Raw genomic sequence first — 227,238 nt, 5'->3', positions numbered from 1 at the left:
CGAACATCTCGAACAGGACGTTGAGGTTGGGGAACCAGGCCGACTCGGGCAGCGCGGGCGTCGTGGTGGTGAGCACGCCCTTGGCGCGCTCCCCCGTGAAGGGACCGCGGACGAGGAAGGCGGCCAGGTTGATCGCGATGTAGTTCAGCATGATCGTGGAGATGACCTCGTTCACCCCCCTCGTCACCTTCATCACGGCGGGGATCAGCGCGTAGAAGCCGCCCACGACCATCGCCACCACGATGATCACCGGGATCTGGATCCAGGCGGGCGCCACGAACGTGGAGCCGACGTACGCGGCGCAGATGGCCGCGATGCGATATTGGCCCTCGACGCCGATGTTGAAGAGGTTCATGCGGAAGCCGACGGCCACGGCCAGGCCCGCGATGTACAGCGGCACGGCCCGGTTGAGCATGGTCGTGATGCCGTTGACCACCGCCCGCTCGGTCTCGCCGAAGTCGAAGAAGGCGGCGAACGCGGCCTCGGGGCTGGCCCCCGCCGCGATGATCGCGACGCTGGAGATCAGGATCGCCAGGATGATGGCGGCGACGGCGCCGGCGACGGTCAGTAGCGCCCGGTAGAGCCCGGCGGGCATCACGTCTCCTCAGTGCTGGTGATGGCGCCGGTCATATAGCCGCCCAACCGCTCGGGTGTGACGTCGGACGGGTCGAGGCGGGCGACGAGCCGCCCGCCGTAGATCACCCGCAGCGTGTCGGACAGGCCGATGAGCTCGTCGAGGTCGGCCGAGATCAGGAGTACGGCCAGGCCCGCCGCCCTGGCGTTACGCAGGTGGTCCCAGATCGCGGCCTGCGCGCCCACGTCGACGCCGCGGGTGGGATGGGCGGCGATGAGGAACTTCGGCTCGCCGCTCATCTCCCGCCCGACGATCAGCTTCTGCTGGTTGCCGCCCGACAGGGCCAGCGCCAGCGTGTCGACACTCGGTGTGCGGACGTCGTAGTCCTTGACGATGCGTTCGGTGTCGGCCCTGGAGGAGCGCCGGTTGACCCAGATGCCCTTGCGCGCGGGCGGCCTGGTCTGGTGGCCGAGCACCCGGTTCTCCCAGAGCGAGGCCTCCAGCAGCAGACCCTGGCGGTGGCGATCCTCGGGGATGTAGCCGATGCCCGACTCGCGGCGTTTGAGGGTGGACCACGTGCTGATGTCGGCGCCGTCGAGCGAGATGTCGCCGTGCACGGGCCGCATGCCCATGATGGCCTCGATCAGCTCGGACTGGCCGTTGCCCTCGACCCCGGCGATGCCCAGGATCTCGCCCTTGTGGATCTCGAACGACACGTCGTCGAGGAGCAGCCGGCGGCCCTCCGCGCGGAGTTTCTCCACGTACAGGGGAATCGAGGTGCCCTTGGGCACCGGGCGGAAGCCGTCGGCCTCCATGGTCAGGCCGGACACCGTCAGCGCCGGCTCGTCGGTCACCGTGGACTCGCGCGTCTCGGGCGTGGGCAGCTCGCTACCGACCATGAGCTCGGCCAGCTGCCGCGCGGTGACCTCGCCGGGGTCGACGCTGGCGACCGTGGTGCCGCGCCGGATCACGGTGATCGCGTCGGCGATGCTGAGCACCTCGTCGAGCTTGTGGGAGATGAAGATGACCGTCAGCCCCTCGGCCTTGAGCTCGCGCAGGTTGTCGAAGAGCTCGTCGACCTCCTGGGGTACGAGCACCGCGGTCGGCTCGTCGAGGATCAGGATGCGCGCGCCACGGTAGAGGACCTTGAGGATCTCCACTCGCTGCCGGTCACCGACGCCGAGGTCTTCCACCAGCCGGTCGGGGTCCACCCGCAGGCCATGACCGGCGGCCAGCTCGCTGATGCGCGCGCGGGCCCCGGCGGAGTCGAGCCGGCCGCCCTTCTTCGGCTCGGCGCCGAGGACGATGTTCTCCAGCACGGTGAAGTTGTCGGCCAGCATGAAGTGCTGGTGGACCATGCCGATGCCCGCGTTGATGGCGTCGCTCGGCGTGCGGAAGGCCACTTCCACACCGTTCACCTTGATCGTGCCCTCGTCCGGCTTCTGCATGCCGTACAGGATCTTCATCAGGGTGGACTTGCCCGCGCCGTTCTCCCCCACGATCGCGTGCACCGTGCCGGGTTCGACGGTGATGCGGATGTCATGGTTGGCGACGACGCCGGGGAAGCGTTTGGTGATGCCCTCCAGCTCGACGGCGGGTTGCACCGCGGCGAGGGTGTCGGCGTTCACAGATCGCTCACCGCTCCTCAATCGCTCCGCTCACTGGTGTCTCCAAGAGCGGATAGGCCGAAGGCCCGGGGTCGGTCTGGACTCCGGGCCCTCGGTCAACGTTCCTACCTCAATTACGGCTTGGACGGAACCGTGATTTTGCCGTCGATGATGTCCTGCTTGGCGGCGTCCAGCTTGTCCTTGATGTCGTCGATCTCGCCACCGGTGGTGGCCAGGCCCACGCCGTCGACCTTGAGGTCGTAGATGGTGTTGCTGCCACCCTTGGCGCCACCCTGGAACGCCTTGACGAACTCGAACACGCCGACGTCCACGCGCTTGAGCATCGAGGTCATGATGACCGACTGCAGGTTGGCCTCCTTGACCGTCTGGCGCTGGTCGGAGTCGACGCCGATGGCCTTCTTCTTGGCCGCGGCCGCCGCCTGGAACACGCCCAGGCCGGAGTCGCCGGCGGCGTGGTAGACGATCTCCGCGCCGTCCTGGTACATCTTCTCGGCCGCGACCTTGCCCTTGTCGGGGGCCTTGAAGCCGCTGAAGTCACCGTCGGGGCTGAGGTACTTGACGTCGATCTTGGCGTCCTTCTTGACCGACTTCACACCGGCCTCGAAGCCCGCCTGGAACTTCTTGATCAGGTCGTTCTCGACACCGCCGACGAAGCCGACGTGGCCGCTCTTGGCCTTGGTCGCCGCGGCGACGCCCGCCAGGTAGGAGCCCTGCTCCTCGGCGAACAGCAGGCCGGTGACGTTGGCCGCGTTCGAGGCGGAGTCGACGACCGCGAACTGGATCTCCGGGTATTCCTCGGCCGTCTTCTTGATGTCGTCGCCGTAGGCGAAGCCGACGCCGATGATCGGGTTGTAGCCCGCGTCGGCCAGCTGGCGGAGCAGCTCGCCGCGGTTGGAGCCGTCGGCCGCGGGGCTCAGCTCCTTGATGTCGGCCTTGAGCTCCGTCTTGGCCTTCTCCAGGCCCGCGTAGGCGGCGTCATTGAAGGACTTGTCGCCACGGCCGCCGACGTCGAAAGCGAGGCCGACCTTGAGCGCGCCGGCCTTCGGCGCCTCACTGCTGGCTCCGGAGGTCGGCGCCGCGCTGGACGTGGCGTCGCTTCCCGTGCCGCCGCTGCCGCCACAGGCCGCGGCCGCCATCAGCATGGCACCCGCTATCGAACCGGCCGCCATCCTGCCGAATCGCTTGCTGAGCAAGGCGACTCCTTTCCATTTCCCCGCCGTCAAACTTCGTCGCAGGCGCGAAGAAATGTACGGCAACCCTGCACGGAAGATAGTTGGTTGACCAGGGCGGACAAAACCGGCACACAGGGTCGCAACCGCTCCGTTATCGACATCACTCGTGTCCGTGACCTGAATCTGCGGATGCGGTCCGAGGACCGGCTCGGGAAGCTTTACCCAACTTTGGACACCGGGGGGCCCTTGCCGTCAGGTCGATCATGGCAGAGATTCCTGATCAACGGTGGATTTTCATCCTGGAGCCCTACATGCATCCTTGGAAGGCCATGATCATGCCCATGGCCGCGATCCTCATCGCGGCCATGGGCGCGGCGCCCGCCACAGCGGATACACCGACCGCCCCGGCTGCGGCCCCGGCGATCAAGATCGAGAACGCTATTAAGATCGAGAACAACGCCACCCAGCCCGTCTTCTCCCGCGCCGACGCCGTCAAGCAGACGGTGTACGTCGAGGTCGCGGGGACCGACAGCGACAGCGACGGCCTGCCGGACCGCGTCGCCGTGGACATCCTGCGCCCGAAGGAGACCGACGAGGGGCTGAAGGTCCCGGTCATCATGGAGGCCAGCCCCTACTACGCGGGCGGCAACGACGTGCCGAACCACGTGGTGGACGTGGACGAGAACGGCAACCCGCTGCCGACCCTGCGCTCGTACGCGAACAAGCTGGCGGCCGAGCCGTTCGACGGCTACTACGACAACTACTTCCTGCCCCGCGGCTACGCGATCGCGCTGGTGGAGAACCTGGGCAGCGGCCGCGCCACCGGCTGCCCCACCACCGGAGACCGCAACGAGACGGCCGGCCCGAAGGCCGCGATCGACTGGCTGAACGGCCGCGCGAAAGGGTTCACCCCGGAGGGCGCGCCCGTCTCGGCCACCTGGTCGACCGGGAACGTGGGCATGATCGGCGTCTCCTACAACGGCACGCTGCCCAACGCGGTCGCCTCGACGGGCGTCAAGGGGCTGAAGACGATTGTGCCCATCGCCGCGATCTCCTCCTGGTACGACTACTACCGGGCCAACGGCGGCGTGCTGGCGGCGGGCGGCTTCCAGGGCGAGGACGCGGACGTGCTGGCCAAGTACGTGCTCACCCGCGCCGACGGGCAGAAGGTCTGCGGGCCCGTCATGGACTACCTGACGGCGACGCAGGACCGGGTGAGCGGCGACTACAGCCGCTTCTGGAACGCCCGCAACTACCTCAACGACGTCGACAAGGTGAAGGCCAGCGTCTTCGTCGTGCACGGCCTCAACGACTGGAACGTCAAGACCAAACAGTTCGCCCAGTGGTGGTACGCCCTGTCCAAGCGCCACGTGCCGCGCAAGATCTGGCTGCACCAGGGCACCCACATGAACCCCTTCAACCTGCGCACCGTCGAATGGCTGCGGCAGTTGCACGGGTGGTTCGACTACTGGCTGTACGGCATCGACAGCGGCATCATGCGTGAGCCGCAGGCGGACGTCGAAATCGCCCCCGGCGAGTGGGGCACTCACGCATCGTGGCCACTTCCGGCCACCAAGCCAGTGGCCCTGCACCTCGGCTCCGGCTCGAAGCTGAACGTCTTCCCGCAGTACACGGCCCGCGAGTCCTTCGTCGACCAGAAGACCCGCACCGCCGAACAGTTGGTGGAGGCGGCCCCGGCCGCGGATCCCAACCGCCTGGCCTACCTGACGCCGGAACTGCCGGCCGCCGTCCGGATCTCCGGCACCCCGACGATCTCGCTCCGAGCCGCCCGCGACAGCGGCTCCTCGCCGTATTTGACGGCCCTGCTGGTCGACTACGGCACGGGCACCAGAGCGGACGGAACCCTGGTCACGACAGGCGAAACCCTCTGCTACGGCCAAGGCGTCCCGGGCGACACGGGCTGCACGACGCTGCGCAGGCTGGGCACGGCAACAACGCCCTACAAGATCGTCTCAAGAGGCTGGCTGGACATCAGGAACCGCCACGACCCGGCACGAACAGAGACCGTCAAACCGTCCCAGGAGTACACCTTCACCTGGGACTTCCAGCCAAAGGACTACCGGTTCGACCAGGGCCACAAGATCGGCCTGATCATCACGTCAACGGACAGGGACTACACGCTCCGCTACCCGGAGGGCTCGAAATTCACTGTCAACCCGGCCAAGTCATCCTTGATCCTGCCGGTGGTCCGGCCATAGGGCGGCCGGGGCCAAGAATGCGCACGTCACGGCGCTCAACCCCGTAAACCGGAGGAGCGTTCCCCTGGACAGAGGCCAGCCCCGCCCAGAAGGGTGGGGCTGGCCCATGCTTGCCGTAAAGGAAAATCAAGCACGTACGGTGGGGCGGGCCCGTGCCGACCGTAAGACTCAGGCGAGAACGGAATCGACGACGGGTTCCCAGAGCGCGGTCAGGGCGGTCGCGGCCATGAGGCGGACGCCCATGCCGATCGACGCCTCGTCGATGTCGAAGGTCCCCTGGTGGATGTCGTACGTCACGCCGCCCGGCGAGCGCGTGCCCAGCCGGGCCAGCGCTCCCGGGATCGACTCGAGGTACCAGGCGAAGTCCTCGCCGCCGAGCGACTGCTGCGTGGGCACCACCGCGCCCGGCCCCAGCGCCCGCTCGACCGCCTCGGCCAGCATGTCGACGCTCATCTCGTCGTTGACCACGGGCGGCACACCGCGCGTGTATTCCATCGTCGCGTCGATCCCGTAAGCGCCGGCGACCGACTCCAGCAGCGACTTGATCAGGTCGGGGGCCGCGTGCCAGGCGTTCTCGTCGAGGCAGCGCACGGTCCCCTCGGCCACGCCGTCGTCGGGGATCGCGTTGGCCGCGGAACCGGCCTGGACCTTGCCCCAGACCAGGCTGAGCGAGGAGCGCGGGTCCACCCGGCGCGAGAGCGCGGCGGGCAGCTCGGTGAGGATCTTGGCGAGGGCGAAGACCAGGTCGGCGGTGAGGTGCGGGCGGGCCGTGTGGCCGCCCGGACCCGACACCTTGATGGCCAGCTTGTCGCAGGCGGAGGTGATCGGGCCGGGCTTGAGCCCGACGTGGCCGAGGTCGACGCGCGGGTCGCAGTGGAGGCCGAAAATGCGCTCCACGCCGCTGATGCCGCCGTGCGCCATGACCTCGAGCGCGCCGCCGGGCAGTTCCTCGGCGGGCTGGAAGATCAGGCGGACCCGGCCGGGCAGCAGGCCCGCGGCGGCCTGCTGGGCGAGGAAGATCGAGGTGCCGAGCAGGATCGTGGTGTGCACGTCGTGGCCGCACGCGTGGCAGGCGCCCGGGACGGTCGAGCGGTAGGGCACGTCTTTCTCGTCGTGCAGCGGCAGCGCGTCGATGTCGGCGCGCAGCGCGACCGTGGGGCCGTCTCCGCTGCCCACGTCGCAGATCAGGCCGGTGCCGCGTGGCAGCACCGACGGCACCAGACCGGCGGCGGTGAGCCGCTCGGCGATGCGCTGAGTCGTGCGATATTCAGCGAAGGCCAGCTCAGGATGCATGTGCAAGTCGCGGCGGAAAGCCACCAACTCCTGATCGGTCTCCGTCAGGAACGCGTCGAGTTCCCCCCGAAGCTCACGTCCCCGCATGAGTCACCGTCCCGTCCAATTGCCATGTGATCGTCAACTGCCCGAAGTCACACGGCTTATAGCGCCGTAAATCGTCCTTTGGCCTCGCTGCGGCCGACTGTCCGGTCAGAGCAGCCGTCCGGCGAAAATGCCGCACCCACAGGTTTCGGTGCCAGAGATCGTCAGCACGGGGTTGTGATCCCCTCCTGAGGACAACCCACTGCGGAAACACGGCGGTCGGCCATGAACCCGAAGGCGATGTTCCAACTTTATCTCTTGCGTGTGGCTTCGCGCCGACAGAAACCCCGAAAGCCGGGCGGCTGCATGCCCGTAACCGCAGGTCGTTACCCTGAGTGAGCGCGCAGATGGCCCGGAAAATAGTCACAAGGGATCATTAGATGGTGACCCGTGGACACGACTTCCAAACGTGGTCTGCGCTTTCGAATCCTGTCACCTCCCGTCATGGTCATGACACTCCGACGATGGATGCTTTCGCGTAAAATGCGTGTTTCACTCGCAATATGATCACTAAAATCCCGTTCGGGGAGAAGTATGCCGGGTTGAGCATCTTCGAGCCGAGCGAGGGGACCCTGGTGGTCGTACCCTCGCTCTCTCTTCCGCAGGACGAGCTGCGCCGCATCACCGGAGCCAGATGTTACGAGGAGCGCCTGCTCTTCCTCCTCCTCACGCTCCGCGAGCCCGGCGTCAAAGTGATCTACCTCTCCTCCGCGCCCATCGATCCGGACATCATCGCCTACTATTTCGGCTTCCTGCCTGATCCGGATGACGCCGCCAAACGGCTGCGGCTGATCACACTCGACGACCCGCACTCGCAGCCGCTGACCAGGACCCTGCTCTCGCGACCCGAGATGGTCGAGCAGGTACGTGCGGCGATCGACGGCGACGCGTGGATGGTGCCGTTCGTGCTGAGCGAGCTGGAGGAGGAGTTCGCCGCGCTGCTGGGCATTCCCGTGTACGGCCCGGCCACGTCGCTCGCCTATTACGGCTCCAAGAGCGGCTCCCGCGAGATCGGCCAGGAGGCCGGCGTGCCGATGGCCCGCGGGTTCGGAGATCTGCACTCCCTGGCCGAGATCGAGGACGCGATCGAGGCGCTGCCGGGCCAGCGGGTGATGGTCAAGCTGAACGACGGCTACTCGGGGCTCGGCAACGCCATCGTGCCCAAAGGCGATCTGCCGGGGACGAGCTTCTCCGCGTACGGCGAGACCTGGAAGAGCTTCACCGCGAAGATCCGCGAACGCGGCGCGGTCGTGGAGGAGTTCATCGAACACCGCCCGCTGCACTATCCCAGCGCGCTGGCCCGCATCACGCCCGGCGGCCGGTACAGCGTCGTGGCCACCCACGACCAGGTGCTCGGCGGCGCCAACCAGGACGTCTACCAGGGCTGTACGTTCCCCGCGGCGCCGGAGTACCGGGCCGAGGTGGGCGCGTCGGCCGAGCGGATCGCCCGCGTCATGGCGGAGCGGGGCGTGGTGGGACTGTTCGGCATGGACTTCTTCGCGCTGGAGACCGACGCCGGATACGCGGCGCTGCTGTGCGAGGTCAACCTGCGGATCGGCGGCACCACACACCCCTTCGGCGCCGCGGTGCTGACCACCGGCGCCTCCTACGATCCGGGGACCGGGCTGCTCATGGCCGGTGACCAGCCCAAGTACTACACCGCGACCGACAACTGCGCGGCCGGCTGCCTGCGCGGCCGCTCCCCCGGCCAGGTCGTGCGGATGGTCGAGGCGCTCGGTCTCGGCTTCGATCACACCCGTCGTACGGGAAACGTCTTCCACCTGCTCGGGGCGCTCCCCGAACACGGCAAGCTCGGCTTCACCACGATCGGCGACTCCCGCGAGGAGGCCGACGAGCTGCACCGGCTCACTCGCCGCGCGCTTTGCGGAGCCCCTTCCAGCCGATGACGGCCAATACGATCGCGAGTATGAGGTTGACCGCGATCAGGATGCCGTGCACCACGTAGAAGCTCGTGGGATGGCCGTCTGCCAGGTTAAACCCGAGGTTGATCCACTCGAACACCATGAACACGCCGAGCACGATGAGGAATCCGGCGATCTTTCGCGACATGACCACTTCTCTAGTATCAGGTGCCGATCATCAGGGGATGTGTCGGCACATGTGCAATGACACGAAGCTACGCTGAGACCGCCATGCTGATGAAACCGGTGCCCGTCTCGGCACTCCTCACGGCACTCCTCGCGACGGTCGCGCTCACGGGGACCGCCCAGGCCACGCCGACTCCTACCCCGACTACCCCGACGCCGAAGCCCGTCGGCGGGGATCTGCTGGGCAGTCACGGTTTGGTGAGGCCCGCCGGCATCAAGGCACCGCCGAAGTCCAAGGCCACCTCGTACGTCATCGCCGACCTGGAGACCGGCGACGTGCTCGCGGCCAAGGACCCGCACGGGCGCTACCTGCCGGCCAGCACGCTCAAGACGCTCACCGCGCTCACGCTCATCCCCAAGCTGGACAAGAACCTCAAGGTCAAGCCCAGCCGGAACGCGGTCGACCAGGAGGGCACCGCCGTCGGCCTGACGACCAAGCCGCTCTACAAGGTCGACGACCTGTTCAAGGCGTTGCTGATGTCGTCGGGCAACGACGCGGCGATGGCCCTGGCCGAGACGAACGGCAGCCTGCCCAAGACCATGCGTGACATGAACGCCGAGGCCAAGCGCCTGCAGGCGAACGACACGGTGGCCAAGACGCCCAGCGGGCTGGACAAGCCGGGACAGAGCAGCTCGGCGTACGACCTGGCACTCATCGCACGGGCCGGCCTCGGCAACCCCGACTTCCGGCGATATATCAGTACAAAGGTTGCCAAGTTTCCGGCGCCCAAGAACTACTACGAGATCAGCAACCACAACAAGCTGCTGTGGCGCTACCAGGGCATGATCGGCGTCAAGAACGGCTGGACGTCCAAGGCCCAGGCCAGCTTCGTCGGCGCCGCGACACGTGGCGGCCACACGATCATCGTGACCATCATGCGGCACGAGGGGTACTTCTGGGAGGAGGTGGCGAGCCTGCTCGACTGGGGCTTCGCCGCCCGGGGCAAGGTCACGGCGGTCGGCCGGCTTGTCGACCCGCTGCCGGCCGAACTGCCCGCGCAGCAGGTGACCACCTCACCGGTCGTCACCGCGCCACCGGTGACGGCGCCGCTGCTCGACTCGGCCGCGTCGAAGCAGACCGACACCAGCCGTACGGTGGGTTCGATCGTGATCGGGGGCGGGCTGCTGTTCGGCCTGACCTGGCTGGGCTACGGCATCCGCCGACGGCGCAGCTCACGACGCTGAGGCCGGGGGACCCCATTCGAGGGGGTCAGGTGACCTCGTTCGAGGGGATGGGCGAGGTCGACGGCATAGGCGTGTTCGACGGCATGGGCGTGTTCGACGGGATGGGCGAGGGTGCGGGCGGCGGGCAGAGCCCGGCCGTGGCGGTCCAGGCGGCGACGTACAGGACGAACCTGGCGGAGAAGTTGATCCAGACCAGCAGCCCCACCATGACGGCGAACGCGCCGTAGATCGGGTTGCTCAGCGTCTGCCCCAGCAGCAGCGACGCGACCTGCTTGAGCAGCCCGAATCCGATGGCGCCGAGCAGCGCCCCCCTGGCCAGCACCCGGAAGGGCTGGGTGGCGCGGCCCACCCAGCCCAGCAGGATCAGGAACAGCACCCAGTCGGCGGCCACGCTGGCCAGCAGTCCCACCAGCCAGAGCGTGCCGGTGGTCACCGGCGCGCTGCCCAGCCCGAGAGTCTCCGCCATCCCGGTCGTCGCCTGCGTGGCGGCCCCGCCGACCAGCACCGACACGATCATGGTCACGCCGAGCAGGATCAGGGAGATCAGGTCGCGCAGCTTGGCGACGAAGAAGTTCGGCGGCGGGGCCGTGGTCATCGACATCTCCCACAGCGCCCCGCGCAGCGCGTCCACGGCGCCCAGCCCCGCGTAGAGCAGACCGGCCAAGCCGATGATCCCGGCGGTCGCCCTGGCCTGGGCGATGGCCTGGAGGTCGATCTGGTCGGCGAGTCCCGGCAGCTGGTCCTTGATCGCCGACTCGAGCGTGCTGATGGCGTTCTGGTCGTACGACAGGACGTAGCCGAACAGCGCGTACGCGAGCGCGACCAGCGGGAAGAACGACAGGAACGCGAAGTAGGTCACCGCACCGGCCAGCCGGTCGCCGAACCGCAGCTGGTAGCGCTGCACGGTCCTCATCAGGTGGTCGATCCAGAGGCGGCGCACCCGCCAGGACTCGATGACACGGCCACTCCGGGCCTTGGCCGACTCGACGCGTGCCATCATCTTCGCCAACACCGCCGCGCGCCCGCCTTCCGAGGTGCCCCGCCGTCGCCATGCACCTGCCCTGGCTACCGCTCTTCTACCACGGAGCCCGGCACTCAGGAGTTACGCGCTTGTGACGACGGCGCGGGCGGACTCCGCGAGCCTGGCGAGCACCTCCGTGACGTCGTGGTGCAGCAGCCTGCCGCCCCGCTTGACCACCCGTCCGCCGACCAGGACGGTGTCGACGGCGCTGGTGTCGGCGTTGAGCACCACCGCCCCGATCGGGTCGTGCGCGGCCGCCATGCCCAGCGTGCCGGTACGCAGCAGTACGAGGTCGGCCTGCTTGCCGACCCGCAGCGAGCCGACGGTGTCACCGAGCCCGACCACCTCGGCGCCTTCGATGGTGGCCATCCGCAGCGCGTCACGGGCGCGGAACCCCATCCCTTGCCCGTCCGGGCGGCCCCGCTCCAGCGTGAACGCGGTCCGCATCAGGCTGAACATGTCACCAGGCGCACACGTCACGCTGTCGATGCTGAGCGAGGTAGGGATCCCGGCGGCCCGCGCCCGCCCACTGATCGGGTAGCCGATGCCGAGGGTCATCTCGTCGATCGGCGACACGGACACGCCGCCGCCGCTGTCGGCGATGAGCTTGAGCTGGTCGTCGCTGTAGTGGTTGGCGTGCACGTACGTCGTGCGCGGCGCCAGCAGCCCGTTGGCCTTCAGGAACGCGAGCCCCTTGGTGGAGCTCTCCCTGCCGTGGCCGCCGAGATGCGCGGTGACGGGCAGGTCGAGCTCGCGGGCCAGCCGCCACTCGGCCAGCGCGTCGTCCTCACTGACGATCTCCGGCCCGAGCGCGGCGATCGCCATGGTCACCAGACCCGCCGTGCCGAAGTGCTCGTCATGGACCCGGTGCCCCTCCTTGTGCAGGTTCTCCCGCGGCCCGCCGTGGCAGTAGCCGAAGATCGCCCTGATGCCCGACTCGCGCAGCGCCCGTACGGCCGAGTCGGTGTGCTCGGGCGTGAACTGCACGTGCGACCAGTCGAGCAGCGTGGTGATCCCGGCGTCCAGGCACTCCAGCGCGCCGGCCAGGTTGCCCGCGTAGACGTCCTCGGGCCTATAGCCGGGAGCCAGCTCGCCCAGGATGCGCTGCAGATATCCGCCGAACGTGATGTCCGGCGCGATCGCCCTGATCCCGGCCTGCCAGGTGTGCCGGTGGCTGTCGACGAACCCCGGCAGCACGATCATCCCGGTCGCGTCGACGACCTCCGCCCCCGGCGCCTCGGGCAGGTCCGGCCCCACCTCGGCGATCCGGCCGCCCTCGACCCGTACGTCCACCCGCCCGAGCACGACAGGCTCCGGCTCGGTGTCGACGACGATCCCGTTCTTGATCAAAGTAATTGCCATGCCGAAAAGCTTAGTAAGAAGCTTTTCAGAAAGCAATATGTCGCCAAGTATCCTCGACCCATGAAGCACGATGACGTCGACGCGATGGTCCCCCGCTGGCAGAACTCCGGCCTGTCGTCATCGCTCATCGCCGACCTCGAACTGAGCAAGCGCATGTCCCGCCTCAACATGCTCTTCGAGACGGCGATCAAGGCCGAACTGGCGGACCTGGGCCTGACCTATGCCGAGTTCGACGTCCTCGCCGCCCTGGCCCGCACCGGCCCCCCGCACCAGCTCAAGCCCAGCGAGCTGTCCAAGGGCCTCTACCTCACCTCGGGCGGCACGAGCAACGTCCTGCAGCGCCTCACGGCATCGGGCTACGTGGAGCGGGCGGCGAACGAGGGCGACGCGCGCAGCCGCTGGGTTCAGCTCACCCCCGAGGGCCTGCGCCTGGCCAACACCGCCCTGGAGGTCTCGGGGAAGGCCCACGAAGAGGTGATGGCGGGCGTCCCGGAGGAAACGGTACGGAAGGCGGCGGACGCCCTCCGGGAGGTCCTCCTGGCCGTGGGCCGCCGCCGCTTCCGCTGATCACCCGCGTCCGCGTACCTGGCGCACGCCTGGGAGCTCCCGCCCGCACCCGGGATCGCCGGCCCACGCCTGGGATCGCCGATCCCAGCCTCAGCGGTGCTCTGCCGATCTCGGGCGCCCTCCGTGAGCCTGAGGCCATGACGTACTCGACGGAACGGAAGATCGTCCTCATCACCGGAGCCAACAAGGGCATCGGCTACGCGACCGCGCGGCAACTCGGCCGGCAGGGGCACGTGGTGCTCCTCGGCGCCCGCGACGAGGAGAGAGGACGGAAGGCCGAGGCGAACCTGGCCGGCGAAGGGCTGGACGTCCGGTACGTCCGGCTGGACGTCACCGACCTCGCCACGGTCGAGGCCGCCGCGGCGTACATCGACACGGAGTTCGGCCGCCTCGACATCCTCATCAACAACGCCGCGATCAGCCGCGACCGCCCTTACCGGCCGAGCGAACTGCCGGTGGCGGAGCTGCGCGAGGTCTACGAGACCAACGTGTTCGGGGTCGTCGCGGTGACCAACGCGATGCTCCCGCTGCTGCGCAGGTCGGCGGCCGGGCACATCGCCAACGTGTCGAGCGGGCTGGGCACGATCGCGTTCCTGACCGACCCCGACTCACCGTTCAGAGACTATGGCCGCCTGCTCGGCTACAACTCCTCCAAGGCGGCTCTGAACGCGATCACCCTGATCTACGCGAACGAGCTGCGCGACACTCCGATCAAGGTCAACGCGGTCTCACCGGGCTTCTGCGCCACCGACCTCAACGGCCACCGCGGCGTCCTGACCGCGGACGAGGGCGGCACCCACATCGCCCGCCAGGCCACCACCATGCCCACGACCGGCGCCTTCCTCAGCGAAGATGGCGGCGTCGTCCCCTGGTGATCCCTGTCTTGACTAGTGATCGCCGGCAGGCGCCCGCGCCGGAGAACACGTCGTCCAAAGAGCGGAGACCGGGAGGCAGGAGAGCCCGTCACCGAAGCTCAACGACTCAGGCCCGCAGTAGAGAACGAACCCCGCCAGCATGCGATCACCCAAGCGACGCTTGAGGAGCCGCAGTCCGCGAAAGTCGTCGCCGCGAACGGTCTCCGCCGCCTTGACCTCGATGGCGACGATCTTGCCCGCGTTGTTCTCGAGCACCCCGTCCACCTCGTACTGGTCTCGGTCTCGGTAGTGATAGAGGCGAGCCGATGTCCCGGCCCAGGTCAGCTGCTTGGTTATCTCACTCAGCACGAAGTTCTCGAGGAGTCCGCCATGAGTGGCGTCGGCGACGCTTCCGCTGGTGAGGTATCCAGCCATGCCGGAGTCGACGAAGATCACCTTAGGCGTGGCAACGGCTCTCGTGGTCGCGTTCGACGACCAACCCGGCACGAGGCGGACCACGAAGATGGTCTCCAGAATCTCCACATAGCTGCGAACGGTCGGGCTCGACAGACCCAGCTCGCTCGCGAGCCGACTCATATTGAGCAGCCCTCCGGTCTGAGCCGCCAGCAAGGCGACCAACCGCCGCATGTCGGACGCACGCTCGATTTCGGCGACCTGTTTCACGTCCCGGGCGATCAGGTCCGCGAGATAGCCGTCGAAAAACCGCTCACGTCGCCGAGGGGTCGTCCGCTTGACCGCCTCTGGGTACCCGCCGCGAGCGGCCAGCGCGAGATAGTCCTTCCGGCGTAGACCGATCGATTCGGCGCGTAGATCTCCGCCCATCGCGAATGCCGCGTCGATGAAGCCGTCCTCGTGGCCGTCGATCTCCCCCTGTGAGAGCGGCCAGAGCTCGATGGTCTCCGACCTGCCGGGCAGCGAGTCGGGGAGGCTGCGCAGGGCGAGGAGGCGCGCGGATCCGGTGAGCAGGAATCGTCCAGGGCGCGGGTCACGATCCACCACGTGCTTGATGGCAAGCCAGAGATCGGGAACCCGCTGCACCTCATCTATGAGCATCAACCCGTCATGGCGCACGAAACGGACCGGATCCTTGTTCGCCGCCAGACGGGTGACAGGGTCGTCCAGGAAGCGGGCGACGCTGCCGGGGACATGGCGCAGCACCCGCTCGGCAAGGGTGCTCTTACCGACCTGGCGAGCACCATTGACGACGACGACACGGGTGTCCTCAAGTGCGTCATACACCAGAGAAGCCGCACGCCGGGGCAGGTAGTCGACCGCTTCCCTCATGCGGGCACTGTAGCCCAGCCTTTAGATCTGCCGAAGGTCTGCCTTTAAATCTGCCGACTCTTTCCCTTTAGATCTGCCGAAGCCACACCCTGGCTCCGGGGTATGTCAGAGGCGCGGCAGGAAGCCGACCCGGTCGCGGACCTCGGCCATGGTCTGGCGGGCCACCGCGCCGGCTCGTTCGGCGCCGATGGCCAGCAGCCGGTCCAGCTCTGCCTCGTCGGCCAGCAGCTTCTCCGTGCGCTCCCGGATGGGCGTGAACGTCTCCACGACGGCCTCCGCCACGTCCTTCTTGAACGTCCCGTAGCCCTGCCCCTCGTAACGCGCGACCAGGTCGGGGATCGGCGTGGCCGTGAGCGCGGACAGGATGCGGAGCAGGTTGGAGATCCCGGGCTTGCCGTCCTCGTCGAACAGGACCTCCGAGCCGGTGTCCGTGACCGCGCGCATGACCTTCTTGCGCAGCGGCCCCGGCTGCTCCAGGACGTCGAGGATGCCGGCCGGGCTGGAGGAGGACTTGGACATCTTGGCCGTCGGGTCCTGGAGGTCGGTGATCTTCTCGACCTCCTTGAGGATGTACGGCTCAGGGAGGGTGAAGGTGTCGCCGAAGCGGTGGTTGAAGCGCTGGCCGAGGTCGCGGGTGAGCTCCAGGTGCTGCTTCTGGTCGGCGCCGACCGGCACGCTGTTGGCCTGGTAAAGCAGGATGTCGGCGGCCTGGAGCACCGGGTAGGTGAAGAGCCCGACGCTGGCCGCGTTCTCCCCGAACTTGGCTGACTTGTCCTTGAACTGCGTCATCCTGGCCGCCTCGCCCATGCCCGTCAGGCAGATGAGGATCCAGGCCAGCTCGCTGTGCTCGCGCACGTGCGACTGGACGAACACGGTCGAGCGCTCGGGATCGAGCCCGGCGGCGAACAGCTGCGCGGCGGCCACGCGGGTGCGGCGGCGCAGCGCGGCGGGCTCGGTCGGCACCGTGATCGCGTGGAGGTCGACGACGCAGTAGAAGGCGTCATGAGTCTCCTGCAGCGTCACCCATTGGCGGACCGCACCCAGGTAGTTGCCCAGGTGGAAGGAGTCAGCGGTGGGCTGGATGCCGGAGAGGACACGAGGTCTGGCCATAGCAGCCAATTGTGTCAGGAATCCAGCTCGGGCGGCGACTCGACCGCCGGACGGCGCTTCACCCTCACCCTGGCGATACGGCGTCCGTCGAGCTCGATGACAGTCAGCTCGAACCCGGGCACCTCCACCATCTCCCCGACGGCGGCCACGTGGCCGAGCATGGACATCACGAACCCGCCCAGCGTCTCGTACGGCCCGTCGGCCAGCCGGATGCCGGTCTGGGCGGCGAAGTCGTTGAGATTCGTCAGGCCGTCGATCTCCATCTCACCCGCCGGGAGGACCACGGTGTCGCCTTCGACGTCGTACTCGTCCCTGATGTCGCCGATGAGCTCTTCGACCAGGTCCTCCAGGGTGACGATGCCGGCCGTCCCGCCGTACTCGTCGACCACGATGGCCAGGTGGTGGCCCTCGTCGCGCATCTCCGAGAGCGTGGTCAGCAGGCGTTTGGAGGCCGGTACGAACTTGACCGGCCGGATCGGCACCAACTCGCTGATCGGCTCGATCCGCCCGGTGAGCACCGGGTCGAGCAGGTCCCTGACGTGCACGAACCCGATGACCTCGTCGTACGACTCGCGGTAGACGGGGAAGCGCGAGTGCGGCAGCCCCGAGGCCAGCACCGCCGCCTCCGCCAGTGTGGTGTCGGCCTCCATGAACTCCACCTCGGTACGGGGCAGCATGACCTCGCGGAGCTGGCGCTTGCCGGCGGCGAACACCTCCGCGATCAGCTTGCGCTCGTCGGCGGTCAGGTCGGTGTGCCCGACGACCATGTCGCGCAGTTCCTCGGTGGTGACCTCCTCCCGGTCGGCCTGCGGGTTGCCGCCGAGCAGCTTGACCACGCCGTCGGTCGACTTCGACAGCGCCCAGATGATCGGGCGTGACAGCATGGCGACGCGATCGAGGAAGGGCGCCACGACCAGCGAGAGCCCTTCGGCCCGCTGCAGGGCCAGGCGTTTGGGCGCCAGCTCGCCGAGCACGAGAGAGACGTACGAGATGGCCAGCGTCACCAGCACCAGCGCGAGTACGGGAGCGACGGCGTGGGGCACGTTCCAGCGTTCGAGCACGGGCACGAACTGCATGCCGAGCCGGTCGGCGCCGAACGCGGCCGACAGCATGGTGGCGACGGTCACCCCGATCTGCACGGCGGACAGGAAGCGGTTGGGGTCCTGGGCGAGCTTGGCGACCCGCTCGCCGCGGCGCCCCTTCTGAGCGAGCTTGCGCACCTGGCTCTCCCGCAGGGAGACCATCGCCATCTCGGCGGCGGCGAAGAAGCCGCCGACGAGGATGAACAGAAGGACCAGCGCGATATTGGCCGCGAGGGTGTCAAACATGGTGGTTGGCAGCGTACTCGGCACGTTTCCCGCGTATGCTGAACACCCAGCCCGACAAAATTAAACATATAACCACAGGAGCAAACATGAGATTGCTGGTCACCGGGGGCGCCGGATACGTGGGCAGCGTCGTCGCGGCGCAGCTCGTCGAGGCGGGGCACGAGGTGACCGTGCTCGACGACCTGTCGACCGGCCACGAGGACGCCGTGCCCGAGGGGGCGCGGTTCGTCCACGGGTCCATCACCGAGGCCCACGACGCGCTGGCGGGCGTGGAGGCGGTGCTGCACTTCGCGGCCAAGTCACTGGTCGGCGAGTCGGTCGAGAAGCCCGGCCTCTACTGGTCGCACAACCTCGGCGGCACGCTGGCGCTGCTCGACGCGATGCGAGTGCGGGGCGTGCGCGGGATCGTGTTCTCCTCGACCGCGGCCACGTACGGCGAGCCCGAGCGCTCCCCCATCCTGGAGAGCGACCCGACACGGCCCACCAATCCGTACGGCGCCTCGAAGCTGGCCGTCGACACCGCCCTGACCGCCTACGCGGGGCTGCACGGGCTCGGGGCGGTGAGCCTGCGCTACTTCAACGTGGCCGGCGCGTACGGCCGCTTCCGCGAGCGGCACACCATTGAGACCCATCTCATCCCGAACATCCTCAAGGTGGCCACCGGCGAGCGTGAGTCGGTCAGCGTGTTCGGCACCGACTACCCGACCGCCGACGGCACGTGCGTGCGCGACTACGTCCATGTGGCCGATCTGGCGGTCGCCCACCTGCTGGCCCTGGAGGCGCTCACTCCCGGGGAGCACAAGATCTTCAACCTGGGCAGCGGCGCCGGCTTCTCCGTCCAGGAGGTGATCTCGGTCTGCCGCGAGGTCACCGGCCACGACATCCCCGCCGTTCTCGGGTCGCGCCGGGCGGGCGACCCGGCCGTGCTGGTCGCCTCGTCCGAGAAGATCCGGCGCGAGCTGGGCTGGAAGGCCGAGCGCCCCTCCCTGCGGGACATCGTCTCTGACGCTTGGGGAGCGCTTTCCGGGAAATAGGTATAGGAAGTCCCGATATGTGCTGTGATATCGAAATGTGAGGAGCTTTTCACCAAGGGTCACGAAGATAGTCTTCGGCGTCCTCGTCGTGCTGGGTAGCCTCGCGGCGGCGGCGGGGGTGTTGTTCGCCACCTCCCCGCCGAATCCTCCCGCGGAAATCACCATGTGCCCGTAGGCGAACAAAAGGGAAATAGGCCGCAAATCGTACATATAACCAAAAAGACGCGCACCCAGAAACGGACGCGCGCCTTGTCGGGGACGAATCAGATCAGGCCGAGCGAGGCCACCGCGTCGCGCTCCTCGGTCAGCTCGCGGACGCTGGCGTCGATGCGCTCGCGGGAGAAGGTGTCGATCTCCAGACCCTGGATGATCTCGAACCGGCCCCCCGCCGCCCGCACCGGGAACGACGAGATGAGGCCCTCGGGCACGCCGTAGGACCCGTCAGAGACGACGGCGGCCGAGGTCCAGTCGGTGCCGTTGACCCAGTCGTAGACGTGGTCGATCGCGGCGTTGGCCGCGGAGGCGGCGGACGAGGCGCCACGGGCCTCGATGATGGCGGCGCCGCGCTTGGCCACCGTCGGGATGAAGGTGTCGCGCAGCCACTCCGACTCCACCTGCTCGGCCGCGATCTTGCCGCCGACCTCGGCGTGGTAGAGGTCCGGGTATTGGGTGGCGGAGTGGTTGCCCCAGATGGTCATGTTCTTGATCTCGGTGACCGGGACCTGAAGCTTCGCGGCGAGCTGGGACAGCGCGCGGTTGTGGTCGAGGCGGGTCATCGCGGTGAAGCGGTCGGCCGGTACGTCCGGCGCGTTCTGCTGGGCGATGAGCGCGTTGGTGTTGGCCGGGTTGCCGACGACCAGGACCTTGATGTCGTCGGCCGCGTGGTCGTTGATCGCCTTGCCCTGCGGGCCGAAGATGCCGCCGTTGGCGCCGAGCAGGTCACCGCGCTCCATCCCGGCCTTGCGCGGCATGGCGCCGACGAGCAGGGCGACGTTGGCGCCCGCGAACGCGACGTTCGGGTCGTCGGTGATCTCGATGCCGGACAGCAGCGGGAAGGCGCAGTCGTCGAGCTCCATGGCGGTGCCCTCGGCTGCCTTCACCGCCTGCGGGATCTCCAGCAGACTGAGCTTGACCGGGACGTTCGGGCCGAGCAGCTGCCCCGACGCGATGCGGAACAGCAGTGCGTAGCCGATCTGACCGGCGGCTCCGGTGACGGTCACCTTGACGGGCGTGGCCATGGCCTTCCCCTAACTCGCAGGATGAATCATTGACTTTCGGATGCTACCCGTTCGTCATCCGCAGGAGACCATCGAGGGTGTTTCCTGCTCGGGAGTGAAGTCCACGTTGGCGAAATGCCGAGCCAGCAGGCTCTTGACGACGCCCTTGCGGTAGAGCGAGGCGATGATCCCGTTGGCCGCCTTGCAGGTCTTCGCGTCTCCGTGCTTGATCCCGATGGCGTAGCGCTCGTCGTTGAGCTTGGCGCCGAGGATCTTGAAGCGCTGGTTCTCGCGGCTGGCGAAGCCGGCCAGGATGAGGTCCTCGCCCGGCACCGCGTCGACCTCGCCGCTCTTGAGTAGGTCCATGCACCGCGCGTAGTCGGTCGCCGTGACGAGCTCCACCTTCACGCGGGCCTGGACATTGCGGACGGACGGACTGTCGGGGGCGCAGATCTTCTTGCCCTCCAGGTCGTCGATCGACTCGATCGAGTCACCGTCGCGGACCAGGAGGTCGTGGTGGGCCACATAGTACGGGCCGGCGAACTCGACGCCGCTCTTGTCGATGGAGTAGGTGGCGATCACCAGGTCCACGGTGCCGCCCTCCAGCGCCTTCTCCCTCTCGAACTTGGGAATCTTGACGAACTGGGTCTGCTTGGCGCCGAGCTGCTCCGCGACGAGCTTGGCCAGCTCGATGTCGAAGCCCTCGAAGCCGCCGCCACGTTCCAGGGAGACGCCGGGCAGGTCGCCCTTCACGCCGATCACGATCTTCTTCGTCTGCGCCACCTTGTCGGCCACCGAGGCGAAGGAGTCCGGCGGGGCGGGATGGGGCGAGGGCTCCTCGCCGAGCGCGAGCTGAAACCAGTTGTTCTGCACGGCCACGATCGAGGCGGCGGCGATCAGCAGGATCGCCACAGTCAGCGCGACCCACCCCGCGCGGCGGCCGCGCGGGGCGGGCGGGCCGGGGTCCGGGGTGGCCACGGTCGGCCGCTCGTCCAGGATTCGGGGCGGTGGCGGCGTGGAGCCGGTCGCCCACGGGATCGGCTCGCCGCCGGTCACGGAGGACTGCTCCGGCGGATGCATGAGCTGCGCCTTGGACGGCGAGCCCGTGCCGAGCGTCCCGGACGACACCCTGATGAACGGGGTGGTGTCGTCGCTGGCAACCTGCACGCCCCGGGTCAGCACGGCCGTGGAGGCCCCGACCGTCTCGGGCTGGCCGAGCAGCCGCAGCAAAATCTGGTCGGCCGAGGGCCGCTCGTCGGGCGACTTCGACAGCGCCGACCGCACCACGCCGCGCAGCGGCTCGGGCAGCATGGACACGTCGACCTCGTGGTTGAGGATCCGGTTGAGCACCACCGCGATCGAGTTGCCCTCGAACACGGTCTCCCCGGTGGCCGCGAACGCGATCGTTGCCCCCCAGGCGAACACATCGGTATAAGGCCCGACATCGTCCCCGGCGATCTGCTCGGGGGCCATGTAGGCGGGCGTACCGATGGCCCGGCTGGTGATGGTGCCGCTCGAGTCGATGATCCTGGCGATGCCGAAGTCGACCACGCGCGGCCCGTCGGCGGCGATCAGCACGTTGTCGGGCTTGAAGTCGCGGTGCACGATCGAGGCGTGGTGGATCGCGGTCAGCGCGGTCGCCGTCCCGATCGCCAGCCGGTCGAGCGCCGTCCCCCGCAGTGGGCCGTCGTCTTCGACGATGTCCCTGAGGGCGCGCCCGTCGATGTACTCGCTGGCGATGTACGGCGTGTCGCCGTCGAGATCGGCCTCGATCACCCGGGCTGTGCAGAACGACGCCACCCGCTGCGCGGCCTTCAGCTCCCTGGCGAACCGCGACCTGGCGATCGTGTCCCCGCTGAACTTGACATGCAGCAGCTTGATCGCAGCCTGCTCACCCTCATCGGTGACGCCCAGGTAGACGATGCCCTGGCCGCCTTCCCCAACCCGGCCGACCAGCCGGAACGACCCCAGCTGGCCGGGGTCGCCGGCGACCAGCGGCGAGATCTGCGGCATTCATCTTCCCCACGTTCAAACAAAGCCCAACGACGCAAACTTTACGACGCTCAGTAAGCTCTCAGGGAACCGTTAACCGTTCGTGACGTCACGGTTTGTCGCCAGGAGCAGTATGGCCACCCGCCATCACCAGGGTGAGGAGAAACGCCGAATTACCCCAGAATAGGGCGAAACTACGAGAAGCACCGAGGAGGCTCGGGATTATGGCCCGTGCGTACGACATCGTGCTGTTCGGCGCGAGCGGCTTCACCGGCGCGCTCACCGCGGCCTACCTCGCCAAAACGGCCGGCCCCGAGGTGCGCTGGGCACTGGCCGGCCGCGACCGGGCCAAGCTGGAACGACTCGGCCTCGACGTCCCGATCCTGATCGCCGATGCCACCGACCCCGCCTCGCTGGCCGCGATCGCCCACGCGACCCGCGTCGTCGTCACGACCGTCGGCCCCTACCTCCGGTACGGCGAGCCGCTCGTGGCCGCCTGCGCCGAGGCGGGCACTCATTATCTGGACCTGACCGGCGAGGCCGAATTCGTGGACCGGATGTACGTCCGCCACCACCGGCGGGCCACCACGACGGGCGCCAAGCTGGTGCACGCCTGCGGCTTCGACTCCATCCCCTACGACCTGGGCGTACTCTTCACGGTCGACCAGCTGCCGGAGCACGTGCCGCTCAAGGTCAGCGGGTTCCTCAGGAGCGAGATGCGAGCGTCGGGGGGCACGCTGGCCTCCGGGATGACGATCGTCTCCCGCCCGCTGCAACTCCTGGAGGCGGCAGCCCGGCGACGCGCGGCCGAGCCGCTGCCGCCCGGTCGCCGCGTCAGCTCACTGCCCGGCGGCCTGCGCTATGTCGGCGGTTGGGCGCTGCCGATGCCGAGCCTGGACCCGCTGATCGTCGGCCGTTCGGCCCGCCTGCTCGACCGCTACGGCCCCGACTTCACCTACCGCCAGTACTACGCCGTCAAGACCCTGCCCGCCGCCCTCGCGGTGGCGGCGGGAGCGGGCACGATGGCGGCGCTCGCGCAGATCCCCCCGGTACGCGACTGGATGGCGAGCCGCGTCAAGCCCGGCGACGGGCCCACCCCCGAACAGCGGGCCCGCAACTGGTTCAAGGTCACCCTCCTCGGCGAGGGCGGCGGCCGGCGGGTCGTCACCGAGGTCGCGGGCGGCGACCCCGGTTACGACGAGACGGCCAAGATGCTCGGCGAGGCGGCACTCTGCCTGGCCTTCGACGACGTGCCCGAGATCGCCGGCCAGGTCACCACCGCCGCCGCGATGGGCCGCCCGCTGATCGAGCGCCTGTGCCGGGCCGGCATCAATTTCAGTACGCGAGAGCCCGCGAGGTGAAGGACGTCCGCAGGAACGGGTTCTTGAACTTCGGGAAGGCCACGGTCAACGGGTCACCGTCTGAGGTGTAACGCATGTCCGGGTTGTTCTTCAGCCAGTCGAGCCAGGCCACGGAGCAGAACTGCTTGCAGTCGCCCTTCTTGTCCATCGCCCTGATGCGCGGGATGCCCAGCGGGTCGAAGGACTTGCTGAACGGCGCGGGCGCGGGCGTGTAACCGGCCAGGAAGACACCCTTGTGGTCATAGGTGACGTCGCCGAGCTTGCCGTGCATGGCCCACTTCTTGTTGTGCGGCTGGTTGCCGTACGGCAGGGCGATGGTCACCGGCTTGACGAAGGCCAGGGAGCTGATCATCGTCTGGACGGTCGCGATCTGCTCCTCGACCTCCTTCTGCGACCGGCCCCGCAGGTTGATGTGGTCGCGGGTGTGGTTGCCGAGGTCGAACCCGTTGTCCTTGAGCCAGAGCAGCATCTGAGCCTGCTCGTCGCGCACGGTCTTGCCGAACATGTCGCGCGTGATGTACATCGTGGCCACCGGCCGGAAGCCGGGATTCTTCGCCGCCACGTCACGCAGGATGCCGATGGCGGTGTCGGGCGCCAGGTTGCCCATCTCGTCCAGCGTGAGCTGTGAGGGCGAGGAGTCGTCGAAGGTCAGCACGACCGCGTGCTTGCCCGCCGGGATGTCGATCTTGCCGGTGACGTACTCGGCGGCGGTGATCGGTACGTACCCGTCCTTGACCAGCCGCTCGAGATCTCCCCTGAACTGCTCGGGAGTCCGGTCGTCGGTGGTCGCCGGATTCTTGATCACCCGGTGGAACATCAGCACCGGGATCTGTCCCAGCTCGTTGGCCTTCACCTTGGCGGCCAGCGCCAGCTGCGCGGCCTTGGCCTGCTTCAGTTTGGCCGCCGTGTTGGCCGCGTTGTTCACCGGCTTGGCGACCGGCTCCGAGCCACAGCCGCACACGACCGCCGTGACCGCGATCAGTCCCACCCCACTCAAAAGACGCAATCGCATCCGAACCCCCTGGGCCACCTATGACTCTTACCAGGGACTCTTACCCATCTGATCAACTCCGTCACGCTCTGTGAGGGCCAAGAGATGTTCTAGAGAAACGGAAGGGCCGCCCGAAGGCGGCCCTGCATCGACCGGGTCGGTGGAGGTGGGGTCACCGGGCCAAAAGGGACATGATCATTCCCTTGAGCTCGTCGTTCGCCAAGATCAGCGAGGTAAGGACGAGCACGAATCCGAACACCCCGAGCGTGATGACGTCCGTCCTCTTGCTGCGTACGGCGAGCCCGCCGTACCCGGCGAAACGGAGCGCGGCGGCCACCATGACGGCGGCGCCCAACGCGAACCCGCCCCACCGCGGGTCCACGAGGAAAATCAGCGCAACGCCGACGACCGCACCCGCCAGAACCAGCGGGTACGGCCCCCAACTCTCTCCAGAACGACTCAACGTGCCTGCTTACGGCCGCATTCGCATTCGCTGCGGACCTCCGTCGGCATCGTGCCTCGCTCTCTCCAGCCCAAGCTCATCGCTCCTCTATCGGCTTCCATTTCTGGTCACGCTCACCGATGTACTCACTGTCGGGGCGGATCAGTCTGTTGTCGGCATGCTGCTCGATCACGTGCGCCGTCCATCCGGCCATGCGGCTGATCGAGAAGACCGGTGTGAACAGGTCCGTCGGAATGCCCAGATAGTGATAGACCGATGCCGCGTAGAAGTCGACATTGGGATAGAGGCCCTTCATCTCGAAGACGACCTCCTCCATCTCCTTGGACATCCGATAATAGGTGTCGTCGCCGGTGGATTCGGCGAGTTCCTGCGACATCCTGCGCAGGTGCGTGGCCCGCGGGTCCTCGGTCTTGTAGACGCGGTGGCCGAAGCCCATGATCTTCTCGCCGGCGGCCAGCTTCTCCCGTACGGCCTGCGCCACCCCGGTGGGCGAGATCGATTCGAGGGTCTTCATGACCTGCTCGTTAGCGCCGCCGTGCAGGGGGCCCTTGAGCGTCCCGATGGCGGCGACGATGGCCGAGTGCATGTCCGACAGGGTCGCGGCGCAGACGCGGGCGGCGAACGTCGAGGCGTTCATGGTGTGGTCGGCGTGCAGCACCAGACAGGTGTCGAAGAGCTCGACCTCGCGCTGGGCCGGAACGCGTCCGGTCACCTGCAGGAGGAAGTTCGCCGCGATGCTCATCGCCGGGTCGGGCTCCGGGACCTCGGCGCCGTTGCGGGCGGCGTGGTAGCGGGCGACCAGCAGGGGCTGCTGCGCGGTCAGGCGCGCGGCCTTGCGCAGGTTCGCTTCGGGGGCGATGGAGTCCTTGTCCGGATCGTCCGCCGCGGAGAGGGAGACCAGGGAGCGCAGGGCCTCCATCGGTTTCTGCTTCTCGGCGATCTCCGGGATGTTCGCGGAGACGAGCGCGCCGAGCTCGCGGCCCCGCACCAGCTCATCGCCGTACCTGTCCAACTCGTCCCGGTTGGGAAGCTTGCCGCACTGCAGCAGGTGAGCGGTCTCTTCGAACGTCGCGCGGCCGGCCAGATCGTGGATGTCGTATCCGCGATAGAAGAGACGACCGGCCTTCCCGTCAATGTCGCTGAGCGCTGTGGACGCGGCTACGACATCGGCCAGGCCTTTCGTGGGCTTGTCCGCCATGAGTGTTTCCTCCGCATATCTCCGCCCGAAGTCTACCCGTGAGCAGGCAAAACCGTCCGCGAAGGTCCAGACCAATTTCACGCTGGATTCTCCTTATGGCAAAGGCGATTCCGCATCCCCTCGTTTGGGTAAGCCGGAGCTGTAGTAATAGTTACGGCGGGCTACCTGGGGAGGAACTGCCGTGGAGGGGCCGTTCATACGCATCGAGGACACCGGCGAGGTGGTCCCGTTGCGCCCCGAGATCACGACGGTGGGGAGGGGCCGGGGCGCGGACATCCGGCTGACCGACCCGAGTGTGTCTCGACTCCATGCCGAGTTCGTCAGGCGAGGACCCTACCTGTACGTCGTTGATCTGGGCCTGTCCCGCAACGGCACACGGGTGAACGGCAGGCCGATCGCCCGGAGGGTGCTGGACGACGGCGACGTCGTCTCCTTCGGCGCGGCGCGCGGTCGCATCGGCGGAGTCCCCCGTGAGGACTTCACCCCCGAGGTCGAACTGCGCAGGGCCGCTGCGCCCGAGCTGACCAGGCGCGAGGTCGATGTGCTGACCTCGCTCTGCAGGCCGGCGCTGTCGGATGAGGCGTTCGTCGCCCCGGCGACCGCACGTGAGATCGCCGACGACCTGGTCGTGACCGAAGCCGCGGTCAAGCAACACCTGCTGCGGCTGTACCAGAAGTTCCGGATTCCCGAGGGCACCAACCGGCGCACACGGCTGGCCAACGAGGTCGTCGCGCTGGGCCTGGTGCGCCCGACTCCTGTGGTGCCACCACAGCGGTCGGGGACGTCGGCCGAGCAACAGCAACCGACGGCGGCCGGACGCAGGGCTTCATAGGTGCAGACCCCGCTACCTGTGGTGGGCCGCTGAGCGCGGCCCACTAGAGGAAACGGATCGCGACCGGCGCCACGGCGAGGGGTTCCGGCAGCGCGAGCGGACCGGAGCCCGGCGTCACCGTGCCCAGAACGCGCGCCCCTGAGGCGCCCGTGCAACTGGGCACGGTCGACGGCAGACCGTGCGCGGTGAGCCAGCCGAACAACGAGAAGGCGATCGCCTCCTTCGCGTCGGCGGGCACGCCGAGCTCGTCGCTGGTCACGAGCCGCGTGTCCGGCACGCGTGCGCGCAGCATGCCCATGAGTGTGGGATTGCGCACACCGCCGCCGGAGACGATCACGGTGTCGAGCCCGTGCCGCCGGATCTCGGCCGCCACGGTCTCCGCGGTGAGTGCGGTCAGCGTGGCGACGAGGTCGGCCTGCGGAAGGTCCGCCTTGACGTACCCAGGTGTGAAGAGCTCTTTACCGGTGGATTTCGGCGGTTCCTTCGCGTAGTACGGCTCGGCGAGCAGCTCCGCCAGCAGCGCCGCGTCGACCGTCCCGGCCGCGCCGAGCACCCCGTCCTTGTCGTACGGGGGCGCGGCGGCGTCGATGAGCGCGCACGCGGGCCCGGTGTCGTAGGCGACGGCCGGCTCCCGCACGGTCAGGTTGGCGATCCCGCCCAGGTTCAACGCCCCGGTACGCCCCGGCAGCCCGGCCATGAGCAGCAGATCGAGGTAGGAGACGAGCGGCGCCCCCTGCCCGCCGGCGGCCACGTCGCGCACCCGCACGTCCGAGACCACGGGCAGCCCGGTGCGCTCGGCGATCCAGGCCGGCTGGCCCAGCTGCAGGGTGCCGAGCACCCGGCCGCCCTCCACCCAGTGGAAGAGCGTCTGCCCGTGGGAGCAGATCAGGTCGGCCGCCGGCCCTTCGGCCGCCGCCTCGGCGAACGCCTGGCCGATGAGCGTGTCCAGGGCGCACACCTCGCCCAGGTCGATCTTGCTGGGCGGCAACGCGGCCACGATACGGGCTCGCAGGCCGGGCTCGTACGGCCGCTCGCCGGTGTGGACCAGCGTGCCGGTCAGCACACCGCCATCCAGCGACCAGTCCACGACCGCACTGTCTATCCCGTCATGGGACGTGCCCGAGATAAGACCGAGAACCCGCATCGCACTCCGTTCGCCTGCTTCCCCCGAAGGGACTCCAACCACGACGGACCGTCATCTTCCGCTTCCCCGGAAGGGGTCTCCCCCCAAAGGACGCCAGCCACCACGGACCGCCTGCTTCTCCTCCCCCGAAGGGGGGTATCCCACCCAAGGGACACCCGCCACCACGGACCGTCACAAAGATCGAGTCGGTCGTGTTGACAACCCTCCGAGGAATCACCGCACTCAGAGCACCCGGAACCCGTTGCTCGGCTTGCTGGTCCGGTTGGCCCGGTCGACGGCGACCACGTAGTAGTGATCCCCGCGCTTGCCCTCCGGGTCCACCCAGTGCACCTGCCGGTCACCCGGCAGCACCGCGACCAGGTTGCGGGCGTCGGCGAACGCACCAGACGCGGCCTTGCCGGGGAACCGGAAGATGGCGAACTGGAAGGGCTCGTGCCGATCCGTCGCGACCGCGCGTACCTCCACCCCGCCGTGCTTCCGCAGCGCGTACGCCAGCACCGGCCGGTGCGGCGCCTCGCCACTCGCCAGCCTGGTCAGCACCGGGGCCAGGGCGGGCCGGGTGTAGTGGTCGTTCACGGCCGTGCTGATCGAGCCGATCCGGTCGGCCCGCAGGTCGTTGGCGTTGTACCAGATGTCACCGCTGACCGGTGGATTGTCCCGGTTGAGCGTGAGGTGCTTGGACAGCTCGGCCGGGTTCTGCCATTCGGGCGCGGTCTGGGCGGGGTCGCCCGCCTTGTAGGCGGCCTGGCCGATCCAGAGCAGCGTGCCGGTGCCGTTCGCCACGTCGGACCACCACGGGACGAGCTTGGCGTAGTCGGCCGGCGGCTGGCCGATGTACCAGTAGAGCTGGGGTGCGATGTAGTCGAGCCAGCCCTTCTTCACCCAGCCCCTGGTGTCGGCGTGCAGGCTGTCGTACGACTGACCGCCGCTGGTCTCGGAGCCGAGGGGGTCGCTGGCCTTGTTGCGCCAGATGCCCGACGGGCTGATGCCCCAGGCGATCTCCGGCTTGACCGCGCGCACGCGCTGCTGCATCTCCGAGACCATGAGGTCGACGTTGTTGCGCCGCCAGGTGGCCAGGTCCGGGAAGCCGGCTCCGTACTGGGCGAAGGCGGCGCTGTCGTCGAAGGCCGTGGTGTTCGTCGGGTAGAAGTAGTCGTCGAAGTGCAGGCCGTCGATGTCGTACCGGGTGACCGCGTCCATGATCGCGTCCTGGCAGAACTTCCGCACCTCGGGCATGCCGGGGTTGTAGTAGAGCTTGCCGCCGAACGGCAGGATCCAGTCGGGGTGCTTGCGTCCCGGGTGGTCGGGGTGCAGCTTGGCCGGGTCGGCCTGCATCGAGACCCGGTACGGGTTGAACCAGGCGTGGAAGGCCAGTCCCCGCTTGTGCGTCTCCTCCACGATGAAGCCCAGCGGGTCGTAGCCGGGGTCCTGCCCCTGGGTGCCGGTCAGCCATTGCGACCACGGTTCGAACGGCGACGGCCAGAACGCGTCGGCGGTCGGCCTGATCTGCACGAAGACGGAGTTCAGCTTGCGCTGCACGGCCAGGTCCAGCCAGGCGAGGTATTCGGCCTTCTGCTGTTCGACGGTCAGCCCGGTCTTGGAGGGCCAGTTGATGTTGACCACGGAGGCGATCCACATGCCGCGCATCTGACGCAACGGCGGGACGTAGTCTGCGGCGAAGGCGGGAAGCGGTACGACGGAGGCGGCAGCGGCGAGGGCGAGGCCCTTCAGTAACGTCCTTCGGCTGGGCATGGGGGGTTTGGCCTCTCGGAAGTGGTTGTGTCGAGGGCGACGATGACAGAAAATTACCTTCAATTCAACAATCGTGAAGGAAAATGCCGCATGTCCCCTGACCTGTACCGACTAGCGATGACAGTGCTCCAGCCAGGCTATGAAGGCACGTCGGCTCCCGACTGGTTGCGCAGGGCGCTCGGCGAAGGACTCGGCGGCCTGGTGCTGTTCGCCCGCAACAACCCCGGGCAGCAGCTCGTCCAGCGGTTTCGCGCCGAGAACCCGGGCGCCGTCGTCGCGATCGACGAGGAGGGCGGAGCGGTCACCCGTCTGGAGGTCGCCTCCGGCAGTTCCTTCCCGGGCAACCGGGCGCTCGGCGTGGTGGACGACGTGGCCCTGACGGAGCGCGTGGGCCGCCAGATCGGCCGGATGCTCGCCGAAGCGGACATCACGCTCAACTACGCGCCTTCCGCCGACGTCAACGCCAACCCCGCCAACCCGGTGATCGGCGTCCGCTCGTTCGGCCCGACCGCCGACCTGGTCTCCCGCCACACCGTGGCCTACGTCAACGGGGTACAGGGCGCCGGGGTCGCCGCCTGCGCCAAGCACTTCCCCGGCCACGGTGACACGGTCACGGACTCGCACCTGGCGCTGCCGACCGTACACGCCTCGCGCGACTTGATCGATGAGCGTGACCTGCCGCCGTTCAGAGCGGCAATCGCGGCCGGGGTGCGCTCGGTCATGTCGGGTCACCTCCTCGTCCCCGCCCTCGACCCGTCGTTGCCCGCGACGCTCAGCCGTACCGTGATGACCGAGCTCCTCAGGGGCGAGCTCGGCTTCGACGGGATGCTGGTCACCGACGCGATCGAGATGCGGGCGGTGGCCGCGATGTTCGAGCCCGGGGAGATCGCGGTCCGCGCGCTCGGCGCTGGCGTCGACGCCATCTGCGTGGGCCTGTCGACCGAGCGGAGCCTGCACGACATCCGCGACGCCATTGTGGCGGCCGTCCGCGCTGGTGTGCTCCCCGAGGAGCGCCTGGCCGAGGCCGCCGCCCGGGTCCTCGCGCTGTCCGACTGGTACGCCGGGCAGTCGGCGCTGCGTGACAAGGCCCGCGCCGACGTCGACGAGGGCGTGGGCCTGGAGGCCGCCAGGGCCGCGCTGACCGTGACGGGGACGGCCACCTTGACCCGGCCGCCGCTGGTCGTGGAGGTCAACACGCGCTTCAACAAGGCGGTGGACCCCTCGACGCCGACCGGCATCACGGCGGCGCTCAGCACGCTGCTGCCGGGGACCACGCGGATCCAGATGGAGCCGGAGGGTGAGCTGCCGCCGTTCGACGACCGGCCGGTCGTTCTCGTGGTGCACGACGCTGCCCGTTATCCGTGGGTACGGGAGACGGTGGCGCGGGCCGTACAGGTGCGGCCGGAGGTGATCGTCGTGGACACCGGCATCCCCGGTACGCCCGACGGGGCCGCGCACCTGGTCACGCACGGCATCTCGCGCGTCTCGGCGCAGGCGGCGGCCGAATGGCTGACCCGGTGACCGGGCGCCTCCGTCTATCGACGGGCTGGCTGTTGGCGTCCTGGCTGCTGACTGGCTTGCTGCTGACGGCGTCGCTGTTGACGGCGTGGCTGCTGACCACGTGGGCGGACTGGCTATCGACGGGCTGGGCGGGCGGATGAACGAGCCGGCCAACCCCGTGGCCGCCGTCCGTGCGGTGCTGCCGTCCCTGACGCCGGCCGCGCAGGCCATCGCGCACATCATCCTCGCCGACCCCGGCGTGGTCGTCCGGAGCACGATCACCGAGTTCAGCGGGGTGTCCGGGACGAGCGAGGCGACGATCGTACGCACTGCCAGGGCGCTCGGCTTCGCCGGCTACTCGCAGATGCGCTTCGCCCTGGCCGCCGCTGTCGCGAAGGAGCCCGAGCGGCTGGTGCCCGGCGACCTCGGCCCCGACGACCCGCTCACCGACGTCATCGCCAAGGTGGCGCGGGCCGAGTCGGAGGCGCTGGCCGACACGGCCGCCCAACTCGACCCCGAGCCGCTCGGGGAGGTCGTCACGGCCATCGCGAGGGCCCGGCGGGTGGACGTGTACGGCGTGGCGGCCTCCGGGCTCGTGGCGGCCGACATGTCCCAGAAGCTGCTGCGGATCGGGCTGTCCAGCCACCCGTTCAGCGACGCCCACCTGGCGCTGACCAGCGCGGCCCTGCTGCGGGCGGGCGACGTGGTGGTGGCGATCAGCTGCGGCGGCGAGACGCCGGACGTACTGGACCCGGCCCGCACTGCTGCGGAGGCGGGGGCGCTGGTGGTCGCGATCACCAACAATCCGCGGTCGTCGCTGGCCGGGCTGGCCGACTACACGCTGGTGTCGGCGGGTCGGGAGACCGCGTTCCGGCCTGGGGCGCTGGCCAGCCGGATCAGCCAGCTCCTGATCGTCGACTGCATCTTCGTCGGGTTGGCGCAGCGCACGTACGACACGGCCGACGCCGCGATCCGCGCCACGAAGGAGGCTACGGACCGGTATCGGCGCCGGTAGTGCGGTTATCACCCAGGGTCCGTCACACGACTGTCTCGATCTTTGTGACGGTCCGTGGTGGCTGGGGTCCCTTGCGAGAGAGACCCCTTCCGGGGAGGCGAAGCAGGCGGTCTGTCGTGACTAGGGTCCCAGAGAGACGCTCCCTCCGGGGAGCGGAAGATGACGGTCAGTCGTGGCTGATGTCCCAGGGAGAACCACCCCGCAGGGGAGACGAGGATGACGGTCTACCTGGGATAACGGGTGATCGTGCTATCGTCGTCACCCACGGTGATCATGGGCGGCGAGCGGCTCGGCCAGGCACTGTGACAACACGCGGTGGGCGGACTCAGGCGGGCACGGTGAGCGCGGTGAGCACGGTTCGAGAGGCCACGTTCGAGGTGCTGCGGCGGTTCGGGCTGACCACGATCTTCTGCAATCCGGGCTCGACCGAGGTCGCGCTGCTGACCGGGCTGCCCGACGACCTGCGGTTCGTGCTGGCCCTGCATGAGGGGTCGGTGGTCGGCATGGCCACCGGGTGGGCGATCGGGCACGGGGCGCCGGCGCTGGCCGTGCTGCACACCGCGGCGGGTCTGGGCAACGCGGTCGGCGCGATCGCCACCGCGCGGGCCAATCGGGTGCCGCTGGTGATCCTGGTCGGGCAGCAGGATCGTCGTCATTTGGCGTTGGAGCCGTTCCTGACCGGGCGGTTGGAGGGGCTGGCCGGGGACTATCCGGTGTGGGTCGACCAACCGGTGCGGGCGCAGGATGTGCCGGGTGCCGTGGCGCGGGCCTACCACGAGGCGGTCACGTTCCGAGGGCCCGCGCTGGTGGTGGTGCCGTTGGACGACTGGGCGGCGCCGTTCCAGGACGAGACGATCGCGGCGCCGACGCGGCTACTGCGGCCGGCCGCCGTGTCGGACGAGTCGCTCGCACCCCTGGCCGCGCTGCTGTCCGAGGCCCGCTCTCCGGCGATCGTCGCGGGCGCCGGCGTGCGCACTGGCGCGGACATGGGCGTGGTCGCCTCCGGACCGTCTCGTGAGGGCGTGGTCGCCTCCGGGCCGTCCGGTGAGGGCGTGGGCGTGGTCGCCTCCGGGCCGTCCGGCGAGAGCGTTGCCCTCGCGGGCTCAGGTGTTCGGGAGGCAGGGTGGGCGGCGGTGGTGGCGCTTGCTGAGCGGCTGGGGTGTCCGGTCTGGCAGGAGTCGTTCGGGGCGATGGCGGGGTTCCCGCAGGACCATCCGCAGTACGCCGGGGTGCTGCCCGCCGATCGTGCCCGGCTGCGCGCGGCGCTGGCGGCGCACGACGTGGTGCTCGCCGTGGGTGCCCCGGTCTTCCGTCAGTACCCGTTCGACACCGGTCCGCTGGTCGAGCCCGGTACCACTGTCGCGCTGGTCACCGACGACCCGGCCGAGGCGCACCGCAGTCCGGCCGACCTGGCCTATCTCGCCGCGCCGGCCGCCGTCTGTGAGCGGCTGGCCGTACTCGTGCCCGCCAGGCCCGCTCCGCTGCGGCCCGCGCCCGATGGACCCGGGTTGCCCCCGGAAGGGGAGGTTCTGCGAGCCGCGCACGTCCTGCACCAGCTCGCCAGGCGGCTGCCCGCCGATGCGGTGCTCGTGGAGGAGACACCGTCGTCGCGTCCGGACCTGCACCGGCTGGTCCCGGCCCGTAACCCGCTGGGCTTCGTGTCGGCCGCCATGGGCGGGCTGGGGTTCGGCGTGCCTGCGGCGGTCGGTCTGCGCATGTCGCTGCCCGACCGGCCGGTGGTCGCGGTGGTGGGCGACGGCTCGGCGCTGTACGGGGTGCACGCGCTGTGGAGCGCGGCCCACTACCGGGTGGGCGCGCTGTTCGTGGTCCTCGCCAACGGCCGGTACGCGATCATGGACCGGCTGGCCGACAAGGCGGGCGGCAAGGCGCCGTGGCCCGCGTTCACCGAGGTCAGCATGGGCGGGATGGCCCGGTCGCTGGGCTGCGCGGCCAGGCGGGTGGACACGGCGGAGGAGCTCGCGGCGGTGCTCGACGAGGTGATGCCCACGCTTGTGGACCGCGAGGAGCCCCTGCTGCTTGAGGTGACCGTCGCCGTGGACCCCGACTTCCAGCCGTAAGAAGCTTCCAGCCGTAAGAAGAATGCCCGGCCTGCGACCCGATCAGGCGAGTTCGCCCGCCCTGCGGTCCAATCAGGCGTCCTCGCCCGGCCTGCCGACGAGGTCAGGCGCGTTCGGCGGCCTCGACCACGTTGGAGAGCAGGAGGGCGCGGGTCATCGGGCCGACGCCGCCGGGGTTGGGGGTCAGGAAGCCCGCCACCTCCGCCACCTCGGCCGCAACATCACCGGCGATCTTGCCGTCCACCCGCGAGACGCCCACGTCGAGCACGGCCGCGCCCGGCTTGACCATGGCCGGGGTGATGAGGCCGGGCACCCCGGCGGCGGCCACCACGATGTCGGCGTGGCGGACGTGCGCGGCCAGGTCGCGGGTGCCGGTGTGGCAGAGGGTGACCGTGGCGTTCTCGCTGCGCCGGGTCAGCAGCAGGCCGAGCGAGCGGCCCACCGTGATGCCGCGTCCGACCACGGCCACCTCGGCGCCCTTGATCGGCACGCCGTACTCCTGGAGGAGCAGCACGATGCCGTGCGGCGTGCAGGGCAGCGGCGCGTCGACCATGTGGACCAGGCGGCCCAGGTTGACCGGGTGCAGGCCGTCGGCGTCCTTGGCCGGGTCCATGCGCTCCAGCAGCGCCATCGTGTCGAGGTGGCGGGGCAGCGGGAGCTGGACGATGTAGCCGGTGCACTCCGGCGAGGCGTTGAGCTCGTCAATGGCCGCCTCGACTTCGGCCTGGGTGGCGTCGGCCGGGAGGTCCACGCGGATGGAGGCGATGCCGACCTCGGCACAGTCGCGGTGCTTGCCCGCCACATAGATCTGGCTGCCGGGGTCGTCGCCGACCAGCACGGTGCCGAGACCGGGGGTGATGCCACGCTCTCTGAGCGCGGTCACCCGCGTCGTGAGGTCGGCCTTGATCCTGGCCGCGGTCGCCTTGCCGTCGAGTTTCACTGCGCTCATGTCTCGCCATCCTTCCATCAACTGCCATCAGCTGAAGCCGGGGGTTTGCTCTCACGGTCCCGTCTGGCTGAAGGGAGGCCGGTAGCGTGTGGCTGGTTGATGACAGCCCAGCCCGCAGCGCCGCGTGCGGCGATGTTGCGGGCCGCGATGGGGTCGGCGTGCCCAGCGAGGCCACACCTTTGGCAGACGAACCGGCCCCGCGCCGGACGATTCGCCCTGCTGATATGCCCGCATTCCGGACACGCCTGCGAGGTGTAGGCGGGGTCGACCAGCACGAAGGCGATCCCGGCGCGGGCGGCCTTGTAGCGGGTGAACGCGGCCTGCTGGGCGAACGCCCAACCGTGCAGGGTGCGGCAGTGCCTCGATGACCTTGAGATCTTCCGGCCGGCCCGTGCAGGGCACGGCGACACGGCCGGTGGGGGTCCACAGCGACACAGTCCCGGCGTCACGATTCCAGCTCATCAGCCGGGCGTCGTAGGGGTGGCGCCGTGCGGGCGAAAGAGGTGGGCGCGTTTCTGCCAGGTGGTCGGCCTGGGCCGAGGTGGGCGTGAGCCGCAGTTGCACGACTGTGGGCAGGCCGTTGCGTTTGGTGGCGGAGCGGCGGATCGCCATCGAGCACCTCCTGTCACAGTGCCCTCCCCCACCGCACACATTACCGAACGTGACCGAGCCTTCCCATACTGTTTTCGAAGGGAGGGTGGCGCTTCCTCCCGGCCCCGAAGGAACGGGTCTCCGTCGCCACCATTCAGATGAGTTCGCAGAGGCGGTGATGACATCGTTGTCATGGATCTTAGAACAGCATAAAGTGACGAAGCCGCCCATATCTCCTTAAAGGAGTCGTCTTGCCTGCTCACTTGCTGTCCGCAGAGTCGACCGACCTGTTCGTCGGCACGGCGAAGCGTCCGTACCAGGTGCTCAAGGTCACGCTGGAGCCGGATGGGCAGGAGACCCCGCTCGACGTTCGCGGACCCGGGGTGTCCTGCGCGGCGCCGGTGAGCGTGCCGGCAGGGGTGGGCCCGGTCACCGTCGAGGTGCCGCTGGAGGTCAGCGTGCCGTACGGGAGCGTGGTGCCCTGCATCGTCACCTTCGGCGACGCGGCGCTCGACGTCGAGGTCACGGCCGAGGAGCCGGGCTGGACGATGTACATGGTGTCGCACTTCCACTACGACCCCGTCTGGTGGAACACGCAGGCCGCCTACACCAGCCCCTGGGAGCTGCTCTCGGTCGACTCCACGACCCGGCCGCTGTGGGAGCACAACGCGTTCGCGCTGGTCGAGGCACATATCGAGCTGGCTTTGCGCGATCCCGAGTACCGGTTCGTGCTGGCCGAGGTCGACTATCTCAAGCCGTTCTTCGACACCCATCCCGAGCGCCGGGCCGACCTGCGCGCGCTGCTCGACGAGGGCCGGGTGGAGCTCCTCGGCGGGACGTACAACGAGCCGAACACGAACCTGACCGGCGCCGAGAGCACCATCCGCAACATCGTGTACGGCATCGGCTACCAGCGCGACATCCTCGGCGGCGACCCACGTACGGCCTGGCAGCTCGACGTGTTCGGGCACGACCCGCAGTTCCCCGGCTACCTGGCGGCGGCCGGGCTGACCGGCAGCGCGTGGGCCCGGGGGCCGTTCCACCAGTGGGGCCCCATCAGCAAGAACTTCAGGGAGGCCAAGAACGACGCCTCCCTGATGCAGTTCCCGAGCGAGTTCGAGTGGATCTCGCCGTCGGGAGAGGGCGTGCTGACGCACTACATGCCCGCTCACTATTCGGCGGGCTGGTGGATGGACTCCTCGCCGTCGCTGGAGGAGGCGACGCGGGCGACGTACGAGCTCTACCGCTCGCTGAAGCCCGTGGCCGCGACCCGGAACATCCTGCTGCCCGTCGGCACCGACTACACCCCGCCGAACAAGTGGGTGACCGACATCCACCGGACCTGGGCGGCCCGATACGTCTGGCCCCGGTTCGTCTGCGGCACGCCACGGGACTTCCTCGACGCGGTGCGTGGGGAAATATCGGCATTCAGCCCGCAGACCCGGGATATGAACCCCATCTATACCGGCAAAGACGTCTCGTACATCGACACCAAGCAGGCCCAGCGCGCGGCCGAGGTGGCGGCGCTCGACGCCGAGCGGCTGTCGGCGTTCGCGTCGCTGCTGGGTCTGGGCGGCTATCCGCACACCGCGCTGGACAAGGTGTGGCGGCAGCTGGCGTACGGGGCGCACCACGACGGGATCACCGGCTCCGAGTCGGACCAGGTCTACATCGACCTGCTGACGGGCTGGCGCGAGGCGCACGACCTGGCCGCCGACGCCCGCGATCGCGCGCTGGACGCGCTGCTCGGCCAGATCTCGCTCGACGGCCGCAGCGTCGTGGTCACCAACACACTGCCGTTCGCGCGTGACGGACTGGTGCGGGTACGCCTCGCGCCGGGTGAGCGGGTAGAAGGCGAGATCCCGGCGATCGAGGAGGACGGCACGCTGGTCTTCCTGGCCAAGGACGTGCCGTCGATGGGCTGGCGGACGTACCGGATCGTCGAGGGGCCGGCCGACACCTGGCAGCCGCTGCCCGGGACCGCCATCTCGAACGACCGGTGGCGCGTCGCCGCCGATCCGGCGCGCGGCGGCGGTCTGGAGTCGGTGTTCGACCGCGCCTCGGGCCGCGAGCTGCTGTCGGGGCTCGGGAACGAGCTGCGGCTGTACGACGAATACCCGACACACCCCGACATGGGCGAAGGGCCGTGGCACCTGCTGCCGACCGGTCACGCCACCGGCTCCGGCGAGGCCGCCGCAGTGGCCGTACACGCCTCGCAGAGTCCCCTCGGACAGCGCCTGACCATCACCGGCCAGGTGGGCGAGGTGTCCTATGAGCAGATCGTCACGCTCTGGACCGGCTCGGACCGGGTCGAGTTCACCACCCGCGTGCTCGACTACACCGGCGCCGACCGGCTGCTCCGGGTCCGCTTCCCGGCGCAGGTGGCGGGCGCGCTGCCGGTATCCGACGTGGCGGGCGCCGTGGTGGGGCGCGGGTTCGCGCAGCCCGAGGTCGACACCGCCGAGCACCCGTGGACGCTCGACAACCCGGCCAACACCTGGTTCGGGCTGTCCGCCACGGCCAAGGTGGACCTGGGCGAGGCGGGCGCGCGAGCGCTGGGGGTCGCCGAGGTGGTGGTGCCCACTCTGGAGGACGCGCCCGGGGCCCGTTCGCTGGTGGTGGCCCTGGCCCGCGCGGGCGTGACCGCCACGACCTCGTCCGCCTCCGGCTCCCGGTACGGCTGGCTGGACGTCGACTCGAACCTGCCGGACGTACGCATCATCCTGGGCGGCCCGGACGCCAACCCGCTGGCCGCCGAGCTCCTCGACCGCAGCGACCCGGCCTTCCTCGACGCGCTCAAGTCGGGGGCGCCGCTGGTCTGGGTACCCGCCGAACGGCCGCTGGCCGAGGTGTGGCAGCCCAGCGCCGACCTGCGTGACGTACGCGCGCTGCCCGCGCTCATCGTCGCCGGGCCGGTGGAGGCGCTGGTCGCGGATCTGGCGGATGCCGTGATCTCCGCCGTTTGCCCGGTGGGCGAGGAGGTGCTGGAGTCTCGTACGGTCGCGCTGCTCACGTACGGGTTGCCGGGGTTCGCGGTGGATTCCGCGGGGGCGTTGCATCTGTCGCTCATGCGGTCCTGTACCGGGTGGCCTTCGGGGGTCTGGCTGGATCCGCCTCGGCGTACCGGGCCTGATGGGGCCGGGTTCCAGGTGCAGCACTGGACGCACGAGTTCTCGTACGCGCTGGCCGGCGGGGACGGCGACTGGCGGGCGTTGCGGCTGCCGGCGGCGGGACAGGAGTTCATCACGCCGATGCTGGCGCGGGAGGTCGCACCGGCCGCCGACGGCACGTTGCCGCAGGTGCACTCGCTCCTGCGGGTGGAGCCCGCCCGGGACGTCCTGCTCGGCACCATCAAGGCCACCGGCAACCCGCACGCCCACGGCCTGTCCCCCGCCGACGGCCTGTCGTCCTCCGACGGCGTCACGATTCGGCTTGTGGAGTCGACCGGGCTCGGTTCGCGGGCCGTGATCGAGTCGCCGGTTCTGGACCTCGACGGGCTCATCCGCGCCGACCTGCTGGAACGGCCCGGCGATCCGGTGACCACGCTCGACCTGGCCGGGGCCGAGGTCGCCACCTATCTCGCCCCCGCCCCGCCGCGGCCCCCACGCCCCGATCTGGGTGCCACGGCCGAACAGGCCCAGCCCGTCTACAGCCGCTACTGGCTGCACAACAAGGGGCCCGCGCCACTCGGCTATCTCCCGGTGTCGATCGCCGTCACGCCCGGTCTCGTCACACCCGCCGCGGCCTCACAGGGAGCGGCCTCGCAGAGCGCGGTCGAGGTGTCGGTCGTGGTGTCGTCCCACCTCGTCGACGCGCCGCACGAGGGCGTGGTGGACATCCGCGTCCCGGACGGCTGGACCGCCACGCCCGCCCAGCGCGCCTTCCGCCTCGAACCCGGCGGCCACCTCCGCTTCCCCGTCACCGTCACACCCGCCCCCGGCCAGGGCCTGTACTTCGTCTCGGCCCGCACCTCGGTGGGCGGCCAGCTGGTGGAGGACGTCGCCACGGTCGCGCTGAGCGAGGTGCCGGAGCTACCCGTCGAGGGCGCCGTCCCGAACATGCGCGAGGCGTTCAACGGGACCCAGGCCACCGAGGGCCGCGCGACCGGCCTGTCCGTCACCGCCCTCACGGAGTCGCTCTCCCTCCGCCCCGGCGACCGCACGTCTCTGGTCGTACGGCTGGCGAACACCACCTCCGACGAGATCCGCGGCGAGTCCCAGCTCGCGGCCCCCTGGGGCTCGTGGGAGCTCCTGCCCTCGGTCATCCAGGGCTTCACCGTGGCACCGGGCGAGACTGTCGACGTGTCGTTTCCTGTGGAGGTGCCGTACGACATGGCGGCCGGGCACTTCTGGGCACTCGCCAAGGTCATGTGGTACGGCCGCTGCCAGTACGCCCCCGCCGTCCGCTTGGAGGTCTCCCGATGAACCACGCTCTCACCGATACGGCGGGCGGTCCCGTACGGGAGCGGCCCGCCGCGACCGGGGCGGGCACCGCGCCTGGCATCGGCGCGGTGATCGGCTGGGTCGGCGGGCGGCCGATCTCTCGCGAGCCGCTGGACCGGCGGGTCCGTGAGCTGCGCGACAGCCCGCTCAGCGCCGCGCTGCCGCTGCCGGGCAGCTCCGAGGACCGGCAGCTGGCCAGGTGGCTGACGCAGGTGATCCTCACCGAGGCGCTGTGCGAGGACGAGGCCACGGCCCGCGGGCTGTCGCCGGTGGAGGTCGGGCGGCTCGACCCGCTGGCCGCTGTCGAGCTGGGGTCGATCAACGCCTCCGCGTACAACGGGAGCCCGTGGGTCCGCGCGCTGTTCGAGCACCTGACGGCCACGGCCGAGGTGCCGCCGGAGTGGCGGTCGCCGACGACGGCACAGGAGGCGGCGCCAGGTACAGCACAGGGGGTGGCGCCCGCGACGGCGCAGGGAGTGGCCTGGCATGTCGTACGCCATCGGGTGTTCGCCGACCGCGCCGAGGCGGCCGCCGCCACGGTCGACGACCTGGAACCGCTGGGACCGGTGACGCTGAGCTCCCTGCCCGCGGCAATCGCCGACGCCATCCCGCGCCGGCCGTACGGGATGCTCGTCGGTCCGGTCGAGGACGCCCTGGGCTGGCACGTAGCGGTGGCCCAACCAGCGCCCACCCCAGCCCCCTCCGCCGGTGCGGTCTCGCAGCGGGAGGCGGCGCGGCGGCGGATGTTCGCGCGGTGGCTCGACGAGTCGCGGGCCGCCAAGGTCGAACTCGTGCCCGGACTGGAACATCCTGGCGACCCCCGCCAGCCCGACAACCACCACAAACACTGATGGCCCGCGTACTCGCCATCGACATCGGGGGAACCAAGCTCGCCGCCGCGCTGGTGGACGAGACGGGTTCCATGCTGCGTTCCGCGACCCGGCCCACGCCGCGTACGGACGTCATGGTCGCTCTGGCGGCGCTGATCGAGGAGGTGACCGGGGACGGTCCGGCGCCGGAGGCGGTCGGGATCGGCTGCGCCGGGCCGCTGGATCTGGCCGCCGGGACCGTCAGCCCCGTCAACATGCCCAGCTGGCGCGGCTTCCCGCTGCGTGACGAGGTCCGCGCGCTGACCGGCCTGCCGACCATGCTGGCCGGTGACGCGCAGTGCATGGCGCTCGGGGAGCACTGGCTGGGGGCGGGGCGCGGGAGTGCTTCGCTGCTCGGGATCGTGGTGTCGACCGGGATCGGTGGCGGACTGGTGATCGACGGCGTCCCGCTCCTGGGTCCCAACGGCAATGCCGGACATGTCGGTCACATGACCATCGACCCGTACGGCGAGCGCTGCGAGTGCGGCGGGCGCGGCTGCGTCGAGCACTACTCCAGCGGCCCGAACCTGGCCCGCTGGGCACTGGCCAACGGCTGGACCCCGGGCCGCCCTGACGGGCTGGACGGCCCGGCCGACGCACGGAACGGCACGGCCGGCGTTGGGAACGGTGCGGCCGACGCGCTAGACGGCACGGCCAGCGCGCAGAATGGCACGGCCAGTGCGCAGAACGGCGCGGCCGACGCGCGGGCGCTGGCGCGGGACGCGGCGGGCGGGGATCCCGTGGCGGTGGCGGCGTTCGAACGGGGCGCCAGGGCACTCGCCGGCATGATCGCCTCGACCGCGGCGGCGGTCGAGCTCACCAAGGTGGTCATCGGCGGCGGCGTCTCAGCGGCGGGACCGGTCCTGTTCGACCCGTTGACGCGGGCGCTGGACGACGTGGCCGGGCTGGCGTTCGTCAGGGCGGTGAAGGTTGAGCCGACCACCCTGGGAGTACGGGCCGGACTCGCCGGAGCCGCGAAGCTCGCCTGGAGCCAGTCCCGTACAGCCGCCTGAGATGTTCAAGTACGGCCGCCTGAGACGCTCAGGCGGCCGGGCGGGCTACTCGCGCTCGGCGGTCTGGGCCGAGCGCCGCTCGATGATGCGGCGGGTGAACGGGATGACCTCCACGACGCGCGCCCCGAGGTAGGCACCGAGGAAGGCGAGCACCACCAACATGACCGGGCTGGTGGCGATCCCGTTCATGGTCACGAAGGCATACAGAACCGAGTCGAGCGGCGCCATAAGGAGTACTCCCGGGAACGGACGAGCGGCAAGGCCCACAGCGTAACCGGACATTACTTATGCTTGTGCGCAAAAGGGCGGGTTCATACCGCCCTTTGCCCAGGAGCGTCAGTGGAAGAAGTGGCGCGTCCCCGTGAAGTAGAGCGCCACGCCCGCCTTCTCCGCCGCCTCGATGACCAGTTGGTCGCGGACGGATCCGCCGGGCTCCACGACGGCCTTGACGCCCGCCTCGATCAGCACCTCCAGCCCATCGGGGAACGGGAAGAACGCGTCCGAGGCCGCCACCGACCCCTTGGCCCGCGCGTCGGCGCGACTCACCGCCAGGCGGCACGAGTCGACCCGGTTGACCTGCCCCATCCCAACGCCCACGGTCGCCCCGCCGGACGCCAGCAGGATGGCGTTGGACTTGACCGAGCGGCAGGCCCGCCACGCGAACGCCAGGTCGGCCAGCATCTCCTCGGAGACCGGCTCGCCCGCCTTGAGCTGCCAGTGCTCCGGCGCGTCGCCGGACGCGTCGACCCGGTCGCTCTGCTGGACGAGCAGGCCACCGTCGATCCGGCGGAACTCGGCGGGGTTGGCCGGGCCCGAGGGACAGATCAGCAGGCGGACGTTCTTCTTCTGCGTCAGTACGGCCAGCGCCTCGGGCTCGTAGGACGGCGCCACGACGACCTCGGTGAACACCTCGGCGATCTGCCGGGCCAGCTCGGCCGTGACGGCCCCGTTGACCGCGATGACGCCCCCGTACGCCGAGACCGGGTCACAGGCGTGCGCCTTGCGGTGCGCGTCGGCGACGTCGGAGCCGATGGCGATGCCACACGGGTTCTGGTGCTTGATGATCGCGACGCAGGGCTCGACGAAGTCCCAGGCCGCCCGCCAGGCCGCGTCGGCGTCGAGGTAGTTGTTGTAGGACATCTCCTTGCCGTGCACCTGCTCGGCGTTGGCCAGGCCGTCGAGGCCACCGCTGTAGAGGGCGGCGGACTGGTGCGGGTTCTCGCCGTAGCGCAGGGTCGACTTGCGCTTCCAGGTGGCGCCCATGAACGAGGGCCAGCCGTCGTCGACCCGGTAGGCGTTGGCGAACCAGGAGGCCACGGCCACGTCATAGGAGGCCGTGTGGGCGTAGGCGATGCCCGCCAGCCGCCGGCGTTCGGTCAGCGTGAAGCCGCCCTCGCCGAGCGCGGCCACCACGTCGCCGTAGAAGCGCGGGTCGACCACGACGGCGCAGGTGCTGTGGTTCTTGGCGGCGCCGCGGATCATCGCGGGCCCGCCGATGTCGATCTGCTCGACGCACTCCTCGTCGGACGCACCGGAGGCGACCGTCTGCTCGAACGGGTAGAGGTTGACCACCACCAGCTGGAACGGGTCGATCTCCAGCTCGTCGAGCTGGGCCACGTGGTGCGGCTTGGTGAGGTCGGCCAGCAGCCCGGCGTGTACGCGCGGGTGGAGCGTCTTGACCCGGCCGTCGAGGCACTCGGGGAACCCGGTCAGCTGCTCGACCTTGGTGACGGGGATGCCGTAGGAGGCGATGGCGGCGGCGGTGCCGCCCGTTGACACGATCTCCACCCCCGCGCCGTCCAGAGCCCTGGCCAGCTCCTCCAGCCCGGACTTGTCGTACACCGCGATCAGCGCGCGCCGGATGGCGATGCGAGTCACTTCGATTCCCCTTCTGATTGGTTACCGATGCGGACGGTCCGTCCGCTGACCGTCCAGCCCTCACGGACCATCCGGCCGACGATCTCGACGAGCAGGCGGCGCTCGACGGTCTTGATGCGCTCGTGCAGGACCGCCTCGTCGTCGTCCGGCAGTACGCTCACGGCCTCCTGGGCGACGATCGGCCCGCTGTCGACGCCGGCGTCGGCCAGCATGACCGTGCAGCCCGTCACCTTGACCCCGTGGGCGAGCGCGTCACGCACCCCGTGCGCACCCGGGAAGGAGGGCAGCAGCGCGGGATGGGTGTTGAGCACCGGGAACGCGTCGAGCGTCGGGGCGCCGATGATCTTCATGAAGCCCGCCGACACCACCAGGTCGGGCTCGTAGGAAGCGATCCGGTCGGCGAGCGCGATATTCCACTCCGACCGCTTCTCGTAATCACCCAGTTTTTCGACGAAAGTAGGGACGTCAGCCCGCGACGCCCGAGCCAGTCCCTCGATGCCGTCTCTGTCCGCACCGACAGCCACCACGCGGGCGCCGTAGGACGGGTCGGCCGAAGCGTCCAGCAAGGCCTGTAGGTTTGTTCCAGAGCCGGAGACGAGGACGACGAGCCGCCCAGCCTTTGACACGCGCACTCCAATGAGAAAACCGGGGTGGGGTTGCAAGCGTATCCGCTCTTCGTCCGGCGACGCAGAGGAGGTCAGGTGTCGACACCGGTGCAGGCACCGGCGGGTCAGCATCCCGCGGATTCCGCGGGGCGCCGAGCCATCTGGTTGGCCATCGCGGCGCTGGCCATGACGTTCATGCTGCCGCTGGCGGGGCTGGTCATGGCGGTGTTCGCGCTGATGGCGGGCATTCGCGCGCTGCCCCAGCTGAGGAAGGCGCACAAGCCGCCGGGCATCGCCGTGGGCGGCATCGCCATCTCCTCGGTGGCCCTCACGTTGTCGGCCCTGGCCACCGCGATGCAGCTCTATCTGATGGACGAATACTCCGCCTACCAGAACTGCATGAAGGGCGCGGGCACCGTCTCGTCGCAGGGTGAGTGCTTCACCCAGTTCAGGGACGCGGCCCAGAAGAAGCTCCCACCGGACGTACTGGAACTCCTGGGCGCGGTGCAGCCCTAGCCCGGCCCCATCACAGTGATTCCAGGCCGCGCATCGCGATGTTCACGGCCCGTCCGGTTGACGCCAAATACTCCTGCTCCGCCTCGCCGTACATCTCCAGGCTGGCCATCCCGGCCGCCTGCACCGCACCCATGAACGCGCCGGTCACCGCCGCGGCGCTGATGGGGTCCAGCCTGTCGGGGAATGCCGTCAGCAACGCGGCGGCGATCCGGCGCTGCGCGTCGAACATCATGTGAAGGGCCTTCGCCTGTACGGCGGGCACCGTCGCGAGCAGCCTCTGGTAGAGATCCTTCAGCTCGGGGTCCCCGGTCCACGGCCCCTGGGTGAGGTAGTGGGCGATGGCTTGGTCGTAGGTCCTGCGCAGCACTTGCTGCAGCGTGTCGTCCGGGGCGCGGTCGGCGATCACCTCCAGCGCCAGCCCGTAGAACCGCTCGACGTCGGCGAACAGCACGTCCTCCTTGCTCGGGAAGTAGTTGAAGAACGTCTTGGTGGCCACGTCCGCCGCGGCGGCGATCTGTGCGCCGGTGGTCTGTTCGTAGCCCTGCTCGGTGAACAACCGGATTGCCGTACGGATGAGCAGGTGCCTGGTCTGTCGCTTCTTGCGTTCGCGCAGCGTCTCCTCCATAGCTGCAATCTTACACTAGAAGAAATTTACATGATTGTATTTTTGCGCTAAGTGGTGGTATCCAGGGTTCATGAGCCGAAGAGCGTTACTCCCTCGCCTGGCGCCCGCCATCGGGCTGTTCTTCCTGGCGCCACTGACCGCCGAGTACCTGATGGGCAACGCGCCGATCACCCACATCCAAAACCTGCTGGGCCTGGCCCCCCTGTACGGCGGCGGCGCCCTCCTCATCCGTGAGTTCGCCCGCCGTACCGGACGCGGCTGGCCCGCCATGATGACCCTCGCGCTGGCCTACGGCATGATCGAGGAGGCCTTCGTCACCCAGACGCTGTGGGACTCGAACTGGGTGGTCGGCGCACACACCCTCGAATACGGCTTCATCCCCGAGCTCGGCCTGGCCGGACCATGGACGCTGTTCATGGTCGGCGTGCACACGGTCTTCAGCATCAGCGCCCCGATCGCGGTCGCGGAGACCCTCGCCGGCTCGCGACGCACGACGCCATGGCTGGGCAAGATCGGCCTCACCGTCGCAGGCGTGCTGTATGCGGTCGTCGCCCTGGGCAGCGGCGTCGCCCAGGCCGTCTTCGGCCGCCATGCCTCCGCGCTCCAGCTCATCGGCGCCGGAGTCGTCATCGCCGCGATCATCGTCGTCGGCATCCGCCTCCCCAGGCGCACCACCGACGTCACCCTGCTGCCCGGTCGCGCCCCCAGCCCGTGGGTCGCCGGTGCTCTCGCCATGGTCGCCGGAGCGGTCTTCGTGCTGCTGTACGCGGTCGATCCCAACGGCTTTACGCCCTGGCTGGCGGAGGCGATTCCCCTCCCGGCGTGGCTCAGCGTGGTCAGCTATCTGACCCTGTTCGTCACCGTTGCCACCGTGGTGGTCCGCTGGTCACACCGCGCCGGCTGGTCGCAGGCCCACCGGCTGGCGCTCGCCGGCGGCGCCATGCTGACCTACGCCTGGCACTCCTTCCCCCAGAGGAACATCACCCCGACGGTCCCGCCCACCCAACCGACCAGCCTGGCGGAAGACCTGGCCGGCAACGCCATCCTCACCGCAGGCGCGGTGGCCCTGCTGATAGTCGCGGCCCTGCGGCTCCGTCGACCGGCGGACACCAGCACAGAACAGGCCCTTAGTCGCGATCCCAGGCGTAGGGATCGACGTAGATGACATGGCCGCCACGATCGTCCGACTCATCGACGATGTCCGTACGCGGTGGCCGGTCCCGCTCCGGCAGGATCGGCAGGGCCTGGGCCAGCGTCTCCGCCGCGGCCGAGGCGTGCTCGTCCTGCCAGTCGTCGCGAATGACCGGAATGGCCTGGGTGTCGGCCTCGGTGGCATCCATCCAGTGGCCGGGCAGAGGCCGGGCGTCGGCCTCCGCCAGGCCGACCTTGCTCGCCGCCCGGGCGATCGCGGCGCCCGCCTTGCGTACCGGCACGGCGGCCTTGTCGAGCGGGGCGCGAGCCCGCCGGTTGAGCAGGAGGACGTTGGCCACGCCCGCGGAGATACCCGCGGCGACCCCCACCTCCAGGCCCACCGACAGCGCCACCTCCCACGGCGACGGCCCGACCGTGGCCAGCCGCCCGCCGCCGATGGGGCCGCCGGACAGCGCGGCGAGCAGCGCGGCGACCAGCCCGGTGGTGATCCCGGTGAAGAACCCCCACAGCGGTGCGGCCTCGTACGACGGCGACGGCGCCATCCTGGCCACCACGATCCCGGCCACGGTCCCGGCGGCGAACGGCAGCGCGATCACCGCCATCGTCCAGCCGGGCACGGGACCGCTCTCGGGCAGCGCGCCGAGCAGCGGCAGGCTCGGCACCGTGCCCAGTTGCACGCCCGTGGGCGCGACCAGGGTGTCGGCGCCGACGGCGAAGCCCGGCCCGGCGATGTAGGAGGCGGCCCAGATGACGGTGTTGAGCAGGTAGAGGGCCTGGACCAGCAGCAGCAGCACGCCGCCCACGAAGCCGGGTGAGAGCACGTTGGACAGCTCGCGTACCTGGCCGAAGTTCACGATCAGGGCGGTCAGCACGAGGGCGAGCCCGGCGACGAGCAGCACCGCCGTGGCGACGGCCGTGCCGACGGTCAGGGCGCGCACCCGCTCGGGCAGCAGGCGCAGCATCGCCCGCCACGGGCCGATCGTCCGCGCCGTGGCCAGCGCCCCCGCGCAGAACGCCAGCGCGAAATGGCTGACCAGCGCCTCGCCGATGAACGGCTGGGTGATGTCGTTGCGGGCGACGAGCGCGATGAGCCCGGCGAGCAGGGCGTAGGGGGCGGCCAGGGAGACTCCGGCCTGCGCGACCAGGACGAGCTGGGCCCGGCGGCGCGCGCTGGCCTGCTCGCGCGGGCTGTTCTTGGGCAGCCGTGCGGGCAGCCGCAGCCGCAGGTCGGCGTCGCGCGCCATCCACCGCCCGGCGCGGTAGAGCAGGACGGCGGGCAGGATCGTCAGGCCGAGCGGGAGCAGCCCCACCTTGCCACCGGGGATCGCGAACCCGGCGTGGTGGGCGGCCAGCCACACCTGCGCCGCCGTACGGAACACGCCCGGCAGCCCCGCGCCCAGCGCGCCGCGCGGCGCGGCGATCCACCCGACCAGGGTCAGCGTGGTGAGTACGGCCAGGCCGACGCCCAGCGTGATGGCGGCGGCGAGCATCCCGGACACGGGCAGCGGCCGGCGCGTCTCGTCGTCATCACTCGAGACGCCGGGCAGCCGACCTAGTACCGATTCGAGGAGCGCCGTCACAAGTAGTTATTTTCTCAAGCTTTACCAACCAACGCTTGGTTGACGCGCCGCGCGCGGGGCTTTCCCTCTCCCATTTTTCGCCCTCTTTGGGGGGTCTCCGCGGTTTCACAGGGGACGCCACCCATCGGCTCGGCACAAAAAAGACGCCCCGCCACGAAACGGGCGGGGCGGTCTTCAGCCGGAAATCAGCGCGACTGCATGATCTCACGCATGAGGCGCGCGGTCTCGGACGGAGTCTTGCCGACACGGACGCCCACCTTTTCGAGGGCCTCCTTCTTCGCCTGCGCGGTGCCGGCGGAGCCGGAGACGATGGCGCCGGCGTGGCCCATCGTCTTGCCCTCCGGGGCGGTGAAGCCCGCGACGTAGGCCACCACGGGCTTGGTGACGTGCTGCTCGATGTAGGCCGCGGCCCGCTCCTCGGCGTCGCCGCCGATCTCACCGATCATCACGATCGCGTCGGTGCCCGGGTCGTCCTGGAAGGCCTGGAGCGCGTCGATGTGCGTCGTGCCGATGACCGGGTCACCGCCGATGCCCACCGCGGTCGAGAAGCCGAAGTCGCGCAGCTCGTACATGAGCTGGTACGTCAGCGTGCCCGACTTGGACACCAGGCCGATGCGACCGGCCGTGGTGATGTCGGCGGGGATGATGCCGGCGTTGGAGGCGCCGGGCGAGGCGATGCCGGGGCAGTTGGGACCGATGATGCGGGTCTTGTTGCCCTTGGCGATCGCGTACGCCCAGAACTCGGTCGAGTCGTGGACCGGCACGCCCTCGGTGATCACCACGCAGAGCGGGATCTCCGCGTCGATGGCCTCCTTGACGGCGTCCTTGGTGAAGGCCGGGGGCACGAAGGCGACCGACACGTCGGCGCCCGTCTGCTCCATGGCCTCCTTCACCGTGCCGAACACCGGCAGGCCCTCGTGCGTCGTGCCCGCCTTGCGGGCGTTGACGCCACCGACCACGCGGGCGCCGGAGGCGAGCATGCGGCGGGTGTGCTTGGTGCCCTCACCGCCGGTCATGCCCTGAACGATGATCTTGCTGTTCTCGGTCAGCCAGATAGCCATGTCACGCACCTACCGCAGCGAGCTCGGCGGCCCGCTTGGCCGCGTCGTCCATCGTGTCGACCAGCTCGACGCGCGGGAGCGCGGCGTCGGCCAGGATCTGCCGCCCGAGCAGGGCGTTGTTGCCGTCAAGCCGGACCACCAGCGGGTGGGTCACCGCTTCGCCGCGGCTCTCCAGCAGCTTGAAGGCCGAGATGATGCCGTTGGCCACCGCGTCGCAGGAGGTGATGCCGCCGAAGACGTTCACGAAGATCGACTTCACGCTCGGGTCGGAGAGGATGATCTCCAGGCCCGCGGCCATGACCTCGGCAGAGGCGCCGCCGCCGATGTCGAGGAAGTTGGCGGGCGACGGCTTGCCGGGGAACGCCTCGCCGGCGTAGGCGACCACGTCGAGGGTCGACATGACCAGGCCCGCGCCGTTGCCGATGATGCCCACGTCACCGTCGAGCTTGACGTAGTTGAGGTCCTTCTCCTTGGCCCTGGCCTCGAGGGGGTCCTCGGCGTTCTTGTCGGCGTACGCCTCGTGCTCCGGCTGGCGGAACGCGGCGTTGTCGTCGAGCGTGACCTTGCCGTCGAGCGCCTTCACCTGGCCGTCAGCCGACAGGATCATCGGGTTGACCTCGACCAGCGTGGCGTCCTCGTCGACGAACGCGCACCAGAGCTTCTCGATGAGCTCGGCGGCGCCGTCGAGCGCCTTCTCGGGCAGCCCGCCCGCGGCCGCGATCTCCCGCGCCCTGGCGCGGTCGATGCCGTCCAGCGCGGAGACCGGGATCTTGGCCACCTTGTCGGGCGAGGTGTGCGCGACCTCTTCGATCTCCATGCCGCCCGCGGCGGAGCAGATCGCGAGGAAGGTACGGTTCGCGCGGTCGAGCAGGAAGGAGAAGTAGTACTCCTCCGCGATCGCGCTGGCCTCCTCCACGAGCACCTTGTGGACCGTGTGGCCCTTGATGTCCATGCCCAGAATGGCGGTGGCCTTGTCAACGGCGTCGGCGGCGTCATCGGCCACCTTCACGCCACCGGCCTTGCCACGGCCTCCGGTCTTCACCTGGGCCTTGACGACGACGCGGCCGGTCAGCTGCTCAGCCGCCGCCCGTACCTCCTCCACGGTGTGAGCGACAATGCCGCGTGGCACCGGGATGCCGTAGTCAGCGAAGAGCTCCTTCGCCTGATGTTCGAACAGGTCCACGAGGGTCCGTCCTTGCTTATCCGACTGATGTTCGACGCTTGTCCGACTGAATGTTCGACGGCCCGGGCCACCCCGTGCGTGCGTGCCGGGCGTTTCCGCCAGTGAAGCCTAGCCCCAAGCTTGACCTGACCAGGTCATCGGGTCTCAGTTATCCCGTTATGTGACAGTGATCTCACTTCAGCACGATATTTCGGGACATCTGAAGAAGGGCACCCACATCTATGAGGCGATGGATCGCCGGCGCGGTGGCAGTTTCCGCGCTGGCCGTGGCCGCTCCCGCGTACGCGCAGGCCAAACCGGCGGACCCGGTGGCGGCGCTGAAGAAGCAGTTCGTCGCGGGGCAGGGAGTCAAGTTCGCCGAGCGGACCAGCATCAAGGTCGGCGATGAGTCCTACACCCAGGCCGACAGGCAGGGCGTGATCGGTTTCGACGCCAAGGGCATCGCGGGCGCCGAGAACACCCGTACTCCGATCCTCACGCCGGAGGAACGGGCGCGGCTGAAGAAACTGGCGGCGAAGGACGCCTCCATCGCCGACTCCGTCGAGCTGCTCACCGAGCGGATCTACCTCGTCAGCGTGGGCAAGCGCATGTACGTCAACGGCGGTCTGTACAGCACGCTGGTACCCGAGAACAAGAGCTGGGTCGGCATGAACGGCAGCCCGTCCTCGGCCGCTTATGGCGACCAGCTCATCAACGTCTTCGAACCGGCGACGCTCAAATACCTGTTGGCCACGAAGAAGACGGTAAGCGGCGCCCAGTATCGCGGCTCGGTCACTTTCGCCGAGCTGTACAAGCTGTCGCCGACGTTCCGCGAGCAGATCATGGTGAAGCCGACCGGCAAGCCCGCCAAATCCGTGATCTCCTGGCGCCTGACGCTCGACGGGCAGAAACTGGTGAAGCGGCTGGCCATCTCGTGGTCCATGAAGGTCACCAAGAAGATCACCCTCAACGCCACGACCGAAAGCCGATACACCGAGTGGGGCACCGCGGTGAACGTGACCGCGCCTCCTGCCGACCAGGTCGAGGACATCAAGGACTTGGCGAAGAAGGCCCCCGAACCGCCGGCCGCCATCGACAGGAACTACGTCAGCGTTCCGCCTGACGACGATGGAAACACCCCATAGTCAGAAATTTCCACAAAGGGGCCCCGACGGTGTCGGGGCCCTTCTGCACGAAAAATCCACATATTTTCCTCTCTGCAGACAATCGGTTGAGATATCGTCGTGATCTTCGTTTGGCAGGATCCTTCCGCTTCCGTAAATCAAGAGACGAGGGCATTGATATGAAGCGCATCATCACAGGGCTGGCTTTAGCGTCGGCCGCCACACTTCTGGCAGCCGGGCCGGCACAGGCGGCACCGGCCGCCAAGGACCCGGTCGCCGCGGTGAAGAAGCAGTTCGTCGCCGGCAAGGGTGTGAAGTTCAGCGAGCGCACCACCGCCATCCAGGGCCGGATGCGGGGCATCATCACCCGTCGGTCGGGGGCGTACCAGTTCAGCAAGACGGGCGTCGCCGCGTCGGACATCACCGGCAAGTTCAATCTCAAGATGATGGGATCGGGCGACGACGAGGACAAGACCCTCAAGGCCCTGTCCAGGCCCGAGCGGACGATCACGGTCGGCAAGACGTCGTACCTGTCCGGCGGGCTCTGGGTGGACCTGCTGCCCGCGGACAAGACCTGGGTCAGGATGCGCAACGTGCCGTTCTCCGGCCTGAGCGGCGTCTACGGCCAGCCGCTCAACCTCACCGAGTCGGCCACGCTCAAGACCCTGTTCAAGAGCGCCAAGCCGGCCAAGGGCGGCTACGTGGGCAAGATCACCGTGGGTGAGCTGCGCAGGATCTCCCCGTCCTTCCGCGGCAACCTCATGCTCGGCGCCGCCAGCAAGAAGACGGCGAAGATCGCTCTGTCCTGGAAGCTCACCGTCGACGCCAAGGGCCTGCCTTCCCGGCTGGTCACGACGATGCCGCTGGCCGCGCTCTCCTCGAACGTGGACGACGAGTCGGCCCTCAGCGTCGAGACCCTGTACAGCGGCTGGGGCAACGCGGTGAAGATCACCGCGCCGCCGGCCGACCAGGTGACGGACGAGCTCAAGGACGGCACGGACAGCACGGACGAGATTCCGTCGCTGACGGTTCCGCTCAGCAGCATCGCGAAGTAACCACCGAACCGCTGTACGGCTTCACCACGAGAGAACCGAGCTCACGCTCGGCTCTCTCGTAGGAGCCGGGCTCGCGCTCGGCTCCACCGTAGGACAGACCGGCTCGCCCTCAGCTCCACCGTGAGACAGCCGGGCTCACGCCTCTCCTGTCTCTCCCGTCGCCAGGCGGGAGAGGCGGGGTGGACAAGCCCCGGATGGCCACGCCAGGTCGGCGTACCGCGACTCTCGCAACTCCTGGTCGCTTCTCTCTCAGCAGCGCGCGGGGCCGGTGATGAGCAGGGCACTCATTCGGCGAGGCGCGAGTCCCGTACGGCGGCCCATTCGAGCGAGTGCCTGATCCCTTCCTCGATCGAGTAGCGCGGCCGCCACCCCAGCAGCCGGTGCGCGAGGTCGCTGCGCGTGTAGGCGCCCGCCACGTCGCCGGGCCGCCGCTCGGTCTCGACCACCTCGACCGGTCGCGTCACCACCCGGTTGAACGCGTCGACCAGCTCACGCACGGTCGTCCCTGAGCCGGTGCCCAGATTGATGACCGATTCCGCCTCGGACAGGTCGTCGAAGCGCTGCAACGCGGCCACGTGCGCCGCCGCCAGATCCCAGACGTGGACGTAGTCGCGGATCCCGGAGCCGTCACGTGTGGAGTAGTCGGTGCCGGTGATCTCGAACGGCACGCCTTCCTCGTACGCGCCGATCATCTTGCCCAGCGCGTGGCTCGGCCGCCGCAGCTGCAACCCGGTGCGCATCGCGGGATCCGCCCCGATCGGATTGAAATAGCGCAGGGACAGCACGTTGATCGGCCGGGTCGCCGCGATATCGGCGAACATCGCCTCGCAGACCGCCTTCGTCCGCGCGTAGGGGCTCTGCGGGTCGAGCGGCGACCGCTCGTCGACCGTATGATCGTCCCCCGTGCGGTAAATCGACGCCGAGGAGCTGAAAATCATCCGCTCGCACCCGTTGCGCAGCAGGTGATCCACGAACTCCAGGCTCTTGGTGACATTCGCCCGGTAGTAGCCGACCGGATCGGCCACCGAATCCGGCACCACGATCAGCGCGGCGCAATGAACGACCGCCTCGATGTCGGGCTGCTCGGCGAATATCTTGTCGACCAGCGCCCCGTCGGCGATATCGCCCTCGTAGAAAGTCCGGCCCTCGGCGAACTCCCGCCGCCCCGTGACCAGGTTGTCGAGAATCACCGGCGTGATCCCCGCGTCCAGGCACGCCGACGCGATCGTGCTCCCGATGAACCCCGCCCCACCCGAAATCAGTACCCGCATCCCGGCACCCTATTGGGTCCTCCGCCGAGCCCGGCGTCATTCGCGCCGACTCGGGTGATCGTGGCTTTACGCGCGGCTAATGAGGTGCGGTCGTGATCATTTGTCGGCAAGATGGCGCCTCATGAAACTCATGATCACCGCACTCGCGGCCGGCGTCGCCGTACTCGTCTCGTCCGCCCCCGCTCAAGCGGCGCCGAAGAACCCCGTCGCGGCGTTAAAAGCGCAGCTCGTGGCCGGGCACGGGGTCCGCTTCACCGACACCAGCGCGTTCGTCGGCGCCGTCAACAAGGATCCGCTGGTCCGGCGCACCGGCAGCATTCAGTTCGGCAAGAAGGGGATCACCGGCTGGGACATCACCGGGAAGTTCTCCAGTCCGTTGTACGACGGGCACAACACCACGCCCGAGCGGACCATCGCGATCGGTGACGTCGCGTGGGTGTCGGGCGGCACCCTGAGCGAGGACATGCCGAAGGGCAAGACCTGGTTCAAGACGTACAGCAAAATGAACCTCAGCACCATGAGCAGCTGGTTCGGCCAGGTGGTGAGTCCGGCTGAGCCCGCGACGCTCGCCGCCCTGGTCAAGAACGGCAAGCTCAGCGGGTCCACCTACCGCGGCCAGATCACCTTCAGCAAGCTCTTCAAGATCTCCCCCTGGTTCAGCAGCTCGATCCCCATGCGCTCCGACACCGAGGCCACTGTCACGTACGCCCTCAAGGTCGACGCCAAGGGGCTCCCCAGCCGGTTGACTACCACGTGGCAGGCCACGGACTTCCTGGACATCTCCTGGTGGGAGGACAAGGCGGTCACGACCGAGACCCGCTACACCGGCTGGGGCACCAAGGTCTCGATCAAGTCGCCGCCCGCGAACAAGATCGCCATCAAGCTCAACGACTGAGTCAGGCGCGCCGAGGCCGTAAACCAGGACCCCGAGAGGCGTTACGTGATCGTTATCGCCAGGCGTCCACGTATGGCGTCTTTTGGTTGTCTCACTTATGAGACGCCTGATGCGTAGACATAGTCCTGGAGTAACCCTTGAATCCCCTCCCCCGGATGCTGGCTCTGGCCGCCCTGATCACCACGGTGGCGGCCTGTAGCACGGAAGGAACGCCTGCCCCGGTGGCTCAGGTCGCCGCCGCCACCCCGGTTCACGCGGCCGGCGCCGCCGTGCCACGGAAGGCCGTACCGAAGAGCCCGGTACAGAAGGTCGCGGCGAAGAAGGCCAAGCTGGAGATCGCCGACATCACTCCCGAAGGTGAAGCCAAGGAGAAGGTCGGCGTCGGCTTCCCCATCATCGTGACGTTCGACCGCAAGGTGACCGACAGGGCGGCGGCCGAGACCGTCCTGCAGGTGCAGGCGGACCGGCCGGTCGACGGCGCCTGGCGCTGGGTGACCGACCGCAAGGTCGTCTACCGCACCAAGACGTACTGGCGGCCGCACCAGAAGGTTCAGCTCAACGCCCGCCTGAGCCAGATTCCCGGCAACGAGGCCGCCAAGGATGTCAGCCGCCGCTTCGCCGTCGGCTACTCCAACATCTCGGTGGTCAACACCCGTAGCCACGTGATGAAGGTCAGGCGCGACGGCAAGCTGGTCAAGTCGATCCCGATCAGCGCGGGCCGCGGCGGCATGGTCAAGAACGGCGTGGACGTCTACCTGACCACCAGCGGCACCCACCTCACGATGAACAAGAAGCCGCTGGAGACCATGACCTCGGCGTGGATGGGCGTCACCGACCCCAAGGACCCTCAGTACTACAAGGAGGAGATCCCGTGGGCGGTACGCATCTCCGACAGCGGCGAGTACGTGCACCAGAGCGCGGGCTACTACCAGTATCTGGGCCGGTCCAACCAGAGCCACGGCTGCGTCCGTGCCACTCCGGCGGGCGCCAAGTGGTTCTACGGCATCGCCCAGCGCGGTGACGTCGTCAAGATCACCGGCACCAAGCGCAAGCTCGACTGGCGCAACGGGTGGAGCTTCTGGCAGCTCAACTGGACCGAGTGGAAGAAGGGCAGCGCCCTCCCGAAGGACGCCCAGCAGAAGAGCTGAGCACCCCACGGGCCGGAGCTTCCCGGCGGGTCGGAGCCTTCCAGCAAGTCTTCCGGCAGGTGGAAGGCTTCCGACAGGTGAGCGCGGCCGGTCAGATCCTGATGCGGCCGGTCAGACCTTTTGGGGTCAGAGCTTTTCCAGCGGAGCGTAGGCGAGGAGCAGCGTCTTCTCGCCCCCGCTCCCGAAGTCGATCTTGACCTTGGTCTTCTCCGCCACCCCGTCCACGGACACGACGGTGCCCAGCCCGAACGCGTCGTGCGTCACCCGATCGCCCGGTGCCAGCGTGGGCACCGTGCGGGCGCCCTTCTTCGGCGTCGCCGCCTGCGCGGGCTCGCGCCGGGTCGCCGCGCTCCAGGCCGACTTCTCCGGCGGGGTACGCCAGTCGAGCAGCTGCACCGGCACCTCGTTGACGAACCGCGAGGCCGGGTTGAACGACGGCGAGCCCCATGAGCTGCGTACGGCGGCCCGCGTGATGTAGAGGCGCTTCTGGGCCCTGGTGATCCCCACGTAGGCCAGCCGGCGCTCCTCCTCCAGCTCCTTCGGCTCGCCCAGCGAGCGGATGTGCGGGAAGACGCCGTCCTCCATCGCCGTCAGGAAGACGACCGGGAACTCCAGCCCCTTGGCGGTGTGCAGGGTCATCAGCGTGACCACGCCCTGCCCGCCGTCGGCTTCAGGGATCTGGTCGGCATCGGCCACCAACGACACCTGCTCCAGGAACTCCACCAGCGTGCCCTCGGGATTGGCCTCCTCGAACTCCGAGGCCACCGAGATGAGCTCGTTGAGGTTTTCCAGCCGGGACTCGTCCTGCGGATCCTCCGAAGCCTCCAGCTCGGCGCGGTAACCGGTGGCGACCAGGACCTCCTCCGCGAGCGCCGACGGCGGCATGCCCTCGGCCTTGCCGATCATCCCCTCGATCATCGCGACGAACTCGCGCACCGCGTTGAGCGAGCGCGTCGCCATGCCATACGCCTCGTCGGCCCTGCGCAGCGCGTCCCAGAAGGAGATGCGCTCGCGCGAGGAGAGCGCCTCGAGCATCGCCTCGGCCCGGTCGCCGATGCCGCGCTTGGGCACGTTGAGGATGCGCCGCATGGACACCACGTCGGCGGGGTTGGCCAGCACGCGCAGGTAGGCCAGCAGGTCCTTGACCTCCTTGCGCTCGTAGAAGCGCACGCCCCCGACCACCTTGTAGGGCAGGCCGGTGCGGATGAAGATCTCCTCGAACACCCGGGAGGCCGCGTTGGTGCGGTAGAAGACCGCGACGTCGCCGGCCTTGACGCCCTCCTCGTCGCTGAGCCGATCGACCTCCTGGGCCACGAACATGGCCTCGTCGTGCTCGTTGTCCGCCACGTAACCGACGATCTTGGGACCGTCGCCCTGGTCGGACCAGAGGTTCTTGGGCTTGCGCGACTCGTTGCGGGCGATGACGGCGTTGGCGGCGGCCAGGATGTTCTGGGTGGAGCGGTAGTTCTGCTCCAGCAGGATCGTGCGCGCGTCGGGGTAGTCGCGCTCGAACTCCAGGATGTTGCGGATCGTCGCGCCGCGGAAGGCGTAGATCGACTGGTCGGCGTCGCCGACCACGCACAGCTCCGACTGGTCGGCACCAGAACGGACCAGCTCGCCGTCGGCCGTGCGTAGGTCGGGGCGGCCCACCAGCTCCCTGATCAGGATGTATTGGGCGTGGTTGGTGTCCTGGTATTCGTCGACGAGCACGTGCCTGAACCGCATCCGGTAGTGCTCGGCCACCTCCGGGAAGAGCTGGAACAGCGTCACCGTGTTCATGATGATGTCGTCGAAGTCCATCGCGCCGGCCTCGGTGAGCTTGCGCTGGTAGCTCTTGTAGGCCTCGGCGAGCACCTTCTCCAGGTGGGAGCCCGCCTTGTCGAGCGCGGTCTCGTAGTCGACCAGCTCGTTCTTGAAGTTGCTCACCTGGGCCGAGAACGACCGCGGCGGGTAGCGCTTGGGGTCGAGGTCCATCTCCCTGCACACCATCGCCATCAGCCGCTGCGAGTCGGCCTGGTCGTAGATGGAGAAACTGGAGGGGAACCCGAGCCGCTTGGCCTCGCGGCGCAGGATGCGCATGCAGGCGCTGTGGAACGTCATCACCCACATCGCCTTCGACCTGGGCCCGACGAGCCGGTCGATGCGCTCCTTCATCTCGCGCGCGGCCTTGTTGGTGAAGGTGATGGCCAGGATCTCGCCCGGATGCACCTGCCGCTCACCGAGCAGGTAGGCGATGCGATGGGTGAGCACCCGCGTCTTTCCTGATCCCGCCCCCGCCACGATCAGCAGCGGACCGCCGTGATGGATCACGGCCTCCCGCTGTTGCGGGTTGAGGCCATCGAGCAAGGGGTGGTCAACAGAGACTTGGGTCGGCACGCACCCAGGTTAAGACTCTCCACCGACAAACGGCGCCTCGACGCCTGGAATCCCACCCCCAAAAACCGACAATCCACTCCGAACCCCTGGAACCACGAACCCACCCATCAGCCCCCGCCCTCCGAAACCCCCTTCCCACCGGCCGCCTGGAACCCCGGCCCCAAACCCGTGGCGACGGATCCAGCAGCCTGGAATGTCGGCCGTGAACCGCTGGTTGTCGTCAAAGAACGATCCGAAAGGGAGAAGATGCTCGCCGACAACGAGATCAACCGGGTACTCGTCGTGACCGCCCACCCCGACGACGCCGACTTCGGCGCCGCGGGCACGGTCGCCCTCTTCGGTGATCGGGGGGTCGAGGTCACCTACCTGCTGGTCACGGACGGCGACGCGGGCGGCAACGAACGTACGCTCGACAACACCGGCATGGCCGAACTGCGCAGAGCCGAGCAGACGGCCGCCGCCAAGGCGGTGGGCGTCACGGACGTCCGCTTCCTCGGCCACGCGGACGGCACGGTGGTGCCGTCGCTGGCGCTGCGCAAGGACATCGCCAGGGTCATCCGCCAGGTACGTCCCGACCTGGTGATCACCCATCACCCCGACCGCAACTACCAGTTCATCGCCCCGAGCCACCCCGACCACCGCGCGGTGGGCGGCTCCACCCTCGACGCCGTCTACCCCGACGCCCGCAACCCGTACGCCTTCCCCGAGCTGGTCAAGGACGAGGGCCTGGACGCCTGGACGGTCCGCGAGGTCTGGCTCATGGGCGGCTCCACCCCCAACCATTGGACGGATATCACGGAGGCGATCGACCGCAAGCTGGCGGCGCTGCAGTCGCACGTCAGCCAGGTGGGACACGTCGAGGGCTTCGCCGACTTCGTGAAGAGCCGCTTCGCCGCATGGGCCGAACAGGCCGGCTTCGGCGAAGGCCACTACGCGGAGGCCTTCCAAACCGTCACAACCGCCTGACCCACCCTCTGGAGCGTCCCTCTGAGGCAGGTCGGGGTCTTCTCATTTGGTGGGCGCGGGGTGCTTTCCGGCGATTCGGGCGAAGAGGTAGCCGAGGGAGTTGGTCGCCAGGTGCAGCATGGTCGGGGCCGTCAAGCCGCCTTGGCGGCGTAGTTCGCAGAACAGGACGCCCGCGGCGGCCGTCGACACCACACTGCCCGCCACCACGCGGGCCGTGTCCAGACGGCCAGGGGTCTCACCGGCCGCCAGGGCGCCGAGTGCCGGGTTGGCGCGGGACATGTCGATGGCCGGGAGGATGTGCCACAGCCCGAACAGGGCTGATGACGCCGCCGTCGCCGCGACGGTCCCGTGGGTACGGCGAAGCGTGCCGTACAGGGCGCCGCGGAACCCCATCTCCTCCAGCAGGACCGTGCCCAGAGGGACCTGAACCAGCGCCTCCTCCAGGACACGTGCGCGCGACAGCGACAGGGCGCGGTCGTCCTGGAACAGCGGCCGGGTGCGTGGCATCGCGACCCCGGCCGTGTAGACGGCGGCGACACCCGCCGCCAGAGCGCCGCCGATCGCCGCGCCCCTTGGCCCGTGCTCGAACCCGAGCTCCTGCCATGACACCCCGGACCGTCGCGCCATCGCCACCAGGGCGGCCGTCGCGGCGACGGAGGTCAGGGGGGCGAGGCGGGGCGCCACCCGGTTGTTGAGGACGTTGGCCGCGGCCAGCACGGCGATCGAGCGAAGCAGCACTCCCGCAGACTACGTCGCCCTCGTCCACCACGGACTGGCCGCACCGCTCGACGCTAACTGGCGGCTGGGCTGCGCCAGCCGGAGGGGAAGCGGGAGCGTCGGCGCTCCTCCGGGGTCAGGCCGCCCCAGATGCCGTCCGATTCCCCTGCCGTCAGCGCGTAGGAGCGGCACTCGGTCAGGACCTGGCAGGTGGCGCAGACCGCCTTGGCGCGCGCCTCCTGGGTGGCGGAGGGCGCGAGCGGGAAGAACAGCTCAGGATCACTGGATCTGCAGGCACCCCCGCGCAGCCAGCCGATCTCTCCCAATGGCATGGGGCAACGGTATGCCGACCTCATGATCGGCCGCATCATCCTTTGGGTTGACACGCGAGTACATCCCCAGCAGGCCCTCGCCCCACCCGCCACGAACCCGACAAAAGATCAGCAGGCGCCCACTCCGCCGTTGAGGCCGTTGGCGAAGGACTGCTGGCGTTGCTGGGCCGTGCCGTGGGCACTGGGGTTGAGCCAGTCGTCCGTGGGGTCGCCCGCCGCCTCCAGGTTCAGGATCAGCTCGTTCTCGTCCCCCGGCTCCGCCCGCAGCGCGCCCGAGCTGACGAGCGACGACAGCGTGCCGCCCGCGTAGCAGTCGGCCTGCAGCTCCGCCTGTACGTTCAGGTCGAAGCCGGACCGCAGCTGGGCCTGCACCGAATGCCCGAACTCGTGGGGGATGATCAGGTAGACCGAGCCGTCCCCCATCTCGCTCCAGAGCGACTCCATCCAGTCCTGGTCATAGGCAATGAAATGCCCGTCAGGGCAGTAGAAGGCATTGTTCGGGACGGCGGGCTGGCCGCCGCAGTTGGGCCCAGATTTCCCGGAATAGGGTACGAAGTCGGTAATAGGGCGGTAAGTACGGCCGAGGGCGCTGAACTGCTGCTTCCAGAACGCCTCCGTCAGCTCGCGCGCCGTCCGTACGTCACCCTCGAACGTGTCGGCCCCTGACGCGTCCATGGAAGCGGGCCGGGACAGCCCGCACGCGGCCAGGAGTAACACCAGGACGAGGGCCAGGGCTCTTCTCAAAGGCGTCACACGTCCCAAGTGTGCACCGGCTCGTTGCCGTGCATCCGCTCTATGTACTCAAGCGTCATCGCCCGCAGCGCCTCGTGCCGGTCGCCGCCGTGCGCCTGTACCCGCTCCACCTGCCAGGTCGCTCCGGTACGACCCGACAGACACCGGCCCTCGATGACCCCGAGCAGCCGGTCGGCCACGCGCCGGTCCACGCCCCACTTGTCGAGCCCCTCGTGGGCCAGCGGGAGCAGGCGGCGCAGGATCAGCTCGCCCGCGGGCACCTCTCCCAGCCCCGGCCAGTAGAGACGCGCGTCCAGGCCGTGCCGGGCCGCGCTGTTCAGGTTGTCCTCGGCGGCGGCGAACGACATCTGGCTCCAGATCGGCCGCTCGGCATGCGGGAGTACGGCCATCAGCCCGTAGTAGAAGGCCGCGTTGGCCACGATGTCGACCACGGACGGCCCGGCGGGCAGCACCCGGTTCTCCACCCGTAGGTGCGGGGCGCCGCCGGCGACCGCGTACACCGGCCGGTTCCACCGGTAGATCGTGCCGTTGTGCAGGGTCATCTCGTGCAGTTCCGGGATGCGGCCCTGCTCCAGCACGGCTCGCGGGTCCTCCTCCTCGCAGAGCGGCAGCAGCGCCGGGTAGTACGAGACGTTCTCCTCGAACAGGTCGAACACGCTGGTGATCCACCGCTCGCCGAACCAGACGCGCGGCCGTACGCCCTGAGCCTTCAGCTCGGCGGGACGGGTGTCCGTGGCCTGCTCGAACAGCGTGATCCTGGTCTCGCGGTGCAACTCCTTGCCGAACAGGTACGGCGAGTTGGCGGCGACGGCCACCTGCGCCCCGGCTATGGCCTGGGCGGCGTTCCAGTGCGCGGCGAACTGCTCCGGGCTGACCTGCAGGTGGAGCTGCACGCTGGTGCAGGCGGCCTCGGGCGCGACGCTGTCGGCGTGGGTGTCGAGGCGTTCTATGGCCTCGATCGACAGGTGCAGGTCCTCACCACGGGCGGCGAAGATCTGCTCGTTGAGCAGCCGGTAGCGCGGGTTGGCCGACAGCGTGCCCTCCCCGATGTCCTGCTCGCGCAGCGTGGGCAGGATGCCGATCAGGACCAGGTGGCCGCCCTCGGACTGGGCGCGCTCCTCGGCGTGGTTGAGCCGGGCCCTGACGTCGTTCTCCAGCCTGAGCAACCCGTCGGCGCCCAGTTCCTGAGGCTCGATGTTGATCTCGATGTTGAACTGGCCCAGCTCGGTGGCCCAGTCGGGCTGCGCGATCGCGGCGAGCACCTCGGCGTTGCGCATGGCCGCCTCGCCCGCGGCGTCCACGATGTTGAGCTCGATCTCCAGCCCGGCGAGGGGCCGGTCGACCTCGAAGCGAGCCTCGCGGAGCATCTGGGCGAAGACGTCCAGGCATCGTCGCACTTTTTCCCGATATTTCCGACGATCGTCCCGACTGAACACGACGACCGGCACGTCCCTGCCCATTCTGGAAATGTCGCATGCCAGAGCCAACTAAGCCAGCATGTCCGCCCGCCAAAACCGACACACGCCGCCTTTGGCCCAGAAAACCGCTAGATCAGATGCTCGCCCAAAAGCTAGACCAGACGTCGGGCCGTGGCCCAGCGGGACAGTTCGTGCCGGTTCGACAGCTGGAGCTTGCGCAGCACCGACGACACGTGCGTCTCGACCGTCTTGACCGAGATGAACAGTTCCTTGGCGATCTCCTTGTAGGCATAGCCGCGGGCGATCAGCCGCAGCACCTCGCGCTCGCGCTGTGTCAGCGAGTCGAGCTCGGGGTCGATCGACGGCGCCTCCGACGAGGCGAACGCGTCGAGCACGAACCCGGCCAGCCGCGGCGAGAAGACCGCGTCGCCGTCGGCCACCCGGCGGATGGCGTCGGTCAGCTCGGTGCCGCTGATGTTCTTGGTCACGTAGCCGCGGGCGCCGCCGCGGATCACGCCGATCACGTCCTCGGCCGCGTCGGACACCGACAGCGCCAGGAAGCGTACCTGCGACCCGGCGCCGAGCACCCTGCGCAGGACCTCCTGCCCGCCGCCGCCGGGCATGTGCACGTCGAGCAGGACCACGTCGGGAGCGAGCTCGGCGATCGCCTTGACCGCGGTCTCGACGTCCTCGGCCTCCCCGACGACCTGGATCGAGTCGCCCAGCTCGGCCCGTACGCCGGAACGGAACAGCCGGTGATCGTCGACGATCAGCACCCTGGTCATTGCCTCTCCACCTTCATCGTCAACATCACTTCCGTGCCCTCACCGGGCTCGGTGCGCACCCTGGCGGCGCCGCCGTGACGCTCCATTCTCCCGATGATGGACTCCCTGATCCCCATTCTGTCGAGAGGCACCGCGTTGAGGTCGAATCCCTTGCCACGATCCTTCACGAAAATCGTGACTTCTTCGCCCTCTACCTCGGCATAGACGGAAATGGAGGGACTGCCGGAGTACTTGGCGGCGTTGACCATCGACTGCCTCGACGCCTTCAGCATGGCGCCGAGCTTGCCGGCCGAGTCGAGCTCGATGTCGCCCACGCAGACCACCTCGATCGGTACGCCGTGCGCGTCCTCCTCTTCCGCGGCGATCCTGCGTACGGCCGCGGCGAGCGTCGCGTCGGCGTCCTGGGCGGGCTGGTAGAGCCAGTTGCGCAGGTCGCGCTCCTGTGCGCGGGCCAGCCTGGTGACCTCGCGGGGGTCGTGCGCGACGCGCTGGATCAGCGTGAGCGTGTGCAGGACCGAGTCGTGCACCATCGCCGCGACCTCGGCCCGCTCCTCCGACCGGATGCGCTCGCGCCGCTCCAGCTGGAGTTCCTTCCACAGGCCCGCGAGCCAGGGCGCGGCGATGACCGCCAGCCCGCCGACCACCACCACGGTGAACAGCAGGCCGGGCTTGGCCTTGGACAGCTCCCCCTGAGCGGCCAGGAAGCCCGCCGCGCCGATGACGACGAGCGCGATGCCGAGCAGCGTGCGGACCCGGTTCTTCCTGATGCTGTTCGTCGCCCCGCTCACCCAGTTGCGGCGGCGTTCGGGATCGGCCTGCTGCCACAGGATGAGCGCGCCGATGCCGCCCACGGCGAACGGCAGGATGGCGATGCCCCCCTTGGAGGCGCCGGTCAGCCAGCCGAACGCGAACAGCGCCACGCCGATCGCGCTGAACGCCGCGAGCTGGCTCCAGTCGCGCTGCGGCGGCTGCCCTTCGTACGGCACGCGAGGCGTGATCATCCAGAGCACCGCGTACGCCACCCCGCCGACCCCGCCGACCACGCTGAGCAGTACGAACATCAGCCTGATCACCACGGGATCGAGCTTCAGCTGAGCCGCGAGCCCTTGTGCCACGCCACCGAGCAGCCGGCCCTCCATGGGGCGCATCATCCGGCGGTAGGGCGCGTCGCCACCGGCTTGGGCAAGAGTCTTCTGGTCAGCCATAACATCGCCATCGTCACATGAAGGCCGCGTTAGGGACATCAGGGAACAACCCCCGGGTCGGGTCAGGGGTCTCCCGGATGCAGACGGCGGGCCGGTGGGGCCACGATAGTGGCATGACAGAAGCACCACCGAAGGAACCGGCCGCTCCGCCGACCGCGCTGCGACGCAGCAGCGAGGGGCGCTTCCTCATGGGAGTCTGCGCCGGGCTCGGACGCTACACGGGGATCGACCCGGTGGTGTTCCGCGTGGCCTTCGCGGTGCTGCTCTTCGGCTCCGGGATGGGGCTGTTCCTGTACATCGCGGCGTTCCTGCTGATGAAGGAGCCGAACGGACGGCCCGGATACATCGAGCAGTGGACCGGGCGCGACTTCGACGCCGCCACCGTGATGGCGCTGCTGACGGCGGTGCTCGCCGCCGGGCTCGGCCTCAACCTGGCCACGGTCTGGCTCGACTCGGGCACGCTGGTGGTCGGCATGCTGCTGGCCATCGGGCTGCTCGCGGCGCACACCAACGGCGTGGACCTGCTCGGCCTGGTCCGGTCGATGCCCGAGCGGCTCACCCGCCGCGCCCAGCCGGGCGAGCCCGAGCCGTACCTGAACGACTTCACATATTCGCCCATCTCCGGCCAAACCGCGCCTACGACTGGCTACGCGCGGCCCCGCCCGGCCGCCGCGCCGTACACACGCGAACCGGTGACGGAGACGGACCGGGCGGCAGAGACGCCGACGGAGAAGGTGGCCGCGTCGCCCGCCGGATCGGAGCCGCCGACCGCCCCGACGCGCGTCAACCCCGTCCCCGCCGACGTGCCGATCGACGATCGAGCCGCCGACGAGCCGACGCGAGCGCCGATCGACAGGCCGGCCGATGAGCCGGCCGCCGTTCGCGCCGAGCCGTACGAGAGGGCAGAGCCGTACGGGAGCGCGGAGCCGCACCGGAGGCCCGCCCCCGAGACGCCGCCTCAGCCGCCTCGGCCGCCCCAGCCGCCCGCGCCGCCGCGCTTCCGTGCCGAGCCGATGACCGCCCTCAGCTACGGCGAGCCGTTCGCGCCGAACGGCCCCTTCCAGCCGCTCGACCCGCGCAAACGAGCCGGCGGCTACTCGCCGTACGACCCCGCCCTGTACGGCAGGCCGACGCCCCCGCCCCGCCAGAAGCAGAAGCGGCCCAGATCGTTCATCGGCGCCATGACCATGTTGCTGGCAATCATCATTGGAGGGATCGTCGTGGCGGTCCAAGCCAGGTCCGCCTCGGGGGTCAGTCCCACCCTGGTCGGCGGCGCCGTACTCGTCACCATCGGCGCCGGGCTGCTCATCGCCGCCTGGTGGGGCCGAGGCGCGGGCCTGGTCGCGGCCGGCACCATGGTCGCCCTGCTGATCGGTCTCGGTCTGATGGTCGGCGACCTGCCGCGGAATGTCGGCGACTTCGTCTGGCGGCCGACCACCGTGGCGGAGACGAACCGGATCTACGACGTGGGCGTCGGGGACGGCCGGCTCGACCTGTCCGAGCTCAAGCTCACGCCGGGGGCGAGCCTGACGGTCAACGCCAAGGTCTCGATCGGCGAGCTGATGGTGATCGTGCCACCGACGGCGCGGGTCGAGGTGCACGCCACCAACAAGGTCGGCGACATCAAGGTGGACCAGTCGCTCAGAGGCGGCGTAGACGTCAAGTTCGACAAGGTGCTGGAGCCCGACACGCGCCCGAAGGGCGCCGTCCCGACGATCGTGCTGAACCTGCGGGGCGGCATCGGCGACATGGAGGTGCGGCGTGGCGCGTGAGGTCGACAAGCCGCGCCGCGTGCACCGGACGGACTGGATGGCACTGCTGAGCGGCATGCTTTTCGTGGTGCTGGGCATCCTGATCCTGACCCATAAGATCACGGACCCCCTGGTCCTGGTGTCTTTGGTCATCATCGGGCTGGGCTTCGCGGGGTTCGTCGCCGTAATCGCTCGGGTGATCCGCGGCAAGTAACCCTTGACCGGGAAAAACACCGGCGTACGTTGGCCTTGTCCGCCTTTCCCGCGCTCCTCTGGGAGGACGTATGCCTCGGACAGCCATCACCGTCGACGGAGTCAAGTACGAGGAGGAAGTCGAGCCGCGGCTCCTTCTCGTCCACCTGCTACGAGATCGTCTGGGCAAGACCGGCACCCCGGTCGGCTGCGATACCAGCAACTGCGGCGCCTGCACCGTCATGCTCGACGGCAAGAGTGTGAAGAGCTGCTCGGTGCTCGCCGTGCAGGCCGACGGCTGCGACGTCGTCACCATCGAGGGCTTGGGCGCCAACGGGTCGATGCACCCGATGCAGCAGGCCTTCCACGAGGAACACGCCCTGCAGTGCGGCTACTGCACCCCGGGCATGATCATGGCCGCGATCGACCTGCTCAGGGACAATCCGGACCCGTCGGAGGACGCCATCAGGGAAGGCCTGGAAGGCAACCTCTGCCGGTGCACCGGCTACTGCAACATCGTCCGCGCGGTACGCCGGGGCGCGCAGGAGATGGGCCAGGCGGTGAAGACACCATGACCGAGGTCGGCAAGGCGAGGAAGCGCAAGGAGGACAGGCGGCTGCTGACCGGGCGTACCCAGTGGACCGACAACCTGCGGCAGCCGGGGATGCTGCATGTCATGTTCCTGCGCAGCCCGATGGCGCACGCGCGGATCACCGGGGTCGACGTCTCGGCGGCACGCGAACTGCCGGGTGTCGTGGCAGCGTTCAGCGGCCAGGACTTCGCCGCCGAGCAGGGCAGCCTGCCGTGCGCCTGGCCGGTGAGCGAGGACATCGTGATCCCCGACCACCCGCCGATGGCCGTGTCGGAGGTGCGTTACGTGGGCGAGGCCGTCGCCTGCGTGGTCGCCACCGACCACTACCTGGCCGCGGACGCGCTGGAGGCGATCGAGGTCGACTACGAGCCGCTGCCGCCCGTACTCGACATGAACGAGGCGCTCACCCCTGACAGCCCCAAGGTGCACGAGGCGGGCAACCAGGCGTTCACCGCGAAGATCACCTCGGGTGACATCGAGGCGGCCTTCAGGGACGCGCCGGTGGTCATCGACCGGACCTATATCCAGCAGCGGCTGATCCCGAGCGCGATGGAGCCGCGGGCGGTGCTCGCGACCACCGACGGCGACTCCTTCACGCTCTGGTCGGCCACGCAGATCCCGCACGTCCTGCGCGTCATGCTGGCCGTGGTGACCGGCATCCCGGAGCACAAGATCCGGGTGATCGCGCCCGACGTGGGCGGCGGGTTCGGCTCCAAGCTCCAGGTCACCGCCGAAGAGGTGCTGTGCCTGCTGCTCACCAAGCGGCTGGGCAAGCCGGTCAAGTGGACGGAGTCCCGCTCCGAGGGCAACCTGACCGTGCACCACGGCCGCGACCAGATCCAGCACCTCAGGCTGGCGGCCGAGGCCGACGGGCGGATCCGCGGGCTGCAGGTGGAGCTGCTGGCCGACATGGGCGCCTACCTGATGCTGGTCACGCCCGGCGTGCCGCTGCTCGGCGCGTCGATGTTCAACGCCATCTACAAGATGGACGCCTACGAGTTCGGCTGTACGGGCGTCTTCACCACGAAGATGCCGACCGACGCCTATCGGGGGGCGGGCCGGCCCGAGGCGACGTACGGCATCGAGCGGATCATGGACGAGCTGGCCGCCGAGCTGCGCCTGGACCCGCTGGAGGTACGGCGGCGCAACTGGATCAAGCACGAGGAGTTCCCGTACACCACCATCTCCGGACTGACCTACGACTCGGGCAACTACGAGGCGGCGACGGACAAGGCGATGGCGCTGTTCGGCTACGACAAGCTGCGCGCCGAACAGGCCGACCGGCGCGACCGGGGCGACCCGGTCCAGCTCGGGATCGGGGTGAGCACGTTCACCGAGATGTGCGGGCTGGCCCCGTCCCGGATGCTCGGCGCGGCCAACTACGGCGCGGGCGGCTGGGAGCACGGCTCGGTACGCATGCTGCCGACCGGCAAGGTCGAGGTCATCACCGGCACCTCCCCGCACGGCCAGGGACATGTGACGGCGTGGAGCCAGATCGCGGCCGACGCGCTCGGCGTGCCGTTCGAGGACATCACGGTGCTCCACGGGGACACGGCGATCGCGCACAAGGGCATGGACACCTACGGCTCGCGCTCGCTGACCGTCGGCGGCATCGCCGTGCTCAAGGCGTGTGACAAGGTCAAGGACAAGGCCAGGAAGCTCGCCTCGCACCTGCTCGAGTGCTCGCCCGACGACCTGGAGTTCGCCGAGGGCGTGTTCAAGGTGAAGGGCACCGACTCCCAGAAGACCATCCAAGAGCTGGCCTACGCCGCGTTCACCGCCCACGACCTGCCCAAGGGCGTCGAGGCCCGGCTCGACTCCGACGCCACCTTCGACCCGGAGAACTACTCCTTCCCGCACGGCACCCACCTGTGCGCGGTGGATGTGGACACCGAGACCGGCATGGCGAAGATCCGCTCGTACGTGGCGGTCGACGACGTGGGCACGGTGGTCAACCCGATGATCGTCGAGGGCCAGATCCACGGCGGCATCGCGCAGGGCGTCGCGCAGGCGCTGTACGAGGAGGCCGTCTACGACTCGGAGGGCAATCTGCTCACCACCACGATGGCCGACTACCTGCTGCCGACGGCGATGGACCTGCCGGACTTCGTCACCGACCGGACCGAGACCCCGGCCACCAGCAATCCGCTGGGTGCCAAGGGCGTCGGCGAGGCCGGCACGATCGCCTCGACCCCGGCGGTCGTCAACGCCATCGTCGACGCGCTGCGACCACGCGGCATCCACGACATCCAGATGCCATGTACACCCGAGCGGATCTGGAGGGCGCTGCGATGATCCCGGCCCAGTTCGACTACGTCCGCGTCGGCTCGCTCGGCGAGGCCGTCCAGGAGCTCTCCGCCGACGAGGACGCCAAGGTCCTCGCCGGTGGCCAGTCGCTCCTCCCGCTGCTCCGGCTCCGGCTGGCCTACCCGTCGAAGCTGGTCGACGTGGGCCGCCTGCCCGAGCTGACGGGCGTGCACGACCGTGGCGACCACGTCTTCATCGGCGCGATGGCCACGCACGACGAGGTGATGCGCTCCGGCGTGGTCAACGCCGACTGCCCGCTCGTGGCGCAGGCCACCGCGACGGTCGCCGATCCCGCCGTACGCCACCGCGGCACGTTCGGCGGCTCTCTGGCGCACTGCGACCCGGCGGGTGACCTGCCCGCGGTGGTCCTGGCGCTGGAGGGCGTCTTCGTGGCCAGGTCGCCCGAGGGCGAGCGGGAGATCCCCGCCGCCGAGTTCTTCGTCGACTACCTGGAGTCGGCGCTGCGGCCGGGAGAGGTCCTGGTCGGGGTGCGGCTGCCGAAGCTCGGCGCCGGCTGGGGCTATCACTACGAGAAGTTCCACCGGACCGCGCAGTCGTGGGCCATCGTCGGGGTGGCCGCGGCGGTCAAGCGTTCCAACGGAGCGATCGAGGAGGCGCGGATCGGCCTGACCAACATGGGCCCGACGCCCGTACGAGCCCACGCGGTCGAGACCGCCCTGCGGGGCAGGCAGCTGAGCGATGACCTACGGCAGGCGTGCGAGGAGGCGGCGGCCGACACCTCTCCGCCCTCCGACCTGCATGCCCAGCCCGACTATCGCCGGCACCTGGCCAGGGTGCTGACCCATCGCGCGATTCTGCACGCCGCCGGGTCTCCCTGATCGGTTCGAGGGGGCGCCCTTTCGGGGCGCCCCTTCTCAGTCGTAATGTCGCAATCAGCGGAGAGGAGCGGATCCATGGCGATGCGGTTCGAGCATGAGTTCAGCGTTCCGGTGCCGGTCGAGCAGGCGTGGGCCGTACTGCTGGACGTCGAACGGGTCGCGCCATGCCTGCCGGGGGCCTCGCTCGACCTCTTCGAGGGCGACGAGTTCACCGGCCGGATGAAGGTCAAGGTCGGCCCGATCACCGTGACCTACCGTGGCGTGGCCCGGTTCGAGAACGTGGACAAGGACGCCCATACGCTCACCATCGAGGCGTCGGGCAAGGAAGCGCGCGGCGCGGGGACGGCCTCGGCGACCGTCAAGGCCACGCTGACGCCGGACGACGGGTCCACCACGGTCCGGGTGGAGACGTCGTTCAACGTGACCGGCCGGCCCGCCCAGTTCGGGCGCGGGGTCATGGCCGAGGTCGGCGCGAAGCTCATCGACAAGTTCGCCGCCAACCTCGCGCAGTTGCTGACCGAGCCGGCTCACGAGACGCAGTTGGTGACCGAGCCCGCCCACGAGGCGCCCGCCGTGCCCGTAGCGGTACCCGCGGAGCCCCTGGAGGGTGAGCCGCGGCTGAGCGTGGTGCCCGGTCCTGAGGAGGACGTCCGGCCCGCCGGGACGCTGCGTACGTCGCGCACGCCCGACGAGGAGGCGCTCGACCTCCTGGAGATCGCCGGGACGCCGCTGCTGAAGCGCTTGGCGCCCGTCGCCGGGGCGATCGCGGGGCTGCTGTTCATCGGCTGGCTGATCAGACGTCTCATGCGCTGATATCGGCCGGCTGATCAGTCGCGCTGATATCAGCAAAGACACCATCAAGTCCGGACACTTCGCCCGAAGCCGGGGCAGTTCATCCCCACATGTCTTATTTCGGGGGACATTCGGGGGAGATGAGCATGCCGGACTGCACTGTTGTCGTGATCACCTACAACGACGCGGCCCGCCTGTCCAGGGCCGTGCGATCCGTACTCGGCCAGTCGCTACACGACCTCGAAGTGATCATCGCCGACGACGCGAGCACCGACGACACCCCCCGGGTGGCGAGCGAGCTGGCGCGGTCCGATCCCCGCGTCCGCTACCTGCGCCGGCAGGTCAACAGCGGAGGCTGCGGCGCGCCGCGCAACGACGGTCTCGACGCGACGACCGCGCCGTACGTGATGTTCCTCGACAGCGACGACGAGCTGCCCAGGCACGCCTGCAAGAGCCTGCTCGGCGAGATCGAGCGGACCGGCGCCGACTTCGTGGCCGGGCAGATCTCCCGGCTGCACGAGCGGAACGGCCGGCTGACGCCCTACTACCCGTCGCTGTTCGCCAGGCGGCGGGTCGTGGCGGGCATCGGCGCGGAGCCCGAGCTGTTCCTCGACTGCTTCAGCACCAACAAGCTCTACGACGTGCGCTTCCTGCGCGAGAACGGGCTGCGCTTCCCGGAGGACATCCACTACGAGGACCACGTCTTCGCGGCCGGCCTGTACGCCGTGTCGCGCCGCTTCGCGGTCGTGCCCTGGGTGGTCTACCACTGGCACCGCGCGTCCGACGACCGCTCCATCTCGCTCAACATCAAGGAGATGGACAACGTACGGCATCGCGTGGCGGCGGCCCGGATGAGCGACGACGTGCTGCGCGCCCACGACGCCGCCGACCTGGTGCCCGACCGGCAGTACCGCTTCCTCAGGCAGGACCTGCGCGTCTACCTCAACCCGCTGCCCAGGCGCGGCCGGGTGTGGGCCAAGGAGTTCGCCGCCGTCGTGCGGCCGTACCTGGAGGAGATCCCGCTTGAGGTGTTCGAGCAGATCGAGCCGATGGTCCGGGTCTGCTGTCATCTCATCCTCGACGACCGGGTCGACGACCTGCTGGTGGCCGCCCGGTCACTGCCCGACCCGTGCGCCGCCCCACGGGCCGCCGTACGCCATGAGGGGCGGACGTACTGGGGCACGGCGGTCACGCCCGGCATGGACATCACCCGGCTGCGCATGGCCGAGCTGCCCTATACCGCGGCCCGGCTGCGGCACGAGGTGACCGAGATCGCCGGGGACGGCGAGCGGATCCGGATGAGCGTGCACACCTACGACCCTTTCGGGGTGCTGCCGGTCGACTGGACGGCCTTCCTCCAGCTCGGCGGCCAACGCGTCCCCATCGATCCGGTCCCGTCCGGTGACGGCGGCTACGTGAGTGAGATCACCTTCACGCCCACGGCCTCATGCGAGCCGCGCATCGGGTTCACCAGGAACTGCGACGGCCGCACCACGACGGACCGGCTGATGGCCCCGCCCGACATGGAGCCGATCGCGCTGCAGCTGGCGCGTACGGTCACGGCCGAGGGCAACGCCGCCTACCTGCGCGTACGCGTCCCATCGGTCAGGTCACGGCTCCACCGGATCAAGCGCCGGTTGCTGCGGCGGTTCAGCACACCGGCGATGAAGCTGCGCTTCTACAAGACGGTGATCCGCCTGCTCCCGCCCCGCCCTGACCTGGCCCTGTTCGAGGCCGACGTCGGCAAGGGCTACACCGGCAGCCCGCGCGCCATCTACGAGGAACTGCGGCGGCGCGGCCTGCCGATCCGCGTCTTCTGGTCGGTGGCCAGGTGCCGGGCGAACTTCCCCGCCGACGCCCGGCTCGTCCGCCGCGGCGGCTGGCGGTACGTATGGCTGCTGGCCCGCGCGGGCATCTGGGTCGACAGCCACGGCTTCCCGCTCAACTACCCGAAACCACCCGGTACCCGCTATCTCCAGACCTGGCATGGCCAGGGCATCAAGTCGGTCGGCTTCGACGCGCCCGACCTGCGCGCCGACTTCGACCGCCCGCGCACCGAGTGGCGCGCCGCCGTCGCCCGCTGGGACGCGCTCGTCTCGCCGAGCGCCGAGTTCTCGCGGGTCTTCCTGCCCTCCAACGGCTACACGGGCCAGGTCCTCAGGTACGGCACGCCGCGCTGCGACGCGCTGGTGCGCCAGGAGAGCAGGCACGACGTCCTGCAACGGCTGGAGATACCGCCCGGCAGGAAGATCCTGCTGTACGCGCCCACCTATCGCGACGGGGCCAAGAACAGCGGCCGATCGGTCCGGGCAGACCTGGAGCTGATGGCCGAGGAACTGGCCGGCGAGTGGGTGCTGATCCTGCGGACGCACCCGGTGGAACGCTTCAGGACCCCGCAGCACGTCAGGCACTTCGTCCGGCCCGCCGGGTCGTACCCGGAGATCAACGACCTGATGCTGGCCTCGCACGCGCTGCTCACGGACTACTCGTCGGTGATGTGCGACTACGCGCTGACCGGCAAGCCCATGGTGTTCCTGATCGACGACTGGGACGAGTACCGGCTGACCGAGCGGGGCGTCTACCACGACCTGCCGGCGATAGCCCCCGGGCCGTGCGTCACGACGACCGAGGAGGTGGTCGAGGCGCTACGGGAGCTGCCCGCCGTACACGCGGCCCATGCCGAGCGGTACGCGGCCTTCCGCGAGCTGTGGTGCGCCGACGAGCGTGGGGACGCCGCCGCGCGCGTCGTGGACGCCTTCTTCGGGCATCGGGCGGCGTCGTGACCGTGGTGTTCGCCTGCATGGACGCCGACACGCTGGGGGGCATCCAGCAGGTGACGCACACCCTGGCGCAGGGGCTGGCCGAACGCGGCTACGACGTGCACGTGGTCGGCCTGCACCAGGCGGCGGCGCCGTTCCGCTACGTCGAGGAGCCCACCTACAGGCGCCACGTGATCAGCCCAGAACCCCTGGGACCGCAGAGCCCGCGGGCACGCAGGCGGGCCGACGAGCGGCTGGCCGCCCTGTTCGGCCCGATGCGGACGGGTTTCGCGGTGCTGACCTCGCCGGGGGTGGTGACGCGGCTGACGTCCGTCCTGCCCGGCTCGCTCCATCGGGTCGGGCAGTATCACGGCTCGTACGAGCACGCCCGCGGCTGCTGGCACCTCGGCTCGATCAGACAGCACTACCCCAAGCTCGACCAGGCGGTCTTCCTCAGTGAGGACGACGCCTGGCGCTTCTCCGAGGACGCGCTGCTGCCCAACACCTGGGCCCTGCCCAACCCGCTGGCGCGCTGGCCGGAGGAGGTGTCCGGGCTGGAGACGCCCCGGGTGCTGGGGGTGGGGCGGATGGAGGGGGTCAAGCGGTTCGACCGGCTCATCAGCGCGTTCGCCAGGGCCGGCGCGCCGGCGCCGTGGGAGCTGCACCTGATCGGCGACGGCAGCGAGCTGGAGCGGCTGCGCGCGCACGCCGTGCGTGAGGGGGTCGGGGAGCGGGTGGTGTTCAGGGGCCGCGTCCCCGCCGCCCGAATGACGGGCGAATACCTGGAGGCGGCGATCGTGGGGCTGACCAGCGAGCACGAGGGGCTGCCCATCGTGCTGCTGGAGTCGGCGGCGCATGGGGTGCCCGCGGTGGCGTTCGACGTGTCGGGCGGGGTGCGGTCGGCGGCGCCGGTGCTCGTCCCGGCCGGGGACGTCGGCGCGTTCGGCGCGGCGCTGGCCCGGCTGATGGGCTCGGCGTGGGAGCGGCGGCGCCTGGGCGCCGCCGCTCGGGCACGGGCCGCCGCCTTCCGGCTCGACCACGTGCTGGACCGCTGGGAATCCCTGTTCGTCCACCTGACCAGGTGACGGCCAGGTTTATCACCGCGCTCTGTTACCGCGCGCGCTGTTGTTACCGCGCGCGCTGGGCCAGCTCGGGCGACTCGTTACGCGGCTGCGGAATCCCGGCGAGCAGCTGCTGCTTCGAGGTGAGCAGCGCGGCGACCGGGCTCGGCTCGCGCAGCCGGTTGATGCGGTCGCGCACCATCTTGCGCATCCGGTTGGCGCGCCGCTTCTGCATCGTCTTGTGGCAGGTGACCAGGTGCTCTTTGGACGCTGCCGGCGCGCCGGACAGCTCGTAGCCATTGGCCTCCAGCCGGTCGCCGAGCACCTGCTCGCACAGCGAGATCTCCCAGTCCTCCAGCCGCTTGGCCCAGCTGCCCACCCTGGCGCGGGTGACCTCGCCGTGCGTGTTGCTGTGCCAGACCTTGTGCGCGGGGACCGCCACGGTGGCCGCCTCGCGCGGAGAGACCGTGCTCGGGTCGAAGTCCTCGTCGAGGAAGTGACAGAGCTTCTTCATCTCGGTCGCCGGGTCGTCGGTCAGGTCCTCGTACCGCAGCTCGTAGTAGGTGTCCTCGGGCAGCATCCGCCGCAGCCTGTTGCCCGCGTCGATGGCCTCGGCCCAGGTGGAGATCGCGTGGAAGGAGTCCAGCGTGTACCAGGGCATCTCCTTCAGTGACGAGACGCAGTCGCGGCCGTCCCTGATCAGGTGGATGAACTGGGCGTCGGGGAAGAGCCTGAGCAGGATGTCGACCTGCTTGACGTAGCTCGGCCGCTTGTCTCCCCAGCGGGCCTTGTCGAAGCGGTCGGCGTACATGCGGAAGGTGGTGCCGAGCACCGAGCCGAGCGTCCCGGGCCCGTCCACGACCTGCTGGACGAAGTCCTCCCTGTCGATCTTGAGCTCGCGGAACTTGGTGCTGCGGTCGCCCGCGATCCACTCCGCGAGCGCGCGGCGGCGCTCCTCGACGCGCAGGTCGCCGAACGAGCGGCGCCGGTGGTAGACGGGCACCAGGAACCTGGTCTCCGGCGGCACCGCGATCCGCGGGTGCGAGTGGAGCATGAGCTGCAGCATCGTGGTGCCGGAGCGCGGACAGCCGACGACGAAAATGGGCCGGTCTGACATGAAAACCCCCGAAAACTTAGACGAGAACGTGCTCTCGGCTCCTCGTGGAGGGCACGCTGTGCTTGCGCGTGAAGAGCCACATCCGGTGGACGAGCCAGACCTCGTTGACCAGCAACGAGACGCTGGCGACCGCGGAAACCGGGATCAGCGCCACGGTGCCCACGAGCGGCGCGACCACGAACACCGCGGCGTGGAACTCGATGCCGCTGATCAGGTGGGCACGGATACGGCGGCGGACCATCGCCTTGTTGATCCGCCGCATGAGGCGACGTGACCGGCTCATCGGCGGCCTCTGGCGCGGGATCCGCACCTCGGGCTCGTCCTCTTCCTCCGCCCGGGCCTCCCCGTCGGCCTCCCGCTCCGCCTTGACCGTCTCGCGGACCCGCTTCATCTGCGGCGCGTTGACGTACCTGAACAGGTCGACCACCGCCACCGCCGCGCCCATGACGATGTAGCGGACGTCGCCGGTGATCGCGTACTGGCCGTAAGCGAGGCCGGTGGCGCAGCACACCACCCTGATCCGGTCGCCGACGTAGTCGAGCCACAGGCCGAAGGGCGTCCCCGAGCCCTTGAGCCGCGCTATCTTGCCGTCAAGGCAGTCCACCATGAAGCTCAGATAGAACATGGCCGCCCCCGCGGCCAGCAGGTCCATCGCGAGACATACGGCGGACGCCATGCCGAGGACCAGCGAGACCACCGTGAGCTGGTTGGGCGTCAACCGCGTGTGGTTGGCCACCAGCAGAGCGGCCCGGCAGGCGACCGGGTCCACGAAGTACACGGTCCACCAGGAGTCTCTCCGCTTGCGTGTCGCGTAGACGTCATCCAGCGAATAGGTCCTCATGGCTTCCAAGCATGGCGACGCACCGCCGTGATCCAATTACTCTCTGGAACTACTGGGCGATGTCCATGCCGGTTCTTGACCATCCTGGCACCGACAGCCGCCAGACCTTCTGCGCCTCGGCATCGCGAAAGCACGTCTTGAGCACCAGGCCGCACAGTTCCACGCGGGCGTGCAGCCGCCAGCTCGGGCCGCCCTCTTCGAGCCGTGCCGGGTCGATCTCCACCGAGACGCCCTGCCCGCCCGTACGCCGTACCTCCAGCGGGACCCGGCGCTCGCCGTCGGTCAGCCACATGCCGATCCGGTTCGGCTCCCGCGCCACCCGGTGGAGGACCACCTCGCCGCTTACCTCGAAGCGGCTCCCCGTCCAGCCGCACTCATGGACCGTGGCCAGCAGCTTGACCTCGTCACTCGCCTCGAAGACGGCGTCGGGGATCTGGAGGGTCCGGTCGCGGAAGTAGGGGTAGTCGCCGTACCAGCCGATCTCGTGCGGCACGATGGGGGTGCCGTCGACCGAGTCGCGCCTGAACCTGCGCACCACCCGCAGCTCCTCGACCAGGCCGCGGCTCAGCAGGTGGAGTTCGAGCCGGCGCAGCGACGCCACCTCGCCGAGAGCGACGGGGCTCAGCCCGGCCAGCCACTCCTGCGAGAGTTCGAGCAGCGGCCCGACCTCGTCGTCCTCGGCGTACTCCAGCGCCTGGAACAGGAACAGGAGGTCCTTCTCCAGCACCACGCCGTCGAAGGCGTCGGCCAGCTCGGGCTCCTGCTCGCTGAGGAAGGCCCGGACCGCGCGGATGGCGGCCAGCCGTTCGGCCAGGTTCGGCAGCTCCATCCGCCGCTGGGTGATCGAGCTCTCCCCCTCCTCGCGCTTACGCCAGTGGTAGACGATGTCGGGGAGCACGTCGACGCCCTTCGCCAGTACGTGCGCCCGCATGCTGAGCGGCACATCCTCATAGATCCCCGCCGGGAACTCCAGCTCGTGCGCGCGCCAGAAGTCCTGCCGGTAGACCTTGTTCCAGACCGTGCGGTCCCTGATCAGGGACCGGCGCTCCCGGATGTGCGCGCCCCGCGCGGGGCGCCTGAACGCCTTCTCGTGCATGGACGACACGGCCAGCTCGCCCTCCCTCAGGCGCAGCACCCCGCCGCACGCGAAGTCCGAGCCGCTCTCCCGCAACGACTCGACCAGCAGCTCGTACGCCTTGGGCGGCACGACGTCGTCGCTGTCCGCGAAGGCCAGATAGGTGCCGCGGGCCCGCCGGATCCCCGCGTTGCGCGCCGGACCTGGGCCCTGGTTCGGCTGGTCGAACAGGACGAAGCGCGGATCACGGGCCACGAACTCACGGGCCACCCGCGCGCTTCCGTCCAACGAGCCGTCGTCCACGAGGATGACCTCGATGTCCTCCAGCGTCTGAGCCGCCAGAGATTCCAGACATTCGCCGATATACGGCTCCACGTTGTAGATCGGGACGACGACGCTGAGCATGGGCGTCATACCGAGAAGCTCCCTTGGGGTCGGGGTAGTAGGGGTCGAGGGCAGCATGCCCTGGCCATCACTCCGGCACGACGTTCGATGCCGCACTCTGATCAGCTCTTTGCCGGATGGATCCGCTACGTTGTGCAATGGATCGAGCGCGCTGAGTAGGGGGAAGCCGTGCTGAGACCCGTACACGACCATGAGCTGCCCGCCATCCGCCGATGGCGCAACCACCCGAGGGTGCGGGCGGCGAGCTTCACCACCCACGTCATCGCCGAGGAGGAGCACGCCCGGTGGTGGGCCGGGGTGAAGGACGATCCGGCCAGGCGGGTGCTGATCTACGTTCACGACGGGACCGCGGCGGGGGTGGTGACGTTCTCCGAGCTCGACCCCGCCGCGCGGAGCGGCGAGTGGGGGTTCTACCTCGATCTGGCCGGGCTGGAGCCGTCGGGCGCGCTGCTGCCGGCCTGGATCGGGCTGGAGCGGGCCGCCATCGACCACGCTTTCGGGCCGCTGGGGCTGACCACGCTGCGTGGCGAGGTGCTCGCCCGCAACGAGGCGGCCAGGGGGCTGCACCGGCGCTTCGGGTTCGCCGAGGTCGCCGTCCACCGGCGCGACATCGACGGCGTCCGCCGCGACGTCGTCACCGTGCAACTCATCAGGAAGGACGACTCTTTGAGGAAGGACCACGCATGATCTCCATCGCCGGGCGGGCGATCGGGGCGGGACAGCCCCCCTTCGTCATCGCCGAGATGTCGGGCAACCACAACGGCCGCCTGGAGCAGGCTCTGGCCATCGTCGACGCGGTGGCCGACAGCGGCGCGCACGCCCTGAAGCTGCAGACCTACCGCCCCGACACGATCACCGTCGACGCCGACGGCCCCGCCTTCCGCCTGGGTGACGACCATGAGCTGTGGGGTGGCGAGCGGCTCTACCGGCTCTTCGAGCGGGCGCACACGCCGTGGGAGTGGCACGAGCCGATCTTCGCCAGGGCTCGCGGGCGGGGGCTCATCCCGTTCTCCTCGCCCTTCGACCCCACGGCCATCGATCTGCTGGAGAATCTCGGCGCCCCGGCCTACAAGATCGCCTCTTCGGAGATCGTGGACCTCCCCCTGATCAGGCTCGCCGCCGCCACGGGCAAGCCGCTGATCATCTCCACCGGCATGGCGTCGATCGGCGAGATCCACGCCGCCGCGGAGGCCGCCCGCGAGGCGGGCTGCACCCAGCTCGCCATGCTGGCCTGTACCGCCTCCTACCCCGCCGCGCCCGCCGAGAGCAACCTGCGCTCGCTGCCGCTGCTCGCCGGGCTCACCGGCGCGGTCGTCGGCATCTCCGACCACACGCCCGGCATCGGCGCCGCGCTCGCGGCCGTCGCGCTCGGGGCGTGCCTGATCGAGAAGCACGTCACGGTGGACCGGGGTGACGGGGGTGTCGACTCGGCGTTCTCGCTGGAGCCCGCCGAGCTCGCGGCGCTCGTGGTGGAGAGCGAGCGGGCCTGGCAGTCGCTGGGCAGCGCGGTCATCGGGCCGCGGGCCTCCGAGCGCGAGGGGCTGCGGTTCCGGCGGTCGCTGTATGTCGTACGGGATGTGCGGGCGGGCGAGCCGGTGACAGAGCAGAACGTCCGCTCCATCCGGCCGGCCGGGGGGCTGCCGCCGGCGGCGGCGGCGCAGGTGATGGGCCGCCGCTTCGCCAGGGACGCCACGCTCGGCACCCCGCTGACCTGGGACCTGGTCTGACGCGCCCTGGTTTCACCGGTTTTGACGGGCGCCCGGTTCACTGGTCCGACGGGCGCCCGGTTCACTGGTCCGACGGGGGCTCGGTTCAGAGGAGGGCGAGGAGCGCGTCGGCGACGCGTTCCCTGCCGCGGCCGTCGATCAGCCCGGCACCGCGCCTGCCGTACTCCTCGCGGGCCGCCGGGTCGGCGAGCAGGCGGGCCAGGACGCCAACGGCCGCCGCGTCCGGGGCCGGTCCCAGCCCCGCCGCGAGTCCGCCGCCGACCAGCGCCTCGTAGCCGATCAGCTGGTTGTCGGCCACCCAGCTCAGCGCGGTGGGCACACCCAGGTGCAGCAGCTCCCAGACGGCCGAGCCCGCCGCGGTGATCACCAGGTTGGCCTCGGCCATCAGGCCGGGCAGCCGGTCCGTCGGCGGGATGACCGTGACGGGCCCGTCCACCTCGAACGACACCGGGCTGACCACGGTCGCCCGGAATGGCAGCCCGGTGGCACGCAGCGCCCCGGCCCAGGCCGGCGCCACACCGGCGCTGTCGGTGCCGCCGAAGAAGCACAGCACCAGCGGCCCCTCCGGCCGGGCCGGGCGGCGGCGGGCGGTCCCCCGCATCAGCAGGACGCTGTCCCGCAGCAGCACATAACGAGCCCCCGCCAGCCGCCCACCCCACGGCCCATCCGCAGCCTGCCCCGAGTGTCGGAAGGGGCGCAGCTCGGCGCCGAGGTTCTGGTCGAGGTAGAGGTCCGCCTCCTGGCCCAGCGGGTCGCCGTCGACGATCGCCAGCACGGCCGTGCCCGCCGCCCGCAGCGCCGCGCCCGTACCGGGAGCCAGCACGTACGAGTCCAGCACCACCGCGTCCAGCCCGAGCACCCGCACCAGCTCGGCCAGCGCGCGCGGCTCCGAAGGCGCCGGGCACAGCGGGAACGCGCGCTGCCGCAACTGCGACTCCGCCCACGCCGACCCCGCCACGTCCCCGAGGAACAGCACCTCGGCCCCCCGCCCGCACAGTTCCTCGGCCAGCGCCACGCAGCGCATCAGGTGACCGACCCCGCTCGCCACGCCCGCGTCGCAGCGGAACCCCACCCGGTGCGTCACGCCTCCTGCAACGCCTTCTGCGCCACGTGCGCGTTGAGCTCGCACACCTCGGGCCGCTCCCGCAGCCAGCCGACCAGCGACCGTACCGGCACGCACCGATCGCCCAGCTCCGCGACGACCCGTGAGATGAGCCGCCAGTCGTCCTCGGTGTCGAGCGTGACCCGCAGGTCGGCCGCCGACGGCGCGTAGGCGAGGCCGAGCAGCCGCGACTCCCCCGGATGCGTGTAGAGGTAGGAGGTGACATGCGTGCGGTGATGCGCGGTGGCCTCCAGGTCGGCCCGTTTCAGCGCGGCCAGCCCCGCGATCTCCACGTCGAGCCCGCGCGGCAGTGTGCGCGCCAGGCTCGTGCTCAGATAGTCGAGGCCGGGCACCGCGCGGAAGACCAGCGCGGCCTCGCGGATCACCACCGGATCGAGCAGCGGGCAGTCCGCCGTGAATCGCATGACGGCGTCGCCCGGGCGACCCCGCAGCACCTGCGTGAACCGGGTGAGCACGTCGTCGACCGGCCCCCGGTGCCAGAACACACCGAGCCGGCGGCACTCCGCCACCACCACGTCGTCGACCGCCTCCGTGGTGGTCGCCACCACCAGATCGTCGACCGCGGCCGCCTCGCGTACCGCACGGACCACCCAGCCCAGCACGGAGCGGCCCCCGAGATCGCGCAAGACCTTGCCCGGCAGGCGCGTCGAGCCCATGCGCGCCTGGATGATTCCGACAATTCGCACGGAAGCCCCATTCCCCTCTGTGACCGTGTGTCATCGAACGATCGCGCTATGCTACCGGGCAGCTCGGATGACTACGGCGGGGGGCCGCGTGAGCATTCTCAGTGGATCGTCAATTCTGATCACCGGAGGCACGGGGTCCTTCGGCAAGGCTTTCGTCCGGCACGCGCTGGACCACCTCGACGTGCGCCGCATGGTGGTCTTCTCGCGCGACGAGCTCAAGCAGTACGAGGCACGTCACCTGTTCGACGACGACCAGCGGCTGCGCTGGTTCATCGGCGACGTGCGCGACAGGGATCGCCTGGCCAGGGCCATGCACGGCATCGACTACGTCGTGCACGCGGCGGCGCTGAAGCAGGTCGACACGGCCGAGTACAACCCGTTCGAATACGTGAGGACCAACGTCTCCGGCTCCCAGAACGTGGTGGAGGCCGCCATCGACTGCGGCGTGCGCAAGGTCGTCGCGCTCTCCACCGACAAGGCGTCCAGCCCGATCAACCTGTACGGCGCCTCGAAGCTGGTCGCCGACAAGCTGTTCGTCTCGGCCAACCACTACGCCGCCAGCCACGTCACCCGCTTCGCCGTGGTCCGCTACGGCAACGTGGTGGGCAGCAGGGGCTCGGTGGTGCCGTTCTTCCTGCGGCTGGCCCAGGAGGGCGGCAGCGTGCCGATCACCGACAAGCGGATGACCCGGTTCTGGATCACGCTCGACCAGGCCGTCCGATTCGTGGTCGACTCCTTCGACCTGATGCAGGGCGGCGAGCTGTACGTGCCGCGCATCCCCAGCATGCGCCTGCCCGACCTGGCCCAAGCACTGGCGCCCCGGAGCCCGGTCTACGAGATCGGCATCCGGCCCGGCGAGAAGCTGCACGAGGAGATGATCGGCCCCGACGACGGCCGCAGGACCCTGCGCCTGAGCGACCGCTATGTGGTGCAGCCGACGATCGCCAGCTGGGGCTACGTGCCCCCGCAGGGCGGCGAGCTGCTGCCGGACGGTTTCGCCTACCGCTCCGACACCAACGACCGCTGGCTGTCGGTCGAGGACCTGCGCGCCATGGTGACGGTGGGCGTCTGATGCTTCCCTACGGACGGCAGTCGATCGCCGACACCGATGTCCAGGCCGTGACCGAGGTGCTGCTCGGCGAGTGGCTGACGACCGGGCCCATGGTCGGCTCGTTCGAGGCCGAGCTGGCCCGGTGGACCGGCGGCGTGCCGTGCCTGGCGGTCACGTCGGGCACGGCGGCCCTGCACGTCGCGTACGCGGCGGCCGGGGTCGGGCCGGGAGACGAGGTGATCACGTCGCCGCTGACGTTCGTGGCGACGGCCGCCACCGCCGCCATGCGCGGCGCCCGGGTGGTCTTCGCCGACGTGCAGCCCGACACGGGCAACCTCGATCCCGCCTCGGTCGAGTCACTGGCGGGCGACGCCACCAAGGCGATCACCGCGGTCGACTACGCCGGCCACCCCGCCGACTACGACGAACTCCGCGCGATAGCCGACCGGACCGGAGCCGTGCTGATCGGCGACGCCGCCCACTCCCTCGGCTCGCGTTACAAGGACCGGCCGGTCGGGGAGCAGGCCGACCTCACCACGTTCTCCTTCTTCCCGACCAAGACCGTGACCACCGCCGAGGGCGGCGCCGTCGCCGTACGCGACCATGACCGCTATGTCCGCGCCGCCCGTTTCCGTAACCACGGCCTGGTCCGCGACCCGGCCGAGCAGCGCGATCCCGGCCACGGCGGCTGGCACCAGGAGGTCCACGACTTCGGCCTCAACTACCGGCTACCGGACGTGCTCTGCGCGCTCGGCCTCAGCCAGCTGCGGCGACTCGAAGGCTTCCGCGCGCGGCGGATCGAGCTGGTCGCCCGCTACAACGCGCTGCTCGGCGACCTGCCGGGCCTGACGCTGCCCGCGCGGCGCCCGTACACCACGCCGTGCTGGCACCTCTACCCGGTCAGGGTCCGCGACGGCCGCAGGCGGGAGGTCTACGAACGCATGCGGGCCGAGGGCATCGGGGTGCAGGTCAACTACATCCCGGCCTACTGGCATCCGGTCTTCGAGGACCTCGGCTACCGGCGCGGGATCTGCCCCGAAGCCGAGTCCTACTACGCCGAGCAGCTCTCACTGCCGCTCTTCCCCGACCTCACCGACCAGCAGCAGGACGAGGTCGTCGACCGGCTGCGGGCCATCCTGGACTGACGGCCGTCTCATCGTTCGGCGAGCATGAGGCAGCCGTCGTCGCCCCGGTCCACCAGGAAGCGCCGCTCGGCGACCGTCACGATCGGCCGCGCCCGAGTACGTACCAGCGGCCGGATCTCCCGGCCCTGGTCGATGACGAAGTCCCAGCGCGACTCACGACCGACGACCTCGTCGATGTCCACCAGCGACACCCGGGCCCGGAAGCTCTGCCCGGCCAGCGTGACGGGGAAGTACATCTCCTCGCCGTCGCTCCTGCGCACCAGCCGCAGCACCGGATCGCCGTCGCCCGGGTCGCTGAGCTCGCCGGAGAAGACCAGGTCGTCGCCGTCCACCCGGCACTCACCGATCAGCGCCTCGGCCCGGCGCAGCCGCAATCCCCAGGCCCCGCCACCGCCGCGTACCGGCACCAGCCACACGCCCGCCCTGCGCTTCGGCGCGGGCACCAGCGGCGGCAGCCAGCGCGATCCGACGACCTTCGCCTCCAGCTTCAGCCGGGGGCCGCGCAGCCGTACCCGCAGATCCCAGTGCCCAAGCCGGGCGAGCTGCGCGCGGCTCAGCGTCGCCGGGTCGAACGCGAAGGCGAAGGAGAACCCGTGCTCGGCCACCGCAGCGCCCTCCTCCTGCTCGACGCTCGCCCAGGTCGGTGAGACGCGCTGGTCGGACTGCGCGACGATCTCGCCGGTCCTGCGCTCCTGCAGCCACACCTGCACACTCGTACGGCGCAGGTCCGAGACGTCGAACCGGCCGATGCTCACCCGGCCCATACCGCCGAGCTCGCCGTCGCGCCACTCCAGCTCGACCAGCCGGGCCGACAGCTTGAGCTCGGCCGACACCTCCGACAGGTGCCTGGGCATGGCCGGGTGCCGGCCGTACCAGCGCTTGCGCAGCAGGCCCGGGGGGCTGACCCGCGGAAGCAGGCGGCCCGCGCGGTCCTGCTCGAAGACGCGCGCCAGCTCGTCCAGGCGACGTCCGTGGAGCAGGTGCACCTGGAGCCGCTGCGCGAACGGGATGCTCTGCCACGCCTCCGGCGCGACGCCGTCGAGATAGCGGACGACCAGGTCGACGAGGCCGGGATCGGCCGCGGCGCCCATCATGGCCATCGCCTCCACCGCGACGCTCATGTCGATCTCGAGCGTGTCGCGGTCGAAGTCCGGCTTGAGCGCGGGCGCGCCGGTGGTGAGCAGCGCGGCCGTCTCCAGCACCGACAGCAGGCGGTCCCGCAGGTTGGCCGGCTCCAGGCGGCGCTGGGTGATCGAGGTGCCCTCCTCGTCGCGCTGCCGCCAGTGGTAGACGATGCCCTTGATCACGTCGACCGACGAGGCGCCCACGTGCGCGGCCATGGCGACCGGCTGGTCCTCGTACATGCGCTCGGGGAAGGCCAGGCCGAGTGCGTTCCAGAAGTCGAGCCGGTAGACCTTGTTCCACAGCATGCGGTCGCGGATCAGCAGCGGGTGGCGGGTGATGTGCGTGCGCTTGCGCGACTCGGCGAACGCCTGCTTGTGCGCCCACGAGGGTACGAGCAGGTTGCGGTGCAGCCGCATGACGTTGCCGCAGGCCAGATCGGAACCGGTGGCCTCCAGGGAGGCGACCAGCCGCTGGAACGCGCGGGGCGGCACCTTGTCGTCACCGTCGACGAAGGCCAGGTAGCGGCCCGTGGCCCGGCGGACGCCGATGTTGCGGGCCCGCCCCACCCCCTGGTTGGCCTGCCGGATGAGGCTGATCCGCGGGTCGGCCGCCATCCGGGCCTCGACCACGGCGGCACCGCCGTCGGTGCTGCCGTCGTCCACGCAGATCATCTCAAGGTCCTGGAGCTTCTGCGCGGCCAGCGAATCCAGGCAGGGACCGATGTACTTCTCAACGTTGTAGAACGGGACGATCACCGAAAGAACCGGCACGGGAACTCCTCTTCGTCAGCCGGACAGCAGGCGCAGGACCCGGCGGGCGACCCTGCGCGGGCGGGCCAGGCGGCGCGAGAGCCGGTAACCGAGCGTCCTGCGGTAGGCGGCCGACTTCCGCTGGCTCTTTCTCAGCCGCCCCCTGGCCCGCAGCAGCTCGCGCTCGCGGTAGGTGAGCTTGGTCTCCAGGCGGGACACCCTGGCCAGCGCGGCGGTCAGCTGGTCCGCCAACCGGTCCCGCGCGCCGAGCAGGTCCCGGTACGTCGGAGCGGCGTCGCTCAGCTCGGCCGGCTGCCCCAGCTCGGCGTCGAGCTTGCGGGCCAGGTCGAGATCCGCCTGGTCGCACGGCCGGTTCGCCATGCCGCAGAGCGTCAGCGTCAGCTGCTCGGCCTGCCGCGGCCACGGCCACGGGTGGTGGTGACCGGCGGCCAGCAGGCGTACCGCGAACCGCCACAACACCCGGCACAACACCACGCGGTCGGCGGGCCGGTCAGGCGGCGCGGGCAGGGCATGGATGGCGGCGAACCGCTCGCCGTCCCAGACCAGGTTGTCGGCCGCGGCGTCGCCGCCCATCTCGACCCAGTCGCCCAGCACGGTGAGCAGGTCGCGGACGGCCCGTACGTCCTCGCGGGCGCACGCCTCGATCAGGACCTCCTCCACGACGCGGCCCGCCGGGATGGCCCGCTCCACGCCGTCGGGCAGCCGACGGGTGGCGCCCCAGATGACCTCGTGTACGGCGTGACCCTCCTCGAACAGGCCGAGCGGCAGGTCCGCGCGCGCTGTGGGCGGGCCCTCGAACTGGCCGATTGGCGGGTTGGGCGCGTCCGAGGGTTTGGTCGCCATGGCCACCCATACCGGGGCGAGCTGCTCGCCGAGACCGTGGCTGAACACCAGCCGGGTCAGCCGCAGCGGGTCGGCCACCAGCATCCTGTCGCCGCCACGGGCGCTCAACGGCACCGTGAGCGCGTCGGGCAGATCGCAGCCGAGCAGTTCGCGGGCGAGCAGCGCGCGGGGCGCCGCGCGGCCCGGATAGGCGGCGTAACACCTCTCGGGGGTCAGTCCGGCCGCCACCAACGCCTCGTCGAGGGCGCCGGGCCCGTCGGGGTAGCCCTGGTCGAACCCGTGCGGCTCCCAGTGCTCGTCGCCGCCGTCCCGGTCGGCTGGCCTGGCCTCGACGAACCGGTCGATACCCAGGTCGTTGCTCACGCTCAGGACGAACCGCCCGCCCGGCGCGACGAGGGCGGCGAGCGCGCCCACCGACTCGCGCCAGGGCGGCGCGACCTCCTCGGCCGAGTGCGTACGCCGCAGCCCGTCGAGCGCCAGGACCAGGTCGTACGGCTCGGTCTCGGGCAGCGCCGACAGACGGCCGCAGTGCACGGCCAGATCGGGGTGGCGCTCGGCGAGGGCACAGGCGTCGGGGTAGGAGCGCAGCAGCACGGCCACCGACGCGGCCCGCGCCACCACCTCGTCCACCAAGCCGCGTGGATGCGGCCCGACCAGCAGCACTCTGGCCCTCGCGCCCTCGGCGGCTTCTTTGGCCTCGCGGCCCTCCCGGCCCTGGCCGCCCTCGCTGTCCTGGCGGCCCTCGCCGGTCTCGATGGGGAGCAGGCGTCTGACCAGTTCCAGGGCCACGCCCCGCCAGTCCGTGACGCCGGACGTATGGGATGAGTCCGACCACAGCAGCATCTCGCCGCCGATCAGCCGGACGTTCTCGGGTGCCTCGTTCATGCGCATCGCGCCCGCTTCCAGCCGAACATTCGCCGTAGCTCCTCCGGTGTCGCCTGATACTCGAATCCCAGCTCCTGCCGGGCCGCCTCCCTGGCCGCCTCTGGGTCGACGCGCACGCCGTGCAGCTCGGGCCAGAGCCGCATGCGGCGGGCGGTGCCGCCGTACTCGGGCCGCTCGTCCTCCAGCTGCATCGGGTCTCCGTAGACGGCGACGTCGCAGCCCACGGAGGCGCCATAGAACAGCGCGCTACCGAGCCGGTTGGACGCCACCCGACGATGCCGCCGCAGCTCGGCCAGCTGGCCGGACAGGAAGTCGCGTCCTCTGCCGTCCCACCGCGAACCGCGCTCACCATGGCAGATGACGCGGAAACCCGCCGACCGATAAGCCCGCCGAATGTCCGGATTGGCGAATTCCAACCAGTAAAGACAGATTGTCACCGGCCCCGTCTCCACTTCGGATATTTCGGCGGCCAGCCGGGCATGGTCACCGCTGACCGAATGCTTTTCCCAGCCGTGGAAGGGATACCAGATCGTACCCTTCCTTTCGGGGACCGCGGCCTTTCCCGGCTCCATATCTAGAAGGTAGATCCACGGCGCGCCGATGACATAGTGACCACGGCGGCCCATCGACCAGCCCCGCCGTCTGAGCACGTCGGACCAGACAAAACGGGGGTAGCCGGGGCTGCACCAGTGGTCGTTGGGCGGGAATCCGTGGAGATAGTTCCAGCCGTGCTGCAGGAAACCCTGTATTCGCCGGGGAGTGTCTTCCGCCATTTCACAGTATCGGCCGAGTATGCGGGAGTGCCCGTACCAGTGATTGGATTCGTCCATCATTCCCCCTGTAGCGGTTGACGCGCCCCATGCGACATTCTCAGCCCGGCACAGCGGGCACTCGCCGTTATACGGTTCTATTACTCACGACGGGTGCTTGGTTTCTGTTGACGGACGATCACGGCTACACTACGTGGTTGTCCGAAGACAGAAAGTGAGCAGAGATGAGCCAGCTCGACCGCCTGCGCGGCGTCTTCCGCGCCTCGCTGAGCCTGCCGGCCGACCGGGACGTCGACGGGCTCGAATACCGGGCGATCCCGCAGTGGGACTCACTGGCCCACATGGCCCTCGTCGCCGCGATGGAGGACGAGTTCGGCATCATGATCGACACGGACGAGATGATCGACATGAGCTCGTTCGCCAAGGCCGCCGAGCTGCTGGAGAAGCACGGTGCCGACGCCGTCACCTGACCTCCGGGTCGCGCTCGTCACCGGCTCCACGCTGGGCATCGGCCGGGCCGTCGCCGCGCGGCTGGCCCGTACCGGTCACGAGGTCGTCCTCCACGGGCGCGACCGGGAGCGCTCCGCCAAGGCGGCGGCCGAGGTGGCCGCCGAGACCGGGGGCCGCACCGACACGGTCCACGGCGACGTGGCCGACCCCGCCGCGGTGTCCGCCATGATGCGGGAGATCCACCGGCGGCACGGGCGGCTCGACGCCCTGGTGATCAACGCGGGCGGGCACGCGGCGAGCCTGCTCGGCATGATGCACAGCGACGTGGTGAGCCGGCTCTTCCACGTCAACGCGCTGGGCGCCACCCACACCCTGCAGGCCGCGGTCAAGCTGCTGCGCAGGGGCACCGACCCGGCCGTGGTCCTGGTCTCCTCGGTCATGGGCCGCAAGGGGGCGCCGGGCCAGGCCGTCTACTCCGCCACCAAGGCCGCCATGCTCGGCCTCACCCTGGCCGCCGCCAAGGAGCTCGGGCCCCAGGGCATCCGGGTCAACGCGGTGGCACCCGGCTACATCCAGACCGACATGCTCTCCACGCTCGACGATCGGGCCCGCGCCGACACCGTCGCCGCGACCCCGCTCGGCCGCCTGGGCACCGCCGGCGACGTGGCCGCCGCGGCCGCCTTCCTGCTCTCCGCCGACGCCTGCTTCATCACCGGCCAGGTCATCGGGGTGGACGGCGGGCTGGTGCTGTAAGTCTCCGACACGATGGACGGGCGGTCTGCCATGAACGCTTCTCTACACTCCGGACACTCCGGCGCACCCCAACCCGCCGACGGTCCCTCACCGCACAACGGCGAGGAGCCGACTCCTCGGGAGGGCCTTCCGCACCCGGACGCACGGATAGTCGTCGCGGGAGAGCCGGGGGTGCTCACCGGTGACGACCTGGCGGCTCGGATCGCGAGCACCACGCAGGCGCTGGCCGCGCTGCCGCCCGGCCCGGTGTTCTGCGGCATGCGTAACGACCTGCCGTCCGTGCTGCGCTACCTCGCGGCGTTCCAGGCGGGAAGGCCCATCGCGCTGCTGGACCCCGACCTGCCGCCGGGCGCGCTGGCCGAGCTGGCCGCCAGGTTCAAGCCCGCCGCCCTGCTCGGCTTCACGCGGGCCGCCGACGGCCTGCGGCGTGCCCGGGGCGGCACCCCCGAGCCCCATCCGGACCTGGCCGTCCTGCTCGCCACCTCGGGTTCGACCGGCAACCCCAAGCTCGTGCGGCTGTCGCGGTCGGCCGTGTCGGCCAACGCCCACGCCATCGCCAGGGCCCTGGCCATCGGGCCCGGCGAGATCGCGCCGACCAGTCTCCCGCTCTACTACAGCTACGGCCTGTCGGTGCTCAACAGCCATCTCGCCGCGGGCGCCACCGTGGTGCTGACCGACGCGGGCCTGCTCGAACGGTCCTTCTGGACCATGCTCGACGAACACCGCTGCACCTCACTGGCCGCGGTTCCCTACCAGTACGAGATGCTGCGCAAGCTCCGCTTCGACCCGGTCGAGCACCCCGCGCTCACCACCATGACCCAGGCGGGCGGGCGGCTGCGGCCCGACCTGGTCACCGAGTTCGCCGCCAAGGCCCAGCGCTTCCTCGTCATGTACGGCCAGACGGAGGCGACCGCCCGCATCTCCGTACTCCCCCACGACCGCCTGGCCGCCAAGCCCGGCTCCGTGGGCCCGGCCGTCCCCGGCGGTCGCCTGACCATCGACGACGACCAGGTCGTCTACCAAGGCCCCAACGTGATGATGGGCTACGCCGACACGGCCGACGACCTGGCCAGGGGCGACGACCTGGGCGGTGTGCTGCGCACCGGCGACCTCGGCCACCTCGACGACGAGGGCTTCCTCTACATCACCGGCCGGATGAAGCGCATCGCCAAGGTCTTCGGCGTACGCGTCAATCTCGACGACATCGAACGCCTGCTCCGCGACCGAGGCCCTGTCGCGGCCACGAGCGGCGACGACCGCGTCACGGTCTGGGCCGAGGGACTCGACGCCGACGGATGCACCACGCTCGCCCGGCGGCTGGGGTCCGAGCTGCGGCTCCACTGGAGCGGGTTCGACGTACGCGGCGTGGACCGGCTGCCGCTGCTCGGCACCGGGAAGATCGACTATCCCGCTCTGGAGGCCCGCACATGAGCGTCTTCACCTTGTCCCAGGACGCGAAGGAGGCCGCGCTGCTGCCCGAGCTGGTCGCGCTGACCGAGCGGCATCGGCGGGCGTGCCTGCCGTACCGGCGGATTCTCGACGCGATCGGGGCGGTGGGGCCCTACGAGCGGGTGGCGGATCTGCCGTGGCTGCCGGTGCGGCTGTTCAAGACGCACGAGTTGCGCAGTGTGCCGGAGAGCGCGGTGTTCAGGGTGCTCACCTCCAGCGGTACGACCGGGCAGCGGCCCAGCCGCGTCTACCTCGACCGCGAGGCGGCGGCCGCGCAGCCGCGCATGCTGGCGGCGACACTCCGGGCGGTGCTGGGTGAGCGGCGGCTGCCGATGCTGATCGTCGACAGCCGGTCGGCGATACGCCCTGCCACGCTGAGCGCTCGCGGGGCGGGCGTGCTCGGCATGATGCACTTCGGCAGGGACCACACCTTCGTGCTCGACGAGGGTGGCGAGCCGGATGCCGAAGCGGTCAAGGGCTTTCTCGCGCGGCACGGTGGTGCGCCCTACCTGATCTTCGGGTTCACGTTCATGGCGTGGTCGCACCTGCGTGAGCTGGGGCTCGACCTCTCGCAAGGCGTACTGATCCACTCCGGGGGCTGGAAACGGCTGGCGGAGCAGGCCGTCGACAATGCCACGTTCCGCCGGCGACTGGGCGAGGAGTGCGGGCTGCGGCGCATCCACGACTTCTACGGGATGGTCGAGCAGATCGGCACCGTGTTCCTGGAGGGAACGGACGGAGACGGGCTCTACTGCCCCGATTTCGCCGATGTCGTGATCCGCGATCCGGAAACGTGGCAGGAGGCGCCGCCCGGCGTGCCGGGGCTGATCGAAGTGGTCAGCACACTGCCCACGTCCTATCCGGGGCATGTGCTGCTGACGGAGGACCTCGGCGTGGTGCACGGGGTGGACGACGGGGTGTGGCCGGGCAAGCGGTTCTCGGTGCTCGGGCGGCTGCCCAGGGCGGAGGCGCGCGGCTGCAGCGACACTTCGGCGCGGTCGGCGGCGTGATGAGACCGGGGGTCGGGGTCAGGTTCCCGGATTGCCGGGATATGTCGGTCGAAACGCTGATCGAGCAGGTGTCCGGGGGTGAGCCGCTCGCGGTGGGTGATGAGCGGATTCGTGGGTTCCTCACCGCGTTCGGCAGGCGCCTGCTGAGCCCGGAGCTGGCGCGACGTCATCCGGAGTTGGCCTCACTGGGCTTCTTCCTGCGGCCCAGCGAGCTGACGCGGATTCTCGACGGGCCCCGGGGCGATCACCTGCGGGCGCCGCGCGGCCTGGTGTTCCACGTCCCGCCCGCGAACGTCGACACCGTCTTCGTCTACTCCTGGGCGCTGTCGGCGCTGATGGGCAACCGCAACGTGGTACGCCTGTCGCCGCGCGCGGGCGCCGTGGCCGAGACGATCACACGGACGCTGCGGGAGTCGCTGGCCGACGCCGATCCGGTGGTGGCCGCCACGCAGCGCATCGTCACGTACGACCGATCCGACGCCATCACCGCGGCCCTGTCAGCGGCGTGCGACCTGCGGGTCATCTGGGGCGGCGACGTCGCGGTCGGCGAGATCCGCCGCCATCCACTCGCCCCGCACGCGCGTGACCTGACCTTTCCCGATCGGACGTCGTTCGCGGTGCTCCGGGCGGCGGCCTGGCTGACGGCGTCGGCCGCCACGCGGGGGGCGGTCGCCGAGGGGTTCGCCAACGACGCCTACTGGTTCGACCAGGCGGCCTGCTCGTCCCCGCGCACCGTCTACTGGGTCGGCTCGGCCGCCGACTGCGACGCGGCGCGCGAGGAGTTCACCGCCTGGCTCGCGCGGGCCGTGGCCAAGCGGGGGTGGTCCGTGGACGCCGCGATGGCGGTCGAGAAGCGGGTCGCCACGTACGGGCTGGCCGCCGACGGCGACGCCCATGCCATCGACTTCCATGGCAACGCGCTGGCCAGCGTCACCCTGGCCGCTCCCGAGGCGGCGCCACGACGGTGGCTGGGCGCCGGGACGTTCGCGCACGCCCGGCTCGATGGGCTTGGCGAGCTGGCTCGGCTGGTGGAGCGCCGGGATCAGACCATGACGCACTTCGGGTTCGTCCCGGCCGAGCTGGAGTTGCTGGCGGGGGCGCTGGGCGGGCGGGGGGTCGATCGGATGGTGCCGGTGGGGAGTGCGCTGAGCTTTCACCGGGTTTGGGATGGAGTGGACCTGACCGCCGAGTTCACCCGTCTGGTGACTGTCATCACATGACGATCGGGGCGGACAAGAGCGTGATGACCGCATGACGAACACGGCCGCAACCAGCGTGGCGATCACGGCGGACCAGAGCGCGGCGATCGCATGACGCTCACGGCGGCAAAGAGCACGGCGGCCTCGCCGGTGGCCGGGCGGCGGGGGTGGACCGGCTGGGTGCCAGTGGGGCTGGTCGGCCTGGTGGCCGTGGCGGCGCTCGTCTGGCGCGGGGTTTCCGTCCGCGACATTGTGGCTTTCGGGGGCTATATCGGTGTCGGCGTGCTGGTTCCCGGGACGCTGTTGTGGCGGGCATTGGCACGGGGTCGCGGGTCGCTCGCCGAGGAGTTGGCGGCGGGCCTGGCGCTGGGCTACGCGGTCGAGGTGCTGGCCTACATCCCGGCGCGGGCGGTCGGGCTGCCGCTGCTGGTGCTCGTCTGGCCCGTTACGGTGATCGCCGCTTTTGTCGCCGTACCCCGGCTACGACGGCACTGGCGGTCGGGGCCGGAACCGGAACCAAGGACGGGAACGGGAACAGAGACGGGGACAGGACCAGCGACCGGAGCAGGGACGAGACCAGAGGCGAGACCGGAGGCCGGAGCAGGGACGAGACCAGAGGCCGGAGCGGGGGCGGCGGATCGCGAGTGGATTCCCCTGTGGTGCGCGTGGGTCCTGGCCGCGGTCGTCTGCTATCTCGTTGTCTGGAGCACCCTGTCGTTCTACGGGGGCCATGGCCTGACCTGGCCCGGCAACGCGACTCCCTACGTCGACATGCCCTACCACCTCGCCCTGCTCGGCGAGCTCAAACACCACATGCCCCCGACGGTCCCGACGGTCCTGGGTGAGCCGCTGTCCTACCACTGGTACGTCTATGTCGAGATGGCCGCCACCAGCTGGGTCACCGGGATCGAACCGCAGACCCTCCTCTACCGGCTGTCGATGCTGCCGATGATGGTGGCCATGGTCGTGCTGGTGGCGGTGCTCGCCAAGCGGGTGACCGGGCGGTGGTGGGCGGGCGTGGCGGCGGTCTTCGTGACGTACTTCGCCTTCAGCCCGGAGCTGTACCGGGGAGCGAGCAATCTGTTCACGTCGCGGTCGATGTTCACGGTGTGGACGAGTCCGACGCAGACGTTCGGGGCGTTGCTCTGCGTCCCTGTGGTGCTGGTGCTCGTCGGGTACCTGCGCCGGGAGCGGACCGGGTGGGGCGGGTGGGTGCTGGTCGGGGTGCTGTCGGCGGCGCTGACCGGGGCGAAGGCGACGTTCCTCCCGCTGTTGCTGGGTGGGCTGGTGCTCGTCCTGGTCGTCAGACGGTGGTCGCGGCCCGCGCTCGTGGGCATCGGGATCATGCTCGCCGGTCTGGCGTTCGCGCAGTTCGTGGTCTTCGGGGGTCAGCGGCAGGGGCTGGTGCTCGCGCCCTTCGCGAGCATGCGGCAGGTATGGGGACTGGTGATGGACCTCGGACCCAAGCAGGTCGCCAGGGCCTCCGTGTGGCCGATCGCCGGGCTGACGGGGATTCATCTGATCTGCCTGGCGTGCGTGTGGGCGGGAGTGCTGGGCGTGCTGGCCAGGCGGGCGGTCCGGCGGGATCCGGGCATGCTGCTGTTGCTCGGGATCGGGGCGGGGGGCATCGGCGCCGTCGTGCTGCTGGGGCATCCCTCGGCCAGCCAGTACTACTTCCTGGAGGGCGCTCGGCCCTATCTCTCGATCGCGTCCGTGGCCGGGATGGCGGCTCTCGGCCGGGAGCGCGGAGTCGGCGCCGCCAAGTGGTGGGTCGCGCTGGGGGCCGGGCTCGCGGTGGCGGCCCGGGCGCTGCTCGGACCGGACGTGCCGGTCCACGGACTGTTCCCCCTCGCGCCGCCGTACCTCGTGCTCGTGGTGGTCGTCGTCGCGGTCCTCGCGCTGCGGCGCGGGTCCATGGCGTTCGTGCCGCAACGCGGACGGCGCGGGTCCGTGGCGGTCGCGGTGGTCGCGCTGCTCACCGGTTACGCGGTGCCGGCCACCTTGACCCAAGGGGTCGGGCCGTCGAGTCACCGGGCGGTGGCGGCGCCGCCTGTGCGTATGGTGCCGCAGGGTGCACTGGAGGCCGGGCGGTGGCTGCGGGACCACTCCTCGCCCGACGATGTGGTGGCGACCAACGCGCACTGCCGGCCCGTGGGCTGGAAGGTGTGCGACAGCCGCCATTTCTGGGTGTCCGCTTACAGCGAGCGCCGGGTGCTGGTGGAGGGGTGGGCGTACGCTCAGAGCACGATGTCGCGGAGTGAGCCGTTCGGCACCTCCTACCTGGCCCTGCCGTTCGCGGACCAGGCGCGGCTGGCGGCGAATGACGCGGTGTTCCGGCAGCCGTCGGCGGAGAATGTCGCGCGGCTCGTCCGCGAATATGGCGTCAAATGGGCGTTCACGGAGAATGGCGTGGCCCTTGACAGCTTCGCGACGCTGCGTTTCCGCAGCGGCCAGTGCTCGGTCTACGAACTCCGCGCCGGGTAAAAGTCTGTCCAGCTCCAAGAATGGTGCGGAGAAACAGCCCGCGCATCAATGGACGGCAGCAGCAGCATTCCCCTATGAACACGCGTTCCGCCATGGACAGGAGTCCGGCCGTTCTCGGCGAACCGGTCACCTTGGCGACCGTGGACATCGTCATTCCGGTGCTCAACGAGCAAAAGGCACTGCCCGGTTGCATCAGGACGCTCAACGCGTTCCTCGGCGATTCCTTCCCGCTGCCGTGGCGCATCACGATCGTCGACAACGGGAGCATCGACGGCACCTGGCGGGTCGCCCGGGGGTTGACGCGCGAGTTCCCGCAGGTGCATGCCCGCAGGCTGGAGACCAGGGGCCGTGGTGCGGCGTTGAAGGCCGCCTGGCGCGACAGCCCGGCCGACATCGTCGCGTACATGGACGTCGACCTGTCGACCGGGCTCGGCGCGCTGTTCCCGATGGTGGCCGCGCTCGCCAGCGGCCATTCCGAGGCCGCGATCGGCACCCGGCTCGCGCGCGGCGCCCGTACGCGCAGGTCGCTGCGGCGGGAGCTGGTCTCGCGCGGGTACAACGCCCTGCTCCGGTACGGTTTCGGCGTCGGCTTCAGCGACGCCCAGTGCGGCTTCAAGGCCGCCAGAACGGACGTGATCAGGCCGCTCCTGGACCGCGTCGAGGACGACGGCTGGTTCTTCGACACCGAGCTGCTCCTGCTGGCCGAGCACAACGGCCTGCGCGTCCACGAGGTGCCGGTGGACTGGGTCGAGGACCTGGACTCGCGCGTCCGCATCATCAGGACGGCGGTCGAGGACCTCAGAGGGCTGGCCAGGGTGGCGCGGTCGATGTCCACCGGCAAGGCGGCGCTGAAGTTGACGAACGAGACGGAGCCCACGCCCACGCACCCGGACGCGGTCGTCGCCCGGCCGCGACCGGTGACGCTGGCCAGGTTGGGGTCGTTCGCCCTGATCGGCGGGTTCTCGACAGTCCTCTACGCGCTGCTCTATCTCCCGTTGCGTGAGCATTGGCCCGCCGCGGCGGCCAACCTCGCCGCGCTGCTGCTCACCGGCTTCGCCGGCGCCGAGGCCCGCCGCTGGACGGTCAACGTGCTCGGCGGTCACCGTACGGCGCCACGCGTCCGAACCGTGCCGGCCTTCCTGGCCGACTACGCCATCACCACCATGGCGGTGCTCGGCCTGCCGCCACCGGGCGGCCGCGTGTTCGAGGCGACCACCGCCGTCGGCACGTACTGCCTGCTCACCCTGCTGCGCTTCGCCGCACTCGACCGGTGGGTCCTCCCGAAGAGATGAACGAGATGCGAGCACAAGAGATCCGCCGCATGACCGCGCTCGAAGACAACCACTGGTGGTACCGGGAGCGCCGGGCCATCCTCCGTGCCGAGGTACGCCGCCTGCGACCGGGCCGGGCGCTCGACGTCGGCGCGGCCGGTGGCGGCAACACCCTGGTCCTCGTCGAGGAGGGCTGGGAAGCGACCGCCACCGACTGCTCCGAACTCGCGGTGGAGGTGGCCAGGGGTCGCGGGCTGCGGGCCGTACAGGCGGACGCGCGTGACCTGCCGGTCGAGTCCGGGAGCGTGGACCTCGTGACCGCCTTGGACGTGCTGGAGCACATCGAGGAGGACTACCTGGCCACCGAGCAGATCGCCAGGGTGCTGCGGCCGGGCGGGCGGGCGCTGATCGCGGTCCCCTGCGACATGTCGCTGTGGTCGGCCCACGACTATGCCGTCGGCCATGTACGCCGCTACTGCCGCGATTCGCTGACCGGCGTGGTCGAGAAGGCGGGCCTGCGCGTCGAGCGGCTGTGGAGCTGGAACGTACTGCTGCGCCCGCTGATCGCCCGGCATCGGCACTCGTCCACAGGCAACGCCCTGCGGCCGGTGCCCCCACTGGTCAACGCCGGCCTGTCCGCGGTCGTCAGGCTGGAGAGGTGCCTGCCGGTCGGTTCGCTCAGGGGCGTGACGCTGTTCCTGCGTGCCCGCCTCGAGAGTTAGGAGACCGGCGTGTCGCTCGATCGGAGCCTGCTGCTCGAGGACGCGGGGCGGCTGTACGCGGACGCGCCCCGGGCCCTGCGGCTCAAGCAGCGGCTGCGGGTGCTGGTCTGCCCTTTCGAGGAGACGATCGGGTACGTGCCGGACGGCGCGAGCGTGCTCGACATCGGGTGCGGCTCCGGGCTGATGCTCGGCCTCATGGCGGCGCGCGGGAAACGCGTCCAGGGGCACGGCTTCGACCCGTGCCCGGTCGCGATCGGGCTGGCCGGGCGGATGGCCGTCCGCCTGCGCGACAGCGGCTCGACACTGCGCTTCGAGCACCGCGACGCCCGCTCGCCGTGGCCGGCCCGCTCCTATGACGTGGTCCACATGCAGGACGTCATCCACCATGTGCCGATTCCGGCGCAGCGGGCGGTGTTCGACCGGGCCTGCGCCGCGGTACGGCCCGGTGGCCTGCTCGTCTACACGGACATGAGCGCGCGGCCCTTGTGGCGCAACGCCGCCTGCCGGATCCACGATCTGATCGTCGCCCGCGAGTGGATCCACCCGGTGCCGATCAGCACGATCGAGGACTGGGCGGCGGAGAACCGGCTCGCTCTGGAGGTGTCCCGCACCGCGCACCGCGTCATATATGGGAACGATCTAAGAGTCTTCCGGCGGCGACTTTGGCCATAAGCTAGCGCATGTGGTGATTCACGGCATACTTGCGGCGTCATTAGCACTGACGTCACTCCCCGCGACGAGCGCTCACGCGGAGATCGATTGCAGCCGGGTCAAATGTCTGGCCCTGACCTTCGACGACGGCCCGAGCGTCCATACGCCGAAGCTGCTCGACCTGCTCAAAAAGGAACGTGTCAAAGCCACCTTCTTCCTGGTCGGCGCGCAGGTGGAGAAATATCCGAGCATCGTCAGACGGGAAGCCGCCGAAGGCCACGCCATCGGCAACCACACCTATTCGCATCCGTCGCTGCCCACGCTGCTCGACAACGAGATCCTGGCCGAGATCCAGAACACCCAGGAACTCATCAAGGAGCAGACGGGGACGCTGCCGAAGATGTTCCGCCCGCCGTACGGGGCCACCGACGACCGGGTGCTGGGCCTGGCGGGGTCGCAGAACCTCTCGCAGGTGCTGTGGACCGGCACGACGCTCGACTGGAAGCTGCGTAACGTAGCGAAAATCAAGGCGGCCGTGTTCAGGTTGGCCAAGCGCGACGGCGTGATACTCATGCATGACGTGGTGCCGCAGACCGTACAAGCCATGCCGGCGATCATCAAGGAGCTCAAGAAGCGCGGCTACCACCTCGTCACCGTGCCGACGCTGGAGCGCGGCAAGGGGATGGAAGCCGGGGTGAGTTACCCCTGAACCGCCTGGATCGGGAGCCATGCAGATCGAAATCGCCAAGCGCCGGCGATGGGTGCCACTCGGAACGTTCGTCGCTATTCAGGCCGTTCTCGCCTGCTGGTGGGCGGCGTTCTATCCCGGGCTGTTCAGCCGCGATTCGGTCCTCTACCTAAGCCATACCCTCGTCGGTCCCTGGGTGAGCGATCACTCGGTCCTCTACGACTCGCTGCTGTGGCTCAGCTTCAGGACCACCGGCGACCTTGGCGCGGTCACGTTCCTGCAGACCACGGCCATGGCGGCGGCGCTCACCTACCTGACGGAAGCGCTCAAGAACCTCGGCGCGCCGCGCAGGTCGACGACGGTGGTGGCGGTGCTCCTGCCGCTGGTGCCCACGGCCGGCGCGTTCACGGTCACGCTCTGGAAGGACGTGCCGTTCACGATCTGCGCGGTCGCGATCACGGCCGCCTGCGCCGCGATGGCCGCCGACCGTACCGTCACCTACCGCAGGCTGCTCGGGCTGGGCCTGCTGATGACCGTCCTGGGGCTGTTCCGGGCGAACGGCTTCCTCATCGTGGGCGTCGCCATCGTCGTGCTGCTGGTGGTCGTCTCGGCCATGCGTGTACGGCTGGCTCTGGTCGGCACGGTGGCGGCGGCCATCCCGCTGCTGCTCAACAACCTGCTCTTCCCCCAGCTCGGCATCGCTGCCCCGTCGAAGACGTACGTCTACCACACGGCCTTCGGCGACATCGCCGTCGCGTACCGGGACCATCCGGAGCTGTTCACCGAGCAGGACAAGACCCTCATGACGGCCGTCGCGCCCCTGACCAGGTGGACCGAGGGCGGCAATTGCTACACGATCAACCCGCTGATCTGGCGGCGCGACTTCAGCTGGCCGCAGGCCGACGCGCACGCCGGTGAGCTGCTGGACCTCTGGAAACGCCTGCTCCTCGCTCAGCCCGCGATGGTGGTCGACGCCAGGCTGTGCCGGGGCGCGATCGCCTGGAAGCTGTTCGGGGACGACACGGTCCAAGGCGGGCGGACCTACCGGTTCTCGCTCCGCCCCAACGCCGACACCTACGTGGGACCCAACAAGGTGCCCGACTTCCAGGGCCGCTGGGTCTACTCGCTCAGGCCGATGTCGCAGGAGCTTTACCAGCGGGCGAGCTCGTGGCTGGCCACCGCCGAGCAGCCGCAGTATGACTGGCTGCTGTGGCGGGGTGCGTTCTGGTGCTACCTGTCCTATCTGGCTGTGGCCCTGGGCGCGCTGGCACAACGCAACCGCTACGTGATCGCCGTGGCGGCGCCGGTGATTGGGCAGCAGCTCGCCATCCTGGCCAACATCTCCGCCCAGGACTTCCGGTACATGGCCTCACCGATCCTCATCGGCGTCCTGCTGGTCCCGCTGCTCATCGCCTCCATCGGCCGGCTCGTCCGGCGCCTGCCCCCTCGGGAACCGGCGTCGACCTCGACCTCGACCTCGGCCGAGCAGGCGGAGACGCCGGCTTAGCTCGTCAGCCGGCGGCCGCGTGGCGAGCGTCGTAGCGCTCGCGGGACTCCGCCACGCTCGCGCTGTGCCTGATCGACCAGTCGGTGAAGGTCAGCATCGCCTCGTGGAGCTCCAACGCCATGGGCGTGGCCGCGTACTCGACCATGGGCGGGACGGTGGCGTAGACCGTACGTTCGAGCAGGCCGTCACGTTCGAGAGCGCGCAGGGTCAGGGTGAGCATCCGGCGGCTGATGCCCTCGATGCGTCGTTCCAAGTCGGTGAACCTGACCGGCCCGTCCGACGCCGCCACGAGGATCTGGATCGCGTACTTCCCGGCGATCCGGTCGAGGACCTCGCGCGGCGTTACAGCGGTGTTCTTGTGAAGCATGTCGCTGATGGTCACACACCATGACCCACTGTTACAACCCTTCGTCAAAGCCGCTTCACGCCAGTCGTGAACACTTCCCGCTCGATCGGTGAAGGAGAGGTGTGAACCCAAGGACCGAGAGGTGATCGCGATGTCACGGGCGCTGCCCGCGCAGATCGGCGACGCCGTGATCATCGAACAGTCGTGGGGGGAGCCCGAACGCTTCTCCGCCATCTTCGACCGCTATTACCCCGAGATCCACGACTACGCCGCACGCAGACTGGACAGCGCCTTAGCCGACGACATCGCCGCGGAGACGTTTCTCATCGCCTTCGACAAGCGCACCGGCTACGACCTCGCACGTCCCGACGCGCGGCCCTGGCTGTACGGCATAACCTCCAACCTCATCGCCCGGCACCGCCGCGCCGAAGTACGCCAGTACCGGGCGCTGGCCAAAGCAGGCACGGAAAAACCCATGGAGGACCACGCCGACCGAGTAGCCGGGGTGGTGGACGCGGGCGCGCGCAAATCCCGGCTCGCCCAGGCCCTGGCCGAGATCGCCGACGGCGACAGGGATGTGCTGCTCCTGATCGCCTGGGCCGAGCTCACCTCCGAGGAGGCGGGCAGCGCGCTCGGCATTCCAGCAGGAACGGCGCGCTCACGGCTGCACAGGGCCCGCAGGAAGATCCAGGCCGTACTGGGAGAGGACGCGTCATGAACGATTTGGAGACGCTGCGCGAGGCCTGGGACCGCCCGAATCCCCCCTCGCCCGCCGCGCAGTCAGCGGCCAGGGCCGCCCTCTTGGCGCGAGCCGCCAGGCCCCGCCCCAAGCGCAGGTGGGCGATGCGGGCGCTGGCGGTGGCCGCCTCGGCGGTGGTGATCGCGACGGGGGCGACCGTGTTCCAGTCCGTGGGAGGAGGAGAAGGACAGCCGACGCTCCCCGCCGCCAACGCGCAGGTGGTGCTCACCAGGATCGCGGCGACGGTACAGAAGAAGGACTTCACGCCGCCCCGCGACGGTCAGTGGATCTACACCGAGATGCGGGTGCGGAGCCACGGCAAGGGCCTCATGGACAAGCGGCTCACGCCGCGGACGCCGTTGACGAGCACGATCAAGGAGTTCTGGACGCGCGCCGACGGCAAGCGGGTCGGCTACATGACGGGTGGCAAGCTGATGACCACCAACCCCGGAGAGCGGACGCCGGAGAACACCTACTCGATGGTGGCCGCGCTGCCCACCGACCCCGACAAACTGCTGGCCAAGTTCCGCAAGATACACGCTGTGCGGGGCGGAGATCAGGACGACTGGATCTTCCTGCGGTTCTCCGTGACCCTGGAGCAGAACGTCCCCCCGCCGGCCCAGGAGGCCGCCATCTTCAAGGCGATGGCCAAGCTCTCCGGCGTGACGGTGAACGAGTCGGCGGTGGATGACGAAGGCCGTCCGGCGCTGTCGGTCTCTCGCGTCTCCGACAAGTGGCTCAAACGCGAGGTCCTGCTGGACCCGTCGACGTACGCCTTCCGAGGCAGGCGCGAGACCGCAGTGGCGGATCACGAGGAGCGAAACCCGCGACTGGGAGAGAAGGTGTTCACCGTCAAGGACGGCAAGTCCGTTCCGGTTCCCTCGCGTTTGCTGTGGAGCGTCGAGAAGGGAACCGTCTGGCTGGCGTTCACGCGCACCGTCGTGGGCGTCGTCGACCGGGCCGGACAGAAGCCGTAACCGTTCGACGAGCTTTACCAGTCCGCGGCCCGGAGCAGCCGCAGGGCGGCCTCGGACGCCGAGCCCGGTTCGGCGTTGAACACGGCCACACGCTGCCCTTCGTCGTTCGGCAGGGCCATGAACTCGGCCATGAGCGCCATAGTGCCCACCATGGGGTGGTGGTAGGTCCGCGTGTCGGTGCCGCAGTCGCCGACGGAATGCGCGGCCCACAGTTTCGCGAACTCCGGGCTCCCGACCGTCAGCTCGCCTACGAGACCGGTCAGGCCCGGGGCACCGGGATAGCGGCCCGCGATCAGCCGAAGGTCGGCGACGGTGGAGCGCGCCTTGCGCGTCCAGTCGCCGTACAGCTCGCGCATGTGGGGGTCGAGGAACAGCATGCGGGCGATGTTGGGGCGTTCGGCGGGCCGGCTCGGCGCGTCGAAGTCGAGGTGCCCGGCCAGCAGCGCGTGCGCCATCGGATTCCACGCGAGCACGTCGAGGAAGCGCCCCATGACCAGCGCGGGTACGTCCCTGAACGAGTCGATCATGACTTGTACGCCCGGTCGTACCCGCTCAGACTTGACCGCCCGGCGCCGGGTCCTCGCCTTCGGCCGGGCCAGTGAGTAGAGGTGGGCGCGTTCGGCCTCGTCCAGGCGCAGGACCCGGGCGACGGCGTCGAGCACGGCGTCGGAGGCGTTGGGGCTCTGGCCCTGTTCGAGACGGGTGTAGTAGCCGGCACTCACCCCGGCGAGTTGAGCCAGCTCCTCACGCCGCAGGCCAGGCACCCGGCGGCGTCCCCCGAACGTGGGAAGCCCGGCGTCCTCGGGCTGCAGCCGCGCCCGCCTCGACCGCAAGAATTCGCCCAGTTCACCATGTACGTCCATATCTCCCAGTGTCACGGACCAGCGGCCGTGGAGCCTGCACCTGCCAGGTGTACCCCCGGCGGAGGGCTGGATGAGGCTCACCGTCGGCCGCAGTCTGGTTCCCGGTTCGCTTCAGACGGAACGGGAGAAATAGTGAAGATCATTGTGATCGGTGCGACAGGGACCATCGGAAGTGCGGTCGCCGAGGCGTTGGAGGCGCGCCACCACGAGGTGGTACGCGCGTCGCGCCGAGGCCCTGTACGGGTGGACATGACCGACGCCGCGTCGATCGACGCCCTCTTCGCGCAGGTCGGCCAGGTGGACGCGGTGGCGTGCTGCGCGGCGAGCGGCGGCCTGTCACCGCTGGACACGCGCTCGGACGCGGACTTCTGGGGCGACGGGCTCGAAGGGAAGCTGGTCGGGCAGGTGAACCTGGTCCGGCGAGCGCTCACTCACGTGTGGGATGGCGGATCGGTCACGCTCACCAGCGGGCGGTTCGCGGAGCCTGTTCCGGGGAGTTCGCTCGGGTATCTGGTGAACTCGGGCTTGGAGGCGTTCGTACATGCTGCCGCGATCGAGATGCCGCGGGGCGTCCGCCTGAACACCGTCAGTCCCGGCTGGGTGCGCGAGACCCTCCTCGAGCTGGGCATGGATCCCGTCGCTGGTACGCCGGCGGCGGACGTCGCGCACGTCTACGTGGACGCGGTGGAAGGCCCCGCCCACGGCCGCACCCTTTCGGTGAACGCGTCCTGAGCACTCCACTGGATTCTTTAGCGCGTTGCCGACCATCACGGCACTCAGCCATTCCGACCGTCAAGCTCCGGCATTGGCTGGTCCGGCCCCACCTGATGCCCCCGGTCACGTCGACGTTCGAGCTCGGCCGGACGAACGTGAACGGCCTCGTTCCGCAAGGGCAGGAAGGCGGCGGCGTGCAGATCTTCCTGAGTACGTCGGCCGTGCCCGGCCACGCGGGCGCCTGGGTCCTGTCCAGCGATCTCCTCGATCCCTCCGGACGTACCGTCGTCGGCGCCGATGGAGCCTCCGGGCCGTCCTCGACGATCGCGCGGTCCATCCCGGTCTCCACGACGTCGGGCCCTTGCGCACCAGCAGGAGCACAGGGCAGGGACACATGCGTAGCGGAGCTCAACCGGCTCGGCTACCGGCAACAGGCGACCTACCAGCCCTTGGAGCGCTTCTGGCCCTTCCAGTGGATCGAGACCGGGATCTACGCCCTGCTCACCCTCGGCCTCACCTGGCTCGGCTTCCGGCAGGTACGAAGAGGCATGTCATGACCGTCAGGATCGCGGCCGCCGGGCTCGCCCTCCTCCTGGCGGCGGCCTGTACGGCGCCGGCGCCGCCGCGCGGCAAGGCGGGCACGACGGCGGGTACGGTCTGCGCGCCGCCCCAGGGAGCGCCCGAGGCGGAGACGCCCACCACGATCGACGTCATCGAGCAGGCGTACTTTTGCATCCTCGGCAACTACTACAGCGGCGCCACACTGGACGCCCGCTCGCTGCTGACCGCCGGATTCACCGCCTTGACCCACGAGCTCAACCGCGATGGGCGCGACCTGCCCGAGGCTGCCATGCCGGCGCTGACCGGCGACAGGAAGGCCGACTGGGCCGCCTCCAAGCTCGCCTACCAGAAGATCATCGATCAGGTGCCCGACCTGCGAGATCGGCTGGCCGTCGTCACCCTCGAAGCCATCGTGGCCGCTCTCGGCGACGACCGGGCCGGCTGGACGCACGACGTCAAGCAGTCGCCGGACTACTACGACGGCGACGGCTACGGCCTGGGTCTCGCGGCGAACATCGACGCTTCGCAGGCCGACGGCAACCTCGGCGCCGCCGTACCGCCGCTGTTCATCACCGCCGCGCTCGGTGGCGCGGCGCGGGCCGCCGGGCTGCGCCCGGGCGACATCATCCAATCGATCAACGAATCGGCGCCCTTCATCGACGGCGAGGCCACACCCGCGATAGCCGCCCTCTACCCCCGGTATCCGGAGGCGCGCCCCGTCCGGCTGCGCCTCCTGCGGCAGAGCACCGGCCGCCGCTGGAGCGTGACGCTCCAGCCCGGCCTCTACCAGCGGGACCTGACCGCCCTGCGAGTGGTGCGGTCGAAGCTGCTGACCGACGACATCGCCTACGTACGCGTGACCGAATTCGTACCCGACTCCGCGGATCGGGTCCTGCGGGCGATCTCCAGTCTGCGAAGAGGCCGGACGCTGTCCGGCGTCGTGCTGGACCTGCGCGGCAACAGCGACGGCAACCCAGTGGAGACGACCCGGCTGCTGAGCGCGTTCATCCACGGCAAGGTCACCGCCTACCACTGCACCGTGGACGGCACGTGCGCGGCCTCGCGAACCGACGACACCGTGGAGCTGGTCAACCTGCCGCTGATGGTGCTCATCGACCGCGGCTGCGCCTCGGCCTGCGAGCACTTCAGCTCCGCGGTCAAGGACCTACGTCTCGGCCGGTTGGTCGGGACGCGGACCGCCGGTGTGATCTCCGGCCCGGCGCAGGCGTACCGCCTTCGCAACAACACCCTGCTGAGCTTTCCCGCCACACACCACCTGGGGCCGAGCCGCGAGGTCATCGACCGGATCGGAGTGCCGCCCGACCACTACGTGCCCCTGAGCCCCGAGGACGCGGCCGCCGAGCGTGACCCCGCCCTGGCCAAGGCCCTGGCCCTGCTGCACCAGTGAAGGGACCCTCCATGAGACAGATCCTGGCCGTCGCCGCGGGATTGGCCGTCCTCGCCGCGTCCGCCTGCTCCGCCCCCACGCCGCCCCGAGCCGCCGCCTCGTCGGCCACGCCGACCGGCCCGGCCACCCTGCCCGCCCCCACCGGCTCCCACCCAGTCGGCACCAGCGCCCTTTACCTAAAGGACAGCTCCCGCCCCGACCCCTGGAACCTCGACGCCAAAGCCAGAGAGCTCAAGGTCACCCTGTGGTATCCGACCGCGCGGCACGACGGGCAGCGCGCGCCGTACATGACACCCAGGGAATCGGAACTCCTCCTGAAAGGCTCCAAGATCGCGAGCGCGCCGTACGACACGCTGAGCAAGACCCGGACGAACGCCATCGAGGACGCCGAACCCGCAGGAAAGAGGCTGCCGCTGGTGGTGCTCTCACCCGGCTTCACCAAGCCGATGAGCACCCTCACCTCCCTGGCCGAGGACCTGGCCAGCCGCGGGTACGTCGTGGCCGGGATCGACCACACCTACGAAAGCTACGCCACCACCTTCCCCGACGGGCGGGTCGCCGAATGCCTCGCCTGCGACAGCAACTCCGACCCCGGCTTCGGCGCCGGACTGGTCCAGGGCCGGGCCGCCGACGTCTCGTTCGTGCTCGACCAACTGCCCGCGAAGTGGGACGGTTCCGACCGGATCGACCGCTCTCGCATCGCGATGGTCGGTCAGTCGATCGGCGGGTCCAGCGCCATGGCGACCATGCTCGAAGACTCCCGGGTGCGGGCCGGGGTCGACATGGACGGCACCGCGTACGCGCGGATCCCCAAGAGCGGGTTCTCCCGGCCGTTCATGTTCCTGGGTTCGGCGCAGCACGTCTCCGGAGGCCACGCTCCCACGTGGGACCGCGACTGGAAGCTGCTCACCGGATGGAAGCGCTGGATCGTGCTGACGGGCACCGAACACCAGTCCTTCACCGACACCCCGCTGCTGTCGGACGCCCTCGGCATCAAGCCTCTGCCCGGCATCCTGCCCGCGACCCGTGCCGCCGAGCTCACCCGTACGTACGTGGCGGCCTTTCTCGACCTGCACCTGAAGGGGCGGCGACAGCCCCTTCTGGACAAGCCGTCGTCGCGCTACCCCGAGGCCACGTTCTGCCCCGCGACCTGCGCTCGATCCTGAGGTAGTGGGCTTGCGCCTGGCAGCGCTGAGAGGGCTACAGAGCCCATCCCCGGGAGAGCACGCCGAGCCGCCGGGGCGTGAACCGCCCGCCCACCCGCGAAGTCATTATGAGCCGGATATCCCAACAAAACGGGAATTGTGCGCGTCATAGCGATCAACACCTCTCAGGAAGGTCGTCGACATGGACGCCACCCCCAAGAAGCTTTTCGCCATCGCCACGACAGCCGCCATGGCGCTGTCCCTGGCCGCCGCCCCCGCTTCGGCGGCGAGCAGTGCGAGCAGGTCGCGCCTGATGAACGCGGCCACCGAACTCTGCCTGGCCGTAGGCAAGAGCGAAGTACGGGCCGGCAAGAAGGTCATCCAGTGGACCTGCTCCACCAACAAGGACCAGCAGTGGATCTACCGCAAGGGCAAGGTCATCAACGCCAAGACCGGCATGTGCCTGGCGATCGCACGCGGCGTCCAGGTCAAGGGCAAATACGCGATCCAGTGGCCGTGCACCGACGGCGGAACCGAGCAAGAGTGGATCTACGACGAGCACCAGCGACTGCGTAACCGAGCCACCGACATGTGCCTGGCGGTCGGCAAGGCCGAACGCAAGCCGGGCAAATGGATCATCCAGTGGACGTGCCGGGACTCCGCCGACCAGGCCTGGCTGATGCGCTAGCACCGTGGCCGACGTCGGCGGCCGACTATCCGGAAAATTCTGCGAAGAAGTCCGGGAGGAGGTGTCGGATCGGCCTGGTGGTGTTCGTAGCAGGGGTGAGGCCGCCCGCATGGGGCAGCGCCAAGGCAGAGGAACCGCGACCATGAATGCGACGGCCTGAAGTCCCTACCACCGAACGACGCTGTCTTGCCACCACAGGAGATGATCTTCAGATGCGTTACCTGGTTTCCGTGATCGATGACAAAAGCAATCCCGGCAGCACGGACAGGCAGCCTGCCATCAGCGCGTTCAACGAACGACTGATCGCCGAGGGCTACTGGGTTTTCGCGGGCGGACTCGCGGACACAGATGCGGCCACGGTCATCGACAACCGGGGCGAGCAGGCGGTGTTCAGCGACGGGCCTTTCGTGGAGTCGAAGGAGTACCTCGCCGGCGTCTGGGTGTGGGAGGCCCCCGATCTGGATGTGGCGCTCAAGCTCGCCGCCGAGGCGTCGAAGATCTGCGATCGGAAGATCGAGGTGCGGCCGTTCCAGTGAGCGACATCGAGGAGGCGATCACCCGGGCCCACCACGACGAGTGGGCGCGGGTGGTGGCCGCGCTGACCAGGCGCTTCGGCGACCTCGACATCGCCGAGGAGGCGGCGGCCGAGGCGTTCACGACCGCCGTCGAGCGGTGGCGGGCCGACGGCCTGCCCCCCAACCCCGGCGCCTGGCTGACCACCACCGCCAACCGCAAGGCCATCGACCGGATCCGACGCGAGAACAAACGCGACGACAAGCACAAGGAGGCCCAGATGGTGTACGACGCCGACCCGCCCGCGCCGCTGGGCGCCATCGACGACGACCGACTCCGGCTGATCTTCACCTGCTGTCACCCGGCGCTGGCGGTGGAAGCGCGCGTGGCGTTGACGCTACGCATGGTCGGCGGTCTTACCGTGCCCGAGATCGCCCGTGCCTTCCTGGTGCAGAGGACCACCTTGGAGCAGCGGATCACCCGCGCGAAGGCCAAGATCACGGCGGCTCGCATCCCCTATCGGATGCCGTCCGCCGACGATCTGCCGGCTCGTGTCTCCGGCGTCCTGGCCGTCCTGTTCCTCGTCTTCAACGAGGGCTACCTGGCCAGCGGCCCCGACACCGATCCCGTACGACACGACCTGACCACCGAGGCGATCCGGCTCACCCGCCTGATCCGCGTGCTCCTGCCGCAGGACGGAGAAGTGGCCGGCCTGCTGGCGCTGATGCTGCTCATCGAGGCCCGCCGCCCCGCCCGGGTCTCGGTCGGCGGCGAACTGGTCCCCCTGGCCGAGCAGGACCGCGGCGCCTGGGACGCGGAACTGATCGCCGAAGGTCATCGGCTGGTACGCGAGCGCCTGGCCGCGGCCGCCGCCGGGGTGGCTCCGGGCCGCTATCAGATTCTCGCGGCGATCAACGCGGTGCACACCTCCGCCCGCGACATCCGCGACACCGACTGGTCGCAGATCCTCGCCCTCTACGACCAGCTCGTCCGCCTCGACTCCTCGCCGATCATCGCCCTCAACCGGGCCATCGCCGTGGCCGAGCTCGACGGGCCGGAGGTGGCGCTGGCCATCGTCGACCGCCTCGCGGAGGCATTGGCCGGCTATCACGCCTACCACGCCACCCGCGCCGACCTGCTGCGCCGGCTGGGCCGAAGTCAGCAGTCACGCGCGGCCTATGACCGGGCCATCGAGCTGGCCGGCAACACCGGCGAGACCGCCTACCTCACCCGACGCCGCGACCAACTGCGGTAGCGCGTCAAGCGGGTGGCCCGCTGCACGACGAATGGCCCGCGCATCGCGTCGGGCCATTCGTCGGGAGATACTTCGCGCTGCCGATCCTGTATGGCGACCGCCTGGGGGCGAACCCGACACCACCACCGACAGCGGCAGGCCACCGAACGCCTAGTTCTTGCTCCAGATCGTCGCGTAGACGTTGTCCTCGACGTTCGTGATGATGGGGTGGTAGCCCAGTCCCTTCAGCTCAAGGGACTTGAGCTTGTAGGTCACGCTGGACAGCTGCAGATATTCCTTCAGTCCGGTCGGGTTGGCCTTGCCCCACACAGTGGTGTAGAGCTTGCCGGGCTCGACCGCCATGGCGACAGGGCTCAGACCCTGCTTCGCCCGCGCCAGGAGCTCCTTGCCGCGCTGCTCCACGGTCTGGCCGGCGGTCACCTGGAGGGTTCCCGTGACGGCCCCGGCAGCCCAAACGGCCGTGTAGAGCGGCTTCTCGGCCGTGCCGTACACGTCCAGCGAGGAAATCTGGTAACCGGCGGCGCCGAGCTGGGTGTTGACGGTCACCAAGGCTTCCTTGGTCAGGTTGGTCTTGGACTGGAGCTTGCGCGTGGTCTTCTCGAAGACCGCCGCGAAGATGGCGCCCGCGCCCGAACCCGTACCAGTGATCATGGTGGGCTGGAAGCCCAGCTGCTGCTGTTCGGTGATGCGCTTCGGCAGGTCGGTGACCGACAGGTCCTGCAGGACGTTCACCTTGCGGGTGGCGTCCTTGACCCATACGGAGGTGTACTCCGGGTTGGCCGCGTTGGTCACGCTCAACGCCGAGGGAACGTAACCCGTCCCCAGCAACTGCTTGATGCGCTGCAAGTGAGCGTTCTCGGTGAGTCCCTGGAGGGAGAGCCAGTTCAGCGGCAGGCTCTGGGCAGCCTGGACGGTCTTGGCGGGCTGCTCGGCCATCGCCGGAGACGAGAGCGCCAGCAAGGGAGCCGTGACCGCCGCGAGAGCCGTGGTGACAGCGACGATTCTCGGAGTGTTCCTCATGGTCCTCCTTAGGTAAAGGTTGTCCCAAAATCGGGGCAAGAAGTGACCATAACAGAGAATGAGCGAATCTTGACCATCTGTCACCGTGATCGTGACAACTATTTGTCAAGAAGGCGGGTGCCGAACGGCCACAACCAGAGGAGCCTTCATGTTTCGGCCGGTCACCGTCGTGCCCAACCCAAGCTGTCAGGTTTGCGCGGCTTGTGCGCGATTGGGGTGCCAGCTTGTGGGCTTGAGTCTGTCTCGCACGGGATCTGGAACGTTGCCTATCGCGAGTTGCCTTGCACTTCCAGGTTGAATCCGTGCCTCCTCAGCTGGTACAGGCGCAGGGATCGCTGAGGGAGGAAGCCGAGCATGCGAGACAGCGTGAAGAAGATCACCTGGTGGACCAATTCGATGGGCATGAGACCGATGAAGGCCCACAGGGGTGATGTCGCGAGTAGCCACGTCGCGCACTGCCGCGCCAGGTAGCCCGAATCGAGCAGGTCGTCGTGTGCCCACCAGCGGTAGGTGTCGGGAAGGCGCTTGTGGAACAGGCGATACAGCGCCCAGTGCCACAGCGGCGGGCGTTCGCGCAGGCGCAGTGCGATACCGCCACGGATGACGTCGAGTGAGTCGCGCAGGGTCGGCCTGGTCTGCTGCGGCTCGGCCAGGTCCAGCAGTGTGCCGATCAACTCCTCACCCCGCGTCTGCCGATATCGGGGCGGGTAGGCCCGCACCAGGAGCCGGCAGCGGCGCTCGTAGGTATCCATGATCACGTCCCGGGTTGGAGTCGTGCGCCGAGGCGGCGCTGCGCGGTGGCGGCCAGGCGGGCCAGGCGGGCGGTCTCCTCGGTCAGGAGCCCGGCGCCCTGACCGGTCAGCTCGTAGTAGCGGCGGTGTCGGCCGTCCACGACCTCTTCGCCGGCCACACGGGCGAGCCCCGCTTCGGTCAGGCGGTCAAGCGCGCCATAGAGGGTGCCCGCGCCGAGGCGTATGCGGTCCTCCGACAGCTCGCGCACGGCTTTGATCACGCCGTAACCGTGCAATGGGCCCTCGGAAAGGGCCAGCAGCACGAGATAGCTCTGTTCACGTAGCGGCATATCCGATATATATCGCTAAACGTACTATTAGGCAAAGAGGCGGACGAGCGCAGAACCGACCGTGCGATGGCGCAGGGTGGGCGGGCGGGCCGCCGTTGGCTCAGGACGGTCCTGCCCGGCGGGCCGGTGGTTTCGCGGCCGGTTGTCGGTGAGGATGGAGGCGTGTCCGCGCGGCTGTCCTGGTTGGCTTCGGTGCGACGACCGCGCCCTCAGGGCCTGGGCTGCGGACCGGGCTCGCGGCCGGGCTGCTGGGCAGCACGCTCACCGTCGCCACCGGGCTGCCCGTACTCGCGCCGGCCACCGGCGGCCCTCAGCTCTGGCTGTTCCACATCCACGTGATCGCGCTGCTGATCGTCGTCGCCGCGCCGTTCGTGCTGGAGATCATCGCCCGCGTCGGCTCCTGAGGGTACGAACTGTTGCTGGCGTTCGCCATGCGAGTCGGTGGTTACCGGTAGAACTGTTGTTGGATTTCTTCGACTCGCTTGGCTGCGACGGATGGTAATCGTGGGGTAATTTTCTGTCACAGCCGGGTGCCTGACTGGCGCTCGGTCCCCGCCCCTGTTGGTGTCCGTATCAACGGGACAGCGTCCGGCGGGGCGGTGGCCCAAGAGGCGCACTTCCTCCAGCAGTGCGCAGTCAGGCCCCGACAGCGCGGTTCTCACCCACGGTCCGCCCGGCTTGCCGGACGGACGCGGCTTCGACTTCCACCGGATCACTGCCCGGCCTCGGCCGGACGCGACGAGACTACGCCGATGTCCGTTTACCGAGGTAAAACACAGGGAATCGAAGACGCTGCGACGTCACTCCCACTCGATGGTGCCCGGCGGCTTGCTCGTCACATCGAGCACCACCCGGTTCACGTCGCGGACCTCGTTCGTGATCCGGGTGGAGATCCGGGACAGCACGTCATAAGGCACCCGCGACCAGTCGGCCGTCATCGCGTCCTCCGACGTCACCGGCCGCAGCACCACCGGATGCCCGTACGTACGCCCATCCCCCTGCACGCCCACCGACCGCACGTCGGCCAGCAGCACCACCGGGCACTGCCAGATCTCCCGGTCGAGACCGGCGCGCGACAGCTCCTCGCGGGCGATCGCGTCGGCCTCGCGCAGCAGGTCGAGGCGCTCCCGCGTGACCTCGCCGACGATGCGGATGCCGAGGCCGGGGCCGGGGAACGGCTGGCGCCAGACCATCGCCGCCGGCAGGCCGAGCTCCTCGCCCGCCCGGCGCACCTCGTCCTTGAACAGGGTCCGCAACGGCTCCACGAGCTTGAACTGCAGGTCCTCCGGCAGGCCGCCGACGTTGTGGTGTGACTTGATGTTGGCGGTGCCCGTGCCGCCGCCGGATTCGACCACGTCGGGGTAGAGCGTGCCCTGCACCAGGAAGTCGACGGGGCCGTCGGCCATGATGGCGCGCTGTTCGTCCTCGAAGACCCGGATGAACTCGCGGCCGATGATCTTGCGCTTCTCCTCGGGGTCGCTGACGCCTTCGAGGGCCTTGAGGAAGCGGTCGGCGGCGTCGACGACGCGGAGCTTGACGCCCGTGGCGCGGACGAAGTCGCGCTCGACCTGCTCGGCCTCGCCCTTGCGCAGCAGGCCGTGGTCGACGAACACGCAGGTCAGCCGGTCGCCGATGGCTCGCTGGACCATCGCGCCGGCCACCGCCGAGTCGACGCCGCCGGACAGCGCGCAGATCGCCCGGCCGTCGCCCACCTGCCGGCGGACCGCCTCGACGGCGTCTTCGACGATGTTGAGCATGGTCCAGGTCGGGCGGCAGCCCGCCGCGTCGAGGAAGTGCTTGAGCACCGCCTGGCCGTGCTCGGAGTGGAGCACCTCAGGGTGGAACTGCACGCCGTAGAGACCGCGCCCGGCGTCCTCGAAGGCGGCGACGGGCGTCTGCTGGGTCGAGGCGGTCACCGTGAAGCCCTCGGGAGCGGTGGCCACGCTGTCGCCGTGGGACATCCAGACCTTCTGCGCGGCGGGCAGCCCGGCGAAGATCACGCCCTCGCTGAGCACGTCGAGGTCGGTGCCGCCGTATTCGGCGACGCCCGTCTGGGCGACCTCGCCGCCCAGCGCCTGGGCCATGGCCTGGAAGCCGTAGCAGATGCCGAACGTCGGCACCCCTGTCGAGAACAGCCCCTGGGGCACGGCGGGCGCGCCCTCGGCGTAGACCGAGGAGGGCCCGCCGGACAGGATGATCGCCTTCGGCTTCTTGGCCAGCATCTCCTCGACCGGCATCGTCGAGGGGACGATCTCGGAGAAGACGTGGCACTCACGGACCCGCCTGGCTATCAGCTGCGCGTATTGCGCGCCGAAGTCGACGACGAGCACTGTGTCGAACTCAGACACCGAGAGGACCCCCCAAAGCGAATGCGGTGCCCCAAGTGTATCGGGGGGTGGCCCCAGAGAATGCTCCCGACCAGCCCGGGGCTGATCCTAGAGGATGCTGCCGATCAGCCCCAGCGGCGGCGAGCCCAGGTCGAACAGGGCCTTGTGGAAGCGCTGCAGCGTGAAGCCCGCGCCCCATTCCTTGCGCGCCTGCTCACGCAGGTCGAGGATGAGCAGCTTGCCCCAGGTGTAGCGGCCGTAGGTGGGGTCGAACGTGGCCCGCCTCGCCTCCGACAGCGCGGCCGGTCCGGCCAGGTGGGTGTCGGACCCGAAACGCCTGGCACCGTCCTCGACCGTCATCTGCCCGGTGTGTACGCCGATGGCGCAGGCCAGCCGCGTGACCCGGATCAACGCCTCCATCCAGACCCCGATCTCGACACGCGGGTCCTGGGCCTCGAACCCCTCCTCGACGCAGAGCTCCTCGGCGTAATGCGCCCAGCCCTCGGCGAACGCCATCGAGTGCAGCAGCCGCCGCACGTCCGAGCCGGCCCGGCGCAGGGCGCGGCCGTGCGAGAAGTGCCCGGGAGCGACCTCGTGCACGTTGATCGCGGGCAGCGTGGTGTCGCTGAACACCTCCAGCCACTCCTCGGCGTCCTGCGCGGGCCAAGCGGGGTCGGGCGGGGTGATGTGGTACCAGGAGGGGCCCTCCGGTTCGCCGGGAGAGTTCCACGACATCATCGCCATCCCCCAGCGGCGCGACGGAGGCGCCAGGCCGACCAGGCACTCGCCGTCGTGGTAGGGCACCAGGTCCTTCTCGCGGGTGAACGCGAGGGCCTTCTCGGTGCCGATCCTGGCCGCCTCGATGACGCCGTCGGCGTCGGGGTGCTGCTTGACCAGCTCGCGTACGACGTCCAGCGGCGCCTCGCCTCGCCGCCCCAGCTTGGCGCAGGACTCGGTGAGCAGGGCCATGAGCCGGTCGCGCTCGGCGTCGGCGCGCTCGGCCAGCCTGCCGAGGTCGACGGAGAGCCCTTCGGTGTCGCCCATCAGCCGGGCCAGCGCGTCGCCACCGAGCGACGCGTCGGGGTCGCCGACCGCCGCCGCCCGCTCGATGTGCGCGACCAGCAGGCCGTGCGCGTCAAGCGCGGCCTCGTCCGTGACACCGGCGGACAGTCCCTGTACGGGTGCGACCAGCGACCTCGCGACGGGCGCGCTGACCCGGTCGAGCGCGGCGATCGCGTACGTCACCGCCTCCGGCCAGCGCGCCAGGTGCGCGGCCTTGGCGGCCTCGCGCTCGGCCTGCGGCGCGTAGTCGCGGTCGTAGCAGGCCAGGTCGAGGTTCGCCAGATGCGGCAGCGGATTGCTCCGGTGCAGCTCCAGCTCGCCGTACTGGGTGCGTAGGCCGTCCTCGAAGACGCGCAGATGCGCCGAGTCGTACGGGTCGGCGGGTGCGGCGCCCTCTCCAAGCCGCGCCAGCCCGGCCCGTACGCCTTCCGGCGACAGGTCCTGGATCTTGCCGTCGTACTCGTGCCTGCCGCCCGATTCGCGGGCGTCGGCGACGTTCAGATCCGTGATGGCGCGGAGCCTGGGGTCGAGTTCCGTCATGCCGCCGACGCTAGCGCACAGGAGCCCAGAAAGGACCTGGCCGATCAGCCGCTGTGAAGGGCCTCGATCGCGTCCAGCAGGGCTTCGAGCGTGGTGTCGTCCGTGGCCGGGGCCATGACCGTGACGCGTAGGTGGCGGACGCCGTCGAGCTCGGCCGAGGTGAGGTAGAAGGCGCCGTCCGCCATGAGGCGTTCGCGCAGGTCCGCGTGGTCGGCGTCGCCGTACCGGAAGCAGACGATGTTGCTCTCCGGTTCGTACGGCAGCGCGAACCCCGGCCGCCGGCGGGCCAGCTCCCAGAAGCGGTGGGCCGTGGCGTACTGGCGTGCGACGTACTCGCCCAGGCCGCGCTCGCCGCGCCAGGCCAGGTTCAGGAAGATCTTGAGCCCGAGCTCGGCCTTGGTGCACTCGACCGTGCGGCCGATGAGGTCGAAGCCGCGCTCGCCGTAGAACAGGTAGCTGGCCTCCTGCTTGAAGGCCGCGTCGAGGTCGTTCTCCCTGCGTACGAGGACGGCGGCGGCCAGGGCAGAGGTACGGAGCATCTTGTGCGCGTCCCAGATGACCGAGTCGGCCAGCTCGATGCCGTCGAGCAGGTGCGCGTGCTCCTCGGCGAGCAGGGCGGAGGCGCCGTGCGCGCCGTCCACGTGGAACCAGACGTCCCGCTCGCGGCACCACTCGCCGATGGCGCGCAGGTCGTCGTACAGGCCGGTGCCCGTGGCGCAGGCGGCCGCGACCAGCGCCATCACCCTACGTCCCGAAATATCCGGCAATTTCGTGATGTCTATGCGTCCGAGGTGGTCTGTCGCCAGCGGCACCATGGCCCGCTGCCCCAGCCCGAGGATCGACGCCGCCCGCGACACCGAGTAGTGCGCCGACTCAGGCGTGAGGATCACCAGGTCGCCGGGCACACCGTCCTCCCATGCCTCGGGTACGGCCCGCGCCCGCGCCGCCAGCAGCGCCGTGAGGTTGGCCAGCGAGCCACCATGGGTGAGCACCCCACCGCCCGCCGGGAACCCCACCTTGGCCAGCATCCACCTCAGCACCTCGAACTCCACCGTGGCCGCCGCCGCGCCCATCTCATAGATGGCCATCGGGTTGTTCGTGGCGCCATGGATGAAGTCGGCCAGCGCGGCGGGGAAGTCGGGCGAGGCGCTCTGGTGGCCCAGGTAGGCGGGGTGGTGCAGCCGGGTCCCCTCGCCGAGGAAGGTCCGCAGGAAGTCCCGGTAGGTCTCGGGCGTCATGCCGCCCTTGGCGATCAGCTCGCCGAGCCTCAGCCGTTCGGCCAGCTCACGGGGTGGGCGGCGGCTGATCGCGGGCTCGTCACCGCGCTGGCTGCGGTCCACGTAGGCCGCCAGCTCGCCGACCGTGATCCCGGCGGCCGCGGTGAACTCCTCGATGTTCCACATACCTCGAAATACTCGTCAATTGGGTGGCGTACGACTAGCCTTGCCGAATTGAGGGGCGGTAATCGTGCATAACGCCGAACTGGATTCGATCGACCTCGCGATCCTGGCCGAGTTGCAGAAGGACGCCCGGCTGCCCAACAAGGATCTCGCCGAGCGGCTCGGCGTCGCGCCCTCCACCGCGCTGGAACGCGTACGTTCGCTGCGCCGCCGCGGGGTCATCACCGGCTTCCGCGCCGCCGTCGACACGGCCCGGCTCGGCCGACCGCTCCAGGCGCTGCTCGCCCTGCGCGTACGGCCGCACACCAGCCGGATCGTGGACCCACTGCGTACGTTCGTGCTGGGGCTGCCGGAGACGATCACGCTGTTCCACGTCGCGGGCACCGAGGACTTCCTGGTGCACGTGGCCGTGGCCGACGCCGACCACCTGCACCGGCTGGCCCTGGAGCGGTTCCTGATCCGTACGGAGATCGTGCACCTGCACACCACCCTGATCTTCAAGACCGAGCACCAGCCCGTCCAGCGGCCGGCCGAAATGGGCTGAAGGAAGATCGCGACAGGTGTGACAATGATCCGCATGTCGCTCCGGATCACCACGCTCGCCGAGCGTCCCGAGTTCGCGTCCGCGCTATGGGAGATGGATCACTCGTGGCGGGTCTTCATGTTCAACGACCCGATCGCCGACCTCTTCTATCCCGTCGCGGCGACGGACTACGCCGATTACGTGCTGGTGGCCGACGACGACGCCGAGCCCGGCCGGATGGTGGCCAGGGGCTGCATGATCCCCTTCCCGGCCGGCGACTTGCCCGATGACGGCTGGGACGGGGTGATCCGCCGAGGGTGGCTGGCCCGCAAGCTGGACCGCCCCCTTGACGCCGTCTCCGCGCTGGAGATCACCGTCAGGAAAGACCTGCTGGGCTCGGGGGTGTCGCCGGCGATGGTGGCCGGGATGCGGGACCACGCGGCGCGGCTGGGGTTCCGGGAGCTGGTGGCGCCGGTCCGGCCGAACCAGAAGCACCTCGAACCGCACACGCCGATGACGGAGTACGCCTTCAGGTCCCGCGAGGACGGCCTGCCGCACGATGCCTGGCTGCGTGTGCACGTACGGGCCGGCGGGGAGATCGTCAAGGTCGCGCCGCGCTCGATGGTGGTACCGGGCACGCTCGCCGAGTGGCGCGAGTGGACCGGCCTGCCGTTCGACCGGACCGGACCGGTCGAGGTCCCTGGCGCGCTCAGCCCGGTGTACTGCGACGTCGCCCAGGATCACGCCGTCTACATCGAGCCGAACGTCTGGGTCAGTCATCGGCTGGGCTGACGCGACCCCCTGGCCTCGCGCCCACCGGTCCGTGGTGGCTGAGGGTCTTTGGAGGGCGAGGAAGCGGCCGCCCTAGCTGCCGGTACGGCGGCGCAGCTCGGCGTCGTATTCCTGGACGTCAAGCCCCTTCCCGGCCGTCCACTTGTCGTCGTGATATGTCGTCAGATGGCGTGGGTGGGCGTCGCCGAGCACGGAGACGATCAGGCCGCTCTCACCCTTGGCGCGCATCCGCTCGACCACCTCCAGGGCGGCCCACAGCGCGGTCCCCGACGAGCCGCCCACGGGCAGCCCGGTGACCTCCCTGATGAGCCGCGCCGCCGCGACACCGGCCGCGTCGGGCACGGGGATGACCAGATCGACGAGGTCCGGCCGGAACCCGGGTTCGATGCGCGGGCGGCCGATGCCCTCGATGCGCGACGGCATTCCGGTCGCGTAGTCGAGCGCGTCGAGCGTCCATCCGGGGAAATAGGCGGAATTTTCCGGATCCGCTACCACCACCCGCGGCACAGGCCAATCGTGGTCGCCGCCGGACGAACCACCGGGCACCGTCGCATGGTCGCCGGACGAATCAACCCTCGGCGTCGCGTGGTCGCGGGACCAGCGGCCGAGTGTCGCCGAGGTCGCGCCCGTGCCCGCGCCGACCACTACCCAGTCAGGACGTACCTGGGCGAACAGCTCGGCGGCCAGATCATGCTCGGCCGCCCGCCCGAACTGGTCGAGGAAGTGCCCCTCGATCTGCCGCGCCGCGTCGTAGATCGCCAGCGGCGGCGTGACGAACCGGCACTCGCCGCCCAGTTCCTCGACCGGCCGTGCCCGCTCCTCGCCGCGCACGCCGGGCATGACCACGATGTACGGCAGGCCGAGCCGCTTGGCGAACCACGCCTGGGCCACGGCCGCGTTGCCACCCGTGGCCTCGACCACCGTGGTGCCCTCGGTGATCAGCCCGTTGAGCACCGCCTGCCGGAACAGCGCCCTGGCGTGCCGGTGCCGCAGGCTGCCGGTGGGCTGAGCGGACTCGTCCTTCAGCAGCAGCGTGACCCCGGGCGCCCCGACGGGGAATTCGATCAGCGGCGTGGGCGCCCCGGCCGCCAGCAGATCCAGCGCCGCCGTCTCCCAGCTCATCCCCAGAGCATCCCCTATGAGAGGGTCACCCGCTCGCCCGGCTCCAGCAGGTGCGCGCGGTCGCCGAGCCCCGCGAGGGACTTGATCAGCGTGTCCCGGCCCTGCGTGAAGTGTCCCCAGTGCTCGAAGTGCAGTGGCACCACGTGACGGGCGCCCAGGATCTCGGCCGCCTCGGCCACGTCGTCGCTGGTCAGCGTCAGGTACGCGTCACCCACCAGCGGCGTCCGCGCCCCTCCGGCGAACAGCACCGCCACGTCCACCGGCCCGACCCGTGCCGCGATGTCCCTGACCACGTCCAGGGAGGCGTTGTCGCCGCTCACGTACACGGTCGGCAGTGCCTCGCCGCTCAGTACGAACCCGGTCACCTCGCCCACCAGGTGCTCGCTCCCGTCGGGCCCGTGCTGCGCGGGCACGCCGGTGATCCGCAGCGCGCCGCCGCCGGGGCGTACCAGCTCGGTGTGCGTCCAGTTCGGCAGCGCCCGCACCGGCTCGCCGATCCGCTCGGCCGCCGAGCCCGTCGACAGCACCACCGGCGCCAAGGACAGGAAGGCGCGCCCGGCCTTGTCGAGGTTGTCGGGATGCTGGTCATGGGAGAGCAGGACGGCGTCCACGGTCCCGGCGTCGTCCGGCCCGAACGCCGGTCCGGCCGTCTTGATCAGCGCCCGGTTCCCGATCGGGTAGTCGCCGGGCGGGTCGAATGTGGGGTCGGTCAGCAGCCGCACCCCGCCGATCTCCAGGACCGCGGTCGGGCCGCCGACGTAACGAATCTCCATGGAGATCATGACACCCGCGCCGCACGCGGTATTCCGCCCCGCATCCCTCACATACCTACTTAAGGCGCAGCCTCTTCATCGTCTTGAGCGTGGTGACCAGGGCGCCCGCCCATTTGTCGTACGTCATGCCGAAAGGCGGCTCGAAGCCCAGCCACGTGGCCTGCGAGGCGACCGTCTGCGCCTCGGTGTAGCGGAGGAGGCCCTCGGCTCCGTGCCGGCGGCCCAGCCCGGACGCCTTCATGCCACCCATCGGCGCGTCGTAGGAGGCGTACGCCGAGCCGTACCCCTCGTTGATGTTGACCGTGCCCGCCTTGATCCGGGCGGCGAGCGCGCGCCCCCGCGCGAGGTCGGAGGTCCAGACGGAGGCGTTGAGCCCGTAGATGGTGTCGTTGGCCAGCGCCACCGCTTCGTCATCCGAGGAGAACCGGTAGAGGCCGACCACCGGGCCGAACGTCTCGTTGCGGCAGAGCCGCATCTCCTCGGTGATCCCGGAGAGCACGGTGGGCTCGTAGAACAGCGGGCCGAGGTCGGGCCTGGCCTTGCCGCCGGTCAGCACGGTGGCGCCGTGGGCCACGGCGTCGTCCACGTGCGCGCTGACCGCGTCCAGCTGGCGCCGCGAGGTGAGCGAGCCCATCTGGACCGACCAGTCGTGGCCCGCGCCCATCTTGAGCTCGGCGGCCTGTGCGGCGAAGCGCTCCGCGAACGCGTCGTACACGGCGGTGTGCACGTACAGGCGCTCGATCGACAGGCAGAGCTGGCCCGCGTTGGTGAAGCAGGCGCGGATCGCGCCCTGGACGGCGAGGTCCAGGTCGGCGTCGTCGAGCACCACCATCGGGTTCTTGCCGCCGAGCTCCAGCGAGCAGCCGATGAGCCGCTTGGCGGCCTCCTCGGCGATCTTCCTGCCGCCCCGGGTGGAGCCGGTGAAGGCTACATAGTCGGCGCCGTCGAGCAGCGCGTCGCCGACCTCGGCGGGCTCGCCGAGCACGACCTGCCAGACCTCGCGCGGCAGGCCCAGCTCGGCCAGCAGGTCGATGGTCCACAGCGTCGACAGGGCGGTCTGCGTGTCGGGCTTGTGCACGATGGCGTTGCCGGCGAGCAGCGCGGGCACGGCGTCGGTGACGCCCAGGGAGAGCGGGTAGTTCCACGGCGTGATCAGCGCGACCACACCCTTGGGCCGGCGCAGCTCCGTCACCCGGGTGGCCACGGGGAAGATGCCGGCGCGCCGGCGCGGGGCGAGCAGGCCGGGCGCGCGCCGGGCGAAGTAGAGGCTGCAGCCCGCCACGTCCAGCACCTCCTCGAAGGCGTGCTTGCGGGCCTTGCCGGTCTCGTTCTGGACGATGTCGAGGATCTCGTCCCTGCGGTCGAGGATCGCATCGTGCAGCAGCAGGAACGGCCGCGCCCGCTCCGCGACCGGCCGCGCGGCCCACTCCGCCTGCGCCGCCCGCGCCTTCCCATATGCCTCATGTACGTCATCCACCCCGGAAACCGGCAGGTCGGCAAGGGGTTCGCCGGTGAACGGTGCGGTGATCTCGGTCGTCTTGCCGCTGGACGTCACATGCATGGCAGCAGGTTATTCCGGATCGCTACCGGCGGGTAGTTTTTGCCAATCCATGGCATGGGGACAGAATCCCTTTATGCCTTCCTTCGCGCCACTCAGACCGGGAGACCCCGAGAGGCTCGGCGGTCTGCCTCTCCTAGGACGGCTGGGCGAAGGCGGCCAAGGCGTCGTCTACCTGGCCAGAGACCCGGCGGGCACACACGTGGCGGTCAAGTGGCTGCGCCCCGACCAGGCCGGCGACGAGGTGAGCGTGGGCCGGTTCCTGCGGGAGGTCCAGGTCGCCCAGCAGGTGGCGCCGTTCTGTACCGCCGCGGTGCTCGGCACGGGCATCGAGCACGACCGGCCGTACATCGTCAGCGAGTTCATCGAGGGCCCCTCCCTCCAGCGGGTCGTCCAGGAGGAGGGCCCGCGCACCGGCACGGCCCTGCACCGCCTGGCCATCGGCACGGCGACCGCGCTGGCCGCGATCCACCAGGCCGGGATCGTGCACCGTGACTTCAAACCGGCCAACGTGATCATCGGCGCCGACGGGCCACGGGTGATCGACTTCGGCATCGCCAGGGCGCTCAACGCCACCTCGACGATCAGCAGCATGCCCGTCGGCACGCCCTCGTACATGCCGCCCGAGCAGGTGATGGGCCACACCGTCGGGCCGGCGGCCGACCTGTTCTCGTGGGGCAGCACGATCGTGTTCGCCGCCTCGGGACGCTCGCCGTTCGGCAGCGACACGATGCCCGCGGTGATCAACCGGGTGCTGAACCACCAGCCGGACATGAGCGGGCTGCACGGTCCGCTGCTCGACGTGGTGGCCGCGTGCCTGTCCAAGGATCCGGCGCAGCGGCCGACGGCGGAGCAGGTGATCATGCGCCTGCTGCAGCACCCGGTGCCCAACTCCGGCATGCTCGCCCAGGCCGCGGCGGCCGCCGCCCCGGCGGAGCCCTGGCAGGCGGCGCCCTACGGTCAACCGCCCGTGACCGGTCAACCTCTTCACATGGGGCCGCCCTCCATGCCTGGAGGGCCGCCTTCGGTGCCCGGCCACCACCACGGACCGCCGTCCATGGGCGGCGGCGGCGGATACCCGCACACGGGCGACCACCGGCCGACGCACCCGAGCCCGTACACCGCCGGACGCTCCCAGCAGAAGAAGAGCAGGGCGCCCATCGTCATCGGCGTGACCGTGGCCGTCGCGCTGCTCGTGCTGGCCGGCGTCGGCGTGGTCATCAGCCAGACCAAGCCCCCGGCCGCCACACTGACCGCCAACAGCCGCGCCTCCACCACGGCGTCCGCCAGGAATCCCAGCACCACGCCGACGGGCGTGCCGCGGAGGGGCACGAAGCGGGCAATACCCGGCGGCACCATTTCGCTGTACGAGAATTCGGCCGACCCGATCACGCTGACCTCGTACGAGGTCTACAACAAGAAGGCCGACGACTGGATCGACTACGCCCGCAACTCGCTGCGCGGCACGTTCACGAAATACTCCGGCAACTGGGAGACGCTGGTCTCGCCCGACGGCCACTCCATGGTCGGCCGCGGCCGCAACTACACCTCCGACAACTACGACTCGGTGATCATCACCGACCGGCGGTCCGGCGACAGGACCTCGATCAAGACCGTCCGCAAGCCGTTGATCAGCAGCATCCGCGCCTGGTCGAAGGACGGCAAGAAGATCCTGCTCAACATCGAGAAGGAATCGGGCAAGGACTGGCTCTACCTCGGCTTCGTCATCGTGGACGTGGCCGCGGAGGACGCCAAGGTGGTCACCGTGTCCGACACCTCGATCCGCAAGACCGCCTTCGGCTGGGACGGCGAGGAGGAGGGCGTGGTCAACATGTCCCCCGGGCGGGGCCTGCGCTTCTTCGACACGAGCGGCAAGGCCACCCGCACCATGGCGAACATCGGCTCACTGGCCTCCGGCACGCAGGACATCTTCTCCCCCTCCGGCAAGGTGTTCATCACGAACTGCCCCAAGGGCGGAGACGGCGACCACTGCGTCTGGAACACGGAGATCGGCAACCGGGTCCGCCGGTTCACCTCCGACTGCGACAAGGTCCTCGGCTGGTACGACGAGACCCACCTCTACTGCTGGGAGCAGGACAACTCCACCAGGGATGAGATCCAGGTGGTCGACTTCCAGGGCAAACTGGTGCGCAAGCTGCTCGACATCCCCGAGAACCTTGACTTCAGCCCGGTCTTCACGGTCGACCCCCCTGGATGATCGTGAACCGCTCGGCGCGGAGATCCGTCAATGAGGTCATGAAGACGCTGATCCGTACGGTCGTGGCCGGGGCGGCCCTCGCGACGGCCATCTCCGCCTGCACCTCGGCGCCGGGGGGCACCACGCCCGTGAAGCAGCGCCTGCAGGTGCGCCTGGTCTCCTACAACGGGTGCGACGACATGCTCGCCGGGCTGCGCGAGCACGCGGCGAGCAACGTCGGCCAGTGGGGCTTCGGCGGCCCGGTGCCCATGTACATGACCCGCCAGAAGTCCATGGAGGCGACCAACGACGCCGCCCCGGAGCACTCCACGACCAACACCCACGAGGCGGGAGTGGACGAGCCCGACCTGGTCAAGACCGACGGCAACCGGATCATCACGGTCGCGGGCGGCACGCTGCGGATCATCGACACGGCCACCAGGAAGATCACCGGATCCGTCAAGCTCACCAAGGCCGACGAGCCCGCCTACGCCCCCGCCGACCTGCTCGTCTCGGGCGACCGCGCGCTGGTGCTGTATCGCGGGGGCGACATCATGTACAAGGGGTTCGCGCCTGTGGGCGAGACCAGATACCTGCTGGTGGACCTGTCCGGTGAGCCCAAGGTGCTCGGGACGATCAAGCCGCAGGGCACGTACGTGGACGCCAGGATGGTCGGCTCGACCATCAGGCTCGTCACCCGCAGCCAGCCCGACATCACCTTCCCGGAGCCGAAGCAGAACGCCTCCGAGGCCGAGATGAAGAAGGCGAACGCGGACGCGGTACGCCGGGCGCCGCTCGACGCCTGGCTGCCCAAGATCCAGATCACGGACGCGGCCGGGACCGTCACCAAGAAGACGGTCGACTGCGCGCGGGTCAGCCATCCGGCCGACTACACCGGCACCTCGCTGCTGACCGTGCACACCATCGACCTGGCCCAGGGCCTCACGGAGGCGGGCACCGACCCGATCAGCCTCGCGGCCGACGGCGACACGGTCTACGGCACCGGCCAGAGTCTGTACGTGAGCAGCAATCCGCGCTGGTGGTGGCCGGTGCCGCTGGCGGCCGTGGAGGACACACCCCAGGCCCCCGCCACCGAACCCGACCCGACCGAGCCCAGCCCCTCGGCCAAGGTCACCCTCAGCCCTTCGGCCCAAACCACCGTCAGCCCCGAGCCCACCCCGACTGCCCCGCCCGAGGAGACCGAGGTTCACCGGTTCGACATCAGCAAGCCGGGTCCGCCCTCCTATGTGGCCTCGGGCAAGGTGCCCGGACGGCTGCTGAACCAGTACTCGCTGTCGGAGTACGAGGGCAGCCTGCGCGTCGCCACCACGCTCAACTCCGAGGCCCAGAAGACCAGCACCAGCAGCGTGTACGTCCTCAAGGCCGACACCCTGGACAAGGTCGGCGAGGTGGGCGGCCTGGGCGAGGGCGAGCGCATCTACTCGGTCCGGTTCATCGGCCCGGTCGGCTACTGCGTCACGTTCAAGCAGGTAGACCCGCTCTACACGCTCGACCTGCGCGACCCGGCCGCCCCCAAGGTGACCGGCGAGCTGAAGATCACCGGCTACTCCGCCTACCTCCACCCCGGCGCCGACGGCCGGCTGATCGGGATCGGGCAGGAGGCCAGCGAGAAGGGCAGGACGCTCGGCACGCAGATCTCGCTCTTCGACGTCAGCGACCCGGCGAATCCGAAGCGGCTGTCGCAGATGTTCCAGAAGAACTCGGGCTCCGAGGCGGAGTGGGACCCGCACGCGTTCCTGTACTGGCCCAAGACCGGCCTGTCGGTCATTCCGCTCAACACCTACGCGGAGAACAAGGAGGAGATCGGCGCCGTGGTCCTGAAGATCGACGACGCCGCGGTGACGAAGCTCGGCATGATCAAGCATCCGGTCCAGCGGCCGAAGGACGGGGCGTACCAGCCGAGCATCCAGCGCGCGATGGTCATCGGCGACTCGATCTGGACCGTCTCCACGGACGGCGTCCAGGTCAACGACGCGACCACGCTGGCCGAGCAGGCGTACATCCCACTCCACTAAAAGCCCCAATGAGAGGGCCGTTGAAAGGCGTCACTGCTCCGGGAGGGCGACCGGCACGATCTCGGGTGCGCCGAGTCTGATCGCGTCGGCCTCCTGGTCGGTGTCCTGCTCCTGGGACAGGCGTTCGGCCTCGACGCGCTTGGTGAAGTACTCGACCTCGCGCTTGACCTGCTCCCCGTCCCAGCCGAGCGGCTGGGCGAGGAGCTCGGCGGCCTCGTGGGCGCTGGCCAGGCCGCGGTGGAAGGTCTCGATCGAGATGTGCGTCCGCCTGGTCAGTACGTCGTTGAGATGCCTGGCGCCCTCGTGGGTGGCCGCGTAGACGATCTCCGCGCGCAGGTAGTCGTCGGCCCCGCCGAGCGGCCGGGCCAGCGACCTGTCGTGGTCTATCAGCTCCAGGACCTCGTCGACGAGCGAGCCGTACCGCTGGAGCAGGTGCTCGATGCGGGCCACGTGCAGGCCCGAGGTGTGGGCGAGCCGGTGCCTGGCGTTCCACCTCGCCTGGTAGCCCTCGGCGCCCACGAGCGGGATGCGGTCCGTGCACGACCTCGGCACCCGCTGGTCGAGCCCGTGGGCGACGGCGTCGACGGCGTCCTTCGCCATAACCCGATAAGTCGTATATTTCCCGCCGGCGATCATCACCAGACCGGGAACCGGATGCGCCACCACGTGCTCACGCGACAGCTTCGACGTCTCCTCCGACTCACCCGACAGCAGCGGCCGCAGCCCCGCGTAGACGCCCTCGACGTCGTCCCGCGTCAGTGGCACGGACAGGACGGCGTTCACGTGGTCGAGGAGGTAGTCGATGTCGACCCGCGACGCCACGGGATGCGCCTTGTCCAGCTTCCACTCGGTGTCGGTGGTCCCGATGATCCAGTGCCGCCCCCACGGAATCACGAAAAGTACGGATTTTTCGGTGCGAAGGATGATTCCGGTGAGCGAGTGGATCCGGTCGCGCGGCACCAGCAGGTGGACGCCCTTCGACGCCCGTACATGGATCTGTCCCCGGCCGCCCACCAGCTCCTGGATGTCGTCGCTCCACACGCCGGTCGCGTTGACCACCTGCCGGGCGCGTACGTCCAGCTCGGCGCCGCTCTCCAGATCGCGCACCCGCACCCCGGTGACCCGCTCCCCCTCGCGCAGGAACCCCACGACCTGGGCCCGTGGCGCCACGTGCGCGCCGTAGGTGGCCGCCGTACGCAGCATCGTCATCACGTAGCGCGCGTCATCGACCTGCGCGTCCCAGTACTGCACCGCGCCCGTGAACGCGGTCCGCTTCAAGGCGGGCGCCAGCCGCAACGCCCTGCTCCTGGACAGGTGCCGATGCCCCGGAACCCCGCGAGCCAGCCCCGTGGCGAACCCCAGCGTGTCGTAGAGGGCCACCCCCGCCCCCACGTACGGGCGCTCCCACCCGAGGTGGGTCATCGGGAAAAGGAACGGCACCGGCCGGACCAGATGCGGCGCGATCCGCTGCAACAGCAGCGCCCGCTCCTGCAGCGCCTCCCTGACCAGCTCGAAATTGAGCTGCTCCAGGTAGCGCAGGCCGCCGTGGATCAGCTTGGAGGATCGCGACGACGTACCGGAAGCGAAGTCGCGCGCCTCCACCAGGCCGACGTCGAGCCCTCGGGTGACGGCGTCGAGCGCGATCCCCGCGCCGACGACTCCCCCGCCGACCACGACCACGTCGAGTTCCTGTGCCCCCATCCAATCCAGCGCCGAGGTCCGCTCTCCAGGCCCAAGCCGGGCGATTCCCCTTCCCGCCATGCCCCTCCTCTTACCCGCCGCAGGCTCTTCTGCGACAAACTCCACTCTTTTCTTGTACGGCACGTATGGGCTACTCGCCACCCGCCGACCATGGCTGGGGTCCTCAGGAGAAGGCTCTTGTACGGCAAGCATGGGTTACCCGCCACCCGCCGACCATGCCTGGGGTCCTCCAGGAGACGGCCTCTGACCGGATGGTGGCCGAGCGCCGTTACGGCCCGCGGAAGTGTTGGGGAACACCCTGAGGCGGAGGCGGGAATGCGGGGGCGTCAGGCGCGGATGACCTTTACCCCCGCGTCGGTCAGCTCGCCGGCGAGGGAGTCGGAGAGCTGGGCATCGGTGACGAGCGTGTCGATCTGGTTGATGGGACAGATGCGGGAGAACGCCCGCTTACCGATCTTGGAGGAGTCGGCCACCACCACGACCTGCGCGGCACGACTGATGAGCAGGTGGTTGACGCTGGCCTCCCCCTCGTGGTGGGCCGAGGCGCCCAGCTCCACGTCGAGCGCGTCCACGCCGAGGAAGGCCACGTCGAGCGTCACCTGTTCGAGCACGCCCGACGCCAGCGGACCGATGAGCTCGTAGGACTGCGGCCTGGCCACGCCGCCCGTGACCACGATCTTGACGTGCTGGCGGACCGTGAGCTCCGAGGCGATGTTCAGGGCGTTGGTGACGATGGTGACGCCCGATTCGAGTGCTGGGCTGGTGGCCAGCGTGCGGGCCAGCTCGGAGGTCGTGGTGCCGCCGTTGAGCCCGATCACGGCGCCCGGCGAGACCAGCTCGGCGGCCGCCGCGGCGATGAGGTGTTTCTCGTCGGCGTGCCGGGCGGTCTTGTAGCGCAGCGGGAGGTCGTAGCTGACGCTCTGCGCGACGGCCCCGCCCCGCGTGCGCATGAGCATCTGCTGCTGCGCGAGCTGGTCGAAGTCGCGGCGGATCGTGGCGGTGGAGACGTCGAGCTCCTGGGCGGCCTCCTCGACGGAGAGCCGTCCTTCCTGCGCGAGCAGCTCGAGAATCGCGTTCCAACGATCGTAGCGGGACACGATGCCTCCCCTTTGAGATCCGTCGGGCCAAGCGTGGCACAACCTGGGAGGTCAAGCCACCGGTGCAAATTTCTGCTCCTTTATGCTATAAAAACAGCAGAAACAATCAATCGCCGGGGAGGCAAGTGGTGACCACCCACACCGAGGCCGAGATCGACTCCCAGCCCGAGTGCTGGCGTCGCGCCGTCGCGGACGTACCCGTCGACGCGCTGCCCCGCCCCGGTGAGCGGGTCGCCGTCGTCGGCTGCGGGACGTCGTGGTTCATCGCGATGGCCTACGCCACCCTGCGCGAGCGCGCGGGGCTGGGCGAGACCGACGCGTTCGCCGCCTCGGAGGCCCCCAACGGCCGCTCGTACGACCGCGTGCTGGCTCTGACGCGCTCCGGCACCACGACCGAGGTGCTCGAACTCCTGCGCAGGACCGACGCCAGGACCACGGCCATCACCGCCGACCCGAACACACCGGTCATGACGGCCGCGGACGACGTCATCGTGCTCGACTACGCCGATGAGCAGTCGGTGGTGCAGACCCGGTTCGCCACCACGCAGCTGGCCATGCTCCGCGCCAGCCTGGGCGAGGACCTCACCCAGGCGATCGCCGACGCCGAGCAGGCCGTGGCGGCCCCGCTCCCCGCCGAGCTCACCGACGCGGAGCAGTTCAGCTTCCTCGGCATCGGCTGGTCGGTCGGCCTGGCCCAGGAGGCCGCGCTGAAGATGCGTGAGGCGTCACGGTCGTGGACCGAGGCGTACCCGGCGATGGAATACCGTCACGGCCCCATCAGCATCGCCGGCCCCGGCCGTGTCACCTGGATGCTCGGCGCCGCCCCCGAGGGCCTGCGCGAGCAGGTCGAGGAGACCGGCGGCACATTCTTCCAGACCGGCCTCGACCCGATGGCCGAGCTGATCAGGGCGCAGCGGGTCGCGGTCGCCAGGGCGTTCGCCAGGGGTCTCGACCCGGACGAGCCCCTGCACCTCACCCGATCTGTGATCCTTTCTTCATGAGCCTTACTCTTGCCGACGCCCGCATCGTGACTCCCGAGGGAGTCCACGACGGATGGTTGACCATCGAAGACGGCCGCATCACGCACGTCGGGCACGGAGCCGCCCCTCGCGCGGGCCACAGCCTGGGCGGGCGGCACGTGGTGCCCGGCTTCGTCGACCTGCACAACCACGGCGGAGCGGGCGGCTCGTTCCCGACCGGCGAGCAGGACCGAGCGCGTGACGCCGTGGCGCTGCACGAGCGCCACGGCACCACGACGATGGTGGCCAGCCTGGTGACCGGCGCGCTCGACGACCTGGCCCGCGCCACGTCGTCATTGGCCGAGCTGTGCGACGACGGCCTGCTGGCCGGCATCCATTTCGAAGGCCCGTACATCTCACGGGCCCGCTGCGGCGCCCACAACCCCGGGCTGCTGCGTGAGCCGTCTCCTCGGGAGTTCGGCGAGCTGCTGAAGGCCGGACGCGGGCACGTACGCATGCTGACCATCGCCCCCGAGCTGCCCGGCGCCCTTGAGACGATCCGCATGGCCGCCGCCGAGGGCGTGCTCGCCGCGCTCGGCCACAGCGACGCCACCTATGAGCAGACGCTGGCCGGCATCGAGGCCGGCGCGACCGTGGCCACGCACCTCTACAACGCGCTGCCGCCGCTCGGCCACCGTACCCCCGGCCCCATCGCCGCGCTGCTGGAGGACGAGCGGGTCACGATCGAGCTGATCAACGACGGCGTGCACGTGCACCCGGCCATGCTGCGGCTGGCCTACGAGGTGGCCGGGCCCGCCAGGACCGCGCTGATCACCGACGCGATGGCCGCCGCCGGCATGGGCGACGGTACGTATGTGCTGGGTTCCATGGACGTGATCGTCACCGACGGCGTCGCCAGGCTGGCCGAAGGCGACTCGATCGCGGGCAGCACGCTCACCATGGACGTGGCCTTCCGCCGCGCCGTCCAGGAGATGGGCCTGACGCTGTCCGAGACGGTCCAGCTCACCTCACTGACGCCGGCCCGTGTGCTGGGCGTCGCCGACCGCGCCGGCTCGATCGCCGTGGGCAAGGCGGCCGACCTGGTGGTCCTGTCCGACGAGCTGGAGGTAGCGGGCGTGATGAAGCGCGGAGCCTGGGTCGTGGAGCCCTGATGATCCTCACCGTGACGCTCAACGCCGCCCTCGACGTCACCTACCAGGTGCCCCGCGTCGACTGGGACGGGGTCAACCGCGTCGCCGCCGTACACCGGCGGGCCGGCGGCAAGGGCGTCAACGTGGCCCGCGTCCTGGCCGCGCTCGGCCAGGACGTGCTGGTCACCGGCCTCGCGGGCGGCCCGACCGGCCAGGCCATCGAGGCCGACCTCCAGGCGGCCGGACTGCCGCACGCCTTCGTGGAGATCGCGGCCGACTCGCGCACGACGCTGGTGGTCGCGGATTCCGGCCAGGCCGTGGCGGGCGACGAGCAGGGTCCCGGAGCCAGCGCCGTGGCGGGCGTCGGGCGGGGTTCCGGAGGCCAGACCGCGCTGTTCAACGAGCCGGGGCCGGAGGTCACGGCGGTCGAGTTCGGGCGGATGGTCGGCCGTTTCACCGACCTGTTGGCCACGGCGGAGGCGGTCGTCATCTCGGGCAGCCTGCCCAGGGGTGTGCCGCTCGACGCGTACGCGACGCTGGCCGCCGTCGCCGCCGAGCACGGCGTGCCCGCCATCGTGGACGCCGACGGCGAGCCGCTGCGGCACGCGCCCGGTGGCCGCCCCTCGATCGTCAAGCCGAACGCCGAGGAGCTCGCGCGGGCCGTGCCGGAAGGCGGTCCCGAGGAGGGCGCGCAGGCGCTGCGCGGTCGCGGGGCCGAGTCGGTGGTCGTGTCGATGGGCGCCGACGGTCTGCTGGCCGTCACGCCCGACGGGATCTTCCGGGCGCGCATGCCGTACAAGGTGGAGGGCAACCCGACCGGTGCCGGTGACTCGCTGGTCGCCGGGCTGGCGCTGGGGCTCGTGGAGCGGTCCCCGTGGCCCGAGCGGCTCATCCGGGCGGCGGCACTGGGCGCGGCGGCGGTCGCGGCGCCCGTGGCGGGCGACTTCGACCGCGACGTCTACGCCGACATCCACCCCCGCATCGTCATCGCCTGAGAAACCGCCTTCACCGCCTGAGCCTTCGTCGTCCGAGCCCTCGTCGTCCGAGCCTTCGCCATCTGAAGAATCGCCTGAGGAACCGTCAAAGGAGCCGTCATGCCCCTCGCCCGAATCGGCGACATCGTCCGCGAATCACCTGCGGGAGTGGGCGCGTTCAACGTGATCCAGTTGGAGCACGCCACCGCCATCGTCGCGGGCGCCGAGGCCCTGGGCCTGCCGGTCGTCCTGCAGATCAGCGAGAACTGCGTCCGCTACCACGGCGCCCTGGAACCCATCGCGCTCGCCTGCCTCGCGGTCGCCAGGGGGGCCGTGGTGCCGGTGGCGGTGCATCTCGACCACGCCACCGATCGCGCCCTGGTCGAGGAGGCGGTGGAGCTGGGCGTCGGCTCGGTGATGTTCGACGCGTCGGCGCTGCCCGACGAGGAGAACGTGACCGCCACCGCCGACGTGGCCGCCTGGTGCCACGAGCGCGGCGTGTGGGTGGAGGCCGAGCTGGGCGAGGTGGGCGGCAAGGACGGCGTGCACGCGCCGGGCGCGCGGACCAAGCCGCACGAGGCGGTGGACTACGTGGCGCGTACCGGCGTCGACGCGCTGGCCGTCGCCGTGGGCACCTCGCACGCGATGACCACCAAGGACGCCGTACTCGACCTGGACCTCATCGCCGAGCTCCGCGCCGCCGTGGCGGTCCCTCTGGTGCTGCACGGCTCGTCGGGGGTGCCCGACGACACCCTGCGCGCGGCCGTACGGCACGGCATGAAGAAGATCAACATCGCCACGCACCTGAACAAGGCGTTCACCGGTGCCGTACGCGACTACCTGGCCGGCGACGAGAAGGTGGTCGACTCGCGTAAGTACCTGCGGGCGGGCCGCGACGCGGTGGCCCGCGAGGTGACCCACCTCCTCGGCGTCCTCACGGGCTGAGCCGCCGTCACGGAAGCTGTTTGCGCATGGCCACGACCGTGCGGCCCTCGCGTTCCTTGCGGCCGGTCACGACGTAGCCGAGCGACTCGTACAGAGCGATGTTCCTGGCCATTTTGACGTTGGTATAGAGGCGCAGGGCAGGCAGGCCGAGCCGCCGCGCCTCCTGCTCGGCGAAGGCCAGCAGGCTCCGGCCGATGCCTTTGCCGTGGAGGCCGGGGCGTACCGCGACGTTGTCGACGTAGAGCACCCCGTTCTCGGGGATCAGCACGATGAGCCCGTCGAGATCGCCGTCTGTCACGTGTACCCGGCCCTCGGAGATGAGCTCGGCGTAGTCGGCCTCCATAGGGCGGGGCCGCGCGCCGATGACGGCCACCCACGGCTGGTAGGCCGCCTGTACGAGCTCCTCGACCGCACCCCTGTCCGTCTCTTTCGCGAGCCTCATGTCCTCCATCGTCGCAGCCTTGACACCACTCTAGATGTAGTACTACGGTTGAATCACTTCGACCTAAGTACTACAGATGGAGTGACCCGATTGCGAAAGCTCACCTACTACGTCGCGACGTCCATCGACGGCTACATCGCCGGCCCGAACGGCGAGTTCGACTTCTACCCCCTGTCCGATGACCTGGCCGCCTACGCCAACGAGGAGTTCCCCGAGACCGTCCCCACCCACATCCGGAAGCAGATCGGCTTCGACGCCCCCAACAAACGCTTCGACACCGTCCTCATGGGCCGGGGCACCTACGGGCCGGTCCTCGACGTCGGCGTGACCAGCCCCTATGCCCACCTGCGGCAATACGTCTTCTCCAGCACGATCCCGGAGATCGCCGACCCGGCGGTGGAGCTCGTCTCCGGCGACCCTCTCGCGCTGGTGCGCCGCCTGAAGGAGGAGGACGACGGGCTCGGCATCTGGCTCTGTGGCGGCGGCAAGCTGGCCGGCACGCTGCTGCCGGAGATCGACGAGCTGGTCGTCAAGGCGTACCCGGTGGTCGCGGGGTCGGGCATCCCCGCCTTCGACGGCGAGTTCCGCCCGACCCCGTTCAACCTGACCGCGACGCGCACGTTCGGCAACGGCGCGGTCCTCATGAGGTACGCGCGCTAGGAGTTCAGCGCGCTCATCAACTCCTCGCGGTACTCCTCCATGCCCATGGGGTTCCCGTAGTCCCGGGAATGGACGATCAAGCCCTCCCGCACCCGGACGACCATGATGTACGTCGAGACGACAGGCCGCCCCGAGGCGACGAGAGAGCCGTGGAGTTCGAACTCCACGATGACCACCTCGGGGTCCGCGGTCTCGTGGATCAGCACGTTGTCCGTCCGCTCCCAGCGCAGCACGCCTTTGGCGGCCTCGAACCTGGCCCGCAGCTCCTCACGTCCCTGCGTGCGCCGAGGGATGCCGGCCGGGGCGAACGGTATTTCGATCACGACGTCGGGGGCGTACAGGTCGGCCAGCCCGCCGTCCACGGACGCCCGCAGGAAGCGATCGACGACCTCTCGGGGGGTCGGGTATGTCGGTACGGACATGCGAACTCCTCGTTGTGCATAGAATCGGAACGGTCAACCCGCTTAGACGCTACGGAACGCACGTTCCGGTTGTCAATCCGGGCACCAGACCGGCACACGGGAGGCCACATGACGATCGCCGCTCGCGCGGACGCCCGGCACAACCGCGCCCGCGTGCTGGAGGCCGCCCAAGAGGCGTTCGCGGCGGAGGGGCTGTCAGTGCCACTCGACGTGATCGCCAGACGCGCGGGCGTCGGCGCGGGCACGGTCTACCGGCATTTCCCCAGCAAGGAGGCGCTGTTCGAGGCGGTGGTCCACGACCGGATCGAACGCCTGGCCGACGAGCTCACCGCCCTGCTGGCCACCGGCGAAGCGGAGACCGGGGAGGCGTTCTTCACCGCCTTCGCCTCGACCGTCGAGCAGGCCGGACTCAACAAGGCGCTCTGCGAATCCTTCGCCTCCGGCCTCAAGGCGGAGATGGCGCTGGAGGCCCGGCGACGCTACGGCACCGCCCTCGCCGCCCTGCTCGACCGGGCCCGCCAGGCCGGAGCCGTACGCCCGGACGCGCAGCTGACGGACGTCATGGCCCTAATGGCGGGATGCCTCACGATGGAGACGCACAGCACCACCCCGGGCAGGGCCACCGCCCTCGTCCTTGACGGCCTCCGCACCGGACGCTCCCCGCTGCCCACCGTAACGAAACATGTGACGAAACAGGAAGCCCGTAACGAAACCCTTGCGGAGCACGCCGCCCGCTGTGAGGAGTGCGGCACCATCATCCAGACGTCCCGCACCGGCCGCCCACCCCGCTTCTGCGGCGGCGCCTGCAGGCAGAAGGCCCACCGCCGCCGGACCACCGGCTGACGGGCGGCTTACCAGGCCAGAGCCTCGCCATCACGGAAGAATCCCCCGGTAGGCCCGCCATCCGGCAGATCCACCGCCCACAGCACGCTCCGCGCCCCCTCGTCGACCGGCCGCCCGCCGGGCCCGCCCATGTCGGTGGCCACCCACCCAGGGCAGACGGAGTTCACCAGGATCCGATCCTCGCGCAGCTCGGCGGCCAGCATCCTGGTCAGCGCGTTGAGCGCGGTCTTCGACACGGTGTAGGCCGGAGTGCCGCCGCCCATGACGGCCAGCGACCCGGCCTCGCTGGAGACGTTCACCACCCGCCCGTGATCGCCGGCCCGCAGCAACGGCAGCAGCGCCAACGTGACCCGCCAGGTCCCCAGCAGGTTCGTCTCCAGTGCCTCCCGCACGACGTCGAGGTCGGCGTTCTCGGCTCGCTGCCAGGTGTCGTAGTGGATGGCGGCGTTGTTGACCAGGACGTCTACCTTGTCGTACGGCAACTCCTCGACGAACCGGCGCACCGACACCGGATCACCGACATCCAATTGCCGCGGCTCCACGGTCCCGCGCAGTCCACTCGCCGCCTTCTCCGCCTTCCCCAGATCCCTGGCGGTCAGGATGACGGTGTCCCCGGCCAGCGCGAGCTGGCGAGAGACCTCCAATCCGATGCCCCGGTTGGCCCCGGTGACCAGGCAGACGCGATTCATTCGTACGACCCTACCCACGGGAACCGCTCCCTGAGCCTGACCTTGATCAGGCACAAGGGCGGGGTGCACACACCGCCCCCGTAATTGGACGCGGAACAAACCGTGATTCCCATGCTGTGATGACTCGCGTTTGTCACAGACACGGGGGTTTCACTCATGCAGCAGAAAGTCCGCTTACGCCTGACCATCCTCAGCACCGCCTGTGCGCTGCTGCCCTTTCTGGGCGCGGGGGCAGCCACGGCGCAGACCGCCACCGACGACCCGGCCGTGACCACGCGGGCCATCGACGACCCGGGCGGCAAGACGCCGGACAGGGACGCGACGGGGCCGCGGGGGGCGGTGCCGGGCGGGTTCGCCGACTGGAAGGCGCTGTTCTCGGAGCAGACTCGGCTGAACGGGGTGGCCGACCGCATCATCGAGTCGGCCGAGAACGCCGAGGGCTACGCGGGGATCGTCGTCGCACCGGAGAACCACGAGGTACGCCTGTACTGGCGGGGCGCGGTGCCGCCGGCCGTACAGACCACGATCGACCAGGGACGGCAGACGGCTCCGGTGGCCGTACTGCCGGCCGCCTACACCAACGCGCAACTCCTGCGGGAGGCCGAGAAGTGGGCCGAGGCCGGCCAGGCGAGCGGCGCGGCGCCGCAGCCGGACGGCAGCGGCATCCGGCTCTCGGTCACCGGGGAGGACGCCGACCCGCAGCAGTTGCAGCGGCCCAGCGGCACGAGCGCGCCGATCACGCTGGAGACAGGAGAGGAGTTCAGCCCGGCTTACAGCAGGCAGGACGACGTGCCGAGCTACTACGCGGGCGGCCGGACCTGGAACCAGCAGTCGGGGGCGGGCTGCAGCTCCGGCTTCGCGGTCGTCGACAAGTACGGCACCCCGGGGTTCCTCACCGCCGCTCACTGCGGCAATGTCGGGGACCAGTTCTACGACGGCGGAGGCATCAGCCCGGCGAACTACATGGGTCAGCTGTCCTGGCGCGTCGCCAAGCGAGACGCCGCGATCGTGCTCGCCGACGCGACCGCGAACGTCTTCGACGGCAGCAACACCGCCTCCACCAGCAACAAGGTGGTGGCGCTGTGGAAGGCGCACGTGGGCAACTTCGTCTGCAACTCCGGGGCCACTCTGGGCGAGAACTGCCTGATCAAGGTGACCGAGACCGGCTGGAGCGGCACCTACACCAACGGTCAGTACGTCAAGCACATGGTCCGCGCCAAAAGCGTCGTCGGCGGCTGCGCCGTCGCACACGGTGACAGCGGGGGCCCGATCTACTCCTACACCAACTGGTTCGACGAGGTCGCCGCACAGGGCATCACCTCGGCTGTCAGCAAGAAGGTGTACTGCGGCGCCGCGGACGGCGGATCCGTGATCGTATTCTCCCGCGTCTGGGACGTGGACCTGGAATTCGGCGCCCTGCTCCAGGTCTGGTAGTCCGTCAACCAGGCTGAGCTTCGCCGCCACAGCGCCCAGGACCATCCCAACGGGAGGCCCTGGGCGCTCCCGGCTGCCAGGACCCCGGGGCCGAATCTGGGCCTAGGCGGCCGCGGCGGCCCGGCATACCATGAGGCGGCTTCAGCGACGCAGCGATTCCAGCCCCCTGGCGACCCAGCGTGTCCCCGGGTGCGCGCGCCTGACGGCCCGTATGAAGGGGGTTAGGAAATTGAGCGTCTACGGCGGACTCGAGTACACCGAGGACCCCAACCTCACGAACCTGGTGTCCTTCCCGGGGAACGTGAACCCGGGCACGGCAGTCGCCCCGGCCAGGACGCTGACCATCGGCGGCGAGAACATCGGTGTCTACAGCATCGACCCCGCGAACCAGGCCTGGCTGGGCGCTCAGCGCAACAGCGACCACCAGGTCTGCAAGAGCGGGCGGGTCCGGCTCACCAACGACACCATCTCGGCCGAATGGGTCATCGAGGGCCACGAGCAGGACGGCCTGAACATCGACACGATGATGGCGAACATGAAGGCCGACATCGGCACGCTCATCAACCTGCGCCAGCAGATCAAGCAGGAGGTCGACCAGGCGACGGCCGCGACGAGCGCGGACAACATGATCATCCTCGCCCCGGGCGCGGCGGCCGACATGTACCCACCCGGGGCGCAAGGGCTCTTCTGGTACCGCAAGGCGCCCGCGACCGCCACCGGAACGGTGCAGATCACCGTGCAGTACACCAAGCCCACGACCATCACCCAGATCTGCCTGATCAACGCCGCCCGATGGCTGCCGGGCAAGAAGATCGATCCCGGCGACGACGTGGACGTGGTGACCGGCACGACGGGAATCACGTACAAGGCGAAGTACGACCTCACCGGAACCTCGAGCCACACCGCCGCCCTGGCCCTGCTGGCGGAGCTGACCAAGAGCGCCAAGGCGATCTCCAGCGAGGGCGGCTACCTGCTGACCAAGGATCAGGTCGGTCTCATCACCCTGATGATCGTGAACGACGCGATGGCGTCGGTGCAGAGCCGCCACGCGGACACCATCGGCCAGGCCGACGACAAGAACATGCAGCGCTTCTTCCCCAAGTCGCGCCGCGACGCCTACGTACTGGCCCTCGCCGCGCGGCCGCTCGCGGACCGGTACCTGAACCAGTTACGCACGAACATCGACGCCATCGCCGCCGCTTTGGGCGAACTGATCTGGAACCGCTGTGACGCGTTCGCCCTCGCGACCGGCAAGACCAAGAACGAGCTGTCCAGAGGGCCCGGTGACGCTCCGGCCAAGGCCGAGGCCATCGCCGAGACGGAGCGGCGGGCCGTCCAGGACAAGAAGATCCTGCCCATGGAGCTCGACGGGATCAAGAACGCCGTCCTGGGAGCGAACGGCTCGCTCCTGGCCACGTGGATCAAGAGGGCCGTACTCGCCTACACCGACTCCACCGCGCAGGCCACCGATCACTACGCGGCCGGCTCTGGGCACAGCCATGTGATCACGTCCCTGTCGCTCTCCGCACCGGTCGGGGTCACGTACGCCGCGATCTACGAACTGCGCCGCAACGAGATCCCCATGACCGCCGACCACCGGGACGAGGTTCTGGAGATCATGCGCAAGCTGTTCACCGCCTCCGTCTGACGGCTCAACGGCTGGGACGGATCAGCGGATCAGCAAACTTGTCGTCTTTCTCCATGGCGGTCCCGGTGGCGGGTTTCTGACACCGATCATGCCTCACCCGGGATCGCACGGGCATGTGAGAACGGGCCGGTCGGCTCGGGATTCCACCGAGACCGCCCGGCCCGCTTCGAGTTCGCGTCACCTCCCGGCCAGGGCCGGGTGTCACGCGGTATCCCTTGCCGGCGACCATGACGCGGTCACGGGTGATCAGGGTCACCGTGTTCCCGGCGGGTCCGGCGCTCGCCCGGGCGGCCGATAACGGTGTCGCGGCGGTCACCGCGAGCAGCAGTGCACCGGTCAGCGCCCTGGCGGCGATCATGACGTGCTCTTCTCGTCGGCGGCGCAGCCGTCCTTCCGGAGGATCGTGCGCATGAGCTCCTCGTCCATCGGCGTCTCGCTGACGACGAGGAAGGCCTTGCCGAGCTCGGACATCCCGCCACCGGTCACGTACATGGAGTCGGCCACGGATGTGCTGACCTCCGCGTCCTCGCCCCGCTGGCCGGGCTTTTTGATCGAGAAGTCGGTGATGGAAATACCGAGCGCGGCCAGGCTCCCCCGAACCTCGCCGACCCTGCGGTCGTAGAACGGCTTGCAGTGCAGGGGCTCGCCCCGATCGTGCAGGCCGGCGACTGCTTGGTACTCCTCCCCGGGACGGCCTTTACGGCCGAGCTTGATCTCGGCCTTGCCGGTGAAGTCCTTGGCGATGGTGAGCCCGATCGGGCAGCTACGCGAGAAATCGCACCCCTCCGGGCGGTCGATCGTCTTGATCTTGTCCGCGTAGGGGAACGGGCCACCGCTCCATCCCGGGGTGTCGGGGGAGATCTCGCCCACGAGGGAAGGGGAGACGGGCACGACCTTGAGTGAGATGTCGAGGCCCGAGTCGTTGAGCTGTGTCTCGTACACCTCGCTGTTGGCGTACAGGTCCTTGACCTCGATGAGGTAGTGATCACCTTCGTCCTTGATGTCCAGCGCGGCGGCGGGCGTGGCGCCAAGGACGACCGTGGCCGACCAGCCCGCGCCGGCGAGCGCCGCCGCGATCGGCAACGCGATCAACGGCCGCCACCTCGTGCGCCGGGCGCGCGGAGCGGGCTCGGCCATGTCCATGATCTGGGTCAGCATCTCCCGCGCGCCCGGTGTGAGGCCGGGGCCGGGGTCAGGGGCCAGGCGCTTGCGGGCGCGGTGCAGGCGCTGGCGCACCGCCACCCGCGAGCAGCCCAGCACCTTGGCGATCTCGGTGGGGCTGAGCTCTTCCCAGCCCACGAGTGACAGCAACTCCCTGTCGTCGTCCGACAGGCGCGCGAACGCCTCCCTGGCCCCTTCCGGGGCCTGGTCGAACGTCGTGCCGGCGTACGCTGAGAGCTCTTCGCGAAGGCGCAGTGTCAGGGCCGTACGGCGCAGGGTCCCGCGGCGCTGGTTGGCCAGGATCCGCCGGGCCGCGCCGTAGAGCCACAGCCTGACCTCGTCACCGGCCGGCAGGTCCGCCAGCCGCCGCCAGGCCGTGGTGAACGTCTCGGCGATCACATCGGCGCAGTCGTCCGGGTGGTCGGTACGCCGCCGGACATAGCCGGAGACGGCGGCGTAGTGCTCCGTGTAGATCTCTTCGAAGCGCCGCCGGGACTCCGCCGTGCCCACATCATCGTCCTTCTTCAGGAATGTCACATGCCGGTAGATGTCCGGCAACCTACGAGCGTGACAGCTCCACCGTCCGGAACGATCGCGACCCAGTGACGCGAAGGTCGCACCGGGGAAAAGGAAGAACTATGTCTCGCCATTTGGACATCAGGTAAGCGGCGCCTCCTTCACCTCCTGAACATGCTTTCTGACGAGTAGCTGAACCAGGAGCGGCGAGCGTGCGCGCCAGGCGGCGTCGGCGTGTATGTCTGATAGCCATGGGACAAAGAACGTTTTATCCGCCTATTGAGCCGTACGAGACCGGGATGCTTGATGTGGGCGACGGGAACGAGATCTATTGGGAGGTCAGCGGCAACCCCGACGGCAAACCTGTCGTCTTTCTCCATGGCGGTCCCGGTGGCGGGTCGTTACCGCCGCAGCGGCGGTTCTTCGATCCCGAGGCGTACCGCATCGTCCTGTTCGACCAGCGCAACTGCGGGCGCAGCCGACCGCACGCGGCCGACCCAGGGGTGTCGCTGGAGACCAACACGACCTGGCACCTCGTGGCGGACATAGAGCGGCTCAGGCGGCACCTCGGCATCGAACGCTGGCAGGTGTTCGGCGGGTCGTGGGGGTCGACGCTCGCGCTGGCCTACGCGCGGCGGCACCCGGAGCGGGTGAGCGAGCTGGTGCTGCGCGGCGTCTACCTGGCGAGCAAGGCCGATGACGCGTGGGCGTTCACCGGCACCGGGTCGGCCCGGCTGTTCCCGCGGGAGTGGGCGGCCTTCCGCGGTTTCATCCCGGAGGCGGAGCGGGACGACCTGGTCGCCGCCTACCATCGCCGGTTGTCCGACCAGGACCCGGAGGTGCACGTACCGGCCGCGCGGGCCTGGGCGGCCTGGGAGCTGTCGGCGAACACCCTGCTCCCCGCCCCACCGCCACCTCTGGACGACCGGGAGCTGGTGGGCTTCTCCCGCATCGAGGCGCACTACTTCAGCCAAGGGTGTTTCCTGCGGGAGGGCGAGCTGCTCGACGTGGCCGCGATCCGGCACATCCCGTGCGTGATCGTGAACGGCCGCTATGACATGAAGACGCCGCCGGACGCGGCGTTGGACCTGCATCTGGCCTGGCCGGAGGCGGAGCTGCGAATCGTCGAGGACGCCGGGCACGCGGGCGCCGAGCCCGGCACGCTGCACGAGCTCATCGCGGCCACGGACGGCTACCGCTCCGCCTCCCTCGGTTAAGCACCCACCGCCGGGCGGGAGCCTGCCCGGCGGCGGGCCAGCTACACGGGTCAGCTACCGGCCGGCGGGTATGCCTCGGGGTGCTTCTTGGGGTCGGGCATCTTGTCCCAGGACGGGTCGTCGATGACCTTGCACGGCTTGACCGGACCGGTGATGAGATAGCCGCTGAACCCCCACAGGGCTCTGGGCTTCTCCGGGCCCGAGGTCTGGTCCGCGTTCTCGACGAACTCCATGACGGCCGTCTGCCCCGTCTTGATGTACTGCGGACTGATCCGGACCTCACCACGGCCCAACTTGAACGTCTTGCTGTTCACCGAGTTCTCGATCGCGTCCTTGACCCTCTTCTGGACCGCGGGATCCTTACTGGTGATCTCCTCCTTGGAGAACGAGGGGCCGAAGTCGGCGTCGCCACGGCCGGGGGCGCATCGGGTGCCGGGCTTGACGTAGGAGACATCGGCGGTCACGCCGGCTGTCGCCAGGTCCTTCTCCACCTGATCTGGGTTTCTGAACTCGGTGATCTTCAGGGTGACCGAGCCGTCGCCGTTCTTCGTGACCGCGTAGGCCGGGGTCTCCGACCCGGTCAGAAACGGCACCGCGACGGCCGCCGCGGCCGCCATCGCGGCCACCGCCGCTCCGGCGAGCAGACGCCGCCTGACGACCACACGTCTAGCCGTGTTCCGGGCGGCGATTTCGGTTTTGAGCTCCATCAGCAGCTGCTCCTTGAATCTCATCGCATTCCTTCCATGACGAAGGGCGCCATCTCCGGCACATTTCTGAGCGCGTGGCGGGCGCGGTGCAGCCTGGCCCTGGCGGCCCCCTGCCGGATGCCCAGAGCGGTGGCCGCCTCGCCGATCGTGAGCTGGTCGATGACGACCAGTTCGAGCATCGCGCGATCACCGTCCGGTAATCCGGCCATGGCCTGGAAGGCCCGCCTGGCCACGCTTTCCGCGTCGATCCGCTCTTCCAACTCGGCGAGGTCGTCGGAGTCGAGCAGCCTTCGCCCGCCCAGGCGATCGGCCAGCCTCGTCTCCTTGAACGCCCGCCGCCGCTCGGCCGACAGAGTGTTGCGAGCCACGCCGTACAACCACGCGATCTCGCTGCCGAGCCCGGGCCGGTAGGTGTGAGCGGAGTCGAGCACCGCGACGAAAACCTCGGCCACCAGATCGGCGACCGTGTGCGGATCATCGACCCGGCGAGCCAGGAAGCGCGCGATCGCGTCAACGTGGCGCCGGTAGAAGGCTTCGAAAGCCTCCGGGTCTGTGGCGATGTCCGACTGTTTGCGACGCACCGGCCATGCTCCCTTCGTCGATTACACCCCTTCTTGGTCAGCTGCCGAAAAAGCGTTATGAGAGTGAACAGATGATGCCGATGTTCCCGGCCGCATCGGTCTCGCGGGCCGGGAACATCGGCATCATGGGCCCGCCGTCAACGCGGCTGGCTATTGCGGATGATCAGCTCTTGGTGCTGATCAGCTCTTGGTGCGTTGGGCGAGCCCGGCGGCCTCGTACCGGTCGATCGCCGAGCCCAGTTGGGCCAGCTTCTCGGTGTAGGCGACCGGGTAGACACCGGGCTCGGTCGCCGGCCGGTTGGCGTCCACGTACTGGGTGCCGAGGTTGGTGAAGGCCACGACGACGTAGTGGCGGCCGGCCTTGCCCGGCAGGGACCGTACGATGCCCGCGTCAGCTCCCGAGTTGCCGACCCAGCCGGTCTTGTGCGCGAAGGTGACCTGCGCCTGCTTGTTGCACGGCCGGACGTCCTTGCCGAACTTGTTGCCCTCGACCGTCACCGTGCCGTCGGCGGCCACCCACCGCGAAGCCACCCGCTGCGGGATGCCCGCGGCCGGGTACGCGCTGCCGCACCGGTTGGTGGTGGAGAGCATGTCGTTGAAGCCCTGCTCGCCGAGCAGCTTCTTGAAGACCTGGCGGGAGGTGGGGCTCAGCACCGCGCCGGTGACCGGTGAACCGTTGGGGGCGGTCCACGCCGTGCCCTGTACGCCATCGACCAGCGCGAGCAGCTTGGCCGTGTCCAACGAGTTCATCGTGACCGGGTTGGACCAGCGCCCGCCGTTGGCCGGGTTGGTGTTCTTCAGCTGCATGGTCTCCAGGCCCAGGTCCTGGAAGGTCTGGTTGAGCTCGTCCACCGCGCCCTTGTCGTGCAGCAGCTTCACCAACGCACAGGACGCGGCGTTGGAGGAAGAGGTGATCGAGGCGTCCATGTAGGCGCTGATGGTGTTGCTCGACGGTCCACCGCACAGTGAGCTGACCGTGGTCGGCTGGTAGTCGTAGGTGTCGTCAAGCTTGATCACGCCCTTGTCCACCAGGCGCAGCACCCCGAAGTTGACCATCAGTTTCAGGACGGAGGCCGGGTAGGGGAGCATGAAGTCGATGGGCGCGTTCTCCCGGCCCGGCACGATGTCGATGGTGCCCTTGCCCTGGTTGGCGTACCATCCGGCGTCGTCCCACTGCCGCCAGCGCACCTGATCAGTGTGGAAGTTCCGGTCCACCGGCACGACGATCCCGTTCGGATACTGCGGGCTCATCAGGACCGTGCCGGACGACACCGGCCGGCCCCGCCGGTCCAGCTCCAGTACGGTCACGTCGAGTTGCGGCTGCTGGACGATGGGTTTGGGGTCGGCCGCATTGCCGAACAACCGGGCGTAGTCGGCGGCCGTCTTCGCGTCCTTGTCGACGCCATTGGAAAGCGTCCGAGCCTGCGGGGATGCCGGCGGCGCCAGGTCGAGGACCTGCTCGAAGCGCAGACCGTTCATGGTGTCCCGCAGGAAGGCGGCGACGCCGCCGCCATCGGTGGTGGCCTGGGCCGGCGGCGTCACGGCGGCTAACAGCACCGAGGCAGTGGACAGTGCGACCACGGCACGACTCGTTCTGGTTCGGAAAATAGACACGATCTGTAATTCTCCTTGGCAGACGTTTCCCGATGAGGGAGTTCAGGTCTGTGTGGGCTGGTGACGCGGACTTCGAACGCGGCGAGGAATCGGCCCGGTTCATGGAAAGGACACCCAAAGGGGCAGCCGTCACCCTGCAGCCCCCGTTGCAGGTTCGTGACCTTAACACAGTCTGGATCTTGATTCCGGACTTCCGGTGCCTTCCCTCAGATCTCCTGCGGGATATCGATACGAATCAGATCGGTGATCGCGGGCGGCTTCCCGGGAAAAGCGCCGGTAAGCACGCACGATCAGCGGTGGGCGTGAATCAGCCGCTTGCTCATTGGACCAGGCGAGCAAGGCGGCTCCCCGGCCCGACCCACTCAGCGGCATCGACGGTTTCCGATGGCACCGGGAAAACGTCACCGAGCAGCGACCGGGCCAAGGCGAGGGGCCGCCCGATATCCGCCCCCGGACGCTTCGCGGCCATTCCCAAGATCACGCGCATGAGAGCCCCCAACAGAATGATCTTAGCTGCGCTTTGATCTCTGGCGAGAGGCCCCCTGGTGGCGCGAGCGAAGCCGCGTCGACGGGCGTCTGCCGGGCCGTGCCTCCGATCGACCCAAGGCGGCCGCGGCCATGCTTGAGCTCATGCGTACCTCTCCATCGCCTGGATCCTCGTCAGTAATTGCCGCGAAGCAGCCTTCGAGTTCACGCCGTGGCAGCGCGCGAGGATGGGGTGGAGGGTGCCGACGACGGCACCGCGACCGGACCCTTCCTGGCCGACGAGCTGTCGTTCATGTTCGCCCGGCCCCACGACCGGCCACCGCACTCGCACTACCTGATCGGCCTCGGCGAGCAGCGCGAGAGCGTGGTCGATCCGCACGTTCTGAACGACCCGACCGGCGTGTTCGTGGCCCAGCTCGGCGCCCCGTCGGCGGAGAAGATGGGGGCGGGCGACCGGATCATCCTCCTGGACGTGGCAACCGGCTCACAGGCCACCACCGAGCCGTCGCCGGACGGAGGTTGGCTGGTACGCCAGCACGGGCCGTTGAAGCTGTGGGATGGCGTCGAAGAGGCGGTCTCGACCTGGGAAGCGGCGGGGAAGCCGCCGCGGTCGGGGTACGGCCTCACGGTCACCGGGCAGGGGCAGAAGGTGTGGCTCGGCGATCCTGACGGCCCCTCGTGGAACCTGCCTGCTTGAACGGGGCCCATTCGGGTTCGCGCAACCAGTCCAAGGTAACTCTCGGTAATCACATTCGGTCAACGACGCTCTCACCGGAACATTTGTACAAGCTACCGGCGCGCACCAGGGACGACAGTGGGGCCGTGATTATCTCCCTGGGGCTTGATGACCCCGTTGTTTCGCCGACGCCGACCTGCGGTTTCCGCACCGGCAGGCTGATGTGAGCAGCCCGGCACGGCGCCGGCGGCGCCTCTTGATCGCCTCGGCTGTCCTCTTCGTCGTCGTCGGGTTGCTCCTCGTGAACGCGGAGGTGGTGACGCGGCAGAGCGCCGAGGCCAGTGGGGATCCGACCCTGCCCCTCAACGGCGGGAACATCTACGTGCGCCAGGACGGCCCCGCTGATGCCCCGGCACTCGTACTGATCCACGGGCTCGCCGCGTCGACCCGCTCGTGGGACGCGCTCGTTCCGCTGCTGACCAAGTCCCATCGCGTCATCCGGATCGACCTGCTCGGGCACGGCCGGTCGGCCAAGCCGGCCGGCGGTGGCTACGGGATGCCGGAGCAGGGACTCCGGGTCGGTGAGGCAATGGACCGGCTCGGGGTCAAGCACGCCACAGTGGTCGGCCATTCCACCGGTGGCGCGGTCGCCACCGCTCTCGCTGAGCAACGCCCCGACCTGGTGACCTCGCTCGTTCTCATCGACACCGCGCCCCGTTTGGCCGCCGCCGTCTCAGCCGGCGGCGTCGGCGGGCTCTTGTACACCCCCGTCATCGGCCAACTGCTGTGGCGGCTTCGGACCGACAGCCTGATCCGCAACGCCGCGAGCACCGCGTTCAGCCGCCGCGGCTACGAGGTCCCGCAGGCGGTCGTGGACGACGCGCGCGGCATGACCTACCACGCCCTCATCGCGACAACGCAGACCGGCGATGACTATGTGAATCAGCGCGCACTCCCCGATCGGCTGATTCCCCTCGGCAAGCCACTGCTGGTGATCTTTGGTAAGGAAGATCGGAGATGGCGATCCTCCTCCGCCGCCGAATACAGCGCCGTTCCGGGCGCGAAAGTCGAGTTGCTGGCCGGTGTTGGGCACTCGCCCATCATGGAGGATCCGCAGCGGACCGCCGCGCTTCTTCTGGCCTTCACCGCGAGCCACACCCCCCAGGCGCACTGAACGAGATGATGCGCCCATGGCGGGCCCCGCCTGCGGTGCGGGTGGAGCCGTATGTGTATACCCGACAACCTTCGCCGAGGCTAAGGAGATCGCGATGCCCCACACCAGTTCAGGCATTTACTGGGAGGAACACGGCCAGGGCCCTCTGACCCTTGTCATGCTGCCAGGATTCGGCGCCTCGGCTGATCTCATGACCGGAATCGCGCGACACCTGAGCGGGTTCCGCGTCTTGATCTTCGACCTGCCCGGACATGGTCAGTCCGTACGCGCGCCGGCGGACGGGAGACTGTCCACACTGGCCGCGACCCTGCACGAAGCGATCAACGAGGCGATCAACGACGCGGGCGCCGACGCCTACTGCCTGGTCGGCTATTCCCTTGGCAGTGCGATCGCGGTGCGTATCGCGCTCGACTACCCGGATGATGTGCGTGCGCTGGTTGGCGTTGTTCCGTGGAACGCCGCGGGGACGACTGCCGGGGACGAGGTGATCGCCGGCTTCGATGCCGCCTACGGCAACGTCGAGGCCCTCACCCAAGCAGTGGCGGCAATCTCCTTGGACCCGTCGAAGACCTCGAGTCTGACGAGCAGCATGCTGACCGTCACCGAACAGATGTGGCACGGCTGGCTGGCCGGCGGTGCGCTGACGAGCCAGGCCGACGAGCTGTCTGAGATACGCATACCGACCTGCTACATACTCGGCGGAAAGGACGTCGTCGTAGATCAAGCCAAGCAGCTTGACGACGTACGGCGCATCCCCGGCAGCCGTGCGGTCCTGCTGAGCGAGCTTGGACATCTGTGTGGTCTCGAGATGCCCGACGTCGTCGCGAACGAGATCTCGTACTTCCTGGAGACGGAAATCTAGAACTGCTGCCGGCCATCGGTCGAGAAGAGGATCAGTGTGGTCCAGCCGGGCGCCGAGCCGCCCTGAATTCTCAGGTCTTCTTCGCACCGGCCCGTGCCCTGCTGCGCGCCGCCGCTGCCACGGGGCCCACCGGTGAGGATCTCCCGTAGCGACGGCGGCAGCAGCCTGCCCTGGTCGAAGGCTCGCTGGAAGGTACTGACGTCCTTCGTGGTCGAGACGATGCCGCCGGCGCCCCTGCCTCAGCTGGCATTGAAGCGGTGTACGTCGCGCAGGGTGCCGTTGGAGCCGGGGTAGTAGCGGGAGTCCGCCGGGATCGGGCCGCCTTCGCCGTTGAGCGGCCGCGACCCAGCGGTGCCACTGCCCGCGAACTTGCCGTCCACGTACGCGCCCACGACGGCGTCCCGGCCAGGTTCCGCCATGGTCACGCTGGTGCTCGCTGTGCTCCTGCTGTTCCCGATCGGGCGTATCCCCCGGCGACAGGTCATCGAGCGGCGAGTACGTGCGCCCACGGCTCATCGATGTCGGCCAGACCCAGCACGGCGACCACGTTGTCGAGCATTCCGGCGCCGAACCAGCGCCGCACGGCGTCATCGTCGCCCAGCAGTCGCCGAACGGTGTCAACCTGCTTCGCGTAGCACCGACGCACGGCCTGCCCTACCAGCGGCTCGCCTGCGGCACAGTTCGCGTGCATGAGGAAACGCAGGATGGTCCGGTCCGCGATGAGCGCGGTGTAGGCACCGCGTGCCGCATCCAACGCGGCCTCGGACGCCGGCCCGGCCCCTCTCGACGCCGCCTCGGACGTCAGCCCGGCCCCACCCGACGCCGGCGAGTGCGCGACCAAGGTTTCGGCCATCACGACGGACACGTGGTCGACCACCGCCGCGAACAGCGCTTCCTTGTTCGAGTACAGGCGATAGAGATACGGCTGAGAGATGCCGACCCGCTCGGCCACCTCGTGCGTCGTCGTACCGTAGAAACCCTTCTGCGCGAAGCAATCCATCGCGGCGGCCACGATGGCCCGACGTCGTTCGTCGCTCTTCGTGCTGGTGCCGGCGGCGGGCATGGACCCTCAACCTCCAAACGTCACGCTGAGCTCAGGGTCGGCCGGCACGTCGTGGGGTGTGAGTGCCTCGATCGCCACCAGCGGGTTCCAGTAGTCCAGGTAGTGGGTGATGCGCGCGTCTTTATCGGTCCGGACGACAGAGACGCACCTCTGCTCGTACGGCTTGCCGGTCGGCAGCGCGGTGCCCGTCGAGCGGAATTCGGCGATCACGAGACTCGGATCGACCGTCGGGTGGAACACCAGATCGACGAACTCCACGTCAAAGGTCTCGGGAAAGTTGCTCATGTGCGCCAGCAGTGCGTCTCGCCCCGTCACCCGTTGAGGCACGCCGACCGGCGCGAACGGGAACTCGAGCACCGCGTCCGGGGCGAACAGCGTCACCCATTCTTCGGTGCGTCCTGCGGCGGTAAGGCGCAGGTGCTCGGCCACGGTGTGCTGGGCAGCGGCGCGGCGGCTGGCGTGGTCTTGGTCGGCTGTCATACCCACTCCTAGGTTAGTAATCAACCAATAACATACCAGCCGCAGCTGCCAGGTCGAGCGCTGACACAAACCCGCGACCGAAGATTGCTAGGCGTCGCGGCGCAGCGTGAACCAGAAGGTCGGCACCGAGTTGGTGCCCGGTGTGACGTCGAGTAGTTCCCAGCCGGGGAACCTGGCGCGGAGCTCGTCGGCTGTGACGCCCGCCGCCCACGACGTGACCTCGGGGATCGGATTGCCGAGCGGCTCGGGGCCGTACCCGAACATCAGCAACCGTGCTCCAGGAGCGGCGCGGTGGGTGAGCCCGGCGGCGTAGGCGTCGCGGCGGTGCAGCGGGACCCCGCAGTAGCAGCTCAGGTCGAAGAACAGGTCGAAGGGGCCCGGCACGTCGAGCTCGTCGAGGCGGGTGGCGTCTCCGTGCAGCAGCCGTACCGCCACTCCCCCCTCCGCGGCCTTCTCCCTGGCCTGGTCGACGGCGCGGTCGATCAGGTCGACGGCCGCCACCTCCCAGCCGTGCCGTGCCAGGTAGATGGCGTTGGTCCCCGTGCCGCAGCCGAGTTCGAGGGCGCGGCCGGGCGGCAGCGCGCCGTGGCCCTCCACCAGGGCGACCAGCTCGGGCGGCGTCACGCCGGTGTCCCACGGCGGCTTGCCGGTGCGGTAGTAGCCCTCCAGTGCGCGGTGGACGGACTCCTCCTCCTGGTCTCGCTGCGTTGAGGCCAGGTCCGGCTCCGGCTTCTGGATGGCGTTCGGCTGGTCCATCGTCTCCTCCAAGAATCTAGAGTTGAACTCTAGTGACATACTCTAGAGATATACTCGCAATATGGACAAAGTCAAGCGGCCGGACAAGCGAGCCGAGCGCTCACGCCGCACCCGCGAAAAGGTCGTCGAGGCGGCTCGCGAGCTGTTCGTCGCGCAGGGTTACGGGGCGACGAGCCTGCAGGAGGTCGCGGACCAGGCGGGCGTGGCCGTCCAGACGGTCTATTTCGTCTTCCGCAACAAGCGCACGCTGTTCAAGGACGTCGTCGACACATCTATCGCCGGGGATACCGAGCCGGTCGCCACCATGGATCGTGATTGGTTTCGCGCCGCGTGCGCCGAGCCCACCGCAGCCGGGCAATTGCGCGCGCACGTCCACGGCACCCGCGAGATCCTGGGCCGGGTCGCCCCGATCATGCCGCTGATCGCGGCTGCCGCGGCCACCGACCCTGAGATCGCCGCACAGTGGCCGGACGGCCCCGACCCGCGTTACACCGTGCAGTACGCAGCGGCCGAAGCCCTGGCCCGCAAGCCCGACATCCGCCCCGGCCTCTCCGTCGAGATGGCGGCGGACCTGCTGTTCGGCCTGCTCAGCCCGCAGCTCTACCTGATCTTCGTCCGCGACCGCGACTGGTCACCGAATATGTGGGAAGAGTGGGCCCGCACCGCCTTGACCTCCCAGCTCTGCGCCGACCCCGGCTAAGCGGACGGCCGTCACGATGGTCCTCCAGGCCGCAATGCCGGTGGCCAACCACCTGGCCGGCCTCCTGCGGGCCGGGTCGGACAACCTGGCCGACACGCATACCGGGCCTACGCCGACCAGATCACCCCAACCACCCAAGCCCCGGGGCCGGTAGGCCGACCACGACAAACAAAACTCCGGCCCCAGGGTCGCAGCCCTACCACCAGGTGGCTACCGACTTACCGCCTGATCAATACATCACTTCCGGGGCCGCGCCAAAGATGAGGAGTGGGGCGGCCGACTGTACCGGGTCACCACAGCGATCACCGAGACGCTACCGGCCATCCGATCATGGGTAGCTTGGGGGCCCATCAATATGCCGTGGGCGTGGCGGAGCCGCGCTGCATAAGGACGTCCGAGCGGAGCGAGGCCCTTCAGTCCTCCGGCCCGACTGGGAGCAACGTCTGCCCCCGAAGCGCGAAGCGCCCACCCGCGAAGGCCTTTGGGCCGGAAGCGGGTGGGCGCTAAATGGTCAGCGCTGGGTAGGAGCGACCACGACCTCGACGCGCTGGAACTCCTTGATGTCCGAGTAGCCCGTCGAGGCCATCGTCCGCTTCAACGCCCCCATCAGGTTCATGGACCCGTCGGCCACGCTGGACGGCCCGTGCAGGATCTGCTCCAGGCTGCCCACCGTGTCGAACGCCACCCGCCGGCCCCGAGGCAGGTCCGGGTGGTGTGCCTCCGAGCCCCAGTGGAAGCCATGGCCGGGGGCCTCCGTCGCGCGGGCGAGCGGGGAGCCGACCATGACCGCGTCGGCGCCGCAGGCGATGGCCTTGGCGATGTCGCCCGAGGTGCCCATGCCGCCGTCGGCGATCACGTGGACGTAGCGGCCGCCCGATTCGTCCATGTAGTCGCGGCGGGCGGCGGCGACGTCGGAGATCGCGGTGGCCATCGGTACGGCCACGCCCAGCACGTTGCGGGTGGTGTGGGAGGCGCCGCCGCCGAAGCCGACCAGGACGCCCGCCGCGCCGGTACGCATGAGGTGCAGGGCGGCCGTGTAGGTGGCGCAGCCGCCCACGATGACCGGCACGTCGAGCTCGTAGATGAACTGCTTGAGGTTCAGCGGCTCGGCCCGGCCCGAGACGTGCTCGGCCGAGACCGTGGTGCCGCGGATGACGAAGATGTCCACGCCCGCGTCGATGACGGCCTTGTGATACTGCACCGTACGCTGCGGAGACAGGCGGACCGCCGTGGTCACGCCGGACTCCCGGATCTCCGCGATCCGGCGGCCGATCAGCTCTTCCTTGATCGGCGCCGTGTAGATCTCCTGCAGCCGCTTGGTCGCGGCCTCGGCGTCGAGCGAGGCACACTCCTCCAGCAGCGGCGACGGGTCGTCGTAGCGGGTCCAGAGCCCTTCGAGGTCGAGGGGGGCCAGGCCGCCGAGGCGGCCGATCTCGATCGCGGTGGCGGGCGAGACCACGCTGTCCATGGGGGCGACGACCACGGGTAGTTCGAACCGGTAAGCGTCGATCTGCCAGGCGATCGAGACCTCCTCCGGGTCACGAGTGCGCCGGGAGGGTACGAGGCCGATCTCGTCGAGCGCGTAGGCCCGGCGACCGGTCTTGCCCCGGCCGATCTCCACCTGCTGAGTCATGTCTTACCTTCTGTGATAGTTCGGGGCTTCCACGGTCATCTGAATGTCGTGGGGATGGCTCTCCGTGAGTCCCGCCGCCGTGATCGGCATGAGCTCACAGTCGGTGTGCATCTGCGTGATCGTGCGGCAGCCGGCGTACCACATGCCCTGGCGCAGGCCGCCGACGAGCTGGTGGGCGACCGCCGCGACCGGTCCCCGGAAGGGGACCTGGCCTTCGATGCCCTCGGGGATGTATTTGTCCTCGCCGCCGATGTCGGCCTGCGCGTAGCGGTCCTTGCTGAACGACATGCCGCCGCGCTCGCGGTTGCGGACCGCGCCGAGCGAGCCCATCCCCCGGTACGACTTGAACTGCTTGCCGTTGATGAAGATCAGCTCACCGGGCGACTCCTCGCAGCCGGCGAGCAGCGAGCCGAGCATGACCGTGTCGGCGCCGGCGGCGATGGCCTTGACGATGTCGCCGGAGTATTGCAGACCGCCGTCGCCGATGACCGGCACGCCGGCCGGGCCGCACGCCAGCGACGCCTGGTAGATGGCGGTGACCTGCGGCGCGCCCACGCCGGCCACGACGCGGGTGGTGCAGATGGAGCCGGGGCCCACGCCGACCTTGACCGCGTCGGCGCCCGCGTCGACGAGCATCTGGGCGCCCGCCCTGGTCGCGATGTTGCCGCCGATGACGTCGACCTTGCTGTTGGCCTTGAGCTTGGCGACCATGTCGGCCAGGCCCTTGGAGTGGCCGTGCGCGACGTCGACCACGACCACGTCGACGCCCGCCTCGATCAGCGCCTTGGCCCGCAGCTCCGCGTCACCGCCGACGCCCACGGCGGCGCCGACGACCAGGCGGCCGTCCGCGTCCTTGGTGGCCAGCGGATATTGCTCGCTCTTGGTGAAGTCTTTAACCGTGATCAGACCGCGCAGCCGGCCGTCGGGATCGACCAGGGGCAGCTTCTCGATCTTGTTGTGCCGCAGCAGCTCGAACGCGCCGTCACGCGACACCCCGACCGGGGCGGTGACCAGCGGCATCGGGGTCATGACCTCACGCACCGGCCGCGACTGGTCGGTCTCGAAGCGCATGTCGCGGTTGGTCACGATGCCGACGAGCACGCCGGAGAGGTCGGTGACGGGCACCCCGGAGATCCGGTACGTCGCGCACAGCCGCTCCACGTCGGCCAGGGTGTCGTCGGGAGTGCAGGTCACCGGGTTGGTGACCATCCCGGCCTCGGACCGTTTGACCAGGTCGACCTGCTGGGCCTGCTCCTCCACCGACAGGTTGCGGTGCAGGATGCCGATGCCGCCCTGGCGGGCCATGGCGACGGCCATGCGGGCCTCGGTGACGGTGTCCATCGCGGCGGAGACCAGCGGGATCGACAGGTTGATGCCGCGCGACAGGCGCGAACCGGTGTCCGCGTCACCAGGTTGCAGGTCTGAATAGCTTGGGACGAGCAACACGTCGTCGAAGGTCAGACCCGTCTCGGTGAACTTGGACATGCTGCGGCCCCTCCTGCCGATGCTGATGAGGCAAGTCTAGGGCCTACATGCAAAACGTCCCGAGGCCGGGAGCACGATGACCCCCACGGCCCGTCGTACCCCCGGCATCCCAAAGAGCCGGAGGATGGGGCGGTCGGTGATCCGCCCCATCCTCCGGCCACCGACATCCGGGCGGAAGCGCATAAAGCGCCACCGAACCCCCCTCCGCGTCCTGATGGCAAGCGCTGCCAGCTCAAGTGGATGCCGACGCTGGGTTAAGCCTGCGTTACTCATCGGCACACCGCAATGTGAAAACGTGCAATTGCACGAAGCTGCACATGTGGCCAAGGAGTCCACGCAAGGAGCGGACAAGGACGTATCGCCGAGTTATTCTCACGACACGCCCGTGTCCCCCCTACGGAGCCCCTTATATGCGCAGCGAGTCCCACGCCCTGTCCGACCCTCTCGCGGACGCTCCCCTCGCGACGCTGGGCCTCGACCCGGCCCAGACCGCGCTTTACACGGCGGTGCTGCGCCTGCACAGGGCTACGCGTACCGAACTGGCCGAGGCCATGGACGGTCCCGTCGACAAGGTGAGCAGACAGCTCGACGATCTCGTCAGGCTCGGGGTGATCGACGAACAATCGGGCGAATACCTCGCCCGGCACCCCGCCGCCGCGCTCGGCCGGCTGATCGCCGAGCGCCTCGACCGGCTGGCCGAGGAGAGCAGGCGCATCGACTCCGCCCTCGGCTCGATCCGAGGGCTGATCCGCGACTACGACGTGGGGCACGACTACCAGAACGGCGCGTTCCGGGTTGAGATGGTGAGCGGGGCCGACGTGCTCTACGAGAGCGTGGTGGGCATGGCGGTGCAGTCCCAGTCGCCGCCGATGCACTTACTCACCGCCATTCCCGACGAGCGGACGATGGCGGACTTCGTACGGAAATTTGCCGATCCTTGGATCGATGCACAGCAGCGGAAACTCCTGAACGTCCGGGCCGTCATCCCGGTCTCCACCCTGACCCTGCCCGGCGTACGCGACCAGCTGACCAGGCTGCTGGCCACCGGCGGGACCGTACGCACGCTGGACCGGGTGCCGAGCTGGTTCATGACCGCCGGGCCCGACGCCGCCGGCCTGCCCGCGCTGTGGGGCGGCAACCTGCCCGACCACGCCTACAACTTCTACCTGGTACGGACCCCGATCGTCGTGGGCATGCTCCGGTCGCTCTTCGAGGAGCTGTGGGGCCGGGCCGTACCCCTGCCCTGGGGTCGCCGGGGCGAGGGCGTGGTGCAGGTGCTGCGGCTCGCGGCGCAGGGCATGTGCGACGACTCGATAGCCCGCCAGCTCGGCGTCTCCGTGCGCACGGTACGGGCCAGGTTTGCCGACGCCATGGTTCAGCTTGGCGCGCAATCACGCTTTCACGCAGGTGTGGAGGCCGCCCGGCGTGGATGGCTGAGCTAATCACCACCGCGGTGGCCGCATCGGTCATATGGTGGGAAGGTGCTGGAAGACGTCCCCCGCGACCCGTTCGCGGACGACCCGAACGACCCTTCCTCAGCGATGGGCGAGCTCGACGACGCCGAACCGCTGACCGCCTCCGAGCGCGACGAGGCCATTACCGACCTGGCCGACGTCGAGGTCTTCCGCTCCTTGTTAGAGCAGCAGGGAGTGCTGGGCCTGGTGCTCGACTGCCCGGAATGCGGCGAGCAGCACTTCTTCGACTGGGAGCTGCTGCGCGGCAATCTGCGCCAGATGATCGACAAAGGCCAGCCCCAAATGCACGAGCCGGCCTTTCACCCTGACCCGGCCGACTACGTGACCTGGGAATACGCCAGAGGCTACGTCGACGGTGTCATCGACACCGAGGAGCGCCGCTGATCCACATCGTCCAGCAGCGCGGCGAGCAGCCGCGCGGCCGGATCGCGTGAATCGGGCAGCTCGCCGCGGGCCAGCACGTCGAGGAGCGCGTCAGTCTGCTCCTCCGGCGTCAAGCCGACTCCAGTTCGGCCATCTGCCGCAGCCTCGCCAGCGCTCGATGCTGGGCAACACGGACCGCACCTGGTGACATACCGAGTACATTACCGGTCTCCTCCGCCGACAGCCCCGACACCACCCGCAACAACAGCAACTCGCGCTGGTTGTCGGGGAGTCTGGCGAGCAGCCTGCGGGCGTACTCCACCTCGATGTAGCGGACCACCGTCTCCTCGGGCCCCGGTCCGTCGTCCGGCCCGTCCGGTAGATCCTGAGTCGGTACGGCCGAGCGGACCGAACTCCGCAACGCGTCGGCCACCTTGTGCGAGGCGATACCGAAGACGAAGGAGGCGAAAGGCCGTCCCATGTCGCGGTATCGCGGCAGCGCGGACAGGACCGCGATGCACACCTCCTGGGCTACGTCATCGGCAATGTGATATTGCCCTGAAACCCTGCCCAGCCTGGCGCGGCAATAGCGCACCACCATCGGACGCAACTCGCCGAGCAGGGATTCGATCGCAGTGCGATCTCCCTGTACGGCGAGGCTCGTCAGTTCCCTTAGGTCGGAGTCATCCGTCCGTGCCGGAAGTCTCGACGCGAGCCTTACCCCAATTTTGGCGTCGGCGACGCTTCCCTCGCTCACGATAGGCATGATGCCCGCACTGATCGGGCCTGTCGTCATCGTGAACGGCTACGGATTGGTCACATTGACGCGGCGATAACGCGCGGTAATCGACCGGCCACACTAAGCCTTTATTGCGGAAGAATATTTCATCCCATAACCCCAAATGTGCAGAAATTGTCAGACGCCTAGACGCTTAAGCCACACATCCGGTTTACCCGAATAAACCACTTTCCCGGTTCATCACCCTTCGCTCACCCTCTCAGCAGCTTCGACTGGATTGCCCGTATGTCATATGCCATACATGGCTTTGCGGGGGTTGGAGGCCCAGGGGCGCGCCGGAGAAAGCACACGACCCGCACCTGGAAATCAGGCGCGGGTCGGGTGAGGAAGAAACGGCCCAGTGAAAGAACGGCTCAGTGGCCGTGGCCGTGACCGTGGCCCTGACCGGCGGCGGCCGGCTCCTCCTCCGGCTTGTCGACGACGAGCGCCTCGGTGGTGAGGAGCATGCCGGCGATCGACGCGGCGTTCTGGACGGCCGAACGGGTGACCTTGACCGGGTCGATGACGCCCTGGTCGAGCAGGTTGCCGTAGTCGCCGGTGGCGGCGTTGAGGCCGTGGCCCGCCGACAGCTCCGAGACCTTGTGGGTGACCACGTAGCCCTCGAGACCGGCGTTCTCGGCGATCCAGCGCGTCGGCTCGACCAGCGAGCGGCGGACGATGGCGACACCGGTCGCCTCGTCGCCCGTCAGGCCCAGGTCGTCGAGGTCCTTGGCGACGTGGATCAGCGCGGAGCCACCGCCGGAGACGATGCCCTCCTCGATCGCGGCGCGCGTAGCGGAGATCGCGTCCTCGAGGCGGTGCTTCTTCTCCTTGAGCTCCACCTCGGTGGCGGCGCCGACGCGCAGCACGCACACACCGCCGGCCAGCTTCGCAAGGCGCTCCTGCAGCTTCTCGCGGTCCCAGTCGGAGTCGGACTGCTCGATGGCAATCTTGATCTCCTTGACCCGGTCCTCGATCGCCTGCTGGTCGCCGCCGCCGTCGACGATGGTCGTGTTGTCCTTCGTCACGACGATGCGGCGGGCGTTGCCGAGCACCTCAAGGCCGACGTTCTCGAGCTTGAGGCCGACCTCCTCGCTCACGACCTGGCCACCGGTGAGGATGGCGATGTCCTGCAGCATGGCCTTGCGGCGGTCGCCGAAGCCCGGAGCCTTGACGGCGACCGAGGTGAACGTGCCACGGATCTTGTTGGTGACCAGGACGGCCAGGGCTTCGCCCTCGACGTCCTCGGCGACCACGAGCAGCGGCTTCTTGGTCTGCGCGATCTGCTCGAGCAGCGGCAGGAAGTCGGAGATCGAGGAGATCTTGCCCTGGGTGAGCAGGATGTAGGCGTCCTCGAGGACGGCCTCCATGCGCTCGGGGTCGGTCACCATGTACGCCGACAGGTAGCCCTTGTCGAACTGCATGCCCTCGGTGAACTCGAGCTCCATGCCCATGGCGTTGGACTCTTCGACGGTGAGAACACCGTCCTTGCCCACCTTGTCGAACGCCTCGGCGATCAGGTCGCCGATCTTGGCGTCCTGGGCGGAGATGGTCGCGACGTTCGCGATCTCCTTCTTGTCCTCGACCGGGCGCGCGCTGGCCAGCAGCTTGTCGCTGACCGCCTTGGCGGCCTTGTCGATGCCGCGCTTCAGCGACAGCGGCGAGGCGCCGGCGGCCACGTTGCGCAGGCCCTCGCGGACCATCGCCTGGGCCAGGACCGTCGCGGTGGTGGTGCCGTCACCGGCGACGTCGTTGGTCTTGGTGGCGACTTCCTTGGCGAGCTGGGCGCCGAGGTTCTCGTAGCGCTCCTCCAGCTCGATCTCACGAGCGATGGTCACGCCGTCGTTCGTGATCGTCGGAGCACCGAACTTCTTGTCGATGACGACGTTGCGGCCACGGGGGCCGAGGGTTACCTTCACGGCGTCCGCGAGGGCGTTGACGCCGCGCTCAAGCGCGCGGCGTGCGTCCTCGTCGAACGCTAGGATCTTCGCCATGCTGAAAGTCCTCTCCTAGCGTCGAAAGCCCCGGCCGCACGCGCTCAGACGAGACGCGCGCCCGGGGCCCGACGCATCCGGCTTACTTCTCGATGATCGCGAGAACGTCGCGGGCGGAGAGCACGAGGTACTCCTCGCCGCCGTACTTGACCTCAGTGCCGCCGTACTTGCTGTAGAGGACGATGTCGCCCTCAGCGACGTCGAGCGGAATACGCTTGTCGCCGTCCTCATCCCAGTTGCCCGGGCCCACCGCGAGGACCTTGCCCTCTTGCGGCTTCTCCTTGGCGGTGTCAGGAATGACCAGGCCGGAAGCGGTCGTCTGCTCGGCCTCAAGCGGCTGAACCACGATGCGGTCGCCGAGCGGCTTAACGGGAACCTTGGTGGCGGTCGTCACGATCGGACCTCCCCTTCAGATTTGAATGATCTAGAAGAGGCGACCAGCGGGGCCTGCCGTCGCGGGTGTCAGACCTGCCTCGTCGCACGTTGGCACTCTCAAGGGGAGAGTGCCAACAGGAAACATATGCAAGAGGGGCTTGACAGTCAACACGAACGCGTCTGCTCAGAGCGATAAGGCCCAAGAGCTTGCCCAAGGTTGGGGCTAAATGGGGTGACACGCACTGTTGACGCGGGGCGAACGCCTGAGCCCGCACCTCCGCGGACAGCGGACGTTCCAGCCACCGCGCACGCTCACGGCGGCCGTTCCCGCCGTCCGCCGTACGCGCACGGCGGACGCTCCGGTCCACCACCGTACGCGCACGGCCGCAGGCTGGAGTGCGGCGGGGAGGCGCTAACGTCGGGTGACGTGGATCTCGACGCCTTCACCGAGTTGCTCACCCCGCGCGGGCAGCGCGCACTCGCCGAGGCCGTCGAGGTGGTGGGCGCCGATCCGGTGGCCGCGGCGACGAGGCTGCGCAGGTCGTACGACGCCGGCCTCACTTCGGCCGCGCTCACCCAGGCGGCGCTGCGCGAGCGCGCCAAGGCCAAGTTCGGCGCCGACGCGGCACTCATGTTCTTCACTCCGCACGGCCTGGAGCAGGCCACCCGAGCCGAGGTCGGCGCCCACCGGGCCCGCCGCCTGGCCGGACCCGCCGGCGGGACGCGGGTCGTGGACGTCTGCTGCGGCATCGGCGGCGACTTCCTCGCGCTGGCCCGCGCCGGTTGCGTCGTGGACGCCGTGGACCTCGACCCGCTGACCGTCGCCGTCGCCCGGGCCAACGCGGAGGCGCTCGGGCTCGCGGATCGGGTCACCGTACGCCAGGCGGACGCCGCGACGGTCTCGCCGGAGGACTACGACTGGCTGTTCGCCGACCCCGCCCGCCGGACCAGCCGCGGCAGGACGTTCGACCCCATGGCCTACTCGCCGCCGTGGCCGGTCGTGCTCGACCTGGTCGCCAGGGCTCGGCGGGCCTGCTTGAAGGTGGCTCCGGGCATCCCGTACGAGTTCATCCCGGGAGAGGCCGAAGCCGAGTGGGTGTCGTACAAGGGCGAGGTGAAGGAGGCAGCCCTCTGGACCAGCCCCGCCGAAGGGGCGGCGCGGGCCGAGGGGCCGACGCGAGGCGAGGGGCCGACGCGAGGCGAGGGGCCGACGCGAGGCGAGGGGCCGACGCGGCGGGCGACGTTGCTGCCCGGCGGCGAGACGCTCGTCGCCCGCGGGGCCGAGGCGCCGACCGGCCCCGTCGGTCGCTTCGTGTACGAACCCGACGGGGCCGCGATCCGCGCGCACCTCGTCGGGGAGGTCGCCGAGATGGTCGGCGGCCGCCTCCCCGACCCGATGATCGCCTACATCACCGGCGACGAGCCGTTCGACACCCCATGGGCCGCGCGTTACGCGGTGGAAGAAGTGCTGCCGTTCTCGCTGAAGCGCCTCCGCGCTACTCTCCGCGAGCGGCAAGTCGGAAATGTCGTCATCAAGAAGCGAGCCTCGGCGGTCGACATCGAACGGCTCAGAAATGACCTGCGACTTTCGGGTGACAAATCTGCGGTAATCATACTTACCCGCATCATGGATAAGCCTTCCGCCCTGATTTGTCACCCATCCCCACCTGCATAAATGGCAAACTAGGGCATTATCGGGCCAACCCCGATCTTTTACTTCGCTCCTGACGGACCTTGATCGAGCGGCTAAGGTGAGCACGCGGGAGTCCTCCCCCTTTGGCGATTAGCCGCGTTCTCGTTTCATCTGCAAACCGGACCTATCCCACCGCTGCGCGGCAGACCGTCGGCGAGCGAAGGAGCCTTTCGGTGGATCACGCCAACCACACCACCCTTCTACAGGCAGGCGGCGATTCCGCCATCTCCGAAAGGATGCGGGACCTGCTCGCGCGTGCGTCTCAGGACCACGTCTACGAGCAGCGGACCCAGGGTGCCGTCCTCGACGAGATCCGCCAGCGCCTTGAGGGTATGGAGTGGCTGCTCAGGGAGGTCCGCGAGCGGGAGTTGGGGGGTCTGAGCGGCACGCTCGAAACGGTGAGCGGGCGACTTGACGACATCGCGGCCAAACCGCCGATGTGGGCGGAGGGCCTTGCCCAGCATGTCGAGGCGGTACGCGACCACGTCGACGCCGTCGGCGAGCAGGTGGGCACCGTTGACGCGCATGTGGAGTCGGTTCACCAGCGGGTCGCGCCGGTGGCGGAGTTGCCGGGGCTCTGGGCCGAGGTCGGCACCGTCGGCGACAACGTGGACGAGGTGCTCAAGAAGCTGCAGGCGGTCCTCGACTTCACGGAGGGCATCACCAAGCGGATGAGCGACCTGGGCGTCAGGCTGGGTCACCTCAACACGGGCATGGAGGCCGCCGCCGGCCGCTTCAGCCGCATCGACAAGTCGCTCGCCGAGCTGACCGCCCGTACGGACCGCATCGAAGGCGCGCTGCTGGAGCTGCCCGAGAGCTTCGACGGCAAGCTCGCCGCCAACGCCGAGCAGCTCGACGGCAAGCTCGCCGCCAACGCCGAGCAGATGACCGAACACTTGGACGGCAAGCTCGACGCGGCCACCGACCAGCTCGACGGCAGGCTCACCGCCGCCGCCCACCAGCTCGGCGGCAAGCTCACCGCGGCCACGGACCGGCTCATCGCCCAGGTGGACGGCACCGAGCAGCGCCTCTCCGTACGCCTGGGCGAGACCGAGGACCTACTGACCGACCTGGACCAGCGGCTCACCGGCCGCCTGGACAGGACCGAGCAGAGCCTGACCACGCACCTCGACCGGGCCGAAAAGGGCCTCACCGCCCGTCTGGGCGAGTCCGAGCAGGGCCTGGCCGACCGCCTCGACGAGGCCGAGCAGGCGCTGACCGCCCGGCTCCACGAAACTGGGCAGACCCTGACCGAACTCCTCGACGACACCCAGCAGAGCGCGGCAAGCCGCCTCGACCAGACCGAGCAGCGCCTGGCGGGCCGCCTCGACGAGAGCGAGCAGCGCGTGGCCGGGCGCCTCGACGGCGTCGACGGCAAGCTCCTCGACGTCCACGGTGCCCTCGACAGCCGGCTCGGCGGCGTCGACGAGCACCTGACCACGGTCAACGGCCATCTGAGCACGGTCAGCGGACATCTGACCACCGTGAACGGCCACCTGTCCCGCCACGACAACCGCTTCGACACGCTCGACGGCCGCGTCGACGGCCACTTCATCCGGCTCGACGAACGCCTGGCCGCCGCCGACCGCCACCTCATCGACTCCGCCACCCGCAACGAGGGCCGCTTCAACCAGCTCGACAACGGCATGGACACGCTCGACGAACGCCTGGGCGAGGTGGAGGAGCGGGTGACCACCCGCTTCGACGGTCTCGGCACCCAGCTCAACGGCGTGGAAACCCACCTGACCGGCCTCGCCCAGCGCGCCGAGCAGGCCGGTGAGCACCTCGAAGCCGTCGACGACCGGATCGAGGCCGTCAATCAGCGCATCGGCCAGCTGCCCGCGACGCTCAGCATCGGCGAGCGGGTGGGCGAGCTCCTCGACTCCCAGACCACCCACCAGGGCGAGCGCCTGGCCGCCGCCGCGGCGGTGCTCACGGAGCTGGTCGCGGCCCGCCCCGACCGCACCGAGCTCACCCAGACGGTGACCGACATCGTCGAGCCCGCCACCACCGACCTCACCAGGCGTCTGGGCGCTCTGGAGGAGACCATGCTCGCCCTCGCCGAAGCCCTCCTCCGCCCCACGAGAAAAGACTGAGCTACCCGTCCGACACAGCCATGGCGCGCGACCCAACGCGAGCAGGTCGACGCACATGTGCAAGCTTGTCCGGGTTGACCAGCGCATACAGCCCGCCCACCCGAGTGCCCGTCTCGTCCGGTTCCACGGTCAGCGCGACCCGGACCTGACCCCCGGCCAGCAGCAGGAACGTCGGCCCAGCCGTCCAGAGGAGGTCCAGGTCCACGTACCTGGGCCCGATGCCCATGAGTACGCGGGACACCCGGTCCGAGCCGTGAATCGGGCGTAGTGAGGCGTGCACGCGGCCACCGCCGTCGTTCCACATGGTGACGTCGGGAGACAGCACCGCCAGGAGGTCGGCGAGGCTGCCGCCCGCCATCGCCGCGACGAAGCGCTCCGCCACCTCGCGCGCCACCCGGGGGTCGGCCGGGTAGCGCGGGCGACGGGAGCGGACGTGTTCGCGGGCCCGGCGGGCGAGCTGGCGCGCCGCCGCCGGTGTGCGGTCGAGGATGCGGGCGATCTCGGCGTGCTCGAACCCGAACGCCTCCCGCAGCACGAACGCCGCCCGTTCCAGAGGCGACAGCGTCTCCAGTACGACCAGCAGGCCCGTGGTGACGTTCTCAGCGGCCGTCACCGGGTAGTCGGGGGTCACCAGTGGCTCGGGCAGCCACGGGCCGGTGTGGTCCTCTCTGGCGGCGCGCAGGCCGCGCAGCCGCTCCAGGGACCGCCGGACGGCGATGCGGATCAGATAGGCCCGCGGATTGCTCACTTGGGCCAGGTCGACACCGGCCCAGCGCAGCCAGGTGTCCTGCACGACGTCCTCGGCGTCGGCCACGCTGCCGAGCATGTCGTAGGCCAGCGTGAACAGCAGGCTCCGGTGCTCTCCGAACACCGCCTCAGCATCGGCCACGGCCCCCTCCAGATCTTTGGGAGACGGTTTCGGCCCACCGTAACGGGCACGTGGACCAGACACGCAGCGGGCACCTGACAGCTCGGCATGTCACATCCGGCACCCCGCCACGCATCCGTTGAATGAGGACCCCACGACGCACAAGGAGACAGAGCAGGCATGAAGGTACTTCTGGCAGGAGCCACCGGCACCATCGGCACCGAGCTGATACCGCAGCTGCTCGCCGCCGGCCACTCGGTGCTCGGCCTCACCCGTTCCGAGCGCGGTGCCGCCAAACTGGCGGAGGCGGGCGCGACCGGCCTGGTCGCGGACATGATGGACCGCGACGCCCTGCTCGCCGCGGTGAAGGGTCACCAGGCCGACGCGGTGATGCACCAGGCCACGGCGATCACCGGCCTGCCGCTGTTCCACCGCCAGCTGTATCCGACGGGCGCGCTGCGCGACCGGGGCACGGCCAACCTGATCGCGGCCGCCAAGGAGGTCGGCGCGCACCGCTTCGTCACGCAGTCGTTCTTCCTCGGGTACGGCTACCGCGACCACGGCCCGGAGCCGGTGACCGAGGACCGGCCGTTCGCCGAGCCCGCCAGGGGCCCCTTCGGCGTGCACATGAGGACGATTCGGGCCAACGAGGAGCAGGTGTTCAACACGCCGGGCATCGACGGCGTCTCCCTGCGCTACGGCCTGTTCTACGGCCCCGAGGTGACGACGCGGAAGATGATGGCCATGGCGCGGCGGCGAATGCTGCCGGAGGTCCACCCGGCCGGCGTCATCTCGCTCGTGCACGTCCATGACGCCGCCTCGGCCGCCGTCGCCGCGCTGGACCGGGGCGGGGCCGGGCGGGCGTACAACATCGCGGACGACGAGCCGGTGAGCTTCGACGCATATGTCCGGGCGCTGGCCGAGGCGGCGAACGCGCCCGCACCGCTACGGGTGCCCGGCTGGCTGCTGCGGCCGACGCCGTACATCCACGCCTTCATGACCGGCGTGCGCATCCGGCTCTCCAGCGACCGCGCGAAGCGGGAACTCGGCTGGATCCCCGCCTACCCCACCTATCGCACGGGACTCAAACGTGAACGGTCGTGATCGGCATCGACGAGTCGGCGGGGATGTCCAGCGTCGACGGGGTGATGCCCGCCGCGACCAGGTCGGAGCCCAGGGCGGCGACCATGGCGCCGTTGTCGGTGCACAGTCCGGGCCGGGGCACGCGCAGGCGTACGCCCGCCGCGTCGCACCGCTCCTGGGCCAGGGCGCGCAGCCTGGAGTTGGCCGCGACACCCCCGCCGATCAGCAGGTCACGCACCTCGTATTTGCGGCAGGCCTGGAGCGCCTTGCGGGTCAGCACGTCGACCACGGCCTCCTGGAAGGAGGCCGCCACGTCCGGTACGTGAATGGACTCACCGGCCGACTCGCGGGCCTCCACCCAGCGCGCCACGGCGGTCTTCAGCCCGGAGAAGGAGAAGTCGAGCGTGCCGTCGTCGATCTTGCCCCGGGGGAAGGCGACGGCCGTGCCCGACCCGGAGGTGGCGGCCCTGTCGATGTGCGGGCCGCCGGGGAACGGCAGGCCGAGCACCCGCGCCACCTTGTCGAACGCCTCCCCGGCCGCGTCGTCGACGGTGGAGCCGAGCGAGATCACGTCTTCGGCCACGTCGGGCACGAGCAGCAGCGACGAGTGGCCGCCCGAGACCAGCAGGGCGATGCACGGCTTGGGCAGCGGGCCGTGTTCGAGCTGGTCGACGGCGACGTGGGCGGCCAGGTGGTTGACGCCGTAGAGGGGCACACCGAGGCCGAGCGAGTAGGACTTGGCCGCGGCGACGCCGACGAGCAGCGCCCCGGCCAGCCCGGGACCGGCCGTGACGGCTATCGCGTCGATGTCGGAGAACTTCAGCCCGGCCTGCGCCAGCGCGGCCTCCACCGTCGGCGTCATCGCCTCCAGGTGGGCCCGCGAGGCGACCTCCGGCACGACGCCGCCGAACCTGGCGTGCTCTTCCATGCTGGAGGCGATCGTGTTGGCCAGCAGCGTGTGGCCCCTGACGATGCCGATGCCGGTCTCGTCGCAGGACGTCTCGATGCCGAGAACCAGGGGTGCGTCAGCCATCCAGCTTCCTTCTCATCATGATCGCGTCGGTGCCGTCGTCGTAGTAGCGGCGGCGCCGGCCGATCACCTCGAACTCGAAGTGCTCGTAGACCCCCCGCGCCTGCGGGTTGTCGGCCCGTACTTCCAGGAAGATCTCCCGCACCGCGCGCCGACCGGCCTCGGCCAGCAACTCCGCCAGCATCGCGCCGCCGATGCCGGTGCCCTGGTGCGGTTGGACGACCGCGATGGTCTGGACGTCGGCCTGGTCGGCCGCGGCGGCCAGGCCCGCGTAGCCGACGATCTCCTGGTCGACGAGGGCCACCACGTAGTGCCTGGTCCGCGGCTGGTCGGCCAGCTCGCCGCGGAGCATGGCCTCGCTCCACGCGTCGAGCGGGAACGTGTCGCGCTCGATCGCCATGACCGCCGGCAGGTCGGCCTCGGTCATCTGCCGGAGCCGCACGTCCACCTGCCGGGGTTTCACGCCGTCACCCTCTTGGGGGCGCCGGGCACCACCGCGTCGGGCCGCCGCAGGTAGATCGGGCGCGGCGGGCCGAGCGGCTCCCCGGCCGCGATGCGCTCGGCCGCCAGGGAGGCCAGGAAACCGGCATAGGGGTACGGCGGAGCGTCGGATTGCCCCAGGATGTCGGGGTAGAGCCCGGCACCGGCACCCACCACGGGCAGGCCCTCCACCGGCACCTCGGCGGGCCGGTCGACGAACGGCCCGTCGAGCCGGGTGCGCGCGTCGGAGTAGCGGGCCCAGAACACCTCCTTGCGCCGCGCGTCGGTGGCGACCAGGAACGGCTCGGCGAGCCCGCTGCCGTAGGCGACGGCGTCGAGGGTGCAGATGCCGTACGCGGGGACGGCCAGCGTGGTGGCGAGCCCCTGCGCGGTCATCAGCCCGACACGCAGCCCGGTGTAGGGGCCCGGTCCGCTGCCCGCCACGACGGCGGTGACCTCGGACAGGGCGGCACCCGCCTCGCGCAGCACGGTCTCGATGGTGGGGATGAGCAGCTCACCGTGTCGCCGGGCGTCGATCGTCGTCGACTCGGCGAGGACACGCCGCCCGTCGTGGAGCGCGGCCGTGACGGCGGGCGTCGCGGTATCAAAGGCCAGGACCAGCACGACTGTTTAGCCTACCCGCCCGCCGGGTCACGCCCGGCCGGTGCACAGTTTCAGCCGGTCAAGAGAGTCACTCCCAGCCGGTGCGCTGTTTCAGCCAGTCGAGCGACACGACGCCCTGCGCCCGCTGGAACGCCCTGAGCGTGGGCAGGCCGGGTGGCGGCGGCTGCCGGCCCTGCCGTACCAGGTAGCCGGTGAACGCGGCGAGCACCGCCGTGGCGGCGGGATCGGAGTCGGGGAAGAGCTCCTGCGGCGCGGGGCCGCCCTGCATGGCGACCGAGGGCAGCATGGCCAGGGAATCGAACCAGGCAGCGCCGACGCAGGCCCACGGCCAGTCGACCACGTAGACGCGTTCCTCGGTGAGCAGCAGGTTGTCGGCCCGGAGGTCGGCGTGGAGCAGCGTGTCCCCGGCGGCGGCCACGGCCCAGCCGGACTCCAGCTCGGCCAGCGCGCCGAGGTGGCGCAGCGCCCACGGATCGAGACCGGTGGTGTCCTCCCCAAGGAGATGGCGCCAGCCCCGGAACGCGTCGCCGAACACCTCCGCGACCGGCGGCGCCTCGATCGGCGCGGGCGTGAGCGCGGCCGACATGCCCCGCACCGCCTCCATCACCCGGTCGAGCTCGGCGCGGCGCCAGGGCAGCTCGGGATGGCGGCCTTCGACGTCCTCGAAGACCAGCACCACCCAGCCCTCGATCTCGAAGGAGGTCAGCAGCCGTGGCGCGGGCACGGACTCAGGAAGGGCGGCGGCGATCCTGCGTTCGGCCCGGTAGATGCGGACGCTGTCGGGGTTCGGCTCCGGGCCGACGGCCTTGACGAAGACGCGCCGGCCGTTCGCGGCGCGCAGCCGTGCGGCCGCCGCGGGCGAGAACCCGCCCGTCTGCGTCACGGCCTCGGTCACAGGGGCGCCGAGGAACTCCTCGACGGCGGCGCGGGCCGCCGGATGCACCTCCGGCCAGGGAACGCGCGTGCCCGACGCGGGCGGATCGGTCTCCTCGCTCACGCTCTGGAAGCGTAGACGATGATGTTGTCGACGTATTCGCCCTTGGCATAGTCGAACTTGCCGCCGCAGGTCACCAGCTTGAGGCCGTCCTCGATGTACACCCGCTTGGCCGGGAAGTGGTCCTTCGACACCTGCTCGACCGAGTCGACCTTGTACTTGACGACCTTGCCGTCACTCCGCTCGACCTTGACGATCTCGCCCTTGCGTACCTGCCTGAGCTTGAAGAACACCGCCGGGGCCGTCTTGGTGTCGACGTGGCCGATGATGACCGAGGCGCCTTTGTCGCCGGGCACCGCGCTGCCGGTGTACCAGCCGGCCATCTTGGGCTTCTCGTACGGCGGCAGCTCGACCTCGCCGTCCTTGCTCAGGCCGAGCTTCATCAGCGGCGCCTCGACCTCGATCGACGGGATGTCGATGCTCTCGGGCACGACGGAGCCGGCCGACTTGGTGGTGGCCTGATAGGACCTGCCGAACGCGACCAGCACCAGGCCGGTGACGGCGCCCGCGATGACCACCCGTCCAGGGCGGGCCATCGGCTAGCCCCGGACGCGGCGCTTGATCAGCAGCCCGGCCGCCGCCAGCACGGCCGCACCGACCAGTACGCCGCCGACCGGCATCCCCGAACCCTCGTCCACGTCCTTGCCGAAGGTGCCGCCGCCGCCCGCTCTGGGCGCCTTCGTGGGCGCCTTGGTGGAGCTGTCGTCGGAGGTGTCAGCGGTCGCGCTGACGACGCGCAGGGTGGCCTTGCCGGTGTCGTTGGTGCCGTCGCACTTGACCTCGACCGGGTAGGTGCCGCGCTTGACCGTGCCCGACACCTGCGCCTCGCCGCGTACCCACGGGTTGCCGGCCGCGGTGCCGGTCGGGGCGGGCGTGGCCGTCGAGGACGTCGGCGCGGTGGTCAGCGACACGCCGTTGATGAACGCCTTGGACGTGGCGGTGCCGGTGTGCGCGGGGCCGCCGCTGGGGACGGGGCAATTGGCTAAGATCCACACCTTCGAGGTCTCACCCGCGGTGACCTTGGCGGGGCTGAGCTCGACCAGGATGGGCTTCCTGCTCACGGTGGCGGTCGGCGTGGCGCTGACCGAGCCGGTGGCCGAGGCCGAGGGTGTGGGAGTCGCTGAGGTCTGCGCGGAGGCCGAGCAGCCGACCGCACCGATCATGACGATGGCTCCCGCGTACGCGACTCGCCTGACCCTGAGCACCGCCGCACCCCACTCCGCGCCGTCCTGCACCAAGCATCCACCAAAAAAGTGGACGCCGCCCCTCCTGATACCCAGAATTTCTGGGCGAATCCCTTACCAATGATCATGTTTTCTATCGATGGTGAGGTACGTCAAGGGTGGCAGCTTTGCCGGAAGACAGGGCGGATTTTACTTTTCCGCAGGTTCGGACGGCGTGTCGGCCCATCGCGCCCCGACGCCGCGCAGCGTCACCAGGCGGGCGTCGTCCCCGCTCTCGCGGTCGATGTGGATCTCCAGGCGGTCGTCGGACAGCCCCTCGACCAGTCCCTCGCCCCACTCCACGACCGTCACCGACTCCTCCAGCGAGGCGTCGAGGTCGAGGTCGTCGACCTCCAGGTCACCGCCCAGCCGGTAGGCGTCGGCGTGGACGAGCGGCGGCCCCTGGCGCAGCGACGGGTGCACTCTGGCGATCACGAACGTGGGCGAGGTGATCGGGCCGCGTACCTTGAGCCCTTCGGCGATGCCCTGCACGAGCGTGGTCTTGCCCGCGCCGAGCGGGCCGGAAAGGATCAGCAGGTCGCCCGCCCGGAGGCCGGCGGCCAGCCGGGCGCCGTAGGCGCGCATGTCCTCGGCGGTCGGAAGCCGTTCGGCCACTACAACTCCACTCGCTTGATCAGGTCGCGCAGCGCGTCGTTGACCACGCCCGGGCGCTCCAGCTGGATCAGGTGCGAGGTGTCGGGCACCTCGGTGAGCTGGGCGTTGGGCAGCGCGGCGGCGATCGCCTTGCTGTGCTCGGGCGGGGTGAGCCAGTCCTTGTCGCCGACCAGGATCGCGGTCGGGACCGGGTCGAGCACGTCGAGGGCGGCCAGTTTGTCGTGGTTCATCAGCGCGGGGTAGAAGTTGGCGAACACCTCGGTCGGCGTCGCCCTGATCATCGTCTCGGCGAAGTCGACCAGGGTGGGGCTGACGTTCTTGGAGTCGCCGAAGCCCATGTAGCGGGTCATCAGGAACGCGATGTCGCTGCCCGCGCTGCGGGTCTTGTCGACGAACGAGCCCCGCCGGCCCAGCAGCGAGATCGTCGACGGGGCGACTTTGTGCACGGCCTTGGACAGCAGCGCCGGCAGGCCCAGCGTGAGCTCGGCCAGCTTGCCCGCCGAGGTGGCGATGAGGGACACCGCGCGGATCTTGTCACCGAACAGCTCAGGATGGCGGTCGGCCAGCGCCATGATCGTCATGCCGCCCATGGAGTGGCCGACCAGCACGCACGGGCCGGGCACGAAGCGTTCGATCACCTCGGCCAGGTCGTCGCCCAGCCGGTCGATCGTGCAGTCCTCGGCGGTGGCGCGCTGCGAGCGGCCGTGTGAGCGCTGGTCCCACAGCACCATGCGGTGGTTGTCGCGCAGGTCGCGGCGCTGGTAGTGCCACGACTCCAGGCTGAGGCAGTAGCCGTGGCAGAACACGATGGTCAGCGGCGCGTCCTCGGGCCCGTCGATCTCGACGTGCAGCGCCGTGTTGTCGGAGGTGACCAGCGTGAGGTCCCTGCCGCGCAGCTCGCCGAACGGCTCGCTCGCCTCGGCGTCGGGGCGCAGCCTCATACGGCCCACCGCGTAGCGCTTGGCCAGCGCCGCCGCCGCCACACCGGCCGAAGCGGCACCGACGATGGCGCCGGCGATCCCGACCTTCCGCCGTGTTGTCGTCGTCATGTCCCTGATCCCCTATACACCCGCGGCACCCGCGAACCGATCCTGGTCACGATCTCATGCGTTATCGTGCCGAGGTTATCCGCCCACTCCTGAGCGGTCGGCTCACCCCTCCCACCAGGCCCGAACAGGACGACCTCGTCCCCCGCAGCGAGCGGCTCGTCACCCATGTCGATCATGAACTGGTCCATGCACACCCGGCCGGCTATCGCCCTTCGGCGACCTCCCGCCAGAACCTCTGCCCGCCCCGTCGCGTGCCGGAGGATCCCGTCGGCGTACCCGAGCGGCACCAGCCCAAGCGTGGTCTCGGAACTCGTGACATAAAGGTGCCCATAGGACACTCCCGAGCCCTCCGGCACCCGCTTGGCCAGAGCGATCCGCGCCACGAGCGTCATCGCCGGTCGCAGCCCGAAGTCGCCCAGCTCGGGGACCGGGCTGAGCCCGTACATGGCGATGCCGGGCCGGACCATGTCGTAGTGGGTGCGCGGCAGCGTCAGGATCGCGGCGGAGTTGGCCAGGTGCCTGATGACGTGGGACCCGGCGGCGCCGGCCTGCTCGGCCTGCTTGAGCGCCGCCTCGTACGCCTCGATCTGCCGGTCGATCGAGCCATGCCCCGGCACGTCCGCGCAGGCGAAGTGGGACCACAGGCCGACGATCTCGATCGCGCCCTCGGCCTGGAGGGCGAGCGCCCTGGCCAGCAGTTCCGGCCAGGCGGCGAGCGGGGCGCCGCCCCTGCTCATGCCGGTGTCGGCCTCCAGGTGCGTCTTGGCGGTACGCCCGGTGCGCCGCGCCGCGGCGGCGATCTCGTCGAGCACCGGCGCGTCGGCCGCCGACAGCTCGATCTCGGCTTCGAGCGCCTCGTCCAGCGGCTCTCCGGGGGTGATGATCCACGCCAGCAGTGGCGCGGTGATGCCACCGGCGCGCAGCGCGAGCGCCTCACGGATGAAGGCGGTGCCGAGCCTGCTCGCGCCACCCTCCAGCACGGCCTCGGAGGTCGGTACGAGCCCGTGCCCGTAGGCGTCGGCCTTGACGGCTCCAAGCACTTCGGCGCCGCCCGCGCGCTCCTTGAGCAGCGCCACGTTGTGCCTGATCGCGGCCAGATCGACCCGCGCCTCCGCGGGCGTCGCCATCGGGGATGTCATCCCTCCAGTCTGGCAGCTCGCTCACGTGGTCGAGCGCGAATCGCCCCTGCTGAGGTCGGCCGGGCGGGCTCCGGCTCACTTGGAAGAGTCGCGCAACGCACGGATCGCCACCGGAACCGCCGAGGCCACGTCCGCGGCCGTCAGGGGTGCGTCCTCGGCCGCGATCCGGCCGGCCAGCCCGTGCAAGTAGGCCCCGCACGAGCCCGCGTCGAAGCAGTCGAGCCCCTGGGCGAGCAGCGCGCCGGCCACCCCGGACAGCACATCCCCCGTGCCGCCGGTGGCCAGCCAGGCCGTGCCGGTCGGGTTGACGCGTACCGGCCGGCCCTGCTCGGCCACGACCGTGGTCGAGCCCTTGAGCAGGACGGTCACGCCCAGCTCCGCCGCCGCCTGGCGGGCGTACCGGAGCCGGCCCGCCTCGATCGCCTCGCGGTCCACCTCCAGCAGCCGCGACAGCTCGCCCGCGTGCGGCGTGATCAGCACCGGGGCGGTACGCCGGAGCAGCGCCCGGTCACGGGCGACCAGCGTCAGGGCGTCGGCGTCGATCAGGACGGGCACGTCACTGGCCAGCACCCTGGCGGCCAGTTCGTGCGCCCAGTCGCCGGTGCCGAGACCGGGCCCCAGCACCCATGCCTGCACCCTGCCGACCTCGTCGATCGACGGCTCGCTCAGCTCGGTGATGACCGCTTCGGGCCAGTGGGTGCGTACCTGGGCCACCGGCTCGCTCGGCCCCACGTAACGCACCATCCCCGCGCCCGCGCGCAGCGCGCCGCCCACGGCGAGCACGGCGGCGCCCGTGTAGCGGTCGCTGCCCGCCGCGACGCCCAGGACGCCCCTGCGGTATTTGTCGGACTCGCCCATCGGCTGCTTCAACCGGCCGTCGACGTCGCGGTGGGTGAACGCCACGACGTCGGGGTCGGGCAGGTAGGGGCCGAGCCCGATGTCGATCAGCTCGATCTCGCCCACGTTGCCCGCGCCCGGATCGACGAGCAGCCCGGTCTTGGGCGCGCCCATGGTCACGGTCACCTGCGCCGCGATGGCCGCCCCGTCCACCTGACCCGTGCTCGCGTCGACGCCGCTGGGCACGTCCACCGCGACGACCAGGCCGGGCGCGGCGTTGGCCGCCTCGGCCAGCCTCGCGTACGGCTCCCGCAACGCCCCGGTCGCCCCGATCCCCACCAGCCCGTCGACGATCAGCTCGGCCCGGTCGACGGCGTCAGGCCCGGCGATCGTGCCACCCGCCCGGCGGAACGCCTCCAGTCCCGCCTCATGGGTCTTGGAGCCCGCCAGGACGGCCTCGACCCGGGCGCCGCGCCCGGCCAGGCGGGCCCCGGCGTACAGGGCGTCGCCGCCGTTGTCGCCGCTGCCGATGAGCAGCAGCACGCGCGTGCCGTACACCTTGCCGAGGAGGCCGGCGCAGACGGCGGCGAGCCCGGTGGCGGCGCGGTCCATGAGCGTGCCGTCGGGCAGCCGCGCCATCAGCGCGCGCTCGGCGGTCCTGATCTGGTCGGCGGTGTAGGCGGTACGCATGATCTGAAGCTATCCCTCCGCGATCACGTAGGCCATCGCCACACCGGCGTCATGGCTGAGCGAGATGTGCCAGCGCTTGACGCCCAGGCCGTAGGCGACCTCGGCGGCCTTGCCGGTGACGCGCAGCTCGGGCTTGCCGCTCTCGTCGCAGCGCACCTCGGCCTCCAGGTGCCCGAGCCCCTTCGGCGCGCCGAGCGCCTTGGCGACGGCCTCCTTGGCGGCGAACCTGGCCGCCAGCGAGTGTACGGCGAGCGGCCGTTCGACCTCGGTGAACAGCCGCTCGCGCAGCCCCGGCGTGCGTTCCAGCGCCGACTCGAACCGCGCGATGTCGACCACGTCCACGCCGATGCCCAGGATCATCCCCTCAGGTTAACCGGCGCGTGCCTACAGCCAGCTGGCCCGCACGCTGTCGGTCGGCCCCTCACCGGGCGCCCTGCCGAGCTCACCCTTCGCCACCCTGGTGAGCAGGCGGCTGACGCTCTCGACGATCTCGGGGACGCACAGGCGCAGTTCGGCCACGTCCGCGGCGATCGACTCGTCGCGCTCCACCCCCGCCCTTTCCAGCACGGCGTCCAGGTCCGCCAGCTTGCCCGCCAGCCATTGAAGGGGATCGCTCGACAGCTCCCTGTCAAAGACGCGCGGGCCCGGGTCCCATCCGGTGAAGGCCGGATGGTGGTGGGTGCGGTCGAAGCTGCCTGGGCTGCCGTCGACCGATTCCAGCAGGTCGACGCGCCAGATGGGCCGGTCGAGGTTGATGGGCCGCGCGGAATAGATGGAACCCTTCAGCTGCCCTGGTTCGAGCATCCGCACTTCGAGGCGGACGCCGTGCTCGGCGCCCTCCTGGCCCTTCATCGGATTGGGGTCGACGAAGTAGAGATCGCTCACGGCTACGCCGATCCGCTCGAAGCCGAAGATGTAGAGCACGAGGAGCCCTCCTGTCGCGAGTGTCCTTTCGGAGTATGAATAACCTCCTGTCCGCCTTCAATCAGCGGGGTCTCCGATGCGCGCCGGCCGCCGTACGCGGGGTCGGTCTCAGACGCGGGCCAGCCGCCGTACGCCCTCGACCAGCTCGGCGGCGTCCGCCGTCTCGGCGAACCCGAGGCGCAGCCACGCGGCGGGCACCTCGGTGGCGAAGTAGCGGCTGCCCGCGCTGACCGCGACCCCGAGCTGCCGGGCGGCGCCGGCCACCGCCGTGTCGCTCAGCCCGTCGGGCAGCCGCGCCCACAGGTGCAGCCCGCCGGCGGGCTGCCGCGCTACGCTCCAGCCGGGCAGCTCGCGCGCGAGGGCGGCGGCCAGTTCCGCGCGCCGCTCGCGCAGGGCCGTGGCCAGCGTACGGAGGTGCCGTTCCCAGGACGGCGAGCTGACCAGCTCCAGCGCGGCCTCCTGAAGCGGGCGGGAGATGAAGAGGTCGTCGACCAGGCGGACGGCCCGCAGCCGCGCCATCACCGGACCGCGCGCCACCAGCGCCCCGATGCGCAGGCTCGGCGCGGCCGGCTTGGTGAGCGAGGTCAGGTAGACGACGGTGCCGTCACGGTCGTCGGCCACCAGCGGCGGCGGCACGGGCCCGCCGTGGCCCAGGTACCGGGCGAAGTCGTCCTCGATCACGAACGCCCCCGCCGCCCTGGCCACCTCGACGACCTGGCGGCGGCGCTCGGGCGTCAGCACCGCGCCGGTCGGATTGTGGTGGACCGGCTGGCAGTACAGCACCCGCGCGCGGGTCAGCTCGAACGCCTCGGCCAGCAGGTCCGGCCGCAGCCCGTCGGCGTCCATGGGCACCGGCACCGGGCTGAGCCCGGCCGCGCGGGCGGCGGCCATGGCGCCGGGATAGGTGGGCGACTCCACCAGGACCGGGTTGCCGGGTCCCGCGATGGCCCGGAACGCCATCGACAGCGAGCTCTGCCCGCCCGCGGTGATCAGTACGTCCTCCGGTGTGACACCGCCGCCGGCCATGGTGGCGAACACGGCGCGCAGCGGTGACAGGCCGATCGCGGGCGCCCGGTCCCAGGCATCGGGCCGACGGGCCGCGCGGCCCAGCGCCGCGGCCATGGCCCGCGTCGGCTGCAGCGACCGATGCAGGTAGCCGCCATCCAGGGTGATCGTCCCGGCGGGCGGCGGGCCGAGCGCGTCGGTCAGCGAGCGGGTGTCCACGGCCCGGTCGGTGAGCGCGACCGTCTGCCAGGCGGTGTCGGCGCCCTCGGTGCCCGCCCTGGCACGCGGCGCCACGAACGTGCCGCTGCCCGGACGGGTGATCACCGCGCCCTCGGCGGCCAGGGCGGCGATGGCCTGCGACACGGTGACGGGGCCCACCCGGTAGCGCTGGACCAGGTCGCGGCTGCTGGGCAGGCGGTCGCCCGGCGCCATGCCGGACAGCAGGGCACGCAGCCGCGCTGCCAGTTCCGCCGAACTGCTACTATCCGACATGAGGCTTGATAATAGCGCTTTCGCCCCCGACTCAGGATCGCTACTCGACGTCGAGAGCCTGCGGGCCGACACCCCCGGGTGCGAGCGGGTCGTGCACTTCAACAACGCCGGATGCGGGCTGCTGGCCGCTCCGGTGCTGGCCACGATGCTCGACCACCTGCGGCTGGAAGCCCAGATCGGCGGCTACGAGGCGTCGGCGGCCCGCGCCGTACAGGTCCGCGAGTTCTACACCGAGCTCGCCGCCCTGATCAACTGCGCTCCCCGGAACATCGCGTTCGCCGGTAGCGCCACCCACGCCTTCGCCACCGCCTTGTCCTCGATCCCGTTCGCGGCCGGCGACGTCATCCTGACCACGCGCAACGACTTCATCTCCAACCAGATCGCGTTCCTGTCCCTGCGCAAGCGCTTCGGCGTGCGCGTCGTGCACGCGCCGGACGCGCCGGAGGGCGGCGTGGACGTGGCGGCGATGGCCGCGCTCATGCGGGAGCACCGGCCCCGGCTGGTGAGCGCCACCCACATTCCCACCAACTCCGGGCTGGTCCAGCCGGTCGCCGAGATCGGCCGCCACTGCCGCGAGCTGGACCTGCTGTACATGGTCGACGCGTGCCAGTCGGTCGGCCAGTACCCCATCGACGTGGCCGCGATCGGCTGCGACCTGCTCACCGCCACCTGCCGGAAGTTCCTGCGCGGCCCGCGTGGCTCCGGCTTCCTCTACGTGTCGGACCGGGTGCTGAAGGCGGGGTACGAGCCGCTGTTCATCGACATGCGCGGCGCCCGCTGGACCGGGCCGGACCGCTACCAGCCCGCCGAGTCCGCCGCGCGGTTCGAGGAGTGGGAGTTCCCCTACGCGACCGTGCTGGGCTGCGCGGCCGCCGCCCGCTACGCCCGCGAGGTCGGTGTCGAGGCCATCGCGCGCCGCTCGCCCGCGCTGGCCGCCCGGCTGCGCGTCCTGCTAGCGGCCGTTCCAGGGGTACGCGTCCTCGAAAAGGGCCCCGAGCTGGGCGCCATCGTCACCTTCACCATCGAGGGGTGGCGGCCGGAGCCGTTCAAGGCGGCCATGGACGCGAGGGGGATCAACTCGGCGCTCAGCTTCCGGGAGTTCGCCCAGTTCGACTTCGGCGACAAGGACGTCGACTGGTGCCTGCGCCTGTCACCGCACTACTACAACACCGACGCGGAGGTGGACCAGGTGGCCGAGGCGGTCGCGGAGCTGGCGGGCTAGAACGAGCCCCGCTGCCAGGGTCCCCAGATGGCGAACGAGGTGCCCTCTTTGGACTGGACGTTGACGTACAAGGTGTGACCGCCGGGGCCGAAGGTGGAGCCCGCGAACTCCGCGCCAGGGTCGCCCGCCACCGGCTCCAGGCGGCAGAAGTCGAAGATCTGGCCCTGCTTGGTGAGGCCGCGCAGGAAGTTGTCGCCGTCGCCGTCCTCGCAGAGCACCAGCGTGCCGCGGGTGCTGGCCGTCACGTTGTCGGGCAGGTCCAGCACCGACGAGCGCGGCGACTCGTACACCAGCCGGAGCCGCCCGGTCCACGTCTCGTACGCCCACACCTGCCCGCGCCCCTTGCCGAACCCGGACGGCGGCGTGTCACCCTCGGCGGTGGCGCCGCCCTGGGTGGAGCAGAAGTACACGGTGCCCTGGTGGTAGATGGCCCCTTCGAGCCGGGAGAAGATCGCCGCGCCCTCGGCCCGCCCCTGCTTGCCGACGGCCTGGACGGCCTCGTCGTTCGACGGCTTGCCGGTGAAGGTGGGGTCGGGGTCGTCGATGGTCACCCATACCGTGTTGTACGTCGCGCCGGGCCGCTGCCCCTTGGACAGGTCCTTGCGCGGCGAGCCCTTGATCGCGAGCATCTGCAGCCGGCCGCCGTCGAGCAGCCGCCCGGCCTTGAGCGGATGCTTCGGCGGCGTGTAGCGGTAGAAGCCGGAGGCGAAGGAGAAGCAGTCCTCGGTCAGGTAGAGCGCCCCCGCCTGCGGGTCGAACGCGGCCGACTCGTGCGCGAACCGCCCGGCGGCCTTGATCGGCTTGGCGTTGGAGGTGCCCGACACCGGCACCTCGAAGATGTAGCCGTGCTTGCGGGTCAGCTTGCCGTTGTCGCCGCCGGAGAAGTCGTTGGCCACGTCGGGGCCGTTGACGGTCTCCTCGCAGCTCACCCAGGCGTTCCAGGGCATCGGGCCGCCGGAGCAGTTCATCATGGTGCCGTTGAGCGATGGGGCGCTCTTGAGCACCTCGCCGTAGCGGGTGACGTGGAGGGTCGAGGTGCCGCCGCCGGCCGCGGGGTCGTAGGCCTTGTCCTTGTCGCCGAAGGCGCCGACCGCTCCGCTGACCTCGTGGTTGCGCACCAGGATCGCGGTGTCGCGCGGCCCCCGGAACGCGCCCATCCCGTCGTGCCTGCCCGGCACGATGGAGCCGTCGGAGTATTTGCTGCCCGCCGGACTGAAGGAGCGGTATTTGAACCCGTCGGGCAGGTGCAACCGGACCTTGCCGTCACGCGCGTCGCGCACCGCCTTCAGCGGCCCGTAGCCGGTCGCCCGTGTGACCCCGCCCCTGGCGCCCGCGCAGGCCACTCCGGCGAACGGCCCGGTGATGCCGGCCGCGGCGGCCAGCCCTGCTCTGGTCAGAAAGCGACGACGGTCCACAAGCCCTCCCGAAGCTCAGGTCTCCGAACAGTAGCCGCTGACAAATCGCCGCATGCCCGGTTTGGTGAGATCCCCAGGCGCGGTCCACCGCCTTACCCCAAACTGGTCCTAAGTAATCCCATGTATTTATCCACAGGCTGTGGATAGAGAGTGCCACCCGGTCGAGAGCGCGTTTGTCGGCCGTCGATACGCTGCCAAGGTGAACAACGGCTACGTTGAACTGAGCAGGGAGCAGTGGAGCGAACTCCGCAAGAACACGCCCTTGACTCTCACCGAGGAAGAGCTGGAAGAGCTGCGTGGCGTCGACGACCCCATCGACCTCACCGAGGTCACCGACATCTACCTCCCCCTGACCCGGCTGCTGAACCTCCACTTCACCGGGTCCAAACAACGCAGTAGCGTGCTGAGCGCTTTTCTCGGGCATCCCGGGCAGCACGTGCCGTACATCCTGGGCATCGCGGGCAGTGTCGCGGTCGGGAAGTCGACGACGGCGCGGCTGCTGCACACACTGCTGGCCCGCTGGCCCGAGCATCCGCACGTGGAGCTGCTCACCACCGACAGCTTCCTCTATCCCAACGCGGTGCTGGAGTCCAAGGGGATCATGCATCGCAAGGGCTTCCCCGAGAGCTACGACCGCAGGGCGCTGGTCAGGTTCGTCGCCGAGGTCAAGGCCGGGCTGCCTGAGGTGCAGGCCCCGGTCTACAGCCACCTCGAATACGACATCATCCCCGGCGCCAAACAAATAGTGAAAAATCCGGATATCTTGATCATTGAGGGGTTGAACGTGCTGCAGCCCGCTCCACCCACATCCCTGGCGGTCAACGACTACTTCGACTTCTCGATCTACGTCGACGCCAAGGTGGAAGACATCCGGGCCTGGTACGTCGACCGCTTCCACAAGCTCCGCCGCACCGCCTTCGAGGACCCCAAGTCCTACTTCAAGTACATCGCCGACCTCTCCTACGAGGAGGCGACGGAGTTCGCGGTCAACGTCTGGCGCGACATCAACGAGCGCAACCTGATCGAGAACATCGCCCCCACCCGTGGCCGCGCCGGCCTGGTCATGCAGAAGGGCGCCGACCACTCCGTCAGGCGGGTACGGCTTCGCCGTACCTGAACGCCTCCTCGAACAGGTAGGTCGCGAACCTGCCCGCGCACCCCTGATCGTCTATGTCGGCGAACCAGCAGTCCTCGCCGTCCTCGTGACACCTGAACGTCTGCCTCATGTGAGAGACCCTCGCGTACGGTAGTCAACGGCCCATCAACATCCAATGGACAAGAATGACCCAGTGCTACATCTGCGATTGATCACCCCGTCCACCCGTACGGAGGAGGTGACGGCCGTGCTCGACGAGTGCACGGGCGTCACCAACGTCGCCGTGCTGCCCGGCGCGGCCCGCGAGCCGAAGGGCGATCTGATCCTCTGCGACGTCGCGCGCGAAGCGGCCAACGAGGTGATCGACCGGCTCAAGTGGGTGCAGGACGAGGGGTCGATCGCCGTCGAGCAGGTGCACCTGGCCCTGTCCAAGGTCGCCACGGACGCCGTCGAGGAGGCTCCCGGCGACCCCGACGACGCGGTCATCTGGGCGGAGCTCGCCCAGAGGGTGCAGGCCGAGTCGCGCATCACGTGGGCGTACCTGGCCTTCCTCGCGATCGCCACGCAGCTCGCGGGCATCGGCGTCCTGCAGAACTCGCCCATCCTGATCGTCGGCGCGATGGTGCTCGGACCCGAGTTCGGCGCCATCGCGGCCATCTGCTTCGGCCTGCTCCGCGGCCGGAGCCGACTGATCATCACCTCGCTCAAGACCCTGGTCGTCGGGTTCGCGGTGGCGATCGCGATCACGTTCGCCTGCGCGCTGGTCTCGCGCTGGATGGGCTGGATCGACCTGAGCAACCTGCGCGTGAACCAGGAGGTCCAGTTCATCGTCAAGCCCGACCGCTGGTCGTTCATCGTGGCGCTGCTGGCGGGCGCCGCCGGGGTGCTGTCGATCACGGCGGGCAAGTCGTCGGCCCTGATCGGCGTCTTCATCTCGGTCACCACGGTTCCCGCCGCCGGTTACGTGGCCGTGGCGCTGGCGCTCAGCGATTGGGGCGAGGTCGGCGGATCGGTGGCGCAACTCGCGCTGAACATCGCCGGAATGATCATCTCGGGCACCGTCACCTTGGCCATCCAGCGGAAATTCTGGCCTCAAGTAGGACATCGTTCATCCGTGTGAACGAGGCCACACCCCATACCCGGCCGGTAGGGTCCGGACCATGCACATCCTCGCTACCGAGGGGCTGACCAAACGCTTCCCGACCGTCACGGCACTCGACCAGCTGACGGTCACCGTCGGGTCCGGTGTCACCGGCCTGGTCGGGGCTAACGGCGCCGGCAAGTCGACGCTGATCAAGATCCTGCTGGGCCTGCTGCCCCCGACCGGGGGCGGCGCGCGGGTGCTCGATCTCGACGTGACCACGCAGGGCGCCGAGATCCGCAGGTTCGTGGGCTACATGCCCGAGCACGACTGTCTTCCCCCTGACGTGTCCGCCACCGAGCTGGTCGTCCACCTTGCCCAGATGTCCGGGTTGCCGCGTACGGCGGCCCGCGAGCGCGCCGCCGACGTGCTGCGCCACGTCGGCCTGGCCGAGGAGCGCTACCGCGCCATCGGCGGCTACTCCACCGGCATGAAGCAGCGGGTCAAGCTGGCCCAGGCGCTCGTGCACGACCCCAAGCTGGTATTCCTCGACGAGCCGACCAACGGGCTCGACCCGCGCGGCCGGGACGAGATGCTGGCGCTGATCAGGCGCATCGGCACCGACTTCGGCATCAGCGTGCTCGTCACCTCGCACCTGCTCGGCGAGCTGGAGCGGATCTGCGACCACGTGATCGTCATCGACGCGGGCCGGCTGCTGCGCTCCTCCGCGATCGCCGAGTTCACCCAGGCCACGCAGACCGTCACGGTCGAGGTCGAGGAGGGCACGCAGCCGCTCGCCGAGCGGCTGTCCGAGCTCGGCCACAGCGCCGTCCAGCACGGCCGCCTGCTACTGGTCAAGGTGGCGGGCCCGGAGACGTTCGACGCGATCCGCGACGCGGCCGTCGATCTCGACCTCTGCCTGATCCGGCTGGAACAGGGCCGCCACCGCATCGAGGACGTCTTCAGGGAGGAGGTCGACGCGGGTGTCTGAGATCTATGACATCGGTTACCGCCATTACGACGGTCCGCGGCTCGGCCGCGGCTACTCGACGCGCGCGCTCACCGTCCACAGCCTGCGCGGCGTCTTCGGCCTCGGGCGTACGGCACGCAGCAAGATCATTCCGTTCGCCCTGGGCGTCATCATGCTGCTGCCCGCGGTCGTGTCGATCGCGATGATGGCCCTGTTGAAGCAGCGCGGCATGGCCTACAGCGGCTTCGCGACCTACATGCAGCCGGTCGTGGCCATCTTCCTGGCCGCGCAGGCGCCGACGGTCGTGGCGCCCGACCTGCGCTTCCGGGTGCTGCCGCTGTACCTGTCACGTCCGGTCACGATCGCCGAGTACGTGGCCGCCAAGGTCATCGCCATGACCGCGGCGCTGTTCCTGCTGCTCGCCGTGCCGCTCACGCTGATCTACGTGGGCGAACTGCTCATCGACATGGACGGGCCGCCGCAGACCAAGGAGTACTTCGGGGCCCTGGCCATGGCGCTGGTGCTCGCGCTCCTGCTGTCGTCGTTCGGCCTGGCCATCGCCTCGCTGACGCCCAGGCGCGGGCTCGGCGTCGCCTCCGTCATCGCCCTCTATCTGCTCACCTCGGCCTCCGTCCCGGTCATCTACGGCACGCTGTCCTCGACGGGCAACGAGTCGGGAGCCGCGTGGGCCTGGCTGCTCAACCCGTTCTGGCTGGTCGACGCCGTACAGGTGTGGCTGTTCAGCACCACGGCCAACGTTCCGGACGGCGGCTACCCGCCGGGGCCCGTCCCGGCGATCCTCGTGGTCGTGCTCATCGGGATCGGCCTGGCGGCGCTCGCGGCCCGCTATCGGAAGGCGGCCGCCCGATGAAGATCGAGCTCGCACAGGTCTCTCGCTGGTACGGCAACGTGGTGGCGGTCAACGACGTCACGATGACGATCGGTCCCGGCGTCACCGGCCTGCTCGGCCCCAACGGCGCGGGCAAGTCGACACTGCTGCACCTGATGGCCGGGTTCCTGGCCCCCTCGGGCGGCACGGTGACGATGGACGGCACCCAGATCTGGAAAAACCACCACATCTATAAGAACATCGGCCTGGTTCCTGAACGGGAGGGTGTCTACGGGTTCCTCACCGGCTGGCAGTTCGTCCTGTCCGCCGCCCGGCTCCACGGACTTCCCGATCCGATCGAGGCCGCCCGCAAGGCGCTGGCCACGGTCGAGATGGAGGAGCCCAAGGACCGCCGCGTCGAGACCTACTCCAAGGGCATGCGCCAGCGGGTGAAGGTCGCCGCCGCGCTCGTCCACGACCCGCCGGTTTTGCTGCTCGACGAGCCGTTCAACGGCATGGACCCGCGCCAGCGGCTGCACCTGATGGACCTGATCCGCTCCATGGGCACGGCGGGGAAGACGATCCTGTTCAGCTCGCACATCCTGGAGGAGGTCGAGCGGGTCGCCCAGCAGATCGAGGTACTGGTCGCGGGCCGGCACGCCGCCTCGGGCAACTTCCGCGAGATCCGCCGGCTGATGACCGACCGGCCGCACCTGTTCAGGATCCGGTCGAGCGACGACAGGAAGCTCGCCGCCGCCCTGATGCTCGACAGCTCGGCGGGCGGCGTCTCGCTCGGCGCGGGCGGGCTGGAGGTCCAGGCGGTCGAGTTCCGGCGCTTCGCGTGGCTGCTACCGCGCGTCGCCCGCACCGAAGGGATCCGCCTGCACGAGGTCTCCCCCGCCGACGAGGACCTGGAGAGCGTCTTCGCCTACCTGATCAACCGGAGCACGTGATGAACCCGCGAGGAAGACACCGGATCCCAGCGACCGATGGGGTGAGGCAATGAATCCGGTCGTTGCTGGTATCACTTACCGGGCGCTGCTGGGCAGGCGGAGGATCTTCCTTCTGCTTCTGCTACCGCTCGCATTGATCGGGTTGGCCGTCATGCTGCGGGTGTTCGGCGGCCACGACCCGCACTCGGCCGAACTGCTGATGGACAAGTTCGCCATCGGCACGATGCTTCCGCTGCTCGGCCTCATCGCGGGCACCGGGGTGATCGCCCCGGAGATCGACGACGGCACGATCATCCACCTGATGTCCAAGCCGATCTCCCGGCCGGTCATAGCGCAGACGAAGTTCCTGGTGGCCGCATCGCTGCTGGCGGTGTTCTCGGCGGTCCCGACGTACTTCGCGGCCTGGCTGCTGGTGGGCAACGAGGACGGCCTCGCGGTGGGCTTCGCGGTCGGCGCGCTGTGCGCAGGCATCGCCTACGCCGCGGTGTTCCTGCTGCTCGGCATCCTGACCCGGCACGCGGTCACGATCGGGATCATCTACGCACTGCTGTGGGAGACGCTGGTCGGCACGTTCGTACCGGGGGCGCAGAAGTTCTCCATTCAGCAGTGGGCTCTGACGATCGCCGACCAGCTCTCCGGCAACCCGTTCCTGGAGGCCAATGTGACGCTCGGCTTCGCCGTACCGGCGCTGATCATCGTGACGCTGGGCGCGGTCCTCTGGGCGGGACAGCGGCTGCGCGTCTTCACACTGACGGGCGACGAATAGCTCACGGGCGGCCGATGGCCGCGCGCAGGGCCGCCCGGTCGAGCTTGCGCCTGCTGGATCGCGGGAAGTCCGGGAGCACCGCGATCCGGTCGGGCAGCGCGCCCGCGTCGACCAGCGCGGGCAGCCGGGCGCGTACCGCCGCCTCCTGGAAGCCGTCGCCGGGCACCAGCGCCAGTACGACCTCCTCGTCCCCGGTGACCGGATCGGCCAGGCCGACGATGGCCGCGTCGGCCACGCCGGGCAGCGCGGCGATGGCCGGTTCGTACAGGCTCGGGTAGATATTGAAGCCGTCGCGAAGGATCATGTCCTTCTTCCGGCTGAGCAGGACGAGGCGGCCCTGTCCGTCCAGGCGGACCAGGTCGCCGGTGGCCACCTCGTCGTGCGGCGGTTCGCCCAGGTAGCCGCGCGCCACGTGCGGGCCGCTGACGACCAGCTCCTGATCCTCGGTGAACCGCACGCCGACTCCCGGCAGCGGCGCACCGAGCAGGTCTCCCTCGGCGCAGGCCAGCTTCTCGGCCGCGCTCGCCAGCGCGATCGGCAGCGCCTCCGTCATCGCGTACACGCTCAGCACCTCCGCGCCGGGTGCGGCGGCGATCGCCTTCCGCAGTACGGCAGGGGGCGCGGGAGCCGAGCCGAGCAGCAGGTGGCGCAGGCTCTCCGGCAGCCGTTCCACCCGGGCGACGAGCCCGGCCAGCTCGACGGGCACGCAGTACAGGTGGGTCACCCGGCGCTCGAAGATCAGCTTGGCCGGGCCGGGCATCGACCAGGTGGCGCCGCCGATGAGCGCGGGCAGGCCGAGCATGAGGCCGTCGGTGTGGACGACGTCGCCGGGCTCGACGGGGAAGCGGTCCCTGAAGATCTCCAGCCCGGCGGCGAGGGACGCGCGGGTGTGGACGACGGCCCTTGGGTGCGCGGTGGTACCGGAAGTGAAGATCACCGCCGCCGGATCATCCACTTCACCCCAACTCGCACCGATCGCGCCGACCGCACCCGCCCCGGTCGCGCCGACCGCACCCGCACCCAGACCGGCGCCCGCGCCGGGGTCGATGCCGGGACCAGGGCCGGCGTGGAGCGGCGGGCCATCCAGGCCGCGTAACCGTACCGCCGCTCTCGGCACGCCGGGCAGCCACCGGCCGGTGTAGGCGTGGCGCAGTTCCAGCTCCGGCAGCGGATCGCGAAGGCCGGGCAGGAGCACGCCCCGGCGCCTGGCCAGCGCGCGCAGCGGTGCGAACGACGTGACCGCGTACAGCAGCGACCCCGCCACCACCCAGCGCGGCCGGGCCAGCCGGAGCCGGGCCCGCAGGATCTCCGGCGCGAGGCCGGGATCGGCCAGCACCAGCACCCCGCCCGCGGCGACCACGCCCAGCGCCACGGCGATCGCGTCCGGCGAGGGCTCGACGGCGTACAGCACGCCGTCGCCGCGCCCGAGCCCCTCCGCCACCAGCCGGTCGCGGATGCGCAGCGCCCGCTCACGCAGCCCGCCGAACGTCAGCTCCCGCCCGCGTGCCCCCACGATCGCCGTCGCCCGGGGCGTACGCTCACAGGCGGCGAACACCTGAGCCAGCAGATCACTCCGCATCCCACTCCCTCAAAAGCCCTCAAAGCTCGTAACGCCGCATGACCGGCACCGCGACCCGGTCGAGCAGCCAGGCCAGCATCACCCACCCCGTACGCCGCCGCCATGGCAGATGCCCGACGTACACGGCCCGATACTCGATCTCCGGCACCGCCCCACGCAGCCGCTTGAACTCCCCCGCACCCGCACTGTCGTTGACCGACAGCCCCTCGTCTACAGCGATCTGGTAGACCAGCGCGCTCAGCATCCGGTACAGCCCGATCCCCTGCGGCAGCGCGGTGTCGTAGCCGAAGATCGGCGTGGTCAGCGTCCCGTCGCGGTGGAAGTAGCCGAGCACCCCGTCGATCCGCCCGTCCCTGGCCAGCGCCCAGTAGGTGATCGTGCCCGCCCGCATGGTCTCGCGGACGAACCGCTCGGTGAACTGCGGATTGTTCCGTGAGTACTTATCCAGATAAAGCAGGTCATAGAGCTCGACCACCCGAGCCGCATCACCCTCTCCCGGCCGCACCACCTCATACCCTCTGCGCCCGACCAGCCGCAGATCGCGCCGCCACCGCTTGCGATGCCGGGCCTCCTGCTCCCCCGGCCGCACCAGGTAGATCCGCCGCCCCGGCACCATCACACAGCCGTCGATCCGCCGGTTCACCGAGCAGAACCCGACGGCGTGCCCGGGGAACCGCTCCCGCAGGAAGCGGATGGCGGCCCGCTCATGGGCGGGCTCGATGGCCGGATAGAGGTTCGTGGACAGCAGCCAGTTGTTGACCAGCACCACCCGGTCCAGCTCCGCCCACCGGCACAGCGCGCCCAGCGCGGCCAGCGCAGCCGCCAGCACCGCGCGCAGCACCCCGCTGCCGAGCACGCGCAGCTCCTCACCGGCATAGGTCACATAGTGCGTGTACGGCGAGCACACCCACGCGTTCCCCTGTTCACCATCATTGACCGACACCGGCAGGACAATGCGCCCGTCCACGAGCAGCACCCCGTAGGTCGTGGCCACATTGGTGACGAACGCCTCGGTCCCGTGCTCGACCAGCGGCACCAGGTAGTCACGCGCGTAGGCGCCGTCCTCGGAATCGGGCCAGGGCAGCTCGCCGAGGGTGTCCTTCGTGAACAGCTCGGCCTTCACCGGCCGTCCCACTCGATGTCGTACGTCGAGCACTCGATCAGTGACCGCCGCGTCCACAACGAGCGGATCCAGTTCTCCCACAGCACCCCGAACTGCGCCAGGAACGGCCCCCGGTCCCCTTCCACCGTGATCACGTCGTCAGCGGCCGACACCACGCTCGCCCACCGGCGCAATTCCGGCCAGGAGCGTACTCCCGCCAGGCCGAAGCCCAGCATCGCCAGCCCGATCATCGCCCGCGTGCCCGGCGCGGGCCGCAGCGGCCGGTCGGGTACGTCACCGAGCAGCACCCCGGCCAGCTCGTCGCCCAGCAGATGGACCCCGCTGGTGGCCCGTGGATTGCACTCCATCGGCAGCACCCGGTCGCCGACCATGAAGTCGAAGGCGATCTGCCCGTTGAATCCGACCCGCGCGACGAACTCCGTCACCCAGGCGTCCACCTCGGCATGCTCCACCGGCTCGAAACTCACACAAGCCCCAGAAGCCGTGAACTCCACCGCGTAGGCGGCATGAGCCACCAATCGCCCCTTCACCGCCACGGAGTAGGTGCAGATCTGCGTCCCGTCGAGCAGTTCCTGAGCCACCCAGGGCCCCTCGCCCGCCCTTAACGCGATATTTCCCCGTACAACCTGCACTTTCGTACCAAAGCGCGAAAAAACAGGCTTCAGGATGAACGGGCGCCGGATCCCGGCCAGGTCGGCCTGCGACGTCACCAGCGCCGTCTCGGGCACCGGCAGCCCGAACCCCTTCGCCAGCTGGACGAACTCCCACTTGCTGTGCAACGTCCGCAGGGTCCCGAGCGGCTCGGCCAGCACCTCGCAGTGCAGCCGCTTCCGCCCTCGGGCCACCCAGAAGATTTCCTCGCAGGTGGGTACGACCAGCCGCACGCCCTCCAGCTTGACGATGTCGGCCAGCGCGTCGGCGAACGCCTCGGGAGCCCGGTTGGGCGGCGGCACCCGATGGCTCACCGCCACGGCCGAGGACCGCGCGCAGAGCTGCGCCCGCGAGCTCTCGGCCACCACGACCCGCGCACCCGACCTGGCGAACTTCCTGGCCAGGTCCAGCGCCACGGGCGCCCGCCCACCGGTGATCAGCACAGTCACGCTCACCAGCCGCAGGATACGCGTGAGGGGCACGGCGCCGCCGTGCCCCTCACCGGAAAAGCCTCAGACGCAGGCGACCCGGACCACGTCGGCCAGCCGACCGGCGACCTCGGAGGCGTGCTCCTCGGACGAGGCCTCGACCATCACGCGGATCATCGGCTCGGTGCCGCTGGGCCTGATCAGCACCCGGCCCGTCTCACCCAGCTCCTTCTCCGCCAGCGCCACGGCCTCGGTGAGCTCGGGCACCGACGCCTTGCCCCGGTCCACGTCCTTGACGTTGATCAGGATCTGCGGCAGCGGCGTCATCACCGCGGCCAGCTCGCGCAGCGACTTGCCCGACCTGGCCACGACCGAGAGCAGGTGCAGCGAGGTGAGCAGGCCGTCGCCGGTGGTCGCGTGGTCGAGCATGATGACGTGCCCCGACTGCTCACCACCCAGGTTGTAGCCGTCGGACTTCATGCGCTCCAGCACGTAGCGGTCGCCCACCGCGGTCTCCACGACGTGGATGCCCGCCTCGCGCATGGCCAGCTTGAAGCCTAGGTTGGACATCACGGTCGCGACCACGGTGTCCTTGGCCAGCGTGCCCTCGGCGTGCATGTCGGCCGCGAGGATCGCCATGATCTGGTCGCCGTCGATGATCGCGCCGGTGTGGTCGACCGCCAGGCAGCGGTCGGCGTCGCCGTCATACGCGATGCCGAGGTCGGCGCCGCGCGAGACGACGACCTGCTGCAGCTTGGGCAGGTGGGTGGAGCCGTAGCCGGCGTTGATGTTGAGGCCGTCGGGCCGCGCGCCGATGGCCTCCACCCTGGCTCCGGATCGCACCAGCGCCTCGGGGGCGACCATGTGAGCGGCGCCATGTGCGCAGTCGACGACGATGTCGAGACCGTCGAGCCGGCCACTGACCGTGGTCAGCACATGGGAGATGTAGCGGTCGGCCTCACCGTAGGCATCACGCACCCGGCCCACGGCGGAGCCGACGGGAAAGGTCCAGTCCTCGCCGAGCCGCCGCTCGATCTCGTCCTCGACCGCGTCGGACAGCTTGAAACCGCCCCGGGCCAGGAACTTGATGCCGTTGTCCGGTGCCGCGTTGTGCGACGCCGACAGCATGACGCCGATGTCGGCGCCGAGCGCGGCGGTGAGGTAGGCGACGGCCGGGGTGGGCAGCACGCCGAGGCGCAGCACATCCACTCCGGACGACGCAAGGCCGGCGACCACTGCGGCCTCGAGGAACTCCCCCGAGGCACGCGGGTCCCGGCCTACGACGGCCACAGGACGACGTCCTGTGGCCGTGAACGCGCCCGCATCGCCGAGGACGTGAGCCGCCGCGACCGAGAGGTCCATGGCGAGCTCCGCCGTGAGGTCGCGACCAGCGACCCCACGAACCCCGTCGGTGCCGAAAAGACGCGCCAATTTAGCGCTTGCTGTACTGCGGAGCCTTACGGGCCTTCTTGAGGCCGTACTTCTTCCGCTCCGTGGCGCGGGCGTCACGGGTGAGGAAGCCGGCCTTCTTCAGAGGCGCTCGGTTGGTCTCGACATCAAGGATCGCCAGCGCACGGGACAGGCCCATGCGCAGCGCGCCGGCCTGGCCGGTCACGCCGCCACCGTCGATGCGCGCGATGACGTCGAACGCCTCCTCGGCGCCGAGCACCACGAAGGGCTCGTTGACGATCTGCTGGTGGACCTTGTTGGGGAAGTAGACGTCCAGCGAACGACCGTTGATCGTCCACTTGCCGGTGCCGGGGACGATGCGCACGCGGGCGATCGCCTCCTTACGGCGACCGGTGCCGTACGAGTTGCCCGTGGTGACGGGCTTGCGCACGGGAGCGTCAGCGCTGGCGGTGGACTCGGTGGTGTACTCGGAAGGGAACTCCTCGCCGGAGAATTCTTCCACCTCGGCCTCGACGGCCGTCTCGACACCGGTGGGCTCAGCCACGGTTCTCCTCTAAATCTTTCGGACTACTACTGGGCGATCTGGGTGATCTCGAACGGCACCGGCTGCTGGGCCTGGTGCGGGTGCTCGGACCCCGCGTAGACCTTGAGCTTCTTGGCCATCTTCCGGCCGAGGGAGTTCTTCGGCAGCATGCCCTTGACGGCCTTTTCGACGGCCTTGTCCGGCCGCTTGTCCATGAGCTCGCCATAACTGACGGAACGCAGACCGCCCGGGTAACCCGAGTGGCGGTAGGCCTTCTTCTGCTCACGCTTGTTGCCGGTGAGCGCGATCTTGTCCGCGTTGATGACGACGACGAAGTCGCCGGTGTCGACGTGGTTGGCGAAGATCGGCTTGTGCTTGCCGCGGAGCAGGATCGCGACGTGGCTGGCCAGCCGGCCCAGCACGACATCGGTCGCGTCGATGACGTACCACTGACGCTGAACGTCGGCGGGCTTCGGTGAGTACGTGCGCACGGTCGTAGCCTTCTTTATGCTCGCGTCTTCGGCGCTGTCGGGAAGCGACAGCTCTAGGGTCGGTCGGTGCGGGCACACGGCAGCCCGGACCTTCCGTCTCCCCGGCCCGATGGGCTCGATGATGGGAGATGACGCCGGACGCGCCGCGCATCGGTCGCGCTGGACCTATGCACACAACGATTGATTAGGCTACCCGCATTTAAGGGTGCTGGTCAAAAGACCGGTAACCTGCGATCAGTCTACCTGACACAGAACGGTTCGATTTCGGTTCCCTGGGATCCCTTCTTTCCCAGGACCAGACATCTCTATCGTTGGGTGTGGCATGTGGCACACCTCTCTCACCCGGCACACCCAGCGGAGCGCACGGCGCCGGAACCATCTGGGGGTGCTCGCCTGTCTTATGGCGGTTCTGTTCACGGGTGTGCTGATCGGGCGGTTGACGGACAACGTCGAAGAAACCGGCCACATCTACCTCAACGAGACGGCCCCGCCCGCCGCGGCCAAGGCCAAGCCCACGGTCACGCCCACGGCCAAGAAGGCGCTGCCGTACGCGGGCCGCATCCCCAGAGAGAGCACCGCCGGGGTCCCGCGCGGCAGCGTCAGGGCCAAGCCCACGAAGAGCCCGGACGGCAACATGGTGCCCGGCTACACCGCCGAAGATCCCACGCGGGTGCTCGGCGAGCAGACCGCCGAGATGTCGCCGGCGATGGCGGCCAAGGTCGTCAGCCTCACCAACGCCGCCAGGCTCAAGCGCGGCTGCGGCCGCCTCCGGACCGACGCGAGGCTGACCCGCTCCGCCCGCGCGCACTCCCTTGAGATGGCGAGCAGCGGCCGCTTCACCCACGACTCCCCCGACGGCTCCTCGCCGTGGGACCGGATGGAGCGCGCCGGATACCGGGCGGGCGCCGCCGAGAACATCGGCCGCGGCTACACCTCCCCCGAAGAAGCGGTCCGCGGCTGGCTCGACAGCAAGGACCACCGCCAGAACATCCTCAACTGCCGCATCGAGTCCATCGGCGTCGGCGTGGTGGCCGGGGCCGGCGGTCCGTGGTGGACGCAGGACTTCGGCTACTCATGACCACTTCACGGTAATGTCGCCGCATGGGTTTTCCCGACGAACGTGACACCAGCACAGAGAGCACCCCCCGCCGTTCTCGCAGGGCCCGTGACACGGCCGAACCCGGCGGCTCCCGCAACCCCTTCGAACCGATCGGGGCGGCCACCGGTCGCAGGGCCAAGGAACCGGCCGCGGCCGAGCCGGTCGCCGAACCGGCGCGCCGCAGCACGACATGGAGCCCCTACGACGAGGGCAAACGCTCGCGTGGGCCGCTCTGGTTCACGCTCGGCGGCGTCGCGGTGCTCGGCCTGTTCGTCGCGGGCCTCGTGGTGATGTTCAAGTCAGGCGGCGCCGACCAGGCCGAGACCCAGGCGGCCCGCCGCACCTCCGCGCCGCTGCCGTCGTCCCCTCCCGGCAAGTACAGCTACGCGGCCGATCGCAAGACCGACCCCGAGCCGCTCACGGTCAAGGAGCTGTTCGCGACCAAGAAGATCGCCGTCGGCGGCCGCTCGTACACGATGACCGTCACCAGCAAGGTCAAGAAGTGCTCCGACGGAGCCGTCGGCGACAAGCTGCAGAAGGCCCTCAAGGCCGGCAAGTGTACGCAGATCATCCGCGCGAGCTTCCGCGACAAGGCCGGCAAGCTGATGGGCACGGTCGGCGTGGCCAACCTCAAGTCCAGCAAGACCGCGACCAAGGTGCAGTCGGTCGGCAGCAAGACCGACTACGTCAAGCCGCTGGCCGGCAAGGACTCGCTCACCAAGAGCCTCGGCACCGGGAGCGGCGGCACCCAGATGTGGATGCACGGCCACTACGCCGTCATGATCTGGTTCCAGAACAAGGACGGCAGCAAGCCCGACAAGAAGGGGCAGAAGAAGCTCTTCCAGGCGGTCGACGACATCACCAAGGCCACCGTCTTCAAGGCCCTTGACTCCCGCACGCTGACCGGCCACCCGGGCAGCTGAAAGCCTCAAACCTTTTGATACGTACCCAAACGGCATCGATGATCCAGTCGGGAACGCCCATACCGGCATAACGATCTCGCGACTCTCGCTAGGCTCCCCCTTATGCGTGGCCAGGAACCTGGGTCTGACAACGATCGTAGGGAATCTGACGGCTCGGCCGCACCGGCGACGCCACCGCCGAGCTTCGGCCAGCCCCTTCAATATCCCGAGTCACGGGCGTCTCACGAGGCGCCCGGAGCTACTCCAGCATCGCCACCGGAGCCCGGCGCGGGCGCTGACTCCGGCTCTGACAGCGCCGGTTACGGGAGTGCCGCTTACGGGAGTGCCGCTTATGACGATGCCGGTCATGACATGCTGCCCGCTTTCCCGGGTACGCCATCGGATGCTGAGCAGACGGTGACCGGGGCATCGGCCTTCGACTCGCCGTCCGAGTGGCAGCCGTTCGAACCGCAGCCGTCGGACCCGGCCTCGGCCGAGGACCAGTCCGACCTTCCCGGCCTGCCGGCCTTCCCCGGCGCGCAGCCGTGGGAGGTGGCGGGCGACGACGCCGCGCCGTACGACTGGTTCGCCGACCCTCAGGGCCCGCCGCGCCCCATGCGCGGCCGCCTGCCCCGCAATCTCGGCGCCCAGCCCGGCACCCCGTCCCCGTCTCCGCGACCTCCGGCCGCGGGCCCTCCGCCCGCCGGCTCCGCACCCACGCGGCCACCCACCGCTCCGGGACCGGGCGCCCAGCCTCCGTCGCACAGCCCGGCGCCAGGCGCTCAGCCTCCGTCACACCCCGCCGGGCCGGGCGCCCAGCCTCCGTCACACACCGGCGGGCCGGGCGCTCAGCCTCCATGGCAGTCCGCCGAGTCCGAATCGGGCAGTCCGCCCTCCGGTCCCCAGCCCTCGTGGCCGAGCGCCGAACCGGGACAGGACGCCCCGGCTCCCGGCCGGCCCGGCGCCGGATGGTCTCCGGCGTCCGGCGCCTGGCCCGCACCCATCCCCGAGGAGCCCGCGACCTGGGCCCCCGAGGAACCCGCCACCTGGGCGGTCGACCCCGTGGTGCCCGGTGCGCCGTCGTGGGAGCCGCCACCGGCCTTCACCGCGGCGGCCGCGGGCATGCAGGTATGGCCCGCCCCCGTCTCGGACCCGCCCGCCATGCCGCCCTGGCCCGCCGCCACGGGCGAACTCGCCGTGGAACCGGATTCCGACGACGTGTCCGCCCCGACATCGCCCTGGAACGTCCCATCGGACAGCTCGCCCCCGGACGACTCCCCCACCCGCCCGGGGGGCATCATCCCGCCCGGAGCCCCCACATCCGGCGACAGCGACCCCGCGCCCAAGAGCTCCGTGTACGGCGGGCCGACGACCAAGGGCCCCACGTTCGGACAGCCCGCGGCCGACTACGAAGAGGCCGACCCCTCGGAGGACGCCGAGGACTACCAGACCGACCCGAACCTGACCGCCCCCTACGACGCGAGGGGCGCGTCCGCCCGCCCCTTCGCCGTCAATGAGGCGGCCCCACCGGCCTTCGACCCGAACGCCACCGATCCCACCTTCGACGCGAACCCCACTACGCCCGCGTCCGGCGCGAACCCCACTACGCCCGCGTCCGGCGCGACGGCCTCCCACGCCTTCGGCCCCAACGCCCGCCCGCACGCCTTCGACGCCGGCACCCCACCACCCGCCTTCGACCCAGGCACCCCGCCGCCCGCCTTCGACCCGCACGCCGCCGGACACCCGGCCGAGCCGAGCGACGTCCCGGTCTGGCCGCCGATCCCCCCTGGCGGGACCGAACAGAAGGGCACCGAACAGAAGGGCAACGTCCCCGACCTCCCGTTCGAGGTATGGGGCCAGAAACCCACCCCCGCCCTGCCCGTCCCGGCCGCGCAGGACCGCTCCACACCGCCCGCCGCCTACGGGCAGGGACCGTTCAAGCAGTCGCCGTTCCAGGCGACACCGCCCGCCACCGGCCAGCCCGGCAAGCCGGCGGGCCGGAAAACCCTCTTCATCACCCTGGGCGTGCTCGCACTGGCAGGCGTCGCCACGGGCGGCTTCTTCGCCTACAAGTCGGTGAGCGCCCCGCCGCCCGCCGCCACGACGGCCGCCAAGGAACCGCCGACGACGGCACCCCCTGCCATCGTCAGCCCCGATGCCTCCACGACTCCGGTCGTCCCCGCCACCTCGATCCTCAACTCCGAGCAGACCGACCCGCGCAAGATGTCGCTCTCCGAGGCGTTCCCGAAGAAGAAGATCGAGGCGGAGGGAGCCGTCTTCTCCAAGGTCAAGACCGACATGACGGGGAGCTGCGAGAAGGCCGCCTCCGGTCCCTTCGCCGACGCGCTGCGCGAGCAGAAGTGCAGCCGGATCGTACGAGCGACGTACGTGGACACCAAGCGCCGCTACGCCGTGACGACCGGCATCGCCGTACTGCCGACCAAAGAGGCCGCCATGAGCGCCGACAAGGCCAAGAACCTCGGCCGCAACGTCTGGTTCCGCGGCCTGCCCGCGGCGGCGGGCACGGGCGGCGAACGCGTGGAGATCGCGGGCGGCTACGCCGCGGGGCTGGTCTGGGGCCGCTACATCGTCTTCAGCTACGCCACGTACGCCGACGGCCACACACCCGGCACCAAGGAGAAGACACTCGGCAAGGTCAGCGGCGCCTTCCGCGACCAGACCTCCCAGGCCCTGGAACGCCGCCTCACCAACGACTGACAACCCGCTCGGCACGGGGCCAGGCTCGTCGACAGGGGGCGGATCGATGCGCCGGGATACGGCTCGTCGATCGCGGGCGAGTCACCGCCCACGTACGGACCCGCCGGGTTACGGCTCGTCGATCGCGGGCGGATCATCGCCCAGCGTGCGGACGCGCCGGGTCGCGAGGGCGCGCGCGGCGAGTTCCGCGTCCGGCGGGTAGGTCACCTCTTCCAGGCACAGGCCGTGCGCGGGCGCCACATGCACCCCGGAGTCCCGTACGGCCCGCCCCAGCACCTGCCCGGGCCACTCGACGGGCCGGCGCCCATCGGCGGCCGACAGGAGGGAGCCGACCAGCGACCGCACCATCGAGTGGCAGAACGCGTCGGCGACCACGGTGGCGACCAGCACCCCGTCGCCCTCCCGCACCCAGTCGAGCCGTTGCAGCCGCCGGATCGTGGTGGCCCCCTCGCGCTTCTTGCAGAAGGCGGCGAAGTCGTGCTCGCCGAGCAGATGCGTGGCCGCCGCGTTCAGCGCGTCCAGGTCCAGCGGCCGGTTGTGCCAGACCACCTCCCGGCGCCGCAACGGATCCACCCCACCGGCCGCGTCACTGACCCGGTACGCGTACCGCCGTGACAGGGCGGAGAACCGTGCGTCAAAGCCCTCAGAAGCCACGGAGACCCGATGAACGCGTACATCTGGTTCCAGTACCCCGGCCAGCCGCCGCAGGAGTGTAGCGAGCCGCTCATCCACGTCCAGCGGCAACACCGCGCCGACTCCCATGGAGCCGACAGCCGGAAAACCCGCCACAGGCTCGGACCCGGCGGATCTCCGGTGGTTGCGGTCAAGTGCGGCGAACGCCTCCACGGGAAGATCCACGTGCGCCACCTGCCCACGCGCGTGCACCCCGGCATCCGTACGCCCGGCGACGGTCAGCGCCGGTGGCTCGGCCAGCCGCAGGATCCTGCCGAGAGCCTGCTCGATCTCCCCCTGGACCGTACGCAGCCCCGGCTGCCTGGCCCACCCGGAGAAGTCGGTCCCGTCATAGCCGAGATCAAGCCGGAGCCGTACCACCATCGCCCTCCCCAAAACGCGAACAGGCCCGAACCCCCGCAAGAGGGGCCCGAGCCCGATTCAAGTGGGCCCGGAATCCCCGCGTAGAGGGGATCTGGGCCCGACTTCAGCCGACCTGACGGATCAGGCCTCGTCCTTCTTCGCCTCGCCGGCCTCAGCCTCGGCCGAACCCGAGTCAGCGGCCTCAGCCGTGGCGGCCTCGTCCGACGCGGCGGTCTCCGCGGCAGCCGGCGCCTCAGTCTCGGCCTCAGCGGCGGGAGCGGGAGCGGCAGCGGCGGCCGGAGCCTCCGTGCGCGACACGCGAACCGGGTTCAGCGGCTCGGTCACCAGCTCGATCACCGCCATGGGGGCGTTGTCACCCTTACGGGCGCCCACCTTGGTGATGCGGGTGTAACCGCCGGGACGCTCGGCGAACGTCACCGCGATGTCCGTGAACAGGTGGTGGACGACGCCCTTGTCCTTGACGACCGTGAGCACCTGGCGACGGTTGTGGATGTCGCCCTTCTTCGCCTTGGTGATCAGGCGCTCCGCCAGCGGACGGACGCGCTTGGCCTTGGCAACCGTGGTGCGGATCTTGCCGTGGCGGAACAGGTCCGTGGCGAGGTTCGCCAGGATCAGCCGCTCGTGCGCCGGGCTGCCGCCAAGACGTGCACCCTTGGTGGGCTTGGGCATTGCGTTCTCCTTGTGAGTTAACCCGCCCCGGCCGTACCAGGTACCGGAGTCGGGCCGGTCGCAGTCGCTCTAGGGGCGATGCGAGCCGTTACCGTCGCCCGCGCCGAGCGGGAACCGCTCGGCGCGGGGAGTCGCGAGGCAGAGCCCTCGCGATGGCTTAGTACTGCTCGGTCTCGACGTACGCGCTGTCGTCGTCGTCGTAACCGGCGCCGGCCACCGCGCTCGGGTCGAACCCGGGCGGGGAGTCCTTGAGCGCCAGCGTCATCTCGTGCAGCTTCTGCTTGACCTCTTCGATCGACTTGGCGCCGAAATTCCTTATGTCGAGCAGGTCCTGCTCGCTGCGGGCGACGAGCTCACCCACGGTGTGGATGCCCTCGCGCTTGAGGCAGTTGTAGGAGCGAACGGTGAGGTTCAGCTCCTCGATCGGCAGCGCCAGGTCGGCGGCCAGGGCGGCGTCGGTCGGCGACGGGCCGATGTCGATGCCCTCGGCCTCGACGTTGAGCTCACGGGCCAGGCCGAAGAGCTCGACGAGGGTCTTACCGGCGGAGGCCACCGCGTCGCGGGGCTTCATGGCCGGCTTGGTCTCGACGTCGAGGATCAGGCGGTCGAAGTCGGTACGCTGCTCGACTCGGGTCGCCTCGACCTTGTAGGTGACCTTGAGCACCGGGGAGTAGATCGAGTCGATCGGAATACGGCCGATCTCCTGACCCGGCTGCTTGTTCTGCGCGGCGGAGACGTAGCCGCGACCGCGCTCGACGGTCAGCTCCATCTCCAGCTTCGCCTTGCCGTTGAGCGTGGCGATGCGCAGCTCGGGGTTGTGCACCTCGACACCGGCCGGCGGCGCGATGTCGGCGGCGGTTACCTCACCCGGGCCCTGCTTGCGCAGGTACATCACGACCGGCTCGTCGTGCTCGGAGGAGACGACGAGCTCCTTGAGGTTGAGGATGATGTCGGTGACATCTTCCTTGACCCCGGGAACGGTCGAGAACTCGTGCAGCACGCCCTCGATCCGGATGCTCGTCACGGCCGCGCCCGGAATGGACGACAGCAGCGTGCGGCGGACCGAGTTGCCGATGGTGTAGCCGAAACCCGGCTCCAGCGGCTCGATGACGAATCGGGATCGGGTGTCGTCGATCGACTCTTCGAGAAGAGTCGGGCGCTGAGCGATCAGCATGTGGGGTCTCCCCTTTTCGTGTGGCGCCCGCTATATGACGCCACTCCGATACAAGCCTAGTTGAGGTGCGGCGAACCGCACCTCAACCACTACTTACTTCGAGTAGTACTCGACGATCAGCTGTTCCTGAACCTGGGTGTCGATCTGCTGACGGACCGGCAGCTGGTGGATCAGGACGCGGACCTTGTCCGGTACGACGCCGAGCCACGCCGGGACCGAGCGGTCACCGGCGGTGGCGCGAGCCACCTCGTACGGGAGCAGGTTGCGCTTGGTCTCACGGACCTCGATGATGTCGTGCTCACGCACGCGGTACGAGGGGATGTCGACCTTCTTGCCGTTGACCAGGAAGTGTCCGTGACGGACCTGCTGGCGAGCGGCGTCGCGCGACTGGGCGAACCCGGCGCGGTAGACCACGTTGTCGAGACGGCTCTCCAGGATCTGGAGCAGCGCCTCACCGGTCTTGCCGCTCTTGCGGGTGGCTTCCTCGTAGTAGTTGTGGAACTGCTTCTCGAGGACGCCGTAAATGCGGCGGGTCTTCTGCTTCTCACGAAGCTGAAGCTGGTACTCGGACTCCTTGGGACGTCCGCGGCCGTGCTCACCCGGCGGGTAAGGACGGATCTCGATGGGGCACTTCGCGGACTCGCACTTGCTGCCCTTGAGGAAGAGCTTGGTCTTCTCGCGGCGGCAGAGCTTGCAGTCCGCACCCGTGTAACGAGCCATTTCTCAGATTCTCCTGGGTGTCAGACGCGGCGGCGCTTCGGCGGACGGCAGCCGTTGTGCGGAACCGGGGTGACGTCCTGGATCGAACCCACTTCGAGGCCGGTGGCCTGAAGGGAACGGATCGCGGTCTCGCGGCCGGAGCCGGGACCCTTGACGAAGACGTCAACCTTGCGCATGCCGTGCTCCATGGCGCGGCGGGCGGCGTTCTCGGCGGCCATCTGAGCGGCGAACGGGGTGGACTTACGGGAGCCCTTGAAACCCACGTGGCCGGCGCTGGCCCAGGAGATCACGTTCCCGTTGGGGTCGGTGATCGAAACGATCGTGTTGTTGAACGTGCTCTTGATGTGGGCGTGCCCATGAGCGACGTTCTTCTTTTCCTTGCGGCGCACCTTCTTGGGCGCACCCTGACGGCTCTTAGGAGGCATCCTTTGCCTTCACTCCTGAGGTGTTCGGTCCCGCGGCTGCGTGGACTACTTCTTACCGGGCTTCTTCTTGCCGGCCACGGTCTTCTTCTTGCCCTTGCGGGTGCGCGCATTGGTCTGCGTGCGCTGACCGTGGACAGGCAGGCCCTTGCGGTGCCGGATGCCCTGGTAGCACCCAATCTCGATCTTGCGGCGAATGTCGGCCTGAACCTCACGGCGCAGGTCACCCTCGATCTTGAAGTTCGCCTCGATGTAGTCACGCATCGGGACGAGCTCAGCGTCGGTGAGCTGGTGCACGCGGGTGTCGCCGCTGACACCGGTGGCCTCGAGGACCTCCAGCGCACGGGTGCGGCCGATTCCGTAAATGTAGGTGAGAGCGATCTCCAGCCGCTTTTCGCGGGGGAGGTCGACGCCAACCAGGCGAGCCATGGTCGGGCATTCTCCTTCGTTGTGGCGGAGGTCTTGCGCCTCACGACCCCTCCCCATGCCCGGGGTGAGGGCCCCGGCCTCCGACCGGGGGTCTCCTGGGTGGTACGGCCCGGAAATCAGGCCGCCTGCTCAGGTGTGACGCGCGATTACTGTCTCAGGCTTCTCATGCGTCGAGCCCGCTCCCTGAAACCGGGGCGGACTCGGAGAAGCCTTACGGCGACTAACCCTGACGCTGCTTGTGGCGCAGGTTGTCGCAGATCACCATGACGCGACCGTGCCGGCGGATCACCTTGCACTTGTCGCAGATCTTCTTGACGCTCGGCTTTACCTTCATTGTCCTTCGTGTTCCTCAGACGTCTTACTTGTATCGGTAGACGATCCGCCCACGACTCAGGTCGTAGGGGCTCAGTTCCACGACTACCCGGTCGTCGGGCAGGATCCGGATGTAGTGCATCCGCATCCGTCCGCTGATGTGGGCCAGGACCTTATGGCCGTTGTCAAGCTGCACCCGGAACATAGCGTTCGGGAGCGACTCGACCACAGTGCCCTCGATCTCGATGGCGCCGTCTTTTTTGGCCAAAATTCCTCGCGTTTCACTGATCGATCGTCTGAGGCTCCGGTTCACTAAGCAGCCGCGACCTCACGCTTCGAAGAGAGCGGCGTCCGGCAACGGGCACCGACGCGTGATAGTCATAGTGAGCCGAGTAAGGAGTGTACGACACCTGAGACAAAAACGCGAAACGCGTGTCAGGTGTCCTGACACAACCACGAGTCAGCTTACCGCACCCGCGAACCCGAATGGGCCGAGCGGCACAGCGATTCGAGCGGCACAGCGGTTCGGGCGGCACAGCAAAGGCCCACCGGCGAACCGGCGGGCCCTCTCGAGTCAGCACACCCCCTGGGATGACTCCCCCCTGATGTGCCTTGAAGACGCTGATGTGCTTAGAAGACGTCGTGCCAGCCGCCGCAGCCGCTGTTGCGCGAGCCGCCCTCGCACACCTGGATCTTGAAGTCCCTCTTGAAGCGGATGCTGTCGAAGTGACGGCGGTCGTCGGACCGGTACCAGTTGCGGTGGAAGTCGCCGTGGCGGTCGTAGTACTTGAACCACACGTAGCTGTAGTCGCCGTCGTTGTGGTGACGGTCGTACAGGTCGCCGTAGAAGTAGTAGCTGCCCCCGCGCTGCTGCCAGTAGCCCTTGAAGTACGACTCGTGGCCGCCGTTCTCGGAGCCGTTGGAGAAGTACGGGCCGAAGAAGTGCCTCGGGCCGGCCTGGGCGCTCTGCGCCTGGGTGGCGGTCGCGGCGTCGGCCTGGGCCGTGGGAGCGATGGCCAGCGCCCCGGCGACCATCGAGCCGGCGAGAGCGGTGCCCGCGAGAAGGTGACGAATACCCACTGTGTCCTCCTGTAAGACGGTTCCCCGTACCGGACCGGGACTGCTCGGGTGAGCCCCTCTGTTGTCCGGCACCGCTTACGTTAGGGAGGACATTCGCCGCCTTCTGCGGACGAATACACACAGTGCAGTACTACACACTCACTGACGCTTCTGACCGCCCCCGAAGATGGTGCTGATCAGCAGAATCGCACCCCAGGGACCCATCACCCACAGCGGCCAGGGGTAGATCATGTGCCCGGAGGTGACGCTCACGATCAGCCAGATCACCCAGTTGATCGAGCTGGCCGCGGCCCACGCGCTCCAGGCCGCGCGCATCCCCGAGTGCATGCCGCTCTTGGGCGCCGGGGTGGGTTCGGTCAGCTTGGCGGGCGGGTTGCGCAGGTCCACGTCCGGCAGGTCCGCGGTCAGCCGGGCCAGCTCGCCGTAGGTCTTGCTCTGGTAGAGCTGTTCGAGCCGCTCGTTGAACTCGTCCATCGTGATGCGGCCCTGCGCGGTGTGCTCCCGGAGCACGCCGGCCACCCGATCTCTGTCGACGTCCGAGGCACGCATCTCGGGGCTCTGCGCCATACCCACCACTCCCGGCTCGTCTACGGCTGCGCCAAGCGCTCTTCGCCCCCATCGAGGGCGGTTAGCACCCAAGGACCATTATGTGTCACCGCGACGCTGTGTTCGAAGTGTGCGGACTGCTTCCCGTCGATCGTCACGACGGTCCAATCGTCGGCCAGTACGCGCGTGCGCTCCGTACCAAGGTTGACCATGGGCTCGATCGCCAGGCACATCCCGGCCTCCAGCACGGGTCCCCTGCCGGGGCGGCCGTGGTTGGCGATCCACGGGTCCATGTGCATCTCGGTGCCGATGCCGTGGCCGCCGTACTCGGGTGGGATGCCGAAGCGGCCCTGCGACTTGATGTAGCGCTCCACCTCGTACCCGATGTCCGACAGGTGGCGGCCGACGGTCAGCGCGGCGATGCCCCGCCACATCGACTCCTCGGTGATCCGCATGAGCTCGGTGAGCTTCGGGTCCACCTCCCCCACCGGCACCGTGACCGCCGAGTCGCCGTGCCAGCCGTCGAGGATGGCGCCGCAGTCGATGGAGATGACGTCGCCTTCGCGCAGCGCGCGGGCGCTCGTCGGGATGCCGTGGACGACTTCCTCGTTGACCGAGGCGCAGATCGTGGCGGGAAACCCCTGATAGCCCTTGAACGACGGGATGGCGCCCTCATCCCTGATCGCCTTCTCGGCGATGGCGTCGAGGTCCAGGGGTGTCATCCCCGGCTCGACGGAGCGCTTCAACAGATCGAGCGTTCGCCCGACCACCAGACCGGCCGCCCGCATCTTGTCGAGCTGCTCGGGCGTCTTGATCTGGATTCCATGCCGGTTCTTCTTGAACACGTGTGGCACCCCCCGGGGTCTCAACGGGCAGATGTGGGAGCCCAATTCCCTCACAATAGCCGCGAGGTGGCACGGAAATCCGTGCCACCTCCGCAGTCGGCCATCGGGCTTACCCCATGAAAGGGCGGATGGCCTCCATGGCCCGCTGGGTGACCTCCTCGACCGGACCGGTCGCGTCGACACCCACGAGGATGCCCTCGTCCGCGTAGTAGGACACCAGCGGCGCCGTCTGCTCCTGGTAGACCTCCAGGCGATGCCTGACCGTCTCCTCTTTGTCGTCGTCACGCTGGAACAGCGTGCCGCCGCAGGCGTCGCACCGGTCGTCCTTCTTGTCATCGAACTCGACGTGCCAGATGCGACCGCACTGGCTGCAGGTGCGGCGGCCGGCCAGCCGCCTGACCACCTCGTCGTCGTCAACTACCAGCTCCAGGACCAGGTCGAGCGCCTGGCCCCACTCCTTCAGCATGTCGCGCAGGATCTCGGCCTGAGCCACGTTCCTGGGGAAGCCGTCGAGCAGGAAGCCGTCCTGCGCGTCGTCCTCGGCGAGACGGTCTCGGACCATGGCGATGGTGACCTTGTCGGGCACCAGGTCGCCGCGGTCCATGAACGTCTTGGCGAGCTTGCCGAGCTCCGTGCCCCCGGAGACGTTGGCACGGAAGATGTCACCTGTCGAGATCTTCGGGATGGACAGGTTCGACGCGATGTACTGGGCCTGTGTCCCCTTACCCGCTCCGGGGGGCCCGACCAGAACGAGACGCACTACCGCAGGAAGCCTTCGTAATTACGCTGCTGCAACTGGCTCTCGATCTGCTTGACCGTGTCCAGGCCGACGCCAACCATGATCAGAATGCTCGTCCCTCCGAACGGGAAGTTCTGGCTCGCTCCGGCCACCGCGAGCGCGACGATCGGGATCATGGCGATCAGACCCAGATAGAGCGCGCCGGGGGCGGTCAGACGGGTGAGCACAAAACTCAGGTAACCAGCCGTCGGCCGTCCCGGGCGGATGCCCGGAATGAACCCACCGTACTTCTTCATGTTGTCAGCCACTTCAGTGGGGTTGAAGGTGATGGACACGTAGAAGTAGGTGAAGAACACGATCAGGACGAAGAACGTGATCATGTAGATGGGCGTGTCGCCCTTGGTGAGGTTCGCCGAAATCCACTGCACGACGGCGTTGGGGTTCTCCGCGTTGGCGAACAGCGAGGTCAGCAGCTGCGGCAGATAGAGCAGCGAGGACGCGAAGATGACCGGGATGATGCCGGCCTGGTTGACCTTCAGCGGGATGTAGGTGGACGTGCCGCCGTACATCCGGCGTCCGACCATCCGCTTGGCGTACTGCACCGGAATGCGGCGCTGCGCCTGCTCGACGAAGACCACGGCGGCGATCATGAAGACGCCTACCACCATGACGACGGCGAAGGTGAACTTGTTGGCCTGGAAGATGCTGGCCAGCTCGGACGGGAAGACCGCGACGACCTGCGTGAAGATGAGGATCGACATGCCGTTGCCCACACCACGGTCGGTGATGAGCTCGCCCAGCCACATGATGACCGAGGTGCCGGCCGTCATGATGACGACCATCGTGACGATCATGAAGATGTTGTCGGGGTCGAGCAGGACGTCCTTGTCACAGCCCTGGAAGAGCTGCCCGGAGCGCGCCAGCGCGATGAACGCCGTCGACTGCAGGATGCCCAGACCGATCGTCAGATAACGCGTATATTGTGTGATCTTCGTCTGACCGGCCTGCCCCTCCTTCTTGAGGGCTTCAAGGCGTGGGATCACGACGACGAGAAGTTGGAGAATGATGCTGGCGGTGATGTACGGCATGATGCCCAGAGCGAACACCGACAGCTTCAGGAGCGCGCCGCCGCTGAACAGCTGCACCATCCCGTAGATATTGCCGTTTTCACCGTTGCGGACCTGATCAAAGCAGGACGCAAGGTTCTGGACGTGAACTCCCGGAGTCGGAAGAACCGAGCCGAGTCGGAACAGCGCGATGATGCCCAGGGTAAAGAGCAACTTCTTGCGCAGGTCCGGCGTCCGGAACGCCCGGGTAAACGCGGTCAGCACGGTCCCTCCTGCGCGCCTATAAGGCGGTGTGAGTATGCGATGGTGCGGGGATCTGCCATCAGAAGTCTCATGTCAAAACGAGCCGGACAGAATCCTGCCGTCTCGCGAACTCTAACGCACTACGGGCGTGGGGGCCCATGGTCAGAGCCCCCACGCCTCGTAATAGCTCTTACAGCTCGGTAACGGAACCCCCAGCAGCGGCGATTTTCTCCTTCGCGGAGGACGAGAAGGCATGCGCCCGCACGTTCACCGCGACCGAGATCTCGCCGGTGCCGAGCACCTTCACCAGCTGGTTCTTGCGGACAGCGCCCTTGGCGACCAGCGTCTCGACGGTGACCTCGCCACCCTCGGGGAACAGCTCGCCGAGCTTGTCCAGGTTGACGACCTGGTAGGTCGTCTTGAACAGCGCGTTGGAGAAGCCCTTGAGCTTCGGCAGACGCCTCTGCAGCGGCACCTGGCCACCCTCGAAACCGAGGGGGACCGTCGTACGGGCGTGGCTGCCCTTGGTACCGCGACCGGCCGTCTTACCCTTGGACGCCTCGCCGCGACCCTTGCGGATCTTGGCCTTGTTGGCGCCGGGGGCCGGACGCAGGTCGTGAATCTTGAGCGGAGCCTTGTCAGTCATGACTAGTCGACCTCTTCCACCTCGACGAGGTGCGTCACCACGGAGACCATGCCGCGAATCTCGGGCCGGTCCTCCTTGACGACGACATCGCCGATTCGCTTCAGGCCAAGCGAACGCAGCGAGTCACGCTGGTTCTGCTTGCCACCGATCTTCGAGCGAACCTGAGTGATCTTCAGGCGTGCCATGACTAGCTCACCGCCTTGGCGGCCGCCGCTTCGGCGATGCCTTCGCGCTGAGCCTTCAGCATCCGGGCCGGAGCGACGTCCTCGATCGGCAGACCACGGCGGGCGGCGATCTCCTCGGGCCGGGAAAGACCCTTCAGAGCCGCCACCGTGGCGTGCACGATGTTGATGGGGTTGTCCGAGCCGAGCGACTTGGACAGGACGTCGTGGATGCCGGCGCACTCCAGAACGGCGCGCACCGGGCCACCGGCGATGACGCCGGTACCGGCGGAAGCCGGACGCAGGAAGACGACACCGGCCGCCTCCTCACCCTGCACGGTGTGCGGGATGGTGCCCTGGATCCTCGGGACCTTGAAGAAGTGCTTCTTGGCCTCTTCGACGCCCTTGGCGATGGCCGCGGGTACTTCCTTGGCCTTGCCATAGCCGACGCCGACCAGGCCGTTGCCGTCACCGACGACGACGAGGGCGGTGAAGCTGAAGCGACGACCACCCTTCACGACCTTGGCCACTCGGTTGATCTTCACTACGCGCTCGATGTACGAGACGCCCTTGTCGGCGGCGCCACCGCGGCGATCGTCACGACGGTCCCGCCGCTCGCCACCGGTGCCGCCACCGCGACGCGGAGCTGCAGCCATCAGTGGTTCCTCATCTCAGTTGCCATATCAGAACTCGAGCCCACCTTCGCGGGCGCTGTCCGCCAGAGCGGCGATGCGCCCGGCGTAGCGGTTGCCACCGCGGTCGAACACGACCGCCGTGATCCCGGCTTCCTTGGCCCGCTGAGCGAGGAGCTCGCCGACCTTCTTGGCCTTCTCGGTCTTGTCAGCCTCGAGCGTGCGCAGCGCGGAGTCCATGGTGGACGCGCTCACCAGCGTGTGGCCGACGGAGTCGTCCACGATCTGCACGAACAGGTGACGAGTCGAACGGTTGACGACCAAGCGCGGACGCGCGGCCGTACCGACGACGTTCTTGCGGACGCGGCGGTGACGGCGGGCCCGCGAGACGGTGCGGGCAGCCGTGTGCTTGCCGAACGCAGTCTTCGGAGCCATGCCTACTTACCAGCCTTTCCGACCTTGCGGCGGATCTGTTCGCCCTGGTAACGCACGCCCTTGCCCTTGTACGGGTCAGGCTTGCGCAACTTGCGGATGTTGGCCGCGACCTCGCCGACCTTCTGCTTGTCGATGCCGTCCACGTGGAACAGGGTCGGCTTCTCGACGCGGAAGGTGACGCCCTCAGGGGCGTCGACGATGACCGGGTGACTGAAGCCCAGTGCGAACTCCAGCTGCGTCGGGCCCTTGGCCTGAACGCGGTAACCGACGCCGACGATCTCCAAGGTCTTGGAGTAGCCCTGCGTGACGCCCTGCACCATGTTGGCGATCAGCGTCCGCGACAGGCCGTGCAGCGCACGGACCTTGTTCTCGTCGTTGGGCCGGGTGACGGCGATGGCGCCGTCGTCATCGCGACCCACCGTGATGGGGTCCGCGACTGTATGAGAAAGCGTGCCCTTCGGGCCCTTGACCTGGACATCCTGGCCGCTGATCGCGATGTCAACGCCGCTCGGCACAGGGATGGGCAGCCGTCCGATTCTCGACATGCTGTGTTCCTCCCCTCTACCAGACGTAGGCGAGGACTTCCCCGCCCACGCCACGCTTGCCGGCCTGCTTGTCGGTCATGAGACCGGCGGACGTCGAGATGATCGCGACACCCAGCCCTCCCAGAACGCGAGGCAGGTTGTCCTTCTTCGCATACACCCGCAGACCGGGCTTCGACACCCGGCGCAGACCCGCGAGCGACCGCTCACGGGTAGGCCCGAACTTGAGCTCCACCACGAGGTTCTTGCCAACCTTGGCGTCTTCGACGGTCCAAGCCTGGATGTAACCCTCCTGCTGGAGGATCTCGGCGATGTGCGCCTTGATCTTCGAATACGGCATGGTCACGCTGTCGTGATACGCCGAGTTCGCATTACGCAGACGCGTCAGCATGTCTGCGATCGGGTCGGTCATCGTCATGGCCAGTGGCCTTCCTCGCCGCGGTTTCCAGTCGGTGAAGCGGAGCTCTACCGGTGGACCTTCGGCGCGGTCATGGGTGCTCTCTGGGAGAGCACCCGGTTTGACAGTTCTACATATGTACGGCGAGCAGCCCCCTAGGGGGCGACACGTGGCCGCCCCCTAGGGTAACTACCAGCTGGACTTGGTGATGCCGGGCAGCTCGCCCCGGTGCGCCATCTCACGGAAGCACACGCGGCAGAGCCCGAACTTGCGGTAGACGGCGCGGGGCCGGCCACAACGCGTGCAGCGGGTGTACGCCCGGACTTCGAACTTCTGCTTACGCCCTGCCTTGGCGATCAGCGACTTCTTCGCCATGATCAGGCCTCCTTGAAGGGGAACCCGAGGAGCTTCAGCAGCGCCCGGCCCTGGTCGTCGGTCTTCGCGGTGGTCACGACCGTGATGTCCATGCCCCGCGGCCGGTCGACCTTGTCCTGGTCGACCTCGTGGAACATGACCTGCTCGGTCAGACCGAACGTGTAGTTGCCGTTGCCGTCGAACTGCTTGGGCGACAGGCCACGGAAGTCCCTGATGCGGGGCAGCGCCAGCGACAGCAGCCTGTCGAGGAACTCCCACATCCGGTCGCCGCGGAGCGTGACGTGCGCGCCGATCGGCATGCCCTCGCGCAGCTTGAACTGGGCGATGGACTTGCGCGCCCGGACGACGGCCGGCTTCTGGCCGGTGATCACGGTGAGGTCGCGCACAGCGCCCTCGATGAGCTTCGAGTCGCGAGCCGCCTCGCCGACACCCATGTTGACCTTGATCTTCACCAGGCCGGGGATCTGCATGACGTTCTCGATGCCGAAGTCCTCGCGAAGCTTGGCCGCGATCTCCTCGCGGTACTTCGTCTTGAGGCGCGGCGTCGGACGCTCGGTCTCAGTGGTCGTGGCAGTCATCAGCTGTCCTCACCCGTCTCGTCGGCCTTGTCCTCGGCCTTCTTGTCGGCGGGCTTGTCCTCGCGCTTCTCGTCCTTGAGCTTCTTCACGTTGCTCACGTGGATGGGAGCCTCCATGGTCTGCACGCCGCCGGTCTTGGCGCCACGCGGGCCCTGGTGGGTCTCCTTGGTGTGCTTCTTGATCATGTTGACGCCCTCGACCACCACGCGGTCTTCCCGCGGGAGGGTGGCGATGACATGACCCTTGGCACCCTTGTCCTTGCCGGTGATGACCTGGACGAGGTCACCCTTCTTCACATGCAGCTTCGGCATTACAGCACCTCCGGCGCGAGCGAGATGATGCGCATGAACTTCTTGTCGCGCAGCTCACGGCCCACCGGGCCGAAGATACGGGTGCCGCGAGGGTCACCGCTGTCCTTGATGATGACGGCGGCGTTCTCGTCGAAGCGGATGTAGGAGCCGTCCGGCCGGCGGCGCTCCTTGGCCGTGCGGACGATGACGGCCTTGACCACGTCGCCCTTCTTGACGCCGGTGCTACCGGGCAGGGCATCCTTGACGGTGGCGACGATGACGTCGCCGATACCGGCGTAGCGTCGGCCCGAGCCACCGAGAACGCGGATGCAAAGAATCTCCTTGGCACCCGTGTTGTCGGCGACCTTGAGCCGCGACTCCTGCTGGATCACTGTTTTCTCCTGATTAGTCGCGCCGGTTCTCGTCGATGCCGAGCCTGGCGGAACCTCTATGGTCTTTTTCCTCCGGCCACAGCCCTGGAGCCGCACCGCAGGCGACGCGAGGCCGGAGCCTCGCGTCCTTGGACACCGTCATGGGGGCTTGGCGGCCCCCACGAGGCGCGTATATCCGAGAAGCCGTTAGGTTACTTGGCCTTCTCGAGGATCTCCACGACCCTCCACCGCTTGGTGGCGGAGAGGGGGCGGGTCTCCATCAGCAGCACGCGGTCGCCGACGCCACAGGCGTTGGCCTCGTCGTGCGCCTTGTACTTGGTCGTACGGCGGATGACCTTGCCGTACAGACGGTGCTTGACCCGGTCCTCGACGGCGACGACGACGGTCTTGTCCATCTTGTCGCTGACGACCAGGCCCTCACGGACCTTGCGGAAGTTCCGCGCGTCGTCGTTCGTCTCGGTGGTCTCTGTGGTCTCGGTCTCAGCCATCGCTCGTCTCCTTCTCGACCGTGATGATGCCAAGCTCGCGCTCGCGCATCACGGTGTAGATACGGGCGATCTCGCGGCGGACGGCGCGCAGCCGCCCGTGGCTCTCCAACTGTCCGGTCGCTGCCTGGAAGCGGAGGTTGAACAGCTCCTCCTTGGCTTCCTTGAGCTTCTGGACCAGGGTGTCCTCGTCCTCGACTCGCAGCTCGCCGGCGGTCAGGCCCTTAGCCATCACGCCTCACCAACTTCACGCTTAACGATCTTGCACTTCATGGGCAGCTTGTGGATCGCGCGAGTGAGTGCCTCGCGGGCAACCGACTCGGCGACACCGGAAAGCTCGAACATGACGCGACCCGGCTTGACGTTGGCGATCCACCACTCGGGCGAACCTTTACCGGAACCCATGCGGGTCTCAGCCGGCTTCTTGGTCAGCGGGCGGTCGGGGTAGATGTTGATCCACACCTTTCCACCACGCTTGATGTGACGGGTCATCGCAATACGAGCCGACTCGATCTGGCGGTTGGTCACGTAGGAGTGCTCAACAGCCTGGATGCCGAACTCGCCGAACACGACCCTGGTGCCACCCTTGGCGGCGCCACTGCGGTCGGGCCGGTGCTGCTTGCGGTGCTTGACCCTGCGCGGGATCAGCATGGTCAGCTCCCTTCAGCACCCGGCTGCGCAGCCGGGCCGGTCTCGGGGGCAGCCTGTGAGGCCGCCTCAGTCCTGGGGGCACGGTCGCCACGACCGCCACCGCGACGGGCGCCACCGGCGCCACCACGGCGCGGACGGTCGCCACCGCCACCGCCGCCACCGCGACGGTCGTCACGCTCGCGACGCTGGCCGGCACGTGCGCCGGCAGCCGCCGCCTCGCGCTCGGCGCGGCTCGTGGGCGCCTCGCCCTTGTAGATCCACACCTTCACGCCGATGCGGCCGAAGGTGGTGCGGGCCTCGTAGAAGCCGTAGTCGATGTCCGCGCGGAGCGTGTGCAGCGGCACGCGGCCCTCGCGGTAGAACTCCGACCTCGACATCTCGGCGCCGCCAAGACGACCGGAGCACTGCACCCGGATGCCCTTGGCGCCGCTCTTCATGGCCGACTGCATCGCCTTGCGCATGGCGCGGCGGAACGAGACACGGCTGGAGAGCTGCTCGGCGACACCCTGCGCGACGAGCTGGGCGTCGATCTCGGGGTTCTTCACCTCGAGGATGTTGAGCTGAACCTGCTTCTTGGTCAGCTTCTCCAGGTCGCCACGGATCCGGTCGGCCTCCGCGCCGCGACGGCCGATGACGATGCCCGGCCGGGCGGTGTGGATGTCGACCTGGACGCGGTCGGTCGTGCGCTCGATCTCCACCTTGGAGATACCGGCCCGCTCCATGCCCTTCTGCAGCATGCGACGGATCGACACGTCCTCGGCGACGTACGACTTGTACAGCTTGTCGGCGTACCACCGGCTCTTGAAGTCGGTCGTGATGCCGAGGCGGAACCCGTGCGGGTTAACCTTCTGGCCCACTATCGGGTCCTTCCCTTCGGCTCGCGGGACTCCACGATCACGGTGATGTGGCTCGTCCGCTTGTTGATCCGATAGGCACGACCCTGGGCACGCGGACGGAACCGCTTCAGCGTCGGGCCCTCGTCGACCCACGCCCGGCTCACGAAGAGCGTCTGGGGGTCGAGATCGAAGTTGTGCTCTGCGTTTGCCATGGCGCTCGAGAGCACCTTGTAGATCGGCTCGCTCGCCGACTGGGGAGCGAACTGCAGCACGGCCTGCGCCTCCGAAGCGGGCAGCCCGCGAATAAGGTCCACCACACGGCGGGCCTTGAGGGGCGTGACGCGGACGAACCGCGCCTGAGCCCTGGCTTCCATCGCTTACTCCTCTTAACTGCTTCTGAAGGCGTTTATCGCCGGCTGCGGCGGTCTTCCTTGACGTGGCTGCGGAAGGTGCGCGTCGGGGCGAACTCTCCCAGCTTGTGGCCGATCATCGACTCGGTGACGAACACCGGGACGTGCTTGCGGCCATCGTGTACGGCGATCGTGTGCCCGAGCATGTCAGGCACGATCATGGAGCGCCGCGACCACGTCTTGATAACGGTCTTGGTGCCCTTCTCGTTCTGGGCGTCCACCTTCTTGGCGAGGTGGCCGTCCACGAAGGGACCCTTCTTAAGGCTACGTGGCATATCGGCTGCTCCTACCGCTTCTTCCTCTTGCTCCGGCGGCGGATGATCAGCCGGTCGCTGGACTTGTTGGCCTGGCGGGTGCGGCCCTCGGGCTTGCCCTTCGGGTTCACCGGGTGGCGACCACCGGAGGTCTTACCCTCACCACCACCGTGCGGGTGGTCAACGGGGTTCATGGCGACACCACGGACGGTCGGGCGCTTGCCCTTCCACCGCATACGGCCGGCCTTGCCCCAGTTGATGTTGGCCTGCTCGGCGTTACCGACCTGACCCACCGACGCCCGGCAGCGCACGTCGACCATGCGCATTTCGCCGGACGGCATACGCAGCGTGGCGTACTGGCCTTCCTTGGCGAGCAGCTGGATCTGAGCGCCCGCGGAGCGGCCGAGCTTGGCGCCGCCGCCCGGACGGAGCTCCACCGCGTGGATGAAGGTACCCGTCGGGATGTTGCGCAGCGGCAGGCAGTTGCCCGGCTTGATGTCGGCCCCGGCGCCGTTCTCGATGCGGTCGCCCTGCTTGAGGCCGGTCGGCGCGATGATGTAGCGCTTCTCGCCGTCGGCGTAGTGCAGCAGAGCGATGTTGGCGGTGCGGTTGGGGTCGTACTCGATGTGAGCGACCTTCGCCGGGATGCCGTCCTTGTCATGCCTACGGAAGTCAATGATCCGGTAGGCGCGCTTGTGACCGCCGCCTTGGTGGCGCGCGGTGACCCGGCCGTGTACGTTGCGGCCGCCCTTGCCATGAAGGGGCGCAAGCAACGACTTCTCGGGCGTGCTGCGGGTGATCTCGGAGAAGTCCGAGACACTCGAGCCACGGCGACCCGGAGTCGTCGGCTTGTACTTACGGATGCCCATCTTTTTCGTTCATCCTTCGTCGGTTACATGGGTGAGCCCGCCGCACGGACGTGCGACGGTCTCGACCCCTGGCAGGCCGTACGGCCCGCCTACTTCTATGGCTGCTAGCCGATCTGACCGAAGATGTCGATCCGATCGCCCTCGACCAGGCTCACAATCGCGCGCTTGGTGTCGGGACGCTTGCCGAAACCGGTGCGGGTGCGCTTGCGCTTGCCCTGCCGGTTGATCGTGTTCACGCTGGTGACCTTGACCCCGAAGATCTGCTCGACGGCGATCTTGACCTGGGTCTTGTTCGCGGTCTTCTTCACCAGGAACGTGTACTTGTTGTTCTCATCGATCAGGCCGTAGCTCTTCTCAGAGACGACCGGCTTGATGATGACGTCGCGCGGGTCGGCGATCTTCTCCATCAGGCGTCTGCCCCTTCACTCGAATTGGCCGACCCTGCCGACAGCCGCGCCACGACCTGGTCGTACGCCTCCTGGGTGAAGACCACGTCGTCGTGGCAGAGCACGTCGTAGGTGTTGAGCTGCCCGGAGTCCAGCAGGTGGACCTCGGGAGCGTTGCGCAGGCTCAGCCAGGTCAGCTCGTCGGCCTCGTCGACGACGAGGAGGACGGTCCTGGACTGGGTGATCTTACGCAGGGCCTCGAGAGCCGCCTTGGTCTTCGGCGTCTCGCCGGTGACCAGGCCGCTCACCACGTGCACGCGACCGCCGCCGGCCCGGTCCGACAGGGCGCCACGCAGGGCGGCGACCTTCATCTTCTTGGGCGTCCGCTGCGAGTAGTCGCGCGGCACCGGGCCGTGGACGACGCCACCACCGGTGAACTGCGGCGCGCGGGTCGAGCCCTGACGGGCGCGACCGGTGCCCTTCTGGCGGTACGGCTTCTTGCCGCCGCCCCTGACCTCGCCACGGGTTTTGGCCTTGTGGGTGCCCTGCCGGCGAGCGGCGAGCTGGGCCACGACCACCTGGTGGATCAGCGGAATGTTGACCTTGGCGCCGAAGATGTCTTCGGGCAGGTCGACGGTGCCGGCCTTGCTACCGCTGGCGTCGAGGACGTCAATGCTGGTCACTTGGCAGCCCCCTTCTTAGCAGCGGTACGGACGAGGACCAGGCTGCCGTTGGCGCCGGGGATCGCACCCTTGATCAGGATGAGACCGTTCTCGACGTCGATGGCGTGAACCTTGAGGCTCTGCACGGTGGTGCGGACGTTACCCATCCGACCAGCCATGCGCAGACCCTTGAATACGCGGCCCGGGGTGGCGCAGCCACCGATGGAACCCGGCGAGCGGTGCTTGCGCTGCGTACCGTGCGACGCGCCCAGACCCTTGAAGCCGTGCCGCTTCATGACACCGGCGAAGCCCTTGCCCTTGCTCTTGCCCGTCACATCGACGAACTGGCCGGCCTCGAAGGTGTCGGCCAGCAGTTCCTGGCCCAGGGTGTAGTCGCTCGCGTCGTCGGTGCGGATCTCCGCGAAGTAACGGCGCGGGGTGATGTCGTGCTTACGCAGGTAGTCGCCGAGCGGCTTGTTGACCTTCCGCGGGTCGACCTGTCCGAAGCCGAGCTGAACGGCGGAATAGCCATCCTTGTCGGCGGTGCGGACCCTGGTCACCACGCACGGACCGGCCTCCACCACGGTCACCGGAACCATCCGGTTGTCCGCGTCGAAGACCTGGGTCATGCCGAGCTTCTTGCCCAGGACGCCCTTGATCGTCTTAGCCATGTCAGTGCGTTCCCTCAGAGCTTGATCGAAATGTCGACGCCCGCGGGGAGGTCGAGCCGCATGAGCGAGTCGACGGTCTTGGGCGTCGGGTCGATGATGTCAATCAGCCGCTTGTGCGTGCGCATCTCAAAGTGCTCGCGGCTGTCCTTGTACTTGTGCGGCGAGCGGATGACGCAGTACACGTTCTTCTCGGTCGGCAGCGGCACCGGGCCCGCGACCTTCGCGCCAGTCCGCGTCACCGTCTCGACGATCTTCTTGGCCGAGCTGTCGATGACCTCGTGGTCATAGGCCTTAAGCCGGATGCGGATCTTTTGTCCCGCCATAGTGGCCTCGGTGTCCTTCGCTGTCGTCTGAAAAAGTATCGTGCGGCCTGTTGCCGCTGTTCGTGCAGGACGAACCCGCACGGCCCCACGTGACAGACGTTGTCGATCTGCCGTTTTCTTCCGTGATCCGGCAGTTACTTCGGTCACTCCGAAGCCACTGCGAGATCACGGCTTTCCCGTGGAGCCTGAGGGCGGAAGCCGTAGGGACTCCTGCCCTCGTGGCGCGGCGGCCGGCCTTCTTCCGAGGGCCGACCGCCGCCCCGCGATCGTACTACTTGATGATCTTGACGACCCGGCCGGCGCCGACGGTGCGGCCACCCTCACGGATCGCGAACTTCAGACCGTCCTCCATGGCGATGGGCTGGATCAGCTCAACGCGCATTTCGGTGTTGTCGCCCGGCATGACCATCTCGGTGCCCTCGGGGAGGTGCACGACACCGGTCACGTCAGTCGTACGGAAGTAGAACTGCGGGCGGTAGTTGTTGAAGAACGGCGTGTGGCGGCCGCCCTCGTCCTTCGACAGGATGTAGACCTGGCCGTCGAACTCGGTGTGCGGGGTGGTCGTGCCCGGCTTGATGATGCACTGGCCGCGCTCGACGTCGTCGCGCTTGATACCACGGAGCAGCAGCGCGGCGTTGTCGCCCGCGTGACCCTCGTCGAGCATCTTGTTGAACATCTCGATGCTGGTGACGGTGGTGGTCGTCTTCTCCGGCTTGATGCCGATGATGTCGACCTGCTCGTTGATCTTGACGACACCGCGCTCGATACGGCCGGTGACGACCGTGCCACGACCGGTGATCGAGAAGACGTCCTCGACCGGCATGAGGAACGGCTTGTCCGTCTCACGGGGCGGCTCGGGCACGTTCTCGTCGACCGCGTTCATCAGCTCGATGATGCTGTCGGCCCACTTCGAGTCGCCCTCAAGAGCCTTGAGCGCGGAGACGCGGACGACCGGCAGGTCGTCGCCGGGGAACTCCTGAGCGGACAGGAGCTCACGGACCTCGAGCTCGACGAGCTCCAGGATCTCCTCGTCGTCGACCATGTCGGCCTTGTTGAGGGCCACGACGATGTAGGGGACGCCGACCTGGCGGGCCAGGAGGACGTGCTCCTTCGTCTGCGGCATCGGGCCGTCAGTGGCGGCGACCACGAGGATCGCACCGTCCATCTGCGCGGCACCGGTGATCATGTTCTTCACGTAGTCGGCGTGACCGGGGCAGTCCACGTGGGCGTAGTGGCGCTTCTCGGTCTGGTACTCGACGTGCGCGATGGAGATCGTAATTCCGCGGGCCTTCTCCTCGGGCGCCTTGTCGATCTTGTCGAACGGCGTCGCCTTGTTCAGCTCGGGGAAACGGTCGTGAAGCACCTTGGTGATCGCCGCGGTGAGCGTGGTCTTACCGTGGTCGATGTGCCCAATGGTGCCGATGTTCATGTGCGGCTTGTTCCGCTCGAACTTGGCCTTGCCCACTGGTTCTCTCCTTGAGAATCTGTCTGACTTTCGTCTACACACTCGGGCCCGGGTGATCCCGAACCCCTAGACGGTGGGGCGGCTCGCACCGCCCCACCAGAGGCCGAAGCCCCTTTACGGCTTGGCGAGGCCCAGCCGGGGGTCCCGGGACTATTCGCCCCGGGCCTTCGCGACGATCTCCTTGGCGATGCCCGGGGGCACCTCCGAGTAGGAGTCGAACTGCATGCTGTAGCTCGCGCGCCCCTGCGTCTTGCTACGCAGGTCGCCCACGTAGCCGAACATCTCAGAAAGCGGTACGAGCGCCGAAACGACACGGGCTCCCGCCCGCTCGTCCATCGCCTGGATCTGTCCGCGGCGACCGTTGAGGTCACCGATGACGTCACCCATGTAGTCCTCGGGCGTGGTGACCTCGACGGCCATCATCGGCTCGAGGAGTACAGCATCGGCCTTGCGAGCGGCCTCCTTGAAGGCCATCGAGCCGGCGATCTTGAAGGCCATTTCCGAGGAGTCGACGTCGTGCGCGGCACCGTCGATCAGCGTCACCTTCACGCCCACCATCGGGTAGCCGGCCAGCACGCCGAACTCGGCGGCCTCCTGAGCACCCGCGTCGACCGAGGGGATGTACTCCCTCGGGACACGGCCACCGGTGACCTTGTTCTCGAACTCGTAGCCGTCGTTGCCTTCGCCCAGCGGCTCGAGCTTGATGATGACCCGCGCGAACTGGCCGGACCCACCCGTCTGCTTCTTGTGGGTGTAGTCGACCTTGTCCACCGTGCGGCGGATGGTCTCGCGGTAGGCCACCTGCGGGCGGCCGACGTTGGCCTCGACTTTGAACTCGCGACGCATACGGTCGACGAGGATCTCCAGGTGAAGCTCGCCCATGCCCCAGATGACCGTCTGGCCGGTCTCCTCGTCACGACGGACCTGGAAGGACGGGTCCTCCTCGGCCAGCCGCTGGATCGCGGTCGACAGCTTCTCCTGGTCGCCCTTGGTCTTGGGCTCGATCGCGACGTTGATGACCGGAGCCGGGAACGTCATCGACTCGAGCACGACCTGGTTGGCCGGGTCGGACAGGGTGTCGCCGGTCGTGGTGTCCTTGAGACCCATGACGGCGACGATCTGACCGGCGGAGGCCACCGGGCGCTCCTCACGCTTGTTAGCGTGCATCTGGTAGATCTTGCCGATCCGCTCCTTCTTGCCCTTCACCGAGTTCACGACCTGTGAACCCGCCTCGAGCGTGCCGGAGTAGATGCGGATGTAGGTGATCTTGCCCAGGTGCGGGTCGCTCGCGATCTTGAAGGCCAGCGCGGAGAACGGCTCGGCCGGGTCCGCGTGACGTACGACGACCTTGTCCTCGTTGCCGACCGCGTGGCCCTCGAAGGCCGGGATGTCGGTCGGCGCGGGGAGGTAGGCGACCACCGCGTCGAGCAGGGGCTGCACGCCCTTGTTCTTGAACGCGGTGCCGGTGAGAACCGGGTTGATGGCGCTGGACAGCGTCGCGCGGCGGATGGCCGCGACCAGCTGCTCCTCGGTGGGCTCGATGGCCTCGAGGAAGAGCTCCATCATCTCGTCGTCGTTCTCGGCGACGGTCTCGACGAGCTTGTCACGCCACTCGCGAGCTGCCTCGGCGTGGTCGGCCGGGATGTCGACGACGTCGTACATCTCGCCCTTGGCCGCGTCCTCGCTCCAGAGCAGGCCCTTCATCTTCACCAGGTCGATGACGCCGCGGAAGCCGGCCTCGACGCCCCAGGGAAGCTGGATGACCGCGGGAGTCGCGGCAAGACGGGTGACCATCATGTCGACGCAGCGGTGGAACTCCGCGCCGACCCGGTCCATCTTGTTCACGAAGCAGATGCGGGGGACGTTGTAGCGGTCGGCCTGACGCCACACCGTCTCTGACTGCGGCTCGACGCCCGCGACACCGTCGAACACGGTGACCGCACCGTCGAGGACACGAAGGTTGCGCTCGACCTCGATGGTGAAGTCGACGTGGCCCGGGGTGTCGATCAGGTTGATCGTGTGACCGGCCCACTCGCAGGTCGTCGCGGCAGACGTGATCGTGATGCCACGCTCCTGCTCCTGCTCCATCCAGTCCATGGTGGCTGCGCCGTCGTGGACTTCACCGATCTTGTAGTTGATGCCGGTGTAGAACAGGATGCGCTCAGTCGTGGTGGTCTTACCCGCGTCAATATGGGCGATGATCCCGATGTTTCGGACCTTCGCCAGGTCAAGGGCGGTCGTTGCGGCCACTTCTCTCGCGTCCTCGTCGTCTCGTCGAACCCGCCGGGGTTACCAGCGGTAGTGGGCGAAGGCCTTGTTGGACTCGGCCATCTTGTGGGTGTCCTCGCGCTTCTTGACGCTCGCCCCGAGGCCGTTGCTGGCGTCGAGGAGCTCGTTCATGAGGCGCTCGGTCATGGTCTTCTCGCGGCGGGCGCGGGAGTACTGCACCAGCCAGCGCAGGGCCAGGGTCGTGCTGCGCGCGGCGCGCACCTCGACCGGCACCTGGTAGGTCGCGCCACCAACGCGACGGCTGCGGACCTCGAGGGTCGGCTTGACGTTGTCAAGCGCGCGCTTCAGGGTGACGACCGGGTCGTTGCCCGTCTTGTCCCTGCAGCCCTCAAGGGCGCCGTACACGATCGACTGCGCGATGGAACGCTTGCCGTCCAGGAGCACCTTGTTGATCAGAGCGGTGACCAGGGGCGAGCTGTAAACCGGGTCAGACATGAGCTGACGGCGGCCGGGAGAACCCTTGCGAGGCATAGTTAGCTCTTCTCCCTCTTCGCGCCGTACTTGCTGCGAGCCTGCTTGCGGTTGCGGACACCCTGGGTGTCCAGCGAACCGCGAATGATCTTGTAGCGGACACCCGGCAGGTCCTTCACACGACCGCCGCGCACGAGCACGATGGAGTGCTCCTGCAGGTTGTGGCCCACACCCGGGATGTACGCCGTGACCTCGATGCCGTTGGTGAGCCGCACACGGGCCACCTTGCGCAGTGCCGAGTTGGGCTTCTTGGGGGTCGTGGTGTAAACGCGCTGGCATACACCTCGCCGCTGCGGATTCGCCCTTAGGGCAGGAGTCTTGGTCTTGGCGACCTTGTCCTGCCGGCCCTTGCGGACCAACTGCTGAATAGTGGGCACTGCCACTCCGTTTCGTGCCTTGGCCGGTAATACGTCTGTTGTTCATTCGCAGGTTCTGCCGGTGTCATGACCTGCTGGTTTTCCCTGTCTCGGCGCCCCCGCGCTCGGGCGTGTCGCGCACTTCGCACAGACACATCCGAGGGGACTTCGAGCCAGGAAGCCGTCCGACGCTCCCAAATATGAGCGCACAGCCGAGAGCCCGCTAACGACGGGCACGATGCTCTAGACTACCCAGGCCCACGCGACACGTCAAAGCAGCGCGACAAAGCGGACTCGCTTCTGTCACTACTGCTGGTCGCTGGGCCTCTTCGATGCATGCCCGGCTACTGCTCCGCGCCTATTGTATCCGGCCCGCGGAGTATTTGGTCGCGCTTCACCAGGATGACTCGCGCGGCAGACCACACGGCCATGCGGGCGCTGGATGGACATACTGGGCATCAACCTGGCGAGGTAGCCCCGGCTACCCTCCGACCACCCAGGCGGCCCACAGCGCGCACGTAGCGGCGCCCAGCCCCGTAAACCGGAGGAGCGTGCCCCTGGAGGGAGCCCGGCCCTGTATGGCGGGTGGGGCCCACCGGGCCGGCCGTAACGACAAAACAAAACACCGCGCCCGGATCACCAAGACCCGGACGCGGTGCTTCGAAGAGCTGACTAGCGGTTGTACTGACCGAAGTCGTACTCCTCCAGCGGAACGGCCTCGCCGCTACCGGTGCCGAAGGTGTAGTCCGCCGCGGAACCGTCGTATCCACCAACGGTGTACATGGCCGCCTTGGCCTCTTCGGTCGGCTCGACCCGGATGTTGCGGTACTGGGGCATGCCCGTACCGGCCGGGATGAGCTTACCGATGATGACGTTCTCCTTCAGGCCCAGGAGCGAGTCGGACTTGGCGTGGATCGCCGCGTCCGTCAGGACCCTGGTCGTCTCCTGGAAGGAGGCCGCCGACAGCCACGACTCGGTGGCGAGCGACGCCTTCGTGATGCCCATGAGCACCGGACGACCGGCGGCCGGAGAGCCGCCCTCCGCCACCGTCTCGCGGTTCATCTGCTCGAAGCGCGGACGCTCGACGAGCTCGCCGGGCAGCAGGTCGGTCTCGCCGGACTCCAGCACGTTCACGCGCTTGAGCATCTGCCGCACGATGATCTCGATGTGCTTGTCGTGGATCGACACACCCTGCGAGCGGTAGACCTGCTGGACCTCCGCCACCAGGTGCAGCTGCACGGCCCGCGGGCCGAGGATGCGCAGCACCTCGTTGGGGTTGACCGCACCGGCGACCAGCTGCTGGCCGACCGTCACGCGCATGCCGTCGGAGACGAGCAGGCGCGAACGCATCGAGACCGGGTAGGCGATCTCCTCCGAGCCGTCGTCCGGAGTGATGACGAGCTTGCGGGACTTGTCGGTCTCGTCGATGCGGACCCTGCCCTCGGCCTCGGAGATCGGGGCGACACCCTTGGGGATGCGCGCCTCGAAGAGCTCCTGGACACGGGGCAGACCGTGGGTGATGTCCGCGCCCGCCACACCACCGGTGTGGAAGGTACGCATCGTCAGCTGCGTGCCCGGCTCACCGATCGACTGGGCGGCGATGATGCCGACCGCCTCGCCGACGTCGACGAGCTTGCCGGTCGCCAGCGAGCGGCCGTAGCAGGTCGCGCAGACGCCGATCTTGGCCTCGCAGACGAGCGCGCTGCGCGTGCGGACGGTCTCGATGCCGGCCTCGACCAGCGCGGTGACGTGGTTGTCGTTGATGTCGACACCCGCCGCCACGATGACCTTGCCGTCGACCTCGACGTCCTCGGCCAGGATGCGGCCGTGCACGTTGGACTCGGCGTTCTCCGCCTTGACCAGGTTGCCCGAGGAGTCCCGCTCGCCGACGTGCAGCGGGACCGCGCGGTCGGTGCCGCAGTCGATCTCACGCACGATGACGTCCTGCGCGACGTCCACCAGACGACGGGTCAGGTAACCCGAGTCGGCGGTACGCAGGGCGGTGTCGGCCAGACCCTTCCGCTGTCCGTGGGTGGAGATGAAGTACTCCAGCACCGACAGGCCCTCGCGGAACGAGGCCTTGATCGGACGCGGGATCGTCTCACCCTTGGTGTTGGACACCAGGCCACGGATGCCGGCGATCTGACGCACCTGCATCTTGTTGCCTCGGGCACCGGAGTTGACCATCATCCAGACCGGGTTGGTCGCCGGGAAGGCGTTGACCATGTCGGTCTCGACGTCGGCCGTGGCGTGCGTCCAGATCTCGATGAGCTCCTGACGGCGCTCCTCGTCGGTGATCAGGCCGCGCTCGTACTCGCGCTGGACCTTGTCGGCCCGGCGCTCGTAGTTCTCCATGATGTCGGCCTTGTTCGGCGGCGCGACGACGTCGTCGATCGAGATCGTGACGCCGGAACGGGTCGCCCAGCGGAAGCCGGCGTCCTTGAGCGCGTCGAGCGAGTTGGCCACGTCGACCTTGGGGTAGGTCTCGGCCAGCTCGTTCACGATCGTGGACAGCTGCTTCTTGCCGACCTGGAAGTTGACGAACGGGTAGCTCGCCGGGAGCGTCTGGTTGAACAGGCACCGGCCGAACGTCGTCTCCAGGCGGATCGGGTCACCCTGCTCCCAGCCCTCCGGCGCGACCCACTCACGGGGCGGCAGGACGTCCTTGAGCCTGATCTGGATCTTCGCCTGAATCTCCAGCTCGTGGCGGTCGAAGGCCATCTGGGCCTCGGCGATCGAGCCGAAGACCCGGCCCTCGCCGTTGGCGCCGTCCTTGTGGGTGGTCAGCCAGTAGAGGCCGATGACCATGTCCTGGGTGGGCATCGTCACGGGCTTGCCGTCGGCCGGCTTGAGGATGTTGTTGGTCGAGAGCATCAGGATGCGTGCCTCGGCCTGGGCCTCAGCCGACAGCGGCAGGTGCACGGCCATCTGGTCGCCGTCGAAGTCCGCGTTGAACGCGGTGCAGACGAGCGGGTGGATCTGGATGGCCTTGCCCTCGACCAGCTGCGGCTCGAACGCCTGGATGCCCAGGCGGTGGAGCGTCGGAGCACGGTTGAGCAGCACGGGGTGCTCGGTGATGACCTCTTCGAGCACGTCCCACACGACCGGACGCGCCCGCTCGACCATCCGCTTGGCCGACTTGATGTTCTGGGCGTGGTTGAGATCGACCAGCCTCTTCATCACGAACGGCTTGAACAGCTCCAGCGCCATCTGCTTGGGCAGACCGCACTGGTGCAGCTTGAGCTGCGGGCCGACGACGATGACCGAACGGCCGGAGTAGTCGACTCGCTTGCCCAGCAGGTTCTGGCGGAAGCGGCCCTGCTTGCCCTTCAGCATGTCGCTGAGGGACTTGAGCGGACGGTTACCGGGACCGGTGACCGGGCGACCGCGACGGCCGTTGTCGAACAGCGCGTCGACGGCCTCCTGGAGCATCCGCTTCTCGTTGTTCACGATGATCTCGGGGGCACCGAGGTCGAGCAGACGCTTGAGGCGGTTGTTCCGGTTGATGACCCGGCGGTACAGGTCGTTCAGGTCGGAGGTCGCGAACCGGCCACCGTCGAGCTGCACCATCGGGCGCAGGTCCGGCGGGATGACCGGAATGCAGTCGAGCACCATGCCGCGCGGCGAGTTGGTGGTGTTGAGGAACGCCGACACGACCTTGAGCCGCTTGAGCGCGCGGGCCTTCTTCTGGCCCTTGCCGCTGCGGATCGTCTCGCGCAGGTTCTCAGACTCGACGTCGAGGTCGAAGCTGATCAGACGGTCCTGGATCGCCTGCGCGCCCATGCCGCCCTTGAAGTAGCGGCCGAAGCGGTCGCGCATCTCGCGGTAGAGCAGCTCGTCGCCCTCAAGGTCCTGGACCTTGAGGTTCTTGAAGCGGCTCCAGACCTCGTCGAGCCGGTCCAGCTCGCGCTGGGCCCGGTCGCGAAGCTGACGCATCTCGCGCTCGGCGCCCTCGCGAACCTTGCGGCGCTGGTCGCCCTTGGCGCCCGCGGCCTCCAGCTCGCCCAGGTCGCCTTCGAGCTTCTTCTGCCTGGCCTCGACGTCGGCGTCACGGCGCTGCTCGATGTGCTGCCGCTCGACGGAGATCTTCGCCTCCAGCGAGGGCAGGTCACGCTCACGCATCTCGGTGTCGACATGCGTGATCATGTACGCCGCGAAGTAGATGACCTTCTCCAGGTCCTTCGGGGCGAGGTCGAGCAGGTAGCCAAGGCGAGACGGGACGCCCTTGAAGTACCAGATGTGCGTGACGGGCGCGGCCAGCTCGATGTGGCCCATCCGCTCACGACGCACCTTGGCGCGAGTTACCTCGACGCCACAGCGCTCACAGATGATGCCCTTGAACCGGACGCGCTTGTACTTGCCGCAGTAGCACTCCCAGTCGCGGGTCGGACCGAAGATCTTCTCGCAGAAGAGCCCGTCCTTTTCCGGCTTGAGGGTGCGGTAGTTGATGGTCTCTGGCTTCTTTACCTCGCCGTGCGACCACTGACGGATGTCGTCGGCCGTCGCGAGGCCGATCCTGAGCTCGTCGAAGAAGTTGACGTCTAGCATTTTGTGCGATCTCCCCCTCAGACTTCTTCCACGCTGCTCGGCTCACGCCGGGACAGATCGATGCCGAGCTCTTCCGCGGCGCGGAAGACGTCCTCGTCGGTGTCGCGCATCTCGATGGACATGCCGTCGCTGGAGAGCACCTCGACGTTCAGGCACAGCGACTGCATTTCCTTGATGAGGACCTTGAAGGACTCGGGGATTCCCGGCTCGGGGATGTTCTCGCCCTTGACGATCGCCTCGTAGACCTTCACGCGGCCCAGGACGTCGTCGGACTTGATCGTCAGCAGCTCCTGAAGGGCGTAGGCGGCGCCATAGGCCTCCAGAGCCCACACCTCCATCTCACCGAAGCGCTGGCCACCGAACTGGGCCTTACCGCCGAGCGGCTGCTGGGTGATCATGGAGTACGGGCCGGTCGAACGTGCGTGGATCTTGTCGTCGACCAGGTGGAGCAGCTTGAGGATGTAGATGTAGCCGACCGAGATCGGGTACGGGAACGGCTCGCCGGAGCGGCCGTCGAACAGTTTGGCCTTACCGCTCTGCTGGACCATGCGGTCCCCGTCGCGGTTGGCGATGGTGTTGTCGAGCAGGCCGACGATCTCTTCCTCGTGGGCGCCGTCGAAGACCGGGGTGGCCATGTTGGTGCGCGGGGCCACCTTCTCGAAGCCCTTGTCACGTAGCCGTTCGGCCCAGGCCTCCTGGACGCCGGAGATGTCCCAGCCGCGGGCGGCGATCCAGCCCAGGTGGGTCTCCAGCACCTGGCCGACGTTCATCCGGCCGGGCACGCCCAGCGGGTTGAGGATGATGTCGACCGGGGTGCCGTCCTCCAGGAACGGCATGTCCTCCACGGGCAGGATCTTGGAGATGACGCCCTTGTTGCCGTGCCGGCCGGCCAGCTTGTCGCCGTCGGTGATCTTCCGCTTCTGGGCCACGTACACGCGGACCAGTTCGTTGACACCGGGCGGAAGCTCGTCGCCTTCCTCACGGGAGAAGACGCGGACGCCGATGACCTTGCCCTGCTCGCCGTGCGGCACCTTCAGCGAGGTGTCGCGAACTTCGCGGGCCTTCTCACCGAAGATCGCGCGCAGCAGCCGCTCCTCCGGGGTCAGCTCGGTCTCGCCCTTCGGGGTGACCTTGCCGACCAGGATGTCGCCGGGTACGACCTCGGCGCCGATGCGGATGATGCCGCGCTCATCGAGGTCGGCCAGGACCTCTTCGGAGACGTTCGGGATGTCCCGGGTGATCTCCTCCGGGCCCAGCTTGGTGTCGCGGGCGTCGACCTCGTGCTCCTCGATGTGAATCGAGGACAGGACGTCGTCCTGGACCAGCCGCTGGGACAGGATGATCGCGTCTTCGTAGTTGTGACCCTCCCATGGCATGAACGCCACGAGCAGGTTCTTGCCGAGGGCCATCTCACCGCTGTCGGTGCACGGGCCGTCGGCGATGACCTGGTTGACCTCGACCCGGTCGCCTTCGGCCACGATCGGCTTCTGGTTGAACGAAGTGCCCTGGTTGGAACGCTTGAACTTGGCGACACGGTAAGTCGTACGGGTGCCGTCGTCGTTCATCACGGTGACGTAGTCGGCCGAGACCTCCTCGACCACACCCGCCTTCTCGGCGCTGATGACGTCGCCCGCGTCGGTCGCGGCACGGTATTCCATGCCGGTGCCGACCAGCGGCGCCTCGCTCTTGAGCAGCGGCACGGACTGCCTCTGCATGTTGGAGCCCATGAGCGCGCGGTTGGCGTCGTCGTGCTCCAGGAACGGGATCATCGCCGTGGCGACCGACACCATCTGGCGCGGCGACACGTCGATGTAGTCGACCTCGTCGGCCCGCGCCAGCTCGGTCTCGCCACCCTTGGTACGGACCAGGACCCGCGCGTCGGCGAACGTGCCGTCAGGGTTGAGGATCGTGTTGGCCTGCGCCTTGACGAAACGGTCTTCCTCATCGGCGGTCAGGTAGTCGATCTGCTCGGTCACCTTGCCGTCGACGACCTTGCGATACGGCGTCTCGACGAACCCGAAGGCGTTGATCCGGCCATAAGAGGCCAGCGAACCGATCAGGCCGATGTTCGGGCCTTCCGGCGTCTCGATCGGGCACATCCGGCCGTAGTGCGACGGGTGCACGTCACGAACCTCGAAACCGGCCCGCTCACGCGACAGACCACCAGGACCCAGCGCGGACAGACGCCTCTTGTGCGTCAAGCCGGCCAGCGGGTTGGTCTGGTCCATGAACTGCGACAGCTGCGAGGTGCCGAAGAACTCCTTGATCGACGCCACGACCGGGCGGATGTTGATCAGGGTCTGCGGCGTGATCGCCTCGACGTCCTGGGTCGTCATCCGCTCGCGCACGACGCGCTCCATGCGGGCCAGGCCCAGGCGGACCTGGTTCTGGATGAGCTCGCCGACGCTGCGCAGGCGGCGGTTGCCGAAGTGGTCGATGTCGTCGACCTCGACGATCACGGTGTCGATCGGCGCCTCGGCGGCGGCCGGCATCGACTCCTCGCCGGCGTGCAGCCGGACGATGTACTCGATCGTGGCGACGACGTCCTCTTCGGTCAGCGTCCCCTGGCTGATCTCACTGCCGACCCCGAGCTTCTTGTTGATCTTGTAACGACCGACCTTGGCCAGGTCGTACCGCTTGGGGTTGAAGTACAGGTTCTCCAGCAGGGTCTGCGCCGACTCCTTGGTCGGCGGCTCACCCGGACGCAGCTTGCGGTAGATGTCCAGCAGCGCGTCGTCCTGGCCGGCCGTGTGGTCCTTCTCCAGCGTGGCGCGCATCGACTCGTACTGGCCGAACCGCTCCAGAATCGCCTCGCTGGTCCAGCCCAGTGCCTTGAGAAGCACGGTGACGGCCTGCTTGCGCTTACGGTCGATACGGACACCGACGCTGTCGCGCTTGTCGATCTCGAACTCCAGCCAGGCACCCCGAGACGGGATGACCTTGCAGCCGTACAAGTCCTTGTCCGAGGTCTTGTCGACATTGCGTTCGAAGTACACGCCCGGCGAGCGGACGAGCTGCGAGACGACGACACGTTCGGTGCCGTTGATGATGAAGGTGCCCTTGGGCGTCATGAGCGGGAAATCGCCCATGAACACCGT

221 protein-coding genes (1 of these 221 only partly in view) are annotated in these 227,238 nt (G+C 69.2%); 85 read left to right on the top strand and 136 right to left on the bottom strand.

What is annotated here, in order from left to right:
* From AB0C30_RS25660 to AB0C30_RS25650, 3 genes are all read right to left on the bottom strand, one after another.
* Positions 1–595: the 5' portion of an ABC transporter permease gene (locus AB0C30_RS25660; protein ID WP_357948638.1), read on the bottom strand. The gene continues 545 nt to the left of window position 1, outside the view; only the first 595 of its 1,140 coding nucleotides appear in the window; the start codon lies at positions 593–595; the stop codon falls past the left edge of the window.
* Positions 595–2,202, bottom strand: coding sequence for an ABC transporter ATP-binding protein (locus AB0C30_RS25655; RefSeq protein WP_357948636.1), 1,608 nt, complete (start codon positions 2,200–2,202; stop codon positions 595–597). Before AB0C30_RS25655 ends, AB0C30_RS25660 begins: the two co-directional genes overlap by 1 nt.
* A 113-nt stretch (positions 2,203–2,315) precedes the next feature.
* Positions 2,316–3,395 (bottom strand): BMP family ABC transporter substrate-binding protein, encoded by a 1,080-nt coding sequence (locus AB0C30_RS25650; RefSeq protein ID WP_357948633.1) that lies wholly within the window; start codon positions 3,393–3,395, stop codon positions 2,316–2,318.
* Positions 3,396–3,685: 290 nt separating this feature from the next.
* On the opposite strand from AB0C30_RS25650, the gene AB0C30_RS25645 reads away from it, so the two are divergent.
* Complete coding sequence (locus tag AB0C30_RS25645) at positions 3,686–5,593, top strand: Xaa-Pro dipeptidyl-peptidase (RefSeq protein WP_357948630.1); 1,908 nt, start codon at positions 3,686–3,688, stop codon at positions 5,591–5,593.
* A gap of 168 nt (positions 5,594–5,761) precedes the next feature.
* Here the strand turns inward: AB0C30_RS25645 and AB0C30_RS25640 are convergent, their stop codons facing one another.
* Positions 5,762–6,973 (bottom strand): M20 family metallopeptidase, encoded by a 1,212-nt coding sequence (locus AB0C30_RS25640; protein ID WP_357948627.1) that lies wholly within the window; start codon positions 6,971–6,973, stop codon positions 5,762–5,764.
* Between the two features lie 500 nt (positions 6,974–7,473).
* Between AB0C30_RS25640 and AB0C30_RS25635 the strand changes: the two genes are divergently transcribed.
* Positions 7,474–8,877 (top strand): peptide ligase PGM1-related protein, encoded by a 1,404-nt coding sequence (locus tag AB0C30_RS25635; protein WP_357948624.1) that lies wholly within the window; start codon positions 7,474–7,476, stop codon positions 8,875–8,877.
* Here the strand turns inward: AB0C30_RS25635 and AB0C30_RS25630 are convergent.
* Entirely contained in the window at positions 8,837–9,040 is a 204-nt protein-coding gene (locus AB0C30_RS25630; RefSeq protein WP_357948621.1) for a hypothetical protein, read from the bottom strand. The genes AB0C30_RS25635 and AB0C30_RS25630 overlap by 41 nt on opposite strands.
* Before the next feature lie 83 nt (positions 9,041–9,123).
* Between AB0C30_RS25630 and AB0C30_RS25625 the strand changes: the two genes are divergently transcribed.
* Positions 9,124–10,263 (top strand): D-alanyl-D-alanine carboxypeptidase, encoded by a 1,140-nt coding sequence (locus tag AB0C30_RS25625; RefSeq protein ID WP_357948618.1) that lies wholly within the window; start codon positions 9,124–9,126, stop codon positions 10,261–10,263.
* 25 nt (positions 10,264–10,288) lie between these two features.
* Here AB0C30_RS25625 and AB0C30_RS25620 read toward each other — a convergent pair whose 3' ends face one another.
* Both AB0C30_RS25620 and AB0C30_RS25615 read right to left on the bottom strand, forming a co-directional pair.
* Positions 10,289–11,263: a YihY/virulence factor BrkB family protein gene (locus AB0C30_RS25620; RefSeq protein ID WP_357948615.1), complete on the bottom strand. Its 975-nt coding sequence runs from the start codon at positions 11,261–11,263 to the stop codon at positions 10,289–10,291.
* A gap of 102 nt (positions 11,264–11,365) precedes the next feature.
* The gene (locus AB0C30_RS25615) at positions 11,366–12,646 is read right to left on the bottom strand and encodes an amidohydrolase family protein (protein ID WP_357948612.1); all 1,281 of its coding nucleotides are present in this window, start codon (positions 12,644–12,646) and stop codon (positions 11,366–11,368) included.
* 60 nt (positions 12,647–12,706) lie between these two features.
* Here AB0C30_RS25615 and AB0C30_RS25610 point away from each other — a divergent pair, with 60 nt between their 5' ends.
* Together AB0C30_RS25610 and AB0C30_RS25605 are read left to right on the top strand one after the other, a co-directional pair.
* A complete protein-coding gene (locus AB0C30_RS25610; RefSeq protein ID WP_357948609.1) occupies positions 12,707–13,213 on the top strand; it encodes a MarR family transcriptional regulator in 507 nt (168 codons plus the stop codon).
* 137 nt (positions 13,214–13,350) lie between these two features.
* The gene (locus tag AB0C30_RS25605) at positions 13,351–14,088 is read left to right on the top strand and encodes an SDR family oxidoreductase (RefSeq protein ID WP_357948606.1); all 738 of its coding nucleotides are present in this window, start codon (positions 13,351–13,353) and stop codon (positions 14,086–14,088) included.
* Positions 14,089–14,100: 12 nt separating this feature from the next.
* Here the strand turns inward: AB0C30_RS25605 and AB0C30_RS25600 are convergent, their stop codons facing one another.
* From AB0C30_RS25600 to AB0C30_RS25590, 3 genes are all read right to left on the bottom strand, one after another.
* Positions 14,101–15,372 carry an ATP-binding protein gene (locus tag AB0C30_RS25600; RefSeq protein WP_357948603.1) on the bottom strand — a complete coding sequence of 424 codons (1,272 nt, stop codon included), beginning with the start codon at positions 15,370–15,372 and terminating at the stop codon, positions 14,101–14,103.
* Between the two features lie 105 nt (positions 15,373–15,477).
* Positions 15,478–16,482, bottom strand: a complete 1,005-nt coding sequence (gene trpS / locus AB0C30_RS25595; protein WP_357948599.1) for a tryptophan--tRNA ligase — start codon at positions 16,480–16,482, stop codon at positions 15,478–15,480.
* A 14-nt stretch (positions 16,483–16,496) separates the two neighbouring features.
* On the bottom strand, positions 16,497–17,810 hold the full coding sequence (locus tag AB0C30_RS25590; protein WP_357948596.1) for a hemolysin family protein: 1,314 nt from the start codon (positions 17,808–17,810) through the stop codon (positions 16,497–16,499).
* Between the two features lie 86 nt (positions 17,811–17,896).
* On the opposite strand from AB0C30_RS25590, the gene galE (AB0C30_RS25585) reads away from it, so the two are divergent.
* On the top strand, positions 17,897–18,844 hold the full coding sequence (gene galE / locus AB0C30_RS25585) for a UDP-glucose 4-epimerase GalE (RefSeq protein WP_357948593.1): 948 nt from the start codon (positions 17,897–17,899) through the stop codon (positions 18,842–18,844).
* A gap of 263 nt (positions 18,845–19,107) precedes the next feature.
* Here the strand turns inward: galE (AB0C30_RS25585) and AB0C30_RS25580 are convergent, their stop codons facing one another.
* Entirely contained in the window at positions 19,108–20,082 is a 975-nt protein-coding gene (locus AB0C30_RS25580) for a malate dehydrogenase (RefSeq protein WP_357948590.1), read from the bottom strand.
* Positions 20,083–20,136: 54 nt separating this feature from the next.
* Complete coding sequence (locus AB0C30_RS25575) at positions 20,137–22,074, bottom strand: transporter substrate-binding domain-containing protein (protein ID WP_357948587.1); 1,938 nt, start codon at positions 22,072–22,074, stop codon at positions 20,137–20,139.
* A 203-nt stretch (positions 22,075–22,277) separates the two neighbouring features.
* Between AB0C30_RS25575 and AB0C30_RS25570 the strand changes: the two genes are divergently transcribed.
* A complete protein-coding gene (locus AB0C30_RS25570; RefSeq protein WP_357948584.1) occupies positions 22,278–23,414 on the top strand; it encodes a saccharopine dehydrogenase NADP-binding domain-containing protein in 1,137 nt (378 codons plus the stop codon).
* On the opposite strand, the gene AB0C30_RS25565 is transcribed toward AB0C30_RS25570, so the two are convergent.
* The 3 genes from AB0C30_RS25565 to AB0C30_RS25555 form a co-directional block, all read right to left on the bottom strand.
* A complete protein-coding gene (locus AB0C30_RS25565) occupies positions 23,389–24,426 on the bottom strand; it encodes a polysaccharide deacetylase family protein (protein WP_357948581.1) in 1,038 nt (345 codons plus the stop codon). The two genes, AB0C30_RS25570 and AB0C30_RS25565, sit on opposite strands and share 26 nt — an antisense overlap.
* A 151-nt stretch (positions 24,427–24,577) precedes the next feature.
* Positions 24,578–24,868 carry a DUF3017 domain-containing protein gene (locus AB0C30_RS25560; RefSeq protein WP_357948578.1) on the bottom strand — a complete coding sequence of 97 codons (291 nt, stop codon included), beginning with the start codon at positions 24,866–24,868 and terminating at the stop codon, positions 24,578–24,580.
* A gap of 76 nt (positions 24,869–24,944) precedes the next feature.
* Positions 24,945–26,066 (bottom strand): citrate/2-methylcitrate synthase, encoded by a 1,122-nt coding sequence (locus AB0C30_RS25555; RefSeq protein WP_357948575.1) that lies wholly within the window; start codon positions 26,064–26,066, stop codon positions 24,945–24,947.
* A 181-nt stretch (positions 26,067–26,247) separates the two neighbouring features.
* On the opposite strand from AB0C30_RS25555, the gene AB0C30_RS25550 reads away from it, so the two are divergent.
* Positions 26,248–26,898 carry an FHA domain-containing protein gene (locus AB0C30_RS25550; protein ID WP_219531308.1) on the top strand — a complete coding sequence of 217 codons (651 nt, stop codon included), beginning with the start codon at positions 26,248–26,250 and terminating at the stop codon, positions 26,896–26,898.
* 43 nt (positions 26,899–26,941) lie between these two features.
* Here AB0C30_RS25550 and AB0C30_RS25545 read toward each other — a convergent pair whose 3' ends face one another.
* Entirely contained in the window at positions 26,942–28,042 is a 1,101-nt protein-coding gene (locus AB0C30_RS25545) for an anhydro-N-acetylmuramic acid kinase (protein ID WP_357948572.1), read from the bottom strand.
* A gap of 222 nt (positions 28,043–28,264) precedes the next feature.
* Entirely contained in the window at positions 28,265–29,794 is a 1,530-nt protein-coding gene (locus AB0C30_RS25540; RefSeq protein ID WP_357948570.1) for a family 10 glycosylhydrolase, read from the bottom strand.
* A 117-nt stretch (positions 29,795–29,911) separates the two neighbouring features.
* On the opposite strand from AB0C30_RS25540, the gene AB0C30_RS25535 reads away from it, so the two are divergent.
* The 3 genes from AB0C30_RS25535 to AB0C30_RS25525 all read left to right on the top strand — a co-directional run bounded on the left by AB0C30_RS25535 (position 29,912) and on the right by AB0C30_RS25525 (position 34,387).
* Positions 29,912–31,315, top strand: a complete 1,404-nt coding sequence (locus AB0C30_RS25535; protein ID WP_357948567.1) for a glycoside hydrolase family 3 N-terminal domain-containing protein — start codon at positions 29,912–29,914, stop codon at positions 31,313–31,315.
* A 100-nt stretch (positions 31,316–31,415) separates the two neighbouring features.
* A complete protein-coding gene (locus AB0C30_RS25530; RefSeq protein WP_357948564.1) occupies positions 31,416–32,309 on the top strand; it encodes a MurR/RpiR family transcriptional regulator in 894 nt (297 codons plus the stop codon).
* Between the two features lie 347 nt (positions 32,310–32,656).
* Complete coding sequence (locus AB0C30_RS25525; protein WP_357948561.1) at positions 32,657–34,387, top strand: thiamine pyrophosphate-dependent enzyme; 1,731 nt, start codon at positions 32,657–32,659, stop codon at positions 34,385–34,387.
* 103 nt (positions 34,388–34,490) lie between these two features.
* On the opposite strand, the gene AB0C30_RS25520 is transcribed toward AB0C30_RS25525, so the two are convergent.
* The gene (locus AB0C30_RS25520; RefSeq protein WP_357948558.1) at positions 34,491–35,336 is read right to left on the bottom strand and encodes a bifunctional methylenetetrahydrofolate dehydrogenase/methenyltetrahydrofolate cyclohydrolase; all 846 of its coding nucleotides are present in this window, start codon (positions 35,334–35,336) and stop codon (positions 34,491–34,493) included.
* A gap of 17 nt (positions 35,337–35,353) precedes the next feature.
* Positions 35,354–35,746 carry a zinc ribbon domain-containing protein gene (locus AB0C30_RS25515; RefSeq protein WP_357948556.1) on the bottom strand — a complete coding sequence of 131 codons (393 nt, stop codon included), beginning with the start codon at positions 35,744–35,746 and terminating at the stop codon, positions 35,354–35,356.
* A 432-nt stretch (positions 35,747–36,178) separates the two neighbouring features.
* Between AB0C30_RS25515 and AB0C30_RS25510 the strand changes: the two genes are divergently transcribed.
* Genes AB0C30_RS25510 through AB0C30_RS25500 form a run of 3 tightly spaced genes read left to right on the top strand, consistent with a single transcriptional unit; the run spans position 36,179 to position 42,251 of the window.
* Positions 36,179–40,351 carry a glycoside hydrolase family 38 C-terminal domain-containing protein gene (locus tag AB0C30_RS25510; protein WP_357948554.1) on the top strand — a complete coding sequence of 1,391 codons (4,173 nt, stop codon included), beginning with the start codon at positions 36,179–36,181 and terminating at the stop codon, positions 40,349–40,351.
* On the top strand, positions 40,348–41,220 hold the full coding sequence (locus tag AB0C30_RS25505) for a hypothetical protein (RefSeq protein WP_357948552.1): 873 nt from the start codon (positions 40,348–40,350) through the stop codon (positions 41,218–41,220). Before AB0C30_RS25510 ends, AB0C30_RS25505 begins: the two co-directional genes overlap by 4 nt.
* A complete protein-coding gene (locus AB0C30_RS25500; RefSeq protein ID WP_357948549.1) occupies positions 41,220–42,251 on the top strand; it encodes an ROK family protein in 1,032 nt (343 codons plus the stop codon). The genes AB0C30_RS25505 and AB0C30_RS25500 overlap by 1 nt, the downstream gene beginning before the upstream one ends.
* Before the next feature lie 45 nt (positions 42,252–42,296).
* Here AB0C30_RS25500 and AB0C30_RS25495 read toward each other — a convergent pair whose 3' ends face one another.
* The 3 genes from AB0C30_RS25495 to purN all read right to left on the bottom strand — a co-directional run bounded on the left by AB0C30_RS25495 (position 42,297) and on the right by purN (position 44,755).
* Positions 42,297–42,479, bottom strand: coding sequence for a hypothetical protein (locus tag AB0C30_RS25495; RefSeq protein WP_357948546.1), 183 nt, complete (start codon positions 42,477–42,479; stop codon positions 42,297–42,299).
* A 108-nt stretch (positions 42,480–42,587) separates the two neighbouring features.
* Positions 42,588–44,129 (bottom strand): bifunctional phosphoribosylaminoimidazolecarboxamide formyltransferase/IMP cyclohydrolase, encoded by a 1,542-nt coding sequence (gene purH, locus AB0C30_RS25490; protein ID WP_357948543.1) that lies wholly within the window; start codon positions 44,127–44,129, stop codon positions 42,588–42,590.
* Entirely contained in the window at positions 44,126–44,755 is a 630-nt protein-coding gene (gene purN / locus AB0C30_RS25485) for a phosphoribosylglycinamide formyltransferase (protein WP_357948540.1), read from the bottom strand. The genes purH and purN overlap by 4 nt, the downstream gene beginning before the upstream one ends.
* A gap of 75 nt (positions 44,756–44,830) precedes the next feature.
* On the opposite strand from purN, the gene AB0C30_RS25480 reads away from it, so the two are divergent.
* Entirely contained in the window at positions 44,831–45,250 is a 420-nt protein-coding gene (locus AB0C30_RS25480; RefSeq protein WP_357948538.1) for a hypothetical protein, read from the top strand.
* 10 nt (positions 45,251–45,260) lie between these two features.
* Here the strand turns inward: AB0C30_RS25480 and AB0C30_RS25475 are convergent, their stop codons facing one another.
* Positions 45,261–45,875 carry a TetR family transcriptional regulator gene (locus AB0C30_RS25475; RefSeq protein ID WP_357948535.1) on the bottom strand — a complete coding sequence of 205 codons (615 nt, stop codon included), beginning with the start codon at positions 45,873–45,875 and terminating at the stop codon, positions 45,261–45,263.
* A 70-nt stretch (positions 45,876–45,945) separates the two neighbouring features.
* On the opposite strand from AB0C30_RS25475, the gene AB0C30_RS25470 reads away from it, so the two are divergent.
* Positions 45,946–47,040, top strand: coding sequence for a hypothetical protein (locus tag AB0C30_RS25470; protein WP_357948532.1), 1,095 nt, complete (start codon positions 45,946–45,948; stop codon positions 47,038–47,040).
* Here the strand turns inward: AB0C30_RS25470 and AB0C30_RS25465 are convergent.
* The 3 genes from AB0C30_RS25465 to sucC form a co-directional block, all read right to left on the bottom strand.
* Positions 47,003–48,607 (bottom strand): DUF6350 family protein, encoded by a 1,605-nt coding sequence (locus AB0C30_RS25465; protein ID WP_357948531.1) that lies wholly within the window; start codon positions 48,605–48,607, stop codon positions 47,003–47,005. The two genes, AB0C30_RS25470 and AB0C30_RS25465, sit on opposite strands and share 38 nt — an antisense overlap.
* A 185-nt stretch (positions 48,608–48,792) precedes the next feature.
* The gene (gene sucD, locus AB0C30_RS25460; RefSeq protein WP_219531323.1) at positions 48,793–49,668 is read right to left on the bottom strand and encodes a succinate--CoA ligase subunit alpha; all 876 of its coding nucleotides are present in this window, start codon (positions 49,666–49,668) and stop codon (positions 48,793–48,795) included.
* A 1-nt stretch (position 49,669) separates the two neighbouring features.
* A complete protein-coding gene (gene sucC / locus AB0C30_RS25455; protein WP_357948528.1) occupies positions 49,670–50,851 on the bottom strand; it encodes an ADP-forming succinate--CoA ligase subunit beta in 1,182 nt (393 codons plus the stop codon).
* A 221-nt stretch (positions 50,852–51,072) separates the two neighbouring features.
* Here sucC and AB0C30_RS25450 point away from each other — a divergent pair, with 221 nt between their 5' ends.
* Together AB0C30_RS25450 and AB0C30_RS25445 are read left to right on the top strand one after the other, a co-directional pair.
* The gene (locus AB0C30_RS25450) at positions 51,073–51,975 is read left to right on the top strand and encodes a hypothetical protein (RefSeq protein ID WP_357948525.1); all 903 of its coding nucleotides are present in this window, start codon (positions 51,073–51,075) and stop codon (positions 51,973–51,975) included.
* A 158-nt stretch (positions 51,976–52,133) separates the two neighbouring features.
* Positions 52,134–53,009, top strand: coding sequence for a hypothetical protein (locus AB0C30_RS25445; protein WP_357948523.1), 876 nt, complete (start codon positions 52,134–52,136; stop codon positions 53,007–53,009).
* 284 nt (positions 53,010–53,293) lie between these two features.
* On the opposite strand, the gene galE (AB0C30_RS25440) is transcribed toward AB0C30_RS25445, so the two are convergent.
* Positions 53,294–54,280, bottom strand: a complete 987-nt coding sequence (gene galE / locus AB0C30_RS25440) for a UDP-glucose 4-epimerase GalE (RefSeq protein WP_357948520.1) — start codon at positions 54,278–54,280, stop codon at positions 53,294–53,296.
* Between the two features lie 121 nt (positions 54,281–54,401).
* On the opposite strand from galE (AB0C30_RS25440), the gene AB0C30_RS25435 reads away from it, so the two are divergent.
* Together AB0C30_RS25435 and AB0C30_RS25430 are read left to right on the top strand one after the other, a co-directional pair.
* On the top strand, positions 54,402–55,175 hold the full coding sequence (locus tag AB0C30_RS25435; RefSeq protein ID WP_357948517.1) for a hypothetical protein: 774 nt from the start codon (positions 54,402–54,404) through the stop codon (positions 55,173–55,175).
* A 137-nt stretch (positions 55,176–55,312) separates the two neighbouring features.
* On the top strand, positions 55,313–56,323 hold the full coding sequence (locus tag AB0C30_RS25430) for a L,D-transpeptidase (protein WP_357948514.1): 1,011 nt from the start codon (positions 55,313–55,315) through the stop codon (positions 56,321–56,323).
* Positions 56,324–56,449: 126 nt separating this feature from the next.
* Here AB0C30_RS25430 and pcrA read toward each other — a convergent pair whose 3' ends face one another.
* Positions 56,450–58,669, bottom strand: a complete 2,220-nt coding sequence (gene pcrA, locus AB0C30_RS25425; RefSeq protein WP_357949479.1) for a DNA helicase PcrA — start codon at positions 58,667–58,669, stop codon at positions 56,450–56,452.
* A 276-nt stretch (positions 58,670–58,945) separates the two neighbouring features.
* Here pcrA and AB0C30_RS25420 point away from each other — a divergent pair, with 276 nt between their 5' ends.
* Complete coding sequence (locus tag AB0C30_RS25420; RefSeq protein WP_357948511.1) at positions 58,946–59,665, top strand: PIG-L deacetylase family protein; 720 nt, start codon at positions 58,946–58,948, stop codon at positions 59,663–59,665.
* Between the two features lie 42 nt (positions 59,666–59,707).
* Here AB0C30_RS25420 and AB0C30_RS25415 read toward each other — a convergent pair whose 3' ends face one another.
* The 6 genes from AB0C30_RS25415 to AB0C30_RS25390 all read right to left on the bottom strand — a co-directional run bounded on the left by AB0C30_RS25415 (position 59,708) and on the right by AB0C30_RS25390 (position 64,875).
* Positions 59,708–60,403, bottom strand: coding sequence for a CPBP family intramembrane glutamic endopeptidase (locus AB0C30_RS25415; protein ID WP_357948508.1), 696 nt, complete (start codon positions 60,401–60,403; stop codon positions 59,708–59,710).
* Positions 60,404–60,456: 53 nt separating this feature from the next.
* Positions 60,457–60,714, bottom strand: a complete 258-nt coding sequence (locus AB0C30_RS25410) for a WhiB family transcriptional regulator (protein ID WP_357948505.1) — start codon at positions 60,712–60,714, stop codon at positions 60,457–60,459.
* A gap of 108 nt (positions 60,715–60,822) precedes the next feature.
* Complete coding sequence (locus tag AB0C30_RS25405) at positions 60,823–61,467, bottom strand: neutral zinc metallopeptidase (RefSeq protein WP_357948503.1); 645 nt, start codon at positions 61,465–61,467, stop codon at positions 60,823–60,825.
* On the bottom strand, positions 61,464–62,864 hold the full coding sequence (locus AB0C30_RS25400; protein WP_357948500.1) for a glutamate--cysteine ligase: 1,401 nt from the start codon (positions 62,862–62,864) through the stop codon (positions 61,464–61,466). Before AB0C30_RS25400 ends, AB0C30_RS25405 begins: the two co-directional genes overlap by 4 nt.
* Positions 62,865–63,037: 173 nt before the next feature.
* Positions 63,038–63,670: a response regulator transcription factor gene (locus AB0C30_RS25395; RefSeq protein WP_225293703.1), complete on the bottom strand. Its 633-nt coding sequence runs from the start codon at positions 63,668–63,670 to the stop codon at positions 63,038–63,040.
* Positions 63,667–64,875 (bottom strand): PspC domain-containing protein, encoded by a 1,209-nt coding sequence (locus AB0C30_RS25390; protein ID WP_357948497.1) that lies wholly within the window; start codon positions 64,873–64,875, stop codon positions 63,667–63,669. The genes AB0C30_RS25395 and AB0C30_RS25390 overlap by 4 nt, the downstream gene beginning before the upstream one ends.
* A gap of 113 nt (positions 64,876–64,988) precedes the next feature.
* On the opposite strand from AB0C30_RS25390, the gene AB0C30_RS25385 reads away from it, so the two are divergent.
* The 8 genes from AB0C30_RS25385 to AB0C30_RS25350 all read left to right on the top strand — a co-directional run bounded on the left by AB0C30_RS25385 (position 64,989) and on the right by AB0C30_RS25350 (position 75,192).
* Positions 64,989–66,647 carry a PspC domain-containing protein gene (locus AB0C30_RS25385; protein WP_357948494.1) on the top strand — a complete coding sequence of 553 codons (1,659 nt, stop codon included), beginning with the start codon at positions 64,989–64,991 and terminating at the stop codon, positions 66,645–66,647.
* The gene (locus AB0C30_RS25380) at positions 66,637–66,840 is read left to right on the top strand and encodes a hypothetical protein (protein ID WP_357948491.1); all 204 of its coding nucleotides are present in this window, start codon (positions 66,637–66,639) and stop codon (positions 66,838–66,840) included. Before AB0C30_RS25385 ends, AB0C30_RS25380 begins: the two co-directional genes overlap by 11 nt.
* A 70-nt stretch (positions 66,841–66,910) precedes the next feature.
* Positions 66,911–67,393 carry a (2Fe-2S)-binding protein gene (locus AB0C30_RS25375; protein WP_357948488.1) on the top strand — a complete coding sequence of 161 codons (483 nt, stop codon included), beginning with the start codon at positions 66,911–66,913 and terminating at the stop codon, positions 67,391–67,393.
* Positions 67,390–69,705 carry a xanthine dehydrogenase family protein molybdopterin-binding subunit gene (locus tag AB0C30_RS25370; RefSeq protein WP_357948485.1) on the top strand — a complete coding sequence of 772 codons (2,316 nt, stop codon included), beginning with the start codon at positions 67,390–67,392 and terminating at the stop codon, positions 69,703–69,705. Before AB0C30_RS25375 ends, AB0C30_RS25370 begins: the two co-directional genes overlap by 4 nt.
* Positions 69,702–70,556 carry a xanthine dehydrogenase family protein subunit M gene (locus AB0C30_RS25365; RefSeq protein WP_357949477.1) on the top strand — a complete coding sequence of 285 codons (855 nt, stop codon included), beginning with the start codon at positions 69,702–69,704 and terminating at the stop codon, positions 70,554–70,556. Before AB0C30_RS25370 ends, AB0C30_RS25365 begins: the two co-directional genes overlap by 4 nt.
* Before the next feature lie 75 nt (positions 70,557–70,631).
* A complete protein-coding gene (locus AB0C30_RS25360; protein ID WP_357948483.1) occupies positions 70,632–71,369 on the top strand; it encodes an SRPBCC family protein in 738 nt (245 codons plus the stop codon).
* Positions 71,370–71,494: 125 nt separating this feature from the next.
* A complete protein-coding gene (locus AB0C30_RS25355; protein ID WP_357948480.1) occupies positions 71,495–74,131 on the top strand; it encodes a CDP-glycerol glycerophosphotransferase family protein in 2,637 nt (878 codons plus the stop codon).
* Positions 74,128–75,192: a glycosyltransferase gene (locus tag AB0C30_RS25350; RefSeq protein ID WP_357948477.1), complete on the top strand. Its 1,065-nt coding sequence runs from the start codon at positions 74,128–74,130 to the stop codon at positions 75,190–75,192. The genes AB0C30_RS25355 and AB0C30_RS25350 overlap by 4 nt, the downstream gene beginning before the upstream one ends.
* Before the next feature lie 43 nt (positions 75,193–75,235).
* Here the strand turns inward: AB0C30_RS25350 and AB0C30_RS25345 are convergent, their stop codons facing one another.
* Genes AB0C30_RS25345 through AB0C30_RS25335 form a run of 3 tightly spaced genes read right to left on the bottom strand, consistent with a single transcriptional unit; the run spans position 75,236 to position 78,615 of the window.
* Entirely contained in the window at positions 75,236–76,285 is a 1,050-nt protein-coding gene (locus AB0C30_RS25345) for a sulfotransferase (protein ID WP_357948475.1), read from the bottom strand.
* 16 nt (positions 76,286–76,301) lie between these two features.
* Positions 76,302–77,126, bottom strand: a complete 825-nt coding sequence (locus AB0C30_RS25340) for a CDP-alcohol phosphatidyltransferase family protein (protein WP_357948472.1) — start codon at positions 77,124–77,126, stop codon at positions 76,302–76,304.
* 49 nt (positions 77,127–77,175) lie between these two features.
* Positions 77,176–78,615, bottom strand: coding sequence for a glycosyltransferase family 2 protein (locus tag AB0C30_RS25335; RefSeq protein ID WP_357948469.1), 1,440 nt, complete (start codon positions 78,613–78,615; stop codon positions 77,176–77,178).
* A 159-nt stretch (positions 78,616–78,774) separates the two neighbouring features.
* Here AB0C30_RS25335 and pseH point away from each other — a divergent pair, with 159 nt between their 5' ends.
* Together pseH and pseI are read left to right on the top strand one after the other, a co-directional pair.
* Positions 78,775–79,293, top strand: coding sequence for a UDP-4-amino-4,6-dideoxy-N-acetyl-beta-L-altrosamine N-acetyltransferase (gene pseH, locus AB0C30_RS25330; RefSeq protein ID WP_357948466.1), 519 nt, complete (start codon positions 78,775–78,777; stop codon positions 79,291–79,293).
* Complete coding sequence (gene pseI, locus AB0C30_RS25325) at positions 79,290–80,333, top strand: pseudaminic acid synthase (protein ID WP_357948463.1); 1,044 nt, start codon at positions 79,290–79,292, stop codon at positions 80,331–80,333. The genes pseH and pseI overlap by 4 nt, the downstream gene beginning before the upstream one ends.
* A gap of 85 nt (positions 80,334–80,418) precedes the next feature.
* Here pseI and AB0C30_RS25320 read toward each other — a convergent pair whose 3' ends face one another.
* On the bottom strand, positions 80,419–81,417 hold the full coding sequence (locus AB0C30_RS25320; protein ID WP_357948460.1) for a hypothetical protein: 999 nt from the start codon (positions 81,415–81,417) through the stop codon (positions 80,419–80,421).
* Positions 81,414–82,142 carry a glycosyltransferase family protein gene (locus AB0C30_RS25315; protein WP_357948458.1) on the bottom strand — a complete coding sequence of 243 codons (729 nt, stop codon included), beginning with the start codon at positions 82,140–82,142 and terminating at the stop codon, positions 81,414–81,416. The genes AB0C30_RS25320 and AB0C30_RS25315 overlap by 4 nt, the downstream gene beginning before the upstream one ends.
* An 88-nt stretch (positions 82,143–82,230) precedes the next feature.
* Between AB0C30_RS25315 and pseB the strand changes: the two genes are divergently transcribed.
* Together pseB and AB0C30_RS25305 are read left to right on the top strand one after the other, a co-directional pair.
* A complete protein-coding gene (pseB, locus tag AB0C30_RS25310; RefSeq protein ID WP_357948455.1) occupies positions 82,231–83,214 on the top strand; it encodes a UDP-N-acetylglucosamine 4,6-dehydratase (inverting) in 984 nt (327 codons plus the stop codon).
* Positions 83,214–84,338, top strand: a complete 1,125-nt coding sequence (locus AB0C30_RS25305) for an aminotransferase class I/II-fold pyridoxal phosphate-dependent enzyme (RefSeq protein WP_357948453.1) — start codon at positions 83,214–83,216, stop codon at positions 84,336–84,338. Before pseB ends, AB0C30_RS25305 begins: the two co-directional genes overlap by 1 nt.
* Before the next feature lie 8 nt (positions 84,339–84,346).
* On the opposite strand, the gene AB0C30_RS25300 is transcribed toward AB0C30_RS25305, so the two are convergent.
* The 3 genes from AB0C30_RS25300 to AB0C30_RS25290 are packed head-to-tail and all read right to left on the bottom strand — an operon-like array spanning position 84,347 to position 88,533.
* The gene (locus AB0C30_RS25300; RefSeq protein ID WP_357948450.1) at positions 84,347–86,233 is read right to left on the bottom strand and encodes a glycosyltransferase family 2 protein; all 1,887 of its coding nucleotides are present in this window, start codon (positions 86,231–86,233) and stop codon (positions 84,347–84,349) included.
* Positions 86,234–86,248: 15 nt separating this feature from the next.
* Complete coding sequence (locus AB0C30_RS25295) at positions 86,249–87,961, bottom strand: hypothetical protein (RefSeq protein ID WP_357948447.1); 1,713 nt, start codon at positions 87,959–87,961, stop codon at positions 86,249–86,251.
* Positions 87,958–88,533: a hypothetical protein gene (locus tag AB0C30_RS25290; protein WP_357948446.1), complete on the bottom strand. Its 576-nt coding sequence runs from the start codon at positions 88,531–88,533 to the stop codon at positions 87,958–87,960. The genes AB0C30_RS25295 and AB0C30_RS25290 overlap by 4 nt, the downstream gene beginning before the upstream one ends.
* A gap of 422 nt (positions 88,534–88,955) precedes the next feature.
* Here AB0C30_RS25290 and AB0C30_RS25285 point away from each other — a divergent pair, with 422 nt between their 5' ends.
* The 11 genes from AB0C30_RS25285 (at position 88,956) to AB0C30_RS25235 (ending at position 100,915) form a co-directional block, all read left to right on the top strand.
* Entirely contained in the window at positions 88,956–89,201 is a 246-nt protein-coding gene (locus AB0C30_RS25285) for an acyl carrier protein (RefSeq protein WP_357948443.1), read from the top strand.
* A complete protein-coding gene (locus AB0C30_RS25280) occupies positions 89,182–89,934 on the top strand; it encodes an SDR family oxidoreductase (protein WP_357948440.1) in 753 nt (250 codons plus the stop codon). The genes AB0C30_RS25285 and AB0C30_RS25280 overlap by 20 nt, the downstream gene beginning before the upstream one ends.
* Positions 89,935–89,964: 30 nt before the next feature.
* Positions 89,965–91,365: an AMP-binding protein gene (locus tag AB0C30_RS25275; protein ID WP_357948437.1), complete on the top strand. Its 1,401-nt coding sequence runs from the start codon at positions 89,965–89,967 to the stop codon at positions 91,363–91,365.
* The gene (locus AB0C30_RS25270; RefSeq protein WP_357948435.1) at positions 91,362–92,393 is read left to right on the top strand and encodes an acyl-protein synthetase; all 1,032 of its coding nucleotides are present in this window, start codon (positions 91,362–91,364) and stop codon (positions 92,391–92,393) included. The genes AB0C30_RS25275 and AB0C30_RS25270 overlap by 4 nt, the downstream gene beginning before the upstream one ends.
* Before the next feature lie 41 nt (positions 92,394–92,434).
* The gene (locus AB0C30_RS25265; RefSeq protein WP_357948432.1) at positions 92,435–93,613 is read left to right on the top strand and encodes an acyl-CoA reductase; all 1,179 of its coding nucleotides are present in this window, start codon (positions 92,435–92,437) and stop codon (positions 93,611–93,613) included.
* Between the two features lie 90 nt (positions 93,614–93,703).
* Positions 93,704–96,076, top strand: coding sequence for a hypothetical protein (locus tag AB0C30_RS25260; RefSeq protein WP_357948429.1), 2,373 nt, complete (start codon positions 93,704–93,706; stop codon positions 96,074–96,076).
* Between the two features lie 74 nt (positions 96,077–96,150).
* Positions 96,151–97,368 carry a glycosyltransferase gene (locus tag AB0C30_RS25255; RefSeq protein WP_357948426.1) on the top strand — a complete coding sequence of 406 codons (1,218 nt, stop codon included), beginning with the start codon at positions 96,151–96,153 and terminating at the stop codon, positions 97,366–97,368.
* A 5-nt stretch (positions 97,369–97,373) separates the two neighbouring features.
* Positions 97,374–98,069 carry a class I SAM-dependent methyltransferase gene (locus tag AB0C30_RS25250; protein WP_357948423.1) on the top strand — a complete coding sequence of 232 codons (696 nt, stop codon included), beginning with the start codon at positions 97,374–97,376 and terminating at the stop codon, positions 98,067–98,069.
* A gap of 9 nt (positions 98,070–98,078) precedes the next feature.
* Positions 98,079–98,741, top strand: a complete 663-nt coding sequence (locus AB0C30_RS25245) for a class I SAM-dependent methyltransferase (protein ID WP_357948420.1) — start codon at positions 98,079–98,081, stop codon at positions 98,739–98,741.
* A gap of 10 nt (positions 98,742–98,751) precedes the next feature.
* A complete protein-coding gene (locus AB0C30_RS25240; RefSeq protein WP_357948418.1) occupies positions 98,752–99,429 on the top strand; it encodes a polysaccharide deacetylase family protein in 678 nt (225 codons plus the stop codon).
* 19 nt (positions 99,430–99,448) lie between these two features.
* Complete coding sequence (locus AB0C30_RS25235) at positions 99,449–100,915, top strand: hypothetical protein (protein WP_357948415.1); 1,467 nt, start codon at positions 99,449–99,451, stop codon at positions 100,913–100,915.
* 4 nt (positions 100,916–100,919) lie between these two features.
* On the opposite strand, the gene AB0C30_RS25230 is transcribed toward AB0C30_RS25235, so the two are convergent.
* Positions 100,920–101,282, bottom strand: coding sequence for a helix-turn-helix domain-containing protein (locus AB0C30_RS25230; RefSeq protein ID WP_357948413.1), 363 nt, complete (start codon positions 101,280–101,282; stop codon positions 100,920–100,922).
* A gap of 130 nt (positions 101,283–101,412) precedes the next feature.
* On the opposite strand from AB0C30_RS25230, the gene AB0C30_RS25225 reads away from it, so the two are divergent.
* Positions 101,413–101,979, top strand: coding sequence for an RNA polymerase sigma factor (locus AB0C30_RS25225; protein WP_357949474.1), 567 nt, complete (start codon positions 101,413–101,415; stop codon positions 101,977–101,979).
* The gene (locus AB0C30_RS25220) at positions 101,976–102,977 is read left to right on the top strand and encodes a CU044_5270 family protein (protein ID WP_357948410.1); all 1,002 of its coding nucleotides are present in this window, start codon (positions 101,976–101,978) and stop codon (positions 102,975–102,977) included. Before AB0C30_RS25225 ends, AB0C30_RS25220 begins: the two co-directional genes overlap by 4 nt.
* 14 nt (positions 102,978–102,991) lie before the next feature.
* On the opposite strand, the gene AB0C30_RS25215 is transcribed toward AB0C30_RS25220, so the two are convergent.
* Entirely contained in the window at positions 102,992–103,840 is an 849-nt protein-coding gene (locus AB0C30_RS25215) for a helix-turn-helix transcriptional regulator (RefSeq protein WP_357948408.1), read from the bottom strand.
* A gap of 132 nt (positions 103,841–103,972) precedes the next feature.
* Between AB0C30_RS25215 and AB0C30_RS25210 the strand changes: the two genes are divergently transcribed.
* The 7 genes from AB0C30_RS25210 (at position 103,973) to AB0C30_RS25180 (ending at position 110,124) form a co-directional block, all read left to right on the top strand.
* The gene (locus AB0C30_RS25210) at positions 103,973–104,572 is read left to right on the top strand and encodes a short chain dehydrogenase (protein ID WP_357948405.1); all 600 of its coding nucleotides are present in this window, start codon (positions 103,973–103,975) and stop codon (positions 104,570–104,572) included.
* 95 nt (positions 104,573–104,667) lie between these two features.
* Complete coding sequence (locus tag AB0C30_RS25205; protein ID WP_357948403.1) at positions 104,668–105,111, top strand: hypothetical protein; 444 nt, start codon at positions 104,668–104,670, stop codon at positions 105,109–105,111.
* Positions 105,108–106,523, top strand: a complete 1,416-nt coding sequence (locus tag AB0C30_RS25200) for a S41 family peptidase (RefSeq protein WP_357948399.1) — start codon at positions 105,108–105,110, stop codon at positions 106,521–106,523. The genes AB0C30_RS25205 and AB0C30_RS25200 overlap by 4 nt, the downstream gene beginning before the upstream one ends.
* 11 nt (positions 106,524–106,534) lie before the next feature.
* Positions 106,535–107,689, top strand: a complete 1,155-nt coding sequence (locus AB0C30_RS25195; protein WP_357948396.1) for an alpha/beta hydrolase — start codon at positions 106,535–106,537, stop codon at positions 107,687–107,689.
* 181 nt (positions 107,690–107,870) lie between these two features.
* Positions 107,871–108,356: an RICIN domain-containing protein gene (locus AB0C30_RS25190; RefSeq protein ID WP_357948393.1), complete on the top strand. Its 486-nt coding sequence runs from the start codon at positions 107,871–107,873 to the stop codon at positions 108,354–108,356.
* A gap of 212 nt (positions 108,357–108,568) precedes the next feature.
* Positions 108,569–108,892, top strand: a complete 324-nt coding sequence (locus AB0C30_RS25185) for a YciI family protein (RefSeq protein ID WP_357948390.1) — start codon at positions 108,569–108,571, stop codon at positions 108,890–108,892.
* Positions 108,889–110,124 (top strand): sigma-70 family RNA polymerase sigma factor, encoded by a 1,236-nt coding sequence (locus AB0C30_RS25180; RefSeq protein WP_357948387.1) that lies wholly within the window; start codon positions 108,889–108,891, stop codon positions 110,122–110,124. Before AB0C30_RS25185 ends, AB0C30_RS25180 begins: the two co-directional genes overlap by 4 nt.
* A 150-nt stretch (positions 110,125–110,274) precedes the next feature.
* On the opposite strand, the gene AB0C30_RS25175 is transcribed toward AB0C30_RS25180, so the two are convergent.
* The 7 genes from AB0C30_RS25175 to AB0C30_RS25145 form a co-directional block, all read right to left on the bottom strand.
* Positions 110,275–111,144, bottom strand: a complete 870-nt coding sequence (locus AB0C30_RS25175; protein WP_357948385.1) for a hypothetical protein — start codon at positions 111,142–111,144, stop codon at positions 110,275–110,277.
* Positions 111,145–111,410: 266 nt separating this feature from the next.
* Positions 111,411–111,896 (bottom strand): hypothetical protein, encoded by a 486-nt coding sequence (locus tag AB0C30_RS25170; RefSeq protein WP_357948383.1) that lies wholly within the window; start codon positions 111,894–111,896, stop codon positions 111,411–111,413.
* 2 nt (positions 111,897–111,898) lie between these two features.
* Positions 111,899–112,225, bottom strand: coding sequence for a helix-turn-helix transcriptional regulator (locus AB0C30_RS25165; protein WP_357948381.1), 327 nt, complete (start codon positions 112,223–112,225; stop codon positions 111,899–111,901).
* Between the two features lie 310 nt (positions 112,226–112,535).
* Complete coding sequence (locus tag AB0C30_RS25160; RefSeq protein ID WP_357948378.1) at positions 112,536–112,658, bottom strand: hypothetical protein; 123 nt, start codon at positions 112,656–112,658, stop codon at positions 112,536–112,538.
* A 367-nt stretch (positions 112,659–113,025) separates the two neighbouring features.
* The gene (guaA, locus tag AB0C30_RS25155; RefSeq protein ID WP_357948376.1) at positions 113,026–114,573 is read right to left on the bottom strand and encodes a glutamine-hydrolyzing GMP synthase; all 1,548 of its coding nucleotides are present in this window, start codon (positions 114,571–114,573) and stop codon (positions 113,026–113,028) included.
* A gap of 87 nt (positions 114,574–114,660) precedes the next feature.
* On the bottom strand, positions 114,661–116,154 hold the full coding sequence (locus tag AB0C30_RS25150) for a DUF885 family protein (RefSeq protein WP_357948373.1): 1,494 nt from the start codon (positions 116,152–116,154) through the stop codon (positions 114,661–114,663).
* Positions 116,155–116,198: 44 nt separating this feature from the next.
* Positions 116,199–117,557 carry a pyridoxal-dependent decarboxylase gene (locus tag AB0C30_RS25145; RefSeq protein ID WP_357948370.1) on the bottom strand — a complete coding sequence of 453 codons (1,359 nt, stop codon included), beginning with the start codon at positions 117,555–117,557 and terminating at the stop codon, positions 116,199–116,201.
* A 64-nt stretch (positions 117,558–117,621) separates the two neighbouring features.
* Between AB0C30_RS25145 and AB0C30_RS25140 the strand changes: the two genes are divergently transcribed.
* Together AB0C30_RS25140 and AB0C30_RS25135 are read left to right on the top strand one after the other, a co-directional pair.
* The gene (locus AB0C30_RS25140) at positions 117,622–118,098 is read left to right on the top strand and encodes an Lrp/AsnC family transcriptional regulator (RefSeq protein ID WP_357948368.1); all 477 of its coding nucleotides are present in this window, start codon (positions 117,622–117,624) and stop codon (positions 118,096–118,098) included.
* A gap of 33 nt (positions 118,099–118,131) precedes the next feature.
* Positions 118,132–118,869, top strand: coding sequence for an N-acetyltransferase (locus AB0C30_RS25135; protein ID WP_357948365.1), 738 nt, complete (start codon positions 118,132–118,134; stop codon positions 118,867–118,869).
* A gap of 72 nt (positions 118,870–118,941) precedes the next feature.
* Here the strand turns inward: AB0C30_RS25135 and AB0C30_RS25130 are convergent, their stop codons facing one another.
* The 3 genes from AB0C30_RS25130 to AB0C30_RS25120 are packed head-to-tail and all read right to left on the bottom strand — an operon-like array spanning position 118,942 to position 122,325.
* Entirely contained in the window at positions 118,942–119,991 is a 1,050-nt protein-coding gene (locus AB0C30_RS25130; protein WP_357948363.1) for a pyridoxal-phosphate dependent enzyme, read from the bottom strand.
* 14 nt (positions 119,992–120,005) lie between these two features.
* Complete coding sequence (locus tag AB0C30_RS25125; RefSeq protein WP_357948361.1) at positions 120,006–120,764, bottom strand: MBL fold metallo-hydrolase; 759 nt, start codon at positions 120,762–120,764, stop codon at positions 120,006–120,008.
* A gap of 55 nt (positions 120,765–120,819) precedes the next feature.
* On the bottom strand, positions 120,820–122,325 hold the full coding sequence (locus tag AB0C30_RS25120; protein WP_357948358.1) for a succinic semialdehyde dehydrogenase: 1,506 nt from the start codon (positions 122,323–122,325) through the stop codon (positions 120,820–120,822).
* Positions 122,326–122,398: 73 nt separating this feature from the next.
* On the opposite strand from AB0C30_RS25120, the gene AB0C30_RS25115 reads away from it, so the two are divergent.
* Together AB0C30_RS25115 and AB0C30_RS25110 are read left to right on the top strand one after the other, a co-directional pair.
* The gene (locus AB0C30_RS25115) at positions 122,399–124,540 is read left to right on the top strand and encodes a serine/threonine-protein kinase (RefSeq protein WP_357948355.1); all 2,142 of its coding nucleotides are present in this window, start codon (positions 122,399–122,401) and stop codon (positions 124,538–124,540) included.
* Positions 124,541–124,578: 38 nt separating this feature from the next.
* Positions 124,579–126,555 (top strand): beta-propeller domain-containing protein, encoded by a 1,977-nt coding sequence (locus tag AB0C30_RS25110; protein ID WP_357948352.1) that lies wholly within the window; start codon positions 124,579–124,581, stop codon positions 126,553–126,555.
* 30 nt (positions 126,556–126,585) lie between these two features.
* Here AB0C30_RS25110 and AB0C30_RS25105 read toward each other — a convergent pair whose 3' ends face one another.
* Together AB0C30_RS25105 and AB0C30_RS25100 are read right to left on the bottom strand one after the other, a co-directional pair.
* Positions 126,586–128,316 carry a glycerol-3-phosphate dehydrogenase/oxidase gene (locus tag AB0C30_RS25105; RefSeq protein ID WP_357948350.1) on the bottom strand — a complete coding sequence of 577 codons (1,731 nt, stop codon included), beginning with the start codon at positions 128,314–128,316 and terminating at the stop codon, positions 126,586–126,588.
* 266 nt (positions 128,317–128,582) lie between these two features.
* Positions 128,583–129,353 (bottom strand): DeoR/GlpR family DNA-binding transcription regulator, encoded by a 771-nt coding sequence (locus tag AB0C30_RS25100; RefSeq protein WP_357948347.1) that lies wholly within the window; start codon positions 129,351–129,353, stop codon positions 128,583–128,585.
* 128 nt (positions 129,354–129,481) lie between these two features.
* Between AB0C30_RS25100 and AB0C30_RS25095 the strand changes: the two genes are divergently transcribed.
* From AB0C30_RS25095 to AB0C30_RS25080, 4 genes are all read left to right on the top strand, one after another.
* On the top strand, positions 129,482–130,354 hold the full coding sequence (locus tag AB0C30_RS25095) for an SIS domain-containing protein (protein ID WP_357948344.1): 873 nt from the start codon (positions 129,482–129,484) through the stop codon (positions 130,352–130,354).
* A complete protein-coding gene (gene nagA, locus AB0C30_RS25090; RefSeq protein WP_357948341.1) occupies positions 130,351–131,484 on the top strand; it encodes an N-acetylglucosamine-6-phosphate deacetylase in 1,134 nt (377 codons plus the stop codon). Before AB0C30_RS25095 ends, nagA begins: the two co-directional genes overlap by 4 nt.
* Positions 131,484–132,458: a 1-phosphofructokinase family hexose kinase gene (locus tag AB0C30_RS25085; protein WP_357948338.1), complete on the top strand. Its 975-nt coding sequence runs from the start codon at positions 131,484–131,486 to the stop codon at positions 132,456–132,458. Before nagA ends, AB0C30_RS25085 begins: the two co-directional genes overlap by 1 nt.
* Before the next feature lie 99 nt (positions 132,459–132,557).
* Positions 132,558–133,382 carry a class II fructose-bisphosphate aldolase gene (locus tag AB0C30_RS25080; RefSeq protein ID WP_357948335.1) on the top strand — a complete coding sequence of 275 codons (825 nt, stop codon included), beginning with the start codon at positions 132,558–132,560 and terminating at the stop codon, positions 133,380–133,382.
* Positions 133,383–133,389: 7 nt separating this feature from the next.
* Here the strand turns inward: AB0C30_RS25080 and AB0C30_RS25075 are convergent, their stop codons facing one another.
* The gene (locus AB0C30_RS25075; RefSeq protein ID WP_357948332.1) at positions 133,390–133,824 is read right to left on the bottom strand and encodes a GNAT family N-acetyltransferase; all 435 of its coding nucleotides are present in this window, start codon (positions 133,822–133,824) and stop codon (positions 133,390–133,392) included.
* 90 nt (positions 133,825–133,914) lie between these two features.
* Here AB0C30_RS25075 and AB0C30_RS25070 point away from each other — a divergent pair, with 90 nt between their 5' ends.
* Positions 133,915–134,484, top strand: coding sequence for a dihydrofolate reductase family protein (locus AB0C30_RS25070; RefSeq protein WP_357949471.1), 570 nt, complete (start codon positions 133,915–133,917; stop codon positions 134,482–134,484).
* Here the strand turns inward: AB0C30_RS25070 and AB0C30_RS25065 are convergent.
* Positions 134,481–134,906, bottom strand: a complete 426-nt coding sequence (locus AB0C30_RS25065) for a nuclear transport factor 2 family protein (RefSeq protein ID WP_357948330.1) — start codon at positions 134,904–134,906, stop codon at positions 134,481–134,483. The two genes, AB0C30_RS25070 and AB0C30_RS25065, sit on opposite strands and share 4 nt — an antisense overlap.
* 108 nt (positions 134,907–135,014) lie before the next feature.
* On the opposite strand from AB0C30_RS25065, the gene AB0C30_RS25060 reads away from it, so the two are divergent.
* Positions 135,015–135,749 (top strand): TetR/AcrR family transcriptional regulator, encoded by a 735-nt coding sequence (locus AB0C30_RS25060; protein ID WP_357948328.1) that lies wholly within the window; start codon positions 135,015–135,017, stop codon positions 135,747–135,749.
* 8 nt (positions 135,750–135,757) lie between these two features.
* Here the strand turns inward: AB0C30_RS25060 and AB0C30_RS25055 are convergent, their stop codons facing one another.
* Positions 135,758–136,438, bottom strand: coding sequence for an SDR family oxidoreductase (locus tag AB0C30_RS25055; RefSeq protein ID WP_357948325.1), 681 nt, complete (start codon positions 136,436–136,438; stop codon positions 135,758–135,760).
* Between the two features lie 156 nt (positions 136,439–136,594).
* On the opposite strand from AB0C30_RS25055, the gene AB0C30_RS25050 reads away from it, so the two are divergent.
* Positions 136,595–137,872: a S1 family peptidase gene (locus AB0C30_RS25050; protein WP_357948323.1), complete on the top strand. Its 1,278-nt coding sequence runs from the start codon at positions 136,595–136,597 to the stop codon at positions 137,870–137,872.
* 229 nt (positions 137,873–138,101) lie between these two features.
* The gene (locus AB0C30_RS25045; protein ID WP_357948320.1) at positions 138,102–139,520 is read left to right on the top strand and encodes a hypothetical protein; all 1,419 of its coding nucleotides are present in this window, start codon (positions 138,102–138,104) and stop codon (positions 139,518–139,520) included.
* 4 nt (positions 139,521–139,524) lie between these two features.
* On the opposite strand, the gene AB0C30_RS25040 is transcribed toward AB0C30_RS25045, so the two are convergent.
* On the bottom strand, positions 139,525–139,878 hold the full coding sequence (locus AB0C30_RS25040; protein ID WP_357948318.1) for a hypothetical protein: 354 nt from the start codon (positions 139,876–139,878) through the stop codon (positions 139,525–139,527).
* On the bottom strand, positions 139,875–141,239 hold the full coding sequence (locus tag AB0C30_RS25035) for an RNA polymerase sigma factor (protein WP_357948316.1): 1,365 nt from the start codon (positions 141,237–141,239) through the stop codon (positions 139,875–139,877). The genes AB0C30_RS25040 and AB0C30_RS25035 overlap by 4 nt, the downstream gene beginning before the upstream one ends.
* A gap of 209 nt (positions 141,240–141,448) precedes the next feature.
* Here AB0C30_RS25035 and pip point away from each other — a divergent pair, with 209 nt between their 5' ends.
* Entirely contained in the window at positions 141,449–142,414 is a 966-nt protein-coding gene (pip, locus tag AB0C30_RS25030; protein WP_357948314.1) for a prolyl aminopeptidase, read from the top strand.
* A gap of 50 nt (positions 142,415–142,464) precedes the next feature.
* On the opposite strand, the gene AB0C30_RS25025 is transcribed toward pip, so the two are convergent.
* From AB0C30_RS25025 to AB0C30_RS25015, 3 genes are all read right to left on the bottom strand, one after another.
* A complete protein-coding gene (locus AB0C30_RS25025; RefSeq protein WP_357948311.1) occupies positions 142,465–143,145 on the bottom strand; it encodes a hypothetical protein in 681 nt (226 codons plus the stop codon).
* Positions 143,142–143,702, bottom strand: coding sequence for a sigma-70 family RNA polymerase sigma factor (locus AB0C30_RS25020; protein ID WP_357948309.1), 561 nt, complete (start codon positions 143,700–143,702; stop codon positions 143,142–143,144). Before AB0C30_RS25020 ends, AB0C30_RS25025 begins: the two co-directional genes overlap by 4 nt.
* Positions 143,703–143,882: 180 nt before the next feature.
* Complete coding sequence (locus tag AB0C30_RS25015) at positions 143,883–145,316, bottom strand: serine hydrolase (RefSeq protein WP_357948307.1); 1,434 nt, start codon at positions 145,314–145,316, stop codon at positions 143,883–143,885.
* 697 nt (positions 145,317–146,013) lie between these two features.
* Between AB0C30_RS25015 and AB0C30_RS25010 the strand changes: the two genes are divergently transcribed.
* The 3 genes from AB0C30_RS25010 (at position 146,014) to AB0C30_RS25000 (ending at position 148,514) form a co-directional block, all read left to right on the top strand.
* A complete protein-coding gene (locus AB0C30_RS25010) occupies positions 146,014–146,499 on the top strand; it encodes a hypothetical protein (RefSeq protein ID WP_357948305.1) in 486 nt (161 codons plus the stop codon).
* 202 nt (positions 146,500–146,701) lie between these two features.
* Positions 146,702–147,652: an alpha/beta fold hydrolase gene (locus AB0C30_RS25005; RefSeq protein ID WP_357948302.1), complete on the top strand. Its 951-nt coding sequence runs from the start codon at positions 146,702–146,704 to the stop codon at positions 147,650–147,652.
* Between the two features lie 94 nt (positions 147,653–147,746).
* A complete protein-coding gene (locus AB0C30_RS25000) occupies positions 147,747–148,514 on the top strand; it encodes an alpha/beta fold hydrolase (RefSeq protein WP_357948299.1) in 768 nt (255 codons plus the stop codon).
* A gap of 239 nt (positions 148,515–148,753) precedes the next feature.
* Here the strand turns inward: AB0C30_RS25000 and AB0C30_RS24995 are convergent, their stop codons facing one another.
* The 4 genes from AB0C30_RS24995 to AB0C30_RS24980 form a co-directional block, all read right to left on the bottom strand.
* Positions 148,754–148,933, bottom strand: a complete 180-nt coding sequence (locus AB0C30_RS24995) for a hypothetical protein (RefSeq protein ID WP_357948297.1) — start codon at positions 148,931–148,933, stop codon at positions 148,754–148,756.
* A 62-nt stretch (positions 148,934–148,995) separates the two neighbouring features.
* Positions 148,996–149,577 (bottom strand): TetR/AcrR family transcriptional regulator, encoded by a 582-nt coding sequence (locus tag AB0C30_RS24990; RefSeq protein ID WP_357948294.1) that lies wholly within the window; start codon positions 149,575–149,577, stop codon positions 148,996–148,998.
* A gap of 6 nt (positions 149,578–149,583) precedes the next feature.
* Positions 149,584–150,057 (bottom strand): nuclear transport factor 2 family protein, encoded by a 474-nt coding sequence (locus AB0C30_RS24985; protein ID WP_357948292.1) that lies wholly within the window; start codon positions 150,055–150,057, stop codon positions 149,584–149,586.
* 87 nt (positions 150,058–150,144) lie between these two features.
* Complete coding sequence (locus AB0C30_RS24980; protein ID WP_357948289.1) at positions 150,145–150,813, bottom strand: class I SAM-dependent methyltransferase; 669 nt, start codon at positions 150,811–150,813, stop codon at positions 150,145–150,147.
* 61 nt (positions 150,814–150,874) lie between these two features.
* Between AB0C30_RS24980 and AB0C30_RS24975 the strand changes: the two genes are divergently transcribed.
* Positions 150,875–151,513: a TetR/AcrR family transcriptional regulator gene (locus tag AB0C30_RS24975; protein ID WP_357948286.1), complete on the top strand. Its 639-nt coding sequence runs from the start codon at positions 150,875–150,877 to the stop codon at positions 151,511–151,513.
* 511 nt (positions 151,514–152,024) lie between these two features.
* Here the strand turns inward: AB0C30_RS24975 and AB0C30_RS24970 are convergent.
* Entirely contained in the window at positions 152,025–153,146 is a 1,122-nt protein-coding gene (locus AB0C30_RS24970; protein ID WP_357948283.1) for a GuaB3 family IMP dehydrogenase-related protein, read from the bottom strand.
* A gap of 3 nt (positions 153,147–153,149) precedes the next feature.
* Entirely contained in the window at positions 153,150–154,631 is a 1,482-nt protein-coding gene (guaB, locus tag AB0C30_RS24965; RefSeq protein ID WP_357948280.1) for an IMP dehydrogenase, read from the bottom strand.
* 410 nt (positions 154,632–155,041) lie between these two features.
* On the opposite strand from guaB, the gene AB0C30_RS24960 reads away from it, so the two are divergent.
* Both AB0C30_RS24960 and AB0C30_RS24955 read left to right on the top strand, forming a co-directional pair.
* Positions 155,042–156,073, top strand: coding sequence for a LuxR C-terminal-related transcriptional regulator (locus AB0C30_RS24960; protein WP_357948278.1), 1,032 nt, complete (start codon positions 155,042–155,044; stop codon positions 156,071–156,073).
* A 39-nt stretch (positions 156,074–156,112) separates the two neighbouring features.
* Positions 156,113–156,490, top strand: a complete 378-nt coding sequence (locus AB0C30_RS24955) for a DUF5319 domain-containing protein (protein ID WP_225293853.1) — start codon at positions 156,113–156,115, stop codon at positions 156,488–156,490.
* Here AB0C30_RS24955 and AB0C30_RS24950 read toward each other — a convergent pair.
* From AB0C30_RS24950 to groES, 4 genes are all read right to left on the bottom strand, one after another.
* Positions 156,451–156,603, bottom strand: a complete 153-nt coding sequence (locus AB0C30_RS24950) for a hypothetical protein (RefSeq protein ID WP_357650738.1) — start codon at positions 156,601–156,603, stop codon at positions 156,451–156,453. The genes AB0C30_RS24955 and AB0C30_RS24950 overlap by 40 nt on opposite strands.
* Entirely contained in the window at positions 156,600–157,235 is a 636-nt protein-coding gene (locus AB0C30_RS24945) for a sigma-70 family RNA polymerase sigma factor (protein ID WP_357651164.1), read from the bottom strand. The genes AB0C30_RS24950 and AB0C30_RS24945 overlap by 4 nt, the downstream gene beginning before the upstream one ends.
* A gap of 386 nt (positions 157,236–157,621) precedes the next feature.
* Positions 157,622–159,241, bottom strand: a complete 1,620-nt coding sequence (groL, locus tag AB0C30_RS24940) for a chaperonin GroEL (RefSeq protein ID WP_357948275.1) — start codon at positions 159,239–159,241, stop codon at positions 157,622–157,624.
* Positions 159,242–159,323: 82 nt separating this feature from the next.
* Positions 159,324–159,638: a co-chaperone GroES gene (gene groES, locus AB0C30_RS24935; protein ID WP_214633886.1), complete on the bottom strand. Its 315-nt coding sequence runs from the start codon at positions 159,636–159,638 to the stop codon at positions 159,324–159,326.
* A 405-nt stretch (positions 159,639–160,043) separates the two neighbouring features.
* On the opposite strand from groES, the gene AB0C30_RS24930 reads away from it, so the two are divergent.
* Positions 160,044–161,291, top strand: a complete 1,248-nt coding sequence (locus tag AB0C30_RS24930; protein WP_357948273.1) for a class I SAM-dependent methyltransferase — start codon at positions 160,044–160,046, stop codon at positions 161,289–161,291.
* 191 nt (positions 161,292–161,482) lie between these two features.
* Complete coding sequence (locus AB0C30_RS24925; RefSeq protein WP_357948270.1) at positions 161,483–163,405, top strand: hypothetical protein; 1,923 nt, start codon at positions 161,483–161,485, stop codon at positions 163,403–163,405.
* A gap of 1 nt (position 163,406) precedes the next feature.
* On the opposite strand, the gene sigJ is transcribed toward AB0C30_RS24925, so the two are convergent.
* Positions 163,407–164,294 (bottom strand): RNA polymerase sigma factor SigJ, encoded by an 888-nt coding sequence (sigJ, locus tag AB0C30_RS24920; RefSeq protein WP_357948267.1) that lies wholly within the window; start codon positions 164,292–164,294, stop codon positions 163,407–163,409.
* Between the two features lie 159 nt (positions 164,295–164,453).
* Here sigJ and AB0C30_RS24915 point away from each other — a divergent pair, with 159 nt between their 5' ends.
* The gene (locus AB0C30_RS24915; RefSeq protein WP_357948264.1) at positions 164,454–165,377 is read left to right on the top strand and encodes an NAD(P)-dependent oxidoreductase; all 924 of its coding nucleotides are present in this window, start codon (positions 164,454–164,456) and stop codon (positions 165,375–165,377) included.
* Here AB0C30_RS24915 and tsaD read toward each other — a convergent pair.
* The 13 genes from tsaD to AB0C30_RS24850 form a co-directional block, all read right to left on the bottom strand.
* The gene (gene tsaD, locus AB0C30_RS24910; RefSeq protein WP_357948262.1) at positions 165,358–166,389 is read right to left on the bottom strand and encodes a tRNA (adenosine(37)-N6)-threonylcarbamoyltransferase complex transferase subunit TsaD; all 1,032 of its coding nucleotides are present in this window, start codon (positions 166,387–166,389) and stop codon (positions 165,358–165,360) included. The genes AB0C30_RS24915 and tsaD overlap by 20 nt on opposite strands.
* On the bottom strand, positions 166,382–166,849 hold the full coding sequence (gene rimI / locus AB0C30_RS24905) for a ribosomal protein S18-alanine N-acetyltransferase (protein ID WP_357948259.1): 468 nt from the start codon (positions 166,847–166,849) through the stop codon (positions 166,382–166,384). Before rimI ends, tsaD begins: the two co-directional genes overlap by 8 nt.
* Positions 166,846–167,490 carry a tRNA (adenosine(37)-N6)-threonylcarbamoyltransferase complex dimerization subunit type 1 TsaB gene (gene tsaB / locus AB0C30_RS24900; protein ID WP_357948257.1) on the bottom strand — a complete coding sequence of 215 codons (645 nt, stop codon included), beginning with the start codon at positions 167,488–167,490 and terminating at the stop codon, positions 166,846–166,848. The genes rimI and tsaB overlap by 4 nt, the downstream gene beginning before the upstream one ends.
* Before the next feature lie 67 nt (positions 167,491–167,557).
* Entirely contained in the window at positions 167,558–168,487 is a 930-nt protein-coding gene (locus AB0C30_RS24895) for a phosphotransferase (RefSeq protein ID WP_357948254.1), read from the bottom strand.
* Positions 168,484–169,020, bottom strand: a complete 537-nt coding sequence (locus AB0C30_RS24890) for a class F sortase (RefSeq protein WP_225293872.1) — start codon at positions 169,018–169,020, stop codon at positions 168,484–168,486. Before AB0C30_RS24890 ends, AB0C30_RS24895 begins: the two co-directional genes overlap by 4 nt.
* Positions 169,021–169,023: 3 nt before the next feature.
* Positions 169,024–169,719: a hypothetical protein gene (locus tag AB0C30_RS24885; RefSeq protein ID WP_357948251.1), complete on the bottom strand. Its 696-nt coding sequence runs from the start codon at positions 169,717–169,719 to the stop codon at positions 169,024–169,026.
* A gap of 138 nt (positions 169,720–169,857) precedes the next feature.
* Positions 169,858–170,322 carry a tRNA (adenosine(37)-N6)-threonylcarbamoyltransferase complex ATPase subunit type 1 TsaE gene (tsaE, locus tag AB0C30_RS24880; protein WP_357948248.1) on the bottom strand — a complete coding sequence of 155 codons (465 nt, stop codon included), beginning with the start codon at positions 170,320–170,322 and terminating at the stop codon, positions 169,858–169,860.
* On the bottom strand, positions 170,322–171,371 hold the full coding sequence (locus tag AB0C30_RS24875) for an alpha/beta hydrolase (RefSeq protein ID WP_357948245.1): 1,050 nt from the start codon (positions 171,369–171,371) through the stop codon (positions 170,322–170,324). Before AB0C30_RS24875 ends, tsaE begins: the two co-directional genes overlap by 1 nt.
* Positions 171,368–172,498, bottom strand: coding sequence for an alanine racemase (alr, locus tag AB0C30_RS24870; RefSeq protein WP_357949468.1), 1,131 nt, complete (start codon positions 172,496–172,498; stop codon positions 171,368–171,370). Before alr ends, AB0C30_RS24875 begins: the two co-directional genes overlap by 4 nt.
* Before the next feature lie 87 nt (positions 172,499–172,585).
* Positions 172,586–174,037, bottom strand: coding sequence for an NAD(P)H-hydrate dehydratase (locus AB0C30_RS24865; RefSeq protein WP_357948242.1), 1,452 nt, complete (start codon positions 174,035–174,037; stop codon positions 172,586–172,588).
* A gap of 9 nt (positions 174,038–174,046) precedes the next feature.
* Positions 174,047–174,397 (bottom strand): holo-ACP synthase, encoded by a 351-nt coding sequence (locus AB0C30_RS24860; protein WP_225293879.1) that lies wholly within the window; start codon positions 174,395–174,397, stop codon positions 174,047–174,049.
* Between the two features lie 24 nt (positions 174,398–174,421).
* Positions 174,422–174,961: a hypothetical protein gene (locus AB0C30_RS24855; RefSeq protein ID WP_357948240.1), complete on the bottom strand. Its 540-nt coding sequence runs from the start codon at positions 174,959–174,961 to the stop codon at positions 174,422–174,424.
* Between the two features lie 108 nt (positions 174,962–175,069).
* On the bottom strand, positions 175,070–176,458 hold the full coding sequence (locus tag AB0C30_RS24850; protein WP_357948238.1) for a PLP-dependent aminotransferase family protein: 1,389 nt from the start codon (positions 176,456–176,458) through the stop codon (positions 175,070–175,072).
* On the opposite strand from AB0C30_RS24850, the gene AB0C30_RS24845 reads away from it, so the two are divergent.
* Complete coding sequence (locus tag AB0C30_RS24845; RefSeq protein WP_357948236.1) at positions 176,457–177,680, top strand: aminotransferase class V-fold PLP-dependent enzyme; 1,224 nt, start codon at positions 176,457–176,459, stop codon at positions 177,678–177,680. The two genes, AB0C30_RS24850 and AB0C30_RS24845, sit on opposite strands and share 2 nt — an antisense overlap.
* Here the strand turns inward: AB0C30_RS24845 and AB0C30_RS24840 are convergent.
* The gene (locus tag AB0C30_RS24840) at positions 177,677–179,095 is read right to left on the bottom strand and encodes an alkaline phosphatase PhoX (protein ID WP_357948234.1); all 1,419 of its coding nucleotides are present in this window, start codon (positions 179,093–179,095) and stop codon (positions 177,677–177,679) included. The two genes, AB0C30_RS24845 and AB0C30_RS24840, sit on opposite strands and share 4 nt — an antisense overlap.
* A 199-nt stretch (positions 179,096–179,294) precedes the next feature.
* On the opposite strand from AB0C30_RS24840, the gene coaA reads away from it, so the two are divergent.
* Positions 179,295–180,212 (top strand): type I pantothenate kinase, encoded by a 918-nt coding sequence (gene coaA, locus AB0C30_RS24835; RefSeq protein WP_357948231.1) that lies wholly within the window; start codon positions 179,295–179,297, stop codon positions 180,210–180,212.
* Here the strand turns inward: coaA and AB0C30_RS24830 are convergent.
* Complete coding sequence (locus AB0C30_RS24830; protein WP_357948228.1) at positions 180,184–180,321, bottom strand: hypothetical protein; 138 nt, start codon at positions 180,319–180,321, stop codon at positions 180,184–180,186. The genes coaA and AB0C30_RS24830 overlap by 29 nt on opposite strands.
* A gap of 63 nt (positions 180,322–180,384) precedes the next feature.
* Here AB0C30_RS24830 and AB0C30_RS24825 point away from each other — a divergent pair, with 63 nt between their 5' ends.
* From AB0C30_RS24825 to AB0C30_RS24805, 5 genes are read left to right on the top strand one after another with little or no spacing between them, the layout of a single operon-like run.
* Positions 180,385–181,311 (top strand): DUF389 domain-containing protein, encoded by a 927-nt coding sequence (locus AB0C30_RS24825; RefSeq protein WP_357948226.1) that lies wholly within the window; start codon positions 180,385–180,387, stop codon positions 181,309–181,311.
* A 40-nt stretch (positions 181,312–181,351) separates the two neighbouring features.
* Positions 181,352–182,263 carry an ABC transporter ATP-binding protein gene (locus tag AB0C30_RS24820; RefSeq protein ID WP_357948223.1) on the top strand — a complete coding sequence of 304 codons (912 nt, stop codon included), beginning with the start codon at positions 181,352–181,354 and terminating at the stop codon, positions 182,261–182,263.
* Positions 182,256–183,113, top strand: a complete 858-nt coding sequence (locus AB0C30_RS24815; RefSeq protein ID WP_357948220.1) for an ABC transporter permease subunit — start codon at positions 182,256–182,258, stop codon at positions 183,111–183,113. The genes AB0C30_RS24820 and AB0C30_RS24815 overlap by 8 nt, the downstream gene beginning before the upstream one ends.
* Positions 183,110–184,024, top strand: a complete 915-nt coding sequence (locus tag AB0C30_RS24810; protein WP_357948217.1) for an ABC transporter ATP-binding protein — start codon at positions 183,110–183,112, stop codon at positions 184,022–184,024. The genes AB0C30_RS24815 and AB0C30_RS24810 overlap by 4 nt, the downstream gene beginning before the upstream one ends.
* A 49-nt stretch (positions 184,025–184,073) precedes the next feature.
* Positions 184,074–184,790, top strand: a complete 717-nt coding sequence (locus tag AB0C30_RS24805; RefSeq protein WP_357948214.1) for an ABC transporter permease subunit — start codon at positions 184,074–184,076, stop codon at positions 184,788–184,790.
* A gap of 1 nt (position 184,791) precedes the next feature.
* Here the strand turns inward: AB0C30_RS24805 and AB0C30_RS24800 are convergent, their stop codons facing one another.
* From AB0C30_RS24800 to rplM, 6 genes are read right to left on the bottom strand one after another with little or no spacing between them, the layout of a single operon-like run.
* The gene (locus AB0C30_RS24800; RefSeq protein ID WP_357948212.1) at positions 184,792–186,369 is read right to left on the bottom strand and encodes a class I adenylate-forming enzyme family protein; all 1,578 of its coding nucleotides are present in this window, start codon (positions 186,367–186,369) and stop codon (positions 184,792–184,794) included.
* Positions 186,370–186,388: 19 nt separating this feature from the next.
* Positions 186,389–187,573 carry a GNAT family N-acetyltransferase gene (locus tag AB0C30_RS24795; RefSeq protein ID WP_357948210.1) on the bottom strand — a complete coding sequence of 395 codons (1,185 nt, stop codon included), beginning with the start codon at positions 187,571–187,573 and terminating at the stop codon, positions 186,389–186,391.
* Complete coding sequence (locus AB0C30_RS24790) at positions 187,489–188,598, bottom strand: ATP-grasp domain-containing protein (protein WP_357948207.1); 1,110 nt, start codon at positions 188,596–188,598, stop codon at positions 187,489–187,491. The genes AB0C30_RS24795 and AB0C30_RS24790 overlap by 85 nt, the downstream gene beginning before the upstream one ends.
* A 57-nt stretch (positions 188,599–188,655) precedes the next feature.
* Complete coding sequence (gene glmM, locus AB0C30_RS24785; protein WP_357948204.1) at positions 188,656–190,002, bottom strand: phosphoglucosamine mutase; 1,347 nt, start codon at positions 190,000–190,002, stop codon at positions 188,656–188,658.
* 1 nt (position 190,003) lies between these two features.
* Complete coding sequence (gene rpsI / locus AB0C30_RS24780) at positions 190,004–190,525, bottom strand: 30S ribosomal protein S9 (protein ID WP_357948202.1); 522 nt, start codon at positions 190,523–190,525, stop codon at positions 190,004–190,006.
* Between the two features lie 26 nt (positions 190,526–190,551).
* Positions 190,552–190,995, bottom strand: a complete 444-nt coding sequence (rplM, locus tag AB0C30_RS24775; protein WP_219531477.1) for a 50S ribosomal protein L13 — start codon at positions 190,993–190,995, stop codon at positions 190,552–190,554.
* A 322-nt stretch (positions 190,996–191,317) separates the two neighbouring features.
* Between rplM and AB0C30_RS24770 the strand changes: the two genes are divergently transcribed.
* The 3 genes from AB0C30_RS24770 to AB0C30_RS24760 all read left to right on the top strand — a co-directional run bounded on the left by AB0C30_RS24770 (position 191,318) and on the right by AB0C30_RS24760 (position 195,714).
* Positions 191,318–192,073, top strand: a complete 756-nt coding sequence (locus tag AB0C30_RS24770; RefSeq protein ID WP_357948199.1) for a CAP domain-containing protein — start codon at positions 191,318–191,320, stop codon at positions 192,071–192,073.
* A gap of 23 nt (positions 192,074–192,096) precedes the next feature.
* Complete coding sequence (locus AB0C30_RS24765; protein ID WP_357948197.1) at positions 192,097–193,017, top strand: hypothetical protein; 921 nt, start codon at positions 192,097–192,099, stop codon at positions 193,015–193,017.
* Between the two features lie 396 nt (positions 193,018–193,413).
* Positions 193,414–195,714, top strand: a complete 2,301-nt coding sequence (locus AB0C30_RS24760) for a hypothetical protein (RefSeq protein ID WP_357948194.1) — start codon at positions 193,414–193,416, stop codon at positions 195,712–195,714.
* 108 nt (positions 195,715–195,822) lie between these two features.
* Here AB0C30_RS24760 and truA read toward each other — a convergent pair whose 3' ends face one another.
* The 40 genes from truA to rpoB form a co-directional block, all read right to left on the bottom strand.
* Positions 195,823–196,770, bottom strand: a complete 948-nt coding sequence (gene truA, locus AB0C30_RS24755) for a tRNA pseudouridine(38-40) synthase TruA (protein ID WP_357948192.1) — start codon at positions 196,768–196,770, stop codon at positions 195,823–195,825.
* Between the two features lie 120 nt (positions 196,771–196,890).
* Positions 196,891–197,439 carry a 50S ribosomal protein L17 gene (gene rplQ / locus AB0C30_RS24750; protein ID WP_357948189.1) on the bottom strand — a complete coding sequence of 183 codons (549 nt, stop codon included), beginning with the start codon at positions 197,437–197,439 and terminating at the stop codon, positions 196,891–196,893.
* 157 nt (positions 197,440–197,596) lie between these two features.
* Positions 197,597–198,613 carry a DNA-directed RNA polymerase subunit alpha gene (locus tag AB0C30_RS24745; RefSeq protein ID WP_214633194.1) on the bottom strand — a complete coding sequence of 339 codons (1,017 nt, stop codon included), beginning with the start codon at positions 198,611–198,613 and terminating at the stop codon, positions 197,597–197,599.
* 93 nt (positions 198,614–198,706) lie between these two features.
* Positions 198,707–199,333 carry a 30S ribosomal protein S4 gene (gene rpsD / locus AB0C30_RS24740; RefSeq protein ID WP_357948186.1) on the bottom strand — a complete coding sequence of 209 codons (627 nt, stop codon included), beginning with the start codon at positions 199,331–199,333 and terminating at the stop codon, positions 198,707–198,709.
* Positions 199,334–199,353: 20 nt separating this feature from the next.
* The gene (rpsK, locus tag AB0C30_RS24735; protein WP_020542285.1) at positions 199,354–199,758 is read right to left on the bottom strand and encodes a 30S ribosomal protein S11; all 405 of its coding nucleotides are present in this window, start codon (positions 199,756–199,758) and stop codon (positions 199,354–199,356) included.
* A 45-nt stretch (positions 199,759–199,803) separates the two neighbouring features.
* Positions 199,804–200,184, bottom strand: coding sequence for a 30S ribosomal protein S13 (gene rpsM / locus AB0C30_RS24730; protein WP_214633192.1), 381 nt, complete (start codon positions 200,182–200,184; stop codon positions 199,804–199,806).
* A gap of 220 nt (positions 200,185–200,404) precedes the next feature.
* The gene (gene rpmJ, locus AB0C30_RS24725) at positions 200,405–200,518 is read right to left on the bottom strand and encodes a 50S ribosomal protein L36 (RefSeq protein ID WP_003956441.1); all 114 of its coding nucleotides are present in this window, start codon (positions 200,516–200,518) and stop codon (positions 200,405–200,407) included.
* 24 nt (positions 200,519–200,542) lie between these two features.
* Complete coding sequence (gene infA / locus AB0C30_RS24720) at positions 200,543–200,764, bottom strand: translation initiation factor IF-1 (protein ID WP_012887858.1); 222 nt, start codon at positions 200,762–200,764, stop codon at positions 200,543–200,545.
* Between the two features lie 362 nt (positions 200,765–201,126).
* Entirely contained in the window at positions 201,127–201,576 is a 450-nt protein-coding gene (locus AB0C30_RS24715) for a hypothetical protein (RefSeq protein WP_357948183.1), read from the bottom strand.
* A gap of 138 nt (positions 201,577–201,714) precedes the next feature.
* Entirely contained in the window at positions 201,715–202,143 is a 429-nt protein-coding gene (locus AB0C30_RS24710; protein ID WP_357948180.1) for a DUF1707 domain-containing protein, read from the bottom strand.
* 20 nt (positions 202,144–202,163) lie between these two features.
* A complete protein-coding gene (gene map / locus AB0C30_RS24705; RefSeq protein ID WP_357948177.1) occupies positions 202,164–202,967 on the bottom strand; it encodes a type I methionyl aminopeptidase in 804 nt (267 codons plus the stop codon).
* Between the two features lie 109 nt (positions 202,968–203,076).
* Positions 203,077–203,727: an adenylate kinase gene (locus AB0C30_RS24700; RefSeq protein WP_225293929.1), complete on the bottom strand. Its 651-nt coding sequence runs from the start codon at positions 203,725–203,727 to the stop codon at positions 203,077–203,079.
* Positions 203,727–205,037, bottom strand: coding sequence for a preprotein translocase subunit SecY (gene secY / locus AB0C30_RS24695; protein ID WP_225293931.1), 1,311 nt, complete (start codon positions 205,035–205,037; stop codon positions 203,727–203,729). The genes AB0C30_RS24700 and secY overlap by 1 nt, the downstream gene beginning before the upstream one ends.
* A 169-nt stretch (positions 205,038–205,206) precedes the next feature.
* Positions 205,207–205,662: a 50S ribosomal protein L15 gene (rplO, locus tag AB0C30_RS24690; RefSeq protein WP_357948174.1), complete on the bottom strand. Its 456-nt coding sequence runs from the start codon at positions 205,660–205,662 to the stop codon at positions 205,207–205,209.
* A gap of 2 nt (positions 205,663–205,664) precedes the next feature.
* Positions 205,665–205,847: a 50S ribosomal protein L30 gene (rpmD, locus tag AB0C30_RS24685; RefSeq protein ID WP_080043226.1), complete on the bottom strand. Its 183-nt coding sequence runs from the start codon at positions 205,845–205,847 to the stop codon at positions 205,665–205,667.
* Positions 205,848–205,849: 2 nt separating this feature from the next.
* Entirely contained in the window at positions 205,850–206,479 is a 630-nt protein-coding gene (gene rpsE / locus AB0C30_RS24680; protein WP_049572667.1) for a 30S ribosomal protein S5, read from the bottom strand.
* Positions 206,480–206,506: 27 nt separating this feature from the next.
* A complete protein-coding gene (gene rplR, locus AB0C30_RS24675) occupies positions 206,507–206,890 on the bottom strand; it encodes a 50S ribosomal protein L18 (protein ID WP_225293936.1) in 384 nt (127 codons plus the stop codon).
* Between the two features lie 2 nt (positions 206,891–206,892).
* On the bottom strand, positions 206,893–207,435 hold the full coding sequence (rplF, locus tag AB0C30_RS24670; RefSeq protein WP_225293938.1) for a 50S ribosomal protein L6: 543 nt from the start codon (positions 207,433–207,435) through the stop codon (positions 206,893–206,895).
* Positions 207,436–207,451: 16 nt separating this feature from the next.
* Complete coding sequence (rpsH, locus tag AB0C30_RS24665) at positions 207,452–207,850, bottom strand: 30S ribosomal protein S8 (protein ID WP_192789898.1); 399 nt, start codon at positions 207,848–207,850, stop codon at positions 207,452–207,454.
* A 168-nt stretch (positions 207,851–208,018) separates the two neighbouring features.
* Positions 208,019–208,204 carry a type Z 30S ribosomal protein S14 gene (locus AB0C30_RS24660; RefSeq protein WP_090769707.1) on the bottom strand — a complete coding sequence of 62 codons (186 nt, stop codon included), beginning with the start codon at positions 208,202–208,204 and terminating at the stop codon, positions 208,019–208,021.
* Positions 208,205–208,206: 2 nt separating this feature from the next.
* Positions 208,207–208,782: a 50S ribosomal protein L5 gene (gene rplE / locus AB0C30_RS24655; RefSeq protein WP_225293940.1), complete on the bottom strand. Its 576-nt coding sequence runs from the start codon at positions 208,780–208,782 to the stop codon at positions 208,207–208,209.
* Positions 208,782–209,084: a 50S ribosomal protein L24 gene (gene rplX, locus AB0C30_RS24650; protein WP_225293984.1), complete on the bottom strand. Its 303-nt coding sequence runs from the start codon at positions 209,082–209,084 to the stop codon at positions 208,782–208,784. Before rplX ends, rplE begins: the two co-directional genes overlap by 1 nt.
* Before the next feature lie 8 nt (positions 209,085–209,092).
* On the bottom strand, positions 209,093–209,464 hold the full coding sequence (gene rplN, locus AB0C30_RS24645) for a 50S ribosomal protein L14 (RefSeq protein ID WP_225293942.1): 372 nt from the start codon (positions 209,462–209,464) through the stop codon (positions 209,093–209,095).
* Between the two features lie 191 nt (positions 209,465–209,655).
* Positions 209,656–209,952, bottom strand: a complete 297-nt coding sequence (rpsQ, locus tag AB0C30_RS24640) for a 30S ribosomal protein S17 (protein WP_219539595.1) — start codon at positions 209,950–209,952, stop codon at positions 209,656–209,658.
* Positions 209,945–210,181, bottom strand: coding sequence for a 50S ribosomal protein L29 (gene rpmC / locus AB0C30_RS24635; protein ID WP_214633180.1), 237 nt, complete (start codon positions 210,179–210,181; stop codon positions 209,945–209,947). Before rpmC ends, rpsQ begins: the two co-directional genes overlap by 8 nt.
* Positions 210,181–210,600, bottom strand: a complete 420-nt coding sequence (rplP, locus tag AB0C30_RS24630) for a 50S ribosomal protein L16 (RefSeq protein ID WP_219539596.1) — start codon at positions 210,598–210,600, stop codon at positions 210,181–210,183. The genes rpmC and rplP overlap by 1 nt, the downstream gene beginning before the upstream one ends.
* Before the next feature lie 2 nt (positions 210,601–210,602).
* Positions 210,603–211,457: a 30S ribosomal protein S3 gene (rpsC, locus tag AB0C30_RS24625; protein WP_357948170.1), complete on the bottom strand. Its 855-nt coding sequence runs from the start codon at positions 211,455–211,457 to the stop codon at positions 210,603–210,605.
* Entirely contained in the window at positions 211,457–211,810 is a 354-nt protein-coding gene (gene rplV, locus AB0C30_RS24620) for a 50S ribosomal protein L22 (protein ID WP_219539598.1), read from the bottom strand. The genes rpsC and rplV overlap by 1 nt, the downstream gene beginning before the upstream one ends.
* A 32-nt stretch (positions 211,811–211,842) precedes the next feature.
* Entirely contained in the window at positions 211,843–212,121 is a 279-nt protein-coding gene (gene rpsS / locus AB0C30_RS24615) for a 30S ribosomal protein S19 (protein ID WP_225293946.1), read from the bottom strand.
* 11 nt (positions 212,122–212,132) lie between these two features.
* A complete protein-coding gene (gene rplB / locus AB0C30_RS24610) occupies positions 212,133–212,969 on the bottom strand; it encodes a 50S ribosomal protein L2 (RefSeq protein ID WP_225293948.1) in 837 nt (278 codons plus the stop codon).
* Positions 212,970–213,073: 104 nt separating this feature from the next.
* Complete coding sequence (rplW, locus tag AB0C30_RS24605; protein WP_221519391.1) at positions 213,074–213,376, bottom strand: 50S ribosomal protein L23; 303 nt, start codon at positions 213,374–213,376, stop codon at positions 213,074–213,076.
* Positions 213,376–214,038 (bottom strand): 50S ribosomal protein L4, encoded by a 663-nt coding sequence (rplD, locus tag AB0C30_RS24600; protein ID WP_357948166.1) that lies wholly within the window; start codon positions 214,036–214,038, stop codon positions 213,376–213,378. The genes rplW and rplD overlap by 1 nt, the downstream gene beginning before the upstream one ends.
* On the bottom strand, positions 214,035–214,688 hold the full coding sequence (gene rplC / locus AB0C30_RS24595; protein WP_225293952.1) for a 50S ribosomal protein L3: 654 nt from the start codon (positions 214,686–214,688) through the stop codon (positions 214,035–214,037). Before rplC ends, rplD begins: the two co-directional genes overlap by 4 nt.
* Positions 214,689–214,702: 14 nt before the next feature.
* A complete protein-coding gene (rpsJ, locus tag AB0C30_RS24590; protein ID WP_012887830.1) occupies positions 214,703–215,011 on the bottom strand; it encodes a 30S ribosomal protein S10 in 309 nt (102 codons plus the stop codon).
* Positions 215,012–215,282: 271 nt separating this feature from the next.
* Positions 215,283–216,476 carry an elongation factor Tu gene (gene tuf, locus AB0C30_RS24585; protein ID WP_225293953.1) on the bottom strand — a complete coding sequence of 398 codons (1,194 nt, stop codon included), beginning with the start codon at positions 216,474–216,476 and terminating at the stop codon, positions 215,283–215,285.
* A gap of 150 nt (positions 216,477–216,626) precedes the next feature.
* Entirely contained in the window at positions 216,627–218,726 is a 2,100-nt protein-coding gene (fusA, locus tag AB0C30_RS24580) for an elongation factor G (protein WP_357948162.1), read from the bottom strand.
* A 39-nt stretch (positions 218,727–218,765) separates the two neighbouring features.
* Positions 218,766–219,236, bottom strand: coding sequence for a 30S ribosomal protein S7 (rpsG, locus tag AB0C30_RS24575; protein ID WP_138670613.1), 471 nt, complete (start codon positions 219,234–219,236; stop codon positions 218,766–218,768).
* Positions 219,237–219,238: 2 nt separating this feature from the next.
* Entirely contained in the window at positions 219,239–219,613 is a 375-nt protein-coding gene (gene rpsL / locus AB0C30_RS24570) for a 30S ribosomal protein S12 (protein ID WP_214633169.1), read from the bottom strand.
* Positions 219,614–220,264: 651 nt separating this feature from the next.
* Positions 220,265–224,140 carry a DNA-directed RNA polymerase subunit beta' gene (locus AB0C30_RS24565; RefSeq protein WP_357948159.1) on the bottom strand — a complete coding sequence of 1,292 codons (3,876 nt, stop codon included), beginning with the start codon at positions 224,138–224,140 and terminating at the stop codon, positions 220,265–220,267.
* A 17-nt stretch (positions 224,141–224,157) separates the two neighbouring features.
* A partial coding sequence (gene rpoB, locus AB0C30_RS24560; RefSeq protein WP_357948156.1) for a DNA-directed RNA polymerase subunit beta occupies positions 224,158–227,238 on the bottom strand: 3,081 nt, incomplete at its 5' end.

The sequence above is a fragment of the Nonomuraea sp. NPDC048901 genome, from assembly GCF_040649695.1.
Classification (GTDB): Bacteria; Actinomycetota; Actinomycetes; order Streptosporangiales; family Streptosporangiaceae; genus Nonomuraea.
The sequence above is the reverse complement of the archived record's forward strand: the minus strand, read 5'-3'. Positions and strand labels throughout refer to the sequence as shown.

Bases quoted from the DNA above. Each gene is read 5' to 3' on its own strand.
- AB0C30_RS25165 (WP_357948381.1), bottom strand. From the start codon at position 112,225: ATGCCGCTACGTGAACAGAGCTATCTCGTGCTGCTGGCCCTTTCCGAG.
- AB0C30_RS24660 (WP_090769707.1), bottom strand. From the start codon at position 208,204: ATGGCGAAGAAGTCGCTGATCGCCAAGGCAGGGCGTAAGCAGAAGTTC.
- AB0C30_RS24565 (WP_357948159.1), bottom strand. From the start codon at position 224,140: ATGCTAGACGTCAACTTCTTCGACGAGCTCAGGATCGGCCTCGCGACG.
- AB0C30_RS25370 (WP_357948485.1), top strand. From the start codon at position 67,390: ATGACCGAGGTCGGCAAGGCGAGGAAGCGCAAGGAGGACAGGCGGCTG.
- AB0C30_RS25085 (WP_357948338.1), top strand. From the start codon at position 131,484: ATGATCCTCACCGTGACGCTCAACGCCGCCCTCGACGTCACCTACCAG.
- AB0C30_RS25615 (WP_357948612.1), bottom strand. From the start codon at position 12,646: ATGGCAATTACTTTGATCAAGAACGGGATCGTCGTCGACACCGAGCCG.
- rplB (WP_225293948.1), bottom strand. From the start codon at position 212,969: ATGGGCATCCGTAAGTACAAGCCGACGACTCCGGGTCGCCGTGGCTCG.
- AB0C30_RS25170 (WP_357948383.1), bottom strand. From the start codon at position 111,896: ATGGATACCTACGAGCGCCGCTGCCGGCTCCTGGTGCGGGCCTACCCG.
- rplO (WP_357948174.1), bottom strand. From the start codon at position 205,662: ATGACTGACAAGGCTCCGCTCAAGATTCACGACCTGCGTCCGGCCCCC.
- AB0C30_RS24830 (WP_357948228.1), bottom strand. From the start codon at position 180,321: ATGAGGCAGACGTTCAGGTGTCACGAGGACGGCGAGGACTGCTGGTTC.
- pseI (WP_357948463.1), top strand. From the start codon at position 79,290: ATGATCTCCATCGCCGGGCGGGCGATCGGGGCGGGACAGCCCCCCTTC.
- AB0C30_RS25600 (WP_357948603.1), bottom strand. From the start codon at position 15,372: ATGAGGGAAGCGGTCGACTACCTGCCCCGGCGTGCGGCTTCTCTGGTG.
- AB0C30_RS25345 (WP_357948475.1), bottom strand. From the start codon at position 76,285: ATGTCAGACCGGCCCATTTTCGTCGTCGGCTGTCCGCGCTCCGGCACC.
- AB0C30_RS25625 (WP_357948618.1), top strand. From the start codon at position 9,124: ATGCTGATGAAACCGGTGCCCGTCTCGGCACTCCTCACGGCACTCCTC.
- AB0C30_RS24970 (WP_357948283.1), bottom strand. From the start codon at position 153,146: ATGACTCAGCAGGTGGAGATCGGCCGGGGCAAGACCGGTCGCCGGGCC.
- AB0C30_RS24820 (WP_357948223.1), top strand. From the start codon at position 181,352: ATGCACATCCTCGCTACCGAGGGGCTGACCAAACGCTTCCCGACCGTC.
- rpsM (WP_214633192.1), bottom strand. From the start codon at position 200,184: ATGGCTCGCCTGGTTGGCGTCGACCTCCCCCGCGAAAAGCGGCTGGAG.
- AB0C30_RS25130 (WP_357948363.1), bottom strand. From the start codon at position 119,991: ATGAGCTGGGAGACGGCGGCGCTGGATCTGCTGGCGGCCGGGGCGCCC.
- AB0C30_RS25605 (WP_357948606.1), top strand. From the start codon at position 13,351: ATGACGTACTCGACGGAACGGAAGATCGTCCTCATCACCGGAGCCAAC.
- AB0C30_RS25150 (WP_357948373.1), bottom strand. From the start codon at position 116,154: ATGACGGAACTCGACCCCAGGCTCCGCGCCATCACGGATCTGAACGTC.
- AB0C30_RS25305 (WP_357948453.1), top strand. From the start codon at position 83,214: ATGCTTCCCTACGGACGGCAGTCGATCGCCGACACCGATGTCCAGGCC.
- AB0C30_RS25355 (WP_357948480.1), top strand. From the start codon at position 71,495: ATGCCGGACTGCACTGTTGTCGTGATCACCTACAACGACGCGGCCCGC.
- AB0C30_RS25555 (WP_357948575.1), bottom strand. From the start codon at position 26,066: ATGGCGGACAAGCCCACGAAAGGCCTGGCCGATGTCGTAGCCGCGTCC.
- AB0C30_RS25475 (WP_357948535.1), bottom strand. From the start codon at position 45,875: ATGGAGGAGACGCTGCGCGAACGCAAGAAGCGACAGACCAGGCACCTG.
- galE (WP_357948593.1), top strand. From the start codon at position 17,897: ATGAGATTGCTGGTCACCGGGGGCGCCGGATACGTGGGCAGCGTCGTC.
- AB0C30_RS25450 (WP_357948525.1), top strand. From the start codon at position 51,073: ATGAGGCGATGGATCGCCGGCGCGGTGGCAGTTTCCGCGCTGGCCGTG.
- AB0C30_RS24770 (WP_357948199.1), top strand. From the start codon at position 191,318: ATGTGGCACACCTCTCTCACCCGGCACACCCAGCGGAGCGCACGGCGC.
- AB0C30_RS25545 (WP_357948572.1), bottom strand. From the start codon at position 28,042: ATGCGGGTTCTCGGTCTTATCTCGGGCACGTCCCATGACGGGATAGAC.
- AB0C30_RS25160 (WP_357948378.1), bottom strand. From the start codon at position 112,658: ATGGCGAACGCCAGCAACAGTTCGTACCCTCAGGAGCCGACGCGGGCG.
- rpmC (WP_214633180.1), bottom strand. From the start codon at position 210,181: ATGGCTAAGGGCCTGACCGCCGGCGAGCTGCGAGTCGAGGACGAGGAC.
- AB0C30_RS25220 (WP_357948410.1), top strand. From the start codon at position 101,976: ATGAACGATTTGGAGACGCTGCGCGAGGCCTGGGACCGCCCGAATCCC.
- rpsK (WP_020542285.1), bottom strand. From the start codon at position 199,758: ATGCCTCCTAAGAGCCGTCAGGGTGCGCCCAAGAAGGTGCGCCGCAAG.
- AB0C30_RS25200 (WP_357948399.1), top strand. From the start codon at position 105,108: ATGACCGTCAGGATCGCGGCCGCCGGGCTCGCCCTCCTCCTGGCGGCG.
- AB0C30_RS24805 (WP_357948214.1), top strand. From the start codon at position 184,074: ATGAATCCGGTCGTTGCTGGTATCACTTACCGGGCGCTGCTGGGCAGG.
- AB0C30_RS25185 (WP_357948390.1), top strand. From the start codon at position 108,569: ATGCGTTACCTGGTTTCCGTGATCGATGACAAAAGCAATCCCGGCAGC.
- AB0C30_RS25115 (WP_357948355.1), top strand. From the start codon at position 122,399: ATGCCTTCCTTCGCGCCACTCAGACCGGGAGACCCCGAGAGGCTCGGC.
- AB0C30_RS25365 (WP_357949477.1), top strand. From the start codon at position 69,702: ATGATCCCGGCCCAGTTCGACTACGTCCGCGTCGGCTCGCTCGGCGAG.
- AB0C30_RS25395 (WP_225293703.1), bottom strand. From the start codon at position 63,670: ATGACCAGGGTGCTGATCGTCGACGATCACCGGCTGTTCCGTTCCGGC.
- rplW (WP_221519391.1), bottom strand. From the start codon at position 213,376: ATGGAGAAGATCGCCGACCCGCGCGACGTCATCATCAAGCCGGTCGTC.
- AB0C30_RS24990 (WP_357948294.1), bottom strand. From the start codon at position 149,577: ATGCCCGCCGCCGGCACCAGCACGAAGAGCGACGAACGACGTCGGGCC.
- rpsJ (WP_012887830.1), bottom strand. From the start codon at position 215,011: ATGGCGGGACAAAAGATCCGCATCCGGCTTAAGGCCTATGACCACGAG.
- AB0C30_RS25620 (WP_357948615.1), bottom strand. From the start codon at position 11,263: ATGATGGCACGCGTCGAGTCGGCCAAGGCCCGGAGTGGCCGTGTCATC.
- AB0C30_RS25105 (WP_357948350.1), bottom strand. From the start codon at position 128,316: ATGGCGGGAAGGGGAATCGCCCGGCTTGGGCCTGGAGAGCGGACCTCG.
- AB0C30_RS24710 (WP_357948180.1), bottom strand. From the start codon at position 202,143: ATGGCGCAGAGCCCCGAGATGCGTGCCTCGGACGTCGACAGAGATCGG.
- AB0C30_RS25385 (WP_357948494.1), top strand. From the start codon at position 64,989: ATGACAGAAGCACCACCGAAGGAACCGGCCGCTCCGCCGACCGCGCTG.
- AB0C30_RS25630 (WP_357948621.1), bottom strand. From the start codon at position 9,040: ATGTCGCGAAAGATCGCCGGATTCCTCATCGTGCTCGGCGTGTTCATG.
- rplR (WP_225293936.1), bottom strand. From the start codon at position 206,890: ATGGCTCCGAAGACTGCGTTCGGCAAGCACACGGCTGCCCGCACCGTC.
- AB0C30_RS25360 (WP_357948483.1), top strand. From the start codon at position 70,632: ATGGCGATGCGGTTCGAGCATGAGTTCAGCGTTCCGGTGCCGGTCGAG.
- AB0C30_RS24800 (WP_357948212.1), bottom strand. From the start codon at position 186,369: ATGCGGAGTGATCTGCTGGCTCAGGTGTTCGCCGCCTGTGAGCGTACG.
- AB0C30_RS24875 (WP_357948245.1), bottom strand. From the start codon at position 171,371: ATGACGACGACAACACGGCGGAAGGTCGGGATCGCCGGCGCCATCGTC.
- AB0C30_RS25540 (WP_357948570.1), bottom strand. From the start codon at position 29,794: ATGCCCAGCCGAAGGACGTTACTGAAGGGCCTCGCCCTCGCCGCTGCC.
- AB0C30_RS24865 (WP_357948242.1), bottom strand. From the start codon at position 174,037: ATGCGTACCGCCTACACCGCCGACCAGATCAGGACCGCCGAGCGCGCG.
- AB0C30_RS25060 (WP_357948328.1), top strand. From the start codon at position 135,015: ATGACGATCGCCGCTCGCGCGGACGCCCGGCACAACCGCGCCCGCGTG.
- AB0C30_RS24975 (WP_357948286.1), top strand. From the start codon at position 150,875: ATGGACAAAGTCAAGCGGCCGGACAAGCGAGCCGAGCGCTCACGCCGC.
- AB0C30_RS25580 (WP_357948590.1), bottom strand. From the start codon at position 20,082: ATGGCCACGCCCGTCAAGGTGACCGTCACCGGAGCCGCCGGTCAGATC.
- AB0C30_RS25495 (WP_357948546.1), bottom strand. From the start codon at position 42,479: ATGGCGCCGCTCGACTCGGTTCTGTATGCCTTCGTGACCATGAACGGG.
- rpmJ (WP_003956441.1), bottom strand. From the start codon at position 200,518: ATGAAGGTAAAGCCGAGCGTCAAGAAGATCTGCGACAAGTGCAAGGTG.
- AB0C30_RS25075 (WP_357948332.1), bottom strand. From the start codon at position 133,824: ATGAGGCTCGCGAAAGAGACGGACAGGGGTGCGGTCGAGGAGCTCGTA.
- rplF (WP_225293938.1), bottom strand. From the start codon at position 207,435: ATGTCGAGAATCGGACGGCTGCCCATCCCTGTGCCGAGCGGCGTTGAC.
- AB0C30_RS25135 (WP_357948365.1), top strand. From the start codon at position 118,132: ATGTCGCTCCGGATCACCACGCTCGCCGAGCGTCCCGAGTTCGCGTCC.
- AB0C30_RS25535 (WP_357948567.1), top strand. From the start codon at position 29,912: ATGACAGTGCTCCAGCCAGGCTATGAAGGCACGTCGGCTCCCGACTGG.
- galE (WP_357948520.1), bottom strand. From the start codon at position 54,280: ATGCGGGTACTGATTTCGGGTGGGGCGGGGTTCATCGGGAGCACGATC.
- AB0C30_RS25565 (WP_357948581.1), bottom strand. From the start codon at position 24,426: ATGCGATTGCGTCTTTTGAGTGGGGTGGGACTGATCGCGGTCACGGCG.
- AB0C30_RS25235 (WP_357948415.1), top strand. From the start codon at position 99,449: ATGCAGATCGAAATCGCCAAGCGCCGGCGATGGGTGCCACTCGGAACG.
- rpsH (WP_192789898.1), bottom strand. From the start codon at position 207,850: ATGACGATGACCGACCCGATCGCAGACATGCTGACGCGTCTGCGTAAT.
- AB0C30_RS25265 (WP_357948432.1), top strand. From the start codon at position 92,435: ATGTCGGTCGAAACGCTGATCGAGCAGGTGTCCGGGGGTGAGCCGCTC.
- AB0C30_RS25640 (WP_357948627.1), bottom strand. From the start codon at position 6,973: ATGCGGGGACGTGAGCTTCGGGGGGAACTCGACGCGTTCCTGACGGAG.
- rplV (WP_219539598.1), bottom strand. From the start codon at position 211,810: ATGGAAGCCAGGGCTCAGGCGCGGTTCGTCCGCGTCACGCCCCTCAAG.
- AB0C30_RS25420 (WP_357948511.1), top strand. From the start codon at position 58,946: ATGCTCGCCGACAACGAGATCAACCGGGTACTCGTCGTGACCGCCCAC.
- AB0C30_RS25645 (WP_357948630.1), top strand. From the start codon at position 3,686: ATGCATCCTTGGAAGGCCATGATCATGCCCATGGCCGCGATCCTCATC.
- AB0C30_RS25205 (WP_357948403.1), top strand. From the start codon at position 104,668: ATGCCCCCGGTCACGTCGACGTTCGAGCTCGGCCGGACGAACGTGAAC.
- AB0C30_RS25295 (WP_357948447.1), bottom strand. From the start codon at position 87,961: ATGAACGAGGCACCCGAGAACGTCCGGCTGATCGGCGGCGAGATGCTG.
- rpsS (WP_225293946.1), bottom strand. From the start codon at position 212,121: ATGCCACGTAGCCTTAAGAAGGGTCCCTTCGTGGACGGCCACCTCGCC.
- rplE (WP_225293940.1), bottom strand. From the start codon at position 208,782: ATGACTGCCACGACCACTGAGACCGAGCGTCCGACGCCGCGCCTCAAG.
- AB0C30_RS25610 (WP_357948609.1), top strand. From the start codon at position 12,707: ATGAAGCACGATGACGTCGACGCGATGGTCCCCCGCTGGCAGAACTCC.
- groL (WP_357948275.1), bottom strand. From the start codon at position 159,241: ATGGCGAAGATCCTAGCGTTCGACGAGGACGCACGCCGCGCGCTTGAG.
- rplQ (WP_357948189.1), bottom strand. From the start codon at position 197,439: ATGCCCAAGCCCACCAAGGGTGCACGTCTTGGCGGCAGCCCGGCGCAC.
- trpS (WP_357948599.1), bottom strand. From the start codon at position 16,482: ATGGCCAGACCTCGTGTCCTCTCCGGCATCCAGCCCACCGCTGACTCC.
- AB0C30_RS25055 (WP_357948325.1), bottom strand. From the start codon at position 136,438: ATGAATCGCGTCTGCCTGGTCACCGGGGCCAACCGGGGCATCGGATTG.
- AB0C30_RS25335 (WP_357948469.1), bottom strand. From the start codon at position 78,615: ATGACGCCCATGCTCAGCGTCGTCGTCCCGATCTACAACGTGGAGCCG.
- AB0C30_RS24980 (WP_357948289.1), bottom strand. From the start codon at position 150,813: ATGGACCAGCCGAACGCCATCCAGAAGCCGGAGCCGGACCTGGCCTCA.
- AB0C30_RS25025 (WP_357948311.1), bottom strand. From the start codon at position 143,145: ATGAGATTCAAGGAGCAGCTGCTGATGGAGCTCAAAACCGAAATCGCC.
- AB0C30_RS25000 (WP_357948299.1), top strand. From the start codon at position 147,747: ATGCCCCACACCAGTTCAGGCATTTACTGGGAGGAACACGGCCAGGGC.
- AB0C30_RS25255 (WP_357948426.1), top strand. From the start codon at position 96,151: ATGAACACGCGTTCCGCCATGGACAGGAGTCCGGCCGTTCTCGGCGAA.
- AB0C30_RS25175 (WP_357948385.1), bottom strand. From the start codon at position 111,144: ATGAGGAACACTCCGAGAATCGTCGCTGTCACCACGGCTCTCGCGGCG.
- AB0C30_RS25445 (WP_357948523.1), top strand. From the start codon at position 52,134: ATGAAGCGCATCATCACAGGGCTGGCTTTAGCGTCGGCCGCCACACTT.
- AB0C30_RS25635 (WP_357948624.1), top strand. From the start codon at position 7,474: ATGATCACTAAAATCCCGTTCGGGGAGAAGTATGCCGGGTTGAGCATC.
- AB0C30_RS25575 (WP_357948587.1), bottom strand. From the start codon at position 22,074: ATGCCGCAGATCTCGCCGCTGGTCGCCGGCGACCCCGGCCAGCTGGGG.
- AB0C30_RS25505 (WP_357948552.1), top strand. From the start codon at position 40,348: ATGAACCACGCTCTCACCGATACGGCGGGCGGTCCCGTACGGGAGCGG.
- AB0C30_RS24995 (WP_357948297.1), bottom strand. From the start codon at position 148,933: ATGGCGGAACCTGGCCGGGACGCCGTCGTGGGCGCGTACGTGGACGGC.
- AB0C30_RS25520 (WP_357948558.1), bottom strand. From the start codon at position 35,336: ATGAGCGCAGTGAAACTCGACGGCAAGGCGACCGCGGCCAGGATCAAG.
- guaB (WP_357948280.1), bottom strand. From the start codon at position 154,631: ATGTCCAAGTTCACCGAGACGGGTCTGACCTTCGACGACGTGTTGCTC.
- AB0C30_RS25500 (WP_357948549.1), top strand. From the start codon at position 41,220: ATGGCCCGCGTACTCGCCATCGACATCGGGGGAACCAAGCTCGCCGCC.
- AB0C30_RS25125 (WP_357948361.1), bottom strand. From the start codon at position 120,764: ATGGAGATTCGTTACGTCGGCGGCCCGACCGCGGTCCTGGAGATCGGC.
- rplP (WP_219539596.1), bottom strand. From the start codon at position 210,600: ATGCTGATCCCGCGCAGGGTCAAGCACCGCAAGCAGCACCGGCCCGAC.
- rpsG (WP_138670613.1), bottom strand. From the start codon at position 219,236: ATGCCTCGCAAGGGTTCTCCCGGCCGCCGTCAGCTCATGTCTGACCCG.
- AB0C30_RS25290 (WP_357948446.1), bottom strand. From the start codon at position 88,533: ATGGAGCCGGGAAAGGCCGCGGTCCCCGAAAGGAAGGGTACGATCTGG.
- AB0C30_RS25215 (WP_357948408.1), bottom strand. From the start codon at position 103,840: ATGGACGTACATGGTGAACTGGGCGAATTCTTGCGGTCGAGGCGGGCG.
- AB0C30_RS24945 (WP_357651164.1), bottom strand. From the start codon at position 157,235: ATGCCTATCGTGAGCGAGGGAAGCGTCGCCGACGCCAAAATTGGGGTA.
- AB0C30_RS24765 (WP_357948197.1), top strand. From the start codon at position 192,097: ATGGGTTTTCCCGACGAACGTGACACCAGCACAGAGAGCACCCCCCGC.
- AB0C30_RS25080 (WP_357948335.1), top strand. From the start codon at position 132,558: ATGCCCCTCGCCCGAATCGGCGACATCGTCCGCGAATCACCTGCGGGA.
- AB0C30_RS24850 (WP_357948238.1), bottom strand. From the start codon at position 176,458: ATGTCGGATAGTAGCAGTTCGGCGGAACTGGCAGCGCGGCTGCGTGCC.
- AB0C30_RS25145 (WP_357948370.1), bottom strand. From the start codon at position 117,557: ATGTGGAACATCGAGGAGTTCACCGCGGCCGCCGGGATCACGGTCGGC.
- AB0C30_RS25110 (WP_357948352.1), top strand. From the start codon at position 124,579: ATGAAGACGCTGATCCGTACGGTCGTGGCCGGGGCGGCCCTCGCGACG.
- AB0C30_RS25260 (WP_357948429.1), top strand. From the start codon at position 93,704: ATGACGCTCACGGCGGCAAAGAGCACGGCGGCCTCGCCGGTGGCCGGG.
- AB0C30_RS24745 (WP_214633194.1), bottom strand. From the start codon at position 198,613: ATGCTGATCGCTCAGCGCCCGACTCTTCTCGAAGAGTCGATCGACGAC.
- AB0C30_RS25340 (WP_357948472.1), bottom strand. From the start codon at position 77,126: ATGAGGACCTATTCGCTGGATGACGTCTACGCGACACGCAAGCGGAGA.
- AB0C30_RS25050 (WP_357948323.1), top strand. From the start codon at position 136,595: ATGCAGCAGAAAGTCCGCTTACGCCTGACCATCCTCAGCACCGCCTGT.
- AB0C30_RS25590 (WP_357948596.1), bottom strand. From the start codon at position 17,810: ATGTTTGACACCCTCGCGGCCAATATCGCGCTGGTCCTTCTGTTCATC.
- AB0C30_RS25275 (WP_357948437.1), top strand. From the start codon at position 89,965: ATGAACGCTTCTCTACACTCCGGACACTCCGGCGCACCCCAACCCGCC.
- AB0C30_RS25435 (WP_357948517.1), top strand. From the start codon at position 54,402: ATGAAACTCATGATCACCGCACTCGCGGCCGGCGTCGCCGTACTCGTC.
- AB0C30_RS24985 (WP_357948292.1), bottom strand. From the start codon at position 150,057: ATGACAGCCGACCAAGACCACGCCAGCCGCCGCGCCGCTGCCCAGCAC.
- AB0C30_RS25065 (WP_357948330.1), bottom strand. From the start codon at position 134,906: ATGTCCGTACCGACATACCCGACCCCCCGAGAGGTCGTCGATCGCTTC.
- rpsE (WP_049572667.1), bottom strand. From the start codon at position 206,479: ATGGCTGCAGCTCCGCGTCGCGGTGGCGGCACCGGTGGCGAGCGGCGG.
- truA (WP_357948192.1), bottom strand. From the start codon at position 196,770: ATGGTGGTACGGCTCCGGCTTGATCTCGGCTATGACGGGACCGACTTC.
- AB0C30_RS25470 (WP_357948532.1), top strand. From the start codon at position 45,946: ATGAGCCGAAGAGCGTTACTCCCTCGCCTGGCGCCCGCCATCGGGCTG.
- AB0C30_RS24890 (WP_225293872.1), bottom strand. From the start codon at position 169,020: ATGGCCCGCCCTGGACGGGTGGTCATCGCGGGCGCCGTCACCGGCCTG.
- AB0C30_RS25120 (WP_357948358.1), bottom strand. From the start codon at position 122,325: ATGCATGTGACGTCCAGCGGCAAGACGACCGAGATCACCGCACCGTTC.
- rpsD (WP_357948186.1), bottom strand. From the start codon at position 199,333: ATGGCTCGTTACACGGGTGCGGACTGCAAGCTCTGCCGCCGCGAGAAG.
- AB0C30_RS25270 (WP_357948435.1), top strand. From the start codon at position 91,362: ATGAGCGTCTTCACCTTGTCCCAGGACGCGAAGGAGGCCGCGCTGCTG.
- pip (WP_357948314.1), top strand. From the start codon at position 141,449: ATGGGACAAAGAACGTTTTATCCGCCTATTGAGCCGTACGAGACCGGG.
- AB0C30_RS25285 (WP_357948443.1), top strand. From the start codon at position 88,956: ATGAGCCAGCTCGACCGCCTGCGCGGCGTCTTCCGCGCCTCGCTGAGC.
- AB0C30_RS24845 (WP_357948236.1), top strand. From the start codon at position 176,457: ATGAGGCTTGATAATAGCGCTTTCGCCCCCGACTCAGGATCGCTACTC.
- rplC (WP_225293952.1), bottom strand. From the start codon at position 214,688: ATGGCTAAGACGATCAAGGGCGTCCTGGGCAAGAAGCTCGGCATGACC.
- AB0C30_RS25390 (WP_357948497.1), bottom strand. From the start codon at position 64,875: ATGGCTGACCAGAAGACTCTTGCCCAAGCCGGTGGCGACGCGCCCTAC.
- AB0C30_RS25375 (WP_357948488.1), top strand. From the start codon at position 66,911: ATGCCTCGGACAGCCATCACCGTCGACGGAGTCAAGTACGAGGAGGAA.
- AB0C30_RS25250 (WP_357948423.1), top strand. From the start codon at position 97,374: ATGCGAGCACAAGAGATCCGCCGCATGACCGCGCTCGAAGACAACCAC.
- AB0C30_RS24810 (WP_357948217.1), top strand. From the start codon at position 183,110: ATGAAGATCGAGCTCGCACAGGTCTCTCGCTGGTACGGCAACGTGGTG.
- AB0C30_RS25195 (WP_357948396.1), top strand. From the start codon at position 106,535: ATGAGACAGATCCTGGCCGTCGCCGCGGGATTGGCCGTCCTCGCCGCG.
- AB0C30_RS24960 (WP_357948278.1), top strand. From the start codon at position 155,042: ATGCGCAGCGAGTCCCACGCCCTGTCCGACCCTCTCGCGGACGCTCCC.
- AB0C30_RS25040 (WP_357948318.1), bottom strand. From the start codon at position 139,878: ATGATCGCCGCCAGGGCGCTGACCGGTGCACTGCTGCTCGCGGTGACC.
- rpsQ (WP_219539595.1), bottom strand. From the start codon at position 209,952: ATGGCTGAGACCGAGACCACAGAGACCACCGAGACGAACGACGACGCG.
- AB0C30_RS24860 (WP_225293879.1), bottom strand. From the start codon at position 174,397: ATGATCCTGGGCATCGGCGTGGACGTGGTCGACATCGCGCGGTTCGAG.
- AB0C30_RS25230 (WP_357948413.1), bottom strand. From the start codon at position 101,282: ATGCTTCACAAGAACACCGCTGTAACGCCGCGCGAGGTCCTCGACCGG.
- alr (WP_357949468.1), bottom strand. From the start codon at position 172,498: ATGGCGACGCCCGCGGAGGCGCGGGTCGATCTGGCCGCGATCAGGCAC.
- AB0C30_RS25570 (WP_357948584.1), top strand. From the start codon at position 22,278: ATGGCCCGTGCGTACGACATCGTGCTGTTCGGCGCGAGCGGCTTCACC.
- sucD (WP_219531323.1), bottom strand. From the start codon at position 49,668: ATGGCTATCTGGCTGACCGAGAACAGCAAGATCATCGTTCAGGGCATG.
- nagA (WP_357948341.1), top strand. From the start codon at position 130,351: ATGAGCCTTACTCTTGCCGACGCCCGCATCGTGACTCCCGAGGGAGTC.
- AB0C30_RS25225 (WP_357949474.1), top strand. From the start codon at position 101,413: ATGTCACGGGCGCTGCCCGCGCAGATCGGCGACGCCGTGATCATCGAA.
- AB0C30_RS25190 (WP_357948393.1), top strand. From the start codon at position 107,871: ATGGACGCCACCCCCAAGAAGCTTTTCGCCATCGCCACGACAGCCGCC.
- AB0C30_RS24915 (WP_357948264.1), top strand. From the start codon at position 164,454: ATGAAGGTACTTCTGGCAGGAGCCACCGGCACCATCGGCACCGAGCTG.
- tsaD (WP_357948262.1), bottom strand. From the start codon at position 166,389: ATGGCTGACGCACCCCTGGTTCTCGGCATCGAGACGTCCTGCGACGAG.
- AB0C30_RS25410 (WP_357948505.1), bottom strand. From the start codon at position 60,714: ATGCCATTGGGAGAGATCGGCTGGCTGCGCGGGGGTGCCTGCAGATCC.
- rpmD (WP_080043226.1), bottom strand. From the start codon at position 205,847: ATGGCACGCCTGAAGATCACTCAGGTTCGCTCGAAGATCGGTGGCAAG.